Source organism: Nonomuraea sp. LP-02 (assembly GCF_036289125.1).
Lineage (GTDB): Bacteria > Actinomycetota > Actinomycetes > Streptosporangiales > Streptosporangiaceae > Nonomuraea > Nonomuraea bangladeshensis.
This window is the reverse complement of the sequence record NZ_JAXCLK010000001.1, coordinates 3833650-4062037: the sequence shown is the minus strand read 5'-3', so window position 1 is coordinate 4062037 and position 228388 is coordinate 3833650. Positions and strand designations below refer to the sequence as shown.

At 71.9% G+C, this 228388-nt stretch carries 199 protein-coding genes, 1 tRNA gene and 3 pseudogenes (1 of these 203 cut by a window edge); 106 read left to right on the top strand and 97 right to left on the bottom strand.

What is annotated here, in order from left to right:
* The first annotated feature begins 322 nt into the window (after positions 1-322).
* A complete protein-coding gene (ppdK, locus tag SMD20_RS18790; protein ID WP_329582638.1) occupies positions 323-2959 on the top strand; it encodes a pyruvate, phosphate dikinase in 2637 nt (878 codons plus the stop codon).
* A gap of 45 nt (positions 2960-3004) precedes the next feature.
* On the opposite strand, the gene SMD20_RS18785 is transcribed toward ppdK, so the two are convergent.
* Positions 3005-4573: a M48 family metallopeptidase gene (locus tag SMD20_RS18785; protein WP_329582637.1), complete on the bottom strand. Its 1569-nt coding sequence runs from the start codon at positions 4571-4573 to the stop codon at positions 3005-3007.
* A gap of 80 nt (positions 4574-4653) precedes the next feature.
* Here SMD20_RS18785 and SMD20_RS18780 point away from each other — a divergent pair, with 80 nt between their 5' ends.
* Together SMD20_RS18780 and SMD20_RS18775 are read left to right on the top strand one after the other, a co-directional pair.
* The gene (locus tag SMD20_RS18780; RefSeq protein WP_329582636.1) at positions 4654-5874 is read left to right on the top strand and encodes a deoxyguanosinetriphosphate triphosphohydrolase; all 1221 of its coding nucleotides are present in this window, start codon (positions 4654-4656) and stop codon (positions 5872-5874) included.
* Positions 5875-5919: 45 nt separating this feature from the next.
* Positions 5920-7077, top strand: a complete 1158-nt coding sequence (locus SMD20_RS18775; protein ID WP_329582634.1) for an NAD(P)/FAD-dependent oxidoreductase — start codon at positions 5920-5922, stop codon at positions 7075-7077.
* On the opposite strand, the gene SMD20_RS18770 is transcribed toward SMD20_RS18775, so the two are convergent.
* Positions 7055-7975, bottom strand: a complete 921-nt coding sequence (locus SMD20_RS18770; protein ID WP_329582632.1) for a M23 family metallopeptidase — start codon at positions 7973-7975, stop codon at positions 7055-7057. The two genes, SMD20_RS18775 and SMD20_RS18770, sit on opposite strands and share 23 nt — an antisense overlap.
* 129 nt (positions 7976-8104) lie before the next feature.
* Between SMD20_RS18770 and dnaG the strand changes: the two genes are divergently transcribed.
* Both dnaG and rpoD read left to right on the top strand, forming a co-directional pair.
* On the top strand, positions 8105-9946 hold the full coding sequence (gene dnaG / locus SMD20_RS18765; RefSeq protein ID WP_329582631.1) for a DNA primase: 1842 nt from the start codon (positions 8105-8107) through the stop codon (positions 9944-9946).
* A gap of 351 nt (positions 9947-10297) precedes the next feature.
* Complete coding sequence (rpoD, locus tag SMD20_RS18760; protein WP_091083570.1) at positions 10298-11437, top strand: RNA polymerase sigma factor RpoD; 1140 nt, start codon at positions 10298-10300, stop codon at positions 11435-11437.
* Between the two features lie 69 nt (positions 11438-11506).
* On the opposite strand, the gene SMD20_RS18755 is transcribed toward rpoD, so the two are convergent.
* Genes SMD20_RS18755 through SMD20_RS18725 form a run of 7 tightly spaced genes read right to left on the bottom strand, consistent with a single transcriptional unit; the run spans position 11507 to position 19945 of the window.
* Positions 11507-12316 (bottom strand): transporter substrate-binding domain-containing protein, encoded by an 810-nt coding sequence (locus tag SMD20_RS18755; RefSeq protein WP_329582629.1) that lies wholly within the window; start codon positions 12314-12316, stop codon positions 11507-11509.
* Positions 12313-13719: a hypothetical protein gene (locus SMD20_RS18750; RefSeq protein ID WP_329592596.1), complete on the bottom strand. Its 1407-nt coding sequence runs from the start codon at positions 13717-13719 to the stop codon at positions 12313-12315. Before SMD20_RS18750 ends, SMD20_RS18755 begins: the two co-directional genes overlap by 4 nt.
* Before the next feature lie 2 nt (positions 13720-13721).
* Positions 13722-14399: an FHA domain-containing protein gene (locus SMD20_RS18745; RefSeq protein ID WP_329592594.1), complete on the bottom strand. Its 678-nt coding sequence runs from the start codon at positions 14397-14399 to the stop codon at positions 13722-13724.
* Entirely contained in the window at positions 14399-15688 is a 1290-nt protein-coding gene (locus SMD20_RS18740; protein ID WP_329582628.1) for a vWA domain-containing protein, read from the bottom strand. Before SMD20_RS18740 ends, SMD20_RS18745 begins: the two co-directional genes overlap by 1 nt.
* On the bottom strand, positions 15685-16641 hold the full coding sequence (locus tag SMD20_RS18735) for a PP2C family serine/threonine-protein phosphatase (RefSeq protein ID WP_329582626.1): 957 nt from the start codon (positions 16639-16641) through the stop codon (positions 15685-15687). Before SMD20_RS18735 ends, SMD20_RS18740 begins: the two co-directional genes overlap by 4 nt.
* Positions 16632-18779: a tetratricopeptide repeat protein gene (locus SMD20_RS18730; protein WP_329582625.1), complete on the bottom strand. Its 2148-nt coding sequence runs from the start codon at positions 18777-18779 to the stop codon at positions 16632-16634. Before SMD20_RS18730 ends, SMD20_RS18735 begins: the two co-directional genes overlap by 10 nt.
* Positions 18776-19945: a hypothetical protein gene (locus tag SMD20_RS18725; RefSeq protein WP_329582623.1), complete on the bottom strand. Its 1170-nt coding sequence runs from the start codon at positions 19943-19945 to the stop codon at positions 18776-18778. Before SMD20_RS18725 ends, SMD20_RS18730 begins: the two co-directional genes overlap by 4 nt.
* Before the next feature lie 186 nt (positions 19946-20131).
* On the opposite strand from SMD20_RS18725, the gene SMD20_RS18720 reads away from it, so the two are divergent.
* Genes SMD20_RS18720 through SMD20_RS18710 form a run of 3 tightly spaced genes read left to right on the top strand, consistent with a single transcriptional unit; the run spans position 20132 to position 22070 of the window.
* Positions 20132-20290, top strand: a complete 159-nt coding sequence (locus SMD20_RS18720; RefSeq protein WP_020545297.1) for a hypothetical protein — start codon at positions 20132-20134, stop codon at positions 20288-20290.
* A gap of 32 nt (positions 20291-20322) precedes the next feature.
* Positions 20323-21600 carry an amylo-alpha-1,6-glucosidase gene (locus SMD20_RS18715; protein WP_329582620.1) on the top strand — a complete coding sequence of 426 codons (1278 nt, stop codon included), beginning with the start codon at positions 20323-20325 and terminating at the stop codon, positions 21598-21600.
* Positions 21597-22070: a hypothetical protein gene (locus SMD20_RS18710; RefSeq protein WP_329582619.1), complete on the top strand. Its 474-nt coding sequence runs from the start codon at positions 21597-21599 to the stop codon at positions 22068-22070. Before SMD20_RS18715 ends, SMD20_RS18710 begins: the two co-directional genes overlap by 4 nt.
* A 25-nt stretch (positions 22071-22095) precedes the next feature.
* Here SMD20_RS18710 and SMD20_RS18705 read toward each other — a convergent pair whose 3' ends face one another.
* Complete coding sequence (locus tag SMD20_RS18705; protein ID WP_329582618.1) at positions 22096-22425, bottom strand: YtxH domain-containing protein; 330 nt, start codon at positions 22423-22425, stop codon at positions 22096-22098.
* A 127-nt stretch (positions 22426-22552) separates the two neighbouring features.
* On the opposite strand from SMD20_RS18705, the gene SMD20_RS18700 reads away from it, so the two are divergent.
* A tRNA-Asn gene (locus SMD20_RS18700) sits at positions 22553-22624 on the top strand.
* A gap of 325 nt (positions 22625-22949) precedes the next feature.
* Here the strand turns inward: SMD20_RS18700 and SMD20_RS18695 are convergent.
* Both SMD20_RS18695 and SMD20_RS18690 read right to left on the bottom strand, forming a co-directional pair.
* Positions 22950-23372 carry an NUDIX domain-containing protein gene (locus tag SMD20_RS18695; protein WP_329582616.1) on the bottom strand — a complete coding sequence of 141 codons (423 nt, stop codon included), beginning with the start codon at positions 23370-23372 and terminating at the stop codon, positions 22950-22952.
* 4 nt (positions 23373-23376) lie between these two features.
* Positions 23377-23874, bottom strand: coding sequence for a hypothetical protein (locus SMD20_RS18690; protein WP_329582615.1), 498 nt, complete (start codon positions 23872-23874; stop codon positions 23377-23379).
* A gap of 305 nt (positions 23875-24179) precedes the next feature.
* Between SMD20_RS18690 and SMD20_RS18685 the strand changes: the two genes are divergently transcribed.
* Both SMD20_RS18685 and SMD20_RS18680 read left to right on the top strand, forming a co-directional pair.
* Positions 24180-25280, top strand: coding sequence for a nitric oxide synthase oxygenase (locus SMD20_RS18685; RefSeq protein ID WP_329582613.1), 1101 nt, complete (start codon positions 24180-24182; stop codon positions 25278-25280).
* A 47-nt stretch (positions 25281-25327) separates the two neighbouring features.
* Positions 25328-26101: an enoyl-CoA hydratase-related protein gene (locus SMD20_RS18680; protein ID WP_329582612.1), complete on the top strand. Its 774-nt coding sequence runs from the start codon at positions 25328-25330 to the stop codon at positions 26099-26101.
* An 8-nt stretch (positions 26102-26109) separates the two neighbouring features.
* Here SMD20_RS18680 and galK read toward each other — a convergent pair whose 3' ends face one another.
* Entirely contained in the window at positions 26110-27222 is a 1113-nt protein-coding gene (gene galK, locus SMD20_RS18675) for a galactokinase (protein ID WP_329582611.1), read from the bottom strand.
* 43 nt (positions 27223-27265) lie between these two features.
* Here galK and SMD20_RS18670 point away from each other — a divergent pair, with 43 nt between their 5' ends.
* Positions 27266-28126: a 1-aminocyclopropane-1-carboxylate deaminase/D-cysteine desulfhydrase gene (locus SMD20_RS18670; protein WP_329582609.1), complete on the top strand. Its 861-nt coding sequence runs from the start codon at positions 27266-27268 to the stop codon at positions 28124-28126.
* On the opposite strand, the gene SMD20_RS18665 is transcribed toward SMD20_RS18670, so the two are convergent.
* From SMD20_RS18665 to SMD20_RS18655, 3 genes are all read right to left on the bottom strand, one after another.
* On the bottom strand, positions 28060-28731 hold the full coding sequence (locus SMD20_RS18665; RefSeq protein WP_329582607.1) for a DUF6766 family protein: 672 nt from the start codon (positions 28729-28731) through the stop codon (positions 28060-28062). The genes SMD20_RS18670 and SMD20_RS18665 overlap by 67 nt on opposite strands.
* Before the next feature lie 79 nt (positions 28732-28810).
* A complete protein-coding gene (locus SMD20_RS18660; RefSeq protein WP_329582605.1) occupies positions 28811-29203 on the bottom strand; it encodes a hypothetical protein in 393 nt (130 codons plus the stop codon).
* A gap of 52 nt (positions 29204-29255) precedes the next feature.
* Complete coding sequence (locus SMD20_RS18655; protein ID WP_329582603.1) at positions 29256-29804, bottom strand: hypothetical protein; 549 nt, start codon at positions 29802-29804, stop codon at positions 29256-29258.
* Between the two features lie 93 nt (positions 29805-29897).
* Here SMD20_RS18655 and SMD20_RS18650 point away from each other — a divergent pair, with 93 nt between their 5' ends.
* The 4 genes from SMD20_RS18650 to SMD20_RS18635 all read left to right on the top strand — a co-directional run bounded on the left by SMD20_RS18650 (position 29898) and on the right by SMD20_RS18635 (position 35187).
* Positions 29898-30617 (top strand): TetR/AcrR family transcriptional regulator, encoded by a 720-nt coding sequence (locus SMD20_RS18650; protein ID WP_329582602.1) that lies wholly within the window; start codon positions 29898-29900, stop codon positions 30615-30617.
* Positions 30610-33102: a PEP/pyruvate-binding domain-containing protein gene (locus tag SMD20_RS18645; RefSeq protein WP_329582600.1), complete on the top strand. Its 2493-nt coding sequence runs from the start codon at positions 30610-30612 to the stop codon at positions 33100-33102. The genes SMD20_RS18650 and SMD20_RS18645 overlap by 8 nt, the downstream gene beginning before the upstream one ends.
* 131 nt (positions 33103-33233) lie before the next feature.
* On the top strand, positions 33234-34481 hold the full coding sequence (locus tag SMD20_RS18640) for a GTP-binding protein (RefSeq protein WP_329582598.1): 1248 nt from the start codon (positions 33234-33236) through the stop codon (positions 34479-34481).
* Between the two features lie 61 nt (positions 34482-34542).
* The gene (locus tag SMD20_RS18635) at positions 34543-35187 is read left to right on the top strand and encodes a hypothetical protein (RefSeq protein WP_329582596.1); all 645 of its coding nucleotides are present in this window, start codon (positions 34543-34545) and stop codon (positions 35185-35187) included.
* Here SMD20_RS18635 and mgtA read toward each other — a convergent pair.
* Positions 35133-37820 carry a magnesium-translocating P-type ATPase gene (gene mgtA / locus SMD20_RS18630; RefSeq protein WP_329582595.1) on the bottom strand — a complete coding sequence of 896 codons (2688 nt, stop codon included), beginning with the start codon at positions 37818-37820 and terminating at the stop codon, positions 35133-35135. The two genes, SMD20_RS18635 and mgtA, sit on opposite strands and share 55 nt — an antisense overlap.
* A gap of 216 nt (positions 37821-38036) precedes the next feature.
* On the opposite strand from mgtA, the pseudogene SMD20_RS18625 reads away from it, so the two are divergent.
* The 5 genes and pseudogenes from SMD20_RS18625 to SMD20_RS18605 all read left to right on the top strand — a co-directional run.
* Positions 38037-38360, top strand: a pseudogene (locus tag SMD20_RS18625) (NAD(P)H-dependent oxidoreductase subunit E); the annotation flags it as partial.
* A gap of 21 nt (positions 38361-38381) precedes the next feature.
* Positions 38382-39659, top strand: coding sequence for an NADH-ubiquinone oxidoreductase-F iron-sulfur binding region domain-containing protein (locus SMD20_RS18620; RefSeq protein WP_329592591.1), 1278 nt, complete (start codon positions 38382-38384; stop codon positions 39657-39659).
* A complete protein-coding gene (gene fdhF, locus SMD20_RS18615) occupies positions 39656-42322 on the top strand; it encodes a formate dehydrogenase subunit alpha (protein WP_329582593.1) in 2667 nt (888 codons plus the stop codon). Before SMD20_RS18620 ends, fdhF begins: the two co-directional genes overlap by 4 nt.
* A 190-nt stretch (positions 42323-42512) precedes the next feature.
* Entirely contained in the window at positions 42513-43904 is a 1392-nt protein-coding gene (locus tag SMD20_RS18610) for a glycoside hydrolase family 43 protein (RefSeq protein WP_329582591.1), read from the top strand.
* Positions 43901-47134, top strand: coding sequence for a galactose-binding domain-containing protein (locus tag SMD20_RS18605; protein WP_329582588.1), 3234 nt, complete (start codon positions 43901-43903; stop codon positions 47132-47134). The genes SMD20_RS18610 and SMD20_RS18605 overlap by 4 nt, the downstream gene beginning before the upstream one ends.
* Before the next feature lie 47 nt (positions 47135-47181).
* Here the strand turns inward: SMD20_RS18605 and SMD20_RS18600 are convergent, their stop codons facing one another.
* A complete protein-coding gene (locus tag SMD20_RS18600; protein WP_329582586.1) occupies positions 47182-49440 on the bottom strand; it encodes a pectinesterase family protein in 2259 nt (752 codons plus the stop codon).
* A gap of 194 nt (positions 49441-49634) precedes the next feature.
* On the opposite strand from SMD20_RS18600, the gene SMD20_RS18595 reads away from it, so the two are divergent.
* Positions 49635-52571 carry an endo-1,4-beta-xylanase gene (locus SMD20_RS18595; RefSeq protein ID WP_329582583.1) on the top strand — a complete coding sequence of 979 codons (2937 nt, stop codon included), beginning with the start codon at positions 49635-49637 and terminating at the stop codon, positions 52569-52571.
* Between the two features lie 3 nt (positions 52572-52574).
* Here the strand turns inward: SMD20_RS18595 and SMD20_RS18590 are convergent, their stop codons facing one another.
* Positions 52575-57068 carry a WD40 repeat domain-containing protein gene (locus SMD20_RS18590; RefSeq protein WP_329582580.1) on the bottom strand — a complete coding sequence of 1498 codons (4494 nt, stop codon included), beginning with the start codon at positions 57066-57068 and terminating at the stop codon, positions 52575-52577.
* Between the two features lie 152 nt (positions 57069-57220).
* Positions 57221-58468, bottom strand: coding sequence for a C39 family peptidase (locus SMD20_RS18585; RefSeq protein WP_329582578.1), 1248 nt, complete (start codon positions 58466-58468; stop codon positions 57221-57223).
* Between the two features lie 115 nt (positions 58469-58583).
* Between SMD20_RS18585 and SMD20_RS18580 the strand changes: the two genes are divergently transcribed.
* Positions 58584-59246 (top strand): adenylate kinase family protein, encoded by a 663-nt coding sequence (locus SMD20_RS18580; RefSeq protein ID WP_329582576.1) that lies wholly within the window; start codon positions 58584-58586, stop codon positions 59244-59246.
* A 3-nt stretch (positions 59247-59249) separates the two neighbouring features.
* On the opposite strand, the gene SMD20_RS18575 is transcribed toward SMD20_RS18580, so the two are convergent.
* Positions 59250-59408 (bottom strand): hypothetical protein, encoded by a 159-nt coding sequence (locus tag SMD20_RS18575; protein ID WP_329582573.1) that lies wholly within the window; start codon positions 59406-59408, stop codon positions 59250-59252.
* A gap of 11 nt (positions 59409-59419) precedes the next feature.
* Positions 59420-60115, bottom strand: a complete 696-nt coding sequence (locus tag SMD20_RS18570) for a hypothetical protein (RefSeq protein WP_329582570.1) — start codon at positions 60113-60115, stop codon at positions 59420-59422.
* Positions 60116-60316: 201 nt separating this feature from the next.
* On the opposite strand from SMD20_RS18570, the gene SMD20_RS18565 reads away from it, so the two are divergent.
* The 5 genes from SMD20_RS18565 (at position 60317) to SMD20_RS18545 (ending at position 65578) form a co-directional block, all read left to right on the top strand.
* Positions 60317-62317, top strand: a complete 2001-nt coding sequence (locus SMD20_RS18565; RefSeq protein ID WP_329582567.1) for a GmrSD restriction endonuclease domain-containing protein — start codon at positions 60317-60319, stop codon at positions 62315-62317.
* A gap of 46 nt (positions 62318-62363) precedes the next feature.
* The gene (locus tag SMD20_RS18560) at positions 62364-62642 is read left to right on the top strand and encodes a CopG family transcriptional regulator (protein WP_329582565.1); all 279 of its coding nucleotides are present in this window, start codon (positions 62364-62366) and stop codon (positions 62640-62642) included.
* Positions 62639-63064 carry a hypothetical protein gene (locus tag SMD20_RS18555; protein ID WP_329582562.1) on the top strand — a complete coding sequence of 142 codons (426 nt, stop codon included), beginning with the start codon at positions 62639-62641 and terminating at the stop codon, positions 63062-63064. The genes SMD20_RS18560 and SMD20_RS18555 overlap by 4 nt, the downstream gene beginning before the upstream one ends.
* A gap of 270 nt (positions 63065-63334) precedes the next feature.
* Positions 63335-63691, top strand: a complete 357-nt coding sequence (locus SMD20_RS18550) for a hypothetical protein (RefSeq protein ID WP_329582560.1) — start codon at positions 63335-63337, stop codon at positions 63689-63691.
* Between the two features lie 276 nt (positions 63692-63967).
* The gene (locus tag SMD20_RS18545) at positions 63968-65578 is read left to right on the top strand and encodes a DUF3732 domain-containing protein (RefSeq protein WP_329582557.1); all 1611 of its coding nucleotides are present in this window, start codon (positions 63968-63970) and stop codon (positions 65576-65578) included.
* A 187-nt stretch (positions 65579-65765) separates the two neighbouring features.
* Here SMD20_RS18545 and SMD20_RS18540 read toward each other — a convergent pair whose 3' ends face one another.
* From SMD20_RS18540 to SMD20_RS18530, 3 genes are read right to left on the bottom strand one after another with little or no spacing between them, the layout of a single operon-like run.
* The gene (locus tag SMD20_RS18540) at positions 65766-66407 is read right to left on the bottom strand and encodes a hypothetical protein (protein ID WP_329582554.1); all 642 of its coding nucleotides are present in this window, start codon (positions 66405-66407) and stop codon (positions 65766-65768) included.
* 12 nt (positions 66408-66419) lie between these two features.
* A complete protein-coding gene (locus SMD20_RS18535) occupies positions 66420-67295 on the bottom strand; it encodes a 5'-methylthioadenosine/S-adenosylhomocysteine nucleosidase family protein (RefSeq protein WP_329582551.1) in 876 nt (291 codons plus the stop codon).
* Positions 67292-69007, bottom strand: coding sequence for a hypothetical protein (locus tag SMD20_RS18530; protein ID WP_329582548.1), 1716 nt, complete (start codon positions 69005-69007; stop codon positions 67292-67294). Before SMD20_RS18530 ends, SMD20_RS18535 begins: the two co-directional genes overlap by 4 nt.
* An 86-nt stretch (positions 69008-69093) precedes the next feature.
* Here SMD20_RS18530 and SMD20_RS18525 point away from each other — a divergent pair, with 86 nt between their 5' ends.
* From SMD20_RS18525 to SMD20_RS18510, 4 genes are all read left to right on the top strand, one after another.
* Positions 69094-69828 (top strand): NUDIX hydrolase, encoded by a 735-nt coding sequence (locus SMD20_RS18525; RefSeq protein WP_329582546.1) that lies wholly within the window; start codon positions 69094-69096, stop codon positions 69826-69828.
* A gap of 849 nt (positions 69829-70677) precedes the next feature.
* Positions 70678-71622 carry an ADP-ribosylglycohydrolase family protein gene (locus SMD20_RS18520; protein ID WP_329582543.1) on the top strand — a complete coding sequence of 315 codons (945 nt, stop codon included), beginning with the start codon at positions 70678-70680 and terminating at the stop codon, positions 71620-71622.
* 234 nt (positions 71623-71856) lie between these two features.
* A complete protein-coding gene (locus tag SMD20_RS18515; protein ID WP_329582540.1) occupies positions 71857-72753 on the top strand; it encodes a hypothetical protein in 897 nt (298 codons plus the stop codon).
* Between the two features lie 453 nt (positions 72754-73206).
* Positions 73207-75414 (top strand): AAA family ATPase, encoded by a 2208-nt coding sequence (locus SMD20_RS18510; protein ID WP_329582537.1) that lies wholly within the window; start codon positions 73207-73209, stop codon positions 75412-75414.
* A gap of 177 nt (positions 75415-75591) precedes the next feature.
* On the opposite strand, the gene SMD20_RS18505 is transcribed toward SMD20_RS18510, so the two are convergent.
* Positions 75592-76320, bottom strand: coding sequence for a helix-turn-helix transcriptional regulator (locus SMD20_RS18505; protein WP_329582534.1), 729 nt, complete (start codon positions 76318-76320; stop codon positions 75592-75594).
* Positions 76321-76471: 151 nt separating this feature from the next.
* Between SMD20_RS18505 and SMD20_RS18500 the strand changes: the two genes are divergently transcribed.
* Genes SMD20_RS18500 through SMD20_RS18485 form a run of 4 tightly spaced genes read left to right on the top strand, consistent with a single transcriptional unit; the run spans position 76472 to position 78648 of the window.
* The gene (locus SMD20_RS18500) at positions 76472-76837 is read left to right on the top strand and encodes a hypothetical protein (protein WP_329582531.1); all 366 of its coding nucleotides are present in this window, start codon (positions 76472-76474) and stop codon (positions 76835-76837) included.
* A 25-nt stretch (positions 76838-76862) separates the two neighbouring features.
* On the top strand, positions 76863-77309 hold the full coding sequence (locus SMD20_RS18495) for a winged helix-turn-helix domain-containing protein (protein ID WP_329582528.1): 447 nt from the start codon (positions 76863-76865) through the stop codon (positions 77307-77309).
* Between the two features lie 29 nt (positions 77310-77338).
* Complete coding sequence (locus SMD20_RS18490) at positions 77339-77950, top strand: HD domain-containing protein (protein ID WP_329582525.1); 612 nt, start codon at positions 77339-77341, stop codon at positions 77948-77950.
* Positions 77947-78648 (top strand): DUF6000 family protein, encoded by a 702-nt coding sequence (locus SMD20_RS18485; RefSeq protein ID WP_329582523.1) that lies wholly within the window; start codon positions 77947-77949, stop codon positions 78646-78648. Before SMD20_RS18490 ends, SMD20_RS18485 begins: the two co-directional genes overlap by 4 nt.
* Here the strand turns inward: SMD20_RS18485 and SMD20_RS18480 are convergent.
* Positions 78612-79088 (bottom strand): NUDIX hydrolase, encoded by a 477-nt coding sequence (locus tag SMD20_RS18480; protein ID WP_329582520.1) that lies wholly within the window; start codon positions 79086-79088, stop codon positions 78612-78614. The two genes, SMD20_RS18485 and SMD20_RS18480, sit on opposite strands and share 37 nt — an antisense overlap.
* Positions 79089-79090: 2 nt before the next feature.
* Positions 79091-79828, bottom strand: coding sequence for an XRE family transcriptional regulator (locus tag SMD20_RS18475; protein WP_329582517.1), 738 nt, complete (start codon positions 79826-79828; stop codon positions 79091-79093).
* Positions 79829-79984: 156 nt separating this feature from the next.
* Here SMD20_RS18475 and SMD20_RS18470 point away from each other — a divergent pair, with 156 nt between their 5' ends.
* Together SMD20_RS18470 and SMD20_RS18465 are read left to right on the top strand one after the other, a co-directional pair.
* Positions 79985-80200, top strand: coding sequence for a hypothetical protein (locus SMD20_RS18470; RefSeq protein WP_329582515.1), 216 nt, complete (start codon positions 79985-79987; stop codon positions 80198-80200).
* The gene (locus SMD20_RS18465; RefSeq protein ID WP_329582513.1) at positions 80197-80388 is read left to right on the top strand and encodes a hypothetical protein; all 192 of its coding nucleotides are present in this window, start codon (positions 80197-80199) and stop codon (positions 80386-80388) included. The genes SMD20_RS18470 and SMD20_RS18465 overlap by 4 nt, the downstream gene beginning before the upstream one ends.
* Here SMD20_RS18465 and SMD20_RS18460 read toward each other — a convergent pair.
* On the bottom strand, positions 80348-80716 hold the full coding sequence (locus tag SMD20_RS18460; RefSeq protein WP_329582510.1) for a winged helix-turn-helix domain-containing protein: 369 nt from the start codon (positions 80714-80716) through the stop codon (positions 80348-80350). The genes SMD20_RS18465 and SMD20_RS18460 overlap by 41 nt on opposite strands.
* Before the next feature lie 110 nt (positions 80717-80826).
* Here SMD20_RS18460 and SMD20_RS18455 point away from each other — a divergent pair, with 110 nt between their 5' ends.
* From SMD20_RS18455 to SMD20_RS18425, 7 genes are all read left to right on the top strand, one after another.
* Positions 80827-81156, top strand: a complete 330-nt coding sequence (locus SMD20_RS18455; RefSeq protein ID WP_329582508.1) for an SCO3933 family regulatory protein — start codon at positions 80827-80829, stop codon at positions 81154-81156.
* Complete coding sequence (locus SMD20_RS18450; RefSeq protein WP_329582505.1) at positions 81149-82468, top strand: FtsK/SpoIIIE domain-containing protein; 1320 nt, start codon at positions 81149-81151, stop codon at positions 82466-82468. The genes SMD20_RS18455 and SMD20_RS18450 overlap by 8 nt, the downstream gene beginning before the upstream one ends.
* 19 nt (positions 82469-82487) lie before the next feature.
* The gene (locus SMD20_RS18445; protein WP_329582502.1) at positions 82488-83132 is read left to right on the top strand and encodes a DUF2637 domain-containing protein; all 645 of its coding nucleotides are present in this window, start codon (positions 82488-82490) and stop codon (positions 83130-83132) included.
* A gap of 14 nt (positions 83133-83146) precedes the next feature.
* Positions 83147-83305, top strand: coding sequence for a hypothetical protein (locus SMD20_RS18440; protein ID WP_329582501.1), 159 nt, complete (start codon positions 83147-83149; stop codon positions 83303-83305).
* A gap of 207 nt (positions 83306-83512) precedes the next feature.
* Positions 83513-84832 carry a replication initiator gene (locus SMD20_RS18435; protein WP_442942600.1) on the top strand — a complete coding sequence of 440 codons (1320 nt, stop codon included), beginning with the start codon at positions 83513-83515 and terminating at the stop codon, positions 84830-84832.
* Complete coding sequence (locus tag SMD20_RS18430) at positions 84829-85005, top strand: helix-turn-helix transcriptional regulator (RefSeq protein ID WP_329582496.1); 177 nt, start codon at positions 84829-84831, stop codon at positions 85003-85005. The genes SMD20_RS18435 and SMD20_RS18430 overlap by 4 nt, the downstream gene beginning before the upstream one ends.
* 3 nt (positions 85006-85008) lie before the next feature.
* Entirely contained in the window at positions 85009-86268 is a 1260-nt protein-coding gene (locus SMD20_RS18425) for a tyrosine-type recombinase/integrase (RefSeq protein ID WP_329582493.1), read from the top strand.
* Between the two features lie 75 nt (positions 86269-86343).
* Here the strand turns inward: SMD20_RS18425 and SMD20_RS18420 are convergent, their stop codons facing one another.
* Entirely contained in the window at positions 86344-87483 is a 1140-nt protein-coding gene (locus SMD20_RS18420; RefSeq protein ID WP_329582490.1) for an acyl-CoA dehydrogenase family protein, read from the bottom strand.
* Complete coding sequence (locus SMD20_RS18415; RefSeq protein WP_329582487.1) at positions 87480-90884, bottom strand: indolepyruvate ferredoxin oxidoreductase family protein; 3405 nt, start codon at positions 90882-90884, stop codon at positions 87480-87482. The genes SMD20_RS18420 and SMD20_RS18415 overlap by 4 nt, the downstream gene beginning before the upstream one ends.
* A 176-nt stretch (positions 90885-91060) precedes the next feature.
* On the opposite strand from SMD20_RS18415, the gene SMD20_RS18410 reads away from it, so the two are divergent.
* Positions 91061-91525, top strand: coding sequence for an Lrp/AsnC family transcriptional regulator (locus SMD20_RS18410; protein WP_329582485.1), 465 nt, complete (start codon positions 91061-91063; stop codon positions 91523-91525).
* A 5-nt stretch (positions 91526-91530) separates the two neighbouring features.
* Here SMD20_RS18410 and SMD20_RS18405 read toward each other — a convergent pair whose 3' ends face one another.
* Positions 91531-92811, bottom strand: a complete 1281-nt coding sequence (locus tag SMD20_RS18405; protein ID WP_329592588.1) for a hypothetical protein — start codon at positions 92809-92811, stop codon at positions 91531-91533.
* A gap of 441 nt (positions 92812-93252) precedes the next feature.
* Between SMD20_RS18405 and SMD20_RS18400 the strand changes: the two genes are divergently transcribed.
* Positions 93253-93975 (top strand): class I SAM-dependent methyltransferase, encoded by a 723-nt coding sequence (locus SMD20_RS18400; protein ID WP_329582482.1) that lies wholly within the window; start codon positions 93253-93255, stop codon positions 93973-93975.
* A 51-nt stretch (positions 93976-94026) separates the two neighbouring features.
* On the opposite strand, the gene SMD20_RS18395 is transcribed toward SMD20_RS18400, so the two are convergent.
* The 3 genes from SMD20_RS18395 to SMD20_RS18385 all read right to left on the bottom strand — a co-directional run bounded on the left by SMD20_RS18395 (position 94027) and on the right by SMD20_RS18385 (position 99114).
* Complete coding sequence (locus SMD20_RS18395; protein ID WP_329592586.1) at positions 94027-94893, bottom strand: alpha/beta hydrolase family protein; 867 nt, start codon at positions 94891-94893, stop codon at positions 94027-94029.
* A gap of 133 nt (positions 94894-95026) precedes the next feature.
* On the bottom strand, positions 95027-97822 hold the full coding sequence (locus SMD20_RS18390) for a LuxR C-terminal-related transcriptional regulator (protein ID WP_329582480.1): 2796 nt from the start codon (positions 97820-97822) through the stop codon (positions 95027-95029).
* 44 nt (positions 97823-97866) lie between these two features.
* Positions 97867-99114: an MFS transporter gene (locus SMD20_RS18385; protein WP_329582479.1), complete on the bottom strand. Its 1248-nt coding sequence runs from the start codon at positions 99112-99114 to the stop codon at positions 97867-97869.
* A 31-nt stretch (positions 99115-99145) separates the two neighbouring features.
* Here SMD20_RS18385 and SMD20_RS18380 point away from each other — a divergent pair, with 31 nt between their 5' ends.
* Entirely contained in the window at positions 99146-100201 is a 1056-nt protein-coding gene (locus tag SMD20_RS18380) for a LacI family DNA-binding transcriptional regulator (RefSeq protein ID WP_329582476.1), read from the top strand.
* Here SMD20_RS18380 and SMD20_RS18375 read toward each other — a convergent pair.
* Complete coding sequence (locus SMD20_RS18375; RefSeq protein WP_329582473.1) at positions 100186-100653, bottom strand: lamin tail domain-containing protein; 468 nt, start codon at positions 100651-100653, stop codon at positions 100186-100188. The two genes, SMD20_RS18380 and SMD20_RS18375, sit on opposite strands and share 16 nt — an antisense overlap.
* A 165-nt stretch (positions 100654-100818) precedes the next feature.
* Here SMD20_RS18375 and SMD20_RS18370 point away from each other — a divergent pair, with 165 nt between their 5' ends.
* Positions 100819-101682: an FG-GAP repeat domain-containing protein gene (locus tag SMD20_RS18370; protein ID WP_329582471.1), complete on the top strand. Its 864-nt coding sequence runs from the start codon at positions 100819-100821 to the stop codon at positions 101680-101682.
* 15 nt (positions 101683-101697) lie between these two features.
* On the opposite strand, the gene SMD20_RS18365 is transcribed toward SMD20_RS18370, so the two are convergent.
* From SMD20_RS18365 to SMD20_RS18335, 7 genes are read right to left on the bottom strand one after another with little or no spacing between them, the layout of a single operon-like run.
* Entirely contained in the window at positions 101698-102120 is a 423-nt protein-coding gene (locus SMD20_RS18365; RefSeq protein WP_329582469.1) for a hypothetical protein, read from the bottom strand.
* Positions 102117-102383 carry a hypothetical protein gene (locus SMD20_RS18360; RefSeq protein WP_329582467.1) on the bottom strand — a complete coding sequence of 89 codons (267 nt, stop codon included), beginning with the start codon at positions 102381-102383 and terminating at the stop codon, positions 102117-102119. The genes SMD20_RS18365 and SMD20_RS18360 overlap by 4 nt, the downstream gene beginning before the upstream one ends.
* Positions 102384-102437: 54 nt before the next feature.
* Complete coding sequence (locus SMD20_RS18355; protein ID WP_329582464.1) at positions 102438-103409, bottom strand: branched-chain amino acid ABC transporter permease; 972 nt, start codon at positions 103407-103409, stop codon at positions 102438-102440.
* A complete protein-coding gene (locus SMD20_RS18350) occupies positions 103406-104266 on the bottom strand; it encodes a branched-chain amino acid ABC transporter permease (protein WP_329582462.1) in 861 nt (286 codons plus the stop codon). The genes SMD20_RS18355 and SMD20_RS18350 overlap by 4 nt, the downstream gene beginning before the upstream one ends.
* A complete protein-coding gene (locus SMD20_RS18345; protein ID WP_329582460.1) occupies positions 104263-104925 on the bottom strand; it encodes an ABC transporter ATP-binding protein in 663 nt (220 codons plus the stop codon). The genes SMD20_RS18350 and SMD20_RS18345 overlap by 4 nt, the downstream gene beginning before the upstream one ends.
* Positions 104922-105677, bottom strand: a complete 756-nt coding sequence (locus SMD20_RS18340; RefSeq protein ID WP_329582458.1) for an ABC transporter ATP-binding protein — start codon at positions 105675-105677, stop codon at positions 104922-104924. Before SMD20_RS18340 ends, SMD20_RS18345 begins: the two co-directional genes overlap by 4 nt.
* 3 nt (positions 105678-105680) lie before the next feature.
* Complete coding sequence (locus SMD20_RS18335) at positions 105681-106874, bottom strand: ABC transporter substrate-binding protein (RefSeq protein WP_329582456.1); 1194 nt, start codon at positions 106872-106874, stop codon at positions 105681-105683.
* Positions 106875-106963: 89 nt separating this feature from the next.
* On the opposite strand from SMD20_RS18335, the gene SMD20_RS18330 reads away from it, so the two are divergent.
* Together SMD20_RS18330 and SMD20_RS18325 are read left to right on the top strand one after the other, a co-directional pair.
* Positions 106964-107821: a PaaX family transcriptional regulator gene (locus SMD20_RS18330; protein ID WP_329582454.1), complete on the top strand. Its 858-nt coding sequence runs from the start codon at positions 106964-106966 to the stop codon at positions 107819-107821.
* A gap of 20 nt (positions 107822-107841) precedes the next feature.
* On the top strand, positions 107842-109320 hold the full coding sequence (locus SMD20_RS18325; protein ID WP_329582451.1) for an acyl-CoA synthetase: 1479 nt from the start codon (positions 107842-107844) through the stop codon (positions 109318-109320).
* Between the two features lie 6 nt (positions 109321-109326).
* Here SMD20_RS18325 and SMD20_RS18320 read toward each other — a convergent pair whose 3' ends face one another.
* Entirely contained in the window at positions 109327-110574 is a 1248-nt protein-coding gene (locus SMD20_RS18320; protein ID WP_329582449.1) for a Gfo/Idh/MocA family protein, read from the bottom strand.
* A gap of 72 nt (positions 110575-110646) precedes the next feature.
* On the opposite strand from SMD20_RS18320, the gene SMD20_RS18315 reads away from it, so the two are divergent.
* From SMD20_RS18315 to SMD20_RS18300, 4 genes are all read left to right on the top strand, one after another.
* Positions 110647-111777, top strand: a complete 1131-nt coding sequence (locus SMD20_RS18315) for an ROK family transcriptional regulator (RefSeq protein ID WP_329582446.1) — start codon at positions 110647-110649, stop codon at positions 111775-111777.
* Positions 111778-111847: 70 nt separating this feature from the next.
* Complete coding sequence (locus SMD20_RS18310; RefSeq protein WP_329582443.1) at positions 111848-113101, top strand: ABC transporter substrate-binding protein; 1254 nt, start codon at positions 111848-111850, stop codon at positions 113099-113101.
* Between the two features lies 1 nt (position 113102).
* Positions 113103-114005, top strand: a complete 903-nt coding sequence (locus SMD20_RS18305; protein ID WP_329582439.1) for a carbohydrate ABC transporter permease — start codon at positions 113103-113105, stop codon at positions 114003-114005.
* The gene (locus tag SMD20_RS18300; RefSeq protein WP_329582437.1) at positions 113998-114813 is read left to right on the top strand and encodes a carbohydrate ABC transporter permease; all 816 of its coding nucleotides are present in this window, start codon (positions 113998-114000) and stop codon (positions 114811-114813) included. Before SMD20_RS18305 ends, SMD20_RS18300 begins: the two co-directional genes overlap by 8 nt.
* 61 nt (positions 114814-114874) lie before the next feature.
* Here SMD20_RS18300 and SMD20_RS18295 read toward each other — a convergent pair whose 3' ends face one another.
* From SMD20_RS18295 to SMD20_RS18285, 3 genes are all read right to left on the bottom strand, one after another.
* Positions 114875-116197 (bottom strand): glycoside hydrolase family 30 protein, encoded by a 1323-nt coding sequence (locus tag SMD20_RS18295; RefSeq protein ID WP_329582435.1) that lies wholly within the window; start codon positions 116195-116197, stop codon positions 114875-114877.
* A 112-nt stretch (positions 116198-116309) separates the two neighbouring features.
* Positions 116310-117173 carry a hypothetical protein gene (locus SMD20_RS18290; protein WP_329582432.1) on the bottom strand — a complete coding sequence of 288 codons (864 nt, stop codon included), beginning with the start codon at positions 117171-117173 and terminating at the stop codon, positions 116310-116312.
* Between the two features lie 852 nt (positions 117174-118025).
* Complete coding sequence (locus tag SMD20_RS18285; protein WP_329582429.1) at positions 118026-119282, bottom strand: lamin tail domain-containing protein; 1257 nt, start codon at positions 119280-119282, stop codon at positions 118026-118028.
* 152 nt (positions 119283-119434) lie between these two features.
* Between SMD20_RS18285 and SMD20_RS18280 the strand changes: the two genes are divergently transcribed.
* Positions 119435-119653 (top strand): hypothetical protein, encoded by a 219-nt coding sequence (locus SMD20_RS18280; protein ID WP_329582426.1) that lies wholly within the window; start codon positions 119435-119437, stop codon positions 119651-119653.
* Positions 119654-119666: 13 nt separating this feature from the next.
* On the opposite strand, the gene SMD20_RS18275 is transcribed toward SMD20_RS18280, so the two are convergent.
* The 3 genes from SMD20_RS18275 to SMD20_RS18265 all read right to left on the bottom strand — a co-directional run bounded on the left by SMD20_RS18275 (position 119667) and on the right by SMD20_RS18265 (position 123380).
* Positions 119667-120302: a GOLPH3/VPS74 family protein gene (locus SMD20_RS18275; protein ID WP_329582425.1), complete on the bottom strand. Its 636-nt coding sequence runs from the start codon at positions 120300-120302 to the stop codon at positions 119667-119669.
* An 11-nt stretch (positions 120303-120313) separates the two neighbouring features.
* The gene (locus SMD20_RS18270; protein WP_329582423.1) at positions 120314-121693 is read right to left on the bottom strand and encodes an APC family permease; all 1380 of its coding nucleotides are present in this window, start codon (positions 121691-121693) and stop codon (positions 120314-120316) included.
* A gap of 133 nt (positions 121694-121826) precedes the next feature.
* Positions 121827-123380 carry a multicopper oxidase family protein gene (locus tag SMD20_RS18265; RefSeq protein ID WP_329582421.1) on the bottom strand — a complete coding sequence of 518 codons (1554 nt, stop codon included), beginning with the start codon at positions 123378-123380 and terminating at the stop codon, positions 121827-121829.
* Positions 123381-123577: 197 nt separating this feature from the next.
* On the opposite strand from SMD20_RS18265, the gene SMD20_RS18260 reads away from it, so the two are divergent.
* The 5 genes from SMD20_RS18260 to SMD20_RS18240 are packed head-to-tail and all read left to right on the top strand — an operon-like array spanning position 123578 to position 128924.
* Positions 123578-124579, top strand: a complete 1002-nt coding sequence (locus tag SMD20_RS18260; RefSeq protein WP_329582418.1) for a LacI family DNA-binding transcriptional regulator — start codon at positions 123578-123580, stop codon at positions 124577-124579.
* 15 nt (positions 124580-124594) lie between these two features.
* Complete coding sequence (locus tag SMD20_RS18255) at positions 124595-125863, top strand: ABC transporter substrate-binding protein (RefSeq protein WP_329582417.1); 1269 nt, start codon at positions 124595-124597, stop codon at positions 125861-125863.
* Positions 125860-126747 carry a carbohydrate ABC transporter permease gene (locus SMD20_RS18250; RefSeq protein ID WP_329582415.1) on the top strand — a complete coding sequence of 296 codons (888 nt, stop codon included), beginning with the start codon at positions 125860-125862 and terminating at the stop codon, positions 126745-126747. Before SMD20_RS18255 ends, SMD20_RS18250 begins: the two co-directional genes overlap by 4 nt.
* Positions 126747-127553, top strand: a complete 807-nt coding sequence (locus SMD20_RS18245; protein ID WP_329582412.1) for a carbohydrate ABC transporter permease — start codon at positions 126747-126749, stop codon at positions 127551-127553. The genes SMD20_RS18250 and SMD20_RS18245 overlap by 1 nt, the downstream gene beginning before the upstream one ends.
* A gap of 12 nt (positions 127554-127565) precedes the next feature.
* The gene (locus SMD20_RS18240; protein ID WP_329582410.1) at positions 127566-128924 is read left to right on the top strand and encodes a sulfatase-like hydrolase/transferase; all 1359 of its coding nucleotides are present in this window, start codon (positions 127566-127568) and stop codon (positions 128922-128924) included.
* A 45-nt stretch (positions 128925-128969) separates the two neighbouring features.
* Here the strand turns inward: SMD20_RS18240 and SMD20_RS18235 are convergent, their stop codons facing one another.
* Entirely contained in the window at positions 128970-130508 is a 1539-nt protein-coding gene (locus SMD20_RS18235; RefSeq protein ID WP_329582408.1) for a M28 family metallopeptidase, read from the bottom strand.
* A gap of 97 nt (positions 130509-130605) precedes the next feature.
* Here SMD20_RS18235 and SMD20_RS18230 point away from each other — a divergent pair, with 97 nt between their 5' ends.
* The gene (locus SMD20_RS18230) at positions 130606-131451 is read left to right on the top strand and encodes an aldo/keto reductase (protein ID WP_329582405.1); all 846 of its coding nucleotides are present in this window, start codon (positions 130606-130608) and stop codon (positions 131449-131451) included.
* A gap of 55 nt (positions 131452-131506) precedes the next feature.
* Here SMD20_RS18230 and SMD20_RS18225 read toward each other — a convergent pair whose 3' ends face one another.
* Positions 131507-133444, bottom strand: coding sequence for a glycosyl hydrolase family 18 protein (locus tag SMD20_RS18225; protein WP_329582402.1), 1938 nt, complete (start codon positions 133442-133444; stop codon positions 131507-131509).
* A 158-nt stretch (positions 133445-133602) separates the two neighbouring features.
* Here SMD20_RS18225 and SMD20_RS18220 point away from each other — a divergent pair, with 158 nt between their 5' ends.
* Positions 133603-134010: a RidA family protein gene (locus SMD20_RS18220; protein WP_329582399.1), complete on the top strand. Its 408-nt coding sequence runs from the start codon at positions 133603-133605 to the stop codon at positions 134008-134010.
* Positions 134011-134053: 43 nt separating this feature from the next.
* Here SMD20_RS18220 and SMD20_RS18215 read toward each other — a convergent pair whose 3' ends face one another.
* The 5 genes from SMD20_RS18215 to SMD20_RS18195 are packed head-to-tail and all read right to left on the bottom strand — an operon-like array spanning position 134054 to position 141209.
* Positions 134054-136864 carry a hypothetical protein gene (locus SMD20_RS18215; RefSeq protein ID WP_329582396.1) on the bottom strand — a complete coding sequence of 937 codons (2811 nt, stop codon included), beginning with the start codon at positions 136862-136864 and terminating at the stop codon, positions 134054-134056.
* Positions 136861-137976, bottom strand: coding sequence for an ATP-binding protein (locus SMD20_RS18210; RefSeq protein ID WP_329582393.1), 1116 nt, complete (start codon positions 137974-137976; stop codon positions 136861-136863). Before SMD20_RS18210 ends, SMD20_RS18215 begins: the two co-directional genes overlap by 4 nt.
* An 11-nt stretch (positions 137977-137987) precedes the next feature.
* Positions 137988-139307: a VWA domain-containing protein gene (locus tag SMD20_RS18205; protein ID WP_329582390.1), complete on the bottom strand. Its 1320-nt coding sequence runs from the start codon at positions 139305-139307 to the stop codon at positions 137988-137990.
* Positions 139304-140689, bottom strand: a complete 1386-nt coding sequence (locus SMD20_RS18200) for a hypothetical protein (protein WP_329582387.1) — start codon at positions 140687-140689, stop codon at positions 139304-139306. The genes SMD20_RS18205 and SMD20_RS18200 overlap by 4 nt, the downstream gene beginning before the upstream one ends.
* A 34-nt stretch (positions 140690-140723) precedes the next feature.
* Positions 140724-141209, bottom strand: a complete 486-nt coding sequence (locus tag SMD20_RS18195; protein WP_329582384.1) for a hypothetical protein — start codon at positions 141207-141209, stop codon at positions 140724-140726.
* Between the two features lie 207 nt (positions 141210-141416).
* Here SMD20_RS18195 and SMD20_RS18190 point away from each other — a divergent pair, with 207 nt between their 5' ends.
* A complete protein-coding gene (locus SMD20_RS18190; RefSeq protein WP_329582381.1) occupies positions 141417-142040 on the top strand; it encodes a GntR family transcriptional regulator in 624 nt (207 codons plus the stop codon).
* On the opposite strand, the gene SMD20_RS18185 is transcribed toward SMD20_RS18190, so the two are convergent.
* A complete protein-coding gene (locus SMD20_RS18185) occupies positions 142012-142857 on the bottom strand; it encodes an NAD(P)-dependent oxidoreductase (protein ID WP_329582378.1) in 846 nt (281 codons plus the stop codon). The genes SMD20_RS18190 and SMD20_RS18185 overlap by 29 nt on opposite strands.
* Positions 142858-142985: 128 nt before the next feature.
* On the opposite strand from SMD20_RS18185, the gene SMD20_RS18180 reads away from it, so the two are divergent.
* From SMD20_RS18180 to SMD20_RS18165, 4 genes are read left to right on the top strand one after another with little or no spacing between them, the layout of a single operon-like run.
* Positions 142986-143717: a PIG-L deacetylase family protein gene (locus SMD20_RS18180; RefSeq protein ID WP_329582375.1), complete on the top strand. Its 732-nt coding sequence runs from the start codon at positions 142986-142988 to the stop codon at positions 143715-143717.
* The gene (locus tag SMD20_RS18175) at positions 143714-144436 is read left to right on the top strand and encodes a 4-carboxy-4-hydroxy-2-oxoadipate aldolase/oxaloacetate decarboxylase (RefSeq protein WP_329582372.1); all 723 of its coding nucleotides are present in this window, start codon (positions 143714-143716) and stop codon (positions 144434-144436) included. The genes SMD20_RS18180 and SMD20_RS18175 overlap by 4 nt, the downstream gene beginning before the upstream one ends.
* Complete coding sequence (locus SMD20_RS18170) at positions 144429-145523, top strand: 4-oxalomesaconate tautomerase (RefSeq protein WP_329582365.1); 1095 nt, start codon at positions 144429-144431, stop codon at positions 145521-145523. Before SMD20_RS18175 ends, SMD20_RS18170 begins: the two co-directional genes overlap by 8 nt.
* Entirely contained in the window at positions 145520-146476 is a 957-nt protein-coding gene (locus SMD20_RS18165; protein ID WP_329582362.1) for a catechol 2,3-dioxygenase, read from the top strand. The genes SMD20_RS18170 and SMD20_RS18165 overlap by 4 nt, the downstream gene beginning before the upstream one ends.
* Before the next feature lie 24 nt (positions 146477-146500).
* Here SMD20_RS18165 and SMD20_RS18160 read toward each other — a convergent pair whose 3' ends face one another.
* The 4 genes from SMD20_RS18160 to SMD20_RS18145 form a co-directional block, all read right to left on the bottom strand.
* On the bottom strand, positions 146501-147940 hold the full coding sequence (locus SMD20_RS18160; RefSeq protein ID WP_329582359.1) for a PepSY-associated TM helix domain-containing protein: 1440 nt from the start codon (positions 147938-147940) through the stop codon (positions 146501-146503).
* A 205-nt stretch (positions 147941-148145) separates the two neighbouring features.
* A complete protein-coding gene (locus tag SMD20_RS18155; RefSeq protein ID WP_329582356.1) occupies positions 148146-148775 on the bottom strand; it encodes a hypothetical protein in 630 nt (209 codons plus the stop codon).
* A gap of 86 nt (positions 148776-148861) precedes the next feature.
* On the bottom strand, positions 148862-149899 hold the full coding sequence (locus SMD20_RS18150; RefSeq protein WP_329582353.1) for an MBL fold metallo-hydrolase: 1038 nt from the start codon (positions 149897-149899) through the stop codon (positions 148862-148864).
* Positions 149900-149927: 28 nt separating this feature from the next.
* A complete protein-coding gene (locus SMD20_RS18145; protein ID WP_329582350.1) occupies positions 149928-150530 on the bottom strand; it encodes a hypothetical protein in 603 nt (200 codons plus the stop codon).
* A gap of 141 nt (positions 150531-150671) precedes the next feature.
* Here SMD20_RS18145 and SMD20_RS18140 point away from each other — a divergent pair, with 141 nt between their 5' ends.
* Positions 150672-153533 carry an ATP-binding protein gene (locus SMD20_RS18140; protein WP_329582348.1) on the top strand — a complete coding sequence of 954 codons (2862 nt, stop codon included), beginning with the start codon at positions 150672-150674 and terminating at the stop codon, positions 153531-153533.
* A 3-nt stretch (positions 153534-153536) separates the two neighbouring features.
* Here the strand turns inward: SMD20_RS18140 and SMD20_RS18135 are convergent, their stop codons facing one another.
* Positions 153537-154367: a polysaccharide deacetylase family protein gene (locus SMD20_RS18135; protein ID WP_329582345.1), complete on the bottom strand. Its 831-nt coding sequence runs from the start codon at positions 154365-154367 to the stop codon at positions 153537-153539.
* Positions 154368-154708: 341 nt separating this feature from the next.
* On the opposite strand from SMD20_RS18135, the gene SMD20_RS18130 reads away from it, so the two are divergent.
* Complete coding sequence (locus SMD20_RS18130) at positions 154709-155362, top strand: hypothetical protein (RefSeq protein ID WP_329582343.1); 654 nt, start codon at positions 154709-154711, stop codon at positions 155360-155362.
* Between the two features lie 158 nt (positions 155363-155520).
* The gene (locus tag SMD20_RS18125; protein WP_329582340.1) at positions 155521-156696 is read left to right on the top strand and encodes a L,D-transpeptidase; all 1176 of its coding nucleotides are present in this window, start codon (positions 155521-155523) and stop codon (positions 156694-156696) included.
* A 135-nt stretch (positions 156697-156831) separates the two neighbouring features.
* On the opposite strand, the gene SMD20_RS18120 is transcribed toward SMD20_RS18125, so the two are convergent.
* Positions 156832-157500, bottom strand: coding sequence for a response regulator transcription factor (locus SMD20_RS18120; protein WP_329582338.1), 669 nt, complete (start codon positions 157498-157500; stop codon positions 156832-156834).
* Positions 157497-158789 (bottom strand): sensor histidine kinase, encoded by a 1293-nt coding sequence (locus tag SMD20_RS18115; protein WP_329582334.1) that lies wholly within the window; start codon positions 158787-158789, stop codon positions 157497-157499. The genes SMD20_RS18120 and SMD20_RS18115 overlap by 4 nt, the downstream gene beginning before the upstream one ends.
* Between SMD20_RS18115 and SMD20_RS18110 the strand changes: the two genes are divergently transcribed.
* The 3 genes from SMD20_RS18110 (at position 158788) to SMD20_RS18100 (ending at position 161606) form a co-directional block, all read left to right on the top strand.
* On the top strand, positions 158788-159183 hold the full coding sequence (locus tag SMD20_RS18110) for a hypothetical protein (RefSeq protein ID WP_329582331.1): 396 nt from the start codon (positions 158788-158790) through the stop codon (positions 159181-159183). The genes SMD20_RS18115 and SMD20_RS18110 overlap by 2 nt on opposite strands.
* Positions 159180-160670: a multicopper oxidase family protein gene (locus SMD20_RS18105; RefSeq protein WP_329582328.1), complete on the top strand. Its 1491-nt coding sequence runs from the start codon at positions 159180-159182 to the stop codon at positions 160668-160670. The genes SMD20_RS18110 and SMD20_RS18105 overlap by 4 nt, the downstream gene beginning before the upstream one ends.
* 66 nt (positions 160671-160736) lie before the next feature.
* On the top strand, positions 160737-161606 hold the full coding sequence (locus tag SMD20_RS18100) for a fumarylacetoacetate hydrolase family protein (RefSeq protein WP_329582325.1): 870 nt from the start codon (positions 160737-160739) through the stop codon (positions 161604-161606).
* A 9-nt stretch (positions 161607-161615) separates the two neighbouring features.
* On the opposite strand, the gene SMD20_RS18095 is transcribed toward SMD20_RS18100, so the two are convergent.
* From SMD20_RS18095 to SMD20_RS18050, 10 genes and pseudogenes are all read right to left on the bottom strand, one after another.
* Positions 161616-163598 (bottom strand): glycosyl hydrolase family 28-related protein, encoded by a 1983-nt coding sequence (locus SMD20_RS18095; RefSeq protein ID WP_329582322.1) that lies wholly within the window; start codon positions 163596-163598, stop codon positions 161616-161618.
* Between the two features lie 143 nt (positions 163599-163741).
* Positions 163742-164047: a hypothetical protein gene (locus tag SMD20_RS18090; RefSeq protein WP_329582319.1), complete on the bottom strand. Its 306-nt coding sequence runs from the start codon at positions 164045-164047 to the stop codon at positions 163742-163744.
* Positions 164044-165153 carry a hypothetical protein gene (locus SMD20_RS18085; protein ID WP_329582316.1) on the bottom strand — a complete coding sequence of 370 codons (1110 nt, stop codon included), beginning with the start codon at positions 165151-165153 and terminating at the stop codon, positions 164044-164046. Before SMD20_RS18085 ends, SMD20_RS18090 begins: the two co-directional genes overlap by 4 nt.
* Positions 165154-165376: 223 nt before the next feature.
* A pseudogene (locus SMD20_RS18080) lies at positions 165377-166128 on the bottom strand (RNA-guided endonuclease TnpB family protein); the annotation flags it as partial.
* Positions 166129-166171: 43 nt separating this feature from the next.
* Positions 166172-167641 (bottom strand): sulfatase-like hydrolase/transferase, encoded by a 1470-nt coding sequence (locus SMD20_RS18075; RefSeq protein WP_329582313.1) that lies wholly within the window; start codon positions 167639-167641, stop codon positions 166172-166174.
* Positions 167638-168606 carry an aliphatic sulfonate ABC transporter substrate-binding protein gene (locus SMD20_RS18070; RefSeq protein WP_329582310.1) on the bottom strand — a complete coding sequence of 323 codons (969 nt, stop codon included), beginning with the start codon at positions 168604-168606 and terminating at the stop codon, positions 167638-167640. Before SMD20_RS18070 ends, SMD20_RS18075 begins: the two co-directional genes overlap by 4 nt.
* A 27-nt stretch (positions 168607-168633) precedes the next feature.
* Positions 168634-169404: an ABC transporter ATP-binding protein gene (locus SMD20_RS18065; protein ID WP_329582307.1), complete on the bottom strand. Its 771-nt coding sequence runs from the start codon at positions 169402-169404 to the stop codon at positions 168634-168636.
* The gene (locus SMD20_RS18060; RefSeq protein ID WP_329582305.1) at positions 169401-170207 is read right to left on the bottom strand and encodes an ABC transporter permease; all 807 of its coding nucleotides are present in this window, start codon (positions 170205-170207) and stop codon (positions 169401-169403) included. Before SMD20_RS18060 ends, SMD20_RS18065 begins: the two co-directional genes overlap by 4 nt.
* A complete protein-coding gene (locus SMD20_RS18055) occupies positions 170204-171493 on the bottom strand; it encodes an ROK family protein (RefSeq protein WP_329582303.1) in 1290 nt (429 codons plus the stop codon). The genes SMD20_RS18060 and SMD20_RS18055 overlap by 4 nt, the downstream gene beginning before the upstream one ends.
* Before the next feature lie 187 nt (positions 171494-171680).
* Positions 171681-172007 carry a putative quinol monooxygenase gene (locus SMD20_RS18050; protein WP_329582300.1) on the bottom strand — a complete coding sequence of 109 codons (327 nt, stop codon included), beginning with the start codon at positions 172005-172007 and terminating at the stop codon, positions 171681-171683.
* 227 nt (positions 172008-172234) lie between these two features.
* Here SMD20_RS18050 and SMD20_RS18045 point away from each other — a divergent pair, with 227 nt between their 5' ends.
* From SMD20_RS18045 to SMD20_RS18020, 6 genes are all read left to right on the top strand, one after another.
* Positions 172235-173248 (top strand): ABC transporter substrate-binding protein, encoded by a 1014-nt coding sequence (locus SMD20_RS18045; protein ID WP_329582297.1) that lies wholly within the window; start codon positions 172235-172237, stop codon positions 173246-173248.
* Positions 173245-174051, top strand: a complete 807-nt coding sequence (locus SMD20_RS18040; protein WP_329582294.1) for an ABC transporter ATP-binding protein — start codon at positions 173245-173247, stop codon at positions 174049-174051. The genes SMD20_RS18045 and SMD20_RS18040 overlap by 4 nt, the downstream gene beginning before the upstream one ends.
* Positions 174044-174967 carry an ABC transporter permease gene (locus SMD20_RS18035; protein WP_329582291.1) on the top strand — a complete coding sequence of 308 codons (924 nt, stop codon included), beginning with the start codon at positions 174044-174046 and terminating at the stop codon, positions 174965-174967. The genes SMD20_RS18040 and SMD20_RS18035 overlap by 8 nt, the downstream gene beginning before the upstream one ends.
* On the top strand, positions 174964-176289 hold the full coding sequence (locus SMD20_RS18030) for an LLM class flavin-dependent oxidoreductase (protein WP_329582288.1): 1326 nt from the start codon (positions 174964-174966) through the stop codon (positions 176287-176289). The genes SMD20_RS18035 and SMD20_RS18030 overlap by 4 nt, the downstream gene beginning before the upstream one ends.
* A 28-nt stretch (positions 176290-176317) precedes the next feature.
* Complete coding sequence (locus tag SMD20_RS18025; RefSeq protein ID WP_329582285.1) at positions 176318-176827, top strand: NADPH-dependent FMN reductase; 510 nt, start codon at positions 176318-176320, stop codon at positions 176825-176827.
* A gap of 73 nt (positions 176828-176900) precedes the next feature.
* Positions 176901-179840: a M36 family metallopeptidase gene (locus SMD20_RS18020; RefSeq protein WP_329582283.1), complete on the top strand. Its 2940-nt coding sequence runs from the start codon at positions 176901-176903 to the stop codon at positions 179838-179840.
* A gap of 45 nt (positions 179841-179885) precedes the next feature.
* On the opposite strand, the gene SMD20_RS18015 is transcribed toward SMD20_RS18020, so the two are convergent.
* Both SMD20_RS18015 and SMD20_RS18010 read right to left on the bottom strand, forming a co-directional pair.
* Entirely contained in the window at positions 179886-180287 is a 402-nt protein-coding gene (locus SMD20_RS18015; RefSeq protein ID WP_329582280.1) for a hypothetical protein, read from the bottom strand.
* Positions 180288-180407: 120 nt separating this feature from the next.
* Complete coding sequence (locus tag SMD20_RS18010; protein WP_329582278.1) at positions 180408-181679, bottom strand: serine hydrolase domain-containing protein; 1272 nt, start codon at positions 181677-181679, stop codon at positions 180408-180410.
* Between the two features lie 308 nt (positions 181680-181987).
* Between SMD20_RS18010 and SMD20_RS18005 the strand changes: the two genes are divergently transcribed.
* Positions 181988-182176: a hypothetical protein gene (locus SMD20_RS18005; RefSeq protein WP_329582275.1), complete on the top strand. Its 189-nt coding sequence runs from the start codon at positions 181988-181990 to the stop codon at positions 182174-182176.
* Positions 182177-182281: 105 nt separating this feature from the next.
* Here SMD20_RS18005 and SMD20_RS18000 read toward each other — a convergent pair whose 3' ends face one another.
* The 3 genes from SMD20_RS18000 to SMD20_RS17990 form a co-directional block, all read right to left on the bottom strand.
* Entirely contained in the window at positions 182282-183715 is a 1434-nt protein-coding gene (locus tag SMD20_RS18000) for a vanadium-dependent haloperoxidase (protein WP_329582272.1), read from the bottom strand.
* A gap of 82 nt (positions 183716-183797) precedes the next feature.
* Positions 183798-184814, bottom strand: a complete 1017-nt coding sequence (locus SMD20_RS17995; RefSeq protein WP_329582269.1) for an endonuclease/exonuclease/phosphatase family protein — start codon at positions 184812-184814, stop codon at positions 183798-183800.
* 27 nt (positions 184815-184841) lie between these two features.
* Entirely contained in the window at positions 184842-185540 is a 699-nt protein-coding gene (locus tag SMD20_RS17990) for a CBS domain-containing protein (protein ID WP_329582267.1), read from the bottom strand.
* 239 nt (positions 185541-185779) lie between these two features.
* Between SMD20_RS17990 and SMD20_RS17985 the strand changes: the two genes are divergently transcribed.
* Positions 185780-186238, top strand: coding sequence for a hemerythrin domain-containing protein (locus tag SMD20_RS17985; protein WP_329582264.1), 459 nt, complete (start codon positions 185780-185782; stop codon positions 186236-186238).
* 21 nt (positions 186239-186259) lie between these two features.
* On the opposite strand, the gene SMD20_RS17980 is transcribed toward SMD20_RS17985, so the two are convergent.
* The 4 genes from SMD20_RS17980 to SMD20_RS17965 form a co-directional block, all read right to left on the bottom strand.
* Positions 186260-187699 (bottom strand): nitronate monooxygenase, encoded by a 1440-nt coding sequence (locus SMD20_RS17980; protein ID WP_329582261.1) that lies wholly within the window; start codon positions 187697-187699, stop codon positions 186260-186262.
* Entirely contained in the window at positions 187692-188711 is a 1020-nt protein-coding gene (locus SMD20_RS17975; RefSeq protein ID WP_329582258.1) for an Acg family FMN-binding oxidoreductase, read from the bottom strand. The genes SMD20_RS17980 and SMD20_RS17975 overlap by 8 nt, the downstream gene beginning before the upstream one ends.
* Before the next feature lie 118 nt (positions 188712-188829).
* Entirely contained in the window at positions 188830-189621 is a 792-nt protein-coding gene (locus SMD20_RS17970) for an SAM-dependent methyltransferase (RefSeq protein ID WP_329582257.1), read from the bottom strand.
* A gap of 56 nt (positions 189622-189677) precedes the next feature.
* The gene (locus SMD20_RS17965) at positions 189678-190421 is read right to left on the bottom strand and encodes a SpoIIE family protein phosphatase (protein WP_329582254.1); all 744 of its coding nucleotides are present in this window, start codon (positions 190419-190421) and stop codon (positions 189678-189680) included.
* Positions 190422-190784: 363 nt separating this feature from the next.
* Between SMD20_RS17965 and SMD20_RS17960 the strand changes: the two genes are divergently transcribed.
* From SMD20_RS17960 to SMD20_RS17950, 3 genes are read left to right on the top strand one after another with little or no spacing between them, the layout of a single operon-like run.
* Positions 190785-191942 (top strand): sensor histidine kinase, encoded by a 1158-nt coding sequence (locus tag SMD20_RS17960; RefSeq protein WP_329582252.1) that lies wholly within the window; start codon positions 190785-190787, stop codon positions 191940-191942.
* Positions 191939-193072 (top strand): hypothetical protein, encoded by a 1134-nt coding sequence (locus SMD20_RS17955; RefSeq protein ID WP_329582249.1) that lies wholly within the window; start codon positions 191939-191941, stop codon positions 193070-193072. The genes SMD20_RS17960 and SMD20_RS17955 overlap by 4 nt, the downstream gene beginning before the upstream one ends.
* Entirely contained in the window at positions 193027-193743 is a 717-nt protein-coding gene (locus tag SMD20_RS17950; RefSeq protein ID WP_329582246.1) for a response regulator, read from the top strand. Before SMD20_RS17955 ends, SMD20_RS17950 begins: the two co-directional genes overlap by 46 nt.
* Positions 193744-193798: 55 nt before the next feature.
* Here the strand turns inward: SMD20_RS17950 and SMD20_RS17945 are convergent, their stop codons facing one another.
* Entirely contained in the window at positions 193799-194359 is a 561-nt protein-coding gene (locus tag SMD20_RS17945; RefSeq protein ID WP_329592584.1) for a Uma2 family endonuclease, read from the bottom strand.
* A 249-nt stretch (positions 194360-194608) separates the two neighbouring features.
* On the opposite strand from SMD20_RS17945, the gene SMD20_RS17940 reads away from it, so the two are divergent.
* On the top strand, positions 194609-195274 hold the full coding sequence (locus SMD20_RS17940) for a lytic polysaccharide monooxygenase auxiliary activity family 9 protein (protein ID WP_020545945.1): 666 nt from the start codon (positions 194609-194611) through the stop codon (positions 195272-195274).
* A gap of 75 nt (positions 195275-195349) precedes the next feature.
* On the opposite strand, the gene SMD20_RS17935 is transcribed toward SMD20_RS17940, so the two are convergent.
* On the bottom strand, positions 195350-195652 hold the full coding sequence (locus SMD20_RS17935) for a hypothetical protein (protein WP_020545946.1): 303 nt from the start codon (positions 195650-195652) through the stop codon (positions 195350-195352).
* Positions 195653-196045: 393 nt separating this feature from the next.
* Between SMD20_RS17935 and SMD20_RS17930 the strand changes: the two genes are divergently transcribed.
* Positions 196046-196669 carry a hypothetical protein gene (locus SMD20_RS17930; protein ID WP_329582241.1) on the top strand — a complete coding sequence of 208 codons (624 nt, stop codon included), beginning with the start codon at positions 196046-196048 and terminating at the stop codon, positions 196667-196669.
* A 124-nt stretch (positions 196670-196793) separates the two neighbouring features.
* Positions 196794-197255, top strand: coding sequence for a hypothetical protein (locus SMD20_RS17925; RefSeq protein WP_329582239.1), 462 nt, complete (start codon positions 196794-196796; stop codon positions 197253-197255).
* 101 nt (positions 197256-197356) lie between these two features.
* On the opposite strand, the pseudogene SMD20_RS17920 reads toward SMD20_RS17925, so the two are convergent.
* Positions 197357-198336 (bottom strand): annotated as a pseudogene (locus SMD20_RS17920) (IS5 family transposase).
* 299 nt (positions 198337-198635) lie between these two features.
* Here SMD20_RS17920 and SMD20_RS17915 point away from each other — a divergent pair.
* The 3 genes from SMD20_RS17915 to SMD20_RS17905 all read left to right on the top strand — a co-directional run bounded on the left by SMD20_RS17915 (position 198636) and on the right by SMD20_RS17905 (position 201627).
* Complete coding sequence (locus SMD20_RS17915) at positions 198636-199703, top strand: C45 family peptidase (RefSeq protein WP_329582237.1); 1068 nt, start codon at positions 198636-198638, stop codon at positions 199701-199703.
* Positions 199704-199755: 52 nt separating this feature from the next.
* Complete coding sequence (locus SMD20_RS17910) at positions 199756-200904, top strand: CaiB/BaiF CoA transferase family protein (RefSeq protein WP_329582234.1); 1149 nt, start codon at positions 199756-199758, stop codon at positions 200902-200904.
* A 66-nt stretch (positions 200905-200970) separates the two neighbouring features.
* Positions 200971-201627, top strand: coding sequence for a hypothetical protein (locus SMD20_RS17905; RefSeq protein ID WP_329582231.1), 657 nt, complete (start codon positions 200971-200973; stop codon positions 201625-201627).
* Here the strand turns inward: SMD20_RS17905 and SMD20_RS17900 are convergent.
* Positions 201624-201761: a hypothetical protein gene (locus SMD20_RS17900; protein ID WP_329582229.1), complete on the bottom strand. Its 138-nt coding sequence runs from the start codon at positions 201759-201761 to the stop codon at positions 201624-201626. The genes SMD20_RS17905 and SMD20_RS17900 overlap by 4 nt on opposite strands.
* 474 nt (positions 201762-202235) lie before the next feature.
* Between SMD20_RS17900 and SMD20_RS17895 the strand changes: the two genes are divergently transcribed.
* Entirely contained in the window at positions 202236-205475 is a 3240-nt protein-coding gene (locus tag SMD20_RS17895) for a M28 family peptidase (RefSeq protein WP_329582226.1), read from the top strand.
* Here SMD20_RS17895 and SMD20_RS17890 read toward each other — a convergent pair.
* From SMD20_RS17890 to SMD20_RS17875, 4 genes are all read right to left on the bottom strand, one after another.
* Positions 205472-208375 (bottom strand): helix-turn-helix transcriptional regulator, encoded by a 2904-nt coding sequence (locus tag SMD20_RS17890; RefSeq protein WP_329582223.1) that lies wholly within the window; start codon positions 208373-208375, stop codon positions 205472-205474. The two genes, SMD20_RS17895 and SMD20_RS17890, sit on opposite strands and share 4 nt — an antisense overlap.
* Positions 208376-208607: 232 nt before the next feature.
* On the bottom strand, positions 208608-208736 hold the full coding sequence (locus SMD20_RS17885; RefSeq protein ID WP_020545953.1) for a hypothetical protein: 129 nt from the start codon (positions 208734-208736) through the stop codon (positions 208608-208610).
* Positions 208737-208868: 132 nt separating this feature from the next.
* Positions 208869-210080 carry a metal-dependent hydrolase family protein gene (locus tag SMD20_RS17880; protein WP_329582217.1) on the bottom strand — a complete coding sequence of 404 codons (1212 nt, stop codon included), beginning with the start codon at positions 210078-210080 and terminating at the stop codon, positions 208869-208871.
* On the bottom strand, positions 210077-210502 hold the full coding sequence (locus SMD20_RS17875; protein WP_020545955.1) for a GAF domain-containing protein: 426 nt from the start codon (positions 210500-210502) through the stop codon (positions 210077-210079). Before SMD20_RS17875 ends, SMD20_RS17880 begins: the two co-directional genes overlap by 4 nt.
* A 133-nt stretch (positions 210503-210635) precedes the next feature.
* On the opposite strand from SMD20_RS17875, the gene SMD20_RS17870 reads away from it, so the two are divergent.
* On the top strand, positions 210636-211595 hold the full coding sequence (locus SMD20_RS17870) for a MurR/RpiR family transcriptional regulator (RefSeq protein ID WP_329582213.1): 960 nt from the start codon (positions 210636-210638) through the stop codon (positions 211593-211595).
* Positions 211596-211608: 13 nt separating this feature from the next.
* Here SMD20_RS17870 and SMD20_RS17865 read toward each other — a convergent pair whose 3' ends face one another.
* On the bottom strand, positions 211609-212142 hold the full coding sequence (locus SMD20_RS17865) for a hypothetical protein (protein WP_329582210.1): 534 nt from the start codon (positions 212140-212142) through the stop codon (positions 211609-211611).
* Positions 212143-212312: 170 nt separating this feature from the next.
* Here SMD20_RS17865 and SMD20_RS17860 point away from each other — a divergent pair, with 170 nt between their 5' ends.
* The 7 genes from SMD20_RS17860 to SMD20_RS17830 all read left to right on the top strand — a co-directional run bounded on the left by SMD20_RS17860 (position 212313) and on the right by SMD20_RS17830 (position 218928).
* Positions 212313-212963: an RNA polymerase sigma factor gene (locus SMD20_RS17860; RefSeq protein ID WP_020545958.1), complete on the top strand. Its 651-nt coding sequence runs from the start codon at positions 212313-212315 to the stop codon at positions 212961-212963.
* Between the two features lie 42 nt (positions 212964-213005).
* Positions 213006-213248, top strand: coding sequence for an anti-sigma factor family protein (locus tag SMD20_RS17855; protein ID WP_026214921.1), 243 nt, complete (start codon positions 213006-213008; stop codon positions 213246-213248).
* Positions 213249-213450: 202 nt separating this feature from the next.
* On the top strand, positions 213451-214653 hold the full coding sequence (gene egtA, locus SMD20_RS17850) for an ergothioneine biosynthesis glutamate--cysteine ligase EgtA (RefSeq protein WP_442942599.1): 1203 nt from the start codon (positions 213451-213453) through the stop codon (positions 214651-214653).
* Positions 214650-215954: an ergothioneine biosynthesis protein EgtB gene (gene egtB / locus SMD20_RS17845; RefSeq protein WP_329582198.1), complete on the top strand. Its 1305-nt coding sequence runs from the start codon at positions 214650-214652 to the stop codon at positions 215952-215954. The genes egtA and egtB overlap by 4 nt, the downstream gene beginning before the upstream one ends.
* Positions 215954-216757: a class II glutamine amidotransferase gene (locus SMD20_RS17840; RefSeq protein WP_329582196.1), complete on the top strand. Its 804-nt coding sequence runs from the start codon at positions 215954-215956 to the stop codon at positions 216755-216757. Before egtB ends, SMD20_RS17840 begins: the two co-directional genes overlap by 1 nt.
* Before the next feature lie 27 nt (positions 216758-216784).
* Positions 216785-217768 (top strand): L-histidine N(alpha)-methyltransferase, encoded by a 984-nt coding sequence (gene egtD / locus SMD20_RS17835; RefSeq protein ID WP_442942486.1) that lies wholly within the window; start codon positions 216785-216787, stop codon positions 217766-217768.
* Positions 217765-218928 (top strand): aminotransferase class V-fold PLP-dependent enzyme, encoded by a 1164-nt coding sequence (locus SMD20_RS17830; protein ID WP_329582195.1) that lies wholly within the window; start codon positions 217765-217767, stop codon positions 218926-218928. The genes egtD and SMD20_RS17830 overlap by 4 nt, the downstream gene beginning before the upstream one ends.
* Before the next feature lie 10 nt (positions 218929-218938).
* Here SMD20_RS17830 and SMD20_RS17825 read toward each other — a convergent pair whose 3' ends face one another.
* Both SMD20_RS17825 and SMD20_RS17820 read right to left on the bottom strand, forming a co-directional pair.
* Positions 218939-219868: a hypothetical protein gene (locus tag SMD20_RS17825; RefSeq protein WP_329582193.1), complete on the bottom strand. Its 930-nt coding sequence runs from the start codon at positions 219866-219868 to the stop codon at positions 218939-218941.
* Positions 219869-219906: 38 nt separating this feature from the next.
* Positions 219907-221535, bottom strand: a complete 1629-nt coding sequence (locus SMD20_RS17820) for a hypothetical protein (RefSeq protein ID WP_329582191.1) — start codon at positions 221533-221535, stop codon at positions 219907-219909.
* 298 nt (positions 221536-221833) lie between these two features.
* On the opposite strand from SMD20_RS17820, the gene SMD20_RS17815 reads away from it, so the two are divergent.
* The 3 genes from SMD20_RS17815 (at position 221834) to SMD20_RS17805 (ending at position 224226) form a co-directional block, all read left to right on the top strand.
* Positions 221834-222685 carry an amidohydrolase family protein gene (locus SMD20_RS17815; protein WP_329582189.1) on the top strand — a complete coding sequence of 284 codons (852 nt, stop codon included), beginning with the start codon at positions 221834-221836 and terminating at the stop codon, positions 222683-222685.
* Between the two features lie 111 nt (positions 222686-222796).
* Positions 222797-223549, top strand: a complete 753-nt coding sequence (locus tag SMD20_RS17810; protein WP_329582187.1) for an SDR family NAD(P)-dependent oxidoreductase — start codon at positions 222797-222799, stop codon at positions 223547-223549.
* 137 nt (positions 223550-223686) lie between these two features.
* Complete coding sequence (locus tag SMD20_RS17805; RefSeq protein WP_329582184.1) at positions 223687-224226, top strand: hypothetical protein; 540 nt, start codon at positions 223687-223689, stop codon at positions 224224-224226.
* Positions 224227-224286: 60 nt separating this feature from the next.
* On the opposite strand, the gene SMD20_RS17800 is transcribed toward SMD20_RS17805, so the two are convergent.
* Complete coding sequence (locus SMD20_RS17800; protein ID WP_329582181.1) at positions 224287-225033, bottom strand: sigma 54 modulation/S30EA ribosomal C-terminal domain-containing protein; 747 nt, start codon at positions 225031-225033, stop codon at positions 224287-224289.
* Positions 225034-225186: 153 nt separating this feature from the next.
* Positions 225187-225609 carry a pyridoxamine 5'-phosphate oxidase family protein gene (locus tag SMD20_RS17795; RefSeq protein ID WP_329582178.1) on the bottom strand — a complete coding sequence of 141 codons (423 nt, stop codon included), beginning with the start codon at positions 225607-225609 and terminating at the stop codon, positions 225187-225189.
* Between the two features lie 489 nt (positions 225610-226098).
* Between SMD20_RS17795 and SMD20_RS17790 the strand changes: the two genes are divergently transcribed.
* The 3 genes in view from SMD20_RS17790 to SMD20_RS17780 are tightly spaced (at most 1 nt apart) and all read left to right on the top strand, a layout consistent with a single transcriptional unit that may run on beyond the window.
* A complete protein-coding gene (locus SMD20_RS17790) occupies positions 226099-227076 on the top strand; it encodes an ABC transporter permease (protein ID WP_329582175.1) in 978 nt (325 codons plus the stop codon).
* 1 nt (position 227077) lies between these two features.
* Positions 227078-227920: an ABC transporter permease gene (locus SMD20_RS17785; RefSeq protein WP_329582172.1), complete on the top strand. Its 843-nt coding sequence runs from the start codon at positions 227078-227080 to the stop codon at positions 227918-227920.
* On the top strand, positions 227917-228388 hold the 5' end (the start) of the coding sequence (locus tag SMD20_RS17780; RefSeq protein WP_329582168.1) for an ABC transporter ATP-binding protein. Its footprint extends 1607 nt past the window's final position; the window shows 472 of its 2079 coding nt (coding positions 1-472); it begins with the start codon at positions 227917-227919; its stop codon lies off the right edge, out of view. Before SMD20_RS17785 ends, SMD20_RS17780 begins: the two co-directional genes overlap by 4 nt.

Sequence of the window (228388 nt, the reverse complement as noted above, 5' to 3'; positions counted from 1 at the left end):
AGCGGGCGGCCGCGAAGAGCGCGGCGCCGAGCAATCCGGGCCGTCTCACGGGCGGCTCCGCGAAAGCGCCGGTGAAGAAGACCCGGTACGAACACCGTCGCCACCACGGGGCGATCCGATTCTGTGCCCGCCTCCCCCTTTCCGCAAGAATTGGTTTATACCAATTGGTATAAACCAATTTCTGGCAATGCAGCCGTACAATTGGATTAGACCTCTTACAAGCCGTTTACCTGCATAAACAGGGACTTGAGGAAGGAGTGCAGTTTCATCATCAATTTCGCCGGTAGAGTCCGGATCAGACGCGTGTTGGATTGGAGCTGTGGTGGCCAAGTACGTTTACGACTTCACCGAGGGCAACAGGAATCTCAAGGGTCTTCTCGGCGGTAAAGGCGCGAACCTGGCTGAGATGACCAATCTCGGGCTGCCCGTTCCCCCCGGATTCACGATCACCACGGAGGCGTGCCGCCACTACCTGGCGGAAGGCGCCGTCCACGACGGTCTCGACCGGGAGGTCGCCGAGCACCTCGAAGCGCTCGAAGGGCGCATGGGCAGGAAGCTCGGCCAGGCCGACGACCCTCTCCTCGTCAGCGTGCGCTCCGGCGCCAAGTTCTCCATGCCGGGGATGATGGAGACCGTACTCAACATCGGGCTCAACGACGAGTCCGTGCACGGCCTCGCCAAGCAGGCCGGCGGCAACGAGCGTTTCGCCTGGGACTCCTACCGACGCCTCATCCAGATGTTCGGCAAGACCGTCCTCGGCATCGACGGCGACCTGTTCGAGGACGCGCTCGACGCCGTCAAGGGCCGCCGCCAGGACACCGACCTCGACGCGGGCGAGCTGCAGCGGCTCGTGGAGACGTACAAGGGCATCGTCCGCGAGCAGACCGGCAAGGACTTCCCCACCGACCCCCGCGTGCAGATGCGCCTCGCCATCAACGCCGTCTTCGACTCCTGGAACGCCCCGCGCGCCATCCTCTACCGCCGGCAGGAGCGCATCCCCGCCGACCTCGGCACCGCCGTCAACGTCATGGCGATGGTCTTCGGCAACTACGGCGACGACTCCGGCACCGGCGTCGCCTTCACCCGCGATCCCGGCACCGGCCGCCAGGGCATCTACGGCGACTACCTCCAGAACGCCCAGGGCGAGGACGTCGTCGCGGGCATCCGCAACACGATCCCCCTCGAAGAGCTCGAACGCCTCGACAAGACCTCCTACGACGAGCTCGTCCGGATCATGGAGGTCCTGGAGACGCACTACAAGGACCTCTGCGACATCGAGTTCACCATCGAGCGCGGCAAGCTGTGGATGTTGCAGACCCGGGTCGGCAAGCGCACCGCCGCGGCCGCGTTCTGCATCGCCACCCAGCTGGTCGACCAGGGCCTCATCACCCTCGACGAGGCCGTCACCCGCGTCACCGGCGACCAGCTCGCCAAGCTCATGTTCCCCCGCTTCGACCACGGCGCCGAGAAGAAGCGGATCGCCAAGGGCATGAACGCCTCCCCGGGCGCGGCCGTCGGCAAGGCCGTCTTCTCCTCGGAACGTGCCGTCGAGCTGGCCGGGCAGGGCGAGGACGTCATCCTCGTACGCCGCGAGACCAACCCCGACGACCTGGCCGGCATGATCGCCGCGAGGGGCATCCTCACCAGCCGTGGCGGCAAGACCTCCCACGCCGCCGTGGTCGCCCGCGGCATGGGCAAGACGTGCGTGTGCGGCGCCGAGGAGCTGGAGGTCTCGACGGCCGAGCGCAGGTTCACCGCGCCCGGCGGCGTCGTCGTCGCCGAAGGCGAGGTGATCTCCATCGACGGCACCACCGGCGAGGTGTTCCTCGGCGAGGTGCCGGTCGTGGCCTCGGCCGTGGTCGAGTACTTCGAGGGCGCCGAGCCCGCCGACGAGCTGGTCAAGGCGGTGGACCGGATCATGCGCCACGCCGACGCCGGCCGCCGGCTCGGCGTGCGGGCCAACGCCGACACCCCCGAGGACGCCGCCCGCGCCCGCCGCTTCGGCGCGGAGGGCATCGGCCTGTGCCGCACCGAGCACATGTTCCTCGGCGAGCGCCGGCAGCTCGTGGAGGACCTGGTGCTGGCCTCGACCGACGAGCGGCGCCAGGCGGCGCTGGACGCCCTGGAGCCGCTGCAGAAGTCCGACTTCGTGGGCATCTTCCAGGCGATGGAGGGCGCGCCGGTCACGATCCGGCTGATCGACCCGCCGCTGCACGAGTTCCTGCCCGACATCACCGAGCTGTCGGTCAAGATCGCGACCTCGGCGAACCCCACCGACAAGGACCGCGCGCTGCTCGCCGCCGTCAAGCGCCTGGACGAGCAGAACCCGATGCTGGGCCTGCGCGGCGTCCGGCTCGGGCTGGTGATCCCCGGGCTGTTCGCGATGCAGGTGCGGGCCATCGCCCAGGCCGCCAAGGAGGTGCCCGGCGCGCGCCCGGAGATCATGATCCCGCTGGTGGCGACCGTGCAGGAGCTGGAGTCCGTACGCGAGGAAGCGGTCAGGATCCTCGCGGAGGTCGGCGTCGGGGCGCTCGTCGGCACCATGATCGAGACTCCGAGGGCGGCGCTGACCGCCGGCCAGATCGCCGAGGCGGCCGAGTTCTTCTCCTTCGGCACCAACGACCTCACCCAGATGACCTGGGGCTTCTCCCGGGACGACGTCGAGGCCGCGTTCTTCTCCCGCTACCTGGAGCTCGGCATCTTCGGCGTGTCGCCGTTCGAGACCCTGGACAGGGAGGGCGTCGGGCGGCTGGTCGAGATGGCCGTCCAGGAGGGCCGGGCCACCCGTCCTGACCTGCACCTCGGCATCTGCGGCGAGCACGGCGGCGACCCCGACTCGGTGCACTTCTGCCACGAGGTGGGCCTGGACTACGTCTCCTGCTCGCCGTTCCGTATCCCGGTGGCACGGCTGGAGGCGGGCCGGGCGGCGCTGAGCGAGACCGACTCCGACACCCGCTGAGCCGGCGGCGGAGGGGGCCGCACGGTCCCGGTCCCCTCCGCCGGGTCAGCCCTGCGGGGTGAGAGCAGGCGGTTGCTGCGCGGCGGGCGACTGCTGGACGGGAGGCTGCTGGACGGCGGGCGGTTGAGGGGTTGCGGGCTGCTCGACCGGGACGTAGTCGTGCCGCATGCCGTGGTCGCCGAGCCACCGCCGCAGCCCCGCCACCGCCTCCGGGCTCGCCGCGACCTGGGCCGCGTACTCCGACAGCGCCACCTCCTCGCCGTCGTCGTAGAGCAGCCGGGCGGGCCCCGACCACGACAGCGTCCACCGGGCCTGGCCGAGCTGGATCAGCACCGCCTCCAGCGCCTGCCCCAGCACCCCGGCCAGCAGCGTCTCCGACGGGTTCCAGCCCAGCTCCAGCAGCCGCGCCTCCAGCTCGGCCTGCCGGCCCCGCGCGATGGCCTCGAAGGCCGCGTCCAGGTACGGCTGCGGCGACCCCATCACCCGCTGCCCAGCCACCGCGAGGTCGTGCAGCGCCTCGGCGTTGCGGCCGGCGTACATGCCCTGGGCCACCAGCTCCTCCCAGTCCACCGGGCGGAGCGCGGCCAGCGCCTCGGGCGTCCACATGGAGTTCTCGACCGCCTGCGCGGCCACGTTGGCGTCCATGAGCAGGGCCAGGGCCGGGCGCGGGTCGGGGACGTGCTCGGGCTCGGGCAGGCGCTCGATGGCGGCCAGCCGCTCGGCCAGGCCGGGGTGCGAGTCGTACGGCGAGACCTCCTCAGGCTCGGCCCTCAGCTTCGCGATCTGGGCCTGCCGCTCCGGGTCGCTCATCATCCGCTGGAAGCCGCCGAACACGGCGGTCGGCCGCCCGCCGCCGGCGCCGGCCAGCGACAGGTAACCGTTGACGTAGATGTCCCAGCCCAGCACCGTCGCGTGCAGCTTGGTCAGCGCCCCCGCCATGGCCTGCCGGCCGCCGATCGCCACCGCGAGCTGGTCGGCCTCCAGCTCCTGCCGGCGTGAGACGGCCTGGGAGACCCGCAGGTAGAGCTTGGCGTACCAGGTGAACAGCTTCTGGATGAACGGGTGGCCGCCCAGCCCCTGCACGGTCGCGATGAGCGAGACCCGGCCCCGGTAGACGGGCGCGCCGAGCCGGGTGTGGGCGCCGCTGTAGTGGCCGAGCTCGTGCCCGAGCACCGCGCGCATCTCGTCCACGGTGAGCTGCTGGAGCAGCGGCAGCCCGATGAACATGCGCCGCCGCGTCGCCCGCAGCCCCAGCCAGCGGGTGTCCTCCGACACCGCCGCGTTGACCTCGGCGACCAGCCTGATCTCGTCCGGCGGCGCGGTGCGCACTCGCCGGGCCAGATCCTCGACCAGCTGCCAGAGCACCGGCTCGTGCTCGCGGCCCACGGCCACGCCCGGCTGCTCGCCGTCCTTGCGGCGGCTCACCATGACCAGGGCCCGTACGAGCGCGCCCGCGGCCAGGGTGAGCACCACCGCCAGTTTGAGGGTGTTCGCACCGAAGTCGACGATGAGCAGGACGTCGAAGAACACCGCGGCCGCCAGGACGAGGCCGACCAGGAGGTAGAAGCCGGCGAGCAAAGTGAAGGCCAGCACCGCTCGGAACGCTGTGGTCATGGGGAAGGACTCCCGGGGAAGGGGTTCTCGCGAGGCTTGACACTAGCGGAGACATGAAACTGGATAAAATCGTCGAACCAATGCCGCACTACGATGAGCACGACCAGGAGCGTTGGGTTCCGGAACCTCCCGGCAATCCTGAACGCTCCGCGTTCGAACGCGACCGCGCCCGCGTGCTGCACAGCGCCGCCCTGCGCAGGCTCGCCGCCAAGACCCAGGTGGTCGGCCCCGGCGAGGCCCTCGGCGGCGGCCAGCACATCCCCCGCACCCGGCTGACGCACTCGCTGGAGTGCGCCCAGGTCGGCCGCGAGATGGGCGCCACCCTCGGCGTCGACCCCGACCTGGTGGAGACCGCCTGCCTGGCCCACGACCTCGGCCATCCGCCGTTCGGGCACAACGGCGAGGTGGCGCTCAACCGGCTGGCCGCCCCCTGCGGCGGCTTCGAGGGCAACGCCCAGAGCCTGCGCCTGCTCACCCGGCTGGAGGCCAAGGTCCTCACCGAGGACGGCCGCAGCGCCGGGCTCAACCTCACCAGGGCCGCGCTCGACGCCTCGGTGAAGTACCCGTGGACCTGTGACAAGGGCGCCAAGTTCGGCGTGTACGACGACGACCTGCCGGTCTTCAAGTGGATCAGGGAGGGCGCCCCCGAGGGCAGGGTCAGCTTCGAGGCGCAGATCATGGACTGGGCCGACGACGTGGCGTACTCGGTGCACGACCTGGAGGACGCCCTGCACTCGGGCCACGTCGTCCCCGAGGCCCTGCACTCGCCTGCCGAGCGGAGGCTCGTCTGCGAGACCACCCGCACCTGGTACACCCCCGGCGCGGATCTCAACGAGCTGGAGGAGGTCTTCGGCAAGCTCGTCGCCGACCCCCTCTGGCCGCGCCGCTTCACCGGCAGCCTGCCCGAGCTGGCCGGCCTGAAGGCGCTCACGAGCGGCCTCATCGGCCGCTTCTGCCGCTCCGCCCAGGCCGCCACGAAGGAGATGCGCAGCGCCCGCCACCGGGCCGACCTGGTCGTCCCGCACGCCACCCGGCTGGAGTGCGCGCTGCTCAAGGGCGTCACCGCCCACTACGTCATGACCACCGAGGACCACAACGCCAACCAGGCCCGCCAGCGCGACCTCATCACCGAGCTCGCCTCGCTGATCACGCTCGGCGCGCCCGGCACGCTGGAGCCCGCCTTCCGGCCCGCGTTCCTGGAGGCGGCCGACGACGCCGCCCGCGTCCGGGTCGTCATCGACCAGATCGCCTCGCTCACCGACACCTCGGCGGTCGCCTGGCACCGGCGGCTCACCCGGTGACCCGATGCGCTTCCCCGAATCCCGCCCGGGGCGGATACTGCGCCCATGGCCACATATGTGATCGTCGGCGGCGGGCTTGCCGGGGCCAAGGCCGCGCAGACGTTGCGGGAAGAGGGCTTCGACGGTGAGATCGTGCTGTTCGCCGCGGAGAGCGAACGGCCCTACGAGCGGCCGCCCCTGTCCAAGGACTACCTCCAGGGCAGGAGCGAGCGCGAGGCCGTCTTCGTCCACGCCCCCGAGTGGTACGCCGACAACGCCGTGGACCTCCGTCTCGGCATGCGGGTCACCCGCATCGAACCCGAGCACCATGTGGTCCGGCTCGGCAACGGCTCGCGCCAGCCGTACGACAAGCTCCTGATCGCCACCGGGGCCACCCCACGCCGCCTGCCCGGCCCGGCCGCCTACCTCCGCACCCTGGCCGACAGCGAGGCCATCAGGGAGCGCCTGGCGCGGGCCGAGCGCGTCGTCGTCATCGGCGCCTCCTGGATCGGCCTGGAGACGGCCGCGGCGGCCCGCGCGGCCGGCTGCGAGGTCACCGTCGTCGAGCCCGAGCCCACCGCGCTCCACCGGGTGCTCGGCCCCGAGGTGGGCGGCGTGTTCGCCCGCCTGCACGCCCGCAACGGCGTCGACCTGCGCTTCGGCATCTCCGCCGCCGAGGTCACCGCGACCGGCGTGCGGCTCAGCTCGGGCGAGCGGCTCACCGCCGACCTCGTCGTCGCGGGCATCGGCGCCACGCCCGAGGTCGAGCTGGCCCGCGAGGCCGGCCTGGAGGTCGGCCAGGGCGTCCGCACCGACGCCGGCCTGCGCACCTCACACCCCCACGTGTACGCCGCCGGCGACGTCGCCGAGTCCTTCCACCCGCTGTACGGCCGCCACCTGCGCGTCGAGCACTGGGCCAACGCCCTGCACGGCGGGCCGGCCGCGGCCCGCTCGATGCTCGGCCAGGAGGTCGTCCACGACCTGATCCCGTACTTCTACACCGACCAGTACGACCTCGGCATGGAGTTCTCCGGCCACATCGACGGCTACGACGAGGTCGTCTGGCGGGGCGACGTGGACGGCCTGGAGTTCGTGGCGTACTGGCTGCGCGACGGCCGGGTGGTCGCCGGCATGAACGTCAACGTCTGGGACGTCGCGGACGGCATCCAGGAGCTCATCCGCTCGGGCGCGGTCGTCGACCCTAAGGAACTGTCGTCGGGTTGAGCGTCTCCTTGTCCGGGATCTCGTCCTTCTTCTCGGCGGTCTTGCGCGGGGTGGGCCGGGGGGTCTTGCTGGGCGTCGGCGGCTGCGCCCGCCCGGCGCACTGGACCGTGCAGGCCGGCGTCTCGCCCAGCTTGGCGCGCAGCTTCAGCGTCTCCTCGCGCGGCGAGAGCGTGCGGTTGCCCTTCGCCCAGGCGTCGAGGTAGTCCCACGGCTCGACCATGCCCCGGCGCACCCACCAGTAGGCGGGGCCGGTCTTCCACGAGATCGCGAAGTAGAGGTTGGCGCCGGTGTCGCGGGCGTTGCCCGAGCGGCCCACCTTCCCCAGCACCTGGCCGGCCTTCACCCGCAGGCCCGGCTTGACGTCGGCGGCCACCGAGTCGAGGTGGCCGCCGAGGTAGCGCACACCGTCGTCACCGATGACCGTGACGAACCTGCCCTCCCGCGTCCAGCCCTCGTCCCTGGCCGGCGACCACCCGTTCTGGACGTTGACCTCGTCCACGACGCCGTCCACCGGCGCCACGAACTCGCAGCCCTGCTTGGCCCAGATCGTCGTCTTGGGCAGCACCAGCAGCTTGCGCTGGTAGCTCGTCTTGCAGCCCTTGACGGGGAAGGTGTAGGCGTACTTCGACAGCTTGGGCGGCGGCACCCTGACCGGGTCGCCGCCCTGCGGCGGCTGCTCCGCGGCGGCCTGGTGCTGCGCCGACGGCGTGGGGCCCGGGACGGTCGCGGTGGCCGCCGGCGTGCCCGAGGACGGGGCCGTGGTGGGCGACTTGGCGCTCACGCCCGCCAGCCCGGTCGCCTGCGAGCAGGCGCCCGTCAGCAGCACGGCGCCCGCGACCGCCGCCCATCGTCCGAGATGCCCCGATCGCATGATCTCCACCCGTGTCACCGCTTCCACGAACAACCTTTACCTTTGTAGCCGACCGGGAGCCCCCGCCGAGCCGCTTTACCGCGATCTCCCGCGGGGGTGAGCCCATTCTGGCGGCAGGTGCGGGGAACGTCAGCGGGGCGGCATAGACTCACCGGCGTGGCTGGCCGGATCCGTGACGTCGACATCGCGCTCGTGCGCGAACGCTCTCCCATCGCCGAGGTCATCGGCGAGCACATCCAGTTGCGCAACGCCGGAGGCGGCAACCTCAAGGGGTTGTGCCCGTTCCACGACGAGAAGTCGCCGTCGTTCAACGTCACGCCCGAGCGCGGCATGTACTTCTGCTTCGGCTGCTCCGAGGGCGGCGACGTCATCACGTTCGTCGAGAAGATCGAGCATCTGTCGTTCGGCGAGGCGGTCGAGCGGCTGGCGCAGCGGGCCGGCATCCACCTCCAGTACGAACAGGGCGGCTACGTCCCCAAGCGCGACCACGGCGAGCGGGCCCGGCTGATCGAGGCGCACAAGGCGGCGGCCGAGTTCTACGCGGGCAAGCTGTTCGCCCCCGAGGCGGCGGCCGGGCGGCGGTTCCTGTCGGAGCGGGGCTTCGAGCGGGCCGACGCCGAGACCTTCGGGGTGGGCTACGCGCCCAACGAGTGGGAGGCGCTGACCCGGCACCTGCTGGGCCGCGGCTTCTCGGCGGACGAGCTGGTCAAGGGCGGGCTGGCCAAGGAGGGGCGGCGCGGGCCGATCGACCGCTTCCGCGGCCGGCTGATCTGGCCGATCAGGGACGCCACGGGCGACGTGATCGGTTTCGGCGCGCGGAAGTTGCTCGATTCCGACGACGGGCCGAAATATCTCAATACGCCTGACACGCCGCTTTACAAGAAGAGCCAGGTGCTTTATGGGATCGACCTCGCTAAACGGGAGATCTCCAAGCGCAGCCAGGCGGTGATCGTCGAGGGCTACACCGACGTGATGGCCTGCCATCTCGCCGGGGTGCCGACGGCGGTGGCCACCTGCGGCACGTCGTTCGGCGAGGAGCACATCAAGATCCTGCGCCGGTTCCTGCTCGACCAGGCCGAGTTCCGCGGCGAGGTCATCTTCACCTTCGACGGCGACGCGGCCGGGCAGAAGGCGGCGCTGCGCGCGTTCGCCGACGAGCAGAAGTTCGTCACGCAGACCTACGTCGCGGTGCAGCCCGACGGGCTCGACCCGTGCGACCTGCGGGTCAAGCAGGGCGACGCGGCCGTACGCGACCTCGTCGCGAGCCGCGAGCCGCTGTTCCAGTTCGCGATCAGGAGCACGATCTCCCGCTACGACCTGCGCAGCAACGAAGGCAAGATCGCCGCGCTCGACGCCGCCGCGCCCATCGTGGCCGGCATCAAGGACGCCGGGCTGCGCAAGCGCTACGCGATCGACCTCGACCGCTGGCTCGGCTTCATGGACGAGCGGTTCGTCATGCAGCGCATCGCGGCGGTCGCCGGGGCGCAGCAGGGCCGCCCGCAGCGCGCCCCGCAGGCGGCGCCGGTCGATCCCGGCGTCCGGGTGGAGGCCGAGCTGCTCAAGCTGGCCGTGCAGCGTCCAGCGCTGCTGGGGCCGCGTTTCGACGCCCTCGACCCGCAGGCGTTCACCGCGCCCGACCACGTCGCCCTGCACCGCGTGGTGGCCGCCGCGGGCGGCCTCGCGGCGGCCGGTCACGGCGGCCGGGAGTGGGTCGACCTGCTGCTGGAGCACGCGAACGAGGAGGGCGCGCGGGCGCTGGTGACCCGGTTCGCGGTCGAGCCGATCCAGGCCGACGCGCACGCCGAGGAGCGCTACGCGGCGGCGATGCTGGCGGCCATCGAGGCCATCGCGGTCGACCGGGCCATCGCCCAGGTCAAGTCGCGCATCCAGCGGCTCAACCCGGTGGAGGAGCAGCAGGAGTACAACAAGCTGTTCGGCGAGCTGGTGGCGCTGGAGCAGCAGCGCCGGGTGCTGCGCGAGCGCGCCGCCGGAAGCTGACCCCGGAAGCTGACCCCGGAAGCTGATCGTCCGGCTGGGCGAAGATAACGGTTCGGTCGCGAATCCAAGCGGCAAACCCGGGCGGTTGGCCCGGGAACCTGGCGCGGTCCAGCGTGCGACAAAGCGGGTGGACAACGGGCTCCGGGCAGCGAAAGAGTCGCGTCCGGCCGGAGGGGCCCGCCGGGCGCGAGAATGCTGATCGCGTAATTGGCTTTACTTTCCTGATCAAACTCCGGCCAAACCTAATTCCGATCTCAATTCGGTAAGGACGGAGGTCTTACCTTCGGTGACAAAAATGGGTCTGCCATTTGACGGAACCAATACTGCAGACTGTCTCCCGTGGGTGCATCGGTGCTGCCAAGCGGACCGCCATCGGTAGATCTTCAGGTGGCGGACCTCGTCGCGAAGGGAAGGGAGCGCGGGAGCGTAACCGTCGATGACGTCGCAGCCGCGCTTGACCGATCCGAGCTGCCGTCCGACGCGCTGGAGCGCGTCGTGCGCATGCTCGCCGAGAACGGCGTGGAGGTCCTTGAGCCCCAGGGCGACGAGGAATCCACCCGCGCCGATGAGGAAGACGTAGGCAAGCGGGCGCCGACCAGCGATCTGGTCCGCATCTATCTGCGGGAGATCGGGCGGGTGCCGCTGCTGACCGCCGAGGAGGAGGTGGAGCTCGCCAAGTCGATCGAAGCCGGCCTGTTCGCCGAGGACAAGCTTGCCGGTGGGGTCTCGCGCCTGGCCTTCCCCGAGTTCAGGGAGCTCGTCTGGCAGGGCACGCGGGCCAAACAGCGCCTCATCGAGGCCAACCTCAGGCTCGTGGTGTCGATCGCCAAGCGGTACGTCGGCCGCGGCATGCTGTTCCTGGACCTGATCCAGGAGGGCAACCTCGGCCTCATCAGGGCCGTCGAGAAGTTCGACTACACCAAGGGCTACAAGTTCTCCACGTACGCGACCTGGTGGATCAGGCAGGCGATCACCCGGGCCATCGCCGACCAGGCGCGGACGATCCGCATCCCGGTCCACATGGTGGAGACCATCAACAAGCTCGTCAGGGTCCAGCGCCAGCTCCACCAGGACCTCGGCCGCGAGCCCATCCCCGAGGAGATCGCCAAGGAGATGGACCTCCCGGTCGACCGGGTCGTGGAGATCCAGCGCATCGCCCAGGAGCCCGTGTCGCTGCAGTCGCCGATCGGCGAGGAGGACTCCGACCTCGGTGACTTCATCGAGGACGCCGACGCCGTCGTGCCCATGGAGGCCGCGGCCTTCATCATGCTGCAGGACCAGCTCGACGACATCCTGGCGACGCTGTCCGACCGGGAGCAGCGCATCATCCAGCTCCGCTTCGGGCTGGCCGACGGGCATCCCCGCACGCTGGAGGAGGTGGGCAGGGAGTTCGGGGTCACGCGGGAGCGCATCCGGCAGATCGAGTCGAAGACCCTGGCCAAGCTCCGCCACCCGACGCGGGCGCAGATGCTCCGCGACTACCTCGACTGAGCGGCCGGAGGGCGGGAGAGCGGGCCGGGGCGTCGAGCCCCGGCCCGCTCGCCGCTTCCGGAGCAGCCGTCAGGAGCAGCCCTCGAACTGCGGCACCGCGATCGTGCCGAGGTGCAGCCCCGACTTGCCGAACCACTTGTGCAGCAGCTTCGACGCCGTCCCGTCCTGGTACATGTCGATGATCGCCCGGTTGACCTCCTCGCAGCCGGGCACGTCGCCCTTGCGCAGCCCGACACCCGTGCGCTGCTCGTTGAACTGGGCGTTGGCCAGCCGCAGCCCCGAGCCGTCCTGCATGGCGAGGCCCGCCAGGATGACGTCGTTGGTGGTGACGGCGTCCACCTGCCGGCTCTTCAGCGCCACCAGGCACTGCGCGTAGTCGTCGAACGGCACGAGCTGCGCCGCGACCTTGCGCTCCTCGGTGACGCGTTCGGCCGCGTTCGACCCCTTGACCTGGCAGATCCGCCGCCCCTTGAGGTCGCGCACGTTCTTGAACGTCTCGTCGGGCCGCATCAGGATGTCCTGGTACGAGATGTGGTACGGCCCCGCGAACAGCACCTTGGCCTTGCGGTCCTGGTCGATCGTGTACGTCGCCACCACCATGTCCGCCCGCCCGTCGAGCAGCACCTTGTCCCGGTCGGCCGCCAGCGCCGGCATGAACGTGACGCCCTTGCCCAGCTTGCGGGCGAGGTAGCGGGCCACGTCCACGTCGAAGCCCTCGAACGTCCCGTCGGCCTTGCGGAACCCGACCGAGGGCAGGTCCGGCCGCACCGCGATGACGAGGTCGTCCTTGTCGACGATCGACTCGACCTCGCCGCTCGCGCAGCCTCCGGCCGCCAGCGCGGCCACCAGGGCCGCCGTCACCGCCAGCACCCGCTTCACCGGTACTCCTTGAGTCGAGGCCACACCCCGGCGACCAGCAGCAGGCCGATCCCGCCGATCGCGAAGGGCAGCAGCCGCCACAGGTTGTCGAGGGCGTTCTCGCCGCGGCCGATGGCCCGCTCGAAGTCGGCCTCGTGCTGGCCGGCCAGCGCCACCACCGCGCGGTCGTAGGCGTCGAAGGCCTGCGTGGACGTGGTGAGCCGGGCCGCCACCGCGCCGTTGTCCCGTCCGGCCAGCGCCAGCTTGCGCAGGTCGGCGTCGGCGGCCTGGAAGCCGGCGAAGGCGGTGGCGACGTCCCTGCCGCGCGGGCCGATCAGCTCGGGCCCGAGCAGGCCGAGCACCTTCGTCTCGCCCTTGGTCACCTTGGCCTGGTAGGTCTCCAGGTTGCCCGCGGGGACGTAGAAGAGCGACTGCGACTTGTCCAGGAACGTGTGCTCGTAGGTGTCGGCCCGCTCCTTGTCCAGCAGATAGCGGCTCTGGTCGCCCTGCATGCTGTTGCTGATCGCCCGCGTCCTCGCCAGCGTCAGCACCGAGTCGAACGACGACTTCTTGGCCTCGCGCAGCGCGTCCTGGTCCTGGCTCAGCACGTTCGACCCGAACACCAGCGCCAGTGCGGTCGTGGCCGTCGCCACCAGCAGCGCGGGGCCGAACACCCGGCGGAAGCGCCGGGCCAGGAAGATCTGCAGCGCCAGCAGGCAGCCCAGCGCCAGCAGCCCGGCCACCACCACCGCGGCCCGCAGCAGCGGCAGCATGAGCTGCTTGTCGTCGTAGGTGCGGCGCACGATGGTGCCGTTCTCCAGCGTCAGGTTGTACGCCTGCGGCAGCAGCACCATCCGCATGAGGTCGGTGGCCTGCCGGTAGGTCGCCACGACCTCCGCCGGCGGCGGGCCAGGCGCGTGCCCGGCGCGCTCGTCGAGCAGCAGGGCCTGCCCGGCCAGCCGCTCGTAGCGGCCGAGCCCGTCCAGCACCGACTGCACGGTCCGCCGCTCGGCCGGGTCGTCGCCGGAGAGCTGGAACGCCTTCAGCAGCGCCTGGTTGGCCTCGGAGCGGCGGCTCTCGTAGCGGGCGAGGGCGTCGGCGCGGCGTCCGGCGTACCCGTTGCCCATCAGGAGAGCGTTGGCGACCTGCGCGTCCATGTCGCTGAGCGCCAGGTAGAGGCCCGCGGTGGCGACGACCTGCGGCCCGGCGTCGCGGCCGATGACCTGAAGGCCGTCGCGGGCGCTGGAGCTGCCCACCGCCAGCGCCGTGAACAGCAGCGCGAGCGCAGCGGCGGTGACGCCGGTCAGGGTGCGGACGCGGCCGGGCACGTTGCGCCGCCTCGGCGGGGGCGGCGGCGCGGCCGGCACCATGGGCGAGGCCGGGGGAGGGGGCTGCGCCGGGGCCGGGGGAGGGGCCTGCGTCATCGTCACGGCGTGCCCTCCCTGATCGTGATGACGGTCCACGCGCCCAGGTGGATGCGGTCGCCGGGGCCGATCCTCACCGGCACGTTCACCGAGAGCGGCCTGCCGTTGACCAGGGTGCCGTTGGACGAGCCGGGGTCCACGACCGTCCACGAGCCGTCCGGCTGGGCCAGCAGCACGGCGTGCAGGTGGGACACGCCCGGGTCCTCGGGCGGGCCGGTCAGGTCGATCTCGGGGGCGACGTTCCTGGCCCGGCTGCGCCGGCCGATGCGTACCTGCTCGCCGTGCAGGCCGAAGGAGCGCTCGGGGCAGTACGGCGGGAAGGCCACCCGGTCGGCGTCCGGCCCGCCCTCGGCGATCACCTTCTCGTAGTAGGCGCGGTCGGCGGCGGTGACCGCCTCCCATCGGGCCCCGGTGACCGGGAGCGGGACGGCCGCCCCGTTCCCGCTGTAGTCGTGGCCGCACACCTCGCAGAACTGGCCGGCGCGCGGCGTCTGGCAGATGGGGCAGCTCTCGGTGGGCGCGCTCTCTCCGGAGGGCCCACCGGAGGGCCCACCGGAGGGCCCACCGGAGGGCGCAGCGGGCTGGGGGGTGGAGGCGGCGGGGGCGGCGGCCATCTGGGTGCCGCACACGTCGCAGTAGTCGTCGGCGCCCGACGCGTGCCCCTGCGGGCAGGTCGCCATCACGATCCTTCCTTGCGCAGCCGGCTGGTGCGCACCGATCCGGTGTCGAGCTCGATCTCGTCGGCCTTGTCCACGTTCCTGCGCAGCCGCGCGGTGCCGGTGGCCGGGTCCACCTCGACGACCTTCTCCAGCAGGCGGGCGGTGTCCTCGCGGCCCGACTCGACCGCGATCTCGCGGGCCTTGGCCAGCCGCGCGGTCGCGGCGTCCACGTCGCCGGCCGCGCGGGCGCTCAGCCCGTCCTGGATGAGCTCGTGCAGCTCGGCCTGGCCGGTGTAGTGGGCGACCTTGCCGTTGATGCGGGTGGACTGGGCGAGGTCGTCGGTCCACTGGGCGAGCACGTTGCCGCTGGCGAGCACGTCGCCGGTGTCGGGCCGGACGAGCTTGACCCAGCCCGCCCTGATCTCCTGGCCGATCTGGCCGGGCGGCACCTCGACGCACACGTGGTACTCGCGCTCCTCCGCGCCCCACGACCCGGTCGGGTAGTCGCCGGTGAGCGGGTTGACGTCGGTCCGCTTGCCGGTGAGGTCGAGCAGTACGGGGGAGACCTGTTTGACGAACTTCAGCCGCGCGGTCTGCGGCACCCACACCCGCAGCGACAGCTCGGCCACGGTCTTGCTCATCGAGGTCTGCGTGAGCCGGCGGAAGTACTCCGGCAGGTCGCCCTGGTCGCGGACGAAGTCGAACGTGCCGAGCATCGCCTCGGCCACCTTGCGCAGCTCGGCCGGCGCCCAGTCGGCGCCGACGCCGAGGCAGTCCACCACGAACTTGCCGCTCCAGGCGGCGAGTACGGAGGCGAAGACGTCGGCGCGCTCGTTGTTCTGGCCGTCGGTCATCAGCAGCGCGTGCCGGATCGCCGACGGGTGCGCGGTCAGCAGGTGACCGGCCAGTTTCAGCCACTCGCCGATCGCGGTGCCGCCGTGCGCGAGCAGCTTGTCGATGGCCCGGTGCGCCTCGGCCCGCGTCGCGGGGGTGGCCTTCACCAGGTGCGGGTTGCCGCGCGGATAGACCATCGTGGCCCGCTCGGTGCCGGCGATCACCGCGAAGTACGCGCCGTCGCGCAGCGTCTGCACGGCGGTCACGGCCGCCTGCCGCGCCTCGCGGATCTTGCTGCCGCTCATCGAGCCCGAGGTGTCCACGATGATCACCTCGGCGGCCTCCGCCGGCCCGGCCGCCTGCGTGGTGATCCCGCCCGTGGCGCCGACCGTCAGGATGGCGTGCACCTCGCGGCCGTCGAGGGGGAGATATTTGTTCTGGTCGATCGTCAGCGTGAACGTCGGCTGGTCACTCACGGAAGTTCTCCTAGGGGGATCAGGGCGATCGTGATGTTGTCCTGGCCGCCGGAGTCCAGGGCGTGCCGCAGCAGCTCGCGGGCCAGCTCCTGGGGATCGCCGGGGGCGGGGAGCGGGTGGCCGTCCAGGTAGCGCCACAGGCCGTCGCTGCAGACCAGCAGCAGGCCGGGCTCCTGCGGCTCGAACACGCGCACGTGCGGCCGGACGTCCCCGGCGTCCGCGCCGAGCCAGGCGGTGATCTCGCCGGTCTCGATCGCGTCGTCGGTGGTCAGCAGGGCCCCGCCCGGCGGCCCGTCCGGCGGTCCGTCCGGCGGCCCGTCCGGACGGGCGTCCAGCGGCCTGGTCGGGATCCCGTCCGGCGGTTCGGCCAGGGGTTCGGCCGACAGCCAGTACGCCCGCGTGTCGCCCGCCCAGGCCAGGCTGATGCGGCCGTCCCTGACCACGGCGGCGACGTACGTGCAGGCGGGCGCGTCGTCCACGGACGTCGCGAGCTTGGTGACCGCCCGCCCGGCCAGCTCGAACGCCTCCTCGTGCGACAGCCCCCTGATCAGCGCCGCGCTCGCCGCCTCGACGGCCACCGCGGACGCCTCGTCGGCCCTGGGGGAGCTGCCGACGCCGTCGCAGACCACGGCCACCGTGGACCGGCCGGCGGCGAGCAGCGCGACCGCGTCCTCGTTCCTGCTGCGCCGCAGGCCCCGGTCCGTGACCGCCGCCGCGCCGCCCTCCAGGACGATCTCGGCGTGGTCGCGGCCGGTGGGCTGGCGCAGCCCGCACCGCTCGCAGTAGCCCTCGGGGTCCACGGCGGCCGCCCCGCAGGACGCGCAGGTCGGCGAGCCCAGGGTGTGGCCGCACTTCTCGCAGTAGGCGTAGCCCTCGTACACCGGCGTGCCGCAGACGGGGCACGCACCCGCCCCGGCGTCCGCCGCGCGGGCCTCCGGGGCCGTCACAGCCACGTCCGGGGACGTACGGCGTTGGCCTGGTCGATGAGGGCGTGCCGCTCCTGGCGGGTGGCGGCGGCCACGGCCAGCCGCCGGTAGATCGACTCCAGCCGCCTGCGCAGCCCGGACTCCGTGAAAGCGGCCTCCGCCAGCCGCAGGCCGGGCGGCGGCGCGTTGGACTCCAGCCAGGCCAGGCCGCCGTGCAGCAGCTCGGCGGTGAGCAGGTCGCGGCGGCGGCCGTCGAGGTCGGTGAGGCGGGTCAGCCGGTCGGCCGCGGTGACCAGCTCGCCGGGGACGATCGCGGCCGGGTCCGGCCGGCGCGCCGCCGAGACGGCCAGCGCCACCTGCGCCGCCACCCGGTAGCTCGACGTGGCCGGCACCTCGTCCAGCACGCTCAGCCGGCCCGTCCGCGCCAGGCCGAACGCGGCGCTCACGTAGCCGTGGTCGGTGCGCCAGACGGTGTCGTACCAGGGGGCGGCGTGCCTGCCCGCGCACTCCAGCGCGAACGCCAGCGCCAGCTTGGGCGCCGGCTCGCCCGGCAGCAGCGACAGACACGCGTCGAACATCGTCACGGCCGTGTCGAGCCGCCCGGTCGCCATCGCCAGCACGCCGCGGTACCAGGTGACCCGCCAGTCGCCGGGCAGCTCGGCCGCGAGCTGGTCGAGCACCACCGGGGCCTCGGAGGCGCCCTCCTCGGCGAGCAGCCTGGCCCGCATCAGCCTCGTCTCGGGCGTCCGCGGCATCGCGGCGAGCTGGTCGACGAGATCCTTGCCGTCCAGTCCGAGCAGCCCGGCCAGCGCGCCGGCGGCCGGGTCGGCCGGGTCCACCAGCGGCACCGGCAGCTCGGCGGCGACGGCCGCCGGGTCGAGCGGCGCGAGCACCGCGCCGCCGCCCTCGGCCAGCGCCGTGCCGACCGCTCCCCGCTCCGGCCCGAACAGCGTCGAGGGATGCGGGTACGGCACCCCGTCCTCCTGCGCGCACACCTCGCGCAGCACCCCGACGAGCTGTTCCTCCATCTCCCAGGCGCTCTGGAACCGGTCGGCCGGATCGTCGGCGGTGGCCCGGCGCAGCAGCCGGGTGAACGACGGATGCCCGCAGTCCTGCGGCAGCGGCGCGCCCTTGCCGTTCTGCACCGGGCTGAACCCGGGGATCGCCAGTACGGCGAGGGTCCGCGCCACCGTGTAGAGGTCGGAGGCCACCGACGCCGCGTGGGTCTCCAGCTCGGGCGCGTGGTAGCCGGCCGTGGCCCACGAGGTGCCCGGCGGCGAGCCGATGGGCTGGACCGCGCCGAGGTCGATGAGCTTGAGCTGGCGGCCGACCCTGATCACGTTGGCCGGCTTGAGGTCGCAGTAGACCATGCCGTTCTCGTGCAGGTAGCCGAAGGCGTGCAGGATCTCCCTGCCGTACATGAGGACCTCGCGCAGCGGCAGCGGGCCCTGGCGGCGCAGCTCGTGCAGCGACTGGCCGCCGACGTACTCCATGACGATGTAGCCGAGCCCGGCCGAGCGCTGGAAGTTGAAGATCTTGACGATGTTGGGGTGGTCGACCGTGGTGAGGAAGCGCCGCTCGGCCTCGGCCGCGGCCAGCGCCTCGGCGTCGTTGGTGTTGAGCAGGCCCTTGAGGACCACCCAGCGGCCGTCGAGGTTCTCGTCCGAGGCCAGGTAGATCCAGCCGAGCCCGCCGTGCGCCAGGCAGCCCAGCACCCGGTACTGGCCCGCCACCAGGTCGTCCTTGCCCAGTTTCGGCGCGAACGAGTACGGCGTGCGGCAGTGCGGGCAGAACCCGTCGGTCAGCCCGGGATGCCCGTTCCTGGAGCGGCCGACGGGCTTGCCGCAGTCGGGGTTGGCGCAGTAGCGCTTCCCCTCCGGCACCTCCGGGTTGGCCATGACGGCGGTGGCCGGATCGCGGTACGGCACCGACGGCAGGTCGGCCAGCGTGGCCAGCACCCCCGCCCGTGACCGCCCGCTGCTCGCCGGCCCCGTCATGGAGCGGCTCACCGGGTTGGTGACGGGCGAGGAGGGCTGGGTGGGCGGCGAGAGCGAGACCGAGGAAGGCCCGGACGCCGGGGGCGCGGCGGTCGCCGCGTTGCCGCACAGGTCGCAGTAGCCCTCTTCGATGGTCCCGGTGCAGCCGGGCTGCACGCAGCGGGTCATGCTCCACCTCCATGGATGGCGCGCTGGTAGGTCTCGACGGCCGCGGCCGCCGCGGTCAGGTCGCAGGGGGCGCTCCACAGCAGGGCGCGGGCCCGTTCGAACAGCTCGGCGGCGGCCGGGTCCTCCGCGAGGCCCTTGCGCACCGCCATCACCTGGCAGGCGCCGAGCCGGCCGCGCAGCTCGTCGCGCCGGCCGACCAGGCCGTACAGCGCCCTGGCCGTGGTCTGGGCCTGCCGGGCCGCGGCGTCGGCGTCGTTCTCCAGCCCGGAAAGCCGCTTGGCGCGCAGCACCCACGAGTCGGCCGAGACGTCGAGCGCGTCCAGCGCGTCGGCCAGGGCGTCCACGCGGCTGCGCGGCTGGGCCTGCGGCGGCAGCGCGATCTTGACGACGACCGCGCCGTGGGCCAGCCGGGCCTCGCTCTCGGCGGCCCGCACCCGGTCGAGCGCGGCCACCAGGTTCTCGCGGCGGCGGGCGTACTCCTGCTTGACCGTGACGGCCAGCTCCAGCTCGGCGACGGCGGCGGCCAGCAGCCGGGAGACCCGGTCGAGGTCCGGCTCGACGGAGGCGCCGAGCGGGTCCTCGACCACGTCGGCGCGCAGCCGTACGAGGTCGGCGTCCGCCTGGCCCAGCCCCGGCGCGGCCTCGCCGAGGTCCGCCTCCAGCGCGCGGACGCGGCGCAGGGCGGCGTCGGCGGCGTCGAGGCGGGGGAGCAGATCGTTCCAGCGGGCGTCGATGTCGGTGAGGGCCGAGGTGACCTCGCGGAAGGCGGCGTCCATGCGGGTGACGGCCTGGTCGAGGGTCAGCCGCTCGTCCGCCTGCGGCAGCAGCGAGCGCTGCTCGACCGGCTTGGCCGCGGCCTTCAGCACCACCGACGGCCCGGCGAGCAGCGTGGTGAGCTGTTCGAGCTGGTCGGAGCCGAGCCGGCCACGGGAGTCCCTGATCTGCTCCGCGTCGCGTAACACGGCCCGGTAGGCGTCGTTCAGGCCCCAGAGCCTGGCCAGTGCCGCCTGGACGTCCGTCCAGCGGTGGGCGGTCGCCCCCCGTAAGGACGCGCCCTTGAGCAACTGGTAGGTCGTGTGGGATTCGAGGTCGAGCAGGTCACCGGAGATGCGGTCACGTTCGTCGGCGCGGGCGCGCAGCGCGTGCTCGACGCCTTCCCTGCTCATTGGTGGTCCCAGGTTCATCACGCTCCCCGGCGAAACCCCCCGATTACCCCGTTTATACCGGGCACAACGGGTGGTCTGACGGCTTAAGTTCCTTTTGCTGGCAAGGGTCGGGGGGACCCCTGACTTGTCCCTGATTCAACCCTGTCTCGCCTGCAAACGGCTTAACGATCTCTTAGCGTTACGTACATGGGACGCATACTTCTGATCATCGCGGCGGTCGTGGCCGCGCTCGTACTGCTCGGCCCCCTGCTGGGGTTCGCGCTCACCCTGCTCAAGTGGGGGCTCATCATCGGCGCCGTCGCCTTCGGCGTCCTCGTGCTGTCGAAGTGGGCCAAGAGGACATAGCTTCTGGACGCATCCCCAGTCATAGTTGGGTGATGGAGGCGCGGCCCGCGGTCGACGATGCCGCGCTCGGGCGCGAGGCGATGGCCGTGCTCGAGGCGAACTGGACGGGCTCTGGCACCGTGCCCGCTCCCGGGCTCTATCCCCACCAGTGGAGCTGGGACTCCGCGTTCGTCGTCATCGGTCTGGCCCGGCGCCGGCCGGACCGGGCCCGCGACGAGCTGCTGAGCCTGCTGCGCGGGCAGTGGGCGACCGGCATGGTGCCGCACATCGTCTTCCACACCCGCGAGGCGTACTTCCCCGGGCCGTCGCTCTGGCGCTCCCAGGAACACGCGGCCGCGCCGCCCGTCCTCACCTCGGGGCTCACCGCGCCGCCGCTGCACGGGCTCGCGCTGTGGTGGCTCTACCGGCACACCGGCGACCACGACTTCGTCAGGAAGGCGTACCCGGCGCTGGTGGCCCAGCACGACTACCTGGCCTCGGCCCGCGACCTCGGCGGCGCCGGGCTCGCCGCCATCGTCCACCCGTGGGAGTCGGGCATGGACGACAGCCCCGCCTGGGACCAGCCGCTGCACAACCTGCCCGCCATCCACTACGGCTACCGCGGCGTCGAGCTCGCCGACCGCCACCCCGACAGCGACCACGAGCGCTACGTCTGGCTCGCCATGCGCTACCGCGACGCCGGCTACAGCGCCGGCTATCTGCGCGACGAGCACCCCTTCGCCGTCGAGGACCCCATGTTCAACGGCATCTGGCTGGCCTCCTGCCAGGCCATGGCCGAGCTCGCCCCGCTCGCGCACGCCGACCCCGCCCCCCACCTCGAACAGGCCGGGCGCATCAGGCGCGCGCTGCTCGACCGCCTCTGGGAAGACGGCGGCTTCTACGCCCGCGACCTGCGGGCCGGGCAGCTGATCAAGGTCGCCACGGTGGGCGGGTTCGGGCCGCTGCTCGACCCGGAGCTGCCCGCCGAGCAACTACGCGCGGCCGTCGAGCTGCTGGAGTCGGCCAGGTTCATGGGCGCGACCGGCTACCCCGTGCCGAGCTGCGAGATCCGCGCCGGCCAGTTCGACCGCACCCGCTACTGGCGCGGCCCCTCCTGGGTCAACACCAACTGGCTGCTGCGCAGGGCCGCGGCCGTGCACTCGCTCGACCACCTCGCCCAGCAGCTCACCAACGGCACCCTGCGGCTCGTCAGGCAGGCCGGCTTCCGCGAGTGCTTCGACCCCTTCGACGGCAGCGGGCGCGGCTGCCGCGACTTCTCCTGGAGCGCGGCGCTCACCCTCGACCTGCTCGCCGATACCGTGTGGGCATGAACATCTTCCGCCGGCTGCCCGCCGACGTGCGCAAATCCCTCGACCTGCGGCAGGGGGAGCGGGTCCTCACCTTCGCCGTCTCCGGCGCGGGCCACGTGATCGCCACGAACCTCGCGCTGCTGCTGCCCGACGGGACGCGGGTGCCGTACGAGGAGGTCGACAAGGCCTACTGGGACGAGCAGGGGCTCACCGTCCTCACGATGGCCGGCGTGCGCCACGTCGAGCCGATCCCCGAGCCGCGCATGCTGCCCGAGACGCTCAGGGAGCGCGTCAACGCCACCATCGTGGTCAACAAGCACGTCGACCTCCCCGGCCGGGGCGGCGTACGGCTCGTCGCCAGGCGCCCGCCGGGCGGCGAGGTGCTCGGCTGGACCCTCGTCTTCGACGACGGCCTCGACCCCCAGGACCCCGGCCTGCGCGCACAGGCCGAGCAGGCCCTGGAGGGCGTGCGGCGCAGCATGGGTGTGTGATCCCGCGCACACCCATGCCCGCCTCCTAGTAGGTGATCCCGCTCTCCCGGGACTTGCGCTCCACGCCCGCCGTGACGTCCTCCTCCTCCGGCCAGCCAGTGGCGCCGTTGTGCTTGTGCGCGTCACCGCCCAGGAAGGGGATCCGATGCTGCAGCGTGTCGCCCACCTTGGTCCTGGCCGCGCCCGCGTACCTGGAGGCCTGGGCGCCGACGACGCCCGCGACCTCCTGCACCCTCGGGTTGTCGGCCACGCGCTGCGCCGCGCGCTTGATCTGCTCGTAGCGCTCGCGACCCGCCCGGCTGCCGAGTACGTAGCCGATGGCCAGTCCCATCGTGAATGTCATTCGATATCGCATGTCACACCTCCGCTGTCACCGGGCCTACCCCGGTAACGATGCGACACGCACTCCAGGAGTGCGCTAATCTATTCATGCGCACGACGGAGGGGCCACAAAGCCCCGCCGAGCAGCGCAAACAGATCGATCCCGCGTAGCTCAACGGCAGAGCAGCCGGCTGTTAACCGGCAGGTTATAGGTTCGAGTCCTATCGCGGGAGCGTCTTCAGAGGCTCCGGTCTCACAGGTCAGGCCCCCTCCTCGGATCGAGGACAGGGGGCCTGAGTCGTTTCCGGGAGCCAACAGGGGAGCCACTGCCCGGATCGGTCACCAAACGCCGGTCGGCCGGCGCGAACGAGGACACGGCCGCAGCGGGGGTGCGGTGCTTCGCTCACGGAGCAGGGCTCGCTGGCGCAAGGACATCCAGTGACGCCGCATGCCTCCAGCGGGGGCACTCCGGTGCCGGGCCGGCCAAGATCGGGGCGTGCGGGTGGTGGGATGGTTGCAGCAAATCTGCCTGCACGGATGGACGGGCCTTCTGGAACATCACCATGAGCGACGTTCCAACTTCGCCAAGTTCGATTTTGTGATCTCCGACAGCGGTCTGGGGAGATCTTCGAGATCGAACCATCCGATCGCCTCGCATTTTCCCGGTTCGCGGATGACGGGCTCTCCATCGAGATGCCTGGCATGGAACGTCACCGACACCCAATGCTGGTCGGGGAGAATGTGATCAAAAGCGCCGAGCTGCCCGGTGACCTGGATGTCCATCCCGTACTCTTCCGCGATCTCCCGCGTGATGGCCTGCTCCAAGGCTTCGCCGAAGTGGACCATCCCGCCGGGGAACTCCCAGGTGCCGGTCTCATTTCTCGCTCTTGGCCCACGAAGGGCCAAGAACACCTGACCCTGATCGTTGGAGATCACGGCACCGACGCCGACGCCGACATAGTCACGAGCTGGTCGCATCATCGGTCTAGCGTATTTGTGGCAGGATCACCGTGAGCGCATACCCCCACATGAACGCGATCGATCCGATGATGAAGAGGATGATGTAGGTCTCGTACCAGCGGATGAAGTTGCCGACCTTCGGTGGTTTTCTGAAGCCCGCGTAGACGATCCGATCGGTCAGCTCGCACTCCTCTTTGCGATAGTCCAGCCATGTGAACACTCCGATGACGATCAGCAGTGCGGTGAAGGACCCGATCACCGTGACCAGCAGCATGAGTCCCACGATCCCGGAGCGGGTGACGACTGGAGTGATCCCCCACGTCCGGTAGCCGATGAAGAGCGCAAGTCCCGCTGCGACCAGGCTGCTGGCGAGGGTTTGATAGATGGCCAAGAACTTGTAGACGTTCTCGTTGACGGTGTGGATCTGCTGAAGGATGTACTTATATCGCTCTAATGAGAACTCTCTATCCAGTTGTCTCTTTTCTGCCTGCTTGAGGTTGCCGGCTGTTGTCCTTGGCTTCAACTCTTCCCTCCTTCCTTGGTTATCGGAATCAAAGAAAGATCATTACCGGGTTCGGTCAAGTCATGATGCTGAGCACCCGAGTCCGGGGCATTTCTGGGTTCTCGGGACAAGGGGGGACTTGGCGGCGAAGATGGGTGGGACCGGTCCTCAAGGGGCCGGAGCCGCGGGAACTGCGAGGGGGCGAGGAGAGGGCGCCGCCGCCAGGACGTGCCGCCGTGACCCGGAAATCCGGTGGGGCGATCCGATGACCGAGAAGTGCTGATTGCCGCGTGCGTACCTGGATAAGGTCCCTCAGTCCCTTCGACATGCCCCGCACCCAGGCCTGGCTGGGGCGCATCGCCGACCTGCGCGAGGCGGAACGTTTCATCAGGCTCTACCACGCCGAGAACCCCGGGGCGGGCGGCCCGGAGGCGCGTCTGCGCGAGGTGGCGCGGGAGATCGCCCGTACGGGCACCTACACCCACACCGCCGACGAGCTGGTCTTCGGCGCCCGCGTGGCCTGGCGCAACAGCAGCCGCTGCATCGGCCGCCTCTACTGGCGCTCCCTCCGCGTACGCGACCGCAGGGACGTCTCGACCGCCGAGGGGGTGGCGCTCGAATGCGTCGCCCATCTGCGTGAGGCCACCGGCGGCGGCCGGATCAGGCCCACGGTGACGGTGCTCGCGCCCGACGGCCCGGCCCGTCCGGGGCCGCGGATACTCAACGACCAGCTCATCCGCTACGCCGCCCACCGGTCCCGCGACGGCCGCGTCACCGGTGACCCGCGCAACCTCTGGCTCACCGACCTCGCGAGGACCCTCGGCTGGCGGGGGAGCGCCGGCGGCAGGTTCGACGTGCTGCCGGTGATCATCCAGCCGGGGCTCGGCGACCCGCTGCTCTGCCACCTTCCGGGGGACGCCGTGCTGGAGGTGCCGCTGGCACATCCCGACTACGGGTGGTTCGCCGAGCTGGAGCTGCGCTGGCACGCCGTGCCCGCCATCTCGGACATGTGCCTGGAGATCGGCGGCGTCTGTTATCCGTGCGCGCCGTTCAACGGCTGGTACATGGGCACCGAGATCGGCGCCCGCAACCTCGCCGACCACGACCGCTACGACCTGCTCGGGACCGTGGCCGCGCGGCTCGGCCTGGACACCTCGACCGAGCGTTCGCTCTGGCGCGACCACGCGCTGGTGGAGCTGAACGTGGCGGTGCTGCACTCGTTCGAGCGGGCGGGGGTGACGATGACCGACCACCACACCGAGTCCCGGCGCTTCCTCACGCACCTGGCGAAGGAGGAGAAGGCCGGGCGGGTGTGCCCGGCCGACTGGTCGTGGATCGTGCCGCCGCTGTCCGGCAGCGCCACCCCCGTCTTCCACCGCTACTACGACACCAGCGTCCTCACGCCGTCCTTCGTCCACCACCGCTAGCGGGGTCCACTTGCCGCCATGGGATAGAACATGGTTCTGTTGGCTTCATGTCGGAACTCGTGCTCTCAGCCGTCGACCAGGGCGTGCTCACGCTCACCTTCAACCGTCCCGAGACGCTCAACGCCTGGACGGACGCCATGGGGCGGCGCTACTTCGACCTGCTGGAGGAGGCCGAGCGGGATCCCGCCGTACGGGCCGTGGTCGTCACCGGCGCGGGCAAGGGCTTCTGCTCGGGGGCGGACTTCAAGACCCTGAGCGCCATCCAGACCGGCGCGTACGACGAGAAGCCGGACCCGCGGCCCAACACCTTCCCCACCGGCATCGCCAAGCCGATCATCGCGGCCGTGAACGGGGCCTGCGCCGGGCTCGGCATGGTGCACGCGCTCGTCTGCGACCTGGTGTTCACCGCCGAGGACGCCAAGTGGACGACCGCGTTCCCGCGCCGCGGGCTGGTCGCCGAGTACGGACTGTCGTGGGTGCTGCCGCGGATCATGGGCCAGCAGCGGGCGATGGACGTGCTGCTGTCGGGGCGGGTGCTCACCGGGCGGGAGGCGTACGAGCTGGGGCTGGTCAACCGGGCGGTGCCCGGGGACGGCGTGGTCGCCGCCGCCCAGGAGTACGCGCGCGAGCTGGCGGCCCACAGCTCGCCCGCCTCGATGTCGGTGATCAAGCGCCAGGTGTGGCGGGACTGGGACGTCACGCTGGAGGAGTCGGCGAAGACGGCGACGCAGGAGATGCTCGCCTCCTTCGGCCGCCCGGACTTCGCCGAGGGCGTGTCGAGCTTCCTCGAACGCCGCCCGCCGAACTTCCCCGCCCTCTGAGGGGGGGGTCAGGCCAGGCGGTGGGCGCCGCGCGCCGGGGTGGCCGGCAGGAAGCGCGGCGCCTGGAACCCGCGTTCGGCGTAGGCGGCCGAGACGGCGTCCTGGACGGACTGGAGCCGGTCGTCGGCGACCAGCGCGATGGCCGAGCCGCCGAAACCGCCGCCGGTCATCCTGGCGCCCCGCGCGCCGCCCTTGAGCGCGGCCTCCACGGCGAGGTCCAGCTCGGGGGAGGACACCTCGTACTGGTCGCGCAGCGACAGGTGGGAGGCGTTGAGCAGGGCGCCGATCTCGGTGACGGCGCCCGCCCGCAGCAGGCCGATCAGCGCCTCGACGCGGTGGTTCTCGGTGACGACGTGCATGGTGCGCTTGCGCTCGGCCCCGCTCAGCCGCTCCAGGGCGCCGGCCAGGTCGGTGACGTCGCGCAGCGCGGGCACGCCCAGCTTGCGGGCGGCCGACTCGCACTCGGCGCGCCGCTTGGCGTACTCGCCGCCGGCGTGCTCGTGGTGGACCTGGGTGTCGATGATGAGGATGCTCAGCCCGTGTGCGGCGAGGTCGAGCGGGATCGTACGGGAGGCGAACGAGCGGCAGTCGAGGAACAGGGCGCGCCCCTCCTCGCTCAGCGCCGACGCGGCCTGGTCCATGATGCCGCAGGGCATGCCGACGAAGTCGTTCTCCGCCTTCTGGCCGAGCAGGGCGAGCTCCATGGGCGTCATGCCGAGCTGGTGCAGGTCGTTGAGCGCGGCGGCGACGGAGACCTCCAGCGCGGCGCTGGAGCTGAGCCCGGCGCCCTGCGGCACGTCGCCGTCGATCGCGATGTCGGCGCCCGTCACGCGGTCGCCGAGCATCGCGAGGACGCCGACGACGTAGCGGGTCCAGCCCTTGGCCTCCTCGTGGGTGGCGAGCGTGACCGGCTCGCCCGGCGACTGGAGCGAGAGGAGGCGGACGGTCCGGTCGGCGCGCGGGGTGACGGCGGCGGTCACGCCCCAGGGCACCGCGAACGGCAGCACGAAGCCGTCGTTGTAGTCGGTGTGCTCGCCGATCAGGTTGACCCGGCCCGGCGCGCGCCAGACGGTCTGGGGGTCCGCACCGAAGGCGGCGCGAAAAGCTTCAACAACGCGCATAACCCAACACTCCTCAACAAGGGCCCGACCGTAGACTAGCGCCATGGAGGAGCTCCTGGATCCAGGGCTCGGGCAGGTCCGGGTGTTCCTGATGCGCGACGACAACAAACCGCGCAAGCTCAAGTACAACCTGGGCCACCGCAGAATCCTCGCCTTCGGCGGCGCCTGGTCCAACCTCGTCGCGGCGGTGGCCGAGGCGGGGCTCCGGCACGGCATCGAGACGATCGGGGTCATCAGGGGCGAGGAGCACCTGCCGCTCAACCCCGTGCTCACCCGCGCGCGGGAGTGCGGCATGACCCTCACCTACCTCGACCGGGCCACCTACCGGCGCAAGCACACCGAGGAGGTGCGGGCGGCGCTGCGCGCCAGGTTCGGCGCGGACGTCGCGATCCTGCCCGAGGGCGGCAGCAACGCGGCGGCCGTGCGCGGCTGCGCCGAGCTGCCCGCCGAGATCGGCGTCCCGTACGACGTCGTGTGCTGCCCCGTCGGCACCGGCGGCACGCTGGCCGGCATCGCGGCCGGGCTGCCCGAGGGCAAGCGGGCGCTGGGGTTCGCCGTGCTGAAGGGCGCCGGGTTCCTGGAGGGGGAGGTGGCCAGGCTGCAGCGGGAGGCGTACGGGCGGACCTGGTCCAACTGGTCGATCGACCTCGACCATCACTTCGGCGGCTACGCGCGTACGACGCCCGAGCTGACGGAGTTCGCCGCCCGGCACGGCGTCGAGCGCGTCTACGTGGCCAAGATGCTCCTCGGCGTCGTCGATCTGGCCCGGCGGGGCGTCCTCGCGCCGGGCACCCGCGTCGTCGCCGTGGTCACCAGCCCGCCCGAGAACCCGGGCGCTCAGCCTTCGACGCCGGTCGCGGCGTGCGCCGCGCCGACCGGCTTCGACTCGGGCGAGCCGCGCTGACGCAGGTAGATCGACAGCACCACCATCGACAGCACCGCCAGCAGCTCCGACTGCCAGTTCTGCAGGCTGCGGTTCCAGAACTCGGGCGAGGTCACGTACGAGCCCCATGAAACCGGGTCGCGCAGGTCCGCCAGGCGCTCGGAGTTGTAGGCGGACTGCCCGGCGACGGACTGGGCGCCCCACGACAGCAGGAAGATCAGGCCCATCACCAGGCCGAGCGAGTTGCCGAACAGCCACAGCCGCGGCCCCCGCGCCCGTGCCCAGCGCGGCGAGTCGGGCGCGGCGTGCGCGCCGACCTTCTGCTCCTCGTCGGACTCGGCGCCGGCGTCCTCGATGGTCTTCGACTCGTTCGAGCCCTTCTGCACCAGCCAGACGGTGAGCGCGATGTAGAGGAAGAACTGCAGGTACTCGGACTGCCAGTTCTCGGCCACGTCCACGGCGAAGGAGGAGGAGGTCACGTACTCCCAGACGGAGATCGGCTGGTCGCCCATGGCGCGCTGCTGGTCGTTGAGGTCGAGCGTCCCGGCGATCGCCTGGCCGCCGAGGGCCAGCAGGAACATCACCAGGAAGACGAGGGACAGCGAGTTCTCCTTGATCCACTTCACAGTCGGGACCATCCGATGGCGAAGAACCACGCCAGCCCGGCCACGATCAGGAGCGTGGTGATCGTGAACATCACCCGCATCAGTCCTCCACCTCGCAGTCGTACGGCAGGTCGCGCACCGGCTCGCAGCCCGCGGCCCGCACCCGCCAGCCGTCGCCGTAGCGGTGCAGGAAGAGCGTGTCGGCGGCCAGCCGTACCTGGGCGTTGTCGCCCCACACGCGCGCGTCGGTGACCGCGCCGCCGGGGCCGAGGCCGAGCTCGCGCAGCGCCTCGGCGCAGGTCTGGCCGCGGTCGGGGAGCCTGTCGGCGGTCTTGGGGGCGAGCAGCGCGCACGCGGCGTCATCCTGATGCGCGGCGAGCGCGGCGTGGAAACGCTCGGCCGCCTGAACCGGAGCCGCGGCGTCGGGGGCGCAGCCGGTCAGCGCCAGCGCCAGCATCACTCCCGACGCCGGCGCCACGAGCGGGATCCTCATGGGACACGCTGCTACCCGTCGATCACACGAACATGCTGCCCGGCCGGCGAGATCAGCGCCCCAGTTGGTCGAGCACGGGGCTGACCAGCGCGTCGAGCTCGCGGGCGAGCACCGTCACCGCGCGGTGGGCGTGCTGCTCGACCTCGTCGTGCGGGCCCTCCGGCTCGGGCGGCAGGTCGCCGAGCGGCAGTGGCGCCTCCACCAGCAGGGAGGCGCGCAGGAACGGGACGCGGGCGAGGTCCTGCTGGGACGGCTCGACGTACTGGCCGAAGGTCTCCTGCCAGCCGAGCCAGCCGCGGTCGCGCCACCAGGCGCGCGAGCGGGTCAGCTCCTCCGGCAGCGGGGAGACGAGCCGGACGCGGGCGTAGAGCGTTCCGTCCCAGGTGTTGCGGTGACAGGCCGCCTCCAGCACGCGGCGGTCCCACCGCACGTAGCCGGGGGCGAGCGAGGGCGGCGTGGCGAGCCGCCACGCGGTGCACGCGAACCTGACGGGGGCGATGTCCCCCCACTCGAACTCGTCCAGGTTCTTGCGTACGTGGACGGCGTAGCGCCCGTCGCGGTCCCTGTCGAAGTCCTGGTCGATCCAGAACGCCTTGGCCATGCACCCCACGCTACGGCCCGGACGCGGGAACGGCCTTGCTCTTGATTGAATGACCGGATAGTTTCATTCAGTCAAACAAATGGGGAGAATTGGATGGCCAAAGCCGGACGACCGCCGCAGGACCCGGCGCGCCAGCTCGAACGCGCGCACCGCATCCTCGACGCCGCCGCCGAGCTGATCCTGCGCTGGGGCTACGACAAGACCACGATCGACGACGTGGCCCGCCGCGCCGGCGTCGCCAAGGGCACGATCTACCTGCACTGGAGGACCCGCGACCAGCTCTTCGCGGCGCTGCTGCGCCGCGAGCGGGTCCACCTGTTCGACGGCATCAGGGCGAACGCCCCGGCCACGCTGCCCGAGCTGTTCGGCGGCCTGGTCCGCGAGACCCTGAACCGCCCGCTGCTGCGCGCGGTCCTGCTCGGCGACGACGAGGTGCTGGGCAAGCTCACGCGCATGAAGCGGACCAGCGGCACCACCCTGGAGCTGGGCGGCCCCTTCGACGCCTACATCGCCCGGCTGATCGAGCACGGCTCGGTGCGCGCCGAGCCCGGCGACCACCTGACGGTGATCAGCTCCATCGTGTACGGCTTCATCGCCCTGCCGGACCTGCTGCCGGAGAGCGCGCGGCTGCCCGACGAGCGGATCGCCGAGCTGGTGACCGACACCGTGGAGCGGGCCATGTCCACCGGCCGCGCCCTGCCGGAGGCGGACCGGCGGGCCGTGGCCGAGGCGACCGCGGACATCCTGGACACCATGGAGGAGGTCGCCCGCCGCCGGCTGGCGGCCTCGCTCGGGAACGAGGAGCGTGAGTGACGTGAAACTGGTGCTGGCCTTAGACGATCCGGCCGCCGACCTGGACCTGGCGGGCGGGAAGGGAGCGTCGCTGGCCCGGCTCGCGCGGGCCGGGCTGCCGGTGCCCGGTGGGTTCCACGTGACGACCGCGGCGTACCGCGCGTTCGTGGCGGGCTTCCGCGACGAGATCGACCCGCGCGACCCGGAGGGCGCCGCCGCGCTGTTCGCCCGGCACGAGATCCCCGAGCCGGTCGCGGCCGCGATCCGGGAGGCGTACGCGGGGCTCGGCGACGACGTCGCCGTGGCGGTGCGCTCCTCGGCGACCGCCGAGGACCTGCCGGAGCTGTCCTTCGCCGGCCAGCAGGACACCTTTCTCAACGTCCGCGGCGACGGCCTCCTGCCGGCGGTCCTGCGCTGCTGGGCCTCGCTCTGGAACGCCCGCGCGATCGCCTACCGCGACAGGAACGGCGTCCCCCACGACGACGTGGCGCTCGCCGTGGTGGTGCAGGAGCTCGTGGACGCCGACGCGGCCGGGATCATGTTCACCGCCGACCCGGTGACCGGCGCGCTGGACGAGACCGTGATCAACGCCTCCTGGGGGCTCGGCGAGGCGGTCGTCGGCGGCCAGGTCACCCCGGACACGCTCGTGCTGCGCGGCGGCGTGGTCGTCCGCGAGCAGGTCGGCGACAAGACCGTCATGACCGTGCGCACGCCGGACGGCACCGAGGACCGGCCGGTCCCCGCCGAGCTGCGCCGCGCCCCCGTGCTGAGCGCCGCGCAGGCGGCCGAGCTGGCCGCGCTCGGGGAGCGCGTCCAGGACCTGTACGGCGTCCCCATGGACGTCGAGTGGGCCCGCCGCGCCGACGGCACCCTGGCCGTCCTCCAGGCCCGCCCGATCACCGGGCTCAGAGCGCGCCCGGAGGAGTGGAACGACAGCCTCAAGGGCGAATACCTGTGGACCGCGGGCAACCTCGGCGAGGCCATCCCCGACGTGATGACGCCGATCACCTGGTCGTACGTGCGGCTGTTCATCCACGAGGCGATGTCCGCCTCGGCGCTGCCCGGCTTCGACATGGTCGGCAACATCGGCGGCCGGTTCTACATGAACCTCAGCATCGTCCACACGATCGCGGCCGCGATGGGCATGGGCAAGCGGACCTCCGCGACGGAGAACGTCTTCGGCAAGCTGCCCCCCGGACTGGACGTGCCGAAGGTGGGCCTGTCCCGCTGGGAGATCATCAAAAGGGTGCTGCCGATGGCGGTCGGCCTGCAGCGGCGGGTCCGTACGAACCTCAAGGCCATGCCCGCCTTCCTGGCCTCCTCCCGGCGGCGCTGCGAGGAGCTGCGCGCCCGCGTCGCCGCCACCCCCACCGCCCCCGAGCTGGCCGAACTGTGGGAACGCGAGATCCGCCCGCACGTGGTCACCGCCTGCCGGATGCTGGAGGCGGCTGGCCGCCAGGGCGGCGGCACCCTCGTCTGGACCCGCGACAAACTGCGCAAGCTGGCCGGCGAGAGCGACGCCGAGGCCATGCTGTCGGGCGTCAACGCGGGCGGCGGGCTCGCCAGCATGGGCCTGCTCCTCGGGTTGTCCCGGCTGGCCCGCGGCGAGATCACCCGCGAGGAGTTCGCCGCCGCGTACGGGCACCGCGGGCCGCACGAGTTCGAGGTGTCGAAGCCGCGGCCCGGCGAGGACCCGGCGTGGATCGACGCCCAGCTCGCCGGGCTGCGCGACCTGCGCACCGACACCGAGGCGCTGCTCGCCCGGCAGGAGCAGGCGCGGGAGGAGGCGTGGGCGCGCTTCGCCGCCCGCCACCCCGGCAAGGAGGCGCGGATGCGCGAGCGGGTGCGCCGCTGGGGCGCGGTCGTCCGCGACCGGGAGGAGGCGCGCTCGGAGAACATGCGCGCCTTCTGGGTGCTGCGGGCGTTCACGCTGCGCGCGGGGGAGCTGACCGGGCACGGCGACGACGTCTTCTTCCTGTCCCTGGAGGAGCTGCTCGGCCTGCTGCGCGGCGACGCCACCGGCCTGGACCGGGTGCCGGCGCGGCGGGCCGCCTACGAACGGTACGCGGCGCTGCCGCCGTACCCGGTGCTGATCGTCGGGCACTTCGACCCCGTGCGCTGGGCCGCCGACCCCGACCGGCGGGCCGACGTGTACGACGCCCGCGGCGGCCTCGCCCCCGTCGGCGACGCCGTGACCGGCTTCCCCGGAGCGCCCGGCGTCGTCGAGGGCGTCGCCCGGGTGATCGCGGGCCCGGAGGAGGGCGACCGGCTGAAGCCGGGCGAGATCCTGGTGACGACGCTCACCAACGTGGGCTGGACGCCGATGTTCCCGCGCGCCGCGGCCGTCGTGACCGACCTCGGCGCGCCGCTGTCGCACGCCTCCATCGTGGCCCGCGAGCTCGGCATCCCGGCCGTGGTCGGCACCGGCAACGCCACCATGCGCCTGCGCGACGGCGACCGCGTCCGCGTGGACGGCGAACGCGGCACCGTCGAGCTCCTCGGCTGAGTTTTAATCGGTTGCCCCCGGGCCGGGCCCTCTGGTCTGCTGGCCGGGAACCCCAGGAAAGGAGCAGAAATGCGAGCGACTGTCGTGTCCCTCCGCGAAAGGACCGCACTCATCGAAGGACATGACGTTCGTTGCGTACGCTCAACCTGGGAATCCTCGCGCATGTGGACGCGGGCAAGACGAGCCTGACCGAGCGGCTGCTGCACGCAGCCGGGGTCATCGACGAGCTCGGCAGCGTCGACGACGGCAGCACCCAGACCGACACGCTCGACCTGGAACGCCGGCGCGGCATCACCATCAGATCGGCCGTGGTCTCGTTCGCCGTCGGCAACACCACGGTCAACCTCATCGACACCCCCGGCCACCCCGACTTCATCGCCGAGGTCGAACGGGTGCTCAACGTGCTCGACGGCGCGGTGCTCGTGGTCTCCGCCGTCGAGGGGGTGCAGGCGCAGACCCGCGTGCTCATGCGGACGCTGCGCAGGCTCGGCATCCCCGCGCTGGTGTTCGTCAACAAGATCGACCGCCGGGGCGCGCGGCCTCTGGGCGTGCTGGAGGAGCTGGCCTCCCGGCTGGCGCTGCCGGTCGCCGCCATGGGCGAGGTCGCCGGCGCGGGCACCCCGGAGGCGGCCTTCGTCCCGCACGACGGGGCGGAGCTGCTCGACGTGGTCACGCTGCACGACGACGCGCTGCTGGCCGCGTACGTGCGGGGCGGCGAGGCCGTGCCGCCCGCCCGGCTGCGGGCCGCGCTCGCCGCCCAGACCCGCGAGGCCCTGGTGCACCCGGTGTTCTTCGGCTCGGCCATCACCGGGGCCGGGGTGGACGACCTGGTCGCGGGCGTACGCGAGCTGCTGCCCGCCGCCGGGGGCGATCCCGGCGGGCCGGTCTCGGGGGCGGTGTTCAAGGTCGAGCGCGGCCCGGCGGGCGAGAAGCTCGCGTACGCGCGCCTGTTCTCCGGGACGTTGCGCGTCCGCGACCGCCTCCGCCTGCCGGGCGGCGGCGAGGCCCGGGTCACCGGCATGGACGTCATCAGCGCGCCCGCCCCTGCCGCCCGAGCGTCCGTCGCGGCCGGTCAGATCGCCCGCCTGCGGGGTCTCGACGCGGTCCGGGTCGGCGACCCGCTGGGCGAGCCGCCGCCCCGGGCGGGGGAGGGCCACTTCGCGCCGCCCACCCTGGAGACCGTGGTGCGGCCGGCCCGTCCCGCCGACCGGGGCGCGCTGCTGCTCGCCCTGACCCGCCTCGCCGAGCAGGACCCGCTCATCGGCCTGCGCCAGGACGACGCGCGGCGAGGTCTCGCTGACGCTCTACGGCGAGGTCCAGAAGGAGGTCATCCAGGACACCCTGCTGGAGGAGGACGGCCTGGAGGTCTCCTTCCGTGAGAGCACCACGATCTGCGTCGAGCGCCCGTCGGGCTCCGGCGCGGCCGTCGAGCTGATCGCCGTGGACCCCAACCCGTTCCTCGCCACGGTCGGCCTGCGGGTCGAGCCCGGACCGCCGGGCGGCGGGGTGGCGTTCCGGCTGGAGGTGGAGCTGGGCTCGCTGCCGTACGCGTTCATGCGCACCATCGAGGAGACCGTGCACGAGACCCTTCGGCAGGGCCTGCGCGGCTGGCAGGTGATCGACTGCGTGGTCACGCTCACCCACTCCGGCTACTGGGCCAGGCAGAGCCATTCGGGCGGCGTGTTCGACAAGAGCATGTCGAGCACGGCCGGCGACTTCCGCGCCCTGACGCCGCTGGTCGTCATGGACGCGTTGCGGCGGGCCGGGACCGTGGTGTGCGAGCCGGTGCACCGCTTCACGCTGGAGCTGCCCGCCGACACGACCGGCGAGGTGCTGCCGGTGCTGGCCCGGCTCGGCGCGGTCCCCCGCGCGCAGGGGCCGGGCCTGATCGAGGGGGAGATCCCGGCGGCGCGGGTGCACGAGCTGGGGCAGCGCCTGCCCGGCCTGACCCGGGGGGAGGGGGTGCTGGACAGCGCCTTCGAGCGCTACCGCCCCGTACGCGGCCCGGCCCCCGCCCGCCCCCGCCTCGGTCACGACCCGCTCGACCGCAAGGAGTACCTGCTGCGCGTGCGACGGCGGGTGTGACCGCCAGGCGGGAGGGCGGCCGGGATGGTGAAGCGGTGGGCCCGGCGGTGCGCGGCATGGGCGGGCGTACGCTCACGACCGGCGGGGGCCAGGGGCACGCCCCGGTAGAACCAGAGCTTGCCGAGCTCGATGAGCACGAGATAGGCGGCCACCATCAGGGCGAGGACGAGGAAGAACGGCCCGGGCAGCGGCCGGAAGCCCAGGGCGGCGGCGAAGGGCGCGGCGGGGATGAGCGCGCCGACGGCGACGACGCCCAGGGCGGCCAGCAGCAGCGGGACGCTGGGCCGGCTGCGGAAGAAGGGCACCCGCCTGGTGCGGATGGCGAAGATCACCAGGACCTGGGTGGCGAGGGACTCCACGAACCAGCCGGTGCGGAACAGCGGCGGGCCGGCCTGGAAGAGGCCCAGCATGACCGCGAAGGTGGCGAAGTCGAACAGCGAGCTGATCGGGCCGAAGAACAGCATGAACCGCCGGATCAGCCGCACGTCCCAGCGCGAGGGCCGCCGCAGCCGCTCGGGATCGACGGTGTCGGTGGGGATGGCGAGCTGGCTGGAGTCGTAGAGCAGGTTGTTGAGCAGGATCTGGGAGGGCAGCATCGGCAGGAAGGGCAGGAACGCCGAGGCCGCGGCGGCGGAGAACATGTTGCCGAAGTTGCTGGAGGTGCCCATCAGCACGTACTTCATGGTGTTGCCGAAGATCCGGCGGCCCTGGAGGACGCCGTCGGCCAGGATGTCGAGGTTCTTCTCCAGCAGCAGCACGTCGGCGGCGTCTTTCGCGACGTCGGTGGCCGTCTCGACGGAGATGCCCACGTCGGCGGCGTGCAGCGCGAGCACGTCGTTGACGCCGTCGCCGAGGAAGGCCACGTCCAGGCCGCCGCGCCGCTGGACGCGCACGATGCGGGCCTTGTGCTCGGGGCTGACGCGGGCGAAGACGGTGCTCTGCTCGATGAGCGCGGCCAGGTGGGCGTCGTCGGCCGCCTCGACGTCCTGGCCGGTCAGCACCCGCCCGACCGGCAGTCCGAGGTCGGCGCACAGCTTGGCGGCGACCGTGGGGTTGTCGCCGGTGAGGACCTTGACGGTGACGCCGAGGCCGGTGAGGCGGTCCAGCGCCTGCGGCGCGCCGGCCTTGGGCGGGTCGAGGAAGACCAGGAGGCCGCGGAAGGTGAGGTCGTGCTCGTCGGCCGGGGTGAGCGTCGTCCGCAGGGCGTCCGCTCCCTGCAGCGGCCGGGTGGCCACCGCCACCACGCGGTTGCCCGCGGCGAACTCGGCTTCGAGCATCGCCTTCGCCTGGTCGCCGATGGGGGAGCTGCGCTCCAGCACGGCCTCGGGAGCGCCCTTGGTGACGATCACGCGGTGGCCGTCGCCGTCCTCGACCAGCACGGACGCCGTACGCCGCTCGTGGTCGAAGGGTACGAGGGCGAGCCGCCGGTAGCGGGCCGCCGCCTCTTGCAGGACGCCGGCGGCGGGGGCCTCCCACAGGGCGACGTCCAGGGGATTGCCGCCCACGACGCGGCCCTGCCCGTCGGAGGCGGCGGCCTCGTTGCACAGCAGGCCGAGTTCGAGCACGTCGTCGGCGGGGCGTCCGTCCGGACCGAGCGAGCGCATGAAGCTGATCCGCCCCTCGGTGAGTGTTCCGGTCTTGTCGGTGAACAGCACCTCGATGTCACCCAGGTCCTCGATGCAGACCAGGCGTTTGACCAGCACCCGGTGCTGGGCCAGGCGCCGGGTGCCGGCCGCCAGGCTGGTCGAGACGACGGCGGGCAGCAGCTGGGGGGAGATGCCGACGGCGATCGCCAGGGAGAACAGGAGCGCGTCGAGGACCGGGCGGTGCAGGACGAGGTTGATGACGAAGATGGCGGCGGTGAGCGCGGCGGCGACCCGTACCAGCAGCATGGAGAACTTGCGCAGCCCGATCTGGAACTCGGTCTCCGGGTGGCGTTCGCCGAGCTGGAGCGCGATCCGCCCGAACTCGGTCCGTCCCGCCGTCGCGACGACGACGCCGGTCCCGGACCCGGCGTGCACCACGCTGCCCATCAGGGCGCAGTCGCGCAGGTCGGCCAGTGCGGCGCCGGCGCTCACGGCCTCGGAGGTCTTGGCGACGGGCAGCGACTCGCCGGTCAGCACCGATTCGTCGCACTCCAGCTCCGTCACCGACACCAGCCGCAGATCGGCCGGCACGATGTCGCCCAGCCGGAGTTCCACGAGGTCGCCCGGGACCAGGGAGGTCACGTCGACGGGGCGGGGCCGGCCGTCGCGCCGCACCAGGCAGCGGTGCCGGATCTGGGAGTGCAGCGCCTCGGCGGCCTTCTCCGCGCGGTATTCGTTGACGAACCCGAGCCCGACCGAGGCCGCCAGGATGATCCCGATGATCAGGGCGTCCGATCGTTCACCGAGGAAGAACGACGCGGCCGCGGTCACGGCGAGCAGGACCAGCAGGGGCGAGCGCAACTGGCGGGCCAGCACCGCGGCGCGGCGGGCCCGGTGGGTGCGCAGCGCGTTGGGCCCCACGGCGGCCAGGCGCCGCTCGGCCTCCGCCTGGCTCAGGCCGCCGGTCGTGCCGCCCAGCCGGGCCAGCACCTCGTCGACCGGCAGCGCCGCCGCGCCCCCGACCTCCAGCGCGTCCTCGCCCGTCACGGGTTCATCGCCGGCCGGCCTGGTCGTCTCTCACCCTCGCCTCCAGTCTGGTCCTGCCGGAGGAGCTTCCCCGGGCCCGCCGGTACGAGACCCCCGGCGGAGGAAACTCTTGCCCACCGGCTGTCTCGGGTGTCCGATAAGAGGGAAACGGGCATGCACAATCCGTGAAGCCACCCTTTTGACGCGTTCCGCGCCCTCGCCGAACGGCGCGGACGGCCGGGCGCCCGGCTGCTCGACGCGCTCGCCGCCGCTGCCGCCGAGCACGCGGGACCGCCCGCGAGGTGGGCGCCCGAGGTCGCCCGCCGGTTCGACCTGCCCGCGGCCGCCGGGCTCGGGCCCGCCACCTACTTCGCCGACCTGGCGACGCCGCACGGACGCCGCGACGTGCGCATCTGCACCGCTACGGCGTGTTTCGCGGCCCAGGCGGGCCGGCACCTGCCCGCCGCCGAGAGCGCGCTCGGCGTCACCGCCGACGACGACCGCGACCCGGACCCCGGCGTGTCCCTGCGGACCGTCCGCTGTCTCGGTTACTGCTACGGAGGACCGGCCGCGCTGGACGGCGTGACGGTCTGCGCCGGGCCGGACCTCGCCGACCAGCTTGCCGGGCGCGCCCGGCCGCACGCGCCGCCCATCCCGGCGGCCGACGCCACGGGCGACCCGGTGGTGCTCGCGGGCGTCCTGGGCGACGAGGACCCGTGGCGGATCTGGGCGGAGACCGTGAGCCGGCGAAGCCCTGAGCTGGTCCGGTCGGAGGTGGCGGCCTCCGGGCTGCGCGGCCGGGGCGGGGCCGGCTTCCCCGTGGCGGCCAAATGGGCGGCGGCGGGCGGCTCGCCGGACACCGTGGTGATCGCCAACGGCGACGAGGGAGACCCGGGCTCCTACGCCGACCGGCTGCTCATGGAGGCCGATCCGGCGCGGGTGCTCGCGGGGCTGGCGCTGGCCTGCTTCGCCTGCGGGGCGCGTCGCGGCCTGGTGCTGGTCCGCTCGGAGTACCCGCGGGCGCTGGCACGGATGCGGGAGGCGGTGGAGCGGGCCCGCGCGGACGGCCATCTCGGCCGCCGGCCGCACGGCGGCGGCGCCGACCTGGAGATCGAGGTGGTGGCGGGCGCCGGCTCGTACGTCGCCGGCGAGGAGACGGCGCTGATCGCCGAGCTGGAGGGCGGCCGAGGCTGCGCGCGGGCGCGGCCTCCGTACCCCACGGACCGGGGTGTGTGGGACGCCCCGACCGTGGTCAACAACGTGGAGACGCTGGCCGCCGTGCCGTGGATCGTCAGCCGCGGCGGCGCCGCCTACGCCCGCCGCGGCACGCCCGGAGAGACCGGCACGAAGCTGGTCTGCCTGTCCGAACGGTTCGCCCGTCCCGGCTGCCACGAGGTCGAGCTCGGCACCCCGGTCCGGCGGATCGTCACCGAGCTGGGCGGCGGGCTGCGGGACGGGGCCGAGCTGGCGGTGCTGCAGGTCGGCGGCCCGCTGGGCGGGTTCCTCGCCGAGGAGGATCTGGACGTCCCGCTCACCGAGCGGGATCTGGCCGGTCACGGCGCGGCGCTCGGCCACGCCGGGCTGGTCGCCGTGGACGGGCGGATCGAGCCGCTGGACGTGCTCAGGCACGTGTGGGAGTTCGCCGCGGCCGAGAGCTGCGGCGCCTGCTCGCCCTGCCGGGTCGGTTCGCGGCGAGGGCTGGAGCGGGCGCGCTCCGGAGTTCCTCCTGACGACGCCTACGCCCGCATGCTGCGGGTGATGGGCGAGGCCAGCCTGTGCGCGTTCGGCCGGCGGCTGCCGTACGCGGTGCGCAGCCTGGTCCGCGCGTACGGGGAGCGGCTGCGGGGGTGGGGCGGATGAGGGTGACCGTGGACGGCCGTCCGGTGGACGTCCCCGCCGGGGCGTCGCTGCTGGCGGCCGTACGCGCCGCCGGTCTCGGCGTGCCCACGCTCTGCCATGACGACCGGCTGACGCCCGTCGGCTCCTGCCGGGCCTGTTCGGTACGTGCGGACGGGCGCGTCGTGGCGGCCTGCGTCACCCCGGCGGCCGAGGGCGCCGAGGTGACCGTCGAGGGGGAGGAGCTGCGCGGCCTGCGCCGCGACGCCGTGGAGCTGATCGTCTCGGTGCTTCCGCCGTACGCGCTGGACGGCGACGGCGAGCTGGCCAGGACCTGCCGGGAGCTCGGCATCGGCCCAGCCGGAGGCGGCGCGGGACGGGGCCGGGACGACAGCCATCCGTTCGTCCGGCTCGACCGGGACCTCTGCATCGCCTGCGGCCGGTGCGTACGCATGTGCGCCGAGGTCCAGGGCACGTTCGCGCTCACGCTGACCGGCCGGGGATCGGAGACCGTGGTCGCGCCGGGCACCGGCGGCCTCTGGGCGGACTCCGACTGCGTCTCCTGCGGGGGCTGCGTGGACACCTGCCCGACCGGCGCGCTCACCGAGCCAGGACTGCCCGCGGGGTCCTGGCTGGGCCCGCTCACCCGTACCCGCACCACCTGCGGGTACTGCGGCGTCGGCTGCGCGCTGGACGTGCTCACCCGCGACGGCGAGGTCGCCGCGGTACGCCCGGCCGGCGACGGGCCGGTGAACCGCGGCCACGCCTGCGTGAAGGGCCGTTTCGCGCACGGGTTCCTGCATGCCGGCGACCGGCTCACCCGGCCGCTGCTGCGCGGGCGCTCCGGCCGCCTGGAGCCGGTCGGCTGGGAGGAGGCGCTCGCGCACATCGCCCGCGGCATCCGCGAGGCCATCGACGAGGCGGGGCCGGGATCGGTGGCGGCGATCTCCTCGGCCCGCTCGACCAACGAGGAGAACTACCTGCTCCAGAAGCTCATGCGGACGGTCGTCGGCACCAACAACGTCGACAACTGCTCACGCCTGTGCCATTCGCCGTCGGCCGCCGGGCTCACCGCCACGTTCGGCCTGGCGGGCGGCACCGACGCCTTCGAGGACGTGGAGCGGGCCGACTGCCTGCTCGTGGTGGGCGCCAACCCCGCCGAGGCGCACCCGGTGGTCGGCGCGCGGCTGCTCCGTCAGGTGCTGGGCGGCGCGCGGCTGGTCGTCGCGGACCCCCGCGCCGTCGGGCTCGCCCGCCACGCCGACGTGCACCTGAGACCCCGGCCGGGAACGAACGTCGCCCTGTTCAACGGGCTCGCGCACGTCCTGCTCGCCGAGGGCCTGATCGACGAGGACTTCCTGCGGCGCCGCGCGGCCGGGCTGCCCGAGCTGGCCGCGGTCCTCGACGACCACCCGCCCGGCCGGGTGGCCGCGATCACGGGCGTGCCCGAGGCGGACCTGGTCGCCGCCGCGCGGCTCTACGGCCGGGCCGAGCGCCCCGCGATCCTGTACGGGCTCGGCGTGACCGAGCACCTGCACGGCACCGACGGCGTACGGACGCTGGCGAACCTGGCGATCCTGCGCGGCGCGGTCGGCACCGGGCGCGGGTTCGGCGTGAACCCGCTGCGCGGCCAGAACAACGTCCAGGGCGCCTCCGACATGGGCGCGCTGCCCGACCTGCTGCCCGGTTACGGCAAGGTCCGCGACCCGGTCGCGCGCGGCAGGGCCGAGCAGGTGTGGGGCGTCCGGCTGCCCGAGCACGACGGCCTGCGGATCCCGGAGATGTTCGCGGCGGCCCGCGCGGGCGACCTGCGGGTGCTGTGGATCGTCGGGGAGGACGTGGCGACCACCGATCCCGACGCCAACCGGGTCGTCGAGGCGCTGGAGTCGTGCCCGCTCGTCATCAGCCAGGAGCTCTTCCTGTCCGAGACCGCCCGCCGCGCCGACGTGGTCCTGCCGGCGGCCTCGTGGCTGGAGAAGGACGGCACCTTCGTCAACTTCGACCGGCGCTTCCAGCGCGTACGCCCCGCGCTCGCGCCGCCCGGCGAGGCGCGCGCCGACTTCTCCATCGTGCACGCGGTCGCCGCGGCGCTCGGGGCGGACCTGGGTTGCCCGACGCCCGCCGCGGCGCTGGCGGAGTGCGGGCGGGTGGCTCCCGTCTTCGCCGGGATCTCGCACGAGCGGCTGGACCGGGAGGGAGCCGTCCCCTGGCCGTGTCCCGAGGCCGGCCGGCCCGGGGTGAGCCGGCTCTACCAGGACCGTTTCGCCACCGCCGACGGGCTGGCGCGGCTGGCCGCTCGTCCCTACCTGCCGCCGGGCGAGGCCGCCGACGACGACTACCCGCTGATCCTCGTCACCGGCCGCCGCTGGGCGCACTACAACTCGGGCACCATGACCCGGCGGAGCGGCGCTGTCGAGATCGACCCGACGGACCACCTCGACCTGCATCCCGCCGACGCGGTCCGCGCGGGCGTCCGCGACGGCGACCCGGTGCTCGTGGAGAGCCGGCACGGGCAGGCCACGCTGACGGCGCGGGTCACCGAGGAGGTCCTGCGCGGCCAGGTCTTCTGCGCCTTCCACTTCGCCGCCAGCCGGGTGAACGCCCTGATCTCCAGCCATGCGGACACCGTCACCTCGTGCCCCGAGTACAAAGTCACCGCCGTACGTCTCCGAAAGCCTTTTCGGTGAGATCGAATCGTAACAAGTCGCTCGCTCGCTGATCAGTGGCTGTGCGTCCACGGAGTGCCAGGTAGGGCCGTATGCAAGCCGTAGCAGTGGCGCATTGACAGTCCGCCACCACCCGGTTTACGTTCCCGAAAACCTTTTAGGTCTACCCGGAGTGAATGTTAGCGCTAACAGAAAAGGGAGCACACCCCCCATGAGACGACGACGGGCGGCGGCCCTCGCCGCGGCACTCCTGCTCCTCCTCCTCGGCACCGCGCCCCCCGCGCTCGCGGGCGCGCCGATCACCACCGCGATCTACACGGCCGACCCGGCCGCGCTGGTCGTGAACGACACCCTGTACCTCTACACCGGCCACGACGAGGCCCCGACCGGCGGCACCAACTTCGTCATGCGCGACTGGCACGTTTTCACCTCCTCCGACGCCGCCACCTTCACCGACCAGGGCGCCAAGCTGGCCATCTCCAACTTCTCCTGGGCCGGCGCCGACGCCTGGGCCGGCGAGGTCGAGCGCGGCGCGGACGGCAAGTACTACTGGTACGTCCCCGTCAACGGCAACGGCGCCGGCTGGATGGACATCGGCGTCGCGGTCGGCGACACCCCGCTCGGCCCCTTCCGCGACGCCAAGGGCGGCCCGCTGGTCAGCGACAGCACCCCCAACTCCTCGCCGCTCAACATCGACCCCACCGTCTTCACCGACGACGACGGCCAGGTCTACATGTACTGGGGCTCCTACTACGGCCTGCGCGCCGCCCGCCTCACCAGCAACATGACCTCGCTCAACGGCTCGGTCATCACCCCGAGCGGCGTGACGAACTTCTGGGAGGCCCCCTGGATGTTCAAGCGCAACGGCGTCTACTACCTCGCCTACGCCGCCAACGACTCGGCCTGCTCCGCGCCCGGCTACGCCTGCATCCGCTACGCGACCGCGAGCAACCCGCTCGGCCCCTGGACGCACCGCGGTGTCGTGCTCGACCAGGTCAGCTCGACCACCAACCACCCGGCGATCATCGAGTTCAAGGGCCAGTGGTACATGGTCTACCACAACGCCTCCAGCCCCGGCGGCGGCAACTTCCGCCGCTCGGTGACCATCGACAAGCTCTACTTCAACGCTGACGGCACCATGCAGAAGGTCGTGCAGACCGGCGGCCCGGTCACCCCGGGCAACCTCGCCGCGAGCGCCACCGCCTCCACCTCGTACGTCTCCCCGTGGGAGACGCTGGCCGCCCTCAACGACGGCTACACCCCGGCGAACTCGGCCGACCACAGCCACGGCGCCTACGGCAACTGGAACCACCAGGGCACCGAGTGGATCGAGTACCGCTGGCCGACCGCCCAGACGGTCTCCCGCTCCGAGGTCTACTGGTTCGACGACGACCAGGGCATCGACCTGCCCGCCTCCTGCCGGGTGCAGTACTGGACCGGCAGCGCCTACGCCGACGTCCCCGGCCAGTCGGGCTGCGGCGTGGCCGCGAACACCTTCAACGCCACCACCTTCCCCGCGATCAGCACCACCAGGCTCCGACTGAACATCACCTCGCGCACCGGCTACTCGACCGGCGTCCTCGAATGGAGGGCCTTCTCGTGAGACGTGTCCTGACCGCCCTTCTGCTGGTCGCGGGCCTGGTCGTGGCGGGCGCCCCGGCCAACGCCGACCAGACCATCGGCTATCCGGCCTTCAGCGGCCCGGCCGTGCCTGCCCCGCCGGGGACGTACACGACCGGCAACACGATGCGGGCCATCTACGACGCCGAGAGCTCCGGCACCGACTTCTGGATGGACCGGCTGCTCGCCCGGCCCGGCAACGACCCGGCCGGCACCTGGCTGATGACGCGCGGCCGGGCGCTGTTCATGAAGACGCACACGCCCGGCACGCTCGGCTTCGCGGGACAGGTGGCGTACTGGGAGAGCATCAGCAACGCGAACGCGTTCACCGTGGCCGTCACCCCCGGCACCTTCACCGAGCAGGTGAACTCCCGCTGGCAGGCGCCGAGCCACTGGAAGAGCCGGCACACCTCGGGCTCGGTGACGATCGACCAGACCAAGTTCATCACCGACAACAACGTGGCCGTCGCCAACCTCGCCATCACCAACGGCGGCTCCGCCTCGACCACGCTGCAGCTCCGCGCCACCTCGCCGTACGCGACCACGGGCAGCGGCAGCGAGCTGACCGGCCAGGTCAACGCCTACAACAACCTCACCACGCTCTACCCCAGGCTCACCGGCGACGGCTTCACGGTCTCCAGCGGCGGGCTCAACCGCTCGGTCACCGTCGCCGCCGGCGCCACCGTGACCGTCAAGGTCGTGATGGGCTTCGTCACCAACGAGATCCCGGCCTCGCGCACCGAGTACGACGCCTACGCCGGCTACACGCCCGCGACCGCGTTCGCCACGCACGTGCGCGCGTACAACCGCTGGTGGGCCGACAACGTCCCCTACATCGACGTGCCCGAGCCCGGCATCAAGAAGAACATCTACTACCGCTGGTGGCTGATGCGCTACAACCACCTCGACGCGGACATCCCCGGGCAGACCTTCCAGTTCCCGACGTCGATGGAGGGCGTGCTCGGCTACAACAACGCCATCGCGCTGACCCAGCCCATGCACATCGACGACCTGAAGTACCTACGTGACCCGGCCTACGCCTACGGCGACTGGCTCAGCGTCGGCCAGACCTCCAAGAACGGCCGCTTCCTCGACAACCCCGGCGACCCCGAGAACTGGTCGAACAGCTACACCCAGTACATCGCCGAGGCCGCGTGGAAGAGCTACCAGATCCACGGCGGCCAGCCCGGCATCGCCGCCAACCTCGCCCGCTACGCCGAGCAGGACGTCAAGGGCCAGCTCTCCTACTACGACACCGACAACAACAAGCTCATCGAGTACGACTGGGGCGCCCTCACCGGCAACGACGCCGACGCCGTCTCCTTCCACTGGAAGCCCGGCCGGATGGACCGCGCCGAGTCCGCCTACCAGTACAGCGGCGCCCTCGCGGCCGCGCAGGCGTACGAGGCGATCGGCAACACGGCCAAGGCCACCGAGATGCGCAACCTCGCCACCCAGATCCAGAACGCCATCGTCGGCGTGCTGTGGAACCCGAGCCGGCAACTGTTCGAGCACCGGCTGAAGTCCACCAACGAGTGGGTGCCGTGGAAGGAGATCAACAACTACTACCCGTTCGCGGTGGGCGCGATCCCGAACACGGCGACGTACAAGCAGGCGCTGCGCCTGTTCGACGACCCCGCGCAGTACCCGATCTTCCCCTTCTACACCGCGAACCAGGCCGACAAGGCGGCCTCCGGCACCGGCAGCAACAACTTCTCCACGATCAACTCGACCGTGCAGTTCCGCCTGCTCTCCTCGGTGCTGCGCAACTACCCCAACGAGTGGATCGACCCGACCTGGTACAAGAAGCTGCTCTACTGGAACGCCTGGGCCCAGTACGTCGGCGGCAACACCCAGTGGCCCGACGCCAACGAGTTCTGGGCCGACTGGAACGGCTCGTCCATCACCTACCGCTCCTGGATCCATCACAACATCCTTGGCAGCAGCAACTGGACCGTGATCGAGGACGTCGCCGGCCTGCGCCCGCGCAACGACGCCAAGGTGGAGCTGTCGCCGATCAACATCGGCTGGTCCCACTTCACCGTCAACAACCTGCGCTACCGCAACGCCGACCTGACCATCGTCTGGGACGACCCGGCCGACGGCGTCGTCCGCTACCCTGGCGTGCCCCAGGGCTACTCGATCTTCATCAACGGCAGCCGCGTGGCCACCGTGTCGTCGCTGGTGCCGTTCACCTGGGACCCGGCCACCGGGGCCGTCACCACCTCCGGCACCGTCTCCTACAACGTCGCCGTGTCAGGGCTGCAGGCGCCCGCCCAGGTCAGCCAGACCAGCGCGCGCATGGTCGACCTGCTCGCCAAGGCCGGCGTCGACCTGACCGCCGACCTCGCCAACCTGGCCGCCGGCGCCACCGCAACGGCCTCGACCACCGCCTCCGGCAGCACCACGGCCGGCGCCGTGGACGGCTACCCCATCAACGAGCCGTTCTGGGGCGGCACCACCGCGGGCCAGGACTGGTACGAGCTCAACTTCGGCACCGCCCGCACGCTCAACGAGGTGCGGCTCTACTTCAAGGACAGCCGCCCGGCCAGCGCCACCTACCGGGCCCCGGCCTCCTACGACATCCAGTACCACAACGGCAGCGCCTGGGTCAGCGTGCCCTCCCAGGCGAAGAACCCGGCCACGCCGCGCGCCAACTACAACGTGGTGCAGTTCCCCGCCGTCACCGCGCAGCGGGTGCGGGTGCTGGCCACGGCCGCCTCAGGCGCGCGGACCGGCCTCACCGAGATCAAGGTGCACAACAGGGGCGGCGTCCAGCCGCCGGCCAACCTGGCGACCTCCGCCACGGCGAGCGCGTCCTACACCTCCTCCTGGGAGAGCGTGGCCGCGGTCAACGACGGGATCGACCCGTCCTCGTCGAACGACACCGTCAACCCGCGCTGGGGCTGCTGGCCGGAGACCGGGCAGCAGTGGGTGGACCTGACCTGGTCCTCCTCGCGCACGCTCAACCGGGCCGAGGTGTACTTCTTCGACGACGAGCAGGGCATCGACATGCCGGCGTCGTGGAAGCTGCAGTACTGGAACGGCAGCGCGTACGTGGACGTGCCCGGCGCGTCGGCGTACACGCTGACCAAGAACGCCTACAACAACGTGACCTTCACCGCGACCGGCACCACGCGCCTGCGGGTGCTGCTCACCGCCAACGGCACCAGCAGCGTCGGGCTCCTGGAGGTGAAGGCGTACGGGTCATGAGCCCGCCCGGTTGACGAGGGCCCGCCGGCCGGCGGGCCCTCCAGCTCCTACAGGTGCCGTCCCGCGCCCGCGCCGGCCGGCACCAGCGCCTTGAGCGCCCTGGCCGGATGCTTCCGGCCGGCCAGAGCGGGCGTCCAGCCGGCGTCGGCGCCGAGCGCGGCCCCGGTGGCCGCGTTGTAGGCCGCCACCAGGTCCGCCGGCCGGCCGTCCACGAGGTTGTCCCGCGCGGTGATCGCCGTGCCGCCGAAGACGGTCAGCACCTTCGCCGCCGGGACGCCGTCGAAGGCGTTGGCCTCGGCGTACACCCGCGAGCCGACGCCCACGCCGATGCTGTAGACGTGGCCGGGGCCGCCGGTGACGTAGTTGTTGTAGACGTGCACCTGCCCGAAGCGCACCCGGGGCGTACGCTGCCCGAGGCCCTCGAAGTAGTTGTGGTGCAGGGTGACCTTGAGCTTGTCCTCCTCGGCGTAGCGCGCCGGGTTGTCGGTGTTGCCGATGAGCATGACCTTGTCGTGGCCGCTGAGGTGGTTCCAGGACAGCGTCACGTAGTTCGAGCCGCGCACCACGTCGAGCAGCCCGTCGTGCACCTGGTACGGCCGGCCGAAGTAGAGCGGCTGGCCCGAGTCGGGGTTGTCGCCGTCGTTCAGCGTGTTGTGGTCCAGCCAGACGTGCGTGGAGCCGGAGACCTCGACGTTGTCGAACGAGGCGTTCCAGTTGCCCTCCGCGCCGTCGGTCGGGTCCCACTGCGGGAAGCAGTCGGAGGTGTCGGTGATGGTGAGGTTGCGGACGATGACGTTGTCGGCGCCGCTGATCCGCAGGCCGAAGCTCTTCAGCGCGGCGTCGCGGCCCAGGCCGACGAGGGTGACGTTGGAGCCGATCGTGACGGTGACGTGCTCGGCCATCTTCGCGTACGACGCCTTGCGCGCCTCCTCCAGCGGCCCGGACGGCACGCTCGTCCTGCCCCACACCGCCGGGTCGTAGGCGGCCAGGTAGGCATCCAGGCTGTAGCCGTCCACGGCGTAGTCGGCGCAGGTGAGCGGGCGGCCGGATTCGTCGGTGTCGGCGTCGATGGCGCCCTTGACGTAGACGATGCGCGGCGTGTTGTCGGCCGGGTCGCCGAGCGCGGCCTTGAGCTCGGCGCGGGTGGTGACCACGTGCACGTTCTCGGGGCGGGCGGCCGACCCGCCGGTGGTGCCCGTGGTCGCCGCGGCCCAGCCGTCGTCCGCGGGCAGCACCTGGCGGCCGAGTTCGCGCGGGCCGGGGCGCGGCGGCGTGCGGCGCACCGGGTTCCAGCCGTCCGCGCCCGCGAGGTAGCGCTCCGGGGTGAAGGCGGCGGCCTGCGCGGGCGTGAGCGCCGGCCGGTCCGCGCCGGCCGACGCGCCGGGGCCCTCGTTGCGGTACTCCGACAGGCGGGCGTCCCGCCAGCTCAGCCCGGACATGTCGGTCCAGGGGGCGTCCTTGACGTGCTGGCCCAGCCATGACTCGCGCACCAGCACCTGCCCGCGCGCCGTCGCCGAGCCGCCCGCCGGCCACGGCCGGCCGAGGTGCACGCTGCGCGCCGGGGCGTCGCTGACCAGATGGCTGCGGTAGATGAGGAAGCCGTAGGGGTTGGCGAGCTCGGTGCTGGCGGCGGTGACGTAGCCGTTGTTGTCGGCGCTGCCCCGGTCAAGCGATTTGATCACGCAGTTGTCGAAGACGGCGGTGGCGCGGCCGAAGATGAAGTCGACGTCGCCCTCCACGTGGCAGTCGCGGAAGTACTGGCGGGCGGTCGTGGTGGCCGAGGCCGTGTTGGCGTAGAGGGTGTCCTGGTTGCCGAGGAAGCGTACGTTCTCGTAGACCTGGCGGTCGCCGGTGGTGCGGACGGCGACGGCCTGGCTGGGGCCGTTCGCGGCCTCGTCGTAGGAGTTCTCGAAGGTGAGGTTGCGTGCGGTGAAGTCGGGGGCGCTGATCACGTACGACGCGCTGCCCGTGGTGCCGTACGGGCCCGAGCCGTCCGGCTTCGGCGTGGCGGCGGAGACGTCGAAGGTCAGCACCACCTCGCGCGGGTCGCGGGTGTCCCCGACGAGGGAGATGTACGGCTTGTCGGGCGGGATGACCACCTGCTGCCGGTAGGTGCCCTTGCGGACCAGGATCGTGACCGGGCGGGTGTTGCCCGAGGGGACGGCGTCGACCGCGGCCTGCACGGTGGTGTGGTCGCCGGTGCCATCGGCGGCGACCACGATCGTGTCGCGTTTCGGGGTGCCCTGGGCTTCGGCGGGCGTGACGGTGAGGGCCAGCAGGAGGGGGAGGAGTAACAGAAGTCGCATGCGCAACCTCGCAGAGGGTGGTGCGGCAATCGGTTGCATGAAACGTTCGCGTAACCCTGCTGGCACGTCAATGGATGCAGTAAAACTGCATGATTGCTGCAACAAGCGGTTGCAGAAGCATTGACCGCCCTGTCGTCCGGCTCTACAGTCCGCCTGCTACTTATCGGGAGATTTCTGAAACTTTCAGGAGCACCGTGCGCACCCTCCTCCGGGCCCTGGTGGCCGCCGTCCTGTCCTGTCTGCTGCCCGCGGCGTCCCTCGCGGCCGCCGCGTCCGCGCGGGCCGCCGCCGATCTCGTCTACGACTTCGAGGACGGCACCACGCAGGGCTGGAGCCCGCGCGGCGACGGCGTCTCCGTGGCCGTCACGACCGAGGCCGCCCACGGCGGCGCCGCCTCGCTGCTGGTCACCGGCCGCACCGCGAACTGGCACGGGGCCTCGCTCGCCGCGCCGTTCGTCAAGGGCGTCACCTACCGGGTGAGCGCCCACGTCCGGCTCGCCGCCGGGCAGCCTGCCGCGACGATCGCGCTCACCGTGCAGCGCACCCCCGCCGGGGGCGAGACCACGTACGAGCGGGTCGCCGCCGCCACCGTCACCGACGGGGCGTGGGTCCGCCTGGCCGGCACGTACCTGTTCACCGCCGACTCCACCGACCTGCAGCTCTACGCCGAGAGCGACGACGCCACCGGCCGCTACCACCTCGACGACATCGTGCTCGCCCCGCAGGGCGACCCCACCCGCGAGCCGATCGCCGCCGACTTCGAGGACGGCACCACGCAGGACTGGTCGCCGCGCGCCTCCGCCACCCTCGCCGCCACCACCGAGGCCGCCCACGGCGGCGCCCGCAGCCTCGCCGTCACCGGCCGCTCCGCCTCCTGGGACGGCCCGGCGCTCAACGTGCTCGGCCGCCTCGGCAAGGGCGACAAGTACCAGCTCTCGGTGTGGGTCAGGCTCGGCGCCGGCGCGGGCTCCGGCCGGCTCGGGCTGTCGATCGAACGGCGCACCGCGGGCACCGCGAGCTACGAGCGGATCGCGCCGCCCACGGACGTGCCGGCGGGGGAGTGGGTGCGGCTCGCGGGGACGTACACGCTCTCGCGCGACGTGGACTTCCTCAGCGTGTACGTCGAGTCCGAGACCGGCACCTTCCCCTTCCACCTCGACGACTTCGCGCTGACCTACGTCGCGCCCAAGCCGATCCAGACCGACATCCCGGCGCTGAAGGACCGCGTGCCCTTCACCCTGGGCTCCGCGCTCACCCGCCCCGACGCCTTCGGCGTCCACGGCGAGCTGCTGGCCAGGCACTTCAGCGGCATCACCCCCGGCAACGAGCTGAAGTGGGACGCCACCGAGCCCCGCGAGGGCGAGTACGCCTTCGCCGACGCCGACGACCTCGTGGCCTTCGGCGAGCGGCACGGCATGACGATCCGCGGCCACACCCTCGCCTGGCACAGCCAGACCCCGGCCTGGGTGTTCGAGGGGGCCGACAAGCAGACCCTGCTGAACCGCCTGGAGAGCCACGTCCGCACGCTCGTCACCCGCTACAAGGGCAGGATCGCGGCCTGGGACGTCGTCAACGAGGTCGTGGACGAGAACCAGCCCGACGGCCTGCGCCGCTCACCCTGGTACGAGATCGCCGGCCTCGACTTCATCCGCACCGCCTTCCGCGTCGCCCACGAGGCCGACCCGGACGCCAAACTGTTCATCAACGACTACAACACGGAGTTCCCGCGCAAGCGCGAGGCCCTGTACGCGCTGGTCAAGCGGCTCAAGGCCGAGGGCGTGCCGATCCACGGCGTCGGCCACCAGCTCCACCTCAACATCGAGCAGCCGCCCGCCTCCTCCGTCGAGGACACCATCGAGCGCTTCGCCACCCTCGGCGTCGAGCAGCAGGTCACCGAGCTCGACGTCAGCGCCTACACCGACTTCGTCTCCTCCTACGACACCATCCCCGACGAGCTGATCGCCGAGCAGGGCCACCGCTACAAGGAGCTGTTCGACGTCTTCCGCCGGCAGGCCGCGCACCTCACCTCCGTCACCGTCTGGGGCGAGTCCGACGACGTGAGCTGGCTCAACACCTGGCCGATCACGCGGCTCGACGCGCCGCTGCTGTTCGACAGGGACCTGCAGGCCAAGCCCGCGTACTGGGGCGTGGCCGACCCGTCGAAGCTGCCGCCCCGGGTGCGCCGCCTGGAGGCGCCGGCCGGCGAGGTGGTCCTCGACGGCAAGCGCGACCAGCAGTGGGACCTGCTGCCCGACGCCCCGATCGCGCGCGTGGGCGAGGTGTCGGCCGGCTTCCAGGCCCGCACCACGGCCGCCGGCATGTACGTGCTCGCCGAGGTCGCCGACCGCAGCGTCTCCGCCGCCGACCGGGTGACGTTCACCGTGGACGGCGTCGCCCGGACCGTCACCCGGCTGGGCGGACACAAGGCCGCCGTCCGGCCGACCCCCACCGGATACCGCGTCGAGGCCCTGGTCCCCAAGGGCACGAACGTGGACGTCACCGTACGCGACGGCGGCACCGCCGTCTCCTGGACAGGGAAGGTCACCCCCGCGCCCGCCGTGAAGCTCACCACCGCCGCCCACCGCGCGCCCGTGCTCGACGGCGTCGTGGACCCGGCCTGGCGGGCCGCGCCCGAGATCCGCACCGGCACCTGGATCCAGGGCACGTCAGGGGCCACCGCCACCGTCCGGTCGCTGTGGAGCGGCTCCACGCTGTACGTGCTCGCCCAGGTCACCGACCCCGTGCTCAGCGAGGAGTCGCCGAACGCCTGGGAGCAGGACTCCGTCGAGATCTTCGTCGACCCCGGCAACGGCAAGACCAAGGGCTACACCGACGACGACGGGCAGTACCGGATCAGCTTCTCCGGCCGGCTCACCGTCGGCGGCACCTTCGACGCGGCAGGCGTCAAGGACAACCTCAGGGCCGTGACCCGCGCCGTGCCCGGCGGCTACGTCGTCGAGGCCGCCATCGCGCTGCCGACCGCGACGCTGCGGCCCGGCACCCTGCTCGGCTTCGACGTGCAGGTCAACGACGCCACCGGCGCGGCCCGCACCGCCGCCGTCACCTGGAACGACGCCACCGGCCGCAGCTACCTCGACACCAGCCACTGGGGGGTGCTGCGGCTGTCCTGAGCCCTAGCTCGTCGCCGGGCAGGGGAGGGCGTAGGGGCGGCCGGGGACGTACTGCGCCCACTCCTCGCGGGTGATCGCCGCGCCCGCGCGCTCGCACACCGTGGCGGCGGCCTGCTCGGTGTCCAGGCCCCAGAGCTGGACCGCCGCGCCCGACGTGGCGGCCAGCGTGGCGCCGTCCGGGGTCGCCGCCACGTCGTCCACCGGCTCGGGCCCGGCCAGCACCGCCCACAGGGACGGGCGGGCGCGGTCGGCCACGTTCCACACCCGGAGCGTGCGGTCGCGGGAGGCGGTCACCAGCGTCCGGCCGTCCGCGCCGAACGCCGCCGCGGTCACCGGGCCCGTGTGCCCGCGCAGCAGCGCCGGCCGCTTCGGCCGCTCCGGGGCGGCGACGTCCCACAGGGCGGCGGCACCGTCCGCGCCGGTCGTCGCGAGGGTCCGGCCGTCGGGGCTGAACCGCAGGCCGAGCACGCCGCCCGGCTGCGCGGCCAGGTCGGCGAGCAGGCGCGGCTCGGCCGGCTTCGACACCTCCCACAGGCGTACGGACGCGGTGCCTGAACCGGTCGCCAGCACCTTCCCGTCCGGGCGGAACGCGAGCGCGTCCAGCCGGCCGTCCGCCGCGCCGGGCGTCGCGACCCGCTGCGGGGCGGCCGGGGTGGACACGTCCCAGAGCTGCGTCCGGCCGTCCCCGCCGATCGCCGCCACCAGCTTGCCTCCGGGGGCGTACGCCACCGACCGCAGCCCGGACGCCGGTCCCTGCATCGTCGCGACGAACTTCGGGTTCGCCGGCCGCGCCACCTCCCACAGCCTGGCCGTGCCGTCGAGCGCGGCCGAGACCACGTACCGGTCGTCCGGGCTGAACGCCACCCCGACCACGGCGCCGGTGTGCCCGCGCAGCGTGGAGACGGGCGTCGCGGCGGCCGGGTCGCCGATGTCCCACAGCTTCACGGTCTTGTCGTCGGAGACGGTGGCGAGGGTGCCGCCGCCCTTGGCGACGGCCAGGGCGTTCACCCGCGCGGTGTGCCGGCCCAGCCGGGCGCGGGCGGCGACGCGGGCCGGGTCGGCGACGTTCCACAGCCGGGCCACGCCGTCGCCGCCGGCCGCCGCGAGTGTCCGGCCGTCCGGACTGAACGCGACCCCCGCCGCCGTACTCACCGTTGGGGTGAGGACGGCGGCTTGCTGCGGCTCGCCCGGCGTCGAGATGTCCCACAGGCGAACGGCCCCGTCGGCGGAGGCCGCGGCCAGAACGTCCCCGTCCGGGCCGAACGCCACGTCCTCCACGGCGACGCCGGCGCCGGCGGCGGTGCCGGTCAGCGTGGCCGCCGCGATGTTCCACAGGTGCAGCGCGCCCGTGGCGGCCCCGGTGGCGAGACTCCGGCCGCCGGGGCTGAAGGCGACACTGCGCACCGCGCCGCCGTCCGGGGACACGAACGCGGCCAGGGTCGCCGGCGTGGCGGGCGTGAGCACGTCGAGCAGCGTGACCCCGGTCGCGGAGGTGACGGCGACCATGCGGCCGTCCGGGCTGAAGGCCACGTCGGCGGGCTCGCTCGGCTGCCTCAGCACGGCGACCGCCTTGGGGGCGGCGGGGGCGGCGACGTCCCACAGACGCACCGTCCGGTCCGCGCCCGCCGTGGCGAGCAGCCCGCCCTTGGGGGCCGCCGCGACGGACAGCACCGGCCCCACGTGACCCTTGAGCGTCGCGAGCGGCTTCGGCCTCGCGGGGTCGGCGGCGTCCCACAGCCGGGCGGTGCCGTCGGCGGACGCCGTCGCCAGCACCTTCCCCTCCGGGCTGAACGCCGCCGCCGTCAGCCCCGCCGTGTGGCCCGTGACGACGCCCGCGCTCTTCGGCCGCAAGGGGTCGGCGACGTTCCACAGGCGGGCGGTGCGGTCACCCGAGACCGTGGCGAGCACCTGACCGTCCGGGCGGTACACCACCCGCTCCACCGGGGCCGCGTGGCCGAGCAGACGCGACGGGATCGGCCGCGACAGCGCGCCGAGCAGCGCGCCCCTCGCCTCCGGGGTGGGGGAGAGGCGGTAGGCGGCGAGCGCGAGCTGCGCGGCAAGCGCCGCGTCCGGCAGAGCGGCGGCGGACGCGGCGACCTGCCGCGACAGCGCCGCGTCCCGCTGCGCGGCGGCCTGCCGCTCCTGCCGCGCCGCCTGCCCCGCCGCCCGCCACTGCAGCACCGCACCGGTGGCCACGGCCAGCACGAGAACGGAGAGCGCGGCGATCACGGCCCGGCCCGCCAGCGCGCGCCGCCGCTGCCGCCGACCCGACGCCGCAAGAAACGCCTGCTCAACCCCCGCCAGCCCTTCACCCGCCGCATCCGGGCCGGGGCGCGTGAGCGGGCGACGCCGGGCCGGGCGCCGGCCGGCGGCGACCAGTTTGCCGTGCACCGTCATCGAGCCCACCGCGGGAAGCGCCCCGCCGTCGTCCGCCCGCCCCTCCGCGGCGTTCGGCGATGCGGGCCCGGGCGGATCGGCGGTGAGGGCGATGGCGGCGGCGAGGCGGGTGTCGGCGTACAACTGGGCGGGGTCACGGCCCTCGCGTTCCCAGCGCCGCGCGTCCTCGGCGAGCCGCCGCCGCACGAGCGTGGCGGCCCGTTCGGCGTCCACCCACCCGCCGAGCCGGGGCCAGGCGCGGATGAGCGTGTCGTGCACCAGCCCCGCCTCCCCGCCGTGCACCGTGACCAGGCGCGAGCGGGCCAGCCCCGCGAGCACCTGCGCCCGTACGGACGCCGCCTCCCCAGATCCGCCATCGGTCAGCGCGGCGAGGGGCACCCTGCGCCCGGCGGCTCCGGCGGCACCGTCCGTACGCACCATGCGCAGCAGCAGCTCGCGCGCCATCCCCTCGAACTCCGGCCCGAGCGCCCGCAGCGCCTCGTCCGCGCTCGCCGCCACCGCTCCCGCGACCCCGCCGGCCGCCCTGTAGTCGGCCATGGCGAGCACGTCACCGGAGCGCCGTTCCCAGGTCGCGAGCAGGGCGTGGGACAGCAGCGGCAGCGCGCCGCCCGACCGTTCCAGCTCCGGCTCGTACGCCCGCAGCTCCTCCAGCACCAGGTCCGCCAGCCCGGCCTCCAGCCGGAGCGCGCAGCGCGCCGCCGGCTCCTCGATCATGGCGCGCAGCTCGGCCTCGCCCGGCGGCGGCACGACCTCGGGCCGCCGCAGCGCCGCCACCAGCTCCGGGTAGGCCGCGCACGCCCCGAAGTGCTCGCTCCGCACCGAGACCACCACGGACGACGCCCGCGCCAGCTCGCCCAGCGCCGCCACGAACCGCCGCCGCGCGGCCGGATCCGCGCACTCGGTGAACACCTCCTCGAACGGGTCCACGACCACCAGCACCGGCCCGGCCGGCAGGGCGCGCGCCGCCGCTCCGGGATCGGACTCGATGACCGCGCGCAGCCGTACCGGATCGCCGCCGCCGAGCACGGCCAGCTCGCGGGCCAGCGCGCCGAGCGGGTCGGCGCCCGGCGCGAGCACGACGACGCCCGCCGCCTCCCCGCCCGGGGACCGCGACGCCAGGAACGCCGGGACGAGCCCGGCCCGCAACACCGACGACTTCCCGCACCCGGACGGCCCGGTCACCACGACCGGCCCACCACCCACCCGCTCCACCAGTGACCGCACCAGCGCCTCGCGCCCGAAGAACAGCTCCGCGTGCTCAATCCCGTACGCCGCCAGCCCCCGGTACGGGCTTGCCGGCGGATTCCCGGCGGTCGCGGGCACCACCGGCCCCGGCCGGTGAGCCGGGTTGGGCGCGAGCGGCGCCGGGGAACCCACGCTCCCGGCGATCCGGCGCGGCCGGGAGAAACCGGCGGCGGGCAACGCGCGGGCCAGCCGATGATGAACCTGATCCAGGGTGAAGGCGGCCGGCCCGTCGGGGTCGCCCTCGTTGAGCAGCCGCAGCAGCGCCCCGCCGAGCGCGGTGTGCCGTACGCCGGGCAGCGCCCACCCGTTCGCGTCCTTGCTCGCAGAGGCCAGCACGTACGCCCGCCCCATCCCCTCGAACACCCGGTCCATCGCCCTGGCGGGCACCGGCCGCCCGCCCCCGGTGAAGCAGCAGTCGAGCACCACGACGGCCAGCTCGGCCGCCGACCCGGCCAGCATCTGCCGTACCACGCTGAAGGGCAGCGCCTGATGACCGGGCTCGCCCTGCGCGAGGTCGACGGTGGCGCGCGTGGCCAGGTGCAGCTCGCCGTCCGGGGCGAAGATCCCGTACCCGGAGTAATGGAACAGCAGGACCGAGGTGGCCTCCCGCGCCGCCCGCTCCAGCGCCTCGCCGAGGACGGCCGGGGTGGCGGGGTCGACCAGCACGGTGAGATGGGCGGGCGCGAGCCCGGCCCGCTCGACCAGGCACCGGCCGAGGTCGCCCACCGTGGCGGGAACGGCCGGGGCCACGGGCAGCCGCGAGGCCGGCTGGTGCGCCCCGGTGCCCGCCACCACGGCCCTCGCCCCGTCGGAGGCGAGCAGCAGCGGTGGACCGTTCCAACGGGACCGCACCACGCGGGTTCTCTCCGAAATCGCCGAATCGTCCTCTGTCATCGGAGCTCCACGGCGGGCAGTCGGGGGTGGCCATTGAGGGCTGTAAGGGTACGGAAGTCTCCGGCCGGCGTCGAGGGGCCCGGAGGACGGACCCCTCTGCCTCCCGGACGGGCTCACCAGTTGGCGGGCAGCCCCGGCGTCGTGGCGGGCAGGGCGTGGCCCGCCGGGTGGATGACGTAGGCGATGCCGCCGCTGCTGGAGCTGCGCAGCCAGACGTTCTCGAAGTCGGCGCGCGGGTAGACGCGCCGCACTGCGGCGTTGCTGGAGGAGGCCGGGTCGTTGGCGATGACGTCGCCGTTCGCGGTGAAGCCGACGATCACCATGAGGTGGCCGTTGGTGCCGTACCCGGCGCCGGGCAGCTCGCTCTTCTTGAACGACTGCGAGGTGATGACCGGCACCCCCGCCTTGACCAGCCGCTCCAGCTCGGTCAGCGAACGCAGCCGGGTGACGAAGCCGTCCAGGCCGTACCGGCCGGCGTAGGCGGTGTTGAACGGCCAGTTGCCGGCGCCCTGGTAGGCGTGGTCGTAGGTGTAGCGGGCCGCATAGTCGACCTCGGGGTTCGGATCGGACGGGTCCACCCACGCGGTGTCCTGCGCGCTCGGCCACTTGCCCCAGTAGCCGAGCACCATCGTGGTGGAGGTCGGGCTGCACCACGCCTCGCCGCCGCCGTCCCATTCCGGGTAGTGGCCGACGTGGATGTTCTGGGAGCGGCGCGGCACGTCCAGCTCGACGCCCCAGGCGCCGCCGCCGGGGCTGACCGGCACGGTCTTGCGCTGGGGCACGTTGGAGGCCATCGCCCCGGACGTACGCACCCGCGGCGTGAGCGACGAGCCCGGCGTCCGGTAGAGCGTCAGCCGGAGCTGGTAGCCGCTCATCTGCTTGCCCGCCGCCGCGACCAGCGTGTCCACGGCCACGCTGGCGTCGTCGTCGCCCTGGCCGCCCACCGACGTACGGCGGATGTCGCCCTCGGTGTAGGCCCAGCGGCCGAGGGAGTACCACTTCGTCAGCCCTTCGGCGTTCCTGGCACGGGCCTCGACCTGGAGCCAGCTCCCCGGCGGCAGGTCGGCGGTCCAGGACGCGATCAGCTCGGTGGCGGGGAAGCCGATGGCCCGCTCGGGGCCGGTCCAGCGGGCGTACTCCCAGGTCTTGGTGCCGAGGGCGTCGGTGTACGAGGTGGTGCCGGCGGGCGAGACGAACGACAGCCCGCCACCCGCGGCGGTGCCCTCGGTCGTGCCCGCCGTGAAATCGGCCCGCTGGAAGACGACGTCGGCCACGTCGGCCGAGGCCGGTTTCGCGGTCGCGGGCGGGGCGAAGGTCGTCACCACGAGGAGGGACGACAGGACCACGGTCAGCGCGCGCATGTGCCCACCTTCTCGCGAGGCGTACGGTCCGCCCGACCCTAGGCAAGCGCCGCCCGCCGGTCATCCGGAAATCTACGTATCGCCGCACCCGCCCTGCCCCATAGGGTCGTGAGCCATGCGGAAGTACGTGATCATGGGCGTGCAGGGCAGCGGCAAAGGCACCCAGAGCGCGTTGCTGGCGGGCGACCTCGACCTGACGCACATCAGCGTCGGCGACATCTTCCGCTGGCACGTCAAGAACCACACCAAGCTCGGCGCCCAGGTCCGCCGCCTGGTCGCGGCCGGCGAGCTGGTGGGGGACGACCTGGTGGAGTCCGTCGTACGCGACCGGCTCCAGCTCCACGACTGGAACTTCGGCTTCGTCATCGACGGCTTCCCGCGCAACCGCCGGCAGGCGGAGTTCTTCCTGGAGAGCTACGACATCGACGGCGTCATCCACCTCGACCTGCCCGACGACGAGGTCCGCCGCCGCGTCCTCGCCCGCCGCCTCTGCTCCCGCTGCGGCATGGACTACAACCTCATCGCCCACCGGCCCGAGGTCGAGGGCCGCTGCGACGTGTGCGGCGGCGAACTGGTCACCCGGGCGGACGACACCCCGGACGCGCTGGCGCGCCGGCTGCACGACTACCACGACAAGACCGATCCGGTGCTGGAGCTGTTCCGGCGCAAGGAGTACGTCATGACGGTGGACGCCCGCGCCGACAAGACCACCGTCCAGCAGGCCATCCGCACCCGCTTCAACCTCCCCCCGTACGAGCCGCCCCCTGCCACTGGTTGACGATCACCTGCCGTGCGGAAGCTCGAAGTCGACGAGATACTCCGCACTGACCGCCCGCAGCCCGCTCGCGACCACAAGGGCCTCATCAGCTCCGAGCACCGTCGAATCGACCTCGACCAGCCGCTCGTCCACCCGGGCGAACAGCACCTGCCTGCCGTTCACCCCCTTCTCCGTCAGCCACCGATCCGCCGCCACCCGCTCGCGGACCCGGAGTCCCGCTCCCACGCCGCGCACGCCTTCCGCGGATCCCCGCCGGCGCTGACCCGCACGAACACGTCGGGCTCGCTCCGCCCGTCCCTGGCGTAGTCGAGCGCCAGGACGTCCTCGGCGATGGTCCACACCTGGACCAGCACCCGCCCCGGCACCACCTCGGGCACCGCCAGCGGCAGGGACTTCTCGTAGGAGGCGACGGTGTCCGTACGCAGCCGCCGCTCCCACGCCTCCGTACGCCGGTGCTCGACCGTCGCCGTCGTGATCACGCACCCGCACACGGCCACGGCCGCGACGACCCGCGGCAAGAGCGCCTCCGTACCGGCCAGCGCGGCAGCACCCGCACAACTCACGACCGCCAGCCCGACGAACCCGGCGAACGCCAACCGAGGACCCGGACCCGGCACGACCAGATCCACCGCGTTCTTCGCCACCACCAGCAACACGACCGCGAGCAGCCCGCTGCGGACCGGCCGGGTGATCCTCACCCACACGGCCAGCAACACCCCGCCGGGCACGGCCACCGCGACGGCCACGACCAACAGGGGCAGGACGGTATACGCATCGACGCCCTCGACGTACAGCCGCGACACCGGATACCCGACCACGCCCCCAACCACCAGCCCGACCCCACCACCCCGGACAAGATCCCTTTCCATACGCCCACGATGACACCAGCCGGCACACAGAACGACCGAACCGCCCGAACTGCCTCTCGCCGGGGCACCTCGCGTCCGACGTCGCCAAGCTGGGGTTACTACTTTCCGTGACCGATTCTGATCAATCCGCTCCTGGCGGGTGCGCGTTTATAAGACGATCGGCTGAAGCACTGTCTCCCTCCCCCCGTGCACGGAGTTCGCATGCCGGTCGAGAAAGCCGAGAAGGACGTACAGACCCTGGTGAGCCAGATTTCCAGCAAGGAGATCCTCCTGCCGGAGATCCAGCGCGGCTATGTCTGGAAACCGACTCAGGTCGCCAAACTGATCGAGTCGCTCTACCGTGGCTACCCCACCGGCTCGCTGCTGTTCTGGAAGACGAACGAGACGCCCGCCACCCGACGCCTCGCGGTCAATGAGATGCAGGGCATGCCGGCCATGCCGCCGCTCTACCTGCTTGACGGCCAGCAGCGGCTCACCTCGCTGCATCGGGTGTTGAACGACTATGAGGACGCGCAGATCGTCTTCAACATCGAGACGGAGGCGTTCCAGAACCAGAGTGCGGCCACGGCCAAGGACCCCCGCTGGATCAAGGTGTACGAGGTCGCCCGGCCGGGCGCGAAGCAGTACCCGATCATCAGCCGTCTGCATACGCATGTCCCTGGCATCGATCCGGACGTCATCGGCGAGCGGGTGGGCAGGCTGGCCGCCATCCGGAGCCGCGCCTTCTACATGGAAGTTCTCACCGGATTTCCGTACGACGAGATCGCGCAGATCTTCGTCCGGGTCAACAGCGGAAGACCGCTCAAGACCAGCGATCTCGCACTGGCCACGCTGTCCGCCCGATGGCCGGGAACGCTGGAGAGACTCGAGGAGGAAGCCGAGTACTGGGCGAAGAAGCACTATCCGGACTTGGACGTCACCTTCCTTACCCGGGCGCTCACCGGCACCGTACTGGGTCGCGGCCTCTCAACCTGGTCGCATGGGCGGCTCATCGCCGCCAGTGACGAGGAATTGGAGAGGGGCTGGGCCACGGTTCAGCGAGGGCTGCGACATGTCGTCCCGATGCTGCAGGAGAACCTGAAGGTCAGCAACAGCAATCTGATTCCGTCCCACGTCGCGCTGCTGCCGCTCATCGTGCTGCTCGGTGAGTGGCCGGATGTCCCCATGGACAAGGACACGGCCGATGGGATCATCTACTGGTTTCTTCTCGCCAGCATCCGCAATCGCTACAGCAGTTCCACCGATACCCGTCTCGGCCAGGACATTCCCGCCGCGCGAGGTCCGGAGCCCGTCAAACAACTGCTCAGTAATCTCGGGGTACGGGGTTCACGTATCGAGGTCACCCCTCAGGATCTGGTCGGCCGCACCATCGGTAGCCCGTACTTCTTCCTCAGCTATCTCGTCGCGAAGCATGCCGGCGCACGGGACTGGTGGCATGGCACGGAAATTTCGGCGATTGCCGAAGCCGGGCAAAAGCTGGAATATCACCACATCCACCCACAGGCCACCCTGAAGGATCACGCCGGCGCGTACAGCAAGACCGAGATCAACGACCTGGCCAACCTGGCATTCATCTCCGGGAAGGCCAATCGCAAGATCAGCAACCGATCGCCGAGCGTCTACTTCGTGGACTCGGAGCTTCCGCCGTTGACAGAAGCCGAGCTGGCCGCGCACTTCGTGCCCTATCAGGAGTCGCTACGTCACGCTGCTGCATACCGGGAGTTTCTGCACGCCCGCCGGGCTCTGCTGTCCGACGCCATGACCATGTTGCTCAGCAAATACCGGCCCACATGGCTCGACGAGGATGTCGAGGCGGCGGACCCTCTCGCCGGCTGCTCTCTGGAGTTCCAGCTCTTCCAAAGCCCTTGGGACTCCGGACGAGTAGTGGCCCGAGCATCTGGGCCGAGCTTCAACTGGACCGGCGCGCTCGGCCTGGCAGACCTCGAGACCGCGATAGCCGCGGCAGATGGAGGACTGGACGGCGACATCGAGATCGCGGGGGAAACGGTGCCGGTCAGAGTCGAGAGCGACACGGTCACCATCCCGGTAGGGCCGTATCTGGTGTCGGGAACCATCGGGACCTGGCGTCAGATGCTCGACAGAGAGAAGACGGACGTGCAGCCGCTGTCCCGGTTCCCCACCGTCGAACCCTGCCCTTGGGAGAGCGAACAGATCGTCTTCCCTGTGGCGAACATCGAGTGACGAGCGAACTGGTAAGAAGGAAGGTACCTGAAGTATGGTCCCTAGTATGGCGACGAAGAAGGTGACGGTGACGATTCCCGAGGAACTCCTTGAGGAGATCCGCACGGAAGCGGCCGAGCGGGGTCTGTCGGCCTACGTCGCCGAGGCGTTGCGCTACAAGCGTGACCGGGATCGGCTGCTGGAGCTGGTGAACTGGCTGGAGGAGGAGTACGGCCCGGTCACCGACGACGAGCGTGCGGCAGCGACCGAGGAGCTGGACGACCTCGATGCCGAGCACGAGCGCCGCCGCTCCCAGGGGCGGCAAGGCCCTGGGGAAGCTGCGTGAGCAAGCGAAGCGGCGGGCACGAGCGGCCGCCGCTGCGGATCTCCGTGCTCGACTCCGAGGCATTGTCGCTGGCCGTGCGGGGCGACCGGCAGATGATCGCCCGGCTCGACCTGGCGGCCCGCGGACACGCAGAGGTCGTGACGTCTCCGATGACGATGGTCGAGGCCTTCGACGGCAGGGTCACCGAGCAACGCTGGGACTGGGTGCTCTCCCGGCTCAACGTCGCCGACATCGGAAGGGACCAGGCCCGCCTGGCCCGCCTGCTCCTGTCCGACGCCAAGTTGCACGGCCACAAGTACGCGATCGACGCCGTGCTCGCCGTCGTCGCACGGCAGCAGAAGGGGCAGGTCACCATCTTCACCTCAGACGTGGACGACCTGGAGAAGCTGGTCCCGAACTCGATCGTCGTCAAGAAGGTATGACCATCTGAGTCTGGCCTCCGATGTAGAGAAGCAGGGGTTCCGCGGGTCCGGGGCTACTTGGCCAAATGGCGGCTGATCACCAGGCGCTGGATCTGGTTGGTGCCCTCGAAGATTTGCATGTTCTCCGACACCCGATCCGGTCACCGGCGAAAACGACTCGATCATGCCAGTGAGCAGCGGTTACGCTTGCGGGCATCTCGCGTCACTTCTCCCTGGTTCCGACGCTCCCACGGAACAGCGACGGAACAAGAACAGAGCTTGGAGGCGGCTGTGGCGATACCGAAGAAGGCCTCACGGCTCATCACCGTCGACGGCACCGTCTTCCGCTGGCGCGTCCGCCACAAGCCGACCTACGACGAGGGCATGGCCTGGTCACCCCTCAGCTTCGCAGTCGAGCGAGCCGAGGAGCCGGGAGCCGTTCTCATGGTGTCACTCCCCTACGCCCGGCCGGACAATTGGCTAGGAGAGCGAGCGATCGCGATCCGTCCTGCTCTCGTCGTCGGATGCATCCGCCGAGCCGTCGAACAAGGATGGAACTCGGGGCAACCAGGCGCGGGATTCGCCCTCACCGTCACGAAGGACGAGCTGGCCGCACTCATGGGCGAACCGCCTCAGCATCTGACCTGAGCTTCCCCTTCCTCTGGGGCATGATCCCGAAAGGTGGCGGCATCGAAGACCTCCCTCGATGCCCTCAGATCTGGAGTCAGTTAAGTCGAGTACTGACCAAGCGCCTTCTGATCCGCAGTCGCCCGACGTCCGCCCACAGATGACTACGGTCGCCCCCGCTTCCTGCTCAGATCGCTCCCACCAGTGATCGTCTTCTCCTGGCGTCCCCCCCACATCCGGGGACGCTGTTAGCGCCTGCGTTAGCAGAGGGGTTGAATGATCCTCTGCGGGCTGGACATGATCATCGGCATAGAAGAGAATCTGCACGAACCGCCCGCGGGTTCAGCACGCTATGCGGTCGAAGCTCACATTGGGCATGCCGCACTGCTGTGCTTGCAGCGGCAAAGCGAAATCGCCGACCGAGATCTGCTGTTTCATCGTCAGGGCGACCAGGGCATGGCGCAGACCTTGAAAGACACCATCCCTTACTTCATCGGTGCGGTACCACGGGACCAAGCTCTCAAGCGAGCTCAACTTGCTGCGGCCCGCCGTGAACTGCGCAGCACCGAGGTTGCCTATCGTCAGACACAGCAAACTAGCCAAGCTGCCGATGCCAGTCTTAGAGCACTTTGGCGAGAGGCGTACACGCTTGGGCTGGTCGATTCCGAGCAACCACCAGACCGGGCCAACATGATTGGCCACCTGTACTCCGCGGTCACGGCTATCTCCGCTCCAGTGACACCCGACCGCGAAACCGCTGACCGTGTCTCGGCGTTGCAGCGCGACCGTGATGATCTGCGCGACCGCCTACGCAGCGTCATGGCTGAACGAGAGGTCCTGCTGCAACAGAACGACACGGAAACTGGTTTTACTGGCGCTGTCCAGATCCAGACCGCCCGACTGACTAGCTTGAACCTTCTTGCACTTCCTGCGGACGACAACGGGGATACGGCGACGAACCCCCGCATGGAACCATCTGTGTGTCCACTGTGTGCCTCGATACTCAGCGAGCCAGACCCAAAGCCGAGGGAGCTCCGCCAGAGTTTGAAGCGCCTTAGCGAACAGCTAAGCGCTGTGAATGCAGCACGACCCGCCCGGCGTGCAGCCTTGGGAGCGCTTGACGAGCAGGCTGCATTGCTGCGTGAGCAGCTTAAGGCGGCGGAGTCCGCCATCCGATCCCTCACCGCCAGTCAATCAGCTGCCGACCAGCTTCCTGATTCTGCGCGACTAGACTTCACGCGAGGCCGTATTCACGCAACGCTGACGGCATTGCCTGGCAATTCCGGAACAGAACTGGCGAGGCTGCGCCAACGCTACGAGTCCGCTTTGATGCGGGTTCAGACGTTGGAGGCCGAACTCGACCCCGCGGAAGAACGCGAGCAGCTAACCTCACGCCTAGTTGCAATCAGTCAGGACATGACGACCTGGGCAGATCGGTTGGAGTTGGAGCATCGTAGCGGGAGCGTTCGTCTCGATCTCAACCGCTTAACCGTTGTTACCGATACGGAGCAAGGCCCCGCGCCCTTGTTCCGTATCGGTAGTGGTGAAAACTGGATTGGCTATCACCTGGTTGCGCACCTCGCGCTACATCGTTACTTCGTCCGGCAGAACCGCCCCGTCCCACGACTTCTGATGCTCGATCAACCGACTCAGGTCTGGTATCGCTCGGAAGTCGACCAGAATACGGGAACGCCGGGCCGAGACAGTGACCGTGAGGCCGTCACTCGGCTATTCCGCCTCATCTATGAGGTGGTCGCCGAACTTGCTCCCCACATGCAAATGATCGTTTGTGATCACGCTAACCTTCCCGAGGACTGGTTTCAAGAATCAGTCCAGCACAACTGGCGTGGTGGCGAGAAGCTAATTCCCCAGGAATGGATTGACCGGCCAGCCGCTACTCAGAACTGAAGTGACGGCCTGCCAGCTGACCAGGATGAGCCTGAGTGCCGGCTTACCAACGGGAGCCAGTAACACCGTCGAGCGGTCTTCACCCTGGTCAAGCTGCAGAAGGTGACTGATGGCGTGTGCTCGTGTGCATCGGCGTCGCTGTACTCGGCTGCTGTACAGCATCCGCGTGCGACCACGGCTGTTGAGCCTAGGCATGGTCCCAGGCTGTGGCGAAGAGCTGGACGGCGTAGTCGTACATCAGGCCGGGGCGAGGTGCCGCGATGCAGGGAGAGTCGCGGCCGTGGGTTCCCCGACGGTAGAGAGTGAGGAAGGCGACGCGGTCGGTGATCACTATTCGGTGGAGGTTGGGGAGGTTGTAGCGGCGCAACTCGATGTTGTCCCTGCCAGCGGCGACCTCCCTGATGTATTGGGCGTTGATGTCGACCTGCTCGGCCAGCATTCCGCGGGAGAAGCCTGGGTCGATGCGCCGGATCTCGTCCTCTCGCCACTCCAGCCATGATGCGGAGGGAGGGTTGGTATCGGGAAGCAGTACGTGAACGAACTCCAGGCGACGTCCTTCGTCCTCCCACAGGGCTACGAACCCGTCGCGGGTGAGTTCATTCCCTCGGCCTGCAAGTACCCGTACCCAGCGGGCTTTGCCGAGTTCCGCTATGAGATCTTCGGCTGCGACGCGCTGTCGCGGATGCACCCGGGAGACTCCCAAGCCGGTGAATCTGGACAGAAGCAGGGTCGGCCAGGAGCGCACCCGCGGCGACAACGCCATACCGCCCACAACGGCGAGTGCGGTGGCGACGAGCGAACTCACCACCCCGATTACGAACTCTCCCATTGAGACTTCCCGTCAGGTGTGAGATGGAAGGTAGGGGATTAGAGCTCGCAGTACCTCTGCAGCGTTCCGGGCGGCAGTTTTCTGTAGGACGTCATTCTTCTCTTTGTTCGAGTAGTCGGAGATCCCGCGGATCACTACCCATCCCAGCATCTGAGCCAGATTGCCGCGCTCGTGGAATGCCTGAGCCAGACCGCCGGCCTCCATATCAACCACGGAGATCTTGTCGTTATAGTGTTTGAGATATTTCCTGATTTCAGACTCCGCGTCCGCGATAACGGCGTCACCGGTTCCGATGATGCAGGAGATGACGTGAAATTCGTCCTCTCCTCGTATGAGTTGTGCCGGTTCGCCGTAGTCGACGAAGAAGCTGTTCACGGCGTTTCCAACTATGGCGGATGTCTCACGGTCCTCGCCTCTGCGCTGGGTGCCGTCGGCTGTTTCCTTTCGGAGGTCGTAGTAGACGGCTCGCGTTGCTATGGCGACGTCGCCTGTGGAGATGTCTGGTTGGAATCCGCCGCCGATGCCGACAAGTGCGATGACCGCCGGTCGGAACGTCCCTCTGAGATTCTCGAACGCGGCCATTGTCGATCGCTGGCCTTGACCCAGCGAGCGGATCATTGCCACCCTGGTGGCTACGCCTCGGAGGTTGATGGCGCCGTGCCAGAAGGGAATCCCCTTCACGGGTGCACGTTCGAGTTTGAGGATGTCTATGACTGCCCTTGCCTCCGAATCTTTGATTGTTATCACGCCAACGTCTGCGCGCCTCCTGGGCTCAGCTTCGGCCAGGTGGTGGTGGACGACCGTGGCGCCGTCGCCGATCGCGGTGTCGCTGATGGTCATAGGGCCGCCCTGATTGATTATTCCGCTGTTCTTGAACTGGCCGGTCATACGTGGTTCCCTCCTGATGCGCTGCCGAAGTTCTCAGGTAGATCGAGCCTCATTGCGTTGGTGCCGACTGCGGAGTTGTTTACATTCATTGACTCGCCGAAGTTCATGATTCCGGTGTTGATGATGTTGGTGGCGCGTTCCTCGAACTCCGAGATGTCGACCTTTTTTTCGCGCAGGAACTCGGTCGCTGCCTTCAGCAGACGGTCTTCTATGAGCTTCACGTGGTCGGAGATGAGCGTTCGGTCGAGTTGGGCCGTCTCCCACGGCATGCGCTTTTCTTCGCGCACACTCAGCTTTGCTCCGATCTTCATGCCGCGTTTGGGATAGAGAACGTGGGTTCGTCGTGCTCGAAGGGCCCCGAGCAGGATAGTCGGGACGTGGATGAGACGCCATGACTGCATGATGTCGGTCGGAAGTTCGGTAAGAGCTCGGACCGCTGCCCGGAGTATGGCAGTAACTCCGGCCTCGCCGTACTCGTCGAGGACGTGATACTCGTCCGGCGTCCGCGTCAGCGCACAGGCAGCGAAGTCGAGGCTGAGTGCGCGCCCTTTGACAGTGGTGCGAAGGAATACGGTTGTGACCAGCTCGCCGGATACCGATGTACGGATCTCGAGGAAGTGATGGAACTGGTCGAACGGCCGGTCAATGATCTCGTTGATTCTGTGCGTAGCAGTCTCGCCTTGCAGCCAGCCGCGCTCGGGGTCGACATCAGCCTCCGCTATATAGATCCGGTCTGCTTTTCCGAAGTCCGGAAGGCTGGTGGCGTCACCCTGCCCGTCGAGTCGTTGCATCTCGTCCTTCAAATAAGCGACCAGCTCATGCGCCTTGAACGGGAGAGGGTCAAATTCCCGATCGGCCATGCTGCCTTCGCCTATCTGCAACAAGTGGATGTTGAGTGGCGGGTTCCAGCGATGCGTCAGTCGTCCGGCTCCGACGAATGGCTTATGTGTGTCGTCGAGCGCCAGGACGTCGCGGAAGTTCTCCGGCTCTGGCTCCTCTTCCGGGGCCCTGCGATAGATGACGAACGTGTGGTGCTGCTGTTCGTCGATCGCCCGATACCGGTGGCTGTCCGGCGAGGGCAACTGGCCCTTGGCCGTTCGGTGCAACGCGCCGCGTTGGGCGGCACCACAGCCGCACGCGACGAGAATCGTCAATGCCCCTATGACCGCTGTTTGCTGCAGCAACCGGGAGAGCGGAATGCCCGCCACGCCTGAGATCATGGGGACGGCGACAATCAGAGCACCGCTGCCGATAGAGGCAAGCTTCAGGGAGCGGAGGTGCTCGGCGAGGTCGTTCGACTCGCTGTTCCAGCGGACGCGCCGTAAGAACCGGTCCGCGCGCTCTTTTGCCTTCAGAGGCAAAGCAACCTGTGCGCTTCTGAAGGCGACGGCGGCAGACCAGCACAAGCCGAACAACGCCGTCGCGGTGGCCGTCGCGGCGGGCGCCCATGTGATGCCGGCCAGGAGGACCGCGAGGACCAGCACCCACTTCACGGTCTCCAAGCGCCACGCCCGCCAGGCGTGTGCGACAACTGGCACCAGATCGAAGCCGTAGGAGGGCGCCACCATGTGCTTGGAGTCGTTGTAGACCCGGCGGATGACCATCTCGCGAAAGCCGCGATCGAGGTAGACGCCGGCACAGAGGTACCGTGTCGCCTTCGAGTCGGCTGCCCTCGTGTCGTGCTCGAGACGTACCGTGCGGGATTGGGCCATGAGCCCCTCCGGTAGCCGTTTAGGTAACCCTGACCATAAGTGCGTCTCGACTTAGAGTCAACTAGACCTTTAATAGGGGTATGGCAATGAGCAAGACAATCCACCAACGCCGCCCGCCCGCCTCTCTGACCGCAGCCGTGGACCTGGTGATCTTCACCGTGCGCGATGGCCAACTCCACGTTCTGCTGATCGAGCGCGGCAATATGCCCTACCGCGGCGAAGCGGCGCTGCCGGGAGGGTTCGTCCGCGATGGTGAGGCGCTGGACGCTGCAGCGAGACGAGAACTACGAGAAGAAACCGGAGTTGCCGGCGACAGCCTGCACCTGGAGCAACTGCACGCTTACGGCGACCCCGGCCGCGACCCGCGTGGACGGATCATCTCCATCGCTTACCTCGCACTCGGTCCCGATCTACCCATGCCCCGGGCGGGAACCGACGCGTCGGCCGCCCACTGGATCCCGGTCTCCTCCATCCTCGAGGGCCAGCTCACACTAGCTTTCGACCACGAGAAGATTCTCCGTGACGGATTGGAGCGGGCCAGATCCCAGCTTGAGCACACCACGATCGCCGCAGCCTTCTGCAAGGAGCCCTTCACCATCGCCGATCTGCGCCAGATCTACGAGGCGGTATGGGGCCTCCCCCTCGACCCCAGCAACTTCCGCCGCAAGGTCATGAAGACGGAAGGCTTCGTCATGCCGATAGGGGAACGGCGGCTCCCCGACGTAGGCCGCCCAGCCGCCCTGTTCCGTCGAGGACTTGCTGAGACACTCACTCCACCGTTGACGAGATCGGGCAGCGTCGACCTTCAGGGAGGAACGTGAGCTCAAGGGGCTTCGTATCCGTCCACGGCGGACGCTTCGCCTGATACAACGCCTGCTACAACAGACTGTCCCGAGATCGTTGTTGACACCGCGCTAGCGAGATCATCTACGCCTCGGGTGCATAGTTCACCCCTATCCCTTTCGGCCTCGGAACCACCGAGGCCATTTCAGCTCGCGATGCTCCCCACACCGCGTCGTTCCCCCCAAAGGGCGCCACGCTGCGTCACTCTGGCAGCGACGCGCTGAAGCTGCCAGCCGATCGTCATCAGCTACGCCCTCGAACGGCAACATGCACTCGTGCCCTAGCGGCTTGCTCTCTCTGGGCGAGGAACGTCGATGTCGTCGGGCACATCTGCCGGAGTTGCACTTCAGGCTGCGTTCATGGATCAAGCCTTCTCAGGAAGCTCCGCGCCATTGGGCGGGATCCCAATCACTACTTGGCACCGTTCCTCTTTACGGGCGCGACTGGCGTCTTTGGCATGTTGGCTCTGCTGCCTTTGGCGACCATGTACTTTGCAGCTGTACAAGATCGAAAAGGCCACTTCCCGATCACGGGATGTGGCCTTCGACGTGCGGTGGAGCCTAGGAGATTCGAACTCCTGACTTCCTGCTTGCAAACGGGAGCCGGTCACCTCGTTGAGGGCTGGCGAGCCTGGTCAAGCGGTAGATGCGGGTTGACGACATGTGATCGTGCAAGGAGGCGTTGCTGTATTCCACTGCTGTACACAGCGCCCTGCTTCGGCGATCTGCCTGCGATGGTCCAACGTTCGCCGTCTCCTGCGAGTGCTCGGTCCCCCCGCCGCGAAGCATCAGACGGTCGGCGCTGCCAGGCTAAGTAACCCTGCTGGTATGAATCTTGTGCAGCGTGCCGTTGGCGCGGTCGTCGGCTCGGCTGTGGGCGATGCGCTGGGTGCTCCTTTCGAGTTCGGCCCGGCGGGCGCGTTCTCCTCCCGCTTTCCGATACCGGGTGCCGGCGGCGAGATGAGTGGAGGCGGCGGCTGGGACGCCGGCGAGGCCACCGACGATACGCAGATGGCCGTTCATGTAGCCGAGTCGTTGCTGGAACGTGGCGGTTTGGACCTGCCGGATATCTTCGCCCGCTTCCAGCGATGGGCGGCCGATCAGCCGAAAGACATCGGACTGCAGACCGAAGACGTACTGACCCGCGGCCTGCCCTGGGATCAGGCCGCCGCCGCCCACTACCGGAGCAGCCATCGAGCTGCGGGTAACGGCGCGCTGATGCGCGCCACCCCGTCAGCGGTGTACTTCGCCCGTGACGGACGGCAGGCCACCATGGACGCCGCTCGGCAGATCGCCGCCCTCACTCACGGCGACCCGGCGGCATGGGAAGGCACCGCGATCTTTCACGACCTGATACGTGTCGCCCTGGACGGCGCGGACCCCTTGGACCAGCTCTCCCACACCCTCACCGCTGTCCACCCCGGCCATCGTCAACGCTACGCCGCCATCCTCGCCCCCAGCTGGCATCCCGATCAGGCCACCGAATTCAACGGTGCCGTCTGGCCCTGTCTCGGCTCGGCCGTATGGGCACTGCGCACCACCCGCAGCTATGAGGACGCCATCCGCGCCGCGATCGACCTGGGCGGCGACACCGATACCGTCGCCGCGGTCACCGGCGGACTGGCCGGGGCCGTGTACGGACCGGCAGCGATTCCAACCAAGTGGACCGACCCCTTACACGTTCCGCTACCCGGAAGCGGCGGCCGAACCCTGCATCTGACCCACCTGACCGACCTCGCTCGTGACCTCGTAGAGCGTCCGAATTCAGACTGACAACCGAGCCCTGACTGCCAGAGCGCAACGACCTTCCGCTCCTCAGGCGGACCAATCACCCTGCTCAGATAGCGGAGATCCTGATCAGAAGGTGGTGGACGGTAGCCGAAGTGAGCCCGTGTGCGGGGACGTTGCTGTCAGCGCGGCTGTCATCACCCTTGCGGGATCACGACCTTCGTCCGCTACTGTCGCCCGAGTCGATCTACCAGCAAGCGGGGGAACGGAGAGGCCGTCGTGACGCAGGCACCTCATGCGGAGACGCGCCTCCCTGCAAAGGCACTCCGCATCGGGGCGGTCCTGGCCGCCTCTGGGCCGGTCATCCTGAAGACCTCCAGGGTCAGCGCGGCAGAGCTGAACATCGGGATCTGCTGGGGAGCTGACCCCGTCGTACCCGTCCTCATGACGACGAGCCCGTGGTGGCAGCTGCTGTCGTGGGGCGAACTCCTGCTGCCGGTGCTCCTGGCCGGTCTCCTGCTGTGCGCCCCGCGCCGGACCACGCTCCTCGGAAGCGCGGCGGTCTGCGCCGTCCTCGCGTTCAAACTGTCCGTGATCTCCCTCCCGTCCGATACCCGCCCCCTCACCGACCGGCCCCTTCCCGTCGATGAGTCCTGGCTGTCGATCGTCTGCTACACCGTGGCCATCGTCACGCTGCTTGTGGCCGCACGTTCGCCCCTGCCTCCGGCGCGGAAGGGCATCGTGCTCTGGGCGGCGGCCATCGTGGCGGCTGCGTGGACGGCCGGCCGGCTCTTTCTGCCGATCGGTGAGTCCACCTCCTTCGGCTGGTTCGCCTCCACACCGCCGACGGAACTGCTGTGGAAGCGTCCCGGGGCGTGGGCCTGCAAGGCCGACGTGGACGGTGTGCTGATCGTGCTCATCGCCTTGGCCGCGGCGGCCGGCGGTGTCATGGCGGGCCGGACGCGGCACCGGGTCGCATGGGGGATCGGTGCGCTCCTCATCCTCGCTGCCGTCGAGGGGTTCGTGACGGTTCTCGTCGTCGGGGGCGGCGAATACCTCGCGTACGCGACCAAGATGATCCGATGGCACCTCCTGGCCGCAGCAGCGCTCGTCATCGCGACCACTTTCCGGGATCGACCCCCAGCGACCGAGCCCGAAGAGCCTCACCCGCTGTAGAGGTAGACCGGGGAACGGTGGAGACCCCTTCATTACGAGTGAAGCGGAGGGCCGTGGTCGAGAGCCGGCGCTGCTGCTCAACCGTGTGACGCCGTACGGGACGAGCAGGCTGCGTGAGGCGGCGTTGCTGTACTTCCCTGCTGTACAGCAGCCCACAGCAACCCGCGTATCCGGTGGCAAGCCGACCCGGAGCGCAGGGCCGCCAGGCCCGAGCACCGGAAGCGGCGCGGCAGCCCCTTCTACGCGACATGGGGCACCGAAGCAGTCGACACGTGCACAACCGAGATCCTCAAGCTGGGCACATGCCTCCTTTCCTCCGGTTATACACGTATGCGTTGTTTAGCACGAAGTATCCAAAATCATCGTGTGGCGACCAAGCCTGCGAGGCTCTATGTTGTTCGTAACACTGCACGCCATGCCAGATGTACGCGGACTAGCACAACAGGTGGCATCATGCGACTCATCTCCATGAAAATCGAGAATTTCCGCAGCATCCAGCAGGCTAGCTTCGAGTCATGCGGTGAGCTGAACGTCCTGATCGGCAAAAATAACTCAGGCAAGTCTAATCTACTTGTCGCTATTAACAGATTCTTCAGCTTTTTCACTCACCAAACCGCTTCACTTTCGGGACTGCCGTTCCTTTCGGTCGAAACAGAGGCCTTCCAACGACGAAGGGAATCACCTAGTAGGATAGTGGCTACATTGGAACCATCGCCGGAACAGCATACTGTTCTTCGAGAAAGGATATCGGCATCAGCTCCTCAAGTCCGTAACGCACTCGAAAGCATTCCTGCTGATGCATTGCTGGAGTGTGAGCTTCTTTTCTACCAGAAGCCGAAGCGAATTGCTTTTATCAGTCGCCTTGAGTTTACTATCCCGTCCAACGCAATACAGTCACCGCTTGGGGCGCGAGAGATATTCTCGATGTCAGCAGAAGCTGCAGCAGAGATTGCAGAGCGCAATAGAGAAATACGGCGACTCCGCGATGACTACCGTAAGCTTCCGGCCCGGATACTCGATTCCGACGACTGGCGTATGCTCAAAGACCGGGAACGAGCCGCTCGCCCGTCACCACGTCGGCTCTTTGCTACGTACGAGCTCAGTCCGCCTACCAACGACCTACTCGAGCGGGTATTCCAAACTTCTGAAACTCTTGCAGAGTTCAACACATCTGTACGGGAACTCTCGAACTCCTTGGTCGATCAGGCGTCCCGTTTGACCAGCGAGGAAAGCCGACACCACGTAAACACCTTCGCAGGCGAAGCTCGCGCCCTTCCCGAATACCTCGATGCATTCATCACGATGATGGCTGGTTGCAAAGTTCATTATCTGAAGGAGTCACGAGAGGAAATCGGCGAATCCGAGGCGAGACGCATCCTAAACCTGAAGACTAGTCGCGGTCAGGGCGATATCTTGCGTCGCATCCAAGGTCTCGTGGCAGATCTGCTCGGTGTTCGTATCGATGCCTTCACTGCAGATGTGCCGACGCATACGTCGATCAAATCCGAACAAGCCCAAGCGGAAATCGATGTTGATGACTTTCTTATTCAAGTCAACGGTTCAGGCATTCGCGAGGCGCTGCGCATCATACTCGACTATGAATTCGAAGGTCCAGACGTCCTCCTGATCGAGGAGCCTGAGGTACACCTGCATCCAGCCCTTGAGTTCGCGATGCTCCAGTACTTGAAGAGTATCGGCAACTCCTGCCAAGTCTTCCTTACCACTCACTCTACCAATTTCCTAGACACACCGGAATTCCAGAATGTGTATCTGGTAACTCGCGAGTCGTCCACGTCAGTGCAGCTGGTACATGTCGAAGAGGCGGAGGAAGCAATCCCACAGGAACTTGGCCTTCGGCTAAGTTCCATGTTCATGTACGAAAGACTTGTCTTCGTTGAAGGTCCCACGGATGAGAGGATCCTCAGATCGCTCGCTGCCACTGCAGGCATGAACTTTGGCCAAATCAGTATCGGGTTTATTCCGATTGGCGGAGCGCGCAACTTCGGCTACTACGCCAACTCCAAGGTGCTTTCGTTTCTCTCCAAAAGACGGGTCGAAATTCATTTTCTACTAGATCGCGACGAAAGAACCGACGCCGATATAGAAAAGCTGCGGGAAAGGCTTGGTGATTTCGGTCGCCTGTGGGTCTTTAAGAGACGAGAGATCGAGAACTACCTACTTCAAGCTCCTGCCATCCTCAGATACCTACAGAAGCAAGGAGTAAAAGATGCATCGATTGATGCCATCGACTCTTTGATCGATAGTACCTGCGAGCAGCTACAAGAGATCGCTGTCGAACGAATCGTACTCTCTCAGGTGTTCCGTCCCTTGATTCCGGATCGGGATGCCATAATTGAACGCGGCGAGGGCGAGTTCGCTGCTGCAGCGATCGCAGAGCTTGGCCGCATGAAAGGCGATATCTCTGCCCTCGAAGCGAGCATCACAGAGCTTGCCGAAAAGGCTCGCGCCGAACTCTCGGATAGTTGGAAGCAGGACCGAAGAGGGCGCGTGCCAGGTGACCTCGTCCTCCAAAAAGTCTTCGAACACTACAATATTAGATTCGCGAAGAGACGAGATGGACTGGGCATTGCCGAGCAGATGACGCGGGAGGAGATCTCATCTGAGATACTTGACTTTCTCCGGGCTCTTACGACCTCATGAGAGCTGCACGAGTCGAGTTTTTCCGAGGACAGCGTTGGCGGTGGCTGGGCGCGACCGGCCGAAGAGCCGCAGCGCGCCCAGCTACCGCCGACGTGCCGCCCTCGGCGGCACGTCCTTGATGACGTGAAGGGAAGTTGCTTTCTGATCTGGCCGTAGCCGTGTCTGCTGGGGTTTGAGCTACTGGTTGTGGGGCTGTGCGGTGGTCCAGATGCGGTTGAAGCTGGTGAGGTAGGTGCTTGCCGGCCCCAGGTCGTTGGTGTGGGTGAGGTGCATGACGGGGGCGTTGGCGGCTGGGGTGCCGTAGGCGTGGGTGTTGATCAGGAACTGGTCGTCCGCACGGTAGAGGGAGTTGTAGAGGACCGTGCGGTGGAGCCGGATCTGGATGCCTTGGGTTTCGAGTAGTGGGCGGTACAGCGCCAGAGCGTTCTTCACTCGGGCTGCCATCACCTGGGCGCCGATGCCCTCGTCGACTCCCCTTGCGGCGACTTCCGGGCTTTCGGGGTCGCCGAGGAGGATGCGGACGTTGACGCCGACCTTAGCTCGTTCGGTGAGGATGTGCAGGGTGGCGTGGTCTTCGGCGAGGAAGAGGGCGCTGTAGGCGAGGATGTCGATGTCCTCGGTGGCGCTGTTGAAGTGGTTGCGCCAGGTCGTCTGGAGGATGGCCCAGCGGTGGGGGTAGACGGCGTAGATGCCGTCGGCGAGTGCCTGGTGTCGCGGGGCGGTTTCTGGCCATAGGTCGGTTTCGTCGACGTGGAGGAGGTCGGCGACGGCCCAGCGGTGACGGGGGTAGGGGATGCGGCCATTCAGCCATCTGCTGACGGTTTTGGGGTCGACGGCCAGGGCGGTGGCGACGTCGGTGGTGTTGAGGCGGGCGGCGGCCAGCGCGTAGCGGAGGTTGTTGTTCACTGCCGGGCTGCTCCTCTCGCAGAACGACCCTGTGCTGCGACGTTAGCATCAGACGTCCCTAGACGTCCCCTAGTTGTAGTGTTCCCGCCCCAGGCCACGCAGCCAAGCTCGACGCACGGAACCGCACAGGACGACGTCAGGGAGGGCGAAGGTGCGTAAGAGCCAGAGCATCAAGGAGCAGCAGCGGGCGTACGCGGAGCGGCTGCTGGTCGCGCTGGGCAAGCAGCTCGGCGACCGGGGTGTGACGCAGGTGTTCGTCGTCACGCAGGACGGGCGGCCAGCGCTGGACGTGACCGACAGCTGCAGCCGGGTGCGGCGGGTGTTCGTGCATCTGCCGTTCTGCTGGTTCTACTGGGGAGATCAGCAGGACGAGCGGGTGTCGTTCCTGCAGATGGCCGGCGCGGTGGACCGGATCGAGGAGGCCGCGCGGGCAGGGTGGGCGGACGGCGAGCAGGGCGACCTTCGGGTTGACCTGGACAAGCTGCTTGATGCCTACCGCGGCGGAAGCTGTGGCTAGGAGCAGATGGCTGACCGGGGGGCGGGTGTACACCCAGATCGCTGATCGGCTGCGGGAGCGGATCCGGTCGGGTGAGTTCGCCCCCGGTCAGGTGCTGCCCTCTGAGGCGGAGCTGTGCCGGGAGTTCGGGGTGGCGCGCAACACGGTGCGGCGCGGGCTGGCGATCCTGGAGGCGGAGGGGTTGCTGGTCACGGTTGCGTCCAAGGGGCGCGTGGTCCTTGGGAAAGGTACGGCCGTTTCGTATCGCTATCAGGTGATCGCCGCGTGGTTGCGTGAGCGGATCGCGCGGCGCGAGTTCGCGCCTGGTGATCTGCTGCCGAGTGAGGCCGCGTTGCGGCGGCGGTTTCAGGCGTCGCGGAACACGGTGCGGCTGGCTCTGTCCTTGCTGGAGCATGAGAAGTTGGTGATGGCGGAGCATGGCCGGGGGCGTTTCGTCCGGTTTCGGGGCTCCGGGACGTCCCAGGACGTCTAGTCTTCCCGCCGCATTCTGGGCCGCATTTCATGCCTATCGTGAACCACGTGGGACATAGTGAATGGGCATACGGCCTGGCCAAGGACCTGCTGGAGACGACTCTGCCTCGGCGGTGGGCGCATACCCAGGGGGTCGCCGAGCAGGCCGAAACCCTGACCGCGGTTCTCGGCGCGGACACCGACACCTTGATCGCCGCGTGCCTTCTGCATGACATCGGCTACGCCCCCGATCTTGTCGACACCGGCATGCACCAGCTCGACGGCGCCCGCTACCTGCGCGACGTGGCTGGGGCGGATGAGCGGCTGTGCCGTCTGGTGGCCTACCACTCGTGTGCGGACAACGAGGCCCGGCAACGGGACCTGCTCGACGTCCTGGCCAAGGAGTTCGATCAGGAGCGGCCGGACCTGGCGCGGGCGCTGACCTACTGCGACATGACGACCGGGCCGGATGGCCGGCACCTAGACGTGCTCGACCGGCTGGCCGAGATCCACTCGCGGTACGGTCCGGAGCATGTGGTGAGCCGGTCGATCAGGGATGCCACGCCGTGCATCGTCTCCTCGGTACGCGAGGTAGAAGCTGCGCTCACCGACACGGCCGGGCCTGGGCGGGGCCATCCGGACACCGACAAGATGACCTCATGATGCGATTACCGGTGTCCCCGGACGTCCGGCAGAGGCTGATGGTACGCCGCTACGTCGCCACGGGCCGGGGTTCGGTGCGCCGGTACCTGCGGTTGCTGGGCGGGTTCGTGCTCCTGATGTCGGACCGGCAGGTGAGGCGGTTCGGTCGCGCTCTGGCCAGGGACGCGCGGCGGGTCGCTGACGACGATCTGGAGACGTTGCTCGGCATGGACTGGCGGTGCCGATTGGTCGCCGCATGGATGATCGGCTTGGACCGGCGTACGCGGTTCCGCGAGCGGCTGAGCGGGTTGCTCCTGGAAAGCGAGTGCCCCTACGCCGGGCAGGGCTACTGCCTCGCCCTGGCGTGCTTCGGAGAAGAGCGCGATGCGGAGATTATCACGGCGTACCTGGATCGGTGGCTCCCGGAAGAGTCCTGCGACTACGACCAGGACGATGCGATGGGCGTGCTCCTGTACCTAGACGAATCGCACGCGACCGATCGCGCGGCTCGCTTCCTCGCTCCCGGTGGTCTCTGGGAGAACTCGGCCATGGCCGGCAAGGACCCCGTCGCGGCGCGGGCGTACATCGAACTGCTCCACGAGTTCGCCGTCTGCTCCACGAGCGGCCAGCTCAAGCATTGGCTGCCGCTACGCCGACGCTTTTTGGACGACTGCGGAGGAGATCAGCCGATGTACGGAGACGAGGATCCGGACAGGTAGTGCTGGATGCGCATTCGCATTGACCGGTCCATCCGGAGCCCGTCCACCTGGTCGCGAGGTACCCAGCGGACTTCCCGGGACTCGTCACTCGGCGTCGGCTCGCCGCTGACGGCTCGCGCGGTCAAGACGATGGAGAACTCCTGGCGGGCCTCGCCGTTGCTGGTGTAGAGGATCACGTGGCGAGGGTCGCTGTAGGTGCCGACCAGGCCGGTGATCTCGCAGGTGATGCCGGTCTCCTCCAGCGTCTCCCGTATGGCGGCCTGCGGGATGGACTCACCAAGGTCGATGGCCCCGCCGGGTACGGCCCAGTTGTCGTTGTCGCTGCGTCGGATCATTAGCAGGTCGCCGGCGGTGTTGGTGACGATGACGTTAACGGATGGGACCAGGCTGTTGGGCTCGGGCGCGTCGGGGTCGTCGTAGAAGTCGATGCGCTTGGCCATAGTCAGGACCCCACGGGGACGGCCCCGGCCCAGACCTTTTCGAAGCTGTCGGCGTAGGTGGTGACCATCTCCCCGCCGGCCACCCTGCGCAGATGCAGGACGGGAGCATTGCCGGCGCGGGTGCCGTACACGTGCATGTTGATCAGGTAGTCGTCATCGGCGCGGTAGATCGAGTTGTACAGGATCGTGCCGTGCAGCCGGAGCTCGAAGTTAGCCAGCCCGAACAGCGGCCGGTAGAGCACCAGAGCGGTACGGATCTGCGCCGCCATGCCGTCCCCGACGCCCTCGTCCTGCCCGCGCTGGGCGACCTCGGCGCAATCGGGGTCGCCGAGCAGGATGCGCACCCGTACGCCCGCCCGCGCCTTCTCGCCGAGCTGGCGCACCATCGCGGCGTCGTCGGCGAGGAACAACCCGCTGTAGACCAGCACGCCAATCTCCTGGGACGCACCGCTGAAAAGACGTCCCCACGCGTCCCGGGGCACGGCCCACCGGTGTGGATAGATCGCCAGGACCTCGCTCTCGGACGCGGCCACCACCTGCTCCCGCGACAGGGCCTGCGGCCACAGGTACGTCTCGTCCACACCCAGGTAGGAAGCCGTGGCAAAGCGGTGCTTACGGTACGGCTCGCGCCCCTTGGTGATCCATCGCTCGACGGTCTTGGGATCGACCTCGATCGCCTCGGCCAGGTCCGCGACGCTCACGCCCTTCTGCAACAGGGCCGCGCGTAGCCGTTCGTTCACCGAATCACCTGCTCCAAGGGGACGTCCCGGGACCTGGCCATCGTAGGCCGGACGTCTTAAACATGTCCCGTCGTGTAGTGATCTCGTCCTGACTCTGCGTCGCATCCTCGGTTGCACAACGCCACACCGGCACCGACCGAAGGAGGAGACGCACCCATGAACATCGAGATCACCATCCCGGGCGAGACGCCCGCCTGCGCGTGCGGCAACGCCCTGACCGAGGGACAGACCCGCTGCTCCAAGTGCCTGGCACGGGACCGCTGGGCGCGCAAGGAGCGGGCCAGGAACCGCCGCAACCAGCGACGGACCGAGAGCAAGCGTCCCCCGCGCGGTCCCCGCAGCGCGATCGCGATGGGGGTGAGCTGGACGTGAGCTGGCTTCCGCTGATCATCGCCGCCCTGCTCAGCATCACCGTGCTGGTCGGCTACGTCATGGTCATGGTCGGCATCCGCCGCCAGGACAAGGCCCTGAGCCTGCGACGGCACCCCGGCGGAGCTTCGGCGTCGCTGGCCCGGAAGGTCACCGGCTGCTACGTCCGGGACGGCGTGTCGTGGACGTAGCCAACTGCTCCTCGACCTTGGCCAGGCGTACCGACAGGTCCTGTACGGCGGCGCGCAGCTCGGCCACCTCGCTCGTGGAGTCGGCGGCGGCCGGCGGCTCCTCGGCATCGCGGACGAACACGCCCTTGCCCTGCTGGCCGATCACCAGGCCCTCGGTACGCAGCACGCCCACGGCGAGCTTCACCACCGACAGGGACGCGTCGTACTGCTCGGCGAGCTTGGTCGTGGACGGCAGCGGAGCGCCGGGCGCGAGAGATCCGCCGCGGATCTGCGCACGCAGGTCGTCGGCGATCTGGAGGTAGGCGGGCTGCCCGTTGTGTCTGACCATCGCCCTTCTATCTCACCACGAATGTTCGACCTGGCCAACCGAGGGAACATTGACAACCGAGCCAACTAGGTTAACTATGTTGCTCACGACGAAAGAGGAGGTCACCGCCCATGCGTTCCATCCCGATCCCTGTCGATGTCAGCAAGCTCGCCATCACCTGCGTCAAGGCCCCGCGCCCGCGCGTCCTCAACAAGGACACCGGCGAGATCAAGACCGACAAGAACGGCAACACCGTCTACGAGGTCACCGTCTCCGTCGAGGACGAGTTCGGCCGCATCGAACTCGTCAAGATCGGCATCACCGGTGAACCGCCCATTAGCGTCGGCGACCAGGTCAACGCCGTCGGCCTGCTCGGCTACGTCTGGGAGATCGCCGGCCGCTGGGGCGTCGCCTACCGCGCCAACGCCCTGCTCCCCGTCCGGGAGACCGCCGATGCCTGACGCGCTGAACGTGCTCGCAGTCCTGGCCGCCGTCGCGGCCGGGCTGTGGGCCTGGCGCCGCTACCACCGCCCGTCCTTCTGGCTCGTGCTCGGCTTCCCGCTGGTCGCCCTGACGGTACGGGCCTCATGGCGGCGGGTCGCCCTCGGCTGCGGGCTGACCAAGAAGCGGCAGCGCTTCTGGTTCACCACCGTCCCCGGCCTGGTCGCCTCCACCGGCATCGTCCGCGTCCGGCGCAGGTGGCAACGCATCGCCGTGGACACCAAACCGTTCATGTGGCTGCCCCTGCCGACTCGACACGGCTGGCGCGTCACCCTGCACACCCTGGAAGGCCAGACCCCCGGCGACTACGCCGACGCCGCCGAACGCCTCGCCCACTCCTGGGGCGTCCACGCCATCCGCGTCTCCTCACCCCGGCCCGGCCGCGTAGTCCTCATGGCCACCATGCGTGACCCGCTGATCAAGGTCGATGAGCTCCCGCCCTCACCCGAACTGCTCAAGGTCACCGTGGGACGGCTGGAGACCGGCAAGCCCTGGACCATCGACTTCCGCACCGTGCCGCACTGGCTGAACGCGGGCGCGACGCAGTCCGGCAAGTCGAACCTCGCCAACGCTCTGATCGTCGGCCTGGCTCCGCAGCCCGTGGCCCTGGTCGGCTTCGACCTCAAAGGCGGGGTGGAGTTCACGCCCTACAGTCCGCGCCTGTCCGCGCTGGCCACCTCACGCGCCGAGTCCGGCGCACTGCTGGATGACCTGGTCGCCTTGATGGTCGACCGGATGGGACTGTGCCGCCAGGCCGGCGCCCGCAACATCTGGCAACTCCCGCCCGCCATCCGCCCGGTCCCGGTCGTGGCCCTGGTCGACGAGCTGGCCGAGCTCTACCTGATGGCCGACAAGAGCGAGAAGGACGAGATCGCCAAGACCTCGACCGCGCTCCTGCGGGTCGCCCAGCTCGGCCGCGCGTTCGGCATCTACCTGTTCTGCTGCGGCCAGCGCATCGGCTCCGACCTCGGCCCCGGCGTCACCGCGCTCCGGGCGCAGTGCTCGGGCCGGATCTGCCACCGCGTTAACGACCCGGAAACCGCCACCATGACCCTCGGCGACCTCGACCCCGCCGCGCTCGCCTCGGCACGCGCCATTCCCGCCGAGACACCCGGCGTCGCCATTGTCGCCGGCCAGGACGGCCAGTGGTACCGCGCCCGCTCCTTCTACGTCACCGAGCAGACCGCCGAACACGCCGCCCGCACCCATGCCCACCTCACCCCGCCGTGGGACGAGATCACCGCCCACCTACCTGAGCCCATCAACGCCTGAACTCATGAAGGGAGGAACGATGCGACGCTACGCCTGCCGACTGCTCGACACCGGCCCGGTCCTCGTCCTGGCCGCCATCGCGGGTGCCGGATCGTTCACCCACATCCGCGACACCGCTACCGAGCACGGCCAGAGCGGCTGGATGTCCTGGGCCGTCGCCGTCTGCATCGACCTGACCTGCGTCATGGCCGCCCGCGAACGCCAGCGCGACAAGAAGACCGGCCGAACCCGGCGCGGCCTCGTCTCCTGGCCCGTCCTCGTCTTGACCGGCGGCATCGTCCTGTCCCTGGCCGCCAACCTCGCCCAAGCCGACCCGACCGTCTGGGGCTGGATCACCGCCGCCACCCCGGCCGCCGCCTTCCTCATCGCCATCTCGATGCTGGAACGCCGCGCCACCCGCCCCGAAGCGTCCACCATCACGGCGGCCTCGTCCTCGACCGTCCTGACCTCGTCCCCGGCCCCGGAACTCGTCCCGCACCAAACCCAGCCCGAGGACGAGCCGGCCAACGCCCTCGCGCCCGCCCTCCTTGACTACGCCCGCCGTGTCGCCGACGACCACCACACCAAACACGGCAAGCCCATCACCAGCGACGCCCTACGCGCCCACCTGGGCGTGTCCCACCAGCTCGCCGCCGACCTGATGCGCACCCTGCGCACCGTCTGAAGGGAGAGCCCACCATGCGCATCCGTATCGACGGCACGCGCGCCGAGATCGTCGACGCCCTGTTCCGCCTGCGCCTGCACTTCACCGTCATCGGCGTCTCACGCGCCTACCCGGATCGCGCCCGCCCCCACCACTGGCGCGTCTACCTCACCACCGCCCGCGACAGGAAGTGACCAGATGAACGAGGTGATCCACTACCGCTGCTGCACCTGCAATGGCACCGGCATCGACAACCACGGCGCATAACGCGCAGCGCCCCCGGCCTGGCCGCACATCCGCCAAGACGACTGCCAGGTCGAGGGCCATCCCTTCACCCGAACGAGCGAAAGGAGGCCACCATCTTGCCCACAACTCATGCCACTGCGCACGCCAAAGCGGGCATGATCGCCCGACTCAACCATCCCGACTACGACCGCTGGGCGAGCCAGATCCGCGCCACCGGCGGCTGCCGCCAGCCCATCCACCTACGCGGCAAGATCGACCACTACGACAAGGCGACCGGCCAACTCCTGCACCGCTACACCACCAAGCACGAGCCCGACGGCGTCCTGCGCGTCCCGTGCAAGACCCGCCGCGCCTCCCGCTGCCCCGCCTGCGCCGAGACCTACCGCGCCGACACCTACCACCTCATCCGCGCCGGCCTCGTCGGCGGAAAGGGCGTCCCGGACACGGTCACGAGCCACCCGACCCTGTTCATCACCCTCACCGCACCCAGCTTTGGAGCGGTCCACTCCCGATGCGAGAAGAACGGCAAGACCCAGCCCTGTCACGCCCGCCGCAACGCCGCCACGTGCCCACATGGCCACGTCATGTCCTGCACCGTTCGCCACAGCAAAGACGACCCGCGCCTCGGCGAACCGCTCTGCCCCGACTGCTACGACTACACCGGCAGCGTCCTGTTCAACGCCCTGGCCCCGCTGCTGTGGAAGCGCTTCGCCGACTCCGTACGCCGCCACCTCGCCAAACTCGGCGGGCTCCTCCTCAAGGACCTCCGCCACCATCTCACTCTCTCCTTCGCCAAGGTCGCCGAATACCAGCGACGTGGCGTCGTCCACTTCCACGCCGTCATCCGCCTCGACGGCGCCGGCGGCCCCGAAGCACCGCCACCACCCTGGGCCACCGCCGACGTACTGACCCAGGCCATCCAGCACGCGGCCAAGGCCGTCTCCGCCAAAGCTCCCGCCTACGCCGACCAATCCGCGCGGGTCCTGCGCTGGGGCGACCAGTTCGACATCCGCCCCATCACACTCGACGGCGACCTCACCGACCAAGCTGTGCCCGGCTACATCGCCAAGTACGCCACCAAGGCCGCCGAGTGCGTCGGCACCCTAGACCGCCGTATCAACCCTCTCGACAACCTGGAGTCGTACAACCTGCGCGACCACGCCCGCCGCCTCATCACCACCTGCCTTCACCTCGGCGCCCAACCTGACCTGGCCGAACTCCGCCTCGCCGACTGGGCCCACATGCTCGGCTTCCGCGGCCACTTCTCCACCCGCTCCCGCCACTACTCCACCACCCTCGGCGAACTCCGAGCAGCGAGAGAACGCTTCGTTCACACCGAAGAGGTCACCCACGGACGCCTGCTCTTGTTCGACGAAGACACCGTCCTCGTCATCAGCGAATGGCAGTACGCAGGCAAGGGCCACTCCCTCGGCGACCAACTCCTCGCCGCCGCCATCACCGGAGGGCGCATATGAGCACCCTCACCAAGCTCTGGACCGTGGAGGACGTAGCCACCTTCCTCGGCGTCCCGATCGCCACGCTCTACCAATGGCGATACCACCGCACCGGCCCCAGAGGCCACAGAATCGGCCGCCACCTGCGCTACGTGCCCGAGGATGTCATGTCCTGGGTCCAGGACCAGGAGTAGCCCATGGCCTTCGTGAAGGACCTGTGGACCAGGACAGTCCGGGACCAGGACGGCAAGCCGCGGAAGGTCAAGACCACGCGGTACGGCAAGGGCAAGCGCTGGCTCGCCGTCTGGGTGGACCCCGACGGTAAGGAGTGCTCGACCGCCTATGACCGCAAGGCCGACGCCGAGCGCAAGATCGCGGCCATGGGGGCCGACATCGCCCGTGGCGACTACATAGACCCGAACGCCGGCAAGGTGCTCTTCAGCGAGCTGGCCGAACGCTGGCTCGCCTCGCGCATCGTGGACCCATCAACAAAGATCCGCTACGAGTACATTCACCGACTCCACGTCGCGCCGGCCTTCGCCAAGCGCCAGGTGAAGACCATCAAACCGTCGCACGTACAGGCGTGGATCAGCGACCTGAGCAGCCGCTTCGGCACCTCGACCGTTCAGACCGCGTTCCTCGTTCTCCAGGGCGTCTTGAGCCTCGCCGTGGCCGACGAGGTCATCAAGCGCAGCCCCGCCAAGTCACCCGTCGTGCAGGTGCCCAAGCGTGCTGCTGAGGAGATCACCGCGTGGTCGGACGAAAGAGTCAGCGCGGTGATAGATGCCCACCCTGAGCTGTTCCGCCTGCTCCCCATGATCGGGGCCGCCTGCGGACTGCGACAGGGGGAGCTGTTCGGCCTCGCCCTGGAGGACTTCGACTTCGAGGAACGTGTCCTCCGAGTGCGTCGACAGATCAAGAAACTGGGCAGCGATCACGTCTACGCCCTGCCGAAGAACGACCGGGAGCGAGTCGTCCCGCTGCCCGATTGGGCGGCCGAAGCTGTCGGGCGGCACGTCTCGGTCTACCGCCCGCTGGTCTGCTCCTTGCCCTGGGAGAAGCTGGACGGCAAGCCGCGCACCCACAACCTGCTCTTCCGCTGGACGGACGACCGCCACATCAGGTCCCGGACCTACAGCGAGATCGTCTGGAAGCCGGCACTCGTCCAAGCGCGCGTGATCCCGGCACCAGTCAAAGACCCACGTCAGCGGAGGCGCTACACCACCTCCCGTAAGGAGGGGCTGCACCAGCTCCGTCACTACTACGCGAGCGTCATGCTGGCCGGCGGCGTCTCGGTCAGAGAACTCGCCGAATACCTCGGCCACGCCGACCCCGGCTTCACCCTCCGCGTCTACGCTCACCTGATGCCCGGCTCCCACGACCGTGCCCGCAAGGCGATCGACGACCGCCTGTTCCGTCCACGCGAGATCTCTCACGGAACAGGGACGGAACAGTGATCATCTAGAGCCCGACCCCAGCACAGCGAACCCCGCCTCCCACCACAGGAAAGCGGGGTTCTCGCACGTCAGGGGCTACTTGGCCAAGTGCCGGCTGATGACGAGGCGCTGGATCTGGTTCGTCCCCTCGAAGATTTGCATGATCTTGGCTTCGCGCATGTACCGCTCGACCCGGAACTCCCGCGTATACCCGTACCCCCCGAACACCTGCACCGCGTCCGTCGTCACCTTCATCGCCGCGTCCGTTGCGACCAGTTTGGCGACGCTCGCCTGGCGGCTGTACGGCAGGCCGGCGTCGCGGCGGCGGGCGGCGTCCAGGTACGTGGCGCGTGCGCTGTCCACGGCGGCCGCCATGTCGGCGAGGAGGAAGCCCAGGCCCTGGTGGTCGATGATCTTCTTGCCGAACGTGCGGCGCTCCTTGGCGTAGGCCACCGCCTCGTCCAGGGCGGCCTGGGCGAGGCCGGTCGCGCAGGCGGCGATGCCGAGGCGGCCGCTGTCGAGGGCGCTGAAGGCGATCTGCAGGCCCTGCCCCTCCTCGCCGATCAGCCGGTCGGGCTCCAGGAGTACGCCGTCGTAGTGGGCGGCGGTGGTCGGTACGGCGTGCAGGCCCATCTTCTCCTCGGGCCGCCCGAAGGTCAGGCCGTCGGCGCGGCCGGGCGCGAGGAAGCAGGAGACGCCGCGCGAGCCCGTCCCGGTGCGGGCGAACAGCGCGTAGAAGTCGGCGATCCCACCGTGCGTGATCCACGCCTTGTTGCCGGTCACCCGGTAGCCGTCCGCGACCCGTTCGGCCTTGCAGGCGAGCGCGCCGGCGTCGGAGCCGGCCTGCGGCTCCGACAGGCTGTAGCCGCCGATGATCCGTCCGGCCAGCATGTCGGGCAGCCAGCGCGCCCGCTGCTCGGCGCTGCCGTACGTGGCCACGGGGAAGCAGGCCAGCGTGTGCACGCTCGTCGCGACCGCGACGGACGCCCAGCGCATCGCCAGCTCCTCGATGACCTGCAGGTAGACCTCGTACGGCTGGCCGCCGCCCCCCTGCTCCTCCGGGTACGCCAGTCCGAGCAGTCCCGCCTCGCCCAGCGTGGCGAACAGCCCTTCCGGGTAGGTCTCGGCGCGCTCGTGCTCGTCGACCCGGCGGGCGAGCTCCTTGTCGGCGATCTCGCGGGTCAGCTCGATGAGGTCCTCGGCGTCCTGGTTCGGCAGCAGGCGCTCGACTGTCACACTTCCTCCTGACGAGGGGCGGGTGCTTCCAGGTGGGCCAGCGCGGTCGCCGCGCGCTCGCGGAACTCGGCGACGCGGGCCAGCTTGATGTCCTCGTACCCGCGGATCAGCTCGGGCAGCCCGGCGACCTCCGCGACCGCGGCGGCGGTGGCCGGGGTGAGCCGGTCGAGGGCGGCGCGCACCAGCTCGCGGTACTCGCCGACCAGCTCGCGCTCGACGCGCCGCACCTTCGCCAGCCCGAACACGTCGAACGCCGTCCCGCGCAGCACCCGCGCCGCCCGCAGCCCGCGGAACAGCACCGGAGCCGTACGGCGCAGCTCGATCTTGCGCTTCATGCCCATCGCGCGCAGCACCGGCGGGTGCAGCAGCACCGACACCTTCGCGTCGGGGCCGTGCTCGCGCTCGCGCCTGGCCCGCTCGGCGGGGTCGAGGTGGAGGCGGGCGACCTCGTACTCGTCCTTGTATGCCATCAGCTTGTGCAGGCCGCGGGCGTAGGCGAGGGCGATCGCCGCGCCCGCCTCCTCGCCGGCGCGCTCGGTGGCCCGTTCGGCGATCCTGCGCACCTCGTCGGCGTACGAGCGGGCGTAGGCCGCGTTCTGGTAGCCGGTCAGGTCGGCGACGCGGACGGCCACCACCTCCTCCAGCTTCTCCATCGGCTCCTCGGCGGGCGGCAGCGCGGCCCGGCGGACGGCCTCGGGGTCGGTGACGGCGGCCCGGCCCCAGCGGAAGGCGGCGAGGTTCTGCTCGACCGCGGCCCGGTTGAGCGTGACGGCCCGCTCGATGGCTTCGGCGGACACCGGCAGCAGGCCCCGCTGGTACGCGGCCCCGAGCAGCAGCAGGTTCGCCGGCATGTGGTCGCCGAACAGCGCCTCGGCCAGCTCGTGCGCGTCCAGGCAGAAGACCTCGCGGGCCGACTGCCGCACCCGGGCGACGGCGGCGGCGTGGCCCGGCACCGGCAGGCGGCCGGTCACCATGGCGGCGGTGGGCACGACGGCGGTGTTGAGCACGGCGGCGGTACGGTCGGGGGCGGCCACGGCCAGGTTCGCGTCGGAGGCCGCGCCCAGCACGTCGAAGCCGATGAGCACGTCCGCGAGGCCGCGCGAGGCGCGTACCGAGCCCTCCGCCGGGCGCGCGGAGATGCGGACGTCGCTCACCACCGGCCCGCCCTTCTGCGCCAGGCCCGTCTGCTCCAGCCCGGCCGCGTGCAGCCCGTCGAGGTGGGCGGCCATCTGCAGGATCTGCGAGACGGTGACGACGCCGGTGCCGCCGATGCCCGGCATCCTGATCAGCACGTCGCCATGAGGCCGGTCCGGCTCGGGCGGGTCGACCGGCAACGCGGGCAGCTCACGGGCGGCGGGCCCGGCACCCGGCTCCACCAGCAGGAACGACGGGCAGTCGCCCTTCAGGCAGCTCAGGTCGGAGTTGCAGGACGGCTGGTGGATGCGGGTCTTGCGGCCGTACTCGGTCTCGACGGGCTGCACGGACAGGCAGGTGGACGCCTCGCCGCAGTCGCCGCAACCTTCGCAGACCCGCTCGTTCACCACGACCTTGCGGGTGGGCGTGGGCAGTTTGCCGCGCTTGCGCAGCCGCCGTTCCTCGGCAGCGCACCGGTCGTCGTGGATGAGCACCGTCACCCCGTCGAGCGCCGCGAGCTCCCGCTCGGCCGCGGCCAGCTCGTCGCGGTGCCGTACGGAGGCGATGCCCGCCAGCCGCACCCCCTTGTACGTCTCCGGCTCCGGCGTCGTGACCACGATCCGGCGTACGCCCTCGATCGCCAGCTCGTGCGTGAGCGCGGGCACGTCCAGCCGCCCCTCGGCGCGCTGGCCGCCGGTCATCGCGACGGCGTCGTTGTAGAGCAGTTTGTACGTCATCGTCACCCCGGCCGACACGGCGGCCCTGATCGCGAGCGAGCCGGAGTGGTGGAAGGTGCCGTCGCCGAGGTTCTGCACGAAGTGCCGGTCCTCGGTGAACGGTGAAAGCCCGATCCACTGTGCCCCTTCGCCGCCCATCTGGGTGAGGCCGACCTGGGTGCCGCGCCCGTGCCCGTCCAGGGCGATCATCGCGTGACAGCCGATGCCGACGCCGACCAGCGTGTCGTCGGCGGCGCGGGTGGAGGTGTTGTGGGGGCAGCCCGAGCAGAAGTACGGCGTGCGCGCCGCCACCATCGGCAGCCGTGTCCCGGCGAGGCCGGTCTTCCGGATGGTGACGGCCTGCCGGGGCAGGCGGTCGGGGCCGACGCACTGGGCGATCGCCCCGGCCACGTCCTCGGCGCCCAGCGTGCCGCGCGCGGTCAGCAGGTCGCGGCCGGAGACCACCGGGGGGCGTTCGACGCCGTACAGCGCCTGCTTGACCTGCCCCTCCAGGAACGGGACCTTGTCCTCGACCACCAGCACCCGATCGAGCCCGGCGGTCATGGCCGCCAGGTCGTCGTACGCCAGCGGGAACGGCATCGCCAGCCGGATCAGCCGCAGCCCCAGGTCGTCCCGCGCCCGCTCGTCCAGGCCGAGGTCGGCCAGGGCGCGCAGCACCACCGCGTACGTGGTGCCGGAGGCCACGATGCCGAGCCGGGTCTGGTTCGCGCCCGACATGACCCGGTTGAGCCCGTGCTCACGGGCGTAGGCGCGGGCCAGGTCGAGGCGGCGGGTGAGCATGTCGTGCTCGGCGTCCAGCGCGGCCGCTCCGAGCAGGAGGGGGGAGGGCTTGGCCGGTACGCGCTCCGGCGCCGGGACGCCCGCGCGCAGCGGGCCGAGGTCCACGGTGGCCGAGGCGTCGGCGATGTCGGCGACGATCTTCAGCCCCGTCCAGAGGCCGGTGGCGCGGGACATGGCCACCGCGTGCAACCCGAACTCGACGATCTCCGCGACCGAGCCGGGCGCGAGCAGCGGCAGCGACAAACTCTGGCACATCGGCTCGCACGAGCTGGGCAGCGTGGAGGACTTGCAGCCGGGGTCGTCGCCGATCCAGGCCACGGCGCCGCCGAGCGGCGCGGTGCCGGCCACGTTGGCGTGCCTGAGTGCGTCGGCGGCGCGGTCGAGGCCGGGGTTCTTGCCGTACCAGAAGCCGGTGACGCCCTCGTGGCGGCGGCCCGGCACCTGGCCGAGCAGCTGGGTGCCGGCCACCGACGTGGCGGCCAGCTCCTCGTTCAGCCCCGGGCGGAAGACCACGCCCGCCTCGTCCAGGAAGCGCGCGGCCCGCCCCATCTCCAGGTCCACACCTCCCAGCGGCGAGCCCTGGTAGCCGGAGACGAACGCCCGCGTGTCCAGCCCGCGCTCCCGGTCCAGCCACCGCTGCTCCAGGGTCAGGCGGACCAGGGCCTGGACGCCCGAGATCAGCACCCGGCCGTCCCGCGCCGTGTATTTGTCGTCGAGCGACACCGGGGTGGGGGTCACGCTCGCGCCCACGCGCTACCTCCTGGCTTGAACCGTTCCGTTGTGATGCCCTGCTGTGACGCCCAGCACAGCAAGCTGGACTGGTATGCGCAAGTATTAGATGAGAAGGTGCGCCCAAGACGCAAACAATATGAGGGGTTCGGCCCGTGGAGCGGGTCATCTTTGCGCCGTAGGGGAGGGGATCGGGCGTGCCTGAGGTGGACGAGATCGACCACCACGTGCTGCGGCTGCTCAGGGAGGACGGGCGCAGGACGTTCTCCGAGATGGCCGAGCTGGTCGGCCTGTCCGTGGCCGCCGTCAAGCGGCGCGTCGACCGGCTGCGCGACCTGGGCGTCATCACCGGCTTCACCGTGCAGATCGACTACGCCAAGCTCGGCTGGGGCATCGAGGCGTTCACCGAGCTGCGCTACCCGGGGACGACGCCGGTCAGCGAGATCGTCAGGACCGCGACCGAGGTGCCGGAGGTGGTGCAGGTCTTCACGATCGCCGGCGACCCGGACGCGCTGATCCACGTCCGGGTACGCGACCTCGGCCACCTCCAGCAGGTCATCGACCGGCTGCGCAGGGCCGGGGACGTGACGGGCACCAAGACGCTGCTGGTGCTCGGATCGTGGACCCGCGACGCCCTCGCGCCGCCGCGTACCTCTCGCTGACGGCCTCAGCGGGCCCTTCTCGCCGCGCGCCCGTGCCTGTCGAGGAACCGCACCATCAGGCCGATCGCGAGCAGGACCGGGACGCCGAGCGCCAGCATCCACAACGACACGCCCGTCATCGGGAGGCCGGCCGCGACCTCCTCGCCGGCCGGCCGCGGCTCCGTCTCCTCCACGTTGTCGCCCTCCACGTTGTCGCCCTTCGCCGCTGCGGGTGCGAAGGGCTTGTCCACGGGCTGCGGCGGCTCGTCGTACGACGCCTCCGCGAGCGGCTCCCGGTGGTCCGGCCGCTCCTGCCGGGCGGGCGGGGACGGAGGGAGCTCCGCGGGAGCGGGAGCGGGCTCCACCGTGGTGGACGCGCAGGAGCGGTTGTCGGCGCGGTCGCGGTCGCGGCCCGCCGTACGGACCGTGGCGCAGTTCTCGAACGGGACCGAGGGGCCGGGTGCGATGGCGAGCGCGAGCGTGCGCACCTCGCCGGGAGCCAGGTCGCCGAGGTCGCAGGCCACCGTACGGCCGCTGCCGGGGCACTCGGCGGCCGGGCGGTCGGTGACCGTCGCCCCCGGGTCGCGGTTCCTGCTCCACACCGTGACGTCCGCGGCCCTGGCCGGGCCGTGGTTGGTGACGGTGAGCAGGTAGCCGATGACGTCGCCGGCGTGTACGGCGGGCGGGGCGGCCAGGACCAGCTCCACGTCGGCGAACGCCCGTACCGGGGCGGCCAGCAGCGCGACCTCCGCCGGCTCCGCGTCCGGGCTGCCGGTGGCCTCGGCGCGCGCGACGACCTCCACCCCGTCCCGGAGCGACGGGTCCACAGTGATGGGGAGGTCGTAGGTGACGTTCTGGCCGGGGAGGAGGGTCGTGCCCGGTCCGCCGCAGGTGACGGCCCGGCCGGCGCGTTCGCAGCCGTCGGGGAGGGCGGCGGGGTCCGGGGTGAGGGCGGGGTCCAGTGTGTCGGTGACGGTGACGTCCGCGGCCTCGGCGGGGCCGGTGTTCGTGACGGTCACCCGCAACGTCGCCCGCTCGCCGGCGATCAGGGTCGCAGGCAACGCCTCCTGCCGGACGCGCAACCGGACCTCGCGTTCGGGCCCTGACGCGCCGGGCCGCGACCCGCTGGTTCCTGATGCGCCGGGCCGCGACCCGCTGGTCCCTGGCGCGCCGGGCCGTGACCCGCTGGTTCCTGATCCGCCGGTTCCTGTCCCGCCGGGCCGTGACCCGCCATTCCCTGGTCCGCCGGTCCCTGACGCGCCGGGCTGTGGCCCGGCCGGTCCCGGCTCGGTGGAGAGATCACCCATCTCCTCCGGCTCTCCCGCGGCCATCGGCCCCAGCCGGTCAGCCGTCCAGGACCGCCACTCGTTCCGCCCCGGCCGGTCCAGCCGCGGTCCCGCGGTCGCGACCCCGGCGGGACCGGGGACCCGCCGGGCCCGCCCCGCGGCCGGAGCGGCCGCGGCCGACTCACCGCCGATCAGGCCCGCCCGGGACGGCCGCTCACCCCAGTCGCCGCCCCCGACCCCCAGCACTGCGAGCGCGACGACCGCCGCGATCCCCGGCATGCCCATTGCGTCCCGTCCCCCCGCACGAACGTGGCGTACGTGCCCGACCCGCTGGCGATCCTCCTCCAACCGGCCCCGCCCCCACCCCCGCCGAGACCCGATCGGTGCCCCGCCATGAACCACTCTTTGCCCAGCGTGAACAACCCTGGCCCGCCCCGCCGACCGGCGCCTACCGTCGTACGCATGTCGCCCCGCCCGGCCCGCTACGACGCCGTCGCCGACTTCTACGCGTCCGGCTGGCCGGACACCATCGACGACCCGGCCTCCCTCCGCCTGCTCTCCCTCGCCGAGCCGATCGCCGGTCGCCGGATCCTCGACCTCGCCTGCGGCCACGGCCGCGTCACCCGCGAGCTCGCCCGCCGCCGCGCCACCGTCACCGGCGTGGACATCTCCGAAACCCTGCTCACCGTCGCCCGCCGGGCGGAACGCGAATCCGCCCTGGGCATCACCTACGTCCACGCCGACATCACGGCGCCGGAGCGATCCTGGCTGCTCTCCGCGTCCCCGTACGACGTCGTGACCTGCAACTTCGGCCTCTCGGACATCGACGACCTCGACGCCGCCATCGCCGCGACGGCCCGTGCCCTGCGCCCCGGGGGGACGTTCGTCTGCTCGATCCTGCATCCCTGCTTCCCCGGCGGCCACCACGTCTCGGGGTCCTGGCCGGAAGGGGGCCGCTACCACGACGAGGGCTGGTGGCGGGCGGGCGGCGAGCTCTCCTCGCTCCGCCGCCAGGTCGGCGCCAACCACCGGACGCTGTCCACCTACCTCAACACGTTCCGCCGCCACGGACTGCGGCTGGACGTCCTCGCCGAGCCCGAGCCGCCCGAGGACTGGACCGCCGAACGCCGGGACGCCGCCCGGCACCCGGTCTTCCTCGTCGCCAGGTGCGTCAAGGACGGCTGACGACGGCGACGGCCGCCCCCGTCGCCGGGAGCGGCCGTCGTCGTCAGCGGGTCAGCCGTTCGGGCAGGTGTCGCGGTATTCGGAGATGGCGATGCCGCGCGGTGCCGGGCAGAGGAACGGGTCGTAGCGGGTGTCGTCGTCCACCCAGCGCTTCAGCCAGGCCACCATCGACTTGGCCATGGTGGTGTTCGTGGTCTGCGGGAAGAAGTGGCTGGCGCCGGCCAGCTCCAGGTACGCCTTCTCGGACGAGGCCGGGATGCTGGTGTAGAAGGGCTGGGAGTGGGTGGCGACCGGGGCGACGGCGTCCGCCTGACCGCCGATGATCATGGTGGGGACGCGGACGCCGCTCCACGACTTGGTGAGGTTCCACGGTGCGATCGGTACGGCGGCCTGCAGCGACGGGCGGTCGTTCGCGGCTTCGAGCGTGCCGCCGCCGCCCATCGAGTGCCCGGCCACCGCCAGGCGTGAGCTGTCGATGCGGTTGCGGATCGTGGTCGAGCTGCGCTGCGTCAGGTAGTCGAGCGCGGCGAGGAGCTGGCGGCCACGGCTGGCGGGCTGGTCGTAGATCGTGTTGGTCTCGATGCCGATGACCACGAAGCCGTGCGAGGCGATCCGCGGGCCGAGCCAGGCCAGGCTGGACCAGGTGGCGGTGTAGCCGGGGGAGATCGCGATCGCGCCGAACGTCCCCTGGCTGGTGTCCGTCGGGTAGTAGATGACGCCGCCGCCGAAGCCGCTGACGCTGAGCGAGGAGACGCTCTGCTGGGCGGTGGCGAACGGGCCGCGGCTCGCCTCCAGCAGGGAGTCCGTGGGGTTGGGGCCGCGCTCGTACGGGCTCGCGGCCTGGGCCGGCGCGGCGGTCGCGAGGCCGCCGGCGGCGAGGGCTAACGCGAGGGTGAGCGCGGAGGTGAGCTTGGTCAACGTTCGCGCGCCGCGGTGGGGGGTGGAGAGCTGCACGTCGTCATACTCCCTGCTCGTCGGGGGGTTACTGCCGTACCTCGTCATTGTTGGGACGGGCAGTCAGGCGCGCATCGGTGTAATCACCGGTTCATCCTCACGAAATGAACAGGCGGGTCAGCTCGACCCGCGAGCGTACGCCGAGCCGGCTGAAGATGTTGCGCAGGTGGTGCTCGACGGTGCGGCGGCTCAGGAAGAGCTGTTCGGCGATCTCCTTGTTGGTCGCGCCCCCGGCGACCATCCTGGCGATCTGGAGCTGCTGCGCGGTGAGGAGAGTGGCCGTGTCCGGGGCGGCGGCGGTGGGGCGGGTCGTGTCGCCGGAGGCGCGCAGCTCGGCCCGCGCCTGGCCGGTCCACAGGCGGGCACCGTACCGTTCGAACGTCTCCAGCGCGGCGTGCAGATGGTTGCGGGCGGCGCCGGGGCGGCGCTCGCGGCGCAGCGCGCTCCCGTACAGCAGGCGGGTGCGGGCCGTCTCGAACTCGCACATTCCCTGCCCGTGCAGCTCCAGCGCCTCCTGGAACAGCTCGTCGCCCTCGCCGGGCGGGGCGAGCAGCGCGCGGCAGCGGGCCACGAGGGCGCGCAGGTCGGGGCTGCGGGTGCTGCCGACCCAGCGTTCGAGCACGCGCAGCGCGGCGGAGGCCCGCTCGCGGTCGCCGGTACGCGCGCACGCCTCGATCAGGTGCGGCGTCGCCATGACCCGGATGACGACGTGGCCGTTGCGGCGTTCCGCGCGCAGCCGCTGGGCGGCGTCGGCGGGGCGGCCCGCGGCCAGGTCGAGGTAGGCGAGCGCCCAGTTGCCGATCGCGCCCGCGAGGCCGAGGTCGTGGGCGTCGGCGAGGCCGATGGCGGCGTCGGCGCGTACCCGGCAGGTCTCCTGGTCGCCCTCCACCGCCGCGGTGATCGCCAGCCAGGCGAGGTGCTGGGCCGCCGTGTTGAGCTGCCCGGTCTCCTGCGCCAGGCGCAGGCCGCGGGCGGCGGTCTCGGCGAGCGAGGCGTAGCGGCCGGTCCAGTAGTCCGGGTAGATCATGTACTCCAGGAGCTGGGGGATCGCGGAGGCGACGCCCCGGACGCGGGCGGACTCGACGGCGCGGGCCGACAGGCGGTGGGCGATGACGTCCTCGCCGAGCAGCATGCTGGCCACGCACGCCCACGCCAGCACGGACGGGTCCCGTACGGACCCGGCCAGCTCGACCACGCGCCGGAGCGGGCCCGCGGCCTCCTCGTGCGAGCCGCTGAACGTGGCCGCCATGCCCGCCAGGTACTCGAACATCAGCTCCGTCGGAGCGCTCTCGTCCGGCCGGCGGAGCGCGGCGGCGTGGCGGGCGATCGCGATGAACGCCTTGTTGTCGCCCGCGCGGTAGCTGGCGTCGGCGGCCCGGACCAGGGCGCGGACGCCGAGCATGCGCTGCTCGCCGTCCAGCAGCCGGCCGGCGGCGGCCAGCAGTTCCTCGCGGGCGCTGCCCGTCTCGCCGCCGAGCAGCTCCAGGCTGCCGCGCAGGAACTGTACGCGGCCATGCAGCTCGTCGGGCGGGGCGAGGTCGGGGGCGGGCAGGGTGCGCAGCCGGGCGAGGAGGGAACGGGCGGCCTGGGGGCGGCCGGAGGTCCAGGCGAGACGGGCGGCGGCGGCCAGGCGCTCGGCCTTGAGCGTGGGGTGGGTGGTCAGGTCGGCGGCGCGTTCCAGCGCCAGGTACGGCTCCGGATGGTCGTCCAGGGGACGCGCGCCCAGGGCGGCGGCGGCCAGGTCGTCGGCGACGCGCGCGGCCGGGGCGTCCAGCGCCCACGACCGGTGCCAGGCCCGTCGCAGCCGCGTCCCGGGGGATTCGCCGGTGGCGTCCAGGCGGCTGCGGCGGTGGCGGGCTGGGGGCGCGGTGAGCAGGGTGGCGAGAAGGTGGTGAGCGTGCCGGCGCTCGGACAGCGAGGCGTCCTGATAGGCCACGGCTCGCACGGCCGGGTCGCGGAAGGCGTACCGGTCGCCGACGGCGAGCAGGACGCCGGCCTGCTCGGCCGGTTCGAGCGCGGTCAGCGCGCAGGCGGGGCGGGCGGCCCGGAGGAGGGTGGCCACGTCCAGGGCGGGGTCGGCGGCGATCAGGAGCAGCAGCCGGCGGGTCTCGCGGGGGAGCGCGGCGAGCAGCGCGGCGTGCTCACGCCACAGCCGGCCGCTTCGGGGGAGCGTCGTGGGCGGGGCGGCGGCCCCGGCGAGCTGGTCGGGGGTGAGCGAGCCGATGAGCTCGGTGAGCGCGAGCGGGTTGCCGCGGGCGACGGCGTCGAGTGCCGCCACCAGATCCTCCGGCAGCCGCCGCTCCGGGGTCAGGTCGGCGGCCAGCTCCCGTACGGCCTCCTGCCCGAGCCCTCCGACGGCCCGCGCCGGCACGCCGTCGAGCCCGGACGGGGACCGGGCGGCGAACAGCAGGGCGACGCGTGCCTGTCCCAGGCGGCGGGCCGCGAACGCGAGCGCGTCCCTGCTGGCCGGGTCGAGGCGGTCCACGTCGTCCACGCAGGCGAGCACCGGCCTGCCGTCGGCGGCGACCGCCGACAGCAGACCGAGCACGGCGGCGGGCAGCACCAGGCCGGGAGCCGTCGTACCGGACTCCAGCGCCTCCCGCAGAGCACGGACCTGCGCCTCGGGAAGCACGTCCGCCGCTCCGGCGATCGGGCCGAGCAGGCCGTGCAGCCCCGCGTACGGCAGCCGCGACTCCGCCGCCACGCCGGACACCCGCAGCACCAGGAAATCGGGCGTCGCGCGGACCACGGCCAGATCGAGCAGCGCCGTCTTGCCGATGCCCGCCACGCCCGTCAGCAGCAGCGCGCCGCCCCGCCCGTCGCGGGCGTCGTCCAGCAGCCGCAGCAGCGCGCTCTCCTCGTCGCCGCGCCCGCGCAGCAGGGGCATGGGCATGGGCAGGCGCGGATGATCGTGGCCCGATGACACGCCCACCAGTGTTACCCGGAGATGTCATCTCTGAAAGGGCCCCCGTCAGAAGACCGGTGATGCGGGGGATCGCGCGGTACGGATCGCTTGAGTGCCGGCAGTGCTGGGATCGCCGCCAGCAGCACGGCAGTGAGCGCAGCGATACCGAGAAACGCCTCTTGCACGCCGGTGGCCTCAGCGAGCAGGCCGAAGTAGGCGGGGCCGGCGAGATAGCCGAGATAGGCGACCGTGGAGATGGCAGACGTGGCTCGTCCCCGTAACTCGTCGGAGACGGGTCGAAGACCGTAGGACAGCAAGGTGGGAAAGAGCACCGACGTGCCTGCGGAGGCGGCGATGACACCCGCCAAGGCGAGCGGCAACGTGGTGGCGGACGCCGTCAGCGCCCCTCCAGTCGTAGCGATCACGCATGCCGCGACAAGACTGACGAGCGGGCGTCGCAACGTGATCGCGGCAGCGGCGAAACGCGCCAGCGCGGCGGTTGTGGCGAATGCCGCCGGCGCGACGGCGGCCAACGCGGGCGAAGCCGTGAACGCGTCGGTCAGGAGGACAGCGCTCCAGGACTGATAGGCGTTCTCCGATGCGAACCCCAAGGCGCCGATGGCACCGATGACGCCCAGGGCGGCCCACCGCCCGACACCACCGGCGTGCGCGGGAACCTGCTGCCCGCCAGGCTCGACAGCGTTCTGAGCAGGGGCCGAGCGCGTGGCGGCGACGACGGCCAGACCGAGGGTCACGACGGCCACGGCGCCCGCGGCAAAGTTCACGAGCAGGCTGTGCGCCATGCCGGTGAGCGCACCGGCGCCCAGGCTCGAGACCGCCACCGTGGCGGAGAACGCCGCGTGCGAGCGGGCTACGACGGGGCGTCCGGTCCGCTGTTCGACCGTCGCCGCCAACGTGTTGATCGCCACGTCAGCCGCTCCCGAGCCGGCTCCCACCAAGAGGACACCCAGGCACAACGCGGCATAGTTCACCGAGGCGGCGGAAAGTACGACACCCATGACGCCCAGCAGCGCGAGGAGCGCTCCGGCGACACGCAGCCCCAACGCGTCGACGAGCCGCCCGGTCACCAGCATGGCGGGCAGAGCGCCGGCACCCACGAAGAGCAGGACGACGCCGAATTCCGCATCGCTCACGCCGGCTTGGGCTCGCAGCAGGGGCAGTGTGGCACCCCACACGCCCCAGAAGGCGCCGAATCCGGCGAAGCCTATGAAAGGCGCCGCATGGAGCAGGGTCGCGGGGCGAGTTGTCGTGGTCTGCATCTGTGTAACGCTACACAAATAGAATGGCCGCGTGCCGACGAACCGCAGACGCGTGACGCTGAAGGATGTGGCGGCTCGTGCTGGTGTGTCCCCGATGACCGCCTCCTACGCTTTCAACCGGCCGGCGCGGGTCGCGGCTGCCACCCGCGACCGCGTGCACCGCGCGGCCAGCGAGCTGGGGTATCTCCCCGACGCCGTGGGCCGCGCGCTGAAATCCGGTCGAACGCATCAGATCGGGGTGGTGTTCGGCGAGCATCTGGCGTACGCCTTCGACGATCCCCAGGCGGCGCAGTTCCTGGCCGGCGTCGCGGAGGTCTGCGTCGAGGAAGGCCAGGGCCTCACCTTCATCCCGACGAGGGGCGACGCCGCCGACGTCGGTCGTGTGCTGTCCGCGGCAGTCGACGGCTTCGTGCTGTGGACGACCACGGAGGACGACCCGGTGCTGGCGGCGGTTGCCGGCGATCCCCGCCCCGCTGTCATCCAGGGCGGTCCACAACGCGAGGGGATCACGTGCGTCACCCAGGACGACTACCGGGCCGCGCTCGCGATCGCCTCCCGGGGGCTGACTGAAGGCCGGACGCCCGTCGTGATCTCGTTCCCTCTCGATCGTCACCGTGAGCACGTGGTGACGACCGGCGCGGATCTGCGGACGCGCGCGCCGTTCCCCGTGACGGACGCGCGTCTGCGTGGCTATCGCGCCGCCATCGAACAGGCCGGGTTGAGCTGGACCAGTACACCGATCGCGGTCGTGGCTCGCAACACCCGGCGAGACGGCCTCGCGGCAGCGCGAGAACTCGCCCCTCAGCTCGCTCCCGACGCGCTCGTCATCGCCATGAGCGACGAGCTCGCCCTAGGGGCCCGCCAGGCCCTCCAGGAGACCCACCCGGACGTCGCCTACCTCGGCTGGGACGCCTCACCGGACGGCCGGCGGCTCGGCATCACGTCCGTCACGAACCCTCTGCGAGAGCAAGGTCGCCGTTGCGCCCACCTGGCGCTCACGCTCGACCGACCGGACAACCAAGAGATCCCGTGGACCATCACTCCGGATCTCGCGCCCGGTACCTCACCGCCTCAGCAGTCCTTGTAGGCGTGGCGGCTGCTGTTGTACGAGCACTTGTGGACGAGCTGCCCCCGGGCGTTGCGGAGATATCCGGTGTCCTTGACCTGGTTCCAGATGTAGGCGAGGGTGCCGCCGCTCCTGCCCCAGTACAGCGGGGTGGAGGTGTCGCGGCCCCTGCCGGTCCGCAGGGTGACGGTCTTGCCGGCCCTGAGAGTGAAATCGCCGAACGTGTAGACGTGGTCCGCTCGTGCCGTCTCGTCGCGGACGGTCCAGCCGCTGAGTTTGACCGCGCTCCGGCCGGTGTTCCTGATCTGTACGTACTCGCCGTTGAGGCTGCTGTTCGCGCCGAAGTCCGGTGAGCCGGGCGAGTCGTACCAGATCCGGGAGATCTTCACCGTGGGGGCGGCGGCCTGAGCGGGAGCAGCCGGCGTGAGAGCGGCGGCGGCCACCAAGGCGGCCAGAGGGGCGACGAGGCGCACTTGTAGTCCTTTGGGGGTGGGCGTGCAGTTCGTGTGTATGACGCCCCATAAAGGGCTGGCGTTCACGCCTTCTTCGCCTCATCGTGAGTCCTGGGGACGACGGTGCGAAGCGATGGCGGAAGGGCCGATCACATGAGGCGACGCGGTACGCAGTACAAGCGCGTCATGGCGGCCGTCCTCCTGGCGGTCACCGTTCTGGTGCATCCGTATCCCGCACACGCCGAAGCCGTGGCGTGGCTGGTAGGCGTCGAGGACTGGGACGGTGACGGTCACCAGGATCTGATCGCCCGCAGGGCCTCCGAGCCGGAAGTACAGGTGTATCCCGGCATCGGCACGCGCGGCTGGAGTTACAAGCTGCCCGCCACCGTAGCGTGGGGGTGGCCCTGGAACATGATCGTGAGCGCGGTCGGCGACTGGGACGGAGACGGCCACCAGGATCTGGTCGTCCGGTACGGGGATGAGTTCTACCTGTATCCCGGCGACGGCAAGACGGCGATGACGCCTCCTGTGAAGATCAACGACGGTGGCGTCGGCTACTCACTCAGAGCTCTTGCCGATTGGGACCGCGACGGCTTTCAGGACCTCATCGTCCAGAACGTGAAGTCGTGGGACGTGTACATGATCCCCGGCAACGGGAAGCGCGCTCACAGTGCGCCGGGGTGGGTGCTGATCGGCACCGGTCTCCAGGACCACAACCTGCAAGATGTCGCGGACTGGGACCACGACGGTCACCAGGATCTGCTGCTCTGGCAGGACGGCACCGAAATCCTGTGGCTCTACCCCGGTGAGAGCGTGCGCGGGCTCAGCGGGCAGAAACCCGCCAAGCTCAGCGACGGGTGGAACTGGCGGTACGGTCGCTGGCCCTGCAAGGTCGCGGACTGGGACGGCGACGGCCATCAGGATCTCATCGCCGCCGATGTCCAGACACGGGACGTCGAATACCCGGATGTGTGGCTCTACCCCGGTGAGAGCCGCCGCGGACCCAGCACGCAGGAGGCCGTGCGCATCTTCTCCGGCGTGACCTGCTAGTTACGGCTGCGCGGATCAGTTCAGGTCGGCGACCTCGACCAGATCGACCCGCCACGGCAGGTGCGCCTTGACGGTGTCCCAGCGGCCCGCGTCGGCGGTGAGGACGGGCCGGTCGAGGTGCTGGGAGACCGCGATCACGTGGGCGGCGGCCATGTCGGCCGGTTGTTCCATACGAGCCGTCACCTCGGCCAGCCGTACGGCCTCTGTGTGCGCCGCGACCGGCTCCAGGGACAGGTGCTCCAGGACGTCGGTCAGGCCGCGGAGGACCAGTCGCTGGTCGGGCGACAGTGCGGCCTCGGCGGCGGCGAAGGCGATGACGGGCACGCTGGTGCGTACGTGGGCGCGGTCAAAGGAGACGATGAGCCGGTGCAGGCCGAGGTCCCGGCGGCCCAGCTCGATCAGGACGGTGTCGTCCAGCACGTAGCCGAACGGGATCACCGGCCGGCCTCGCGGGCGCGCAGGATCCGGATCGCCCGCTCGGTCCGGCGCTCGGCCTGGGTCATGGCCTCGGCGTCCTCCTCGGCGTGGGCAAGGACCTCCTGGTAGGCCAGCCGGGCACGGGTCTTCTCGGTCTCGTGCTGGTCGAGCAACTCGGTCAGCACGGCGGCCAGGGTGGTGCCCCGGCCGCGTTCGTCGGCGATGGCGTTGAGCCGGTCGCGTACCACCTTGGGCACCTTGATCGTGGTCATGTCGGAAGTCATACCGGAAGACTACCGAGTAGTCGTGCAGTATGACGAGAAACGCGGAGTGCCAGGTCAGCGGGCTCCTGTGGACCGTTCCCTGGACAGCAGCCTCTTGATCGCCGGTACGAGGCCGTTCGGCAGGAAGAGCACCACGGCGATCAGGACGAGGGCGTACACCGCGTACGACAGCACGCCCGGCGCGTACGACGGCATGCCCGGCAGGTTCGCGAGCCGGTCCAGCCCCTGGACGAGGAGGGTGATGGCGGCCGCCCCCACGACCGCCCCCCAGATCGTGCCGAGCCCGCCGACCACGGCCATGACGATGTACTGGATCGAGATCAGCACCGGGAACGAGCCCGGCGCCACGTACCCGGTGTAGAAGCAGTAGATGCCCCCGGCGAGTCCGGCGAAGGCGGCGGACAGGGCGAGGACGGCGAGTTTGTAGCGGCCTACCGGGATGCCGGACGAGGCGGCGGCGGTCTCGCTGGTGGCCAGGGCGCGCAGGGCGCGGCCGGGGCGGGAGGCGATGACGTTCCGCGTGACCAGCATGACGAGCGCCAGCCCGGCCCACGTCAAATACGCGTACGCGGTGACCCCGCTCGCCTCGAACGACCAGGCGGAGAACGGCGGGATGGCCTGCAGGCCGATGTCCCCGCCGGTGAAGGCGAGCTGCCCGGCGAGGGAGAGCAGGATGAGCTGCATGGCGAGCGTGGCGAAGGCCAGGTGGTGGCCGCGCAGGCGCAGCAGCGGGAGGCCGACGACGAGGGCGAACGCGGCGGCCGCCACGGGCGCGGCGAGCAGGCCGAGCAGCGGCGGCAGGCCGTTCAGCGCGAGCAGCGCGGCCGTGTACGCCCCGAGGCCGTAGAAGGCGCCCTGCCCGAGCGAGACCTGCCCGGCGTACCCCATGAGCAGCGACACCCCGACCGTGACCATGGCGGCCAGGCCGAGCAGGACGTACACGGCGAGTGCGCTGTCGTCGAGCACGGCCGGCAGCGCGAGGGTGACGGCGGCGGCCAGCGCCCCCAAGGCCCGTCGGAAGGTCATGTCAGCTCCTGGGAGATCACCGGCCGGCGGCCGGCCTGCACGATCATGACGACGAGCATCAACCCGAGGGCGATCTCCAACTGGTGGGAGCCGTAGCCGTAGCCGGCGGCCATGGTCTCGGCCACGCCCAGCAGCAGCGCGCCCGCCAGCGTGATCACCGGCCGGGTCAGCGCGCCGAACACGGCGGCGGCGAAGCCGTTGACGATGAGCGTGACGTCGGTGTCGAACGAGATCGGCCGCATCGGCGTCACCAGCACCCCGGCGAGGCCGCCGAGCAGCCCGCCCAGCGCGAACGCGAGCAGCCCCATCCGGCGCACGTCGATGCCGACGACGCGGGCGGCGTACGGGTTGGAGGCGCAGGCGGTGAGCGCCTTGCCGAGGTATGTCCGGCCGAAGAACAGCGCGAGCGCGGCGAAGGCCACCGCCGTCACCGCGATCACCAGCAGGTGCTGGGTCTGGATCCGCGCCCCGGCGACGGTGACGGACCCGGCGAGGCCGGGCGCGGAGCGCGGCTGGTCGCCCCAGAGCACGATCTCCACCGCGTACGCCAGCACGCCCACGCCCAGCGTGACGATGAGCGACGACAACGGCGTGGTCCCCGGCCGCCCGATGGCGGCGAGGCCGGTCAGCAGCCCGGCGACGGCCGCCGCGAGCACGGCGGCGAGCTCGCTCGCGCCGTGCGGGAGGCCGGGCCCGAGCAGCGAGGACGCGCACAGCCCCGCCACCACCGCGAACGTCCCCTGCGCGAAGTTCACCACCCCGGTCACCCGGTGGATGACGACCAGGCCGCTGGCGATGAGCGCGATCGCGCATCCGACCGCGAGGCCGTTCAGCAGGTAGGTGAGGAACGCGCTCACGTGATCGCCCCGCCCAGGTAGGCGCCGGCGACGCGCGGGTCGCCGGCGAGCGCGGCCGACTCGCCCTCGGTGACCATCCGGCCGGACTCCAGCACGTACGCCCGCCGGCACAGCTCGAAGGCCAGCCGGGCGTTCTGCTCGATGAGCAGCACCGCGAGTCCGCGCGTGCGGTTGAGCTCGGCCAGGTGCCGGGCGAGGCCGGCGGTCACGTTCGGGGCGAGGCCGAGCGACAGCTCGTCCACGACCAGCACGTCGGGCCGGGACATGAGGGCCCGCCCGAACGCCACCATCTGCTGCTCGCCGCCCGACAGCACGCCGGCCCGCCGGTCCGCCAGCTCGGCCAGCCGGGGGAGCACGTCGTAGACGGCGGACGGGTCGCGGTCGCCGGAGCGCCAGCCGCCGAGCGCCAGGTTGTCGGCGACCGACAGGTCGGGGAAGAGCTGGCGTCCCTCGGGGATCAGCGCGAGCCGGCCGCGGACCGTGACCGTGCCGGAGGCGGGGCGCAGCAGCCCGGCGAGGGCGTTCGCGAGGGTGGACTTGCCCGCCCCGTTCGGGCCGAGCAGGGCGACCATCTCGCCCTCGGCGACGCTGAGCGTGACGTGGTCGAGCGCGGTCGCGGCGCCGTACGCGACGACGAGGTCCGTCACCTCGATCATCATGCGCTCTGTCCCAGGTAGGCGGCGAGGACGAGCGGGTCGTTCCTGACCTCGGCGGGCGGGCCGTCGGCGATGACCCGGCCGAGGTCGAGCACCACGATCCGGTCGGCGAGCCGGGTCACGAACGCCACGTCGTGCTCGACCAGCAGGATCGTCAGGCCGTCCGCGCGCAGCTCCTCCACCAGCTCCGCCAGGCGCTCGCGCTCCTGGCCGCGCAGCCCGGAGGCGGGCTCGTCGAGCAGCAGCAGCCGGGGCCGGGCGCACAACGCGCGGGCGAGCTGGAGCGCCCGCTGCTGCCCGATCGGCAGCCGGTCGGCGGGCCGGTCCGCCCATGCGGCCAGGCCGACCCGCTCCAGCGCGGCGTCGGCCCGCGCGGCGATCTCGCGCTCGTCGCGCCGGTGGCGGGGCAGCCGCAGCGCCGCCGCGACGAACCCGGCCGAGGTGCCGCCGTGCAGGCCGACCATGACGTTCTCGCGCACGGTCATGCCGCGGAAGACGCGGGCCGCCTGGAAGACGATCGACATGCCGAGCCGCGCCCGCCGGTGCGGGGCGAGCCGGTCCACCCGGCGGCCGAGGAACGAGATCTCGCCCCGCTCGGCTGCCAGGTGGCCGGTGATGAGGTTGAACAGCGTGGACTTGCCGGCGCCGTTCGGGCCGATGACGGCGCAGACCTCGCCGTCCGCGACGTCGAGGGTGACGTCGCGGACGGCGTAGACGCCCCCGAAGGAACGGGAGACCCCCTGGACGGCCAGCACCCGTTACCCCAGCGCGCTGACGGTCTTGGCCAGTTGCTCGGCCGCCCACGGGGTCGGGACGAACGTGCCGTTCTTGACCGTGTTGACGGAGATGTACTCGGGGGAGAGCCCGGAGTGGTCGGTGGCGGAGTAGCGGAAGCGGCCGTTCGGCGTGACCAGGTCCATCGACTCCAGCGCCTGCCGCACCTTCTCCTTGTCGGTGCTGTTCGCCTTCCTGATCGCCTCGAACAGCAGCAGGCTCGCGCTGTAGCCGTCCTGGGCGAACTGCGGCGGCGGATAGCCGTGCTTCTGCCGGTACGGCCCCGCCATCCGCTCGATGACCTGCTTCTGCTTGCCGGCCGGAAGGTGCTCGCCGATGACGCCGATCGCGCTCTGCACGGTCATGCCCTCGGCCGCGGCGCCCATCGGCTCCAGCCACAGCTTGCTGGCCTGGGACGCGGTCAGGAACAGCGGCGTCTTGAGCCCGGAGGCGACGTACTGCTTGGCCGCGGTCACGCCGGGCGCGCCGGAGCCCCAGAACACCAGCGCCTCGGCGCGGGAGTCGCGCACGTGCTGGAACAGGGCGCTGAAGTCGGAGTTCGTGGTCTCGTACGGCTCGTCCACGGCGATCGTGACGCCGTACTTGCCGGCGAGTGCGGTCATGGCCTGGTGCCCGGAGACCGAGTACGCGCTCTTGGAGTCCCAGGCGACCGCGATCGTCTTGATGCCCTCGGCCTGGATGTACTGCAGGTAGCGCTCGGCGTACATGCTGGACAGGGCGGGGGTGACGAAGACGTACGACTTGATCGGCTCGACCTGCTCCTGCGCGGGCGCGAGCGACAGGTACGGCATCCTGTCGCGCTGCGCGAGCGGCTCGACCGCGAGCGCCGCGTTGGAGAAGACCGGCCCGATCAGCGCGTCGATGTCGCCCTTGATCTGGTTGTAGGCAACGATGCCCTGGTCCGGGGCGGTCTTGTCGTCGCGGGTGACCAGCTCCACCGTGCGCCCGAGCAGCCCGCCGGCCGCGTTGACCTGCTCGACCGCGAGCTCGACCGCCTTCTTGTCCTCGCTGCCCAGCGGCGTGTAGTTGCCGGTGAGCGAGACGATGAGCCCCACCTTGATCGGATCCCCGCCGCCGCCGCCGGAGCCGGAGCCGCCGGAGCCGCAGGCGGTCACGGCCAGGACCACGCCCACCAGGGCGGGCAGCAACTTGCGCATTCAGGGCCTCCTGACTGCGATGTGGCCCTGAATGTAGGCAGGTACATTACGGCTGTCAAGAGAGTGCCCAAGATGTGGGGGAGGGGTCCATGCGGCCTCAGTCGGTGATGCTCACCTTCCTGGGGGATCACGTGTACCGGCGCGGGATCTGCGTCTCCTCACGCAGCTTCATCGAGGCGTTCGCCAAGGTCGGCATCTCGGAGGAGGCCACCCGCTCGACCCTGACCCGCATGGTCCGGCGCGGCCTGCTGCGCCGCCGCCGCTCCGGCCGGCGCATGTACTTCGGGCTCACGCCCACCAGCGACGAGGTGCTGAGGGACGGCGAGCGGCGCATCTGGCACAGCGGGGTCGTCAACGACGCCGCCGAGGACCGCTGGACGCTGATCGGCTTCTCGCTGCCCGAGTCGTGGCAACGGCAGCGGCACGAGCTGCGCTCCCGGCTCGTCTGGTCCGGCTTCGGCCCGCTGCAGAACGGCCTGTGGATCGCCCCCGGCGAGGTGGACGTGACGGAGGTGATCGACGACCTGCGCGCCGACCTGGGCGCGAACGTCAAGGTGTTCGCCGCCGAGCCGCGCCGCCCCACGGACATGCAGGCGCTGGTGCGGGAGGCGTACGACCTGGAGGGCCTGGGCCGCCGCTACCGGGAGTTCCTGCGCCGCTGGGACCGGCCCGATCCCGCGCCGGAGGCACCCGACAACCTGGCCCGCTCGCTGACGCTGCTGACCGGCTGGCTGCAGATCATCAGGACCGACCCCCGGCTGCCGCTGCGTCACCTGCCCGGCGACTGGCCGGCGGAGCAGGCCCAGCGGGTCTGCCACGCGCTGCACGAGCGGTTCAGGCCGGAGGCGGCGGCCGTCGCGGAGCGGCTGCTCGACACCGTCCCCGACGACTCCCTGGCGGGCCTCGATCGCGGGCGGGACGGTGACAGCGATCACATCGTGGCCTAACTTGAGGCTGAGGAGGCCCGATGCGGAATCAGGGGATTGGCTCGTGGCCGGCGCGCAGGGCCAGGATGACGCCCGACCGGGTCGCGCTGTCGTTCCAGGGACGCGACCGCACCTACGGCGAGCTGCGCGACCGCGCCTACCGGCTGGCCTCCGCCCTGGCGGGCGAGCTCGGCGTGCGGCGCGGCGACCGGGTCGCCTACCTCGGGCCCAACGAGCCCGCGCTGGTCGAGACGTTCTGTGCGGCGGGCCTGCTCGGGGCGGTGTTCGTGCCGCTCAACACCCGCCTGGCCGCCCCCGAGCTGCGCTTCGTCCTGGAGGACGCCGCCCCGGCCGTGCTGCTGCTGGGCGCGGGCCGTGACGGCGACGGGCTGCCCGGCCGGCACGTGCCGGCGGCGGCGTACGAGGACCTGCTCACCGCCGGCTCGGCCGCGCCGATCGACGAGCCGGTGAGCCGCGGCGACGTCTGCCTGATCATGTACACCTCGGGCACCACCGGCCGCCCCAAGGGCGCCATGCTCACCCACGGCAACCTCACCTGGAACGCGGTCAACCTGCTGGTCGACGTGCCGCTCGGGGCCGACGAGGTGACGCTGGTCAGCGCGCCGCTGTTCCACATCGCGGCGCTGGCGCAGACGCTGGTCCCGACCGTGCTCAAGGGCGGCCGGTGCGTCCTGGAGCCGTCGTTCGACGTGGAGCGCACGTTCGAGCTGGTCGAGCGCGAGCGGGTGACGGTGATGTTCGGGGTGCCGTCGATGTTCGGCATGCTCACGCGCTCGCCGCGCTGGGCCGGGGCCGACCTGTCGAGCCTGCGCCACCTGCTGTGCGGCGGCGCGCCGGTGCCGCTGCCGCTGATCCGGGCCTACCAGGAGCGCGGGCTGACGTTCCTCCAGGGCTACGGCATGACCGAGACCGCGCCCGGCGCGCTGTTCCTCGGGGCCGAGCGCTCGGTCGAGAAGGCGGGGAGCGCCGGGGTGCCGTGCTTCTTCTCCGACGTCCGTCTCGTCGCGCCCGACGGCTCGCCCGCCGCCCCGGGCGAGCCCGGCGAGGTGTACGTCGAGGGCCCCAACGTCATGCCGGGCTACTGGCGCCGCCCCGAGGAGAGCGCGGAGGTGCTCGACGCGGACGGCTGGTTCCGCTCCGGCGACGTCGGGATCGCCGACGAGGACGGCTATGTGCGCATCTCCGACCGCATCAAGGATGTGATCATCTCCGGCGGCGAGAACATCTACCCCGCCGAGGTCGAGAGCGTGCTCTACGGCCATCCCGCGGTCGCCGAGTGCGCGGTGATCGGCGTGCCCGACGAGCGCTGGGGCGAGGTGGGCAAGGCGCTCGTCGTGCCGCGGCCGGGCGCGGCGGCCGAGCCGGGCGACCTGCTCCGGCACCTGGACGGGCGGTTAGCCCGCTACAAGATCCCGAAATATCTCCAGATCGTGCCCGAGCTGCCCAAGAACGCGGCGGGAAAGCTGCTCAAGGCCCCGCTCAAGGAGATGTACGGATAGGGGCGCTCAGAGCGTGACGACCGTGCCGGTGCGGCGGGCCCGCTCGGCCGCCCACACCACCCGGTGCGTCATCAGGCTCTCGGCGCCGTCGGTGCTCAGCAGGGACGGATCGCCCGCGGCGACGGCGGCGAGGAAGGCGTCGGCCAGCCCTTCGTCGCCGCCGCCGTGCCCGTCCGCCGCCGACGAGCCCGCCGGGCCGCCCGTGTCGACGCTCTCCTCGCCGCCGGTGCGGAAGTCGACCACGCGCAGCGTGCGCCCGTCGCCCTCGATGTAGCCGTGGGTGCCGAACAGGCGGGTGCGGCGGTGCTCCACGGGCGTGAACGCGCTCATCGTGAACGAGCACGTCGCGCCGTCGTCGAACTCCATCGTCACCTCCTGGTGGTCCACGACGTCGTTGTCGCAGGCGTACACGCACCGCCCGTACGGCCCGGTGCGCAGCGCCTCCCGCACCGCCTCCTCCGTACGGCCGGGCGTGACCGCCGACAGCGGCCAGAACTCCCGGTCGGGGTCCCCGAGGCAGCCGAGGTAGAGCCGCGGCGCCGAGTACGGGCAGGACGGCTCCAGCGGGCAGTCCAGGCACCGGTCCGCCGCCCCTTCGGGCCGCTCCTCGGGACGGAAGTGCGACAGCGAGCCGAACGACGACACCCGCGCCGGCGGCCTGCCGAACAGGTGCACCAGCCAGTCCACGTCGTGGCAGGCCTTGGCGAGCAGCATCGGCGCCGAGGTGTCCTGCCGCCGCCAGTGCCCGCGGACGAACGAGTGCGCCTGGTGCCACCACCCCACCGGCTCCAGGTGCTGCGCGCCGATCAGCCGCCCGATCCGCCCCTCGTCCAGCAGTTTCCTGACCGCCCGCGTGTACGGCGTGTAGCGCAGCACGTGGCAGACCGCCAGCATGATGCCGTTGCGGCGGGCGGCCTCGGCGATCTCGGTCGCCTCGGGCTCGCTCGTCGCCATCGGCTTCTCCAGGAGAATGTGGTAACCGAGGTCCGCCAGCGCGACCGCGGGCCCGGTGTGCAGCTGGTCCTGGGTGGCCACGACCGCGGCGTCGGCCACCCGTCCGGCCGCCACGAGCTCCGTCCAGTCCGCGTGCGCCTGCCCTGGCTCCAGGCCGAACTCCGCCGCGAACGCGGCGCGCCGCTCCAGGTCGGGCTCGGCCACCGCCACCACGCGCCCCGCGCCCGTGGCGTGCGCGCGGCGCGCGTAGGTAAGCCCTCGCAGGCCGCCGCCCACGACGGCTAGAGTCACCTCAGTCATGGAACCTTCCCCGATAAATTCAATGGAGACCATCATTATTCGGGTCTGGATAGTCGACGGCAAGGGGGTCCGATGGCCGAGGACGTGAGCGGCGGCGACCTGTCGCGGCTCAGGCAGCTCAACGCGCTCGCCGTGATCAGGGCGCTGCAGGGGCGGCCGCCGCTGACGCTCACCGAGCTGGCCAAACGCACCGGCCTGTCGCGCGCCTCCACCGAGGACGTGGCCCGCGAGCTGCTGCGGAAGGGCTGGCTGGCCGAGGCGGAGCCGGCGCCCGGCGGCGTGGGCCGCCCGGCCCGCCGCTACCGCTTCCGCGCCGAGGCCGGCCGGGTGCTCGGTCTCGACATCGGCGGGCACAACGTCCGCGCCACGCTCGCCGACCTGGACGGCGACGTCGCGTCCGCCGCCCGGGTCGCCGTCTCGCCGGAGATGGGCCGCGCCGAGCGGCTGGAGGCGGTGGACCGGGCCGTGCTGACCTGCCTGGAGCAGGCCGGGCTGACCGGCGCGGACGTGTGGGCGTCGGGCGTGGGCACCACCGGCCTGGTGGACGGCGCGGGCAAGGTCATGCTGTCGGAGGCGCTGCCCGAGTGGACCGGCGTCGACCTGGCCGCGCACGTGCGCCGGCTGGCCCCCGCCTCCGTCCTGGTGGAGAACGACAGCAAGCTCGCGGCGCTCGCCGAGTGCTGGCGCGGCGTGGCCCGCTACGCCAAGGACATGGTGTTCCTGCTGGCCGGCCTGCGCACCGGCGCGGGCCTGGTGATCGACGGCAAGCTGCACCGGGGTTTCGCGGGCGCCTCGGGGGAGATCGGCGCGCTGCCCGCGCTCGGCTGGATCCGCGCCCAGGAACACCTGGTCAAGGCCGCGGGCGGGGAGGCCGGCGACGTGTTCGCCGCGGCCAGGGCGGGCGACCGGGCGGCGGTCACCGCCGTGCGCCGCTACGTCAGGGACCTCGCGCTCGGCGCGTCCGCGCTGGTCCTGGCGCTGGATCCGCAGATGGTCGTGGTCGGCGGCGGCTACTCGCGCTCGGCCGACGTGCTCATCGAGCCGCTGCGGCGCGAGCTCGACCGCTGGTGCATCCGCACCCCGGAGGTGCGCATGTCGGCGCTCGGCGACGAGGCCGTGGTGCTCGGGGCGGTGCGGCTGGCGCTCGACCACGTCGAGGAGCGCGTGCTCGACGGCCGCACACCGCTCGTGAGCCATCTGTAACACAGCGGCCCTTGAAGAAAATTATCGTGGACTCCATGATTACTCCCACGTTCGAGGAGAGGACTGGGAGATGTGGAAGTCGGCACGGAACGCCGTGGCGCTCCTATGCACGGCGCTGCTCGCCTCCGCCTGCGCGGGTGGTGAGCAGGCCGGCACGGGCGCTCAGGCTCAGGGGAAGGTGACGCTGTCGTACGGCGTCTGGGACGCGACCCAGCAGGACGCGATGCGGGAACTGGCCGCCGAGTTCACCAGGACGCATCCGAACATCACCGTGAACGTCCAGCTCACCCCCTGGGCCGACTACTGGACCAAGCTCAAGGCCGCCGTCAGCGGCGGCGCCGCGCCCGACGTCTTCTGGATGAACGGCCCCAACTTCCAGCTCTACGCCTCCAACGGCGTCATCAAGCCGATCGAGGAGCAGGTCGACTCCTCCGTCTACCCCAAGGCGCTGGTCGACCTCTACACCTACGAGGGCAAGCTGTACGGCCTGCCCAAGGACATGGACACGGTCGGCGTCTGGTACAACAAGCAGCTCTTCGACGCGGCCAAGGTCGACTACCCCGCCGACGACTGGACCTGGGACGACTTCAAGAAGGCCGCCGCCAAGCTCACCGACCCCGCCAAGGGCGTCCACGCCATCGGCGCGCAGCTCACGAGTTTCCAGGAATACCAGTACAACACCATCTACCAGGCCGGCGGCCACGTGATCTCGCCGGACGGCAAGAAGTCCGGCTACGACGACCCCAAGACCATCGAGGGCCTGCGTTTCTGGACCGATCTCATCGCCGCCGGGCACTCGCCCGACCTCAAGACCATGACCGACACCGCGCCGCTGCAACTGTTCGAGGCCGGCAAGCTCGCGATGTACTGGGGCGGCTCCTGGGACGTCGCCGAGTTCACCAAGAACGACTACACCAAGGACAAGGTGGACGTCGCCCCGCTGCCCAAGGGCGAGAAGCAGGCCACCATCATCCACGGCGTGGCCAACGTGATGTCCGCCAAGACCGAGCACCCGGCCGAGGCGTGGGAGTTCGTCAAGTTCCTCGGCTCGAAGCAGGCCGCCGACATCCTCGGCAAGAAGGGCCCGATCCCGGCCTACAACGGCACGCAGAACGACTGGGTGGCCGCCCACCCCGAGCTGAAGCTGAAGGTCTTCCTGGACGCGGTCGCATACGCGGTGCCGTACCCCGTCTCCAAGAACACCGCCGCCTGGCAGGAGCAGGAGCTCACCCACCTGACCAAGGCGTGGACCGGCGAGGTGCCCGTCGAGAAGGCCGCCGCCGACCTCGCGGCCGGGATGAACGACCTGCTGGCCAAGGAGTGACGTGAGCACGCGCAAGCCGAGGAGCGAGGCCCTGTGGGGGTACGCGTTCATCGCCCCCACGGGACTCGGGCTCGCGGTCTTCTACCTGTGGCCGGTGCTGCAGACCGCGTACTTCTCCTTCACCGAGTGGGGGGTGTTCGGCGGGCACACGTGGGTCGGGCTGGAGAACTACGCCCGCCTCGCCGCCGACCCCGAGGTGCGCCAGGCGGTGGTCAACACGGTCACCTACACCGTGCTCGGCCTGCTCGGCATCCCGCTCGCCATCGTGTTCGCCGCGCTGATGAACGTGCCGGGGCTGCGCGGCGCCGGGATCTACCGGACGGCGTTCTTCCTGCCCGTGGTGACCATGCCGGTCGCGGTCGCGATGTTGTGGCGCTGGCTCTACAACGGCGACTACGGCCTGGTCAACCAGGTGCTCGCGGTCGTCGGCCTCGACGGCCCCAACTGGATCGCCGACCCGGACACCGCGTTGTACGCGCTGGTCGTCGTGGGCGTCTGGAGCAGCGTCGGCTACAACCTCATCATCTTCCTCGCCGGGATGCAGGCCATCCCCAAGGAGACGTACGAGGCCGCCGCGCTGGACGGGGCGGGCCGCGTCCGGCAGTTCTTCTCGATCACGCTGCCGCTGCTGTCGCCGACCGCGTTCTTCATCTCCATCGTCTCGGTGATCGGCTCGCTGCAACTGTTCGACCTGGTCTTCGTCATGACCGGGTCGGGGCAGGCGGCGCGGGCCAACCCGGCCTACGGGCGGCTGCAGACCGTCGTGCAGCTCTTCTACGAGCGGGCCTTCGTCACCAACGACCGCGGCTACGCGGCCGCCGTCGTGATCGCGCTGCTCGTGCTCATCGCGGCGCTGACGATCCTGCAGTTCCGGCTCCAGCGCAGGTGGGTGCACTATGTCTAGACGCGGGCCGCTCGGGGTGCACGCGGTGCTCATCGCCTCCTCCCTGGCGATGGTGGCGCCGTTCGCCTGGCAGGTGATCACCTCGCTCAAGACGCTCAGCTCCGCGACCCGGGTGCCGCCGTCGCTGCTGCCCGAGGGGCGCTGGGACAACTACGCGAAGGTGTTCGAGCTGCTGCCGTTCGGCGAGCAGTTCCTCAACACCGCGGTCATGGCGGCGGGGCGGGTGGCCGGGCAGGTGCTGTTCTGCTCCATGGCCGCCTACGCCTTCGCCCGGCTGCGCTTCCCCGGCAAGAACGTGCTGTTCGCGGTGTTCCTGTCGGTGCTCATGGTGCCGCCGCAGCTCTTCGTGATCCCGCAGTACCAGATCATGTCCGGGCTCGGCTGGCTCAACAGCCTCCAGGCGATCATCGTGCCCGGCCTGTTCAGCGCGTTCGGCGTGTTCCTGCTGCGGCAGTTCTTCCTCGCGCTGCCGCGCGAGCTGGAGGAGGCGGCCCGCCTCGACGGGGCGGGGCCGGTGCGGATCTACTGGTCGATCATGCTGCCGCTGGCCCGCCCCGGGCTGGTCGCGCTGGCCGTGCTGTGCCTGCTGTGGGCGTGGAACGACCTGTTCTGGCCGCTCGTGGTCAACACCGATCCCGAGAAGATGACGCTGTCCGCGGGGCTCGCCTCGCTCCAGGGGCAGTACCTGACGGACTACCCGGTGCTCATGGCGGGCTCGCTCCTCGCCTCGCTGCCGGTGATCGCCGTCTTCGTCTTCCTGCAGCGCCAGTTCATCCAGGGCATCGCCCACACCGGCAGTAAGGGCTGAGCCGTTGACGGTGGTGCGGCGAGGGCCCGGGGGACCCGGGTCCGGGCCCTCGCCGGTCCGGTCAGCGGACGACGACCGTGGTCAGCGTCCGCGGCTGCAGGGTCACCGTGCGGCCGGCCACCGGTGACGGGGTGAGGGAGTTGTCGTTGTTCGTCACGTACGCGGTGGCCCGGCCCGGCACGCCCTTCCAGGTGACCGCGGCCGTGCCCGTGTTGAGCACCTCGATCACCCGGGAGCCGTCCGGGTTGCGGAAGGCCGACACCTTCAGCGCCGGGTCGGCCGCCGAGGCGCCGACCCGGACCGCGCCCGGCCGGATGAACCTGCTGTAGGCGGCGAGCGCCCACAGGCGCTTCGACACGCTGTACGTCTTCGCCACGTCGTCGATCTGCAGCAGCGCCCGGGTCGCGCCGCGCGAGGCGCCGAGCCAGTAGACGTAGCCGCTGACCTGCCCGAGCGTGAGCGCGTCATGGACGGCCGAGGCGATCGTGAAGCCGTCGAAGCCGCTGCCGTCGTCCCAGGCGGTGTTCCAGCGGTCGCCGTTCGGGTTCCACTCCGACATCCACGTCCTGCGGCCGGTCGGCAGCGGCCCGTCCACGGGGCTGGCGTAGGTGTGGCCGGTGTGCGTCTTCACCCAGCGGCGGGCCTCGGGGTCGGCCTCGATCGCCGCCGTGTACGCCTTGGCCTCGTTCCAGCCGAAGGAGTCGCAGCACGCCACGTCGACGTTCCTCGCGATCGGCCCGAGCACCTTGACGAACTCGGCGGCCTGCTCCGGGGTGAAGCGCATGGAGGCGTACGTGGCCGTCCAGTCGGGCTCGTTGGTGAAGCCCAGGTCGGTGATCCTGATGCCCTCCTTGGCGTAGAACTTCGTGTACGCCACCAGGTAGTCGGCGTAGGCCCGCCGCCACTCGGGCAGCAGCGTGCCGCCGTTCTTGTCGTCGCCGTTGTCCTTCATGTAGCCGGGGGCGCTCCAGGCGTCGGCGAAGAAGCGCCGCACGCCGTAGCGCTGGGCCTCCTTGGCGACCCAGACCTGGCTGTTGTCGTCGCCGTCCCACACGTATTTGGGCGGGGCGTCCGGGCCTCCGGGGTTCTCCGGCTGGATGGAGACCATGTGGTCGTACGGGCTGCCGGCCGGGGAGGAGCCGATGCCGAGGCGCAGGATGCTCAGCCCGGCGCCCTTCTTCCGGTCGAACCACAGGTCGAGGATCTCCCGCTGCTGCTCCACGGGCAGCGCCTTGAGCAGCTCGTTGCGGCGGAAGGCCTGCGAGACGCCGAAGCCGTCGATCTCCTGGTGGCGTACGTGCTCGTCCAGGGTGACAGCCGGAGGGGGCGCGGGGTGGACAGGGTGGAGGCCGAGCAGGGCGATCGCGACAAGCCCACGTAACATGGCGACTCCGAAAGTTTCGGAATTATGGCGATATGTTTCACCGATCCGCTCGGAACGCTAAATGTCGCAAACACCTCCCGTCAACACCCATGTCCCAGGTTTTTCGCCGCGGTCAGATCTGGTCCGGGCGCCACGCCGGGAGGTCGTACGCCTTCGCGACCGTGCGCCAGGCGTCGGCGAAACGGGCCTTCGCCTTCCGCGCGTCCTCCGAGCGCGCCAGGCCGCGCCGGTAGTCGCGGTCCTCGGCCACCGGGCCCGAGCAGTCGCCGGCCAGGTGGCGGCGCGCCCAGGACAGGAACGCGGCATCGGCGTCGAACGAGGCGTCCAGCGCGGCCACCAGGGACCTCCGCAGGGCGGTCCCGTCCGGCAGATCGTCCACCTTCAGTGCGCGGGCGGCGGCGAGCTGGTCGCGGCGGCCGGCGGTGATGTCCACGATCCTGTCCAGGCCGTTCCTGCGGCACTGGGACGTGGCGACGATGGCGTCGGTGAGGCCGGAATGGGAGGCGTTGCTGCTGGCCAGCACGTCGTTCATGGCCCGCGCCTGGACGGCGGCGGGTCCGGCGGGCTGGGCAGGTTGGGCGGGACCGGTGGTCCGGGCGCGTTGGGGGGACTGGATGGACTGGGCGGGTTCGGTGGGCTGGGCGGATCGGGCGGCTTCGACCGACTGAGTGGGCTGGGTCGGCTGCGCGGAATCGGCCGGTTCAGTGGGTTCGGCGGATGCCCTGGGCTCGGCGGGGTCGGTGGATGCCCTGGGTTCGGCGGATGCCGTGGGTGCGGCGGGCGCGGTCGCGCCGGGAGCCGCGGTCCCCTCGCCCGGCTGGGACGCGATGGCGCTGGAGTCGCCGGCACCGACCACCGGCCGCGGGGCGGCCCCTCCCTCCGTGACCACCCACCAGGTGAGCCCCGCCGCGACCAGCGCCGCCGCCAGACTCACCAGCACGGACGCCCGCCGCCACCACCCCCGCTGCCGCTCCACAGGCTCCTCGCTCCGGCGGTGATCGGCCGGAGGCGCGCCACCATCAGGCTGCCCGGGGCCAGGCGCGGGGGGGCGGTCCTCGAACAGGCCGGACCGAGGCGGCCCTTGGAGGGGATAGGGGCCCGGCCGAGGCGAGCCGGCCCGCGATGGGCCGAGGTCGCCCGTCAACGGCCGAGTTCCAGGTGGAGACGGCTCCGCCGGCGGCGGCCCGGAACGAGGCGTGCCCACCCCGGAGGCACGCGGCCCGGACGAGGGCGGCCCGGCCGGGGACGGCCCGAACCAGCCGGGGCTGGGCTGCGGTGGTGATTCGGGCTGGCGGTGGGGGCTGGGCTGAGGCGGTGGTGCGGGCTGGCGGTGGGGGCTGGGCTGAGGCGGTGATTCGGGGCGGCGAGGGCTGGGGCGGGATGCGCTCGGGTAGGGATGGCCCGGCTGCGAAGTGCCGCGATAGGGATGCCCGGACCGGGGCGGGTCGGGGAGGGGCTGGTGGGACCGTGGCGAACCGGGGAAGGGGCGGCCGGGCAGGCGGGAGGCGGAAGAGCGCTGCCCGCCCCTGGCCTCGCTCGGCCCGGACGCCCCCTGCCCATGCGCGTCGAGTCCGGGGGCACCGGTCCCATGATCGCCGGGCCCATGACCGCCAGACCTCGGGGCGCCGGGCTCGGGGCCGCTGCGCCCGCGGGTGTCGGGCTCGGGGGTGCTGGGGCCGTACATGTCCTGCCCCGAGGTGTTGTCCGTGGCAGGGGCGGGACAGCGGGGGCAGTGGGGGAGGGTGGGTGGGGTGGGGGAGCCGCAGTGGGGGCAGAGCCGTTCGCCGTCCGCGTCTTGCACCATGTGCGCCCTCCCCGGGGTCGGAGATCAGCGGCCGAAGCAGATGGTCCGCCCCGCGCGGACCTGGTCGGCCTTGTAGGTGACCTGGTCGATGGTGGTGCCGTCGGCGTCCACGAGGACGAGGCCGCCGCCCTGGTTGCCGAGCCGGAGCGCCCCGCCGAGCGTCACCCGCAGCGCCGAGCCGCCCGCGAGGGTGCCGATCAGCCCCATGCGCCCGCCGGAGCCGGACAGCGACCATCCGGTGAGGTCCACGGTGCCGGGCGTCAGGTTGAGCAGCGTGACGGACTCGTTCCCGCGGTCGGGGCCGCGCGGGTCGGGCAGGGCGGCCACGATCAGCACGTCGCCCGCGGCGGTGAGCGGTGGCCGGGTCGGCGCGCCCGGCGGCGCGGGGTCGGGGTCGATGACGAACCGCTCCGGCCACACCGTGAGCTGGAGCTGCTGCCCGGAGGCGCGTACGACGTCGTGCAGGTTGCCGCGTTCCAGCGTGTCGAGCAGGAAGAGCTGGTCGTCGCGGTGCACGGGGTCGGCCCGCAGCCAGGTGTCGAAGTGCGAGAGGTCGGTGAACCCCTCGGCGAAGTACGGCACGAGCCGCCGGAAGAGCTTCGGCCACAGGACGAGCCGTTCGGCCGCCGCGAGCCCGTCGACCGGGGCGGGGCCGTCGGGGTCGCCGGTCGCGCGCGGCCAGATGCCGCCCGGCAGCGCCTTCTGCCGGGCCTGCGCCGACACCTCGGCCAGATGCGTACGCAGTTCGCCGGGCAGCGTCGCGTAGAACGCCGGGTAGACCAGCCCGGCGGCGAGCAGCGCGGCGTTGACGGTGTCGTCCACGCCCGCCGTGTCGAGGAGCACGGCCGCGCCGTCGGGTCCGGGATGCTCACCCGCGCGGACGAAGCCGATGAGCCGGCCGTTGGCGTCGACGCCGTTGGTGAGGACGTGGCCACGCAACTCGTCCTGGTCTGCGGAGCGGACCGTGCTGGGCAGGTCGTCCCAGAAGACGACGTTCGTGAAGCCGAGCAGGCGCAGCAGCTCGTCGCGGGCGGCGAACGCGCCGGCGGGCTCCTGGTGGGTCTCGGCGAAGTGGGTCTCCAGCGCGTCCACGGCCTCCAGGCGGATGGACACGCCGCGGCGGCTCAGGGCAGGGGGCCGTCCGGAGTGCCGGGCCAGCCGTTCGACCAGCGCGGGGTTGTCGGGCCGGAACTTGACGGTGTCACCGTCGGGTTCGGGGCCGCGTCGCGGCGAGTCGGGGTAGCGGATGACGAAGACGCCGCGTAACAAGGTATAACTCATCGCAAATCCCCCATGTGCCGGCGACCGGAGCGTAGCTCCCATCCGGGGCCTCGTCCATGACTTCGTACAGATCAGCGATGGTCGGCGCGTGCGCCAGCAAGGCGGATCGGCCAGACTTGCCACGAACGCCAGCGAATGCGGAAGGATCGGACATGGCCGAAGAGCAGGAGATCGTCCAGCCCGGCGGGGTCAGGCAGCCGGGCCAGGCCCACGAGGTGGTCGTCGCGCAGGTCCGGGACATCACCCGCGAATCGAAGATCGTCATCGAGGCGGGCGGCGGGGTGGACACCGCCTTCCGCCGGTTGTTCCCGACCACCTACGACGTCACCGTGCATCACCCGGAAGGTCTGGAGACCGGCGAGGACGAATAGTCTCCGCGGCCGGTCAGCGATAGACCGCCACCGCCGCCTCCCCGACCAGGCCCTCCACGACGCCGACCAGCTCGGCGACCTCGCGCGAACTCTCGCGGGCGATCTCGCGCAGCCGGCTGACCAGTTGCCCGGACGGCTGGTCGAGGTAGAGCTCCTCCTCCAGCCGCAGCACCGCGACCAGCCCGCACAGGGCGGCGCAGCGCGCGTCCGGCCTCCGCCAGCCCTCGACCGCCGAGCGGGCGCCGGACGAGGCGCGCACCACCGAGGCGATGTCGGCGAGCTGGTAGCGGGTGGTCGGCAGCACGCCCATCACCCGCCTGGTGGTGCGGCGCAGCACCCCGGAGCCGGTCAGGGCCTCGCGGGTGCGCTCGTAGGCGTCGACGGCCGCCTTCTTGATCGGCGTACGGACGTCGCCCGGCTCGCCGGCGACGAGCGCGAGCAGGTCGCCCGCGAAGGCGTCGCCGCCGCCCGCGGCCGGTACGGAGGCCGCCACCCGGCCCCGGGCGACCGCGACCCGGCCGTCCAGCGCCAGCTCCAGCAGCGCCGCCCCGGCCAGCCCGAGACCCATCGAGGCCGGATGGATGAGCAGTTTCCCCGCCTGGCCGTGCGCGATGAGGTACAGGTCGTGGTGGAGCGGCAGCCGGTCCATGGCGGCACCCGCTAGAACCGGTCGGCGGGCACGCCGCCGAGTACGGGACGGCGGCCGAGCAGATAGAGCACGAGCAGCGCCAGCGCCCCCAGCGCGAGCCAGATCAGCCCGACGACCTGTGCCAGGACGTTCGCGTTGATCACCACGAAGATCAGGATCGCCATGCCGATCAGCGGCGCGGCCAGGTGCGCCCACCACGCCCCCGAACGGCCGCGCAGCGTGTAGTGCACGATCACCGACACGTGCAGGACGACGAAGGCCACCATCGCGCCCATGTTGATGAGGCTGCTCAGCACGCCGACGCCGTCGTCCCTGACCGACATCCAGATGCCGAGCGCGACCGACAGCGCCGACACCAGCATGATCGCGTTGGCCGGCACGGAGTGCCGGACCGACACCCTGGCGAGGAACGACGGGAGCTGCCGGTCGCGGGCCATCGCGTACAGCAGGCGCGAGACGGCCACCTGGGCCACCAGCGTGTTGGCCAGCCCCCAGAACAGCGCCGTGGCGATCGAGGTGACGTCGCGCAGCCACTCGCCGCCCGCGACCGCGGCCGCGTCGTAGAAGGCGGTGTCGGAGCCGCCGGCGAGCAACCCGTCCGGATCGGGCACGAGCAGGGCGGCGACCCAGACCTGGGTGATGAACAGCACCCCGGCCAGCACCAGCGCCAGCCGCATGGCCCGGCCGACCTGCTCGGAGCCGCCGGTGGACTCCTCCACCAGCATGCTGATCCCGTCGAAGCCGAGGAAGGAGAGCACCGCGACCGAGACCGCGGCGAAGACGATCGGCCAGGAGAAGGTGTCGCCGTTGAACAGCGGCGTCAGGCTGAACCCCCGCCCCTTGCCCTGCAGCAGCGCCCAGATCCCGACCATCAGGAACAGCGCGAGCACGACCAGCGCCCCGACGATCATCACGCGGGTGAGCCGGACCGTCATGCGGATGCCGCGCAGGTTGATCGTCATGTTGACGGCCACGAAGCCGATCACCCAGGCCCACACGGGAACGGCCGGTACGACGTCGTTCATGGCGATCGAGGCGACGAGGTAGAGCAGGCTCGGCACGAGGATGTAGTCGAGCAGCACCATCCAGCCGGTGAGGAACCCGACCGGCGGCGCGATGCCGCGCCCCGCGTAGTTGTAGACGGAGCCGGACAGCGGGAACGCCTTGACCATCTGCGCGTACGACGACGCGGTGAACAGCAGGGCGATCATCCCGACGAGGTAGGCCAGCACCGGCATGCCGCCGGATTCGGCGTAGACGATCCCGAAGATCGCGAAGGGCGCGATCGGGACCATGAACACCAGGCCGTAGAAGACGAGGTCGGCCAGTCCGACCCCGCGGTGTAACTCCTGGCGGTAACCGAACTGTTCGATGCTCTGCTGAGTGCGCACGACCTCTCCATGTCGTCATGCGGCAAGCGCGGGGGGTGACTCGGTGATCCTTCCGCAGCCCGGGGCCGCGTCGCAAGGGTCCCCCCTCACCTCACCGCGCCCGAACGCGAGAGGTGAGGCCGTCCGGGACGCGCTAGTGGTGGCCCATGCCCATGCCCGCGCCCGCGCCCGCGCCCGCGCCCGCGCCCGCGCCCGCGCCCGCGCCCGCGCCCGCGCCCGCGCCCGTGCCCGTGCCGGTGACGTTGGCCTGCGGGCCGTAGCCGAGGACGCCCATCATGCCCTGCTCCTGGTGGTACAGGTTGTGGCAGTGGAACATCCACTCGCCGGGGTTGACGGCCTGCACGTCGAACTCGACGCGCTCGCGCGGCTTGACGTTCACGGTGTCCTTGCGCGGCCCCCGCCCGCCCGGCACGTGCACCTGGAACGTGTGCCCGTGCAGGTGCATCGGGTGCCACATGGGCGACAGGTTGTCCAGCACCACCCGGACCGTCTCACCCCGGTCCACCTGCAGCCGGTACGGGTCCCCCGCCAGCCGGTCGTTCAGCGTCCACTCGTTGCCCGATTCGCGCATGCCGAGCTCCACCACGACGGTCCGCGAGGGGCGGGGCAGGTTGTCGGCGCGCCGGGGCCGCAGGTCGCGGTAGGTCAGCAACTGCCCGTCGAGCTGCGAGGGCTGCACGTCCGAGGCCGGCGCGGTCCCGCTCGCCGTGCGCACCAGCGCGAACGCCCGCGCCCCCTTCCCCTCGGCCAGCGCCACCAGCGGGAACACCCCGTCCTCCAGCCGGGCCAGGAAGTCGTAGCGCTCGCCCATGCCGATGAGGAACGCGTCCACCGTGACCGGTTTGACGGAGAACCCGTCGGCGTGCGTGATCGTCATGCGGTGGCCGCCGAGCGCGACGCGGAAGGCGGTGTCGGCGGCGGCGTTGATGATCCGGAACCTGGCCCGCCGCCCTGGCCGCGCGGTGAACGTCGCCGGGGTCTCCGGGGCGCGCCCGTTGACCAGGTAGAGCGGGTGGCGGACCTCGCCCGTGACGCCGCCGAGCAGGGTGCTGCGCAGGGTGTCGTCGTGGTCGGTGCTCGCGTTGAGCCGCGTCAGCACCTCGTCGGGGGTGCCGAGGATGCCGTCGAGCCAGTCGTCGAGCAGCACCGTGAACTCCACGTCGTAGCTCAGCGGCTCGCGCGGGTCGTGCACCACGAGCGGCCCGTACAGGCCGCGGTCGGCCTGCATGCCGACGTGTGAGTGGTAGAAGTACGTTCCCGGGTCCGGCACCCGGAAGGCGTAGTCGAACCTGCCGCCCGACGGGGTGGGCGGCTGGGAGTAGCCCGGCGCGCCGTCCATGTGGTGGGCGATCTGGATGCCGTGCCAGTGCACGGTGGTCGATTCCGGCAGTCCGTTGACCAGCGGCGCGCGGACCACCCCACCGGCCGTGGCGCTGATCATCGGGCCGGGCAGCATGCCGTTGTACGTCCAGGTGTTGACCGTGTGCTCGCCCAGGGTCAACGTCGTGGGCAGGGGGCGCAGCGGCACCGAGTGCGACTGGCCCGCGGAGGAAAGCGGTGCGGTAGCGGGCGGGGCGGGGTCCGTCGCCGACGGCTTGCCGACCAGGTGCGCACCCGCCGCGAAGGCTCCGGTGACGATCAGTCCTCTGCGCGATATGCGCCTGCGGGACCACCACGTATGTGTCACAAGCATTCTCCCCCCGTTCACTTGGCACGGTAACGGACAGTAACGGGAGATTCGGTGTGCCACGCGGAGGTGGTTGATTCGGGGCGCGGCCGAGGAGTACGGTCGATGTTAATCGATTAACACTTCGCCGGCAGCACGCCCTCCCATGTCCATCCCTCGTGCCTCTTTCTCCGACCTCAGAGGGTTATACGTCTAGCATGAGACCCACCGCACGCCAGGTCGCCGAGCTCGCAGGCGTCTCCGTCGCGACCGTCAGCTACGTCCTCAGCGGCCGGGACCGCCCGGTCGCCGCCGAGACGCGCCGCCGGGTGCTCGACGCCGCCAGACGGCTCGGCTACACCCCCGACCAGGCCGCGCGGAGCCTGCGCAGAGGCCGCACCCAGCGCGTCTGCCTGGTGCTCAGCTCGCTCGGCGGCGTACCGACCGACGAGCGGCTGGCCACCGACCTGCACGAGATGGCCGACGCGCGCGGCTACTCCGTCGTCAACCTGGCCGTCTACAGCGAGACCCGCGCGAAGGCGGCCGTCGACGTGCTGCGCGGCGGCGTCGCCGACGGCGCGCTGATCAACGTCACCGGCGGCCACCTCACCCCGGAGATGATCAACGGCCTCGCCGCCGCGGGACTGCCGATGGTGGTGCTGAGCAACGAGGACGGGCTGGAGGGCTGCGACGTCGTACGGACGCCGGAGGCCGAGGCGTGCGAGGAGGCCGTCGCGCACCTGCTGGCGCGGGGGCGGCGGCGCATCGCGTTCCTCGCCCACCGCCACGACCTCTACCGGGAGCGCCCGTCGGGCCGTGTCCTCGGCTACACCAGGGCGCTCGACCGGCACGGCGTGCCGGACCGGATCATCACCTCCGGGGCGGACGACCGCGTGTCGGCGTACCAGACGGCCACGGAGCTGCTGCGGTCCGCCGACCGTCCCGACGCGATCTTCGCGGCCTCCGACCGGGCCGCGATCAGCGCGATCTGGGCGGCCAGGGACGCCGGGCTGCGCGTGCCCGACGACGTCGCGGTCGTCGGTGTCGGCAACATCGACGAGGGTCTCATCACCAATCCGCAGCTCAGCACGGTCGGGCCGCTCAGGCACGACTACACCGACGTGGTGCGGCTGCTGTTCGACCGCCTCCAGGCCGAGGAGGCGCCGGCCGCCCGCGAGATCGTCCGCTCCTGGACCTTCCTGCGGCGTGGCTCCTCCTAAGAAGGGAAACGCGAGATGTCCCCCAATCTCAGCCGCCGTGACCTGATCCGCCTCGCCGGGGCCGCCGCCGCGGCTCCGGTGCTGTCCGCCTGCGCGGGCGCGCCCCCGGCGCCGTCCGCCGCCGCGCCGGGCACGTTCACCGTCTACTGGAACGCCGGCCACGACTACGCGGCCTACCGCAAGGTCATCGCCGAGTTCGAGCAGGCCAACAAGGTCAAGGTCAACCTGCAGAAGTACCAGTGGCCCGACCTGCGCACCCGGCTGCTGGCCGACTTCGCCTCGGGGACCGTGCCCGACCTGGTGGAGGAGCCCGGCGGCTGGGTGCAGGAGTTCGCGATCTCCGGCAACGCCCGCTCCCTTCAGGACTTCGTCGACCGCGACGGCCAGGCGATGGGCTTCCCCGCCGACTGGCAGCCGGTGACCGTCGAGCGCAACTCCTACCAGGGCAAGGTGTACGGCGTTCAGCTCCACCTCACCTGCAACACGCTCCTCCACAACCGGGCCATGCTGCGCGAGGCCGGGCTGGAGCCGCCGGCGACCTGGGAGGAGTTCCTGGCCGCCGCGCGGAAGCTCACCAAGGACGGCGTGTACGGCGTCGCGCTCAACCAGGACTTCACCTACGTGTGGCCGTGGCTCATCCAGGCCGGCGTCACCCCGTACGACCCGGCGACCGGCGAGATCATGGGGCCGAGGGAGGCCGCCGTCGAGGCCCTGCAGTTCCAGGCCGACCTCGTGCACAAGCACAAGGTCGCCCCGGTGCCGGTGTTGAGCACCGACTACTCGGGCCCGCAGAAGCTGTTCTCCGCCGGGCGCGCCGCCATGATCCTCACCGGCCCCTGGGACCTCGACCCGATCAGGAAGACCAGCCCCGACCTGGAGCTGGGCGTCGCGCCGCCGCTGAAGCACCGGACGCAGGCCACGCAGGCGGCCGGGGTCAGCCTGTTCGTGCCCGCCAAGGCCGCCCGGCCCGAGCTGTCCTGGGACTTCGTCAAGCGCGTCACCGCGGCCGAGGTGGAGCGGGCCGCCACCGCGGAGACCGGCATGCTCATGCCTCGCAAGTCCTGGGCGGAGCTGCCGGAGGTGCGGTCGGACCCGGTCACCAAGGTCTTCGCCGACGCGCTCGCCACCGCCCAGGACCCCTCGCAGCAGGTGCGCCTGACCGGGCAGCTCGGCAAGTGGGACGAGCAGCTCAAGGTGATGTACCAGCAGGTGCTCATCCAGAACCAGCCGGCCGCCGAGGCCCTCGCGGCCTTCACCAGGACCGTCGAGGGCTTCCTCAAGTGAGAGCCGTCATCCGCACTCCCCGCACCCTCGCGGGCCGCTACGCGCGCACCGCCTACCTCTTCCTGCTCCCGGCGATCCTGTTCTTCGCGGCCTTCTTCTACCTGCCGATCGGCAACGTGGTCGCGACCAGCCTCCGCACCGGACCGCAGGCCGACCAGTGGGCCGGGCTCGGCAACTACACGGCCGCGCTCGGCGATCCGGCGGTGCGGCACTCGTTCCTGGTCACGGTGGCGTTCGCGGTCATGGTGGTGATCGGCTCGATCGTGCTCGGGCTGGCCCTCGCGCTGGCGCTGGACCAGCCGCTCAGGGGCCGGGTGGTGTTCCGGGTGCTGCTGCTGGTGCCGTACCTGACGTCGGTGGCGATCGTCGGGCTGCTCTGGCGCAACATCCTCGACCCCGAGTTGGGCGTGCTCAACCGGGTGCTGACCGGGCTCGGGCTGCCCGGCCAGCAGTGGCTCAACACCGCGCCGCTGCTCACCATCGCCTGCGTCACGCTGTGGCAGAGCGTCGGCTACACGATGGTGCTGTTCCTGGCCGGGCTCCAGGGCATCCCCGAGACCTACCACGAGGCCGCGCGGATCGACGGCGCGGACGCCTGGCGGCGGTTCTGGCGGATCACGCTGCCGCTGCTCGCGCCGACGACGCTGTTCGTCTCGGTGATGGCGGTGATCTCGGGGCTGCAGGCGTTCGGGCAGGCGTACATCATCACCAACGGCGGGCCGGGCGACGCCACCGACCTGTCGGTCTTCCACATCTTCAACGTCGCCTTCCGCGCCCGCGACTTCGGCTACTCCTCGGCGCAGTCGGTGCTGCTGCTCGTCGTGATCGTCGCGTTCACGCTGGTGCAGCTCAGGGCCGGGCGGCGCGGGGAGGTCACGTACTGATGCGCAGGACCCTGCTCTACACCCTGCTCGGGCTGTCCGGCCTGGTCACCGTGCTGCCGCTGCTCTACATGGTGTCGCTGTCGCTGCAGACCGAGGCCGAGACGCTGGCGGCCGACGCCGTGCTGGTGCCGGACTCGCCCCAGTGGGGCAACTACGCCGAGCTGTTCACGCGGGCGCCGTTCGGCGACTTCATCGTCAACAGCCTGGTCGTGGCGGGCGCGATCACGCTGGCGCACCTGCTGTTCGACCCGCTCGTCGGGTACGTCTTCGCCAAGTTCCGCTTCCCGCTGCGGGGCACCCTGTTCGTGGCGCTGCTGGCCACGCTCATGGTGCCGTTCTTCGTGCGGATGATCCCGCTGTACGTCCTCATGGCCAACCTCGGCTGGCTGAACACCTACCAGGGGCTCATCACGCCGTTCCTCATGGACGCGTTCGGGATCTTTCTCATGCGGCAGTTCATCCAGCCCATCCCCGACGACCTCATCCACGCCGCCCGCATCGACGGCGCCTCCGAGCTGCGCGTCTACCGCAGTGTCATCCTGCCGCAGACCCGGCCGGCGCTCGCCGTGCTCGGGCTGTTCACCTTCGTCTTCCAGTGGAACGAGTTCCTGTGGCCGCTGGTCGCCACCACCACGCCCGAGATGCGGACCATCCCGGTCGGGCTGACCCTGTTCAACCAGGAGTACTTCACGCTGTGGCACCTGACGGCCGCGGGCTCGGTGATCCTCTTCGTGCCCACCGCCGTGCTGTTCGTCCTCACCCAGCGTCACTTCGTCAGGGGCATCGCCCTGACCGGCCTCAAATAGGGAGCTTCCGTCTTGCGTCCGAACGTGATCGTCGTCTTCACCGACCAGCAGCGGTGGGACACCGTCGGCCCGCTCACCCCCAACCTCGACCGGATGGCCAGGCACGGCACCCAGGCCACGGTCGCGATCACCCCGCAGCCGGTGTGCGCGCCCGCCCGCGCCGCGCTGCAGACGGGCCGCTACCCGACCACGACCGGCGTCCACCGCAACGGCCGCGTCCTGCCGCCGGAGGAGCGCACGCTCGCGCACCACTTCGGCGCGGCCGGCTACGCCACCGGCTACATCGGCAAGTGGCACCTGGCGGGCGCGGAGCCGGTGCCCGAGGAGCAGCGCGGCGGCTACCGGTCCTGGCTCGGCGCGAACGCGCTGGAGCACACCTCCGACGCCTACCGCACGATCGTCTTCGACGAGGCGGGCGATCCCGTCCTGCTGCCCGGCTACCGCTCCGACGCGCTCGTGGACGCCGCGATCAGGTTCGTCGCCGACCACCACGACGAGCCGTTCTTCCTGTTCCTGTCGCTCCTGGAGCCGCACCACCAGAACGAGGTGGACAACTACCCGGCGCCCGACGGCTACGAGGAGCGCTACCAGGGCTCCTGGCTGCCGCCGGACCTCGCCGCGCTCGGCGGCACCGCACACCGGCATCTCGGCGGCTATCTGGGCCAGGTCAAGCGCCTGGACGAGGGGCTGGGGCGGCTGCTCGACGCCCTGCGCAGCCTCGGCCTGCTGGAGGAGACGATCGTGACCTACACCTCCGACCACGGCAACCACTTCAAGACCCGCAATGCCGAGTACAAACGCTCCTGCCACGACGCCTCGCTGCGGGTGCCGCTGGCGCTGCGCGGCCCCGGCTTCGACGGCGGCGGCGCGATCGCCCGCCCGGTCAGCACCCTCGACCTGCCGCCGACGCTGCTGGCGGCGGCCGGGCTGCCGGTGCCGGAGGAGATGCAGGGCCGTTCGTTCCTGCCGCTGCTCCGCGACGCCCGCGCCGACTGGCCGGAGGAGGTGTTCTTCCAGGTCAGCGAGTCGGAGGTGGGGCGCGGCATCCGTACGTCGCGGTGGAAGTACTACGCGGTGGCCGAGGACGCCGATCCCTGGAACGACCCGGCCGCCGGCCGCTACCGGGAGCAGGCGCTTCACGACCTGGAGAACGATCCGTACGAGCTGGTGAACCTGGCGGGCCACCCCTCGCACGCCGGGGTGGCGGCGGGGCTGCGGGAGCGGCTGGCGCGGCGGATCGCCGAGGCCGAGGGCGCCGCGCCGGAGATCGAGCCGGCCGCCGTCCGCCCGGCCCCGGACCAGGCGATGACCGACCCGGAGGTACGGCTGCGCGGCCCGAAGCCGGTCAGGATCGGCCACCAGCGGCCATGATCGTGGCGGATGGCGGGAACCGGCGTTCCCGCCATCCGCGCGGGGTCAGCTCGCCGCGTCGGCGGGCTTGTGGTCGTGCGCGCCGGCGCTCCGCTTCGCCGACGCGGCACCGGCGGTCCCGGCGGAGCCGATCGAGCCGGTGTCGAAGGCGTAGCGCGCGGTCAGCGTGGCGATGGCGTCGGAGTTGACGTCCAGGGCCTTGTCGTTGATGTTCGCGATGGTGTCGCAGACGCTGTGGTAGCACGGGTCGAGCGGGACGCCCGCCGTGCCGCCGAAGATCGCGGCCTCCTCCGCCGTCTTCAGCACCTCCGCGCCGGTGAACAGGCCGCCGGCGGGGATCCCGGCCGCGATGAACGCTCCATAGTCGGAGCGGCCGGTGAACGCGGTCGCGGTGTACGGCAGCCCGCGCCCGGCGAAGAACTTCTCGAAGTCCTCCTCGATCACGTCCGACCCGGCCGGCCCGGCGGTGCCGAACGCGTCGCCGTCGCCGTCATAGATGCCGAAGGTGTAGTTCGGCGAGGCGATCATGTCGAAGTTGAGGTAGAGCGCGATCTTGGCGCGCTCGGCCTCCGGCAGGGTGGCCACGTAGTGCTCCGAGCCGAGCAGGCCGAACTCCTCGGCGCCCCAGAAGGCGAAGCGCACCTGGTTCTTCGGCTTGGTCTTGGCGAACTGGAGCGCGACCTCCAGGATGCCGGCGCTGCCCGAGCCGTTGTCGTTGATGCCGGGGCCCTCCTGGACGCCGTCCAGGTGCGCGCCGAGCATGACGACGTTGTTCCTGTCGCCCTTCTTGGTCTGCGCGATCACGTTGTACGTGGTCCGCTGCTCCACCACCGGGTCCCAGTTGAGCTGGACCGCGGTGCCCGCGGTCGCGGCCAGCTCCTGGCCGACGGAGAAGCTGGTGAAGAACGACGGGATGGTGACGCCGGGCCCGCCGAGCACCGGGTTGAGGTCCACCTCGGTGCGGCCTTCCTGGCCCTCGTTGAACACGATGGCCGCGGACGCCCCGGCCGCGATGGCGTTGTCCACCTTGACGCGGAAGTTGCAGGTGCCGCGCTGCATGAGCGCCACGTTGCCCGGGACGAAGCCGGCGAAGTCGCCCGCCTCGCAGCCGGACGACGAGGAGTTGGCCGGGCCGGGCGGCAGCACCAGGTCGACGGCCTGGACGGTGCCGCTGGCCGCGCCGGCCGGCGACTCGCCCATCGCCACGTAGTCCTGGAAGAAGCCGTAGGTGTACGTCTTCGCCGGGGCGGGGCTGGTGCGCTTCAGCACGGGCGGGGTGCGGTAGCCGTCGAAGGTGAACTCGAACGGCTGGATCGTCACCTCGTAGCCGGCGTCGCGCAGCTTGCGCGCCACGTAGTCGCGGGAGGCGTCGAAGCCGGAGCTGCCGGAGACGCGGGTCCCGCCGTTGGCGTCGGCGATGGCCTGGAAGGCCTTGAGGTGCTTCTTGACGTTCTTGCCGGTCACGTCCTTGACGAGCTTGCGTACGGCGGCGTCGTCGCGGCCGTGCGCCTGGGCGGGTCCGGCCACGGCTAACGGCAGGAAGACGACCGCGGCCGCCGTGATGGCGCCGAGTAGGGAACGCATGTTTCCGTTGCTCCTCGGTACGTAAGGGGAGACCCGGGTCGAAGATGCGCGCGTGTCCTGAAACTAGTAAGAATCACCGTAAATAAGAAGATTGGGGATGTCTCTGTTGCATCACGGAACGTTGACCATCGGTGGCCGGACCGTGCACCGTCTGGGATTCGGCGCGATGAGCCTCACCGGCCCCGGCGTCTGGGGGCCGCCCGAGGACCGCGAGGCGTGCGTCCGCGTGCTGCGCCGGGCCGTCGAGCTGGGGGCCGACTTCATCGACACCGCCGACTCCTACGGGCCCTACGTCAATGAGGAGATCATCCGCGAGGCGCTGCACCCGTACCCGGAGCACGTGACGATCGCCACCAAGGCCGGGTTCGTACGCACCGGGCCGGGGGAGTGGCATCCCGTGGGGCGGCCGGCGTACCTGCGGCAGGAGGTCGAGATGAGCCTGCGCCGGCTCGGCGTGGACCGGCTCGACCTGCTCCAGCTCCACCGCGTCGATCCCGAGGTGCCCCTGGAGGACCAGGTCGGCGAGCTCAAGGCGCTCCGCGAGGAGGGCAAGATCGCCGCGATCGGGCTGTCGGAGGTCACCGTCGCGCAACTGGAGCAGGCCCGGCGGGTCGTGGAGATCGCGAGCGTCCAGAACCGCTACAACCTCACCCTGCGGGCCTCCGAGGACGTGCTCGACCACTGCGAGGCGCAGGGAATCGCCTTCATCGCCTACACCCCCGTCGCCAAGGGCCGGCTGGCCGCGCCCGGCGGGCCCGTGGACCACGTGGCCGACGCGCTCGGGGCCACGCCCGTCCAGGTCAGCCTGGCCTGGCTGCTGGCCCGTTCCCCGGCCCTCGTCGCGATCCCGGGCACCTCGTCCCTCGCCCACCTGGAGGAGAACATGGGCGCCGCGACCGTCTCGCTCACCCCCGAGCAGGTGGCCGAGCTGTCGGCGGCCTGACAGGCGGAAACCGGCCCGCCGGGTGCGGCGGGCCGGTCCCTCTCATTCGGCCGGGTCAGCCGAGGCCGTTCCTCATGGCCGTGAGGAGTTCGGCGTTGGAGGTGTCACCGCTGAGCTCCCAGAAGAACGCGCCGCCGAGGCCCTGGTTCTTCGAGTAGGTCATCTTGCCGCCGATCGTGGCCGGCGTGTCGTAGCTCCACCACTGGTTGCCGCAGTAGGCGTAGGCGGTGCCCGCGACCGTGCCGGTGGACGGGCAGCGGGTCTTGAGCACCTTGTAGTCCTCGATGCCCTGCTCGTACGTGCCCGGCGCCGGGCCCGTGGCGGTGCCGCCCGGCGCGGCCTGCGTGACGCCGGTCCAGCCGCGGCCGTAGAAGCCGATGCCGAGCAGCAGCTTGCTCGCCGGCACGTTCTTGCTCTTGAGCTTCTGGATCGCGGCGTCGGAGTAGAAGCCCGCGATCGGGATGTCGGAGTAGGAGTTGAGTGGCGAGTGCGGGGCCGTCGGGCCCTGCGCGGCCCAGGCGCCGAAGTAGTCGTAGGTCATGACGTTGTACCAGTCGACGTACTGCGCGGCGCCGCCGTAGTCGGCCGCGTCGATCTTGCCGCCGTTCGTGCCGTCGGCGGTGATGGCCGCGGTGACCAGGTTGCCGGAGCCGAAGCGCGAGCGCAGCGCCGACATGACGTTCCTGAACGCCGCCGGGCCGCTGCTGTCACAGGTCAGACCACAGGCGTTCGGGTACTCCCAGTCGATGTCGATGCCGTCGAAGACGTCCGCCCAGCGCGGGTCCTCCACCAGCTTGTAGCAGGAGTCGGCGAACGCGGCCGGGTTCTGCGCGGCCTGGCCGAAGCCGCCGGACCAGGTCCAGCCGCCGAAGGAGAACAGCACCTTCAGGTTCGGGTACTTCTTCTTCAGCTTGCGGAGCTGGTTGAAGCTGCCGCGCAGCGCGCCGGCGTCCCAGGTGTCGGCGACGCCGTCCACGCTCTCGCCCGCCTGGTAGAAGCGGTCGTAGTCGGCGTAGCTGTCGCCGATCGCGCACTGGCCGTTCGTCACGTTGCCGAAGGCGTAGTTGATGTGCGTCAGCTTGGCCGCGGAGCCGCTGGTGTCGATGTTCTTGACGTGGTAGCCGCGCTGGTAGACGCCCCACTGGACGAAGTAGCCGAGGACCTTGTTCCCGCCGCCTCCGTTGCCGTTCGAGGTGGTGGCGGTGACGGCGGCGCTGGCGGCGCTGCGGTTGCCGGCGGCGTCGCGGGCGCGGACGGTGTAGGTGTAGGCGGTGCTCGCGGCGAGGCCGGTGTCGGTGTAGGCGGTTTCGGTGACGGTGGCGACGAGGGTGCTGCCGCGGTAGACCTCGTAGCCGGTGACGGCGACGTTGTCGGTGGAGGCGTTCCAGGCGAGCGAGACGCTGCTGGAGGTGACGCCGGTGGAGCGCAGATTGCCGGGCACGGACGGCGCGGTCGTGTCGGTGCCGCCGCCGTTCGAGGTGGTGGCGGTGACGGCGGCGCTGGCGGCGCTGCGGTTGCCGGCGGCGTCGCGGGCGCGGACGGTGTAGGTGTAGGCGGTGCTCGCGGTCAGGCCGGTGTCGGTGTAGGTGGTGCCGGTGACGGTCGTGACCAGGGTGCTGCCGCGGTAGACCTCGTAGCCGGTGACGGCGACGTTGTCGGTGGAGGCGTTCCAGGCGAGAGAGACGCTGTTGCTGGTGACGCCGGTCGAGCGGAGGTTGCCGGGCACGGACGGCGCGGTCGTGTCCGTGCCGCCGCCGGTGGAGACCTTCCAGAGGGCGGGGACGTTCGGCGGCTCCCAGCCGGGCTGGGAGGTGTGGCCCTGGAGACAGACGTAGTCGACGCCGTTGTAGGTGACGACCGCGCCGGTGGCGTAGGCGGTCCATGGGGCCCAGGCGGCGGCCATGGCGATGCCGTAGGCGGCGGGCGGCGCCACGGCGACGGCGGTGAGTGGCAGCGCGAGCGCCGCCAGGCAGGCGAGGATCTTGTTTCTCATGTCGCTCCGACATCCGTTGGGGGGCTTTTGGGGGGCGGGATGCCAGGAAACTATTAGGAAAGTTTCCTTTTAGTTGTGAGACGACCGTAACCTCAACCTGGGGAGGCGTCAATAATTCGCGCGCGAAAATCCTCGCCGGGCCACTAGGGTCTGACCCCATGACGCGCGGTGTCCGGTTGATCCGGGATGTCGGTCTCGCTCCCGCCGAGTACGCGTACGCGGCCGTCGCCGACGTGCCGGTGCGCGCCGTCTGGGCGGCCGGGGCCTGCCCGCTCGACGCCGACGGCGCGACCGTCTGCCCAGGTGACATCGCCGGGCAGACCCATCAGGTGATGCGCAACCTCGCCGACGCGCTCGCCGCCGCCGGCGCCGCACTCACCGACCTCGTCAAGACCACCGTGTACGTCGCCTCGGCCGACCGCGCCGACCTGGTGACCGCCTGGAAGGTCTACCGCGAGCACATGGACGGGCACGACGTGCCCAGCACGCTGCTCGGCGTGACGGTGCTCGGCTACCCCGGCCAGCTCGTCGAGGTCGAGGCCGCCGCCGTCCTCCCCCTCCCGTAGCCGTCCCCCTGCCCCGCCCGGCATCCCGGGCGGGGCAGCACGTTCAGCCGAGGAGGGCGGCCAGGGCCTGGGCCGGCTCCGGGTGAGCGGTCAGGAGGACGGCCGCGGGGGACGCGGGCGCGGAGACCGCCTCGTGCCAGACGGGCTCGCAGCCGAGCAGGACCGCCACCGCGTCGCAGGCCGCGCGGTGGGCGGACAGCAGCTCGGCGGCCGGGCCCGCGGGCGCGGCGGCCGGCCGGGACACGGCCCCGGAGGCAGGGGCCGGACGCGGCGACCAGGGCGGGGTCCAGGAGTCGACCTCGGCCAGCGAGCCGGGGAACGTACGGCCCGCCTCGCGCACCAGAGCGGGCATCAGCTCAGCGGCCTCGTTCCGCAGCGTCGTGATCAGCTTCGGCAGCCACGGCAGCAGCACCGAGTCGGGCAGCCGGCCGAACGCCTTGGAGATCACCTCCACCACGAACCCCGACAACGCCGGCACCGGCTCCATGGCCTGCACGAACCCCATGATGTACTGCGGGAACGACGGCACCACCAGCGGGTTGCCCAGCAGCTCCTCGCACCGCTCCCGCAGCTCGGCCACGGTCAGCAGCCCGAGCTGGGTGCGCGCCGCCCACAGCAGCGCCACCTTGGCCGGCGCCTCCGGATGCGACTGCCGCACCGCCAGTTCGAGCTGCGCCCGGTCGCAGCCCAGCGCCAGCGCCAGGCTCTCCATCGAGAACAGGAACCCGAGCATCGCCCCCACCTGCCGCACGCCGGTGTCGTCGTCGACGAACGCCGTCGGCAGCAGCGTGCAGTAGTGGGCGTAGCCGGCGGTGGCGAACTCCTCGCACCACGCGGGCAGCTCGGGCTCGTTGGCCCGGTAGTAGGCGAGCAGCCGCCGGATGCGGCTCAGCACCTCGGGCGCGTCGTCCGCGCTCCGCTCGGCGGACAGCAGCTCCACCGCCCGCGCCCCCAGCTCGTCGGCGAAGCGCCGGCTGCCGAGGTAGAGCACGGCGTCCTCGACCGCCGCGAGCGCGACCGCCGCCGTCGCCTCCGGAGCCCAGACCCGCCGCCGCAGCCGCTGCTCCAGCACCTGCTCGACGGTCACGCCGTCGTAGCCGAGCTCGATGAGCGAGCGCTGGTGCTTGCCGAGCGCGAGGTCCCAGCTCTCCTGGATCGAACGCTCCCCGAGCCGCCGCTCGCCCATGATGGGGCGTACGGCCTCGGGCGGCAGCAGGTAGCGCAGCATCCACAGCAGGTCGGAGCAGGGCCTGAGGTCGGGATCGGCGTGCAGGTCGAGCAGGGCCCGCTGGATCGTACGCTTCTCCAGGTCGAGCCCGAGCGGGGCGAGGCGGTCGAGGACGTTCCTGGCCAGCGGCGGCAGCGCGTCGTAGCCGACCGCGCCGACCCGGTCGCTGCCGAGCAGGATCTCGCACAGCCGGGCGACGTCCCTGCGGCCGGGCACGACGTCCTTCTCGATGCAGGTGACGGCCGCGTCCTGGAAGTCGTACGGGGTGGGCCGGGCCCGGCCGCGCATCCCGGCCAGCAGGATCGAGGTCTCGAACACCGCGATCGCGTCCGCCGTGCTGGCGAGGTAGCCGTTGCGGCGGGCCAGCCGGACGATGTCCACGCACCAGCCGAGCAGCTCGGCCTCGTCCAGCTCGTCGAGCACGGGCGGCCGGGACAGGAACCCGGTGAGCCGGTCGGCGGTGGCCGGATCGCCGGCGGGGGCCGGCGCGGGCCTGCGCGCCGCCTGCTTGCCGGTGCTCTTCTGCCCCGCGAGCCGGTAGGGCGTCAGCCGGTCACGCTTGACCGCCTTCGCCCACGTCGCCGCCGCGATCGACACCGACCCCGAGGCCAGCCCGAACTGCGCCTCGATGGCCGAGTGGCTGGAGGGGATGAGCCCGTACAGCCAGGTCGTGCCGGTGCGCGGGGTGATCGTGAACGGGGCGGTGGAGCGCACGCCGAACTGCTCGACGGGGCTGGCGGCGTGGAAGGCGCCGCACACGTACAGGCAGTCGGCGGGGTCGGCCCCGGTGGCGGCGAGGTGCTCGCGCATCCTCGTCCACATGTAACGCTCGCGGTCCTCGTCGACCGCCAGCCGGGCCGGGTCGCGGCTCAGCCGGCGGAACAGGCTGCCGATCAGCGTCATCACCTGGCGGTAGGTGTCGTGGTCGGCGCCGGACAGGGGCTGCTCGACGTACTGGTCCCACCACTCCGACCAGTGGCGCACCTTGCCGTGGTGCAGCAGGTGCTCCTCCAGCTCGGCGAAGCGGGGGCGCAGGTCGCCGATCTCGACGCCGATCGCGTCGCCGTGCAGCCCGGCCTCCTCACCCTGGGGGCGGGCGTGCTCGCCCTCGGGCGCGTCCTCCTTCGCGGCCCACTGGAAGACGTGGTCGGTGGAGCGGTCGACCAGCACCAGCTCCACGCCGGGCGTCTCCAGCGCGTACGCGATCGCCTGGTATTCGGCCGACGCCTCGGTGATCGGCGCCACCACGCTGAGCGGCGCCCACTCCTGGGGGAACCCGTCGAGGTGCGTGGCGAACGCCTGAACCGCCACCGGCAGCCGGCAGTTGCGCAGCTCGGTGAGCAACGGCTGAAGGTCCTCGCACAGCTCCAGGTAGATGACCTTCGGCTGCTTGTCGCGCAGCCTGCGCACCATCGCCAGCGCCGAGGCCGGCGAGTGGTGGCAGACCGGGAAGATCTCCAGCTCCTCGCGCAGCGCCCGGTCCACGTCGTCGACCATGCCGGTGAGGACCGCCGAGACGGCGTCGCCGCCGAACTCGCGCGCGGCCTGCGCGAGCTGCTCCCTGAGCGGGCCGAACGCGCCCACGGGGTCGCCCGTCGCGGGCCCGCTCAGGTCGGGCCCGCTCAAGACAGGGTCGCGATGGCGTCGCGACCGCCCTCGAGGAACTCCTGCCACGGCCCGCCGTCCTTCTTGCCGCGGGGCTCCACCACGCCGTGCCAGTACTTGTTGAGTATCGCCAGGTCCTCGGGGCTGCGCCGGGCCAGCGAGCCGACCAGCGACCCGGCGAGCGTCTGGGCGCGCAGCACCCGGTCGCCGAAGAAGTGGCTGTGCAGGATGGCGTCCTCCAGCACGCCGATCTGCTCGGCCGTGGACAGCGCCGACTCCAGCCGCTCGTCGTCGCTGGTGGCCGAGGCGGACGCCGAACGCAGGTCGGCGAAGCTCTGCAGCAGGATGTCGAGCAGCGTCGGCGGCAGGTCGAGCTCGATCCGGTGCCGCCGCAGCAGCTCTTCGGTACGGAAGCGGACGATCTCCGCCTCGCTGTTCTTGTTGGTCACGACCGGGATGCGCACGAAGTTGAAGCGGCGCTTCAGCGCGGACGACAGGTCGTTGACGCCCCGGTCGCGGCTGTTGGCCGTGGCGATGATGGAGAAGCCGGGCTGGGCGAAGACGATGTTGTCGTCCTCCAGCTCGGGGATGGAGACGTACTTCTCCGACAGGATCGAGATCAGCGCGTCCTGGACGTCGCTGGTCGAACGGGTCAGCTCCTCGAAGCGGCCGATGACGCCGCGCTCCATCGCCGTCATGATCGGCGAGGGGATCATCGACTGGCGCGACTGGCCCTTGGCGATGACCATGGACACGTTCCACGAGTATTTGATGTGGTCCTCGGTGGTGCCGGCGGTGCCCTGGACCACGAGCGTGGAGTTGCGGCAGATCGCCGCGGCCAGCAGCTCGGCCAGCCAGCTCTTGCCGGTGCCCGGGTCGCCGATCAGCAGCAGGCCCCGGTCGGAGGCGAGCGTCACGATGCTGCGCTCGACGAAGCTGCGGTCGCCGAACCACTTCTGCGGGATCTCGCGGTCGAGCCCGTCGGCGCGCTCGGAGCCGAGGACGAACAGCCGGGTCATCTTGGGGCTGAGCCGCCACGAGAACGGCTTGGGGTTGTCGTCGACGGACTCCAGGTAGTCGAGCTCGTCGGCGTACTTGACCTCTGCGGGGGCGCGCAGCATGTCGTCACTCATCAGGGGGTCTCCTAGGTGAGGAAGTTCTTGAGCTCGAAGACGAGCTTGCGGATGTGGCCGGAGAGCACGGGGGTGCCCATGTCCTTGAGCTTCTGGCGGAACCACGGGTCGACGCTCTGGTGGCCGGAGCTGTTGACCGAGCCCACGGGGATGAACTTCACCCCGGAGCGGTGGATGGCCTCGAAGTCGGTGATCAGCGAGCGGTTGTCGTAGAAGTCGCTGATCCACACCATGACGGTGTTGCGCGGATCGGCGATCTTGGGGCGGGCCAGCGCCATCGCGACCGTGCCGTCGGTGCCGCCGCCGAGCGTGGTGCGCAGCAGCACCTCGAACGGGTCGGCTACCCACGGGGTCAGGTCGAGCGCACGGGTGTCGTACGCGACGAGGTGCACGTCCACCTTGGGCAGCCCGGCGAAGATGGAGGCGAGGATCGTGCAGTTGACCATCGCGTCCACCATCGAGCCCGACTGATCGACGACCACGATCATCCGCGCCGGGGTGGTGCGGCGCGCGGTGTGCTTGTAGTAGAGCCGGTCGACGTAGAGCCGCTGGTCCTCGGGGCTCCAGTTGGTGAGGTTCTTCCAGATGGTCCGGTCGAGGTCGAGGTTGCGGAACACCCGCTTCGGCGGCACCGACCGGTCGATGACGCCCACGCTGGTCTTCTCGACCTGGGTGCGCAGCACCTGGGCGACCTCGTCCACGAACCTGCGGATGAGCGCCTTGGCGTTGGCCAGCGCCACGCCCGACAGGTTGTGCTTGTCGCGCAGGAGCTGCTCGATGAGCGACATGCTCGGCGTGAGCTGCCGCGCCAGATTGGGGTCGGCCAGCACCTCGCGCAGGCGCATGCGCTTGACCAGGTCGCCCTCGATCATGGCGAGCACGGCGGCCACCTCGTCGTCGCCGGGGCTGTGGCCCCGCCCGCCGGACTCGGTGCCCCGGCCCTTGCCGAGCCAGCCGGCGTCCCGCTTCCAGCGTTCGAGCTGCGCGGCCGTGACGTTGCCGGTGCCGGTGCAGAAGACGTTGAGCAGCAGCTTGGAGACCAGCGCGGCGCGGCGGACCTCGCCGCCCGCCTCGTGCTCCTTGTCGGACAGCAGGTCGTCGAGCTCGTCGGCGAGCGCGGGGTGGCGTTGGACCAGGGTGTCGACCGAGACGCCCGGGTCGAGCAGCGCGGGCGGCAGGCCGAGGTCCTCGACGACGGCCAGGCTGGACCTCTCCAGCGCGGGCTGCTCGTCGGTGCCGAACAGCCGCGACATGAGCCGCCAGTAGAGCACCTGGCGGCGGGTCTCGTCGGGATGGGGCCCCGCGTTGCCGGTTTCGTTCTCTGTGGTCATTTGCGCAGCAACCGTCCCGCCCGCTCGCGCAGCACCGCGACCGCGTCGCCGGCCTTGGCCTCGGCCTTGACCACCTTGGGGTCGGTGGGGCCGAGCGCCCAGTCGCCGGTGTGCGCGGTGACCGGCTTCTTCTTCACCGTGGCCTGGACGGCGAGCGGCTGCAGCAGCCACCGCCCGTCCCAGCGCAGCAGGCCGAGGCAGGCCGAGGAGGCCGCCACCAGCTCGGGCGTCAGCGGGGTGCCGGTCGGCAGCCGGTCGAGGTCGAGCGCGATCCCGCTGCCGCCGAGCTCCAGCGTGCCGCCGTCGATCTTGTAGCCCTCGACCAGCACCGGCTCGGCGATGCGCACCGGGTGGCGGTCGAGCGGCGGGACCGGCGCCGCCTGGGCCGCGCCGAGCAGCACGCGGGCGGTGGTGAACGGGTCGGCCTCCTCGCCCGCGGCGGCGCGGTCGTCGTGCCACACCAGGTCGCCGCCGGGCAGCAGCGGCATGTCCGTGAGGTCGAGCGCGCGGTGCCCGGCGAGCGCGCCGAGCAGCACCGGATGGCCGGACATGAGCCGCCACACGGCCGGGCCGACGATCGTGTCGACCTTGGCGGCGGCGACACCTGTGCGCACCAGCCGCGCCGGGCCGCCGCCGGCGGGCTCCAGGATGCCGTGCACCTGGACGCGGACCACGGTGGCGTGCTCGTGCACGTCGGCGCCGAGGATCAGCAGCCGGCCCGACACGGGCTCCGCGCCGCCGTGCCAGGGGCCGGACCGGGAGAGAAGCAGGCCGCGCGTCCACAGGTCGCCCCAGCGGCGGGCGGGCAGGCGGTCCATCGTGCTCACCGGGCAGGATGCACGCAGCTCCGCCGCCAGGCCGTCGAGCAGCACCGCGAGGCCGCGCAGCGCGGGCACGGCGAGCAGCGCCTCGATCGCCTGGTCGGAGGGGGCGACCACGTCGTGGTCGACGCCGCGCCAGCCGGCGATGGCCAGCTCGCGCAGCCACGCCCGGCAGCCGGCGAGCAGGTTGGCGGGAATCTCCGCGCCGGTCGCCGGCGTGGCCTCCCAGGGGGCGCGGGTGCGGCCGAGGGCGGCGTCGAGCCTGGCCAGCAGGGCGTCGTGCACCGCGCCGGTCAGGGCGGCCCGCGCGCCGGCCAGCACCGCCAGGTGCTCGTCGCCGATGGAACCCGCGATCACCTTGTCCACGGCCTCGGCGGCCCGCTCGCCGAGCGGCCCACCGGCCATCGCGCCCGCCAGCGCGGCCAGGGCCGCCGCCGGCTCCTCGCCGATCCTGGCGAAGCCGTGCGCGAGCGCGCCGTCGAACCCGGCCACCAGGCCGAGCGCCTCGTCCATGCCCTCGGGCCCGGCCGCGGTCAGCTCCCCGAGCTGTAGGTCGAGCATCAGCCGCTCACCTCGTTCGTCAGCAGGTCGGTCATCAGCGCACCGCCCCCATGGCGGGGAACCAGTGCAGCTCGGCCAGCGGCTCCGTGCTGTCGGGGACCTCCAGGTAGGCCAGGTGGCGCAGGAACCGGCTGAACACGACGGCGGCCGGCGTGCGCTCGACCGGCCCGTTGAGTTGCAGCCCGGTCGCGGGGGCCGCCTCCACCCGCAGGTAGCGGGCCACCCGGTCGAGGCCGTACTGCAGGATCGCCTCGTCGGCCAGCAGGCGTACGTGCTTGCAGGCGTAGCCGTGCAGGGCCCCGCAGGGCCGGTTGTTGTTGGTGCTGCAGCTCATCGCCAGGCTGCCGGCGGTGATGGAGGAGACGTAGACCCGCTCGATGTCGGATCCGCTCGACACGACCCCCTGGAGCCGGCCGTCGGCCAGCTCGACGAAGGGCACCTTGGCCAGCTTGCGCGGCTCGACGGGCGTGACCACCCGCACCACGCTGCGTTGCTCCCACGCGGTTCTGTCCGCGTCCACGGCGTCGTAACCTCCTGCCTCGCCGGTCGCGGGGCAGGCGGGAGTGCCCGCTCCTGCGCGAACGGCTTGATCAACTGATCCGGGAACCTATCGGAGGCGACCGACAGTCCGTAGATGAAACGATCGAAAGCGGTACGACGCCTGCATACGGACAGATTGTCGATAATATTGTCTGCCTGGTGCACGCAGACGGCGGGAGGATGTCCGTTGGGTGAGACGCTGACCGACCGCGTCCGGGCGGTCATCCTGGGCGGGGACTTCGTGCCCAACCAGCGCCTCATCGAGGCCGACGTGTGCGAGCAGTTCGGGGCGAGCCGGGCGGCCGTGCGGGAGACGTTCAAGGAGCTGGCGTCCGAGGGCCTGGTCGAGATCATGCGCAACAAGGGCGCCAGGGTCCGGGCGATCTCCAAGGCCGAGGCCGTCGAGATCACCGAGGTCCGCATGGTGCTGGAGGGGCTCGCCGCGTACAAGGCCGCCGAGCGGGTGACGCCGGAGCAGGCCGCCGGGCTGCGGGCGATCGTCGCCGACATGCGGGCCGCCGTGGAGGCCAACGACCTCGACCGCTACTCCGAGCTCAACGTCGCCCTGCACGCCGAGATCCGCGAGATCGCCGGGCACCGCACCGCGGCCGCGATCATCGAGCGGCTGGGGGCGCAGGTGGTGCGGCACAAGTTCCGCCTGGCCCGGCAGCCGGGACGGGCGGCGGTGTCGCTGCCGCAGCACGAGCTGATCGTGGCGGCCATCGTCGCGCGCGACCCCGAGGCCGCGCAGACGAGCATGCAGCAGCACCTGCGCAGCGTGGTCAAGGCCCTGGAGTCGAGTCCGGACTGATCGTCCCCGGCTCCGGGGACCGGTCGCCGCGGGGGAGGGGCGGGAGGCCGGTCTCGGTGACCCGCCGCAGGATGGCGGCCGTGGCGGCGGTCATCGTGGGCGGGACGTCCAGCTCCTCCAGCATGCGCGTGGCCGCGTCCATCTCGTGCACCCGCCGTACGCCGTGCTGCCCGGCGCCCTCCAGCAACCGCCGTACGAAGCGTTCGTCGGCGCCCGTCACCGTCTCCACCAGGTGCTCCCAGAACCACTCGGCCAGCCCGGCGGCCTCGGCGGCGGCCCGTGCCTCGATCGCGAGCGCGCTGAGGCCCTTCACCAGCACGCTGCGCAGCAGCTTGCGGGCGGCGGCGTCGCCGGGGTCGCCGCCGATCGGGGTCACGTCCATGCCGTGGGCGCGGGCGAAGGCGGCGAAGCGCTCCGCGCCCGCCCCGCCGGCCAGGATCGGCGTGGCCAGGCCGCGCAGCGGGACCGGTGCCATGATCGCCCCGTCCACGGCGACCGCGCCGGCCGCCTCCACCAGGGTGGCGATCTCGCGTTTGTCGCCCGGCGCGGCGGTCGACAGGTCGGCGTAGAGCACGCCCGGCCTCAGCTGCGCGGCGGACTCAGTACAGGCGGCCAGGCTGTCGGCCCCGGTGGTCACGGCGATCACGACATCGGCCCCACGCACGGCCTCCGCGTTACTGCCGACGAGCTCTTTCGCCGGGCCGCCCGGCGGGTACGCCGGGTCGTACACGCGCAGCCGTACCCTCGGGCCGAGGCCGGCGGCGAGCACGCGGCCGGCCTCGCCGTGGCCGAGCAGCGCCACCTGAGGTTTCTCCATGGGCGCTCAACCCTTCTATCGTTGACAATATTGTCGTTTCTCTGCTGCCCGAGAGAATATCGGCTCTAAAGGCGCAATTGGTGACGAAAGTGTTGACAATCTGCCGGACCCGCTCATAGCGTCGGGGCGTGACGTCGGGAAAGACTCTTCTGGTGATCAGCGCCCACGCGGGCGACTTCGTCTGGCGTGCCGGCGGCGCCATCGCGCTGGCCACCCACCGTGGCGGCCGGGCCAAGGTGGTCTGCCTCAGCTACGGCGAACGCGGCGAGTCCGCCAAGGCATGGCGCGCCGGCCACACCCTCGACGAGATCAAGGCCATCCGCCGGGAGGAGGCCGAGCACGCCGCCGCCGCGCTGGGCGCCGAGATCGAGTTCCTCGACGCGGGCGACTACCCGCTGGTGGAGACGCCGGAACTGGTGGACCGGCTGGTACGCGTGCACCGCGAGAGCGAGCCCGACGTGGTGCTCACGCACCCGCTCGCCGACCCGTACAACGGCGACCACCCGGCGGCGGCCCGCATGGCGCTCCAGGCCCGCGTGCTGGCCCAGGCGATCGGCTACGACGCCCCCGGCGAGCCGCTCGGCGCGCCCCCGGTGTTCTTCTTCGAGCCGCACCAGCCCGAGCAGTGCGACTTCAAGCCCGACGTGCTGCTCGACATCACCCCGGTGTTCGAGGCCAAGCGCAAGGCCATGGAGTGCCTGCCGGCCCAGCAGCACATGTGGGACTACTACACCGACCTCGCGGTGCGCCGCGGCGTACAGCTCAAGCGCAACGCCGGGCCCAACCTGGGGCTGCCCCACGACACCAGGGCCGAGGCGTACATGCGGCTGTACCCGCAGGTGACGGACACCCTGGCATGAGGCACCCTCGCATAAGAAACGTCGTCGTCACCGACGTCCCGCGCGCCGACGTCGCCCGCGTCGACGTCCTCGCCGCGTACGGCGTCGCCACCGTCCACGAGGCGCTCGGCCGCACCGGCTACCTCGGCCCCCGCCTGCGCCCCGCCTGGCCGGGCGCCCGCGTCGGCGGCACCGCCGTCACCGCGCTCTGCTGGCCCGGCGACAACCTGATGATCCACGTCGCCGTCGAGCAGTGCCGCGAGGGCGACCTGCTGGTGGTCGCCACGACCTCGCCGTGCGCCGACGGGATGTTCGGCGAGCTGTTCGCCACGGCGCTGCGGCACCGGGGCGTGCGCGGCGTGGTGATCGACGCCGGCGTACGGGACGTCGCCGAGCTGCGGGCCATGGGCTTCCCGGCCTGGAGCGCGGCCGTCAGCGCGCAGGGCACCGTGAAGGCCACGGCCGGCGCCGTCAACGTGCCGGTCGCCATCGGCGGCCAGGTCGTCCGGCCCGGCGACGTGATCCTCGCCGACGACGACGGCGTGCTCGTCGTGCCGCGCGGCGACCTGGAGCGCGGCATCGCCGCCGCCGGGGCGCGGGCCGCGAAGGAGGCCGCCACGCGGGAGGCGTTCATGAAGGGCGAGCTGGGCCTCGACCGGTACGGGCTGCGCGAGCGGCTCCCGGACCTCGGCATCGTCTACATGACCGCCGACGAGTACGACAGGGACCGAAGTGCCTGACGCCGGCGTGCGCTGCATGCTGATGCGCGGCGGCACCTCCAAGGGCGCGTACTTCCTCGCCGGCGACCTGCCCGCCGACCCCGGCGAGCGGGACGACCTGCTGCTGCGCGTCCTCGGCAGCCCCGACCCGCGCCAGATCGACGGCATCGGCGGCGCCCACCCGCTCACCAGCAAGGCCGCCGTGGTGTCGTGCTCCGCCGACCCCGCCGCCGACCTCGACTACCTGTTCCTCCAGGTGGCCGTGGACGAGCCGGCCGTCACCAGGACGCAGAACTGCGGCAACCTGCTCGCCGGCGTCGGCCCGTTCGCCGTCGAGCGCGGCCTGGTCGAGGCGGGCGGTGAGCACACCGAGACCCGCATCCGCCTGGTCAACACCGGTGGCCTCGCCACCGCCCGCTTCCCGACGCCCGGCGGCCTGGTGGACTACCGCGGCGGCACCGCCATCTCGGGCGTGCCCGGCACGGCGGCGGCCGTCGTGCTCGGCTTCGAGGACACCGCCGGCTCCAGCACCGGCAGCCTGCTGCCCACCGGCAACCAGCTGGACGTCATCGACGGCATCGAGGTCACCTGCGTCGACAACGGCATGCCGGTCGTCGTGGCGGCGGCGGCCGACCTCGGCCTCACCGGCTACGAGCCGTACGAGGAATTGGCCGCCGACACCGGGCTCGCCGGGCGGGTGCAGGCGCTGCGCCTGCGCGCAGGGGAGCTGATGGGGCTCGGGGACGTCACCGGCGCGTCCGTGCCGAAGACCACGCTCGTCGCGCCGCCCCGCGACGGGGGCGCGCTGTGCACGCGCACGTTCATCCCCGTCCGCCCGCACACCTCGATCGGCGTGCTCGGCGCGGTCAGCGTCGTGACGGCCGCGCTGCTGCCGGACGGCGTGGCCCGCCGCTTCGCCCGGCTGCCCGGCGGCCCGCGCGTGGCCGTCGAGCACCCCACCGGGCACCTGGAGGTCGAGGTGGAGCTCGACCTCACCACCGACCCGCCGGCCGCCGTGCGCGCGGCGAACGTCCGCACCGCCCGCAAGCTCTTCGACGGGACGGTCTTCCCCCGCCCGCGACCGGACGAAGGACCGACGATCCGATGAACGCCCTGCTGCACGACGTCGCCCACCTCGCCTACGCCGAACTGCTCACGCCCGAGCCCGACCGGAGCCTGTGGTTCTTCACCGAGATCCTCGGCATGACCCGCGCCGGCGAGGACGGCCACTCCGTCTACCTGCGCACCTACGACGACTACGAGCACCACAGCCTCAAGCTGACCGCCCACCGCACCTCCGGCCTGCGTGCCACGGGCCTGCGCGCGAGCAGCCAGGAGGCGCTGGAACGCCGGATCGCGGCGATCAAGGACTCCGGGCTCGGCATCGGCTGGCGCGACGGCGACGCCGGGCGCGGCCCGACGTACGCCTTCCGCGACCCCGACGGGCACGAGCTGCACCTGTACTGGGAGTCGGAGTGGTACGAGGCCCCCGAAGAGCTGCGCCCGGCGCTGAAGAACCAGCCGCAGGCGTTCCCCGGACACGGGGTGGGCGTGCGCCGCCTCGACCACGTCAACTTCCTGGCCGCCGAGGCCGCCGCGAACGGCGCCTTCGTCCGTGACGTGCTCGGCGCCCGGGTCACCGAGCAGATCATGCTGGACAGCGGCCGGATCGCGGCGCAGTGGCTGCACTTCGGGAACAAGTCGTACGACCTGGTCTTCACCGACGACTGGTCGGGCTCCTCGGGGCGGCTGCACCACATCGCGTTCGCCACCAACGGCCGCGAGGACATCCTGCGCGCCGCCGACATCTGCCTGGAGCGGGGCGTCCACATCGAGACCGGCCCGCACAAGCACGCCATCCAGCAGACGTTCTTCCTCTACGTCTACGAACCCGGCGGCAACCGCATCGAGCTGTGCAACCCGCTCACCCGGCTCATCCTGGCCCCCGACTGGCGCGTGGTGACCTGGACGGAGGCCGAGCGCGCCAAGGGCCAGGCATGGGGGCTGAAGACCATCGAGTCCTTCCACACGCACGGCACGCCGCCCGTCGAGCCGAGCTGACGGGCGGCGTCCGACCTCACGAGCTCAGCCGATGAACCTGGCCACCGCCGGGATGCGCCGCAGCACCAGCCAGTCGAGCAGCAGCACCGCCGCCATCGTGACCCCGGCCAGCGGGAACACCAGCCCGAGCACCGCCATGATGGCGATCACCCCGTACGCGCTGCGCCGGTCGGTCGGCCGCGCGGGCGCCCCGGCGCGGCCACGGGGGCGGCGCTTCCACCACATCATCGTGCCGGTCACCACGAGCGTGACCAGCGCCAGGCAGGCGGCCAGCATGACGGCCAGGTTGGCGGGCCCGTACCTGCGGCCCTCGTGCAGCGCGATGCCCTGCTCGACGAGCTTGGCGACGGTGCCGTACTCGGCCCAGCCGTACGACGTCAGCACCTTGCCCGAGTACTGGTCCACGTGGAGCGTACGGGCGGCCGACGGGTCGCGGCGCGGCTCGGCCACGACCGTGTAGACGCCGGTCGGGCCGTCCGGCAGCAGCACCTTGACGTCGCACTCGGCGCACGAGGCGACCGAGGGCCGGGCGGCGGCCAGCGCGGCCTCCACCGGCAGCGCGCCGGGCTGCAGCACCCCGCCGCCGCCGCCGTGCCCGGCGTGCTCGCCGCCGGAGCTCGGCACGGGCAGCCGCTCGGCCGCCCACGGCACCTTCGCGTCCGGGTTCCCGGACAGCTCGCCGGACAGCGGCGGCGTCGAGGTGCTCGGGAAGCCCGCGGCGCTCGGCGCGGTCGAGCCGGTACGCTCCTGGACGCGCTGCAGCCCGTCGCCCCACACCCCGGACCACGGCAGCCCGGACATGACCAGGAACACCACCACCGCGCCCGCGCCGACGCCGACCAGCACGTGCAGGCGGCGCAGCCGGCCGCGGGCCGACCGCGACGCCCTGCTCCGGGTCCCGCGGCCGGTCCACCACAGGTACGTGCCCGAGACCACGAGGATCAGCGCCCAGCACGCGGCCACCTCCACCACCCGGTCGCCCACGGTGCCGGACATCAGCTCGCCGTGGATCGTCCGCACCACCCGCATGAACGTGGCCGCGTCGTCGATCTGCCCGACGACCTCGCCCGTCCCGGGATGGACGTAGACCGAGACGCCCTGCGCGAACGGGCCGCTGTCCGCGCCCTGAAGGATGACCCGGGTGGTGCGGTCAGGGGACGCGGGCGGGATGACGGACATCACCGGCGCGCCGGGACGCGCCCGCTGGGCGGCGGCGATCTGCTCCGACAGCGGGCGCGGCGCGGCCACCGGCTGCGCGAGCTCCCGCACGTCCTGGTAGCGCCACGCCTCGAACGGCTCCTTGAACAGGTAGATCGAGCCCGTGACGGCGAGCACGAGCAGCACGGGGGCGACGAACAGGCCCGCGTAGAAGTGCCACCGCCAGACGGCGCGGTAACGCTGGGACGAGGCGGCGGCGGGAGGGGCGGGGGTGGTGCTGACGGGACGGGCCTCGACTGAGGTCATGGGGGGACTCCGTTCCTTACGGAGAGGTTCTTCGCCCGGAGGCTCCTCACGGGAGGTTTCTCGCGGAGAGCTTCCTGACGCGAAGGGGTGGGGGCGCGCGCACGGCGGCGCGGCGGGTCCGTACCCGGTCTCCGGGCACGGCGGAGCGGCCGCGCGGCGTCGACCTGCCGCGCGAGCTGCGGAAACGGAAGAAAAGGCGGCTACGTCACCGTACGGGCGGTCCCCGCCGGCACATCGCCCCCGACAGGACATGCGGCTGCCGGACGGCGACCGCGCCGGGCACGGCCGGGCGGGTCACGCCGGTCTCCGGGAGCGGGGCGCGGACGGTCAGGCCGCGCCAGAAGCCGCGCACCGCGCGGGCCAGCAGCGCCAGGAACGTCCCCAGCGCCGTCTCGCCCCGGTGCAGCCACCAGGCGGACAGCGCCGCGACGACCACGTGCGCGACCAGCATGCCGAGCCCCGTGGAAAGCTCGCCACCGCCGTGCCCGTGTTCGAGAGAGGCGTGCTCGTGGTGGTGGGAGGCGGGCGCGGTGCCGCCCATGCCGAAGAGGCGGTGCATGCCGTACTGCGCGGCGAAGGCGGCCACGACCAGCGTCCCGAGCGAGCGCCTGCGGCGGGCGAGGAGGAAGGCTCCCGCTCCGGTCGCGGCGGTGGCGGCGGCGAGCAGCCCAGGGCCGACGCCGGAGCCGCCGGCCAGCGTGTGCATGCCGAGCGCGGCGTACACGCAGACGACGGCGAACACCATCGAGCGGGGGCCGCGCAGGCCGGCCCGGCCGGCCTGCGCGCCGTCCCTGCTGTCGGTGCCGCCGAAGCGTCCTTCCTGCTCGGGTTTCATGCGCGACCACCGCTCACACCGACAGATACGGGGGCGTGTCTGGAAAAGTTCAGACATCCGCCCCCGCAGTCACGGCCGCCGGGGCGTCAGGAGGATCCCCCTTGAGCCGCCGCCACCGGGCCGGTGCCGCCGCTCGCGCGGTAGATCCGGTACGTGGCCAGGACGTTGAGCCGGTGCAGGTCGCGGCAGAGGACGAGCATGCCCTGCCGGGCGAGGTCCTGGGGCACCGGATAGCCGGCGAGGGCGGCCGACAGCCCGGGGTCGAGGTGCCCGGCCCACGGGTCGGTGCAGGCCGCGAGCGTCTCCTCCAGGCCGTGCCCCGCCCGCACGCTCGACCACACCTCGTCGCGGAGCCGTTCGAGGTAGCCGATGAGGGTGTCCACCGCCACCGGACCGTTCCCCATCGGGCCGTGCCCGGGGACGATGGTCTCCAGCTCCGGCAGGGCCTCGCGCATCCGGCGCAGCGAGTCCACGTACGGTTCGGGGGCGCCCTGGAGCAGCATGTGGGCGATGCCGGCGTGGCAGAGGAAGTTGCCCGTCCAGGCGGCGCGCGCGTCCGGGACGTAGACGATCGTGTCGCCCGGCCCGTTGCCGGGGCCGAAGTGGTGGAGCTGGACCACCCGCCCGCCCAGGTCGATCTCGGCGTAGGAGTCGAACGTCAGGTCCGGCCTGCGCCAGCGGGTGACCTCGTCCAGCAGGGCGGCGTCGCCGTACATGTTGCCCGACCGGGCCCGCTTCTCGTAGGCCAGGTCGCTCATGCTCGCCTTGTTGGCGGTGGAGGAGACGATCACGACGTCCTCGGGGAACGCGGCGTTGCCGAAGGTGTGGTCACCGTGGTACGTCGTGTTGACCAGGTAGCGGAGCGGCCGGTCGCCGAGCGCGGCGGCGGCCGCCTGGATCCTGACCGAGACCTCAGGAGTGATGCCGGCATCGATCACCAGCGCGGCGTCCCGCCCCCAGACCACCCCGTTGTTGTCCTTGGGCGGCAGGTTGGCCATGAGCGCCCACACCCCCTGGGCGAGCTCACGCGGCACGAGCTCCAGCCCCACGGGTGACAGGTTGGGCCCGCCGTAGCCGTCGGGCCGTTCGGCGATCTCGCGGTCGGGAACGAATGGCGTTCGCATGAGATGTCCTTCCGTGCGGGGCGATCGGTCAGAGCTGGGCGGAGGCGGCCGCCGGCCGGGGGAGCGGTGTGCCGGACGGCCGGGGGAGCGCGGCGGTCCAGAGCCGGTGCACGAGGACGGGGCCGATGATCCAGTAGCCGAGCGAGGTGACGATGCCGGGGAAGGCCAGATCTCCTGAGACCAGGTCGTAGACCGGGTGGCCGATCGCATTGCCCATCGCACCCATGATCGCGAAGAACCAGGCGATGAGCAGCGGCACCCGCCAACCTCGGTAGATCGCGAGGGCGCCCACGGCGAAGGCCGCGTAGCTGACCATGTTGATCCAGACGAACAGCGGCAGCGACATGGCCGGCGCGCCGAACACCTCCGTCGGCCAGCGCACGTTGAACCCGTTCATGAACTCCTCGCCGAAGTGCAGGAACTGCCAGGCGAGGCCGACAAGGTAGATCGGCAGCACCCGGGAGGGGTCAGGGGGCCTGCGGTCGGTGGTGGCGAGGTGGCAGCCGTAGGCGATCACCATGGCGGGGATGAAGGTCAGCCACAGGGCCAGGCCGGGCGACAGGTAGGCGAACAGCGCGATCAGGGCCGCGGCCAGCACGCCTGCGGCCACGGAGGATCGGGGACGGGTCATCGGATGCTCCTCATGAGAGGACGGCGGACGAGGCGAGGTGATCACCACCGCGACGCTACGGCGGGGCCGCCCGCGCGGCATCTGTCACCTGACCGGTCATCCCTCTGCGGGCATAAGTCACGGTCTCATTAGGATCGTCCGGTGTTGTACGGGCGTGAGGCCGAGACCGATCGGATCGGACGGGTGCTGGCGGAGGCCAGGCAGGGCCGGAGCGGCGTGCTGGTGCTGCGGGGGCCGGCGGGCATCGGCAAGTCGGCGCTGCTGGAGCTCGCGGCGCGCGAGGCGGCGGACACCGGCATGCGGACGTTGCGCGGCGTGGGCATCGAGAGCGAGACCGAGCTGGTGTTCGCCGCCCTCCACCAGCTGCTGCGTCCCGGCCTCGACCGGCTCGGCCGGTTGCCGGCCCCGCAGGCGGACGCGCTTGCCGGCGCCTTCGGGCTGGCCGGCGCCACCGCGGCCGACCGCTTCCTGGTGGGGCTCGGCGCCCTGACCCTGCTGTCCGAGCTGGCCGGCGAGGGGCCGCTGCTGTGCCTGGTGGACGACGCCCAATGGCTGGACCGGTCGTCGGCCGACGCCCTGCTGTTCGCCGCCCGGCGGCTGGAGGCCGAAGGGGTGGCGCTGATCCTCGCGATGCGGGACGGCGGTCACGCGCTCCGGCCGGCCGGTCTGCCCGAGATCCGGCTCGGCGGGCTCGGCTCCGCCGACGCGGCCACGCTGCTGAGCGAGACCGCCGGTTCGCTGGCGCCGCACGTCAGGGATCGCATCCTGGCCGAGAGCGAGGGCAACCCCTTGGCACTCATCGAGCTGCCCGCGGCGCTCACCCCCGAGCAGCGGCTCGGCCACATTGTCCCGCTGGCCTACCATCCGGGCCCGCTGCCGCTCACCGAGCGGATGCAGGAGGTCTTCCAGGCGCAGATCCAGGCCCTGCCGGGACCCACCCGGACCCTGCTGCTCGTGGCGGCCGCCGAGAGCACCGGTGATCCCGGCGTCGTCCTCGCCGCCGCGCGGCGGCTGGGCGTCGGCACCGAGGCCGTCGAGCCGGCGGAGCGGGCGGGGCTCATCCGGGTCGACGGGCAGCTCGCCTTCCGCCACCCGCTGATCAGAGCGGCCGCCTACCAGGGAGAGCCGTTCACCACGCGCCTCGCGGCGCACCGGGCACTGGCCGCCACGCTCACCGAGCCCGGCCCCGGCCCGGATGCCGGCGGGCAAGCCGGCCGGCAAGCCGCTCCGGAAGCCGGCCAGCAAGCCGGTCCGGAAGCCGGTCCGGAAGCCGGTCCGGATGCCGGGCCGCGAGCTGACGCGCGGGCCTGGCATCTCGCCGCCGCCTGCACCAGCCCCGACGAGGCCGTCGCCGCCGAGCTGGAGCGGGCGGCCGAACGGGCCAGGCGCAGGAGCGGCCTGGCCGCCACGGCCGCCGCCTACCAGCGGGCGGCGCAGCTGAGCCCCGGCCCGCGTGACCAGGTGCGCCGGTTGATCGGCGCGGCCGAGGCGGCGATGGACGCCGGCCAGCTCCAGCGCTCCCGTACGCTGGCCGACCGCTCGGCCCTGCTCACCGCCGATCCGCGCGAGCGGGCCAGGCTGGCCGGGGTCCGCGCGGCCATCGAGTTCGAGCAGGGCTCGCCGCGGGCCGCGCACGGCATCCTCATGACCGCCGCCGAGCCGATCGCCGCCACGGATCCGGTCATGGCCGCGTCCCTGCTGGCCGAGGCCGTCCGCGACGCGTGGTTCGCGGGCGCGCCCGGCCTTGCCGGGCGGGCCGTCGAGCGCCTGCACGCTCTCGATCTGCCCGCCGGCCACCCCCTCCAGCCGGTCATCTCCGCCCTGACCGGGCTGGCCGCCCTGCTGGCGGGCGACCCCGAGCGCGGCCTGCCGCCCATCCACGCGGCGCTCGCCGCCGCCCGGCGCGTCCCGCCCACCGCGCCCGGCGAGCGGCTCATCATCGCCTCGATGGCCTTCATGGTGGGGGACGACGAGACCTCCCTGGACCTGGCGGCCCGTCTGGCCGACGACTGCCGGAACCAGGGACTGGTCGGCTGGCTGCCGCACGCGCTGCAGAACCTCGCCAGCAGCCAGCTCTACCTGGGCCGCTTCCAGGAGGCCGGGGCGTCGGCCGCCGAGGCCGTGCGCATCGCCGAGGACACCGGGCAGCACCACCGCGTCGATCACCTGCAGGGCGTGCTCGCCTGGCTCGCCGCGGTCTCGGGCGACGAGGGGACCTGCGAGCGGCTGACCGGCGCCGTCCGCGCCCACGCCATCGATCACGGCAACGTGTCGAGCCTGGCCTGGGCGGTGTGGGCGCAGGGCCTGCTGGCGCTCGGGCAGGGCCGGACGCGGGCGGCCCTGGACCACCTGGAGGCGGGCCTGGACGGTGCCGTGCACCACCAGCTCTCGACCACCCTGTTCGTGCCGGACCTGGTGGAGGCGGCCGTCCGATGCGGGGAGCCGGAACGGGCGAAGACGCCGCTCGCCAGGTTCGGCCGGTGGGCCGCCGCCAGCGGGCAGCCCTGGGCCCGCGCGGTCGCCCTGCGCTGCCGGGCGCTGACGGCCGCGAGCGAGGAGGAGGCGGAAGCCTGCTACGCCGAGGCCGTCGGGTTGCACCTCAGCGGCGGGCGGCCGTTCGAGGAGGCCCGCACCCGGCTGCTGTTCGGGGAACGGCTGCGCAGGAACCGGCGCAAGGCCGAGGCCAGGATTCATCTCAGGCAGGCGCTGGACGTGTTCGAACGGGCCGGCGCCGCCCCTTGGGCCGCCCGTTCCCGCGCCGAGCTGCGCGCCTCGGGGGAGACGGCCACCGGCGCCCGGCTGCCGGGCGCGGCCGGGCTGCTCACCGCGCAGGAGTTGCAGATCGTCCGGCTGGCCGCTCGGGGCGCCACCAACCGCGACATCGGCGCGCGGCTCTTCCTGAGCCCGCGCACGGTGGGCTACCACCTGCACAAGGCGTTCCCCAAGCTCGGCGTGGCGTCCAGGACCGAGCTCGCCCGGCTGGACCTGGGCGAGCGCGGCTGACCGTCACGGCTCGGAGCCGGGGAGCTGGTGCGGGGCGTTGTAGACCAGGCGGGGCGGGTGGCCGCCGAACAGCCGGCTGACGGTGACGAACGTGTAGCCCTCGCGGGACAGCGCCTTGAGCACCTTGGGGATGGCGCGCACGGTCGTCGGGTGGATGTCGTGGAAGAGGATGACGCCGCCGGGGCGGGCCCCCTTGATCGCGGCTCTGGCGACCCTGGCGCTGTCGCGGTGCAGCCAGTCGAGGGTGTCCACGCTCCACAGCACGAGCGGACGCTTGATCCTGACGCGGAGGGCGTCGTCGAAGGCCCCGTACGGCGGCCGGACGAGCGCCGGCACGAAGCCTGCGGCGGCCCTGACCGCCTCGTCGGCGCGGGCCAGCTCGGAGCGTACTCCGGCGGCGGACAGCTTCGTCAGGTCCTGGTGCGACCAGGTGTGGTTGCCGATCTCGTGCCCGGCCGCGGCGGCGTGGCGCAGCACGGAGGGGTAGGCGGCGACGTTCTGGCCGACGACGAAGAACGTGGCGTGCGCCTGGTGGGCCGCCAGGTGGCGCAGCAGCGTGCCGGTGTACGGGCCGGGACCGTCGTCGAAGGTCAGGGCCACGCACTTGACGTGCCGGCAGTCCACGGGACGAGCGTCGGAGGCGTCGCGGGACGCGGTCGGCCGCGCCTCGGGAGCCGCGGGGGCGGCCGACGGAGCCGGGGGCGAGGGGTCCGTACGCGGGCCCTGCCGGGCCGCCGCGTGGACCGTTCCCGTCCCCGGAGTGTGGTGAGCCGCCCCGTACGCCGCCACGACCAGGATGATCGAGGCGACCACCCGTCCCGTACCAGTGTTCATGTGATCCCCCTCCGCGCACCGCCCCTGAGCGCGGCTACCTTGATTCGACACCGGCGGGTCGCGTCTGGTTCGCCAGAGACGGTTCGCCTGATGACACACTTTTGTCCTGTCATGGCCAGGCGCCGGCGTCGGCTGACGTACGATGCACTCCGTCTGCCGCGGGGAGCCGCGAACAGGCTGACCGCGATCGCCCAGCGCCGGCGTCGACCGGCTCGACGCGCTGCTCAGCCTGCGCGCCCGCGGCGGACCCCGCCCGCCTGGCTGCCCGCCTGGGTCACGCACTGGGCACGCACGGCGCGGACGCTTGCTCCGGCGATCCGGAGCCGGGGATCATGCGGGGAATGGACTACTACCTGATCTCCAACTCGGCACATGACCGGTCCCTGGCGGGAGTCCTGGTGGAGGAGTTCGTCCTCTGCGAGGACTTCACCGCGACCGGCATCGACAGCGCCGAGTGGGGATCGGAGACCGGGGAGTGGCTGTCCGCGCCGGAGGTCAGCAGGCTCATCCGCTCCGACGGCGCGCTGCGCGCCCGGGTACGGCCGGCGGGCCGACGCACGGCGCGGGAGGCGTACGCGCGGCTCGGCGGGGGAGAGCTGCCCGAGGAGGAGGAGTTGCGCGAGCATTTCCGGCGCCGTCAGCCGCTGCCCACCACGGCCCCGCTCCGCCTGGGGTCGGGGGAGGCCAGGGACCGCCGCTACCGCATCCTGTTCGCCGGCGAGCTGGGCGCGGACGGGCTGGCGGCCGCGCAGGCGGCGCTCCGGCTGGAGCCCACGGGCGATCCGCGGGTGGTCGGCAAGGCGTCCGTCAGCGCCGGCGGGCACGGCTTCACGTGGGAGCTGCGCCGCATCGGGTCGGGGATCGCCTGGTGCGTGGACGTGACCGCCCGCCTCGGCGGCGGCTCCCTGAACACGCTGGAGGCGCTGCTGAACTACCACCGGCAGGCCGTACGCCGGCAGGGCCTGATCCCGGTCACGGTCGAGCGCTTCGCCTGAGCGCCGCCAAGGGCCCGCATGAACCGCCCGCATGAACCACGCAGTCCCGGCGTTCGTATTGTCGGTCGTGAGCCCGTGATCCGCATGCCCGCCGTCATCGGGGGAAGAGGCGGTGGCTCACACGCGCGACTGTCCGCTCTCCTCAGGCGGGAGGCATCATGCGGAACGGCACGACGATCACCGGCGCCCTCGCCGCGGCGCTGCTCCTGACCGCCGGTTGCACATCAGACGGCGGGAACGGCGGCGCGGGCACGCCGGCGGAGCGAGGCCCGGTGGCCGAACTGGCGATCACGCCCGCCGACGGGACCACGAAGGTCCCGCCGGACACGGGCGTCGGCGTCAAGGTGGCGCAGGGCAAGCTCACCGGCGTGAGCGTGGCCGACGCGAAGGGCCGCCACGTGCGCGGCACGCTCGCCGCCGACGGCACCTGGCGCCCCCGGTGGCCGTTACGGCCCTCGGCCCGCTACACCGTCAACGCAAAAGCCACGGGCGCCGACGGCAAGCCGGTCACGGCGACGGCCACGTTCACCACGCTCAAACCGACCCGGGTGCTGGAGAGCGGCATGTCGCCGCTGGACGGCGAGAAGGTCGGCGTCGGGATGCCCGTGCAGCTCCTGCTGTCGCGGCCGGTGACCGCGAAGGCGGACCGGGCGCGGATCGAGCGGGCGCTGGAGGTGCGCATGTCGGAGCCGGTCGAGGGCGCGTGGAGCTGGGTGAGCGAGCGCGAGGTGCAGTTCAGGCCGCGCGAGTACTGGCCGGTGGGGGAGAAGGTCACGGTCGTGGCGCATCTGGCTGGGCTACGCGCGGGCGAGGGCGTGTGGGGCACGAAGGACCGCGAGCTGAGCTTCACCGTCGGCCCCTCGCACATCACGAAGGTCAGCGCGAGCACCCACCGCGCCGTGGTGCGGGACGGCGGCAAGGTCGTCAGGACGATCCCGGTCAGTCTCGGCAAGCCCGGCGACGACAGCTACTCCGGCGTCATGATCGCGCAGGAGAAGTCCGCCACGACCATCATGGACTCCGCGACCGTCGGAAAGCCGGGCGAGTACCGCATCCGTACCAAGTGGAACGTCCGCATGACCTACAGCGGCACCTTCTTCCACGCCGCCCCATGGTCCACGGGCGCGCAGGGCAGCCGCAACGTCAGCCACGGCTGCGTCAACGCCAGTCCGGAGGACGCGCGCTGGTTCTACGAGTTCACCCAGCGCGGCGACGTCATCGAGGTCACCGGGACCTCCAGGAAGCTGCGCTTCGGCAACGGCCCGACGCCGTGGGCCAAGGCGTGGGAGGACTGGCTGGCCGGCAGCGCGCTCGGCAAGCCGGTCAGCGGGTAGGACGACAAGCGGAAGGGGAAGCGAGGTGGTCCTGATGAGCGGGGACCGCACGGTGGACGGCCGGCTCGGCGCCGTCCTGCTGTGGACGCTGATCTGGGTGCTGAACGCCTATGTCCTGCTGACGGGCTGAGCGCGCTACGGGTGGCCGCCCGGCACGACCAGCCCCGACTCGTAGGCGAGGACGACGAGCTGCGCCCGGTCGCGCACGCCCAGCTTGGTCATCGACCGGCTCACGTGCGTCTTGGCGGTGGCCGCGCTGATCACCAGGTGCGCGGCGATCTCCTCGTTCGACATGCCGCGGCCGACGAGGGAGACGATCTCGCGCTCCCGCTCGGTCAGCCGCTCCAGCCCTTCGGGGCGGGCGGCCGGGCGGGGCGGGGTGCTGACGTACTCCTCGATGAGGCGGCGCGTCACCGACGGCGACAGCAGCGCCTCGCCCTGGGCCGCCACCCGCACCGACCGCAGCAGGTCGCCGGGCTCGATGTCCTTGAGCAGGAAGCCGGTCGCCCCCGCCCGCAGCGCGGCGAAGACGTACTCGTCGAGCGCGTAGTTGGTGAGGATCACCACGCGGACGCCGTCGAGCTCCGGGTCGGCGCCGATCCTGCGGGTGGCCTGGATGCCGTCCATCAGCGGCATCCGCACGTCGAGCAGCGCCACGTCGGGGCGCAGCCGGCGGGCCAGCTCGACCGCCCGCGCGCCGTCGCCCGCCTCGCCGACCACCCGGATGTCGTCGGTCAGCTCCAGCAGCGCCTTGAACCCGGCGCGGATGAGCGGCTGGTCGTCGGCCAGCAGGACCTTGATCACCCGGCCGCCCCCGCCGGCACCGGCAGGTCGGCGCGCACGCTGAAGCCGCCGGCCGGGCCCGGCCCCGCCGTCAGCGAGCCTCCTGCCGCGACCGCGCGCTCGCGCATCCCGATCAGCCCCATCCCTGGCGTGACCGTCCCGGCCTCGCCGTCGTCGTCCACCCGCAGCGTGATCCCCGCCGGATCGTAGCCGACGGCCACCGCGACCGACGCCGCGCCCGAGTGGCGCAGCACGTTGGTCAGCGCCTCCTGCGCGATCCGGTACGCGGCCCGCCCCACCCCTGCCGGCACCGGGTAGGGCTCGCCGGTCACCTCGTACGACACCCGCAGCCCCGCCCGCCCGGCCCTGGACACCAGCCCCGGCAGCCCGCCGAGCCCGGCCTCCGCCTCGCGCTCAGGCCCCGCCCGGCGCAGCACGCCCAGCGTGGCCCGCAGCTCGCGCATCGCCTCGTGCCCGGAGTCCTTGACCGCCGCCAGCGCCTCCCTGGCCCGCGCCGGATCCCGGTCCATCAGCTCCATCGCCACCGCGGCCTGCACGTTCACCACGGAGATGGTGTGCGTGAGCGAGTCGTGCAGCTCCTGCGCGATCCACAGCCGCTCCTCGCCGGCCCGGCGCAGCGCCGCCTCCTCGCGGGTGCGCTCGGCCGCCTCGGCGCGCTGCTCCACCGCCCGCAGGTACGCCCGCCTGCTCCGGGCCACCTCGCCGACCACGACCATCGCGACCAGCCAGCCGCTCAGCAGCGTCATGCCGTCGCCGGCCGACGGGTCCTGCTCGGCCAGCGCCATGACCCCGTACACCGGCAGTGCCAGCCCCGCCGCCAGCCAGATCGCCTGCGCCCGGCGGCCGAGCGAGGCGAGGGTGTAGATCGAGGCCAGCGCGGGCCCGGCGGTGAACATGCCCGGGTAGTGGGCGGCGTAGTAGGCGGCGCCCGCCGCGACGGCGACGATCCCGGCGGTCAGCGGGGCCGCGCGCCGCCAGGCCAGCGACAGCGCCGCGACGGTGATCAGGATCAGGCCCGCCGGGTCGAGCGGGCGCTCGCCGGGACCGGTCCACGACAGGCCGGCGTACGTGCCGCCCATGATCCCGGCGAGGGCGGCGGCGGCGATCAGGGCGTCGGTTCTCCGGCTGTTCATGCCCACACCGTAGAGCGTCGCCGCCGGGGCGGGCGTCGTCCGGGGGGCGTACGTCGGGGGCGGGAACGGGCCGGTGTACGCCGCGGGGAGTACGCCACAGTGCCGCCCGCCGGGCGACGCCCGCGAGGAGCCCGGCGGCGCACGATGGCGTCCCATGACCACTCCTTCCCGGATCCCCTCGTGGATCCTGTGGCCGCTGCGCGGCCTCGCCACCGCGCACCTGGCCGGCGTGCTGGCCCAGGCGGCGCTGGCCGGGCTCTTCGTCACCGGCGACGTGGACCTGCTGGCCTGGCACCGCGACAACGCCGGGGTCACTCACGGTTTGCTGTACCTGCAACTCCTGGCGGCGGTCCTGCTGTGGCGGCCCGGCCGCGGCCCCCTGTGGCCGGCGCTGGCCAGCCTGGGACTCGTGGCGGCCGAGACGGTCCAGGTGGCACTCGGCCAGTGGCGGGTCATCGCGCTGCACTTCCCGCTCGGCATGGCCGTCTTCGGGCTGTCGGCCGTCTTCACCGTGTGGACGTGGCGCTTCGGCCGGGGGAGCGCGGCATGAGCGGGTCCCGGCTGTCGAGGAGGGCGTTCCTGGGGGTGCTCGGCGCGGCCGGGCTCGCCGCCGCCGGGTGCGCGGAGCGCTCCGGCGAGCTGCTGCCCAGCCTGGCGCCGCTGCCCAGGCCGTTCACGGTGCCGCTCCCGGTGCCCGCGCCCGCCCGGCCGGTCGCCCCCGGCCGTTACGAGGTGACCCAGCGGGCGGCCGAGGCGGAGATCCTGCCGGGCCTGCGGACCCCGATCTGGGGGTACGACGGCACCTTCCCCGGCCCCATGTTCGAGCTGCGGCGCGGCCGGCCGGTCACCGTCGCGGTACGCAACGAGCTGCCCGTCCCGACCTCCACCCACCTGCACGGCGGCGTCAATCCGCCGGACGCCGACGGCTACCCCACCGACCTCGTCGTCCCCGCCGGCCACCACGCCCACCACGCCCACGGGCACCCCGAGACCCACCACCAGGGCGTGAAGGAGTACCGCTACCCGGTGGACCAGCCCGCCGCCACCCTCTGGTACCACGACCACCGCATGGACCACACGGCCCCGCAGGTGTGGCGCGGCCTGGCCGGCCTCGCCCTGGTACGCGACGACGAGGAGGACGCCCTGCCCCTCCCCAGGGGCGAGCGGGAGCTGCCGCTGCTCATCTGCGACCGCTCCTTCGCCGCGGACGGCTCCTTCCGCTACCCCGACCACGCGGCGGGCGAGCACTTCGGCGGCGACCACATGGAGGGCGTCGAGGGCGACGTCGTCCTCGTCAACGGGGCTCCCTGGCCGGTCGCCGAGGTCACCGCGACCCGGCACCGCCTGCGCCTGGTCAACGCCTCCAACGCCCGCCGCTACCTGCTGCGGCTCGCGCCGGGCGGCCCGCCGTTCGTCCAGGTCGGCAGCGACGCCGGGCTGCTGGCCGCGCCGGTGGCCCACGCGGAGATCCCGCTCGCGCCCGGCGAGCGCCAGGACGTGCTGGTCGACTTCTCCGCCTACCCCGTCGGCACCGCGGTCACCCTGGTCAACGCCCTGGGCGAGGGGTCCGCCGGGAACGTGATGCGTTTCGTCGTCGCCCGCCGCGCCGCCGACGACAGCGCGGTGCCGAAGGTGCTCTCCCGCAGGGTGATGCGTCCCGCCGACGTGGGGCCGGCGGTCGCCACCCGCCGGTTCGACTTCCGGCGCGGCGAGACCGCCTGGACGATCAACGGCCGGCCCTACCGGCCCGGCGTCCCGCTGGCCCGGCCCCGGCTCGGCACCGCCGAGGTCTGGCGCTTCACCAGCGACTTCCACCACCCCGTGCACCTGCACCTGGCCCACTTCCTGGTGCTGGCACGCAACGGGCGGCCGCCGGCGGCCACGGACGGCGGCTGGAAGGACACCGTGGACGTGCGGCCGTACGAGGTCGTGGACGTGCTGGCCCGCTTCGCCGGCCACCGGGGCAGGTACATGCTGCACTGCCACAACCTGGAGCACGAGGACATGGCGATGATGGCCGACTTCGACGTGGTCTGACGCGACGGCGAATGGTCACATAGGGGAGACTTGCTGTCGAACGGGACATTCGCGGTAGGAGCAGGCATGCACATCGTACGCTTCGTCAGCCCCCTGACCGGCGCCGACGCGGTCGGCGTCGACGACGGCGAGCACGTGACCGAGCTGTCCGGCGTCACCACCGTCGGCGAGCTGCTGCGGCTGCCGGCCACGGAGCTGCGCGAGCGCGTCACCGCCCCCGACGGCGCCCGGCACCCCTCGGCGGAGGTGCGCAGGCTGGCTCCGGTGGACGGGCGCATGGAGGTGTGGGCGGCGGGCGTCACCTACCGGCGCTCGCGCGAGGCGCGCGTGCTGGAGAGCGAGCGGGCCGCCGACGTGTACGAGCTGGTCTACGACGCCGAGCGGCCCGAGCTGTTCTTCAAGTCCGCAGCCTGGAAGGTGACCGGTGACGGCGGCCGCATCGCGGTGCGGGCGGACTCGGAGATCGACGTGCCGGAGCCGGAGCTCGGCCTGGTGCTCAACGCGGCCGGCGAGATCGTCGGCTACACGGTCGTGGACGACGTCAGCTCCCGCACCATCGAGGGCGTCAACCCGCTCTACCTGCCGCAGGCCAAGATCTACCTGGGCGCGTGCGCGGTCGGCCCGGCCATCCGGCCCGCGTGGGAGGTCGCGGACCCGTACGCGCTGGACATCACGCTCACCATCGCCCGCGGCGGCGCGACCGTGTGGGACGGCAAGTCGTCCACCTCGGAGCTGCACCGCCGCCTCGACGAGCTGGCCGGCTACCTGTTCCGTGCGGACGTCTTCCCCGACGGCGCGGTGCTGGCCACGGGCACGAGCCTGGTGCCCGACCTGCCGTTCACCCTCCAGGACGGCGACACGGTGACGATCGGGATCGGCGAGGTCGGCACCCTGACCACCACCGTGGTCAGGGGCCTGGAAGGCATGCGCGCGTAGCGGGCCGGGTCACCAGCGGGACGGCGGCGGGGGCGGCACCACCGGCGGGCGGTCGTCGCAGGTGATCGTGTTCGGCAGCATCCACGGCGCGAGCCAGCCGCCGTCGTTGCCGCCGAGGTCGGTCAGCGTGAACTCCGAGCCGGTGGGCGGGAAGCCGAAGGAGCCGCAGTTGTTCACGCCGACCGCGCCGACGTTGCGCGCGTCCACGTTCTCGAACGTCGCCGACCCCCTGACCCGGGCGCTCACCACCGACGTCCCGGTGCCGTCCACGCGGGTGTCCTTGAAGTGCACGTTCGTGATCGCGTACAGGTCCTTTACCGACCACTCGCTGACCAGCATGATCGCGTTGTAGGTGCTGTCGAGGAAGTGGTTGCCGGTGGCCCGCACGTCGGCGGCGATGTCCCGCTCCAGGGCGTAGAGCCAGATGGCGCCGAGCCCGATGTTCCAGTTCAGCTCGTACGTCCCCGCCCGCACGGTGGTGTTGCCGGAGATCGTCAGCCGCCCCTCGAACGGCTCGGCCCCGAAGCGGGAGCCGACGTGGATGGCGCTGCCCTCGCGGACCGGGTCGGCCACCAGGTTGCCGGAGACCGTGTTGTCCCGGCCGCCGTAGACGGCGATGCCGTTGGCCAGCACGGGCGACTGCACGGTGTTGCGCTCGACGCGGTTGCCCGCGTCGGCGCTCTTCTCCGACCACAGGGCGATGGCGTCGTCGCCGGTGTTACGGAGCACGTTGCCGGCGATGACCGAGTCCGTGACGCCGGTGTGGAAGTTGATCGCGTCGGCGATCTGGTCGACGATCATGTTCCCGGTGATCCGCAGGTTCGTCATCGGCCCGTCGAACCACATGCCGACCTTGGTGTGGCGGATGTGCAGGCCCTCGATCGTGGAGTCGCTGAGCGCGCCGCCGACGCCGTTGACCTGGTCGGTGTCGACGCGTTCGCGCACGTCGCCCTCGATGGCGAAGCCGGACAGGTGCACGTTCCTGCTGCCGCCCTCGGCCGCGGGCCTGCCGTAGAAGCCGACGCCGGTGTGGACGGAGCCGTCGGGCGCGGGGGCGGGCAGCGCGACCTCGCGGCCCTTGATGATCGTGTGCCAGTTCCCTGCGCCGGCGATGGTGACGTCGTCCACGATGATGTGCCGGTTCACCTGGTACGTTCCCGGCGGCACGTACACCTTGAGCCGGGCCCGCTTGGCGAAGGCGATGGCCCGGTCGAACGCCTCCGCCGACTCGCGCCGGCCGGTGGGGTCGGCGCCGAAGGCCACCACATTCGCCCCCGGCACCGGCCGCGGCGGGCCGACGAGCTGGGAGTCCATCAGGTCGATGACCGTCCAGGCCGCGCCGCCGCGCGCGGGCGCGGTCAGCCGTACCCGGTCGCCCGCGCGGTAGGCGCGGCCGAGCAGCAGCCGCTGCTCGTCGTAGAAGTGGTGGGGGCGGAACGGCTTGGCGACGACCGGCGGCGGCGTGGTGGCGTTCGGCACGCAGGCGCACTCGGTGATCCACCAGTCGGGGTGCAGCAGGTCCGCGCCCGGGTCGTTCGAGAACGGGTACTGGTTGTACAGCCAGGAGTACTGCGAGGTCAGCGTCATGGTCCGGCGGTCGCCGCCGTTGACCGTGACCTCCAGCGGCGCGGTGATCCCGCCGCCGCCGGGCGCGTCCGGGATGCTGTAGCGCACGGTGAGGGCGTTGGCCGCGGCCGGCAGCGTGAACTCGACGTGCTGGCCGGGCGCGAGCCGCACGGCCCGGCGGCCCGACGCCTCGGACGGCAGCGTGTACGCGTTCCGGTCGGGGCCGATGACGGTGCCGTTCGTGGCGGCGTTCTCCGCCTCCTGCTCGGCGAAGTCCACGGCCGCGCCACGGCCGGCGACCAGGGCGGGGTCCAGGCCCGCTCGCGTCACCACGGGAGCCCGTCCTGCGGCGGCCGCGGGGGTGGCCGGGGCGAGCCCGGCGACGGCGAGTAAGGCCGACACGGCCAGAAGGGGGATACGGCGCATCCGGTGCTCACTTCTCTCGGGGCGTCCGAGGGTCGGGGGGTGACGCGACAGTAGGTCCCCCGCACACCGGTCCACAAGGAGTTGTGCGGAACTTTCGCCTTTTCGCCGACTTCTTGCGTGGCGGCGCAAGCACTTGCGCGCTGTTACGTCATGTCCGCATGCCTGTCGCCGGCCGCGGCGGCGTCCTCGCGCAGCCGGCGGGCCCGGCGGCGCAGGTTCTCGGCGGTGGCCAGGCAGGTGTCCTCCAGCTCGGCCAGCTCGCGGCGCAGCCCCGCGGCCCGCTCGGCGAACCGTTCGGCGGCCGGGCCGGTCCAGAACGCCTCGCACTCGTGCGGGTGCGCCGGCACGCCGTCGAGCACGCCGGTCAGGCGGCGGGCGTAACGGGTGAAGGTGGAGGCAAGGGACTCCTTCTCGGCGGCCTGCCGGAGGAGCTGCTGCTTGGTGGTCATACGCGTTCTCCGGCGTCGCGAAAGGTCTCCAGGTCCTGCCACAGGCGGTGCCCGGCGTCCAGGGCGCCGGTCAGGCCGGACCAGGCCCGCTCACGCAGGCCGTCCGCGCCCGCGCCCGGCTCCAGGGCGTGCCGCAGCGCCGCGGCGAGTGCCCGCTCGTAGGCGGGATGGGTGCCGAGGGCGTAGGCGTCCAGCAGGACGCCGGTCTCCTTCTGGTGCTCGGCCAGCAGCTCCTGCAGCGCCTCGGGGAAGGCGCGGTAGGCGTGCGCGAGGTGGTGCAGGTTCCAGTCGGGACCGGCGTCCGGGCGGCGGTTCAGCAGCTCGACCGCGACCGCGTCGAGAAACGCGCCCGACGGGCGGGCCAGCGCGATCAGCGTGGTCAGCACGTCGGCCGGAGCGGTCGCGGGCAGCTCGCACCACTCCTCGCCGAGCCTGCCGGTGCGCTCGGCGGCGGCGAAGGACCGCGCCAGCAGGCCGGGGGAGGCGGCGGCCGCCCGGGCGAGCGCGGCGGGCGGCAGGCCGTCGCGTTCGCCGGGGACCTCTGCCTCCGACCAGCCACGCAGGACGAGGACCAGGCCGTCGGGCCCGAGCGCCCCCAGCAACGCCGCCGCGTAGGCCGGATCACCGGCCGCCTCGCGCGCTGCCCGGCCGGCCGCCCCGCGCGCCGCCCCGCCGGCCGTCTCGCCGGCCGCTGCGGAGGTCGCCTCGCCGGTCGGTCCGGTGGTGGCGGCGAAGGCGCGCTCGACCTCGTCGGGGCGGCCCGCGGCGAGGGCCGCGAGGACGGCCGTGGCCGTCTCGGCGGCCGCCCGCGTGGCCTCCGCCTCGCCGGCGAACGGGAACGCGGCCGTGAGCAGGCCGCGCTCGCGCACCGGCACGAGCTGCTCGGCGGTGTCGATGCGCCACCTGAGCTCCCGCCGCGCGTCGTGCAGGAACTCCTGCGCCCGCCGCAGGACGGTGGCGCCGTGGCGGCCGGTCCAGTCGTCGCCGGCCTCCGCCACGGCCGCGTCCACCAGCGGACGCACGCCGCCCAGCAGCAGGCTGCCCGCTTCGAGACGGCGAATGAGGTCGTGTGCTCGGCTGGGGTCGATCCCCACGAACTCCCCCATGGTGAAACCCTCCCAGAGGGTGTGATTACCGCGTGAGTCAAACACACTCGGCGGCGCGTCGCAGGGCTTTCGCCGTCCCATACGCAACGGGATTGACATCCTCCCGTCCTGAAGAACGAGAAGTCCCACGGTCACCCGTGAGGGTTCCTGTTTCATCGGGCCGCGCCTCCCCGGAAGACTCCGGAGCCGGTCTTACCAGCCCTCCGCAGGCGTTTTACCTCTCCGCAAGCCCTGCGGCGAGGATGTCACGGGCCGCGTTCACGTCGCGGTCGTGCGTGGTCCCGCAGGAGGGACAGGTCCACGACCGGACGTTCAGCGGCATCTTGTCGTTCATGTGACCACAGCCCCGCGTCGAACACAGTCTGCTCGACGGGAACCAGCGATCCACCGCCACGAGCGTGCGTCCGTACCACTGCGCCTTGTACTCCAGCATGGAGCGGAACTCGCGCCAGGAGGCATCGGAGATGGCGCGTGCCAGCGAACGGTTCTTCAACAGGTTATCGAGTGGTGACCTTGTGCAGGAAGTCCCGCCGCCGGCCTGCGATGCGGGCATGGGCGCCGGCCACCTTCAGCCGTGCCTTGGCCCGGTTCGCGCTGCCCTTGGCCTTGCGGGACAACTCGCGCTGTGCTCTGGCCAGCTTGCGCCGGTCGCGGCGCTCGTGACGCGGGTTGGAAATCTTCTCCCCGGTGGACAGGGTGAGCAGGCGGGTCAACCCGGCATCGATCCCCACCTCCCCCGCGACGGGCGGAAGTGCGCGCTCCTTCGGGCAGCGGACGCGACCACACGATGTCCAAGGACACGTCCATCTTCGCCAGCTTCAACGCTCCGCCCCGGACGGTGTAGCGGCGGTTGCGTTCGGCCAGCGCCTTGTTCCAGACCAGCCGGACACACCCGAACGTGCGGTTCAGAAGATCCGCCTGCTCAGGGGTCGGGTAGAAGCGGTACTTGTAGGCCCGCTTCACGATCTGAGACATGCTTGACATGGTCACGCTTGATCATGTCAAGCATGTCGTCTGATCACCCGGTGGCGTCCTCCTTCTCGAAGGAGCTGAGTGTGGGGTCGTAGTCGGAGGCGCCGATGTCGTACATCGGGGTCATCCAGTGGTAGAAGTTGTCGCCGCGCTCGCGCAGCAGGTCGTACAGCCTGCGCATCAGACGGCGGCGGACCCCGGCCAGCTCGGGATGGGTGTAGCGGTTGCTCAGCTCGTACGGGTCGGCGTGCAGGTCGTACAGCTCGTTGACGGACTCGGGGTTGACGACGAGCTTGTAGCGGTCGTCGCGGATCATCCGCTGCGGATAGGGGAAGTGGTGGCCGTGGTACTCGGCCAGCAGCTCGCCCGGCCACTCCGGACGCTCGCCGCGCACCAGGGGCAGGAGGCTGCGGCTGTCCACGGCCGGCTCCGGGTCGCAGCCGGCCAGCTCCAGGATCGTCGCCGTGCAGTCGGTCAGGGTGACGAACTCGTTCCTGACCTGCGGCGGCGCGCCGGGCACGCGGACGATGCCAGGGATGCGGTAGATGTCCTCGTACATGGCCGGGCCCTTGTCGTGCAGCCGGTGGGCGCCGGTGAACTCGCCGTGGTCCGCGGTGAAGAAGACCGAGGTGTCGTCGCTCAGCCCCAGCTCGTCGAGGCGGTCGAGGATGCGGCCGAGCTGCTGGTCGATCAGCGTCACGTAGCCCCAGTAGACCGCGATCAGCTTGCGGGTGATCTCGATGGGCAGGGTGTCGAACGCCCAGTGGGCGCTGTAGTTGCGCTGCACCGGCGGCTTGCCCTCGAACGTCTCGGCGATCGACGGCGGCAGCTCCACCAGCTCCGGGTCGTACATGTCGAAGTACTCGTCCGGCAGCAGGTACGGCAGGTGCGGCCCGAAGAAGTGCGCGGCCAGGTAGAACGGGCGGCCGTCGGCGGCGTATCGGTCGAGGTGCTCGATCGTCCGCGTTGCCAGGTAGTGCTCGAACGTGGCCTCGACCGGCTGGTGCAGCCGCCCGGCCAGCAGGTTGCCGGGGTTGCCGTTCGGCGTCGTCCCCCGGATCAGGTCCGAGATCTTGTACGGCGGCAGCCCCCGCTCCTCCAGGTAGGCGAGGTAGTCGGGGTGGTCCACCGGGTTGTGCCAGCCGGGCAGGTCGGGGCCGTCGAAGCCGTAGGAGGCGGCGTTGCGGTGGGTGCCGCCGTGCCACTTGCCGATCAGCCCGAGCTGGTAGCCGCGCTCCTTCAGCGCCGACGGGAAGGTGAACGCGTCGTCCCGCAGGTCCTCCAGGTAGCCGACGTTGCGCTCGTAGTTGGCCAGCAGCCGGTGCCGGAACGGGGCCTGCCCGGTGAGCAGGCTGGCCCGCGCCGGCGTGCAGATGGCCGTCGGCGTGTAGAACCGGTCGAACCGGGTGCCGCTCGCGGCCAGCCGGTCGAGGTTGGGCGTGGCCACGTGCGGGTTGCCGTAGCAGCCGAGCGTGTCCACCCGGTGCTGGTCGGTCATCAGGAACAGCAGGTTCACTTGCCGTACGCCTTCTCGTAGAGGTCGCCGGTGTAGTACGACGACGGTTCGGGCAGCGACTTGAGCTGGCCGGTGCCGACGAAGAAGTCGCCGAGGCTGTTCAGCCACTTGGCGACCGTGCCGTCCTTGGTCTTGGCGACCAGGTCGGCCGTGGACATGACCTCGACGTTGGCCGCGTCCGCCTTGACCTTGGCCGGGTCGAGCTTGAGCAGGGCGGCCGTCTCGGTGATGGTCTCCTCGGGGTGCGCGGCCCGCCAGTCGTTGGCCTCCTGCAGTACCTTGATCACCTTGGTGGTCAGCTCCTGGTCGGTGTCGGTGCCGCTGACGAAGGCGTTCGGGAACGAGTTGTCGGGGTACTCACGGGTGCTGGCGATCTCGGTCATGTCCGGCACCTTCTCCTTGATCGTGTCGATCAAGGGGTACCAGAGGCCGGCGCCGTCGATCTGCCCGGCCGAGAACGCCGACACGACGGTGGCCGCGTCCATCGGCACCTTCTCGATGTCGGCGGTCGTCATCCCGGCCTTCTGCAGGGCCAGGTTGAGCACCATGTCGCCGGAGGTGCCCTCGGGCACGCCGACCTTCTTGCCCTTGAGGTCCTGCATGCTCTTGACGCCGGGCCGGCCGATCACCCGGTCGGCGAAGCCGAGCGTGTTGATGGAGACGACCTTGGCCTTGCCGGAGGCGGGCAGCCACATGGCGCCGGGACCGATGTAGCCGAAGTCCAGGTCGCCGGCGCCGAGCGCCTGGATCTGGAGCGGTCCATTCGTGAAGACCTTGATCTCGGGGGTGAGCCCCTGCTTCTCCCAGAGCCCCTGCTTCTGGGCGACGGCGAGCAGGCTGGCTCCGTTGTAGTCGCCGATGTAGCCGAAGCGGACGGTGGTGCCGTCGTCGGAGCAGGAGGTGACGGAGAGCGCGATGACGCTCACCGCGGCTGCGGTGGTGAGGGCGCGGCGAAGAGAGCGCATGTCGTGTTAATCCTTTCCAGGGGGTCTTTAAGCTGCTTTGGGCTGGTGGTAGACGCCGTGCCAGACCTCGTTGCGGATGCGCGCGAACTCCGGCGACAGCCGCATCTCCTCGGTCCTCGGGTACGGCAGGTCCACCTCGACGATCTGCTGGACGCGGCCGGGCCGGGCGGCCATGACGATCACCCGCCGGGCCAGGTAGACGGCCTCGTCCACGTCGTGGGTGATGAACATGACCGTGCGCTGCTCGCGGCTCCAGGTCGCGAGGAGCTGGTCCTGGAGCTGGACGCGGGTGAGCGCGTCGAGGGCGCCGAACGGCTCGTCCATGAGCAGCACCTGCGGGTCGACCGCGTACGCGCGGGCGATGGCGCAGCGCTGCTTCATGCCGCCGGACAGGGTCTTCGGCAGCGCGTCGGCAAAGTCCGACAGCCCGACCAGCTCGATCGCGTGCTCGGCGCGCCTCCTCCGCTCGTCCGGCGGCAGGTTCATGAGCTTGAGCCCGAACTCGACGTTCTTGCGCACGGTCAGCCACGGGAACAGCGCGTACTGCTGGAAGATCACCCCGCGGTCCGGCCCCGGGCCGGGGACGGGCGCGCCGTCCACCAGCACCTCGCCCGAGGTGGGCTCGGTCAGCCCGGCGGCCATGCTCATCAGCGTGCTCTTGCCGCACCCCGACGGGCCGACGACCGTGACGAACTCGCGGTCGGCGATGTCCAGGGAGACGTGGTCGAGCGCGGTGAAGACGCCGTCCTTCATCGGATAGGTCTTGACGATGTCCCTGAAGGAGATCTTGGCGTTCATCGGCGCTCCTGCCAGTCGGTGAGGCGGCGCTCGGCGAGCAGCAGCAGGCGGTCCATCAGCAGGCCGAGCACGCCGATGGCGATGAGGCCCACGAAGATCGTGGACAGGTCGTAGTAGAGCTGGGCCTGCTGCATCCGGTAGCCCAGCCCCTCCTGGGCGGCGATCAGCTCCGCGGCGACCAGCGTCCCCCAGGCCGAGCCGAGCCCGACCCGCATCCCGACCAGGATGAACGGCGTGGATGCCGGGACCACGACCTTCAGGAAGATCGTCCGGTCGGACGCGCCCAGCACGCGGGCGGCGTTGATGAGCGTCTTGTCCACGTCCACCACGCCCTGGAAGGTCGAGACGACGCTGGACAGGAACGCGGCCAGGAAGATCACGAAGACCTTCGGCACCTCGCCGATGCCGAGGAGCACGATGGCCAGCGGGATGATCGCCAGGGGCGGGATGGTGCGGAAGAACTGCACGTACGGTTCCAGCAGGCCGCGCGCGGTGGCGTACCAGCCCATGAGGAAGCCGACCGGGATCGCGAGCAGCGTGCCCATGAGGAAGCCGAGCAGCACCCGGCGGAGGCTGGCGAGCGCGTCCTGGAGCAGGGTGCCGTCCGCGACCAGCTCGCCGGCCTTGGCCGCCACCTCCAGCGGGGTCGGCAGGCCCTGGACGCCGATCGTGGCCAGCAGCGTCCAGACGAGCAGGCCGAGGACGACCGCGACCAGGTTGAGCACGAGCGTGCGCCGGGGACGTCCGGCGGCGCGCCGCGCCGCCGGGGCCGCCGGCTTGCCCAGCGTGGTGAGCTGGGTCATGAACCCTCCTTCACGAGGTTGTTGTGCCGCGGTGACAGCGGGGGGACTCCGGCGGCGAGGTCCGGGCCGGCCGGGTAACGGGAGAGCAGGGGCGACTCGTGCAGCACCAGCGCGATGCCGCCGAGCGCGCCCGCGGCCTCGCCGAGCGTGGCCCGGCGCAGGCTGACCCGGTGCCGGGAGATCGGCATGATCCGGGCGTCGAGCGTGCGCCCGATCGGCTCCAGCAGCGCGGCGCCGGTCTCGGCCAGCTCGCCGCCGATCACGATCACGCCGGGGCCGACCGCGTTGCACAGGGCCGCGAGCACCGCGCCGATGTCCGCGCCGACCTCCGCCAGCAGGGCGAGGGCGCCCGGCTCCGCCCTTCCGACGGCCTCGACCAGGCCGCGTACGTCGTCGGCGTGGCCGCCGCGCTCCCGGTAGGCGTCGAGCACGGCCCTGACCGAGGCGACGGTCTCCAGGCAGCCGGCGCCGCCGCAGGAGCACGGCCGGCCGCCCGGATCGACCACGATGTGGCCGAACTCGCCGGACAGGCCGTACGCGCCGCGGTGCAGCGAACCGTCGATCACCAGGCCGCCGCCGACGCCGTGGGACAGGCGCAGGTAGAGCACGTCCCGGCCGCCGGCGGCCGCGCCCCAGATGGCCTCGCCGAGCGCGGCCAGGCGGGTGTTGTTGTCGAGCAGCACGGGCACGCCGAACCGCTCGCGCAGCAGCACCTGCGCCCGGTGGGGGAGCGGCTCCCCGGCCTCGCCGTTGCTCTCGATGTCGCCGTCGGGGTCGCCGTCGGGGTCGCCGTCGGGGTCGCCGTCGGGGTCGCCGATGGGGCCGACGACGCCCGCGCCGATCGCGCTCAGCGCGCCGAGCCGCAGGTCGCCGCCGCCGAGCCGGCCGATCAGCCGCTCGGCCAGGTCCACCCGCCGCTCCCAGGGCAGGTCGGCGTCGTGCGGCTCGCTGGCCGCGCCGACGATCTCGTGCGCCAGGTTGACCGCCGCCACGTGCAGCGCCCGCCGGGCGAAGTCGATGCCGATCGCCTGCCCGGCGCCGGGGTTGAGCGTCAGCGTCTCGGCCGGTCGGCCTCGGCCGCGCGGGCCGTCGTCCTGCTGCCCGGCGGGCACGACGGCGCCGGTGGCGACGAGCTCGGCGAGGATGTCGTACAGCGTGGTGCGCGACAACCGGCACAGCTTGCCCAGCTCGCCCCGGCTCAGCGGGCCGTGCTTGCGCAGCAGGCCGAGCACGAGCTCTTCGTGCCCGCGCCGGAGCTGGGACAAGGGGCCACGGGGTGGTGACATGACGGAGAGTGTGCCGAGGTCACCTCTTTTTCGTCAATAACCCGGAAAAAAACTTGTCCTGACTTATACCGACTTCGGCGGCCAGGCGGCCCCGCCCGGCCCGGACCCGCGCGCGTACACGCTGCGGGCCGGGCCGGGGCCGTTCGAGCTGTTCCGCCTGCGGCAACGTGCGGAGGCAGGGGCCGGGTCAGTCCTTGACGGCCATCTCGCCGAGCTCGGACCAGTCGTCCTGCGGCACGGTGGTGTTGACGATGCGCGGCGTCTCCACCAGGTACTGCGGCAGATCCCGCTGGGCCTGCGCGAAGTGCGGCGCCTGCACGTGCGCCGCCCCGGCGGCGTCGTCGCGGAACGCCTCGACCAGGACGTACTCGGCCGGGTCGTCGAGGCTGCGCGACCAGTCGAACCACAGGCAGCCGGGCTCGGCGCGGGTCGCCGCGGTGAACTCCCGGGTGATCTCCGGCCAGCGGTCGGCGTGCTCCGGCTTGACGCGGAACTTCGCGGTAATGAAGATCATCGAGTCTCCCTGATCAGATGTGTCGTACGAGTTCGAGCCTAATTTCATGCATGTCCAGTAGGAAAAGTTGACTTTCGGAAAGGAGGGCCGTAGCTTCGTACGCATGAGCCAGGGCCTCTACCTGACCCGGCGCCCGCACGTGGACCACGGCCACGTCGCCAGCGCGCAGTGTCGCTGATCACGCGCTCAGGACCCCTCACTCCCTCCCCCCGACGAGGAATCCCACCGTGATCAAGACCAGACATGCCCTCATGGCCGCGTTGCTGCCCGCCGTCCTGGCGGGCTGCGGCGGCGCCGAGGCGACCACCGGAGCGTCGGAGGTGAAGGTGCTGCGCTACCAGGGCAGCGTCGGCGCCGTCACCTACGCCGAGCTGGCCGAGGAGCTCGGCTACCTCGGCGACCTCAAGCTCAAGTGGGTGGGCAACACCACCTCCGGCCCCCAGGACATCCAGTCGGCCGCCACCGGCCAGACCGACTTCGGCGGCGCGTTCAACGGCGCGATCGTCAAGCTCAAGGCCGCCAGGGCCCCCATCAAGGCTGTGGTCGGCTACTACGGCTCCGACCGGGACACCTTCAACGGCTACTACGTCAAGGACGACAGCCCGATCAGGACCGCCCGCGACCTCATCGGCAGGAAGATCGGCGTCAACACGCTCGGCGCGCACCACGAGGCCGTCATCAAGGAATACCTCAAGCGCCAGGGCCTGACCCCCGACGAGATCAAGCAGGTCCAGCTCGTGGTGATCCCGCCGGTCAACACCGAGCAGGCCGTCCGGCAGGGACAGCTCGACGCCGGCACCCTCGGCGGCGTGCTCAGGGACAAGGCGCTCGAACGCGGCGGCCTGCGGCCGCTGTTCACCGACGTGGACCTGTTCGGCCCGTTCACCGCGGGCTCGATCGTGCTGCGCGAGGACTTCATCGCCGACAACCCGACCACCACCAGGACGTTCGTGACCGGCTTCGCCAAGGCCGTCGCCTGGGCGCAGACGCACTCGCGGGCCGAGGTCGTCGCCACGTTCGAGCGGATCATCGCGAAGCGCGGCCGGAACGAGAGCGCCGAGACCGTCCGCTTCTGGAAGAGCACCGGCATCGCCGGCAAGGGCGGCGTCATCGCCCCGAAGGAGTTCGCCACCTGGATCGACTGGCTCACCCGCGAGGGCGAGCTGCGCCCCGGCCAGGTGAAGCCGGACGACCTCTACACCAACGCGTTCAACCCCTACGCCGCCGGGAGCACCTCATGACCGAGATCGGCATCCGCAACGTCACCAAGACCTTCCACGTCAGGGACGCCGCCGAGCCGTTCACCGCGCTGTCCGGGGTGGACCTCGACGTGCGCGCGGGTGAGTTCCTCGCGCTCGTCGGGCCGAGCGGCTGCGGCAAGTCCACCCTGCTCGACCTGGTCGCGGGGCTCACCCCGCCGACGTCCGGGCAGATCCTGATCGACGGCGACCCCGTCACCGGACCCGGCCTCGACCGGGGCGTGGTCTTCCAGCAGTACGCGCTCTTCCCGTGGCGCACCGCGCAGGCGAACGTCGAGTTCGGCCTGGAGGCCAAGGCCGTGCCGAGGCGGGAGCGGGCGGCGCGGGCGCGCGAGCACCTGGCGCTGGTGGGCCTCGCCGGGTTCGAGGACCGCTACCCGCACGAGCTGTCCGGTGGCATGCGCCAGCGCGTCGCCATCGCCCGCAGCCTCGCCTTCGACCCCGACGTGCTGCTCATGGACGAGCCGTTCGCCGCGCTGGACGCGCAGACCCGCGAGTCGCTGCAGGAGGAGCTGGTCCGCGTCTGGCAGCACACCGGCAAGACCGTCATCTTCATCACCCACGGCATCGACGAGGCCGTCTACCTGGGGCAGCGGGTCGCCGTCATGACCTCGCGGCCCGGCCGGATCAAGGAGGTCGTGGAGGTCGCGTTCGACTCGCGCGAGGGCGACCTGCGCGCCGATCCGGCCTTCGGCGAGTACCGTCACCACATCTGGACGCTGCTGCGCGACGAGGTCGCCGCCGCCCAGGTGCAGGAGCGAGAGGTGGCGATCTCCCATGGCTGACACCCGCGCCGCACTGCCCGGCGACGTCCACTGGTACGACCTCCCGGACGACGAGGCCGACGACAGCGCCGACGACGAGGCCGACGACGACACCCAGGACGACACCCAGGACGACACCCAGGACGACGCCGGGCCGCCCGCCGCGCGGCGCCGGTGGCTGCCCGCGTGGCTGCGCAGGGCCGGGGTCAACACGGCCGCCGTGCTGCTCCTCCTCGCCGCCTGGGAGATCCTGCCGAGGACCGGCGTCGTGGACCCGGTGTTCGTCCCCCCGCTCTCGGACGACCTCGCCGCCTGGTACGACCTCCTCGTCACCGGCAGCCTCCCCGAGCACCTGGCGGCGTCACTGGGCCGCTCCCTGGCCGGCTTCGGCCTGGCCGTCGTGCTCGCCATCCCGCTCGGGCTGCTCATCGGCTGGTACCGCCCGGCCGCCGACCTGCTGACGCCCCTGCTGGAGCTGTTCCGCAACACCTCGGCGGTGGCGCTGCTGCCGGTGTTCACGCTGATCCTCGGCATCGGCGAGCCCGCCAAGGTCTCCTTCGTGCTGTACGCCTGCTCGTGGCCCATCCTGCTCAACACGATCAGCGGCGTGAAGACCGTCGAGCCCCTGCTCGTCAAGTCCGCCAGGTCCATGGGCCTCGGCCCGGTCCGGCTGTTCCAGAAGGTGATCCTGCCCGCCGCCGTGCCCGCGATCTTCACCGGCGTGCGGCTGGCCGGCGCGACCTCCATCCTCGTGCTGCTGTTCGCCGAGATGGTCGGCGCGAAGGCCGGCCTCGGCTACCTCATCCTCGACACCCAGTCCAGCTTCCGCATCCCCGACATGTACGCGGGGATCATCACCATCTCCGTCCTCGGCCTGCTGCTGAACCTGCTCCTGGTCGCCGCCGAGCGCCGCTTCTCCACCTGGAGGACCACGTGACGAGAAAGCTCCACCTCAACGCCTTCCTCATGGGCGTCGGCCACCACGAGGCCGCCTGGCGGCACCCGAGCACCGAACCCGCCCGCCTCACCGACGTCCGGCACTACCAGGAGCTGGCCAGGATCGCCGAGCGCGGCACACTCGACTCGGTGTTCCTCGCCGACGGGCTCGCCCTGCAGGGGCACGTCGGGCACAACGCGCTCGGCGGTCTCGAACCCCTCACCCTGCTGGCCGCCCTGGCCGCCGTCACCGACCACGTCGGGCTCATCGCGACCGTGTCCACGACGTACAACGAGCCCTTTCACGTGGCGCGCAAGTTCGCCTCGCTCGACCACATCAGCGGCGGCCGGGCCGGCTGGAACATCGTCACCTCCGCCGGCGAGGCCGAGGCGCGCAACTTCGGCGTCGAGCGCCCCGCGCACGCCGCCCGCTACGCCCGCGCGGAGGAGTTCCTGGACGTCGTGCTCAAGCTCTGGGACAGCTGGGAGGACGACGCCGTCGTCCGCGACCGCGTCGCCGGCCGCTACGCCGACACCGGCAAGATCCACGCGATCGAGCACGAGGGCGAGCACTTCGCCGTCCGCGGCCCGCTCAACGCCTCCCGCCCGCCCCAGGGCCATCCGCTGCTGGTGCAGGCCGGATCGTCGGAGGACGGCAAGGACTTCGCGGCCCGCCACGCCGAGGCCGTCTTCACCGCGCAGCAGACGCTCGCCGAGGGGCGGGAGTTCTACGCCGACCTGAAGCACCGGGTCGCCGCCCGCGGCCGGCGGCCGGAGGAGGTGCTGGTGCTGCCCGGCATCTCGCCGATCATCGGCTCGACCGAGCGGGAGGCGCTGCGGCTGGAGAAGGAGCTGGAGGAGCTGATCGTCCCCGCGTACGGGCTGGCGCAGCTCGGCCAGATGACCGGCATCGAGCTCACCGAGGACGACCTGGACCGGGAGCTGCCCGACGTGCCGGTCGAGACGGAGGGCGCGCAGAGCCGGCGCAAGCTCGTCGTCGAGCTGGCCAGGCGCGAGCGCCTCACGGTCCGGCGGCTCCTCGCCCGCCTGGCCGGGGGCCGCGGCCACCGGGTCGTCGCCGGGACGCCCGAGCAGATCGCCGACGAGATCCAGGAGTGGTTCGAGGGCGGTGCGGCCGACGGCTTCAACGTGATGCCGCCGATCCTGCCGCACGGCCTGTCCGACTTCGTCGACTACGTGGTGCCCGAGCTGCGGGCGCGGGGGCTGTTCCGGCACGCGTACCAGGGCCGCACCCTGCGCGAGAACTACGGCCTGCCCCGCCCCGTCTCGCGCTACGCCAAGGACCTGGTGGCCGCCGGATGACCACCACCTCACGCCAGGAGGCGAACCCATGACCGTTCTCACCGTCGTCGGCAACCCGAGGGCGGGTTCGCGCACCGAGGCCGTGGCCGTCGCGGCGGCCGAGGCGGTCGCCGCCCGGCTCGGCGCGTCCCTGCCGCACGAGCTGGCCGACCTGTCGGCGCTCGGGCCCCACCTGCTGGCCCCCGCCGCCTCCCCGGGGGTGGAGGCGGCACTGGGGCTGGTGGCGGAGGCGGACGTGCTCGTCGTCGCCAGCCCCACCTACAAGGGCACCTACACGGGGCTGCTGAAGGCGTTCCTCGACCGGCTGCCTCCGGCCGCGCTGGCCGGGAAGACCGCCCTGCCGCTGCTGGTCATGGGCGACCCCAAGCACGCGCTGGCGGTCGAGGTGCATCTGCGCCCGCTGCTGGTCGAGCTGGGCGCCACCGTGCCGACGCCCGGCCTGGCCTTCCTGGAGTCACAGCTTCCGGACCTGGAGGCCGTGGTGTCCGCCTGGGCCGACCGCGTCGCGCCGCAGGTCCGCCTGCCCGCGGCGACGTAGGCCCCCGCCCGCCTCTCCGAACCGGGATCTTGTCAGGCAGTCAACGCGGTGTTACCTCTTGCGGAGGGCGCGCGTGATCCGCGCGCCCTTCCGGCAGCCAGAGAGGACCAACGTGTCGTCGAAGTCCTGGTTACGCAGCAGCACCCTCCTCGCCGCCGCGCTCGTCGCGGCCGCACTGTCACCCGTGGGACCGGCCCGGGGCGAACCCGGCGGGCGGGCTCCCGTTCACGACTTCCAGGCCGAGCAGCACGCCAAGCCCGACGTGGACAACCGTCAGGGCAGGGTCGAGCCGCCGGCCGGCGCGACCGCCCGCAGGGCCGGCCCCGCCGCCGAGATCCGCTGGAACAACCTCGGCACCCCGGCCGCCGTCTTCAGCGCGAAGCCCCTCGCCGAGGGCCTCGGCGCCGATCCCGAGCAGGCCGCCCGCGCCTACCTGAAGGCGAACGAGAGCGTCTTCGGCCTGTCCGCCGAGGCCGTGGACGCGCTGGAGAAGGTCGCGGTCAACCCCATCGGCGACGGCGCAGCCGTCCTGCTCCGGCAGCGCTTCGGCGGCCTGCCGGCGGGGGTGGACGGCCTGGTCGCCGTCGGCGTGGTGAACGGCGCCGTCCGGTCCGTCACCTCCTCGCTGTCGCGCGCCACGCAGGAGCCCCCGGCCGCCGCGATCGGCGAGCGGCAGGCGCTGGAGATCGCGGCCAGGGACGGCGGCATCGACCTCGCCACGGCCGTCACCCAGAAGGTCACGGCGGTGGCGGTGCCCGCGCCGGACGGCGTGCACCGGGCCTACCAGGTCGTGCTGATCGGCGGCGCGGACGGCGAGCCCGCGGCGTACACGACGCACGTGGACGCGGTCAGCGGCGCGATACTCACCCGCGAGAACCTGGTCGACCACTTCGACCCCGAGAACCCGAAGCAGGCGGTGTTCCCTGCCACCCCGCGCGGCGACTACTCCTCCGCCGACACCCGCCAGACCTGGTGCCACACCGCCGGCCCCGGCTGTGACTACGTCACCGGCGGCGACGCGGCGACCGGCAAGGCATGGGACGTGGACCACGCCACCGGCGAGCCGACCAACACGAGCCTCGGCAACGCCGCCCGCACCTACGAGAACCGCGCCAGCGGCGACCCGTTCACCGTCGGCACCCGCGCCAACGTGCTCACCCCGAGCCGGAACTACGTCTACCCGTGGCGCAACTCCTGGTACACCGCCAAGTGCGACCCGGCCGCGCTCGACCAGCCCGGCGAGGCCGACCTGGAGGCGGCCATCGCCAACCTCAACGCCATGCACAACCGCATGCACGACTGGTCCTACCGGCTCGGCTTCACCGAGTCCGCCTGGAACATGCAGGCCGACAACGGCGGGCGCGGCGGCCTCGGCGGCGACCCCGAGCAGGGCAACGCCCAGGCGGGGGCGCGGGTGGCGTCCGTACGCGACAACGCCAACCAGATCACCGGGCCGGACGGCACCGCGCCGATCACGAACATGTACCTGTGGCAGCCGATCGCCGGCTCCTTCTACGCGCCCTGCGTCGACGGCGACTACGACATGTCGGTCATCGCCCACGAGTACTCGCACGCCATCTCCGGCCGCATGATCGGCGGCCCGAACGCCGGCTGGAGCGGGGCCCAGGCGGGCGCCATGAACGAGAGCACCTCCGACCTGTTCGCCATGGAGTACCTCTACGAGTACGGCTTCCGCCCGGCGGGCGCGACCCCGTACGTGACCGGCGGCTACGTCACCGGCGACAAGCAGCGCGGCATCCGCAACTACGACATGTCGAAGTCGCCGCTCAACTACAGCGACCTCAACTACGACCTGGTGGGCCAGCAGGTCCACGCCGACGGCGAGATCTGGACGGCCACCCAGTTCGACGTGCGCGCGGCCTTCGTCAAGCGCTACGGCTCCGGCACGGACAAGCTCCAGCGCTCCTGCGCCGACGGCCGCACGCCGGTCGAGCGCTGCCCCGGCAACCGCCGCTGGGCGCAGCTCTCCTTCGACGCGCTGCTGCTGATGGCCTCGGGCGCGGTCACGTACGTCGATCATCGCGACGCCCTGCTCGCCGCCGACGCGATCCGCTTCGGCGGCGCGAACCAGGACATCATGTGGCGCGCGTTCGCCGAGCACGGCCTGGGCCGTGACGCCGCCAGCACCGGCCCGAACGACGGCGAGGCGACGCCGAGCTTCGTCAACCCGGCGGGCAAGAACGGCTCGCTGCGGCTGAAGCCGCTCGGCGAGGCGAAGGACGCGGCGCTGCGCCTGTACGCCGGCGACTACGAGGCCCGCGCGGTCCCGGTCGCCGACACCGACCCGGCCACCCCGCTCGGCGACACCGTGGAGATGACGCCGGGCGTCTACGACTTCGTGGTCGCCGGCAACGGGTTCGGGCACCGGCGGCTCACGTTCGCGGTGCTGCCGGGCGTGACGCTGCCGCTGGCCCTGCCGCTGACCCGCAACCTCGCCGCGGCGGCGAGCGGCGCGACGGCGAGCGGCGACGGCGTCAACCAGGCCAAGCTCATCGACGAGACCGAGGCCACGAACTGGGCCTCGCTCTCCGGCGCGCCGGCCGGCAAGTCGGTGGTCGTGGACCTCGCGGGCGACGCGCCCGTCACGGTCCGCCGGGTCCAGGTGAGCGCCATGCTCCGGCCCGCGGTGGCCGACCCGGCCGACCCGGGCGGGCAGAACCGCTTCTCCGCCCTGCGCGCCTTCGAGGTGCTGGCCTGCAGCGCGAACTGCGCCGACCCGGCGAACTTCACCAGGATCCACACCAGCCAGAAGGACGCGTTCGCCACCGCGCTGCCGCGCCCGCGCGGCTCGGACCTGCTGATCAAGTCGTTCGACGTGCGCCCGGCCAAGGCCACGCACCTGATGCTGCGCGTGGTCAGCACCCAGTGCACCGGCAACCCGCTGTACGCGGGGGAGCAGGACGCCGACCCGACCTCCGCGACGGACTGCGCCACGGCCAGCCCGCAGCGGGAGCAGGTGCGGGCGGCCGAGTTCCAGGCGTTCACGCACTGACGAACGGACAGAGGCCCGGCGTTCGCCGGGCCTCTGGTCGGTTCATCAGTAGATGCGGTACTTCTTGCCGCAGTTGTCGAACTTGCCGGCCCAGCAGGTGAACGTGTAGATCTTCTTGATCCCGCGGCCGTTCCAGGCGCCGGCCACCTTGCCGTCGAAGGAGTGGTTGAAGCGGTGCCAGGAGCCGTTCTTGTAGTACTCGAACCAGACCCAGCCCTTCTTGCCGCCGCGCTTGTCCACTCCGTACCACTTCGTGTAGACCTTGCCGTGCTGCTTCCAGGTCTTGCCGAAGGTGTACGCCTTGTGGTCGCTGGAGAAGAACTTGCCCCAGGTGGTGACGTGGGCGCTCGCGGTCGTAGAGGTGGTCGCCTGGGCGGCGGGGGCGACGGCGAGGCCGGTCAGGGCCATCGATCCGGCGATGGTCGCCATGGCGAGGGTCTTGCGCATTGTGGGTTCCTCCCCGTGTCGGTGCTGCCGGGTGCTGTCCGGCAGCACGGACATTACGGAGATAGCGGAAGATCTTCTGTGCAGGAATCCACACGACGGCAGTGACCCACGACACACTCGTCACGGCCGGACCGGCGCCCCCCGGTCGGCGGGGAACGGCAGGAACGGCGTCCCGGAGGCCGTCCTCGCCGTGGGGGCGTCCGTCCCGCAGAGCGCCACCAGCAGGTGCCTGACCTGGGCGATGTCGATCTCGTGCGGCACGATGCCGCCCTCGTCGATCTGCTGGTACTTCGTGCGGTTGACGCCGTACGAGATCTGCCGTTCGCCGTCCTCGCTGGACAGCGACTGCGTGGCCATGCCGAACACGCCGCCGTCGTGCCCCCAGAACCGGCCGCAGGGCAGGTCGAGGGCGTAGATGCCGAGGCCGTAGTCGACGACGCCGCCGCCCGCCCGCACCGGCACCGTCCTGCGCATCTCGGCGAGCTGCGCCGGCCCCAGCAGCTCGCCGCGCAGCAGCGCCCGGTAGAACCGGTTGAGGTCGTCCATGGTGGAGGTGATCGCCCCGGCCGTGCCCGCCCACGACATCTCGTAGACGCTGAAGTCGCGCGGCGGGTCGAAGAAGCCGTACCACGACTCGTACGCGCCGGAGTGCGGCCCCGGGATGTGCGGCGTGCGCGGGAACGACGTGTGCCGCAGGCCCGCCTTCCTGATCACGTGCCGGGTGATGTGGTCGGCGGCGTCGGTGCGGGTCACCTTCTCCAGCAGCAGGCCGGCGAGCACGTAGTTGGTGTTCGAGTACGACCCCGGCGTCGCCCCCGGCTCCCCGGTCGGCGTGCCGGCGAGGCCCATCTTGACCAGTTCCTTGGGCGCGACGCGGCGGAAGCGGTTGTCCTCCAGGCTCTTGACCGAGCCCTCCAGCAGCGAGGGGAACGCCGGCACGATGTAGTCGGCGATGTGGCTGGTGTGGTTGAGCAGCATCCGCACCGTGATCCGGTGGCCGCGCTCGCCGGGGACGAGGTCGGGCAGGTAGCGGCCCACCGGTGCGTCCAGCTCTATCGTGCCCCGCTCGACCTGCTGCAGGATCGCCACCGACACGAACGTCTTGGTGATGCTGCCGATCCGGTGCACCATGTCGGGCCGGACCGGGCGGCCGGTGCCGGCGTCGGCCACGCCGGACGCGCCCTTCCACGTCCAGCCGCCGTCGCGGACCTGCGAGTAGATGCCGTACATGCCGGCCGCGGTGACCGCGTCCAGCGTCTGCCCGAGCGCCTGCCGGTCCGGCCCGTCGGCCGCGTGCGCCGGTCCGGCCAGGGTGCCTGCCGCGAGCAGCGCGCCCATCGCGGCGGCCAGGGCCGCGCGCGGGGCGCTCGTGGGGAGTCGGCGAGAAGTCATGGCTTCAGCATGCGGGGGAGAGGGGCGCGCGGATAAGTCGGCGATGTCACCGGCTCGGTATGACAGGGATCATGCCCCGGCGATGACATCGGCCGTCACCGCGCGGGCGCTTTCTTGCTCCGGAGAGGAACACAACGAACTCCGAGTGGTGAATTTGTCACCCTGGGTGCGCGAGGAGCGGGTGGCCGAGTCCTGGCCGGGGATGGGACGCTGCTGCCACCGCCCCGGCCGGCCTGCGAACGGGTGGCCGGGGCGGATTCCTCCGCAGTGCTCACGAAGGGCAGTGCTCACGAAGGAAGGAATGCGGCATGACTCAGGACGCCGGCCGCGTCGCGGCCAAGCGGATCAACGACCACGTGGAGCTCGTCCACGCCGACCACCCCGAGCTGGTGTTCGAGGTGCCCCGGCGGGACTGGGAGGCGTTCACCACGGCGGTCAAGTCAGCCGCGTTCGATCTCGGGACGCTGGAGCGCTTGGCCAAGGAGAACGTGGCCTGACCAGCCACTCTCCTGGCCTTCCGAAAGGCGCCCGTCCCCACGCGCGGGGGACGGGCGCCGTCCATGTGGCGGGGGCGGGCCGCGACCCGTCCGGCAAGCGACCGGTCAGCCGCGGCCCGTCCAGTACGCGGCGGCGCGCTCCCAGGCCGCGCCGCCGACCGCGCGGCCGAGCGCCCGGCCCTCCTGGTCGCCCGCCCTGAAGTGGATGCCGCCGTAGCGGCGCGAGAGCCCCGCCTGCTCGGCGGCCTCACTGTAGGTGCGCCACCGCAGCGTCACGTCCCGCGCCGGCGTCACCCCGGGCTCCACCTTCGACGACCCGGCCGCGACGACGGCCTGCCCGCCGAAGACGTCGCTGCCGGTGAAGCGCCGCAGCACCTCGGCCGCCGCCGCGCTGAACGTGCTGTGGCCCGAGACGTACTCGCCGAACGGCGGCGTCGGGAACGTCGCCGGCTGGTACGGCACCCACAGCGCCCCGTCCACGCTCCGCCCGCCCCACGTCGGGATCCGCTGCCCGCGGTACTGGTCGCGGATCGCGGTGATCGGCCGTCCGCTGTCGTGGTCGCGCTTGACCTCCCATGCGGCGATCCCGGCGTCCATGCCGGCGTTGGCCAGCGCGAAGAACAGCTTCACGTCCTGGTCGAGCCCGTGCCGGTCGCGCGCCGAGACCTGCTGCGCGAACAGGCACCAGTGACCGGGCGGCGTCTCGCTGGCGGGCCCGTCGGACCAGTAGTCGGCGATCGACTTGCTCCGGTCGTCGAGGGCGGCCGTCGTCGCCACGATCTCGGCGGCCTGCGCCCGCCAGCCGGCCGACCCGTACGGCGCCGGCGCGGGAACGGCGTCGGCCAGCGTCCGCGCCGACCCGCTGAAGGAGGCAACCCGCCCCCAGTGCGGGACCAGGAACGGCGGCGTGACCAGCGCGCCCGCCGCGTTGCGGTAGGTGAGCGGCGCCCATCGGCCCGGCTGCGCCAGCGTGGTCAGCGGCTCGGCGACGACCACGGGGGCGTTGACCGGCGCGTAGCCGGTGGTGTCGGCGTACCCGCCGAGCTGGTTGGAGCCGTCGGCGTGGCGGTGGTCGAGCACGGCCTGGCAGGCGGCGAGGCCCGTCCGCGCAGCCTGGCTGTTCGGGGCGGCCGGGTCGTGGCCGAGCTCGGCCATCAGGGCGTCGAACGTCGCCCGCTGCCCCGGATAGAGGTCGGTGGCCGCCAGGTGGACGGCGTAGCTGATGGCCTCGGCCTTGTTCGCCTCGGTGCGCTCGGCGGGCGGCCGGCGCAGCGTGCCGCCGAGCCGGGTGCCGACGGCCACCGCGTCGTAGGCCGCCCACGCGTCGTAGGCGCAGGTGTGGGCGATGGCCAGCGCCCTCGACACCATGGGCGGCCCGAGCGTGCCGCCGCGCACGGCCGACAGCAGCGCCTGGTTCCACCGCACCACCAGGGTCGGCCCGCCCGCCCGCGCCGGGACGGCGGTGAGGGCGAGCGTGAGCAGCACGGCCAGCAGTGCGCCCAGCAGTGTGGTGGCCGGGCGGATGTTTCGTAAGTGCATGGATGTGTCCCCTCGGTCGGTTGAGCCCCCGAGGGACGATGCCAGAATCGAACGGGCTTTCGAAACTAGCCGGAAGGTGACATCAAGGCAGCCGGAGCTCGGCGAGCACGCCGCGGTGGTCGGTGCCGGGCACGTCCACGATCTCGACCCGGCGCACCGCCATCCGCTCGTCGGCGAGCACGTGGTCGATGGCGATGATCGGCGGTACCGGCCGGAAGTTCGGCCAGGTCGGCACCAGGCCCTTGCCCACCTGCGCGGCGGCGTCGACGTAGCCGCGCTCCAGCAGCTCGCGGAAGGCCCGGTGGTCGATGCTCGCGTTGAAGTCGCCCGCCAGCACCCGCATCGCGCCCGTCGCGGCGGGCGGCGGCAGCGCCTTCAGCGCGGCGTTCCACCCCTCCTCCTTGCGCCCGAGCGGCGGGTCGGGGTGCACGGCGACGATCTCGACCGCGGCCCCGCCCGGCAGGGTCAGTGCGGCGGCGGGCATGTGGTGGCCGATCGGCGTGAACAGGTCGGGCAGCTCGGTCAGCGGACGCCGGGCGTAGATGCCGCTGCCGATCGCGCCCGGCGCCTCCTGCAGCACCCGGTACGGCAGCAGCTGCGCCAGCCCGGCCGCGTCCAGCCGCTCGGCCTCCTCCGGGGTCAGCTCCAGCGCCGTGAAGACGTCCACGGCCTCGCGGCGCACCAGATCGACCACGGTCGCGGCGTCGGCCCTGCCGAACAGGTTGACCGTCAGCACCCGCAGCAGCGGGCCGGACGCGGGCGGCTGCTCCTCGGCGGTCAGCCGCGGCGCGACGCAGGCGGCCAGCACCACGCATGCCGTGGCCGCGACCAGCGCCGCCGGGCGGTTGCGGCGGGCCAGCAGCAGCGCGGTCAGCGCCGCGAGCGCCGCGCCGTAGGGCGTCACGGTCATCAACTGGGTCAGGAACGACCCCATCTCCAGCTCGCCGGCCCTGATCAGGGCCCAGAAGGCGAGCAGTGTGACGAACGTCCAGGACATCCACCGCCTGCGCCGCCGCCGCTTCGGCCGCTCCGCCCGCTCCGTCCGTGTCTTCCGCCCGGCTCCGACCGTCGTGCTCACTCCGCCGTCCCGTTCCCGCATGCGATCACAGCTTGAACCTTAGACGGATCAACGAACGGACGAGCTCCCGTGTCCCTTCCGGCGCCAGGCGAGGGCCGGGCGCACGTCCACGACCCCGCCGAGCCCTCTGGCGAGGTGCACGGCGGCCGTCGCCTCGGTGCGGGTCGCGGTGCGGCCGGACAGCGTCACGATGCCGTCCCGCACCTCGACCATGATGCCGCGCCGGTCGGTCCACCGCTCGGGGATGGCGTCCTCGACCCAGCGCTTGAGCTCGGCGTCGTCCCGCGTGTACGCCTTCAGCAGGTCCCGCCGGCTCACCATGCCCAGCAGCCGCCCCTCCTCGTCCACCACCACCAGCCGCCTGACCCCGCGCGCGTCCATGAGCTGCGCGGCCGTCACCGTGGAGATCTCCGGCGCGACCGTGACCGGCGGCGACGACATCAGCTCGGCCGCCGTCGCGCCCGCCGCCTTGCGCCGCCCGTCCTCGCCGCGCCCGGCCAGCAGCCGGCGCAGCCGGGCCCGCAGCCGCGGCCGGTAGCCCTCTCCCCGGTACAGCTCCCGGAACTCCTCCTTGCGCAGCAGGTCCGCCTCGGAGACGACGCCGATCACCCGCCGCTCCCCGTCCAGCACCGGCAGGGCGCTGACCCCGCGGCTCACCAGCAGCGCGGCGAGGTCCTTGAACGGCGTCCCCGCCTCGGCCGCGGCCACCCGGGTGGTCATGACGTCCCGCACGCTGATCCGCATCATGATCCGCTCCTTTCTCCCCTGCCATGGGACCGCGCCGGGCCGCCCCGCCCCCAGGGCCGGAAGTCCTCCGGTGCGGAGCGTTGGTCCAGGGCGTTCGCCCTGCCGGCCGGGCTTGTGACCGGGCGGGACTTAGGACGGGCGGCCTCGGGCAGGGGACCTTCGGCCCTGCCCGGCCGGCCGCCGGTCCGGCAGGCTCGAAGCACGGAGAGGTGACGTCGTCGTCGCAGGAAGGACAGGACATGTGCAACTACTGCGGCTGCCGGGAGTTCCCGCTCATCGGCCGTCTGTCCCAGGAGCACTGGGACATCCAGGAATGCGCCGGCGAGCTGCGCAGGGCTGTCCGCGCCGGACGGCAGGCCGAGGCCGTCGCCTTCCTGGACGAACTGCTCGCCCGGCTGCTCCCGCACACCGCCACCGAGGAGGACGGCCTGTTCGCCGAGCTGCGCGCCGAGGGCACGCTGGCCGCCGAGGTCGAGCGCCTGTGCGCCGAGCACGGGGCCATCCACGGCGTGCTCGCCGCCGTGGACCGGGCCGCGCCCGACTGGGCCGCCGTGCTGGCCGCGCTGGACCTGCTGGTCCAGCACATCGACCACGAGGAGCACGGGCTGTTCCCGGCCTCCGTCATCATGCTGCCGCTGTCCACGTGGGACCGCATCACGCCGATCACCACGGAGCACGCGGCGGGATCCGGAACGTGAGCCACCGCCGGGCCGGCGGCTTCACCTGCGCTGCACGTGGGCCTGGAGCAGGATGTGGGCCACCACGTCGGCGGCCGAGTGCTCCTCGGGCAGGCCGTCGAGGAACCCCGCGTCCTGGCCGAGGGTGAGCAGCGCGGGCTCGGCGTAGCCGTCCGCGCGGTGCTGGCCGAGCCCGATGGCGGCCAGCAGCCCGTTGCACAGGCAGCGCCGCCCCTCCGCCTCCTCCGCGGGCCGGCCCTTGCGGACGTAGACGTCCACCGGCTCGGCCGGGCAGCGGTAGCCGAGCGAGCCGTCCGCCCGCTCGTACGGCGTCCGCAGGTAGCCGAGGTCGCACAGCCGGGGACGGGAGTCGTACACGTCGGGGTCCGACAGCGTGCCCGGCACCTCGGCCACCTTGAACGGGAACCCGGTGGGCGAGGCCAGCGGGTCGTTGCGCACCTGGAGCGTGCCGGCCGCGGCCCGCTCGCGCAGCCTGCGCCGCAGCCGCGGATCGAGCCCCGACTCCCGGCACAGCGCGAACGCCGAGCCCACCTGGACGCCGGCCGCGCCCGCCGCCCAGGCCCGCTCCAGGCCGCCGGGCGTGCCGTACCCGCCGGCCAGCCAGAACGGCAGCCCCAGCGCGGCCACCTTGGCCAGGTCGGGCGCGTCGCGCGGGCCGTACACGGGCTCGCCGGCCTCGTCGAGCGTCATCCGGCCGCGCGGCGGCGCGCTGTGGCCGCCGGCCACCGGCGTCTCGACGACGAACCCGTCCGGCCGGGTCGCGGGGGAGCGGGCCAGGTACGCGGCCAGCACGTGCGACGACACGATCGCCAGCAGCCGGGGCCGGGCGAGCGGCGTCAGGCGGCGGCCCAGCAGCGCGACCGGGTCGAGCCCGGCGGTGTGCGCGCCGCCCTCGCCGGCCACGGCGATGGAGATCCGCGCCGGGCGGTGCTCGGCCAGGTCGTCGAGCAGGCGCGGGATCTCGGCCGGGATGCCGGCGCCCACCAGCACGTAGTCCACCCCGGCCAGCAGCGCGCCGTAGGCGGCGGCGGGGGTGGCGAGCTGGATCTTCTCCAGGTAGTTCACGCCCACGGGCCCGTCGTGGCCCTCCTTGGCCAGGAAGACCTCGGCGAAGTTGGCCACCACGGCGAGCTCGTCACGCGTCCTGTTGCCGCGCAGGCCGAGCCGCGGCACCGGCCGGTACGGCACCCCGTCGCCCGTGCCGCCCGGCACGAAGTAGCGGGCGAGCACGCGCTCGGCGACCTCGGGCACCGGGAAGCAGGCGAGGGCGCGGCGCAGGTGGCCGCCGGGGTCGCCGCGTTGCAGCCGCCGGGCGAGGGTGACGTCCAGCGCGGTGCCGGACACCACGCCGAGCTGCCCGGTCGCGGCCACGGCGCGGGCCAGCCGCCATCCGGACACGCCGACCCCCATCCCGCCCTGGATCAGCGCCGGCAGCCCGGGAAAGAGCCGCGGGTCAGGCACGGCGTGCCTCCCGGCCGTCCAGGACCTCCGCCACGGGACGCCGGGGCACGCGCGGGACCGGCGGGCCGTAGCCCAGCCTGATCAGCATCTGCACGTGCCCGAACGGGCCGCCCGTCCGGTCGCCGCGGTGCTGCGGCGGGCGCAGGTCAAGCGGCTGGCTGAACAGCGACGCCGCCACCCCGCGCGCGGTCGCCGTGAGCAGCACCCGCTGGAGCGCCTGCCCGGCGCGCAGCCAGTCGCGCGGCCCGTCGCCGCGCGTGAACAGGGCCGCGAGCTGCGGCTCCGGCTCGAACTCCGCGGTCCCGACGCGCCGGCCGAAGTCGCGCATCGGCAGCCGGCCGTCACGCGGCCGGGGGCCTGCGGCGTGCTCGGGCACCCCGTCGGCCCGCGTGTCCGGCCCGGTCCAGTGGGCCAGCTCGTCCCGGTACGCCGGATCGTCCGCCAGCGTGTCGTCCGCCATGGCGATCAGCTCCAGCACCCGCCGCGCGGTACGCCCCGAGACCGGCACCAGCGTCGCGGACTCGGCGTGCGCCGCGTGCACCAGGCCGACGACGATCTCCCGCGGCACCGGCCGGTCGTCGAAGGGGAAGCGGTTGGTGCGCCGGTGCGGGATCATGTCGTGCAGCAGCAGCTCGTCCGCCGTGGGCGGCTCGCCGGGCACGGCGTGCACGGTGGCCAGCAGGTCGGGGCGGCCGGCCGGGTCGGGCAGGATCCGGACACGGGCGTCGTGCCCGGTGACCCGCACCGCGAGCCGCAGGTTGTACAGCGCGGCCCCGCAGCTCAGACCGAGCCCGCGCCCCATCGGGTCGGTGACGGTCAGCAGCCGGTCGAGGTCGGCGTACAGCTCCAGGGTGGCGTCGTCGGCGCGGTGGAAGCGCCACGGCTGGGTGTTGTGCACGGACGGCGCGGCGGCGGCGGCGCCCACGACCGCGCACACGTCGGCGGCGGACGCGAACGGCGGCTCCAGAGTGGCGGCCTGCGTGCGGCGGCCGCCGGTGCCGGGATCGGTCACCGGGGCACCCCCGGCGCAGCGGTAACAGCGGACATGGGATCACCATCCCGCGCCTGGCCGGGCGGCGGCAGGGACCAAAGTCCCTCGTATCGGGTCCCTTGGACCAATTAGCGGCGGATCAGCGCTTACGGCCGACGCCGCCGTACATCCAGGCGGGCTCGTCGGGGAAGAGCGGGGTGTCGTGCCACCGGGAGACCGCGACGAGGCCCGGCTCCACCAGGTCGAACCCGTCGAAGTAGCGGGCGATCTGCTCGCCGGTGCGCGGGGTGCGGTGCATGGCCTGGTGCGAGGTGGCGGCCAGGTAGTTCTCGGCCATCGGCGGCGGCACGAGGTCGAGCGTGAGATGGCTGAGCACGAGGTAGCCGCCCGTGGGGAGGGCGTCGGCGTACGCCTTGACCAGCCCGGCCGGGTCGTCGGCGTCGGAGATGTGCATGAGGATGGCGACCATCATGAGCGCGACCGGCTGCGAGAAGTCGATGATCTCGCGCACCTCGGGGTGTTCCAGGACGGCGGCGGGATCGCGCACGTCCGCCTCCAGGTAGGCGGTCCGCCCCTCCTCCGTGCTGGTCAGCAGCGCCCTGGCGTGGGTCATCACGATCGGGTCGTTGTCGACGTAGACCACCCGCGACTCCGGCGCCTCCGCCTGGGCGACCTCGTGGGTGTTGCCCTGGCTCGGGATGCCCGTCCCCAGGTCGAGGAACTGCCGCACGCCCAGCCGCGTCAGGTGGCGCACCGCGCGGCCGAGGAAGGCCCGGTTGTTCCTGGCGCTCTCGCGCACGCCCGGCACCGCCGCCATCGTGGCCTCCGCCACCCGGCGGTCGGCCTCGAAGTTGTCCTTGCCGCCCAGCCAGTAGTCGTAGACGCGGGCCGAGTGCGGGATGTTGGGGTTGATGCCTGGTGGTGCGCTCATGCCGGAGATCCTAGATCACGAAGCTCGCCCGGCACGGCTACTCCGGGCAGACGCCCTCATACCGTGACGAAGTCGGCGATGACCACCGTCGCGTCCTCCTTCGGCTCGACCGCGGCGAGCTCGTCGTAGAGCCGGTCCAGGCACGAGACGGGCGAGGCGCTGCCGGTCAGCAGCTCCGTGACACGCTTGACGCCGAGCGCCTGCACGACGCCGTCCGACATCATCACCACCCGGTCGCCCGGCCGCACCGCCACGGCGCCGACCTCGGGGGTCAAGGCGTCGTCGAAGGAGTGCGGCGTGGTGAGCGGCGTCGTGAGCGGCGCGGGCGTCCCGCCGCGCGGGCAGTGCCAGATCGCGCCGTTGCCGACGTGGGCGAAGCGCAGGCGCGGGCTCTCCCCGCCGTCCAGCACGATCAGGTCCAGGCCGCCGGCCAGATCCGTCATGGCCGGGTCGCGTGACGCGGCGCCGCGCACCGCGCGATGCGCGGCCTGGACGTGGTCGTCCAGGTCCTGCTCACGCTGGCCCCCGTGCTGCGGACGCCCCGCGATCACGGCCGCCAGCGCCAGGGCGGCGGCCATGTGGCCCGCCTCCGACCCGGTCCCGCCGTCGGCCGTCGCGACCAGCCGCTCCTGGATGACGTACGCGTCCGACGGCCGCCCGCGCGAACCCTCGAACGTGCCTCCCACCGCCACCAGCCGCGGCCTGGTCACCGGCATGCCCGGCGGCCACTTCCCGCGCCTGCCCTGCACGTTCATCACCGACAGGCACCCGATCAGTATCGAGATCACGAAGAACGTCATGAGGTCCCCTCCCGCCGCGTCAGTCGCGGCACCCGCAAGTAGACGCTCCTGCCACACCGGACGACTGACGGCCGATCGGCCGTCGTAGCGTTATGACGGCCTATAACGGCACATGTCGGCATGACGGCTGTTCGACCGTCATGCCGGGAAAAGCGGCCCGGAGCAGGGTGTGGAGGGGCGGTGCACACCGCATCGCGCCGGCCCGAGGAAAAACAGTTATGCGACCCATGACCCCGAACACCGCGACGGCCGGGGATGTGCCTTGCCGGCCATCCGGAAGAACCCGTTCCGTATCCTTTTTGCCCACCTTGAACTGCGTTATCGTGAGACCCGTCTTGTGCTCCCATCGTGTGCGGACGGCCCATGTCTCACCCCCGCTCCACGAGGTACGACTCCGCGACCCGGCAGTTGGAGAAGGCCACCGCCAGAACGGCCGCGGGCGCGCGCAGCGCGGTGGGCGCGGTGGCGGTGGTCGCGGCCTCCTTCGGCGCCGTCCCACCGGTCTCACTCTCCTGGCTGGTGCCGCTGCTGGCGCTCCATCTCGCCCTCACGGCGGGCTACGCGCGGGTGTGGTGGCGTACGGAGCTGGTGCCGCGCCGGCTGGTGGCCGCTGATGTGGCCGTCACGCTCGCGCTCTGCCTCGCCCAGCGTTTCCTGGTCGCCGAGGAGTCCCTGGCCAGCGGGGCGAGCTGGGTGTCCGGGCTGGTCACGATGACGATCATCCTCGCCGGCATCTCCTGGCGGCCCGCACTCGCCGTGCCGGTCGGCCTCGCCGTCGCCGGGGCGTTCGCGGCCGGCGTGCGCCTCGCCTCCGCCGCCCAGGACGTCGTCGTGCCCACGGGCATCCACCTCGTGCAACTGCTCGCCATCGTCATGCTGATGACGCTGCTGCGCCGCTCGTCCGCCGAGACCGACGCCTTCCTGGAGCGCAGCGTACGCGCCGAGATCGCGCTCATGGTCGAACGGCTGCGCCGCGAGGACCAGCTCAAGCAGGTCGGCAGCATCCACGAGACCGCGCTGCACACGCTGGGCATGGTCGGCCTCGGCACCTACGACCGACCCACGCCGACGCTGGCCGCGCAGGTCCGTACCGACCTCGCGGCCCTGGAGAAGCTGCGCGACACCCCCGGCGGCGACACCGCGCCGATCGCGCTCGACGCCCTCCTCGACGAGGTCGCCGGGCGCATCGACGGGCTGGACGTACGGACCAGCCTCGTCGCCGAGACCGTGCCCGGCGACGTCGCCGAACGTTTCGCCCGCGCCGTCACCGAGGCCCTGGCCAACGTCGCCCTGCACGCCGGCGTACACGAGGCCGAGGTCGTCTCCACCCGGCGCGGCGGCGGCGAGATCGTCGTGGAGGTCGCCGACAGCGGGCGCGGCTTCGACCAGGACCGGCTGCCGCCCGACCGGTTCGGCGTGCGCGGCTCCATCCTCGACATGATGCGCTCGCTGCCCAACGGCGGCGCCCGCATCTCCTCCAGCGCCCAGGGCACCCGCGTCAGCCTGTGGTGGCGGCCATGACCGAGGAGATCGAGCAGGTAGCCCAGCGCTACGCCCGCTACACCGCGCTCGGCGCGGCCGTCATCGCGGCCGTCTGGCACCTCGGCTACGACCTGACCGTCTCGCTCACCGGCTGGCAGTCCTTCCGCCTGCCCTGGCTGAACCTCGCCGCCTGGCTCGCCTACACCGCCCTCTTCGCCGTCGCCCTGCGCTCGCTGGCCCGCGACGCGCGCGGCCCGTCCAGGATCCGCGAGCTGGCCGTCGCCACCCTCGCCCTGGACGTCGCGGTGATCGCCGCGCTGCCACTCCACGAACTGCTCGGCATCAGCGACTGGGCGTGGGGCTCGGTCGGCTGGATCGGCGTCATGCTGGTGTGGGGGCGGCCGGGCTGGCGCGGCGAGCTGATCGCCTTCCTCGCCGGCAACGCCGCCATCATGCTCGCCGCCATGGCCGTCACCGGCACCCTCGACCGCGTCGCCGTCTCCAAGTATCTGGTCGTCATCGTCGGCGGCATCACCATGCAGCTCGGCTACACGTGGGGCTGCCACCTGCTGCGCGCCCGCGCCGAGGACGCGGTCGTGCTGGCCCGCCGGCTCGCCGCCGACGACGCCCTGCGCGAGTCGGCCCAGCGCATCCACACCGACCGGCTGCGCAGGTACGCCGCCATCCGCGACGTCGCCGAGGAGCTGCTGCAGCAGCTCGCCGACGGCGCCGACCCCGGCGACCCCCGGGTGCGCGACGACTGTACGGCCGGCGCGATGCGGCTGCGCCGGCTCATCACCGAACGCGAGGACGTGCCGGACGAGCTGGTCTCGGCGCTGCGCGAGCGCATCGAGGCGGCCGAACGGCGCAAGGTGATGGTGACGGTGCCGCCGTTCGGCGAATTCCTGCCCAGCCTGCCGGACGGCGTCCGCGAGGACCTGCTGCGGGCCCCTGTCCGGGCGCTCGACGGCGCGCGGACGCGGGCGCGCGTAACGGTGTCGGCCATGTCCACGATGGTGAGCGTGGCGGTCGTGGCCGACAACGACGACCTGCCGATCAGCCACACCCCCGTGCGCGAGCCGAGCGGCGTGGTCGTCACCTATCAGCGGCAGGGAGGGGAGGTATGGGTCAACAGCATCTGGCAACGGAGCCCGGTGCCGAGCCGGTGACGGTGGCCCTGGTGGAGGACCACCAGGTCGTGGTGGACGGGGTGCGCTCCTGGTTCGGGCCGTCGCCGGGCCCGGTCGCGCTGGTCGCCCAGGGACCCACCATCGAGGCCGTACAGGGAGTGACGGCCGACGTGCTGCTGCTCGACCTCAACCTCAACGGCACGATGGTCCTCGACCGGGTCTCCGAGCTGTGCCAGAGCGGGCAGCGGGTCATCGTCTTCTCCGAGCACGAGGAGCCGGAGACGGTACGCGCCGTGCTCGACGCCGGGGCCTCGGCCTTCATCGGCAAGGGCCGCGCCACCCGCGAGTCGTGCCTGGAGACCATCATGGAGGTCGCCGCCGACCGGCCCACCGTCACACCCCCGATGGCCCAGGCCATCGCCACGGACGAGCGCCCCCATCGGCCGCAGCTCTCCGACAAGGAGCGGGAGGCGCTGCTGTTCTGGTTCCAGTCGATGTCGAAGGCGTCGGTGGCGGCCCGGATGGGCATCAAGGAACGGACCGTGCGTCAGTACATCGACCGGGCCCGCGTGAAGTACGCCGCCGCCGGCCGGCCCGCCCCCACCAAGGAGAAGCTGCTCATCTGCGCCATCCAGGACGGCCTCATCCAGCCCGACGAGGTGACCATCTACACGTCGCTGGCCGCCCGCACCTCTCAGGAACCCCACTGAAGCGCCTGGCCTCGGTCCTTCCGGCGGGAGGGGGCCGGCAGGGCCGAGGTCCAGGTCACGCGGCGAACGCGGCGGGGTCGACAGCCAGGGGGAAGGGCCGGCTCAGCTCGGCGACGGACCCCGCCTTGTGCACGGCGGGCGGTCCGTAGGCGTCGCCGTCGAGCTCGTACACGTAGAGCGCGGGCCCCTCGTCCGGCTCGACCCGCCAGTAGACAGGCACGCGCGCCTGCGCGTAGCCGAGGGCCTTGACCTCTTCGTCCCGCATCCTGGTGCTCGGGCTGCCCACTTCGACGGCGAGCAGGAGGTCGTCCGGGCCGAACATGAGCCCGACCGTGTCCACGAGCTCGCGCGGCACGACGACGATGTCGGGGATGTAGAAGTCCCTGTCGCTGATGCGCAGGTTGACCGTCGGCAAGGTCGTCAGATGCGGCGGCTGGGCCTGCGCCAAGGCGAACAGCGCATTGCTGATGAACCGCTGATGGTGAGGAGCGGAGGCCGGGCTCACCAGCAGGTTCCCGTCACACAGCTCGTAACGCTTCCCGTCGTCGGGAAAGGTGAGCAGATCCTGGACTGTGCAGGAGGAATCGCGGGGACAGCCAGGCTCGATCGGCTCCATCGTGGTCACGTGCGCAGTATCCGCGACCTCGCCCGCGCTCACATGCGTTTTCGCCGAGTTGATCACGCTGGGTGACCTGGCGGCGGTGAAAGTTTCACCTAGCTGGAAAGCCCTTTCCGCTGCTCACCCCCGGTCATCCCGAACCTGACAACCGTGCTCACTTGGTGGCGGGCGAGACGGTCAGATAACGTCCGGCCGGGAGCGCTCCTCGACACCGGAACCCCCCGACCGGAACACGGAGACCGCACTATGCCCCGAGTCGCACCGAACCGCTGGGCGCTGCGCGCCCTGGCCCTGCTGATGTCCCTGGCGATGATCGTCGTCGTCCCGATGGCCGAGACCGCCTCCGCGCACGGCTCGGTCGTGGACCCGGCCTCGCGCAACTACGGCTGCTGGCTGCGCTGGGGCAGCGACTTCCAGAACCCGGCCATGGCCCAGCTCGACCCGATGTGCTGGCAGGCGTGGCAGGACAACACCAACGCCATGTGGAACTGGAACGGCCTCTACCGCGACAACGTCGGCGGCAACCATCAGGCCGCCATCCCCAACGGGCAGCTCTGCAGCGCCGGCCGGACCCAGGACGGCCGCTACCGCTCCATGGACACCCCCGGCGCCTGGACGGCGGCGGCCATGAGCAGCACCTTCAACATCCGGCTCACCGACCAGGCCAGGCACGGCGCCGACTACATCCGGGTCTACATCACCCGCCAGGGCTACAACGCCCTGAACACTCCGCTCGGCTGGAACCACCTGGAGCTGATCAAGGAGACCGGCAAGTACGCCCCCAGCGACACATACATGATCAACGGGATCGGCAAGGGCTCGCGCACCGGCCGCCACGTCGTCTACACGATCTGGAAGGCCTCGCACATGGACCAGACGTACTACTTCTGCAGCGACGTCACGTTCAGCTGAGCCTCCCCGGCCCTGGCAAGACCCCCGCCGGGCGCGGTCCGCCGCGTCCGGCGTCCGGGCGGTTCACTCTTCGACTCACTCTTCGACGCACCCGCACGGCGCCGTGACCAGCGTCCCGGCCTCCTCGTCCACGTGCGCCACCGTCCGCGCGCCCATGCAGGCCCGGCAGCCCAGCGCAGCCGCGACGTACGGGTCCGTCCACACCTTGTGCTTCCAGGCCGGCGGCGGCGCCGGGGGCGGCATGGTGCCGCGTTCGGCCGGCTCATTCGATCCGCCCACCTGGCCGCGGCCACCGCAGAACCGGCACGCGAGGAACAGCGGGCCGAGCACCTGGCCGCGTTCGCCACCGCACTCGGGGCAGACGATGGGATCCGTCACCTACGGCCGGTCCCGCTGCACGTCGCGCATTGCACCCATCTGCGTTCCTGGTCCTTCTTGCCGTTGAGCTCCATCCACTCGCCGCCCGCGCCGAGGCAGGTTCGGCAGATCGGAGGTTCGTCATCCTCGCTCTTGCCCATACCCGGACGGTAGCCGAGCCAACGCGCCCCGTCTGTCACTCGGGTGGGAGGGAGCCTGTATCGAGCTGGGTTCGGCAACCCTGGCCCCGCCATTGACGGGTCACTGCCTGATGAACGTCCACCGGCCGTCAGCGTGAACACCGATGCCTTGCAGCATGCCCGACAATCCCGTGACACTTCCCGGCAGTCGTGCACCAGCCCTCCGCGTGGCGCGTCCTACCCCTCCCGTATCCCTGCTTCCCAGGAGCCCCCCATGCGTCTCCACGTACGCGCGCTGGCCGTCTTGACGGCTCTCTCCGCCGCGTTCCTGGCCACCCCGCCCGCCCAGGCCGCGCCTGCCGTCACCGCGGCGGCGGCCACCTACCGGGGCGAGGGTGACGACGTCGTCCGCATCCCGGCCACGTCGGTGCCCAGCATCGTGAAGGCCACCCACCAAGGCGAATCCAACTTCATCGTGTGGGCGCTCGACAGTAGCGGAAAGCAGGCCGCTCTCGTCGCCAACGCCGTCGGAGACTACAAGGGCACCCGCGCCTTCAACGCCATCGGCACGCGCAAAATCCGCTCCCTGGAAGTGACCGCCGACGGCGCATGGACGCTGCAGGTCCTCCCGATCACCAAGGCTCGCTCCTGGTCGATCAATGTCAAGGGCGCCGGGATGGACGTGCTGCGACTCGCCACGCCCACCAGGGCCGCCCGCCCGATCACCCTCCGGCACCAGGGCGAGTCCAACTTCATCGTGTGGTCGCTCGACGCGCGCGGCCGATCCACCAAGCTGCTCGCCAACAAGATCGGAAACTACCGGGGCCGCGTGATGCTCCCGGCCGGCACCCGCTACGCCACCATCGAAGCGGACGGCACCTGGTCGATCGCCCGCTGATCCAAGGCCGAAGAAGGGACTCGAGTCGGAGGCGTCCTACGCGCAGCCGTACGCGATGCGTAGCGGCACGGCTACTCTCACCGATGCACTCAGTGTCCCAACCACCAATTGACACGGAGAACCCATGCGCCTCCTTCGAACCGCCGTCGTCCTTACGCTCGCCGCCCTCCTGGCGGCGTGCGCCAGCAGCACCACGGACAAGGACGCCGCCGCTATCGTGACCGCTCTCGCCGAACAGGGGCTCCCGGTCAAGCTGAGCGTCGCCTACGACGAGAGCACCGACCCAAACCACCTGCTCGGCCGGCCAAACGGTTACACCTCCAAGGCCGCCTTCACCGACTCCCGTATCGACGCCTCCCAAGTTGCCGGCGACAAGGGAGACGTCGGCCTGGGAGGCGGAGTCGAGGTGTTCGACGACGCGGGCACCGCCGAGAAGCGCGCCGAGTACATCAAGGCCGTCGCCACCGCGCCGATGCTCGCCGAATACACCTACATCGCCGGGAACGTCGTGGTGCGGGTGTCGAAGCACATCACGCCCACCGATGCGAAGGCGTTCGAGGACGCGCTCGCCAAGATCGTGCAGTGAGCGGCCAGACGAACGGCTCACGCTCGACGTCCGGATAGATGGACGGCGCCGGCAGGAGAAGCAGCAGGCGCCGTCCTAGAGCCTGTACGAGGTTCGGATCTTCAGGCCGGTCGGAGGCTTCGAATCCATAAGACGGCTCCACGTAGGTGGAGGCCAGCCAGATAGCTGTCGGACGTCTTGTCGAACCGGAAGGCCAGCCCACGCCACTCCTTCATGCGGTTGATGCACCGTTCTGCCGTGTTGCGCTGTTTGTAGAGCTCGGCATCATGACCGACCGGACGACCACCGCGAGAGCCCTGTTTCTTGCGGTTGGCCGCCTGGTCGGTCTTCTCCGGGATGACCGTCTTGATCCCGCGCCGACGCAGGTAGGCGCGGTTGCCGCGGGAGGAGTACGCCTTATCGGCGGCCACTGCTCCCGGCCTGGTGCGCGGACGGCCGACGGGCAGGCGGATCTTGATGCGCTCCAGCACGGCGCGGAACTGTGGGCTGTCTCCGGCTTGGCCCGGGGTCAGGACGAAGGCCAGCGGGCGGCAGCGAAGGTCGGCCGCAAGATGCACCTTGCTGCTCAGCCCGCCCCGCGAGCGGCCCAGCCCGGCGGCGGTCAGCCGGAACCGGTGCCGGCGGCGCAGCCGTCGTCGGCCGTCCCCGTCGTCGCCGGGGGCGCCGTCGCGGGCGTTTTGCCCCTTTGACGCAGCCCCTTTTCCCGTTCGGTGGCTTCTTCGAGCGCTGCCGCCAGCTCACCGTTCAAGACCATCCCTGCGGCGTGGTGGTGCGCGCGAGCGGTGGTGGAGTCCACGCTGACCAGGTCGAGGTCGGCCTGCCCGCGAGCCGCGGCTTCGGCGATCATCGCCTGCATCAGCCGCTCGAACACGCCGGCCACCGCCCAGGCGCGGAACCGGTCGTAGGTGGTGGACCAGGGCCCGTACTCGGGCGGCATGTCCCGCCACGGGCTGCCGGTGCGAAACCGCCACATCACCGCGTTGAACTGCTGCCGCAGGTTCGGGATCGGGCCCCGCTCGCCCAACGGCAGGTGAGGCTCGATCAGAGCCCATTCCTCGTCGGTGAGTTCTCCACGCGCCATGCCCGATGGCCTACCAGGATCGCCGACTGCGGCGCAGGCGATCTCACTGATCTCAACTCCGTACGGGCTCTAGGCGCCCAGCGGTGCTGTGAACGTGCGCCCGTGCTCGTCCTGCACCTGCAGCGCTTGGCTCGCTTCAAGGGTGATCCAGAGCCGAGTCCGGCGACGCCCGTACACTTGTTCCGGGTGTGTCTGATTGGGGTCAGGGTGACGCGAGGTTGCCAGGCCGCCGCACGGGGTACTGGCCTTGGCGTTCACCGCCGACCGCCCCCCGGCTCGCCCGACCTGATGGACCTTTCATGACCTTTCCCACGTTCGTCTCCACCGAGCTCGACCCCCGCGCCCGCGGCAAGGAGCTCGGCGCGGCCCGGCGCGCGGCCGTCGCCGCCAACTTCGCCGGCTACGCCGACCTGTTCGCCGCCGCCGGGGCGCGGGCGTCGCGGGTTCGGGCGTGGGGTGAGCGGGCGCTCGACAGCAGCGCGGCCTGGGCGCCGCGGCTGGCCGAGGAGATCGCCGGGATCGCTTCCGGCGCAGGGCTGGAGCCGTGGCAGGTGGCCGTGATCAACGCCCGTACGGAGATCCTGGCGGCTGTGGACGCGACCGGCGAGGGGGAGTGCTCGACCTCCGTCGTGCTGCCCGGCTCCGGCGGCGCGCCGCGGACCGTCCAGACCTGGGACTGGCACGACCACCTGCGCGACGCGCCCATGCTGTGGGAGCTGGAGCCGTTCGCCGGGCACGTGGTGCGTACGTTCACCGAGGCCGGGGCGCTGGCCAAGATCGGGGTGAACACGGCCGGGCTCGGCATCCACTTCAACCTCCTGCGTCACCGCTCCGACCATGACGGCATCGGCGTGCCGGTGCACCTGATCGCCCGCCGCATCCTGGACGAGGCCGCCACCGTCGAGGAGGCCGCCGCCCTCGCCCGTTCGGCCACGGTCTCGGCCTCGACCGTCATCACCGTCGTCACGGCGCGGGCCGCGGCCTCGATCGAGATGTCCCCGGCCGGGGTCGCCGTCGTGCCGAGCGGCCCGGACGGCGTCCTGCAGCACTGCAACCACTTCCTCGACGCGGCCCTCGCGGAGGAGGAGCGGCACTCCAGCGACCGGCCCACCACGTACGAGCGGCTGCGGCATCTCAGCGCGCACGTCGCGGAGCTGAGCGCGGCGGACCCGACCGCCCGCGCCCGCGCCATGCTCGGCCACGCACCCGGTCACGCCCCCGTCTGCGCCCACCCCGACCTGACCCAGCCGATTCACCAGCGGTGGGAGACGCTCGCCACGATCGCGCTCGACCTGCCCGCCGCGCGGCTGCGGGTGCACCGGGGCGGCCCGTGCCGGGTGGCGGAGGAGACCTGGCAGGTCTTCTAGCGGGTGCCCCGGTACGAACCGGGCGGTGCGCTCCGGTTAGGGTGCGTTGACGATGAATGTTCCGGAGGGCGCCCTCGACGGGCTGCTGGTGGCCGATTTCAGCCGGGTGCTGGCCGGCCCGTACGCCACGATGCTGCTGGCCGACCTCGGGGCCGAGGTCGTCAAGGTGGAACGGCCGGGCGCCGGGGACGACACCCGCGAGTGGGGGCCGCCGTACGGGCCGGGCGGCGAGGCCACGTACTTCCTGGGCGTCAACCGCAACAAGCGCTCCATCGCGCTCGACCTGCGGGCGGACGCCGAGGTGGCGCGGGCGCTCGCGGCCCGCGCGGACGTCCTGGTGGAGAACTTCCGCCCCGGCACGATGGACCGGCTCGGCCTCGGCTACGACGCGCTGCGCGAGCTCAATCCCGGGCTCGTCTACTGCTCGATCACCGGCTTCGGCTCCGGCGCCGGGGCCGGACTGCCCGGGTACGACCTCATCGCGCAGGCCGTCGGCGGCCTGATGAGCGTCACCGGCGACCCGGACGGCCCCGGCACGAAGGCGGGCGTGGCGCTGGTGGACGTGATCACCGGCCTGCACGCCGCGCTCGGCGTCATGGCCGCCCTGCGTCACCGCGAGCGTACGGGGGAGGGGCAGCGCGTCGAGGTCTCGCTCCTGTCGTCGCTGCTGTCGGCGCTCACCAACCACGCCTCCGCGTACGCCGCCGCCGGCGTGGTGCCGCGGGCGATGGGCAACCGGCATCCGAGCATCGTTCCGTACGAGGTGTTCGAGACCGCCGACCGGCCGCTCGTCATCGCCGCGGGGAACGACCGCCAGTTCCAGGCACTCTGCCACGTGCTCGGCCGCCCCGACCTGGCCGCCGACCCCCGCTACGCCACCAACGCCGGCCGCGTCACCGCCCGCGCCGATCTGGTGGACGAGCTCAACGCCGCGCTGCGCGGCCGGCCGGCGGACGCCTGGTTCGAGCTGCTCACGGCCGCCGGCGTGCCGTGCGGGCCGATCAACGACCTGTCCGCCGCGTTCGCGCTCGCCGCGGACCTCGGCCTGGAGCCCGCCGTGGACCTCGACGGCGTCGGCCAAGTCGCGAACCCCATCCGCCTCGCCGAGACCCCGCCCTCCTACCGCCGCCGCCCGCCCGCTCTGGGCGCGGACGAGGCGTGGGTGCGCGCGCTCCTGGAGGGCGATCAGGGCCGGGAGTAACGCCGGGGGCGCGTCGAAGGATGTTCTCCATAATCGGCGCGGTCTCCGGGACGGACGGTTTGGAACGTGACAGTGCCCCCAGCGCCCTCGGTGCCCCCACCGCCCAAGAAGGACCATCGCGTCCAGATCGTCGTCGCGGTCATCGGCGCCTGCGCGGCGATCCTCGCGGCCATCATCCCGGTGGTGGTCAGCCGGTTCGACGACCCCGAGCCGACCCCGTCGCCGACGGATTCCGCGGTGGTGACGAGCGTGACCCCGTCCGACGAGGATCCGCCGCCCGTGGACGACACCCCATCCGTGGACGACACGCCGGCCGTGGACGATCCGCCGGAGACCACGCCGCCCGGCCCCGACCCCGCGCTCGCCGTGCCGGAGGACTACCGGGGCTCCTGGAGCGGCCAGGTCGACTGGCGTCCGCCACTCCAGGGCTCCTACAGCACGACCCTGACCATCTCCGCCGGCTCCCTGGGCGGGATGGTCGGCCAGTTCAGCGCCCAGGGCGACACGTGCCGTGGCGCGCTCTGGCTGGAGGCCGGCGGCGGGCCGATCGTGCTGCGGCTGAAGACGACGTACGACGGGGGCGGCTGCTCCAGCCTCGCGGACGTGAAGCTGACCCTGGACGACGACGGCGACCTGCGCTACGAGCTGATCGCCGCCCAGTTCCCCCAGGGGTTCGTCAACCAGCCCGCGCCGCCCGCCACGGGCACCCTCACCCGCGACTAGCGGGCCAGGTCCAGCACCGCGCGCCGCGCCTGATCTCGATGTCGCCGCCGGCGCACGCGCCGGGCCGGCCAGTAGGCGAGCGCGGGGCCTCCGGCCGGACGCACCTCCAGCGGCCCCAGGATGCCGAACTGCATGACGCCGATTGTCGAGCATCGTACGCACTACCCGAGTACGGATGGGTGTGACCAGCGGTAACACAAATGTCGGTATGCCTACCGATGAACATACGTATTTTCCCGCGATGAACGAGCGCTTAGCGTCTGGCGACAACAAGGCGAAACGGTCCGCATGCTAATCCGTCTCCCTTTATCACCCCCCCACTTTCCCTCATCCCCCGCGACCCAGGAGACCCCTGACCGCGCGGTGGCCCGCGTGCGCCCACAAGGCGGCAACGGCCGGAGGGAGAACGCCGAAAGGAGCACCACAGCGTGAAACGCCAAGCCTTACTCGCGGCGGTCGCCGGCTTAGCCACGGCCGCGACCCTGACGCTGCAAGCGTCACCCGCGAGCGCCGCGCCTCCCGGGGCCACCCGGGGCCAGGACAGCGGCGCGTCCGCGCGTGCGGCGGCAGACCCCGCGTCGCTCGCGGCAGCAGTCGCAGACAAGGCAGTGTCGAGCGGGCTCGACGAGCTGCGCAGAGGGCCCGACGAGGCCTACAGCCGCGTCGCCGTCACCCCCGGTTCGAGCGAGATGTTCTACGTCGCCTATGAGCGCACCTACAAGGGGCTGCCCATGGTCGGCGGCGACGCCGTCGTCGTCACCGACGCGGCGGGCCACGTCAGGGACACCGTCGCCGCCACCGGCCCGATCTCCCGCGACGTGCCGACCAAGGCCACGATCAGCGCGGCCAAGGCCACGGCCGTGGCCAAGTCCAGGCTCTCGCGCGTGGACGACAGCGCCGCCCCGCGCCTGGTCGTGCTCGCCTGGGGCGAGCAGCCCACGCTCGCGTGGGAGGCCAAGGTCAGCGGCCTCGCGAACGGCAAGCCGAGCGTCCAGAACGTGTACGTCGACGCCCGCACCGGCAAGGTCGCCGACGCGGTCGAGCTCGTACGCGAGGGCAGCGGCAACGGCTTCTACAACGGACAGGTCACGATCAACACGAGCGGCTCGGGCAGCTCGTACTCGATGACCGACACCACCAGGCCGGGTATCCAGTGCGGCGGGCAGGGCGGCACTGCGTACACCGGTACCGATGACGCGTGGGGCAACGGCCAGGGCACCAACCTGGAGACCGCCTGCGTGGACGCGCTGTACAGCGTCCAGCGCGAGTGGGACATGCTCAGGGACTGGCTCGGCCGCAACGGCATCAACGGCAGCGGCAGGGGCTTCCCCGCCCGCGTCGGCCTGAACGACGTCAACGCGTACTGGAACGGCAGCTACACGAACTTCGGCCACAACCAGGCCAACACCCAGCAGGCCACCCCGATCGACGTCGTGGCCCACGAGTTCGGCCACGCGATCTTCCAGACCACCCCCGGCGGGGCCGGGTCGGGCAACGAGAACGGCGGCATCAACGAGGGCACCGGCGACATCTTCGGCGCGCTCACCGAGGCCTACGCCAACAACCCGAACGACCCGCCGGACTACCTGGTGGGCGAGGAGGTCAACCTCGTCGGGCAGGGCCCGATCCGCAACATGTACAACCCGGGCGCGCTCGGTGACCCGAACTGCTACTCCTCCTCCATCCCCAACACCGAGGTGCACTCGGCGGCCGGCCCGCTGAACCACTGGTTCTACCTGCTGGCCGAGGGCAACAACCCCGGCGGCGGCAAGCCGTCCAGCCCGATCTGCTCCGGCGGCCCGTCGTCGGTGACCGGCATCAGCATCCAGAAGGCCGGCAAGATCTACATGGGCGCCCTCAACCGGAAGACGTCGTCCTGGCGTTACACCAACATCAGGGCGGCCTCCGTGGCCGCGGCCATCGAGCTGTACGGCGCCAACAGCGCCGAGTGCAACAGCACCAAGGCGGCCTGGAGCGCGGTCAGCGTGGCGGCGGCCTCCGGCGAGCCCGCCTGCGGCACCGCCCAGCCCGACTTCTCGCTGTCGCTCAACCCGACCTCGGGCAACGCGCAGCCCGGCGGCACCGCGACGGTCACGGTCGGCACCCAGACCACCTCGGGCAGCGCCCAGGCGGTCAACCTGACCGCCTCCGGGCTGCCGAGCGGGACCACCGCGAGCTTCAACCCCTCGTCGGTGACCTCCGGCAACTCCTCGACGCTGACGCTGAACGTCGGCTCCTCGACGGCTCAGGGCACGTACCAGATCACGGTCACGGGCACCGGCTCGACCACGCACAGCGCGACCTACTCGCTGACGGTCGGCACCGGCGGCCCCACCGACCAGGTTCCTGACGTCAGCGTCACCAACGTCAAGGCGCACCTGTCGCAGCTCCAGAGCATCGCCACCAGCAACGGCGGCACCCGCAGGTCCACGGGCCAGGGCTACCTCCAGTCGGTCTCGTACATCGAGCAGAAGCTGCAGGCGGCCGGGTACACCGTGGTCAGGCAGAGCTGCAGCGTCTCCTACTGCACCAGCGGCGCGGGCCCGAACCTGATCGCCGACTGGCCGGGCGGCGACGCCAACCAGGTCATCATGTCCGGCGCCCACCTGGACAGCGTGTCCGCGGGACCCGGCATCAACGACAACGGCTCCGGCTCGGCCAACCTGCTGGAGGTCGCGCTGACGCTGGCCCAGAAGAACCCCACGCTCACCAAGCACGTGAGGTTCGGCTGGTGGACCGACGAGGAGCAGGGGCTCAACGGCTCCGAGGCGTACGTCGCCTCGCTCAGCTCCACCGAGCGGTCGAAGATCAAGGTCTACTACAACTACGACATGACCGGCTCGCCCAACGGCGGTTACTTCATCAACAACATCACCACCACGGGCGCCTCCTACCTGAAGGAGTTCTACGACAAGCTGAACCTGCAGCCCGAGGAGAACACCGAGGGCGCCAACCGCTCCGACGACGCCTCCTTCCGCAACGCCGGCATCCCGAGCTCGGGTGTCGCGGCGGGCGCGAGCGCGACCAAGACGTCGGCGCAGGCGTCCAAGTGGGGCGGCACGTCCGGCCGGGCGTACGACTCCTGCTACCACTCCTCGTGCGACACCACGTCCAACATCAACGACACGATCCTCGACCGGGCGGCCGACGCGGCCATCTACGCGATCTGGAAGCAGGCGGTCGGCGGCACCACGCAGCCGCGTGACTTCTCGCTCTCGGCGAACCCCGGCTCGGGCACCGTGCAGGCCGGCGCCACGGCCACGACGACGATCGGCTCGACCACCACGAACGGGACCGCCCAGACGGTGAACCTGTCCGCGAGCGGCCTGCCGACCGGCGCCACGGCCAGCTTCAACCCGGCCGGCATCACGTCGGGCGGCTCGTCCACGCTGACGATCGCGACCTCGCCCACCACCCCCGCGGGCGCCTACGCGATCACCGTGACCGGCACGGGCGAGACGACGTCGCACACCACGACGTACAACCTGACCGTCCAGGGCACCTCGGGCGGCCGGACGTTCACCAACGACACCGACTACCGCATCAACGACTTCGCCAACACCCAGAGCTCGATCACGTCCACCGCGACGGGCGCCGCGACCTCCCCTGTCCAGGTGTCCATCACGATCAACCACACCTGCGCCGAGGACCTGGACATCTGGCTCCGCGGCCCGAACGGCACGTGGTACGTGGTCGACGCCTACGGCGGCACCATCTGCACCGACTACGGCACCAGGACCTTCTCGGTCCCGGTGAGCCAGCAGGCGGCCGGCACCTGGGTGCTCGACATCGAGGACGTCTACGCCGGTGACACCGGCTACCTGGACTCCTGGAGCATCACCGTCTAACCGCCGGACTCGGGGGACGTGGGCCCCGGCCGGTGGTCCGGCCGGGGCTCCTTCACGTCGTTGCGGGTGCGTACGCCGAGCTTCTGCAGCACCCGCGCGACATGCGTGTCCACCGTCCGCCGCGACAGGAACAGCACCTCGGCGATCTCCCTGTTGGTCCGGCCGAGCGCGACGAGCCTGGCCACCTCGGCCTCCCTCGGCGACAGCACGCCGCTCCTGCCCTTCCTGCCCCGGCGGGGCGCGCTCCCGGGCCCGATCTCGCGCAGCAGGTGGCGGCAGCGGGCCGCGTCGTGGGTCGCGCCGAGCCCGGCGTACCGCTCGCAGGCGTCCGCGATCAGGTCGGCCGCCCGTGCCCGGTCGCCCATCGCCAGCCGCGCGCCCGCCTCCGCCTCGGACGCCCGCGCCACGCTGTAGGGCCGCGGCATCGCCTCGTACGCCGCCCGCGCCCCGGCGTAGCACCGGGCCGCCTCCTCGTGCCCGCCCCCGGCGCGGGCGATCGCGCCCCTCGCGGTGGCGAGGCCGGCGTGCGCGGAGGGCGCGTCCCTGCCCTCGATGCCCGCCCCGAACTCGGCCACCAGGTCGGCCGCCTCGCCCGTCCGCCCGGCCTTGAGCAGCGCCTCGACGGCGGGCGGGACGAGCTGGTCGCCCCACACCCACATGCCCTTGCGCCGCAGCCTGGCCACCGCGCGGTCGGCCTCGGCGAGGGCCTCGTCCAGGCAGTCGCGGGTCAGGTGCAGCTCGATCAGGCCGCCGGAGGCGAAGGCCGCGACCGGCAGGAACCCGGACTCGACGTCGTTCACCCCGGCCGCGACCAGGTGCTCGATGGCCTCCTCCCACTCGCCCCGCGCGAGGGCCAGCATGCCGAGCGCGAGCCGGGCGTCGGAGGCGAGCAGCGGCGCATCCGGCGTCATCTCGACCGCCGTGACGGCCCGTTCCCGCAGCCCCTCCCAGTGCCCGGTCAGCAGGTCGAGCCTGATCGACGACAGCTCCACCAGGAACTCCGGGTACAGCGCGCCCGTCTCCTCGGCGATCCGCCTGCTCTGGTCGGCGAAGCGCTCGGCCGCCGCGTAGTGGCCGAGCCCGATGGCCGCGTCGAACAGGTTGGAGTAGCCGCGCGCCACCTGTCTGCGCACGGCCGCCGACGGGTCGTTGGCGGGCAGGGCCGCGGCCAGCTCGAGCGCGTCCGGCGAGCCGAGCATCATGGCGAGGCTCACCTTGTTGGCGTGCACGGCGGCGGTCAGCTCGGGGTCCTGGTCCTCGACCGTGGCGAGCAGCTTCTCGGCCTGGTTCATCCACTCCTCGTGCGTGGCGAGCGGTTCGTCGCCCCAGGGCGGCATCGCCAGCAGGGCGAGGCCGCGGGCCGCGAGGCTCGGCCGGTCGTGCAGGTCGGGGAGCGCGAGCAGGATCTCCTGGCGTCCCGCGGCGACCGCGCCGGCCTGGTTGGACAGCAGCACGCCCAGGTTGAGCCGGGCCTCGCCGCGTACGTGCCGGGACAGGAAGTCCTCGGCCAGCAGGTGGCGCAGGGAGCGCACCACGCGCCGGTAGGACAGCCCGATCGCGGCGACGCGGCTGAGCCGCAGCGCGAGCGGGCCGCGCACGTCGTGCGGCAGCTTGGGGTCGGCGAGCATCCCGGCCAGCACCTCGACCGCGAGCGGGATGTCGCCGATCGCGGCGGCGCGGTCGGCGGCGGCCGGGCCGTGCCGCTGCCAGGCGGCGAAGTCGCCCGCCCGCCTGGCGTGGTAGGCGAGCTGGACGAGCGGCGGCGGGTCGAGCGCCGACAGCGCGGTCACGGCCCGCTGGTGCGTGAGCCGCCGGTCGGGGCCGGGGATCGCCTCGTAGACGGCCTGCTGGGCGAGGGAGTGGCGGAAGCCGTACTGGCCGTCCTCGTGTTCGAGCAGGACGCCCGCCTTGAGCGCCTGGCTCAGCCCGTCACCGGCCGGGTGGCCCGAGACGGCGGCGATGAGCTGCTCGTCGGCGGCGAGGCCCAGCACCGCGGCGGCGTGCACCGCGTGCAGTGCGGCGGGCGAGAGCCCGGTGAGCTGCTCGGCCATCGCCTCGCGCAGCAGCGGCGGCACCGCCATGCGCTCCAGGACCTCGGGCTCCTCCTCGCCGCCGACCAACTGGCCCTCGTCGTCGAGCAACGAGCGCACCACCTCCTCGATCACGAACGGCACCCCCGCCGTGCGGTCGCGCAGCTTCGTGACGAAGTCGGACGTCAGCGTCGACCGGCCGAGCAGCGCGCGGGTCAGGTTGCGCACCCCTTCGACGTCGAGCGGCGTGAGCGTGATCACCTCGCTGCGCACCCCCGCCGGCCGCCGGTAGGCGTGCCCGAACGGCAGCCCCGGCACCGGCAGCCCCTCCCTGCGGAACGTCACCACGAGCGCCAGCCCTGGGGGCGGCTGGTCGGTGAGGAAGCGCAGCAGGTCGCGGGTGCCGTCGTCGGCCCAGTGGAGGTCCTCGACCACGAGCACCACGGGCCCGGCCGCGGCCAGCAGCGCGTGCACGGCGCGGAACAGGCGGTGCCGCTCGGCGCGCGGGTCGTCGAGCGGCGGCGGCGAGGGCGCGGGCGGCAGATGGCCGGCGAGCTCGGGCAGGTAGCCGCGGAGCGCGCCGGTGACCGGGTTGAGCGTGGCCGTCTCCGGCAGCGCCCCCGCGACGTGACGCAGCGCGTCGAACACCGGCCCGTACGGGAACGGCTCGCGGATCTGGTGACAGTGGCCGATCAGGACCGTGTGCTCTCCTCCAGGCAGGAGGCCGAGCGCGACCCTGACCAGCCGGGTCTTCCCGATTCCCGCCTCGCCCTGTACGAGGATGACGGCCGGCGGACCGCTGATGGCGTCGAGGAGCACGTGTAACTGGGCGTCACGTCCGATCAGGCCAGGAGAAGCGAGGCGTGTCATCGGGGTCTCCGTAAGAGTGCAGGTTGACTCCCCCTGTCGGAATACTGTTATCCACCACGGGTCAGGGGTGGTCAACCCTCAATGCCGCCGGAGGCCACCCCGTCGGTCAGGGGGCGACGGGCGCCTTGCCGCCGGTCGGCTCCGGCGTCTCGGCCAGGTCCGCGCTGTCGCGGAGCTTGGCCGGCTTGAGGAACAGGGTGGCGCACGCCGGCCACGGCGATGCCCGCCGAGATCAGGAAGATGTGGCCGGTGGCGTCGCGATGTTCAGCGTGCCGCTGCCGCTCGCGGCCGCCTTGGCCGGGTCGACGCCCATCTTGGCGAGGCCCTCGGCGATGCCGGTCGCGACCTGGTTGGCCAGCACGGCGGCACGTACCAGGCGGACAGCCGCAGGCCGTCGCGCGTGGTGAAGGAGACGTCGCGGGCGCCGGGGAGCACCGTGCCCGCCGGCGGCACCGGCCCGAGGCCGGGCAGGTGGATCAGCCGCCGCCGCCGGTCAGGCGACCACGTCGCCCGCCTGCACCACGTGGCGCAGGTGGCGGGCGGGCTCGGCCAGCACGCCGACGTCCTCCAGCGGGTCGGCGCCGAGCACCAGCAGGTCGGCGTGCGCGCCCACGGCCAGGGTGCCGATCTCGCCCGCCATCCCCACCAGCTCGGCCGCGCCCGTGGTCGCCGCCCGCAGCACGTCGAGCGGGCTCTGCACCTCCCGGCGCAGCCGGAACTCGTGGTTCTGGTGCCGCTGCATGCCGCCGAGCAGGTCCGTGCCGTAGACCAGTTTGACGCCGCCTCGCGCGGCCCGCTCCAGCGCGGTCAGCCCGGCCTCCAGCACCGCGTCCACCTTGTGCCAGCTCGTCGCCGACAGCCCGAACGCGCGGCCCTCCTCCTTCAGCGCCCAGTACGTCACCAGCGTCGGCACCAGGAACGCCTCCCGCTCCAGGAACAGCTCCACGCTGCGGTCGTCGATGAGGTTGCCGTGCTCGATCGAGCGCACCCCGGCCTCCAGCGCCCGGTTCACGGCGCGGGCGGTGTAGGCGTGGGCGGCCACGTACCGGTTGGCGGCCTCGGCCTCCTCGACGATCGCGCGCAGCTCCTCCATCGAGTACTGCGTCGAGTCGATGCGGTCGGTCGGCGAGGCCACGCCGCCGGAGGCCATGACCTTGACGTGGCCGGCGCCCTTGCGCAGCTCGTCGCGGGCGGCGGCGCGGACCGCGGCGACGCCGTCGGCGATGCGGCCGACGCCCGCGCAGCACGGGTGGTCGTCCGTCAGGTGCTCGCCCCGGCCGCGGAAGTCGGCGTGGCCGCCGGTCTGGCTCAGCGCCTTGCCGCAGAACAGCAGCCGCGGGCCCCGGATGAGCCCTTCCGCCTGCGCGTCGGCCAGCCCGAAGTCGGCGCCGGAGTTGTCGCGTACGGTGGTGAAGCCCCGGGCCAGCGTCTCGCCCATGATGCGGGCGGCGTGCGCGGTCACGTACGACGGGGACATGGCGGGCAGCGCGCCGAGGTCCGCGGTCAACGCCGTGACGTGCACGTGGGCGTCGATGAGGCCCGGCACCACGTACGCGCCCGCGCCGTCGATCACCCGCGTCCCGTCGGGGGCGCGCAGGCCGGTGCCCGTCTCGGCGACGCGGCCGTCGGCGCAGCGCAGGTCGCCCTCGGCGTACTCGCCGGTCTCGACGTCGAGGACGCGGACGTTCCTCAGCAGCAGGCTCAACGGACGGCGTCCCGCAGGGCGGGGACGGCCAGCGGCGCCAGCTTCTCGGCCGCGGCGACGGACGCGTCGTCGTAGGCGCCCTCGGCGTCGAGCAGGTTGAGCACGCCGACGACCTCGTCGCCCTCCACCACCGGCACGTTGATGACCGCGCCGCAGCCCAGGCTCTCGATGAGGGCGTGGTCGGCGAAGATCCCGCGCACCGCGGCCCGGTCCGGCCCGAGGTAGGGCCTGCGCCCCTCGATGCACGTGGCCAGCCAGCCCTGGGAGATCTCCACGCTCTTCTCCCCGCCCACCGGGTACTGCTCGGGGTGGCTGGTGTGCACCCGGCGCAGCGCCTGCCGCTCGGGTATCCAGGCCAGCACCGTGAACAGCCGCACGCCGACCTCGTCGCGCACGCGTTCCTGCAGCTCCTCGAACGTCATCCCGTCGCCTCCTTGTCGATCGCGCAGCAATTTATAGTGCAGAACAGTGCAATTGCAATGGTCTTTGCATATTGCTCGCGGGCGGAGGGCGTAGCATGATCGGCGGATCTGGAGGCCGGGGAAGAGGGAACTCGTGAGCGAGCGCGCCACCGACGATCTCGAAGGCTGGCTGCGGAGCCGCACCCCGGAGCGCGGGCTGCGCGGCAAGTCGGCCGCGGTGCTGGAGCTGCTGCTGTCGCAGCCGCGGCGGGCCTCGTACGGGTCGGCGGGGGAGCTCGCCCAGCTCGCCGGCGTCAACGTCGCCACCGTGACCCGCACCGCGCAGGCGCTCGGCTTCGCCGGCTGGCCCGCCCTGCAGCAGGAGCTGCGCGCCCGCTACCTGTCCTCGCTCAGCGCCGGCCAGGTCGCCGCCGAGCACCGCGCCGGCCAGGTCGCCGCCGAGCACCGTGCCGGCCAGGTCACGGCCGAGCACCGCGCCGGCCAGGTTGCCGCCGAGCCCCACGGCACCGGCTCGCCCGGCACGCGGTCGCTCCGCCGCGACCTCGACAATCTCGCCGTGCTCAACCGGCGGCTCGACGAGCGCGCGCTGGCCACGATCGCCGAGGCCGTCGCCGCCGCCCGGAGCACCACGATCGTCGCCGACGGCAGCTACGCCGCCGTCGGCCTGGCGCTCGCGCACAACGCCCGGCTCGCCGGCTACCCCGTGCGGGCCGTCACCGCCGGCTCCGAGCTGGCCAACGCCATGGCCGCCGTCGGCGAGGGCGACGTGCTCATCGCCGTCAGCTTCTGGCGGCTGTACGAGAACACGATCCTGGCCGCCAACGAGGCGCGGGCGCGCGGGGCGCGTGTCTTCGCCGTGACGGACGCGGCCAGCCCGGCACTGGCGGCCGCGGCCGAGGAGGTGGTGCTGGTGCCGGCCGAGGGGGAGGCGTTCTTCCCGTCGCTGACCGCCGGCATCGCCGTGGCGCAGGCGCTGGTCACCCAGCTCGCGGCGGTGGACCCGGCACGTACGGGGGCGGCGATCGAGGCCGCGGAGTCCATGTGGACCCGCTTCGGCCTCCTCCACCGCCACCCGGCCCCGCCCGCCCTCTGACGCGCCGACGGGGTCAGAGCCAGCTGGCGCGGAGGCTGGCGGCGGTGGTGGCCTCGTCGGGGGCGGCGGTGGCGCGGACGCGGTCCAGGAGCCGTCCGACGACCTCGACGATCTCCGGGGCGCGTTCGCGCAGGCCGGTCACGTCGGCCGGGGTCGCCTCGCCCGGGTCGGCGCCGACCTCCTTCAGCACGCCCTCCAGGTCGGACAGCCGCTCGGCGAGCCACTTCAGCGGTTCGGCCGACAGCGCGTGGTCGAACACGCGCCGGCCCGGCTCCCAGCCGTTCATGCCCGGGTGGTGGTGGGTGCGGTCGAAGCTGCCGGGCGTGCCGGACACCGACTCCAGCAGGTCCACGCGCCACAGCGGGCGCTCGACGGTGATCGGCCGCGCCGAGTAGATGGAGCCCTTGAGCTCGCTCTGTTCGAGCCGGCGCAGCTCCAGGCGTACGCCGCGCTCGGCGCCCTCCTGGCCCCGCTCCGGGTTGGGATCGACGAAGTAGATGTCACTCACGGCCACGCCGATCTGTTCGAAGCCGAACAGGTAGAGCATGGGGAACCACTTCCTTCGCAGATGGCAGGTAGGACGCCTCCCGCTCAACGTAACCCGGCGCGCTGGGCCCGGCCAGCCCGGGACGTGGCCGGCTGAGCGACCCCTCGGTGCGATCTTCGGCGGCCGGATGTGATGATGACGAAGAGCGTCGGAACGGGGAGGAAACGATCGTGGCGTCTTTCGCGGGCGGCGCGCTGCCCCCGGACCACGTCATCGTCACGGCCCTGCGGGCGGGCGACGAGGCGATGTTCGCCGCGTTGCTCGACACCTGGTCGCGGGGCATGCTGCGGGTCGCCCGATCCTACGTCTCCACGGACGACTCGGCCGAGGAGGTCGTGCAGGACACCTGGCTGGCGGTGATCGGCGCGATCGACGACTTCGAGGGCCGCTCGTCGGTGCGTACGTGGGTCTACCGGATCCTGGTCAACGCCGCGAAGAAGCGCGGCCTGCGGGAGAGCCGTACGCTGCCGTGGAGCGCGCTCGAATCCGACGGCGGGCGGGGCGTGGACCCGTCGCGTTTCCACGGCGTGGACGCCGGTCTGCCGGGGAGCTGGAAGGTGCCGCCCGCGGCCTGGCCGACGCCGGAGAACCAGGCGCTCGCCGCCGAGGCACGCGGCATCATCGCCGAGGCGCTGGCCGAGCTGCCGCCCCGGCAGCGCATCGTGATCACGCTGCGCGACGTGGAGGGGTGCACGTCCGAGGAGGTTTGCGACATCCTGGACATCTCGCCGGCCAATCAGCGGGTGCTGCTGCACCGCGCCCGGTCAGTGGTCCGGGACCGGCTGGAGGGCTACTTCCGGTCGGTGATGGCGGCAGAATAGGTGAAACGGTTCATGGGCACAGAGGGTAAGGCGGGCAGCGTCGTGAAGCGGTTCACATGCGGCGAACTGGTCGAGGTCGTCACCGCCTACCTCGACGACGCGCTCGACGAGCCCGGCCGCGCCGCCGTCGAGGACCATCTCGCCGGCTGCGCCGACTGCGGCCGCTACCTCGACCAGTACCGCGCCACCGTGCGCGCTCTCGCCGACCAGCCGCGGGAGCAGCTCTCGCGGCCCGTCCGCGACCGGTTAACGGCGGCCTTCAAGGCCCGGCGCCCGTCGGCCTGAGACTTCCGGAAGGTCGTCTGTAACGTTCGCGTGGCTCGCGGATCTGTAGCTCCATGCGCCATGCGAGGGGAGCCCGATGACCGCCAGGCCCGCCGCACGCTCACGCCTGCCCGCGATCCCGCCCCTGCCCGCGCCCCTGCCCGGGGACCCGCCGGGGGACCCGCCCGCGGATCCGCCGGGGGACCCGACGTCTTTCGCGGGAGTGGCCGAGTTCGCCCGCGACTGCTTCCGTGACCACGCTCGGGACGGCGGGGGCGGGCGGGTGGGTGTCGAGCTGGAGTTCCTCGTGCACGACCGGGCCGCGCCGGAGCGGCACGTCCCCATCGACGAGATCGCGCGGGCCCTGCCCCCGCTGCCCGGCGGGAGCCAGGTGACGTTCGAGCCCGGCGGCCAGCTCGAACTCTCCGGGCCCGCGGCCCCGCTGGCGGAGGCCGTCGCCGCGATGGCCGGCGACCTCGGCCTGGCCCGCCGGGCGCTCGCCGGCGCCGGGCTCGCCCCGGCCGGAGTGGGCCTCGACCCGGTGCGCCCGCCCCGCCGCCAGCTCCGCCTGCCGCGCTACGACGCGATGGCCGAGTTCCTCGGCGGCCCGTACGGCCCGCTGATGATGTGCTCGACCGCCTCCGTCCAGGTCAATCTGGACCTGGGGGAGCGGCCCGGCGTCCGGTGGGAGCGGGCGCACCTGCTCGGCCCCGTGCTCGTCGCCGCCTTCGCCAACTCCCCGCTCGCCGGAGGCCGCCCCTGCGGCTGGATGTCCGGCCGCCAGGCCGTCTGGGAACGCCTCGACCCCACCCGTACGGCCCCCGTCCCCGCCACCGCCGACCCCGCCGAGGACTGGGCGGGTTACCTGCTCGACGCCCGCCTCATGCTGGTACGGGACGGCGCGGACCGCTGCCGCCCGGCCCGCGGCGGCGTCACCTTCCGCGACTGGCTCGCCGGCCGCCCCGGTACGCCCGGCCGGCCGCCCACCCTCGGCGACCTGGCCTACCACGCCACCACCGTGTTCCCGCCGGTCCGGCCGCGTGGCTGGCTGGAGCTGCGCTACCTCGACGCCCAGCGGCCGGACGCCTGGCCGGTCTGCGTGGCGGTCACGTACGCGCTGATCACGGACGACCGCGCCGCCGACGCCGCACTCCAGGCCGCCGAGCCGTGCCGTGACCTCTGGAGCGAGGCCGCCCGCCGCGGCCTCGCCGCGCCCCCGCTGGCCCGCGCCGCGGAGGCGTGCTTCCGCGCCGCGCTGGAGGCGCTGCCCCGCCTCGGCGCGGGCCCCGTACTGACCGGCGAGGTGGCGGCGTTCGCCGACCGGTACGTGAGCCGGGGCCGCTCGCCGGCCGCCGACCTGATCGAGACGGTGACACGAGGACCGGGCCACCCGCCGGCCTGGCTGACCGAAGGGAAGGACGCATGACCGACCTCAAGGAACGCATCGCCGCCCAGCTCACCGCGGTGCGCGACCGGTCGCTCACCTACACCGCCGCCGAGGACGACCTGCTCGTCCGCCAGCACTCGCCCCTCATGTCCCCGCTGGTGTGGGACCTCGCGCACGTCGGCAACTACGAGGAGCTGTGGGTGCTGCGGGCGGCCGCCGGGATCACCCCGTTGCGTCCCGAGATCGACGACATCTACGACGCGTTCAAGACCCCGCGCAGGGACCGCCCGTCCCTGCCGTTCCTGCCTCCGGCGGAGGCCCGCGACTACATCGGCGGCGTACGCGGGCGGGTGCTCGACGTGCTCGACGCCGTGGACCTCGCCGACCCGAGCCCGCTGCGCCGCGACGGGTTCGTGTTCGGGCTGGTCATCCAGCACGAGCACCAGCACGACGAGACCATGCTGGCCACGCTCCAGCTCGCCGGCCGGCCCGGCGTGGTCCGCGACGGCGACCTGCCGCCCGGCCGCCTTCCCGAGGGTCCCGAGGAGGTGTACGTGCCGGCGGGGGAGTTCCTCATGGGCACCGACAGCCTGCCCTGGGCGTACGACAACGAGCGGCCCGCCCACCGGGTGGACCTGCCCGCGTACTGGATCGACCGGCTGCCCGTCGGCAACGCCGCCTACGCCGCGTTCATCGAGGACGGCGGCTACCACGACGCCCGCTGGTGGACGCCCGAGGGCTGGCGCTGGCGGCAGGAGAACGGCGTGTTCGCGCCGCTGTTCTGGACCAGGGACGGCGGCACGTGGTGGCGGACCCGCTTCGGGCGGCCCGAGCCGGTGCCGATGGACGAGCCCGTGCAGCACGTCTGCTGGTACGAGGCCGACGCCTACGCCCGCTGGGCGGGCAAACGGCTGCCCACCGAGCCCGAATGGGAGAAGGCCTGCGGCTGGGACGCCGCCGCCGGGCGGGCCCGCCCGTACCCGTGGGGCGAGCAGGACCCGACGCCCGAGCTGGCCAACCTCGGCCACCGGGCCGCGCGGCCCGCGCCGCTCGGCGCCTATCCCGGCGGCGCGAGCCCGTACGGGGCCGAGCAGCTGGTCGGCGACGTGTGGGAGTGGACCGCCACCTGGTTCGACGGCTATCCCGGCTTCCGCGCCTTCCCCTACCGGGAGTACAGCGAGGTGTTCTTCGGCAAGGAGTACCGGGTGCTGCGCGGCGGGTCGTGGGCGGCCGACCCGGCCGCCGTCCGCACCACGTTCCGGAACTGGGACTACCCGATCCGGCGGCAGATCTTCACCGGCTTCCGCTGCGCGCGCACCGCGACGCCGGAGGAGCGCTGATGTGCCGGCACGCCGCCTGGCTCGGCGCTCCCCGCACGCTCGCCGAGCTGATCCACGAGCCCGAGCACGGGCTGCTCAGGCAGTCGTACGCGCCACGGCGGCAACGCCACGGGACGGTCAACGCCGACGGATTCGGCATGGGCTGGTACGACCCCGGCCTCGCCACGGCCGCGCCGATCCGCTACCGCCGCTCGATCCCCATGTGGGCCGACGCCAACCTGCCGGGCCTCGCCCGGGTCGCCCGGTCCGGGTGCCTGCTGGCGGCCGTACGGTGTGCCACCGTCGGCATGCCGGTCGAGGAGAGCGCCACCGCGCCGTTCACGGAGGGGCGCTGGCTGCTCAGCCACAACGGGCGGGTCGACCGGGACGCGCTCCGCGACCTCGCCGAGGGCGCGGAGAGCGCCTGCGACAGCGCCTGGCTGGCGGCGGCCGTGTTCCGCCGCCTCCGCGCCGACTGCAGCCCCACACCCGCGCCCGCCACCGTCACCGCGCCCGCCACCGCGCCCGCCACCGCACCCGTCACCGCGCCCGCCACCGCTACCGTCACCGCTCTGGGGGAGGCGTTGGCCGAGGTCGTGACCGGTGCCGCCGCCAAGGACCCCGAAGCCCGGCTCAACCTGCTCGCCTGCGACGGCGTCACCCTCGCCGCGACCGCCTGGGGCGACACGCTCTTCCACCGGCCGCACCCGGACGGCGTCCTGGTGGCCAGCGAGCCGCTCTGCGACGGCCCCGGCTGGCAGGCCGTGCCCGACCGGAGCCTGCTGCTCGCCACCGCCGACGGCCTGCGCGTCCAGCCACTCTGACTTCCGCATCACGCCTTGGGAGACCTCGTGCCCGTCAGCCACCAGTCCACCGTCCAGCTGATCAACCATCTCGACCGCGACTACCTGCGCCTGGCACTCGAACAGGACGTCCGCACCGGCCTGGCCGCCACGCCCAAGTGGTTGCCGCCGAAATGGTTCTACGACGAGGCGGGCAGCGAGCTGTTCACCCGGATCACCCGGCTGCCCGAGTACTACCCGACCCGCCGCGAGCTGGCCATACTCCGGGCCGAGGCGGCCGGGCTGGCGGCGGCGAGCGGCGCGGACACCCTGGTCGAGCTCGGCTCGGGCACCAGCGAGAAGACCGTGCTGCTCCTCGACGCGCTGCGCGAGGCGGGCACGTTGCGCACGTACACGCCGGTGGACGTGGACGCCGTCACCCTCCTCGCCGCGGCCCGGCGGCTGGCCGCCCGCTATCCCGGCCTCGCCGTACGGGCGGTGTGCGCCGACTTCGAACGCCACCTCGCGCTGCTGCCGCGTACCGGCCGCCGGATGGTCGCCTTCCTCGGCGGCACCATCGGCAACCTCGGCCCGGACGCCCGCCGCGCCTTCCTCAAGGAGCTGCGCGGCAACCTGCGGCCGGGCGACACGTTCCTGCTGGGCGCGGACCTGGTGAAGGACCGGGACCGGCTGGTCGCGGCCTACGACGACGCGGCCGGGGTGACCGCCGCCTTCAACCGCAACGTCCTGCGGGTGCTCAACCGCGAACTGGACGCCGCCTTCGACCCCGACGCCTTCGCCCACGTCGCCCTGTACGACGAACGCCACCAGTGGATCGAGATGCGCCTGCGCGCGACCCGCGCGATGCGCGTCCCCGTCGCCGCGCTCGGCCTGACCGTGGACTTCGCCGAGGGCGAGGACCTGCGGACCGAGATCAGCGCCAAGTTCCGGCCGGCCGGGCTGCGGGCCGAGCTGACCGCCGCCGGTTTCACGGTGCGCCGCTGCCACACCGACCCGGCCGGCGACTTCGCCCTGCTCCTCGCCCAGGCATGACCTCGCCGCCCACGACCGGCACGGCCTGCACGGGCACGGCCTGCACGGGCACGGCTTGGCGGGCGGCCCGCGCCGTCCTGCCGTCGGGGCACCTCGACGCGGCCGGCTGCAACGTGCCCGGCGACCGTACGCTCGACGCCGTCATCGGCCACCTCCACCTGGAGCGGCAACGCGGCGGCTACCCGGCGGAACCGGACCTCACCGGCACCCGCACGGCCCTGGCCGCCCTGACCGGCGCGGCCCCCGGCGATGTCGCCTTCGCCGAGAGCGGGACCGCCGCCATGGCCGCGCTGCTCGGCGGCTGGCGGCTGCCGCCGGGCAGCCGCGTCGGCCACCTCCGCACCGAGTACGGCAGCACGCTCATGCTCCTGCGCCGCCTCGCCGCCGACCGCTCATGGACCCTCGTCGAGCTGCCCGCCGACGCCGACGGCCGGGCGGATCTGGACGGCCTGCGCGAACGCCTGTCGGCGGGCCTGAACCTGGTCACCGTGCCCCACATCGCCTCCCACCACGGCGTCGTACAGCCCGCCGCCGCGATCGGCGCGCTGTGCCGGGCCGCCGGGGTCCCGCTGGTGCTGGACGCCTGCCAGTCGTTCGGCCACGTGGACGTCACCGGCGCCGGCGCCACCGCGTACGTCGGCACGTCCCGCAAGTGGCTCGCGGGCCCGCGCGGCGTCGGCTTCCTGATCGTCCCCGGCCTCACGCCCGCCATGGACGCCCCTTTCCCCGCCCTCCACGGCCACGCCGACGGCGTCCCGCTGCCGGGGGCCGTCCGCTACGAGGGCGCGGAGGCGGCGATGGCGGCACGCCTCGGGCTCGGCGAAGCCGTACGCGAGCACCTGGCGCTCGGGCCCGCCGCCCTCCACGACCACCTGGCCGGCCTGGGCCGGACCGCCCGCCGGACCCTCGACGGCGCGGGCGGCTGGCGCGTACGCGAACCGCTCGACGAGCCCTCCGCCCTCGTCACCCTCCGCCCGCCGCCCGGGGACTCGGCGGCGGACGCCAGGACCCGCGCCGCCCGCGCGGGCCTCCTCGTGTCCGTGGTCCCGGCGGCGAGGGCCCCGCTCGACCTCACCGAACCCGTCCTGCGCGTCTCCCCGCCCCCCGGCACGCCCCCGGAGACCTTGACCGCACTCGCCCGCGTCCTGTCCGAACGCTGATCGCCCTGTCTCAGAGGTCGGCGAGCCGCGCGATCAAGGCCGGCCGCCGCTCATGGCGCTCGCGCAGCTCGCCGAGGTAGGCGGCGAACCCGGCCTCGTCGTCCAGCCTTTGCTGCACCGCGCGGAGCCGGATCAGCAGCTCCGCCACTTGGTTGTAGCGAATCTGCTCCCTGTCGGCGAGACAGTCGTCGATGAGCCACCGGTAGGGGCCGACGACATCGGCGGGTCGTTCGTGCTCCCTCCGCGCGATGAGCGTCAGCCACTGCTCGCCGGGCACCTCGCCGGGAGCGGCGGCCAGGGCCGTCTGCCACGCCTCCTCGTGCGCCCCCTCCGCCGTCAGCACGGTGACCACGTACGACACCTGCCCCTTCGCCCGGAGATGATCGAGCGCTCCGGGCCGCAACGCCGCCCACACCTCGGCCTGCTCGGCGGTCTCCCGCAGCTTCGCGTACCGATCCGGGTCGGGGACGTGCTCGAACGCGGCCCGGCGCACCGCGACGGCCTCGTCGGCGGCCCCCCTCTCCAGCAGCAGCCCGACCAGCAGGTCACGCAGCTTCGCCGCGGCGACGGGATCGACCGGCTCGGTCGCCGGCCCGCGCCGCGCCCACTCCTCCGCGTCGGCGGCCCGCCCATGGTCACGCAGCACGGTGGCGACGGCCAGGAACCGGGCCGTGCTCCGCAGGTCCTCCGCCAGAACGGCCACATAGGCGTCGAGCCGCAGAGCCCGCTCACCGTGGTCGATCACCTCGCGCACCCGACGCGGATCGGCCCCCGGTTCCTGCCGCAACCTGTCGACCAGCTCTCGCAGCCCTTCGGCGTCGGCCGCCCGCAGGTACGCGACCAGCGCCTCCAGATCCTCGTAGGGGTGCCGGCGCAGAAACCGCCCCAGCTCCCCGGCCAGCTCCGGATACTCCCGCCGCAGCCCACGCCCGCGTTCCATGTCAGTTCCCGCCCCTTTCGCGGTGTTCTCGTCGGGAGTCATTCGATGAGGTCGCAGAGGGCCGGGCCCATCTGGTCGCCCACCATGTGCAGGGCGGTCTCGGCCCGTGAGGCGAGGACCAGCGGTGGGACCCCTGCCACGAGGTCGGCGTGCGCCAGCCGGTCGAGTGCGGCCCCCACGAGTGGCGCGGTGACGCGGAGGGCCGCCTGCAGCGCCACCCCGCCCGTGGAGCCGCCGTGCAGGACGATGTTGCGGCTGCGGTAGAGGCGGCGCAGCGAGACCTCGACGTAGCGGCGCACCCGGCCGAGCACCAGCGCGGGGTCGGCGAGGAGCGCGTGCATCCGGGTGACCGCCGCGATGTCGCTCCGCCGACGCCAGGAACGTTCCAACGGCAGGGAACGTCCCTGGATCAGCTCGGCGGCGATCAGGGTGGCACGTTCGCGGTTCGAGCCGCAGAGGTCCAGGCGTTCGGCCAGGTCGCCGTCGCTGACATGCCGGATGCGGTGGGAGAGCGCGGTCAGCTCGGCCCGCGGCCAGGAGCAGGCGACCAGCGCGGCGGCGCGGCCGGCGGCGACGACCCGTTCGCGCTCGTCAGGATCCCGGGCCTCGGTCAGCAACGACTCCAGAGCGCTCCACCCTCCGGCGACGGCCGGAGCAAGCGGGCCGTGATTGAGTGCCGAGGCGATCTCCAGCGCGTCGTCCACCGCGCTTCGCCGCCGGTCGTCGAGGCGCTGCGGCTGGGCGCCGACCACATAGAGCTGGCGTTCGGCGGCCAGGGACAGGACCCGCGCGCCGCGAGCGGGCATCCGCAGCGGCATCGCCCGGCGCTGGTTCAGCACGACGGCGGTGTCGAAGGGGGACACCGAACCGGTGGAGGCGAAGCGGGCGCGGGCCTGGAGCCGTTCGACGACGTCGGAGACGATCTCCAGGGCGCGTTCGGCGTCGCGCGCCTCGACCTCATAGGAGAGGGCGCCGGTGATCGGAGCGGTGGTCTTCGTTCCCGTCTCGGCCAGGAGGTCGGCCGCCTCACGCCTGCCGATCCAGTGCGGGAGACCGGCGGTCAGCTCCCGGCCGTGCAGGTCGGCGAAGGGCACGACGACCTTCCAGGACGTCGGTGGACGGGTCAGCAGGGCCGCGGCCTCGGCGATCAGGTCCACGGCCGACAGCCCCAGCCTGCCGTCGCGCAGCCAGCGGCTGAGGCCGTCCATGCTGTGGCCGCTGTCGAGCAGGTGGGAGGCGACCGCGCGGGCGACCTTCTCCGGCGGGGGCGGGGCTGTCCCGGCGACGCACGCCGCCCAGCGGTCGAGATAGCCGGGGCGGCCGACGTCGATCAGGTGGCGCAGCTTCCTGCGGCCGTCGCTCGCCACCGTCAACGTCGTACGGAGGCATTCCTGGAGCCGGCGGCGGAAGACCTTCGTGCCGAGCGCCGGGTCGTCGCCGAGCAGCCGCTCCAGCTCGTGCCGCTGCCAGTCGAGCGCCGACTGCGACAGCACCCGCCGCTCCACCCATGAGCCCGCCTCGTGCAACTCCTCCAGGGAGAGGAACGCGCTGACGTCCCACAGGCGGAGTGTCCAGGGTGCCCTCTGGTTGCAGAAGTCCTGCAGACGAGCAGCTATATGGCGGGAGTAGGGGGAGGCGGAGTCGCGCCCGTAAGGCGTGATCGGCATGCTGCGACCTCGAAGGTACGAATGGGGGGACCGGTTGGACTGAGCGCCAGCCGATTACTGAAAGCATAGGGGTGTCGCACACAGCGTGATTGTTGTAGCATGAAATTGCCGTCAAGGGCGGCGAAGACTACTCCGGGGCTTCGGCCCCCCAGAGGGCGTGATCATGTTGATCACGCCCTCTGTTTTTTTCTCGGCCCACCGTGCCGAACGTAGGATGTATGGCGGTGCCAAAGGTCATAATTTGCGGAAGTCCCGTTCGCTATGGCCCAGACATGGGATGTCTGTTACGTTGCCGCTCATGGACCGCATCGACGCGCATCACCACGTCTGGGACCTCTCCACTCGCCCGCACGACTGGCTCGACCCGGAGCCCATGGCGCCCGTGCGGCGGACGTTCACGCTCGACGACCTGGCCGGGCCCGCCGCCGCCGCGGGGGTGAGCCGTACGGTGCTCGTGCAGGTGCGGGCCGATCTGGACGAGACGCGCGAGTTCCTCGGCCTGGCCGCCGCGTCGGAGCTGGTGGCGGGGGTGGTCGGATGGGTGGACCTGACCGCGCCCGACGTGGGCGGCACGCTCGCCGGGCTGCCGCCGGGGCTCGTGGGTGTGCGGCACGGCGTGCAGTCGGAGCCGGACCCCGCCTGGCTCAACCGGCCGGACGTGCGGCGCGGGCTCGCCGCCGTCGAGGCCGCCGGGCTCGCCTACGACCTGCTCACGCTGCCGCACCAGCTTCCGGCCGCCATCGACACCGTACGGGCGCTGCCGGGGCTGACGTTCGTGCTGGACCATCTGTCGAAGCCGCCGATCGCCTCGGGCGAGCTGGAGCCGTGGCGGAGCCGGGTCCGGGAGCTGGTCGCGCTGCCCAACGTGTTCTGCAAGCTGTCCGGCATGGTGACCGAGGCCGACTGGGCGGCGTGGCAGGTGGGTGACCTGCGGCCGTACGCGGAGGTGGTGCTGGAGGCGTTCGGGCCGGAGCGGGTGATGTTCGGCTCCGACTGGCCGGTGTGCCTGCTGGCCGCCGAGTACGCCCAGGTGGCCGAGGCCGCCGAGGAGCTGTGCGCGGGCCTGACGGAGGGGGAGCGGGCCGAGGTGTTCGCCGGCACGGCCCGCCGGGCGTACAAGCTGCCTGAGCCGGCGGCCGGCCCGCGCTGAGGCGTCCCCGGAGTACGGCGGCGGGAGTAGCCCGGCCGTCTCCCCACGTCCGATGACCGCCGCCCGCTTCCGGGGGACGGTGGAGTCCTGGCCATCGGAAGGGGAGGCATCGTGATTTATCCGGATCTGAGGGGCAAGGTGGCCCTGGTCACCGGCGGTTCTGGCGGCATCGGCGGGGGCACCGCCAGGCTCCTGGCCGAGCAGGGCATGCGCGTCGCCGTCAACGGCCGCGACCCCGCCGCCATCGCCGCCGTGGTCGAGGACATCGGCGACGCCGCGATCGGGGTGCCCGCCGACGGCACCGACCTCGCCGCCGTCGAGGCCATGCGCGCCGAGGTCGAGCGGCGGCTCGGGCCGGTGGACGTGCTGGCGGCCTTCGCCGGGGGCGGCACCGGCCGGCCCGTGCCGCTCGACCGGCTGAGCGAGGACGACTGGCACGCCACCCTGGACGCCAACCTGACCTCGACGTTCCTCGTGCTCAAGAGCGTCCTGCCGGGCATGCGCGAGCGCCGGGCCGGCTCGATCGTCACCATGGCGTCGCTGGCCGCCCGCCTGCCGACGGGGGCCTCGGCCGCGTACACGGCCGCGAAGGCCGGCGTGATCGCGCTGACCCGGCAACTCGCCCACGAGCTCGGCCCGGCCGGCGTCCGGGTCAACTGCGTGTCGCCGTCCACGATCATGACCGAGCGGCTGGCCGGGCGCCTGCCGGAGGAGCACGCGGGGAGGCTGCTGGCCGAGCACCCGCTCGGGCGGCTCGGCACGCCGCTCGACGTGGCCCACGTGACGGCCTTCCTGGCCTCCGACGCCTCGTCCTGGCTGACGGGGCTCACCATCGACGTCGCGGGCGGCAAGTGGACGCCCTGACGGAATGACCAAGGTCCCTGCCCAAGGTCCTGTGGGCTTCGGGCCCTAGTGCTCTGCGATCCCGGCGCCGGAAACGGTGTCATAGAGGTGTCAAAGAGACACCGGCCCACCAGCCGGATCCCCCAGAGGAGCCCACGATGGCGACCATCTTCCACCCCCGCACCGTCCACCCCGAAATCGTCGCCACCACCGACACCCCCGCCAAGAACCCCGTCCAGTACGTCTGGGCCGCCGCCCGCATCGCCCTCGGCTGGGTCTTCCTCTGGGCCTTCCTGGACAAGACCTTCGGCTGGGGCTTCGCCACCCCGGCGGCCAAGGCCTGGATCAACGGCGGCAGCCCCACCACCGGCTTCCTCAAGGGCACCGGCGAGAACGCCCTCGGCGGCCTCTTCACCGCGCTGGCCGGACAGGTCTGGGTGGACTGGCTGTTCATGCTCGGCCTGCTCGGCGTCGGCACCGCGCTCGTCCTCGGGGTCGGCATGCGCATCGCCGCCGTCGCCGGCGCCCTGATGATGGCCCTGATGTGGGCGGCCGAGCTGCCCCTCACCACCAACCCGTTCATGGACGAGCACATCATCTACGCGATCGTCCTGGCCGGCCTGGCCCTCGCCAACGCCGGAACCACCTTCGGCCTCGGCAACCTGCGGATCGTCCGCGAGCACGAATGGCTCAAGTGACTCCCCGGCCCACCGGTGCCCGGCCCCCTCGAAGGGGCCGGGCATCACTGCTGTCCGGGGTCAGTGCAGGGTGGTGACCAGGCCGTACGCGCCGTCCGCCCGGCGATAGACGACCTGGCCGGCGCCGCTGCCGGCGTCCGCGAAGAACACGTACGGGAACCCGCCCAGCTCCAGCCGCTCGACGGCGGCCGCGACGCTCAGGCGGGGCGCGGCCTCCGTGCCGACCGAGACGGCCGCGCAGGTCGGCGGGGGCAGCTCGGGCCGCGGATCGAGGCGCACCAGCCGGTAGCCGTCGCCGGTCCGGTGGACGAGGCAGTCCCCGCCGGTCACCGGGTCGGCGAAGAGCAGGAAGTCGTGGTCGAGCTGGTCCATCTCCACGACCGCCTCGTCCGGGACGGCGCGCACCGCCGACAGGACCCGGACGATCCGCGGCTCCCCGGCGCTCCGGCCGCCCCGGGGCCCTTCGTGGTGGTGGCGTCCCCGGCGGTTCTCCCAGTCGCGGGTGCTCTCCAGCAGCCGCGTACGCAGCCGGTCGCCGAGCAGGTGGATGGCGGCGCGTGTGGAGGCCGCGCCGGCCCTGGCCCTGATGAGCCGTCCCTGGACGTCCAGCACGGCCTCCGCCGTGCGGCGCTCCTCGGGGCCGGGCGCGGTGGCGAGCGTGACCTTCGCGCCGAGCACCGGCTCGTGCGCGAGCCGGGACAGCTCGGCGACGGTCTGCCTGGCGCGCCTGACGTCACCGGGCCGGGCCCCGCCGCGGATCTTGATCTGCACGTCGGCGGGGTCGAGGGCGATGGGCCTGTGCCTCATGGGCGAGCACCTTCTTCGCGTTGATCGCGTTCGGTTGGTGCTACCACCCTCTGACCGGGGATGATCACCCGGCCAGGGACTTTCGTCCCGCCCGGGACGGGACCTTGGCCCCGCGGGAACGGCGGGGCGCGCGCCTTCAGGAAGCGTCGTCTTTCAGGAAGCGTCGTCGAGCGGGACCAGCTCGAAGCCGTTGACGATCTCCGGCTGGATGCTGATCACCTGGTCCATGCCGCCCTGCACCCACGGCTGGAGCAGCTCCTTGAACCGCTCCGCCTCCTCCGGGTCGGTCACCGGACGGGCGATGCCGGTGACGATCACGCTCCAGCCCACCCGCTCGTACGGGTCCAGGTCGTCGGCCTCGAACGCGACCACGGCCGCGGCCGGCGCCACCTCCTTGCTCAGCACCGTGCCGGGGTTGGTGCGGATGACCACGCGGCCGTCGGCCACGACGTGGTTCACCGGGCGTACCGCGGGGAGCGCGTGCAGGGTGAAGACGACGCGTCCGAACGGCACGGACGCCAGCCGTCGCAGGGCCTCGGCCTCGGACAGTTCCTTGAGATCGCGTGCCGCCGTCATCCGGAACCGCCCATCGAGTTACACATCACCCTTCCATCGTGCCGTCCCGCCTGGGATGCCAGGTAGGGACCAAAGACCCTATCTGGACGGCCCGCCGCCCACGGGAGGAGCCGGGCCCCCGGGAAGAGCGGTGCGGGCGGGGTCACAATCGCCGGCCGCGGGCCCCACGTGGATCACTTAGGCGGCCCGCCAATTCATGTCCGGATTCTGTGACACAACTCATGCCAGAAGTCCTTTGGCGCACCTAAAAGGCCGATGTTTCCGCAGGTCAGAGGGGGTGTGGAGGGAGTGTCCAAGGACTGTCACGATCTATTGTTGGTGATCTGACTGTTATGTGACCTAGTTTCTGACTGTTATATTTTTGCCCATATTCTGCGCCTTGATCGCCGTCTGCACGGTCAGTGTCATTTCCCGATCGCGGACGGCTTTACGTTGCGGAGGCGCCTCTCCACCCCGAGGTGCGCCCCCCGTCAGCGCGAACGGAGAGTAATGGGCAAGTACCTGCTACGCAGGTTGGCGATAAACGTGATCCTGGTCGCCGTGGCGGCCAGTCTCGCGTACATGCTCGCCGCCACCACGATGAGCCCTCGGGCCGCGTACCAGGGCCGTCAGCCTCCGATCCCCGAAGCGACGATCGACGCCACCCTCGACATGTACAACCTCAACGACAAGACCCCCGTGCTCCAGCGCTACGCGACCTGGGCCACGGGCGTCCTGCAGGGGGACTTCGGCAAGACCTGGAACGGTGGTTCGGTCAACGACGAGATGGGCCGGCGGATCTTCGTCAGCCTCCGGCTGCTGCTGATCGGCACGCTGCTCGGCTTCGCGATCGGCATCGGGCTGGGAGCCATCTCGGCGGTCAAGCAGTACAAGGCCACCGACCGGTTAATAGGCGTCTCCTCCTTCGTGGTGCTGGCGATCCCCGTCTTCGTGCTGGCGACCCTGCTCGCGATCGCGACGTACAACCTGAACCGCGGGCTCGGGTTCACGCTCATCGAGTACACCGGTGAGTACAACCCGCAGCTGGCGGGCTGGGACCAGTTCCTCAACCGGCTGAACCACCTGATCCTGCCGACGATCTCGCTGAGCCTCGGCTCGATCGCCTTCTACAGCCGCATCCAGCGCAACATGATGCTCGACGTGCTCGGCCAGGACTTCGTCCGCACCGCGCGGGCCAAGGGCCTGCGCCGCAGGACGGCGCTCACCAAGCACGCGCTGCGGACTGCGCTGATCCCGTCCGCGACGTACTTCGCGTTCGCGTTCGGGACGATGTTCACGGGAGCGACCTTCACCGAGAAGATCTTCGCCTGGCACGGCATGGGCGCCTGGCTGGTCGACGCGATCAACGCCCAGGACGTCAACTCCGTCGCCGCGGTGACCTTCTTCACCGCGGTCTGTGTCCTGTTCGCCGCCTTCCTGTCGGACCTGCTGGTGGCGGCGCTCGACCCGAGGGTGCGGGTGAGCTGAGATGCGTTCCAAGGTCGTCCTGCGGCGGCTGATGGCCAACCGGCAGGCCCGTTACGGCTCCATCGCCCTGCTGCTGCTGGTGCTCGTCGCCTACATCGGCCCGTACTTCGGCGCGTACGCCTGGACGGAGAAGGACTTCCTGGCCTTCCTGTCGCCGCCCGACGCCGACCACTGGTGGGGCACCACCTCGATCGGCCAGGACATGTACGCGATCACGCTGCGCGGCATGCAGAAGTCGATCGTGATCGGCCTCCTGGTGGCGTTGATCTCGACCGGGCTCGCCGCGATCGTCGGCGCGTTCGCCGGATATTTCGGTGGATGGGCGGACAGGATCCTCATGTGGGGCGTGGACCTGCTCCTCGTCCTGCCCAGCTTCCTGATCATCGCCATCGTCTCGCCGCGCCTCAAGGCAGGCTCCTCGTGGCTCTGGTTCGTCGTGCTGCTCGCGGCGTTCTCCTGGATGATCACCTCCCGGGTGGTGCGGAGCATGACGATCTCGCTGCGCGAGCGCGAGTACGTCCTGGCCGCGGTCTACATGGGCATCCCGCGCTGGAAGATCATCTTCCGGCACATCGTGCCCAACCTGTCCTCGCTGCTGATCATCGACGCGACGCTCAACGTCTCCTCGGCGATCATCGGTGAGGCGGCGCTGTCCTTCTTCGGCTTCGGCATCCAGCCACCGGACGTCTCGCTCGGCACGCTGATCGCCGCCGGCTCCGGCAACGCCACCGGCTACCCCTGGCTGTTCGCCTTCCCCGCGGGCGCGCTGGTGCTCCTCGTGCTCAGCGTGAACCTCATCGGCGACGGCCTGCGCGACGCCCTCGACCCCGGGAGCAACTCGTGAGCATCTTGGAGGTCAAGGACCTCACCGTCACCTTCCCCGGCGGCATCCAGGCCGTGCGCGGGGTGTCGTACGAGGTCGAGCGCGGCGAGGTGCTCGGCATCGTCGGCGAGTCCGGCTCCGGCAAGTCGGTGACCTCGCTCGCGGTCATGGGCCTGCTCCCGCCGAACGCCGTGGTCAGCGGCTCGGCCAAGCTGCACGGCCGCGAGCTGATCGGCATGGACGACGACGAGCTGGTCAAGATCCGCGGCAAGGCCATCAGCATGATCTTCCAGGATCCGCTGTCGGCGTTCACGCCCGTCTACACGATCGGCGACCAGATCGCCGAGGCCGTGCGCATCCACCAGCGGATGCCGAAGGACAAGGCCGCCAAGCGGGCCGTCGAGCTGCTCGACCTGGTCGGCATCCCGCACCCGGACGTGCGCGCCAAGGCGTTCCCGCACGAGTTCTCCGGCGGCATGCGGCAGCGCG

Excerpts from the sequence above, each read along its gene's own strand:
- SMD20_RS18155 (WP_329582356.1), bottom strand. The coding sequence starts at position 148,775 with ATGAAACCCGAGCAGGAAGGACGCTTCGGCGGCACCGACAGCAGGGAC.
- SMD20_RS18300 (WP_329582437.1), top strand. The coding sequence starts at position 113,998 with ATGTCTAGACGCGGGCCGCTCGGGGTGCACGCGGTGCTCATCGCCTCC.
- SMD20_RS18405 (WP_329592588.1), bottom strand. The coding sequence starts at position 92,811 with ATGGGTGATCTCTCCACCGAGCCGGGACCGGCCGGGCCACAGCCCGGC.
- SMD20_RS18285 (WP_329582429.1), bottom strand. The coding sequence starts at position 119,282 with ATGAGTTATACCTTGTTACGCGGCGTCTTCGTCATCCGCTACCCCGAC.
- SMD20_RS18005 (WP_329582275.1), top strand. The coding sequence starts at position 181,988 with ATGACTCAGGACGCCGGCCGCGTCGCGGCCAAGCGGATCAACGACCAC.
- SMD20_RS18455 (WP_329582508.1), top strand. The coding sequence starts at position 80,827 with ATGCGTTCCATCCCGATCCCTGTCGATGTCAGCAAGCTCGCCATCACC.
- SMD20_RS18560 (WP_329582565.1), top strand. The coding sequence starts at position 62,364 with ATGGCGACGAAGAAGGTGACGGTGACGATTCCCGAGGAACTCCTTGAG.
- SMD20_RS18480 (WP_329582520.1), bottom strand. The coding sequence starts at position 79,088 with ATGGCCAAGCGCATCGACTTCTACGACGACCCCGACGCGCCCGAGCCC.
- SMD20_RS18165 (WP_329582362.1), top strand. The coding sequence starts at position 145,520 with ATGAACGCCCTGCTGCACGACGTCGCCCACCTCGCCTACGCCGAACTG.
- egtB (WP_329582198.1), top strand. The coding sequence starts at position 214,650 with ATGACCGACCTCAAGGAACGCATCGCCGCCCAGCTCACCGCGGTGCGC.
- SMD20_RS18715 (WP_329582620.1), top strand. The coding sequence starts at position 20,323 with ATGGAGGCGCGGCCCGCGGTCGACGATGCCGCGCTCGGGCGCGAGGCG.
- SMD20_RS17930 (WP_329582241.1), top strand. The coding sequence starts at position 196,046 with ATGCGTCTCCACGTACGCGCGCTGGCCGTCTTGACGGCTCTCTCCGCC.
- SMD20_RS18780 (WP_329582636.1), top strand. The coding sequence starts at position 4,654 with ATGCCGCACTACGATGAGCACGACCAGGAGCGTTGGGTTCCGGAACCT.
- SMD20_RS18295 (WP_329582435.1), bottom strand. The coding sequence starts at position 116,197 with ATGTTACGTGGGCTTGTCGCGATCGCCCTGCTCGGCCTCCACCCTGTC.
- SMD20_RS17970 (WP_329582257.1), bottom strand. The coding sequence starts at position 189,621 with ATGAGCGCACCACCAGGCATCAACCCCAACATCCCGCACTCGGCCCGC.
- SMD20_RS18105 (WP_329582328.1), top strand. The coding sequence starts at position 159,180 with ATGAGCGGGTCCCGGCTGTCGAGGAGGGCGTTCCTGGGGGTGCTCGGC.
- SMD20_RS17815 (WP_329582189.1), top strand. The coding sequence starts at position 221,834 with ATGGACCGCATCGACGCGCATCACCACGTCTGGGACCTCTCCACTCGC.
- SMD20_RS18145 (WP_329582350.1), bottom strand. The coding sequence starts at position 150,530 with ATGACCCGTCCCCGATCCTCCGTGGCCGCAGGCGTGCTGGCCGCGGCC.
- SMD20_RS18185 (WP_329582378.1), bottom strand. The coding sequence starts at position 142,857 with ATGGAGAAACCTCAGGTGGCGCTGCTCGGCCACGGCGAGGCCGGCCGC.
- SMD20_RS18095 (WP_329582322.1), bottom strand. The coding sequence starts at position 163,598 with ATGCGCCGTATCCCCCTTCTGGCCGTGTCGGCCTTACTCGCCGTCGCC.
- SMD20_RS18275 (WP_329582425.1), bottom strand. The coding sequence starts at position 120,302 with ATGGACCGGCTGCCGCTCCACCACGACCTGTACCTCATCGCGCACGGC.
- SMD20_RS18315 (WP_329582446.1), top strand. The coding sequence starts at position 110,647 with ATGGCCGAGGACGTGAGCGGCGGCGACCTGTCGCGGCTCAGGCAGCTC.
- SMD20_RS17800 (WP_329582181.1), bottom strand. The coding sequence starts at position 225,033 with ATGAGGCACAGGCCCATCGCCCTCGACCCCGCCGACGTGCAGATCAAG.
- SMD20_RS17790 (WP_329582175.1), top strand. The coding sequence starts at position 226,099 with ATGGGCAAGTACCTGCTACGCAGGTTGGCGATAAACGTGATCCTGGTC.
- SMD20_RS17955 (WP_329582249.1), top strand. The coding sequence starts at position 191,939 with ATGACCGAGGAGATCGAGCAGGTAGCCCAGCGCTACGCCCGCTACACC.
- SMD20_RS18750 (WP_329592596.1), bottom strand. The coding sequence starts at position 13,719 with ATGACGCAGGCCCCTCCCCCGGCCCCGGCGCAGCCCCCTCCCCCGGCC.
- SMD20_RS18070 (WP_329582310.1), bottom strand. The coding sequence starts at position 168,606 with ATGCGCTCTCTTCGCCGCGCCCTCACCACCGCAGCCGCGGTGAGCGTC.
- SMD20_RS17990 (WP_329582267.1), bottom strand. The coding sequence starts at position 185,540 with ATGATGCGGATCAGCGTGCGGGACGTCATGACCACCCGGGTGGCCGCG.
- SMD20_RS18345 (WP_329582460.1), bottom strand. The coding sequence starts at position 104,925 with ATGATGATCGAGGTGACGGACCTCGTCGTCGCGTACGGCGCCGCGACC.
- SMD20_RS17875 (WP_020545955.1), bottom strand. The coding sequence starts at position 210,502 with ATGACGTTCGAGGAGCTGCAGGAACGCGTGCGCGACGAGGTCGGCGTG.
- SMD20_RS17915 (WP_329582237.1), top strand. The coding sequence starts at position 198,636 with ATGACCTTTCCCACGTTCGTCTCCACCGAGCTCGACCCCCGCGCCCGC.
- SMD20_RS18385 (WP_329582479.1), bottom strand. The coding sequence starts at position 99,114 with ATGCAGACCACGACAACTCGCCCCGCGACCCTGCTCCATGCGGCGCCT.
- SMD20_RS17830 (WP_329582195.1), top strand. The coding sequence starts at position 217,765 with ATGACCTCGCCGCCCACGACCGGCACGGCCTGCACGGGCACGGCCTGC.
- SMD20_RS18585 (WP_329582578.1), bottom strand. The coding sequence starts at position 58,468 with ATGCGCGCGCTGACCGTGGTCCTGTCGTCCCTCCTCGTGGTGACGACC.
- SMD20_RS18600 (WP_329582586.1), bottom strand. The coding sequence starts at position 49,440 with ATGCGACTTCTGTTACTCCTCCCCCTCCTGCTGGCCCTCACCGTCACG.
- SMD20_RS17795 (WP_329582178.1), bottom strand. The coding sequence starts at position 225,609 with ATGACGGCGGCACGCGATCTCAAGGAACTGTCCGAGGCCGAGGCCCTG.
- SMD20_RS18425 (WP_329582493.1), top strand. The coding sequence starts at position 85,009 with ATGGCCTTCGTGAAGGACCTGTGGACCAGGACAGTCCGGGACCAGGAC.
- fdhF (WP_329582593.1), top strand. The coding sequence starts at position 39,656 with ATGAGGGTGACCGTGGACGGCCGTCCGGTGGACGTCCCCGCCGGGGCG.
- SMD20_RS18060 (WP_329582305.1), bottom strand. The coding sequence starts at position 170,207 with ATGACCCAGCTCACCACGCTGGGCAAGCCGGCGGCCCCGGCGGCGCGG.
- SMD20_RS18355 (WP_329582464.1), bottom strand. The coding sequence starts at position 103,409 with ATGACCTTCCGACGGGCCTTGGGGGCGCTGGCCGCCGCCGTCACCCTC.
- SMD20_RS18230 (WP_329582405.1), top strand. The coding sequence starts at position 130,606 with ATGTCTCTGTTGCATCACGGAACGTTGACCATCGGTGGCCGGACCGTG.
- SMD20_RS17825 (WP_329582193.1), bottom strand. The coding sequence starts at position 219,868 with ATGGAACGCGGGCGTGGGCTGCGGCGGGAGTATCCGGAGCTGGCCGGG.
- SMD20_RS18660 (WP_329582605.1), bottom strand. The coding sequence starts at position 29,203 with ATGAGGATCCCGCTCGTGGCGCCGGCGTCGGGAGTGATGCTGGCGCTG.
- SMD20_RS17960 (WP_329582252.1), top strand. The coding sequence starts at position 190,785 with ATGTCTCACCCCCGCTCCACGAGGTACGACTCCGCGACCCGGCAGTTG.
- SMD20_RS18460 (WP_329582510.1), bottom strand. The coding sequence starts at position 80,716 with ATGGTCAGACACAACGGGCAGCCCGCCTACCTCCAGATCGCCGACGAC.
- SMD20_RS18330 (WP_329582454.1), top strand. The coding sequence starts at position 106,964 with ATGCGGCCTCAGTCGGTGATGCTCACCTTCCTGGGGGATCACGTGTAC.
- SMD20_RS18235 (WP_329582408.1), bottom strand. The coding sequence starts at position 130,508 with ATGCGTTCCCTACTCGGCGCCATCACGGCGGCCGCGGTCGTCTTCCTG.
- SMD20_RS17995 (WP_329582269.1), bottom strand. The coding sequence starts at position 184,814 with ATGCGGGAACGGGACGGCGGAGTGAGCACGACGGTCGGAGCCGGGCGG.
- SMD20_RS17985 (WP_329582264.1), top strand. The coding sequence starts at position 185,780 with ATGTGCAACTACTGCGGCTGCCGGGAGTTCCCGCTCATCGGCCGTCTG.
- SMD20_RS18160 (WP_329582359.1), bottom strand. The coding sequence starts at position 147,940 with ATGACCTCAGTCGAGGCCCGTCCCGTCAGCACCACCCCCGCCCCTCCC.
- SMD20_RS18055 (WP_329582303.1), bottom strand. The coding sequence starts at position 171,493 with ATGTCACCACCCCGTGGCCCCTTGTCCCAGCTCCGGCGCGGGCACGAA.
- SMD20_RS18050 (WP_329582300.1), bottom strand. The coding sequence starts at position 172,007 with ATGATCTTCATTACCGCGAAGTTCCGCGTCAAGCCGGAGCACGCCGAC.
- SMD20_RS18785 (WP_329582637.1), bottom strand. The coding sequence starts at position 4,573 with ATGACCACAGCGTTCCGAGCGGTGCTGGCCTTCACTTTGCTCGCCGGC.
- SMD20_RS17785 (WP_329582172.1), top strand. The coding sequence starts at position 227,078 with ATGCGTTCCAAGGTCGTCCTGCGGCGGCTGATGGCCAACCGGCAGGCC.
- SMD20_RS18085 (WP_329582316.1), bottom strand. The coding sequence starts at position 165,153 with ATGGGGGAGTTCGTGGGGATCGACCCCAGCCGAGCACACGACCTCATT.
- SMD20_RS18670 (WP_329582609.1), top strand. The coding sequence starts at position 27,266 with ATGGAGGAGCTCCTGGATCCAGGGCTCGGGCAGGTCCGGGTGTTCCTG.
- SMD20_RS17890 (WP_329582223.1), bottom strand. The coding sequence starts at position 208,375 with ATGACACGCCTCGCTTCTCCTGGCCTGATCGGACGTGACGCCCAGTTA.
- SMD20_RS18135 (WP_329582345.1), bottom strand. The coding sequence starts at position 154,367 with ATGAACACTGGTACGGGACGGGTGGTCGCCTCGATCATCCTGGTCGTG.
- SMD20_RS18090 (WP_329582319.1), bottom strand. The coding sequence starts at position 164,047 with ATGACCACCAAGCAGCAGCTCCTCCGGCAGGCCGCCGAGAAGGAGTCC.
- SMD20_RS18450 (WP_329582505.1), top strand. The coding sequence starts at position 81,149 with ATGCCTGACGCGCTGAACGTGCTCGCAGTCCTGGCCGCCGTCGCGGCC.
- SMD20_RS18445 (WP_329582502.1), top strand. The coding sequence starts at position 82,488 with ATGCGACGCTACGCCTGCCGACTGCTCGACACCGGCCCGGTCCTCGTC.
- SMD20_RS18435 (WP_442942600.1), top strand. The coding sequence starts at position 83,513 with ATGATCGCCCGACTCAACCATCCCGACTACGACCGCTGGGCGAGCCAG.
- SMD20_RS18745 (WP_329592594.1), bottom strand. The coding sequence starts at position 14,399 with ATGGCGACCTGCCCGCAGGGGCACGCGTCGGGCGCCGACGACTACTGC.
- SMD20_RS18100 (WP_329582325.1), top strand. The coding sequence starts at position 160,737 with ATGCACATCGTACGCTTCGTCAGCCCCCTGACCGGCGCCGACGCGGTC.
- SMD20_RS18510 (WP_329582537.1), top strand. The coding sequence starts at position 73,207 with ATGCGACTCATCTCCATGAAAATCGAGAATTTCCGCAGCATCCAGCAG.
- SMD20_RS18430 (WP_329582496.1), top strand. The coding sequence starts at position 84,829 with ATGAGCACCCTCACCAAGCTCTGGACCGTGGAGGACGTAGCCACCTTC.
- SMD20_RS17910 (WP_329582234.1), top strand. The coding sequence starts at position 199,756 with ATGAATGTTCCGGAGGGCGCCCTCGACGGGCTGCTGGTGGCCGATTTC.
- SMD20_RS18705 (WP_329582618.1), bottom strand. The coding sequence starts at position 22,425 with ATGCGATATCGAATGACATTCACGATGGGACTGGCCATCGGCTACGTA.
- SMD20_RS18530 (WP_329582548.1), bottom strand. The coding sequence starts at position 69,007 with ATGGCCCAATCCCGCACGGTACGTCTCGAGCACGACACGAGGGCAGCC.
- SMD20_RS18110 (WP_329582331.1), top strand. The coding sequence starts at position 158,788 with ATGACCACTCCTTCCCGGATCCCCTCGTGGATCCTGTGGCCGCTGCGC.
- SMD20_RS18370 (WP_329582471.1), top strand. The coding sequence starts at position 100,819 with ATGGCGGCCGTCCTCCTGGCGGTCACCGTTCTGGTGCATCCGTATCCC.
- SMD20_RS18680 (WP_329582612.1), top strand. The coding sequence starts at position 25,328 with ATGTCGGAACTCGTGCTCTCAGCCGTCGACCAGGGCGTGCTCACGCTC.
- SMD20_RS18255 (WP_329582417.1), top strand. The coding sequence starts at position 124,595 with ATGTCCCCCAATCTCAGCCGCCGTGACCTGATCCGCCTCGCCGGGGCC.
- SMD20_RS18470 (WP_329582515.1), top strand. The coding sequence starts at position 79,985 with ATGAACATCGAGATCACCATCCCGGGCGAGACGCCCGCCTGCGCGTGC.
- SMD20_RS18540 (WP_329582554.1), bottom strand. The coding sequence starts at position 66,407 with ATGGGAGAGTTCGTAATCGGGGTGGTGAGTTCGCTCGTCGCCACCGCA.
- SMD20_RS18720 (WP_020545297.1), top strand. The coding sequence starts at position 20,132 with ATGGGACGCATACTTCTGATCATCGCGGCGGTCGTGGCCGCGCTCGTA.
- SMD20_RS18710 (WP_329582619.1), top strand. The coding sequence starts at position 21,597 with ATGAACATCTTCCGCCGGCTGCCCGCCGACGTGCGCAAATCCCTCGAC.
- SMD20_RS18490 (WP_329582525.1), top strand. The coding sequence starts at position 77,339 with ATGCCTATCGTGAACCACGTGGGACATAGTGAATGGGCATACGGCCTG.
- SMD20_RS18065 (WP_329582307.1), bottom strand. The coding sequence starts at position 169,404 with ATGAACGCCAAGATCTCCTTCAGGGACATCGTCAAGACCTATCCGATG.
- SMD20_RS18010 (WP_329582278.1), bottom strand. The coding sequence starts at position 181,679 with ATGACTTCTCGCCGACTCCCCACGAGCGCCCCGCGCGCGGCCCTGGCC.
- SMD20_RS18485 (WP_329582523.1), top strand. The coding sequence starts at position 77,947 with ATGATGCGATTACCGGTGTCCCCGGACGTCCGGCAGAGGCTGATGGTA.
- SMD20_RS18535 (WP_329582551.1), bottom strand. The coding sequence starts at position 67,295 with ATGACCGGCCAGTTCAAGAACAGCGGAATAATCAATCAGGGCGGCCCT.
- SMD20_RS18220 (WP_329582399.1), top strand. The coding sequence starts at position 133,603 with ATGACGCGCGGTGTCCGGTTGATCCGGGATGTCGGTCTCGCTCCCGCC.
- SMD20_RS18325 (WP_329582451.1), top strand. The coding sequence starts at position 107,842 with ATGCGGAATCAGGGGATTGGCTCGTGGCCGGCGCGCAGGGCCAGGATG.
- SMD20_RS18580 (WP_329582576.1), top strand. The coding sequence starts at position 58,584 with ATGCGGAAGTACGTGATCATGGGCGTGCAGGGCAGCGGCAAAGGCACC.
- SMD20_RS18280 (WP_329582426.1), top strand. The coding sequence starts at position 119,435 with ATGGCCGAAGAGCAGGAGATCGTCCAGCCCGGCGGGGTCAGGCAGCCG.
- SMD20_RS18125 (WP_329582340.1), top strand. The coding sequence starts at position 155,521 with ATGCGGAACGGCACGACGATCACCGGCGCCCTCGCCGCGGCGCTGCTC.
- SMD20_RS17950 (WP_329582246.1), top strand. The coding sequence starts at position 193,027 with ATGGGTCAACAGCATCTGGCAACGGAGCCCGGTGCCGAGCCGGTGACG.
- SMD20_RS18655 (WP_329582603.1), bottom strand. The coding sequence starts at position 29,804 with ATGGCCAAGGCGTTCTGGATCGACCAGGACTTCGACAGGGACCGCGAC.
- SMD20_RS18440 (WP_329582501.1), top strand. The coding sequence starts at position 83,147 with ATGCGCATCCGTATCGACGGCACGCGCGCCGAGATCGTCGACGCCCTG.
- SMD20_RS18015 (WP_329582280.1), bottom strand. The coding sequence starts at position 180,287 with ATGCGCAAGACCCTCGCCATGGCGACCATCGCCGGATCGATGGCCCTG.
- SMD20_RS18175 (WP_329582372.1), top strand. The coding sequence starts at position 143,714 with ATGAGGCACCCTCGCATAAGAAACGTCGTCGTCACCGACGTCCCGCGC.
- SMD20_RS18150 (WP_329582353.1), bottom strand. The coding sequence starts at position 149,899 with ATGCGAACGCCATTCGTTCCCGACCGCGAGATCGCCGAACGGCCCGAC.
- SMD20_RS18775 (WP_329582634.1), top strand. The coding sequence starts at position 5,920 with ATGGCCACATATGTGATCGTCGGCGGCGGGCTTGCCGGGGCCAAGGCC.
- SMD20_RS17865 (WP_329582210.1), bottom strand. The coding sequence starts at position 212,142 with ATGCTCTACCTGTTCGGCTTCGAACAGATCGGCGTGGCCGTGAGTGAC.
- SMD20_RS18400 (WP_329582482.1), top strand. The coding sequence starts at position 93,253 with ATGTCGCCCCGCCCGGCCCGCTACGACGCCGTCGCCGACTTCTACGCG.
- SMD20_RS17945 (WP_329592584.1), bottom strand. The coding sequence starts at position 194,359 with ATGGAGCCGATCGAGCCTGGCTGTCCCCGCGATTCCTCCTGCACAGTC.
- SMD20_RS18040 (WP_329582294.1), top strand. The coding sequence starts at position 173,245 with ATGACCGAGATCGGCATCCGCAACGTCACCAAGACCTTCCACGTCAGG.
- SMD20_RS18210 (WP_329582393.1), bottom strand. The coding sequence starts at position 137,976 with ATGAGTGACGACATGCTGCGCGCCCCCGCAGAGGTCAAGTACGCCGAC.
- SMD20_RS18730 (WP_329582625.1), bottom strand. The coding sequence starts at position 18,779 with ATGACCCGCTGCGTGCAGCCCGGCTGCACCGGGACCATCGAAGAGGGC.
- SMD20_RS18360 (WP_329582467.1), bottom strand. The coding sequence starts at position 102,383 with ATGACTTCCGACATGACCACGATCAAGGTGCCCAAGGTGGTACGCGAC.
- SMD20_RS18685 (WP_329582613.1), top strand. The coding sequence starts at position 24,180 with ATGCCCCGCACCCAGGCCTGGCTGGGGCGCATCGCCGACCTGCGCGAG.
- SMD20_RS18200 (WP_329582387.1), bottom strand. The coding sequence starts at position 140,689 with ATGCTCGACCTACAGCTCGGGGAGCTGACCGCGGCCGGGCCCGAGGGC.
- SMD20_RS18205 (WP_329582390.1), bottom strand. The coding sequence starts at position 139,307 with ATGACCACAGAGAACGAAACCGGCAACGCGGGGCCCCATCCCGACGAG.
- SMD20_RS18260 (WP_329582418.1), top strand. The coding sequence starts at position 123,578 with ATGAGACCCACCGCACGCCAGGTCGCCGAGCTCGCAGGCGTCTCCGTC.
- SMD20_RS18525 (WP_329582546.1), top strand. The coding sequence starts at position 69,094 with ATGAGCAAGACAATCCACCAACGCCGCCCGCCCGCCTCTCTGACCGCA.
- SMD20_RS17900 (WP_329582229.1), bottom strand. The coding sequence starts at position 201,761 with ATGCAGTTCGGCATCCTGGGGCCGCTGGAGGTGCGTCCGGCCGGAGGC.
- SMD20_RS18320 (WP_329582449.1), bottom strand. The coding sequence starts at position 110,574 with ATGACTGAGGTGACTCTAGCCGTCGTGGGCGGCGGCCTGCGAGGGCTT.
- SMD20_RS18570 (WP_329582570.1), bottom strand. The coding sequence starts at position 60,115 with ATGGAAAGGGATCTTGTCCGGGGTGGTGGGGTCGGGCTGGTGGTTGGG.
- SMD20_RS17805 (WP_329582184.1), top strand. The coding sequence starts at position 223,687 with ATGGCGACCATCTTCCACCCCCGCACCGTCCACCCCGAAATCGTCGCC.
- SMD20_RS18115 (WP_329582334.1), bottom strand. The coding sequence starts at position 158,789 with ATGGGACGCCATCGTGCGCCGCCGGGCTCCTCGCGGGCGTCGCCCGGC.
- SMD20_RS18565 (WP_329582567.1), top strand. The coding sequence starts at position 60,317 with ATGCCGGTCGAGAAAGCCGAGAAGGACGTACAGACCCTGGTGAGCCAG.
- SMD20_RS17840 (WP_329582196.1), top strand. The coding sequence starts at position 215,954 with ATGTGCCGGCACGCCGCCTGGCTCGGCGCTCCCCGCACGCTCGCCGAG.
- SMD20_RS18225 (WP_329582402.1), bottom strand. The coding sequence starts at position 133,444 with ATGAGAAACAAGATCCTCGCCTGCCTGGCGGCGCTCGCGCTGCCACTC.
- SMD20_RS18520 (WP_329582543.1), top strand. The coding sequence starts at position 70,678 with ATGAATCTTGTGCAGCGTGCCGTTGGCGCGGTCGTCGGCTCGGCTGTG.
- SMD20_RS18390 (WP_329582480.1), bottom strand. The coding sequence starts at position 97,822 with ATGCCCATGCCCCTGCTGCGCGGGCGCGGCGACGAGGAGAGCGCGCTG.
- SMD20_RS18245 (WP_329582412.1), top strand. The coding sequence starts at position 126,747 with ATGCGCAGGACCCTGCTCTACACCCTGCTCGGGCTGTCCGGCCTGGTC.
- SMD20_RS18035 (WP_329582291.1), top strand. The coding sequence starts at position 174,044 with ATGGCTGACACCCGCGCCGCACTGCCCGGCGACGTCCACTGGTACGAC.
- SMD20_RS18130 (WP_329582343.1), top strand. The coding sequence starts at position 154,709 with ATGGACTACTACCTGATCTCCAACTCGGCACATGACCGGTCCCTGGCG.
- SMD20_RS18310 (WP_329582443.1), top strand. The coding sequence starts at position 111,848 with ATGTGGAAGTCGGCACGGAACGCCGTGGCGCTCCTATGCACGGCGCTG.
- SMD20_RS17940 (WP_020545945.1), top strand. The coding sequence starts at position 194,609 with ATGCCCCGAGTCGCACCGAACCGCTGGGCGCTGCGCGCCCTGGCCCTG.
- SMD20_RS17965 (WP_329582254.1), bottom strand. The coding sequence starts at position 190,421 with ATGACGTTCTTCGTGATCTCGATACTGATCGGGTGCCTGTCGGTGATG.
- SMD20_RS18025 (WP_329582285.1), top strand. The coding sequence starts at position 176,318 with ATGACCGTTCTCACCGTCGTCGGCAACCCGAGGGCGGGTTCGCGCACC.
- SMD20_RS18695 (WP_329582616.1), bottom strand. The coding sequence starts at position 23,372 with ATGATGCGACCAGCTCGTGACTATGTCGGCGTCGGCGTCGGTGCCGTG.
- SMD20_RS18545 (WP_329582557.1), top strand. The coding sequence starts at position 63,968 with ATGATCATCGGCATAGAAGAGAATCTGCACGAACCGCCCGCGGGTTCA.
- SMD20_RS17925 (WP_329582239.1), top strand. The coding sequence starts at position 196,794 with ATGCGCCTCCTTCGAACCGCCGTCGTCCTTACGCTCGCCGCCCTCCTG.
- SMD20_RS18610 (WP_329582591.1), top strand. The coding sequence starts at position 42,513 with ATGAGACGACGACGGGCGGCGGCCCTCGCCGCGGCACTCCTGCTCCTC.
- SMD20_RS18000 (WP_329582272.1), bottom strand. The coding sequence starts at position 183,715 with ATGCACTTACGAAACATCCGCCCGGCCACCACACTGCTGGGCGCACTG.
- SMD20_RS18335 (WP_329582456.1), bottom strand. The coding sequence starts at position 106,874 with ATGCGCAAGTTGCTGCCCGCCCTGGTGGGCGTGGTCCTGGCCGTGACC.
- SMD20_RS17820 (WP_329582191.1), bottom strand. The coding sequence starts at position 221,535 with ATGCCGATCACGCCTTACGGGCGCGACTCCGCCTCCCCCTACTCCCGC.
- SMD20_RS18725 (WP_329582623.1), bottom strand. The coding sequence starts at position 19,945 with ATGAGCAGGGAAGGCGTCGAGCACGCGCTGCGCGCCCGCGCCGACGAA.
- galK (WP_329582611.1), bottom strand. The coding sequence starts at position 27,222 with ATGCGCGTTGTTGAAGCTTTTCGCGCCGCCTTCGGTGCGGACCCCCAG.
- SMD20_RS18650 (WP_329582602.1), top strand. The coding sequence starts at position 29,898 with ATGGCCAAAGCCGGACGACCGCCGCAGGACCCGGCGCGCCAGCTCGAA.